Source organism: Weissella kandleri (assembly GCF_001438705.1).
GTDB lineage: Bacteria > Bacillota > Bacilli > Lactobacillales > Lactobacillaceae > Weissella > Weissella kandleri.
The window spans coordinates 31805-262490 of the sequence record NZ_JQBP01000002.1; the positions used below are offsets into that span (position 1 = coordinate 31805).

Sequence of the window (230686 nt, forward strand, 5' to 3'; positions counted from 1 at the left end):
GCTAGTGTTTTTTCATTATGTTCGCTAAATAAATACCTATGAGCGTAGCTAATTCTAAGGGGGATTAGCTGCGTTATTTGTTTAAAGGATTATGAATATGACTAATATGACTAAAGTAAATGAAGATAAATTATATAATTATTTTTTAAACGTGATGAATCAAATGCCAATTGACGACCAAATCAAAATTGAAATTTTAAAGAATAATTATTTAACGCGAGAACATGATTTGGAATCGAGTGTTTATATCTTATTAGAAGGTGTTATCATTACTTCTTTAGTTGGAATTGATGGTGAGCGTGAGCGTTTTAATTTGATGTATATGAATAAACCGGGGATTGTTTCTTTGGTGCGCAGTGAGAATGAAGCAATCGTGGAACAGCCTTACGACATTAAAGTAGACTCTGAGCGGGCTATTTTTTATAAAATTAACCGCGTAAAATTTTGGCAGTTGATTAATAATGATGTTTTATTAAGCCAATATGTCAAAATTTACTATCGTAATCGAATCGATGCCAATATTAAGCAAATTGAACGGATTTTAGGAAACCGTAAAACCGGTCAAGTGGCAGCTTTTTTGTATGACTGTACGAAATTATTTGGCGAGCGCGATGATGTGACCGGCGAAATTGTGATTAATCACCGAATTACCCATAATACAATTGGTGAATTTTGTGGGATTAGTTCACGGAGCTCAGTCACGCGGATTATTAATGAATTAGTAAAGAATGGAGCCATTGAGCAACGTGATGGTTTATTTGTGGTGAAAGATGTAGAGTATTTAAAACAATATACTAATTAAACGTTTTTAAATGCACTTAGAACTTCTATTAAGTTATATATGGGTAGGATCAGCAATATGTTGATCCTTTTTTATATGACATGATGAGCAAGCATGAATCGCGGGCAATAAAAAAACGCCTAGCACGAAGCAATCGTGACTAGACGTTTAATCATTAATTTCGTTTAGGCATAGACCATGACTTCCGCAACTAATAGAATGCCACCAAAGACAAGCACAAAGGCGACAACGGGCCATACGAAACGCAACCAATGAGAATACTTCATGTCTAACATTTGTAGAGTAGCCATGACCAAGCCGGTTGGGGCCAAGAAGAGCATGGCATATTGACCGAATTGGTAAGCAGTGACGACGACGAAACGTGGGATATTAACGGTATCAGCTAAAGGTGCTAAGATTGGCATCGAAAGTACGGCTAAACCAGATGATGATGGAACGATGAATCCTAAGACGAAGAAAATCAAGAGCATGGTAATGATAAAGACTGGCCCGCTCATATGATTAACTAACGATGACGAGAATTCTAACATCGTGTCCGAAATCATACCGTTGTTTAAAATGAGATTGATTCCCCGTGCAAGACCAATGATTAATGAGACCCCAACTAAGCTGGAAGCGCCATTGACAAAAGCATCAACGACGCCTTTTTCACCAATCCCATTTGGACCGGTAGCGGTTAAGAACATAATTAAAATGGCAAAGGTTAGGAAGGAAGCAGCCATGGTTGGGAACCACCAACCTTGTGACATAACGCCCCAGACCATGAGTGGGAATCCAACGACAAAGAAAATTAAGATTAATTTCTTACGGAAACTAAACGTACTCTCTAAAGGATTTTGATCGGACGTGACTGCCCAAAGTTTTTTAAAGCGATCGCGGTCTTCATAGGAATACGAAAGCGCAGGATTAGCCTTCACGCGCTTACTATACCAATAAAGGTAACCAATGACGAAAGCCCCGGCGATAACACATCCGATGATTCGCCACATAATTCCTTGGGTAAAATCAATTCCAGCCGCATTTGAGGCAATTACGACGGAGAAGGGATTAATGGTTGAAAAAGCGGTTCCGACCGAACTAGCGAGGAAAATCGCGCCAACACAGACAATCGAATCATAACCCATCGCAATAAAGACTGGTACTAAGATGGGATAGAAGGCGACAGCTTCTTCTTCAATTCCACATAAGGTTCCGCCTAAAATCATTAGAATCGCCACTAAGAAAATGAGCATAAATTCATGCCCCTTCGTTTTTTTCGTTAAGGCTAAGAGACCGGCTTCAAAGGCGCCACTGGCTTTAACGACTCCAATTAATCCGCCCAGGACAAAGATGAAGACCATAATATCAACGGCTTCTATTGTTCCTTGAACCATGCTATTTGGAAGTGCAGCTAAACTAGCGGGGCGTTGTTTCAACCGATTATAAGTATTGGGGATGGAAATTTCTTGGGTAATTCCACCGCTAGTAAATTGATTTATATCAATTTTAACGCCCAATTTATCAAGTTCTTGTTGGGTGGCAGGAACTTTATCAGTGGGACCGTCCGGTGTTTTAACAACTAAATGTTTTGAAGGCTGATCATAAGATAGCTTTGAATAACTACCCGCGGGGACGAACCAAGTCGCCGCAACAGCAACAATTGTTAAAATGAAAAGAATAACAAAAGCGCCGGGCATTTTAAACTTAAAATGGGGCTTTTTACTAATACCGATCATAATAATATTCCTATACCTATTCATAATATTATAGCCAAAGCAGCTTAAATATGAAGACAATAGTTAAATTCACAATCATGATTGTATGAATCAAACTTGTCAAAGCTAGTTACTTCTGACTACAATTAACATTATATGTAAACGGTTTCTTGGAACTTCAAGAAACTTCAAAAATGGAGGAGTGTATGGATTATCAACTTAAATCTGCTGGACGTGAGCAACGAATCATGATTGCGGCGTTTTGGATTGCTTTAGCTTCCCAAATTCAATTGTCAGCGCTCGTGCCAGGCTTTATTATTGCCTTGTCACCGTTGATTCTCCCCATTTTTTTGTATTTTAATACGGATTTGAACCCGATCCCTTTAACGTTGACGGTGGCGGTGGCTTCCCCAGTTTTTCGTGGAATCTTGATGCTAGTTAGCCAACAAAGTTCGCCGCAGCAAATTTGGTTATATACTTGGGCGGATATGGCTTTTTATATTATGTATGGGTTGATTTACTATTGGTTTTATTGGCGCCGTGGTAGTTGGAATAATGCCACATTCTTTGTGACAATTGTGCTTTGTGATTATGGGGCTAACTTATTAGAAGTTAGTATTTTAAACCATTGGCAAGTACCAAATTTAGACTTCTTTAAAATCATTTTTGCGGTGGCTTTACTGCGAACACTGGCCAGTTGTCTACTGGCATTTGGTTACCATTATTTTGCGCTATTATTACGCCTCGAGCGGCATGAACAGCAATATTATGATTTTATTATGGCGGCAGCATCAGTCAAAAATGAGCTATATTTTATGCAAAAAAACGTATCGGAACTGGAACGCATTATGAAAAATGCATATCTATTAAATGATGAATTACAGGTGGTCAATCATGCGACGAGCAATCGGGCGCTAGCGATTGCGCGGGATGTGCATGAGGTAAAAAAAGATTATCAAAATGTGATGCGGGGGCTGGCTGCTAGTTTTACGATGGAACGCGTGGTGACGATGCGTTTAACCGAAATTATTCGGGTGGTCACGGAATATGCGCGGCGGGTGATTTTTGATCGCCAATTGGATGTGGTGATTCAAGAAAAGATTGAAGGCGAATTAGTGATTGTGGAGCATTATGCCGTAGTGACGATATTATCGAATTTAATTTTTAATAGTATGGATGCACTTAGTCAGTAACGCCGTGGTGTGATTCAAATTAACGTTTGGCGCGATAGTGAGCATTTGTGGCTGGTGGTCGCGGACAACGGCCCGGGGATGACGCGACAAGTGCAAGCCCAAATCTTCACATCTGGTTTTACCACTAAATTTAATGCCGAAACCGGTGATGTTTATCGAGGGATTGGACTTTATCATACGCAACAACTGATGGAACACACTTTTGCTGGTCAGATTGATGTTGAATCCAGTCTACAACATGGCGCTAAATTTACGGCTCAGTTTAAAATTGACCATTTATTAGGTGAGGTAGAAGCATGAACTTTTACATTATAGATGATGATCAGGCGGTTCCCTTGGTGCTGCAACAAATCATTGAGCAAGATCACAATGCGATGGTAGTGGGAACGAGTCAAGATGCTTTGTCCGGGCTTCAAGCCGTCTTAACTTTAGATGTTGATATTTTATTGGTTGATTTATTAATGCCAGAATTATCGGGTATTGATTTGGTATTACGTTTAAAGCAGCAGCGCCCCCAGATTAAAGTGATTATGATTTCTCAGGTTCGCGATTTGGAATTACGAGAGACAGCCTATCAAGCGGGGATTGAATTTTTTATTGATAAGCCGATTAATGTAATTGAAGTTAAAACCGTGATTGAAAAAGTACGCGATAGTTTACAAATGCAGACTAAGCTGGCGTATATTCAAAGTCTGGTTGGGAGTGAAAAAATGCAGCAAAGTCCCCCCGCTCAAACGGTCCCACAAGCGATGGAACAAGTACGGACGATTTTAAAATATTTGGGAATCTCGACCGAAGCGGGAACCGCTGATATTTTGTTTACCGCTGAAATTATGTTGGAGCATCACTTACATTTCAATCAAATTGATTTTGAAAAACAATATACGATTGATCAACATGAAAAAAAGATTATTTTTCAGCGAATGCGCCGTGCAATGAAAAAGGGGTTGACGAATTTAGCTACGCGGCAACTAGATGATTTTAATGATGATATAGCCTTAGACTATGGTAATATCCTCTATGATTATAAAAATGTCCGGATGGAAATGTTGTATCTAAAAGGACAACATCATACCCATGGGAAAGTGGCTTTACGTAAATTTATGGAAGGTTTGATTTTGATGGCAGAACGAGAGTAATAGGTTATTGTTTCACGTGGAACAAGGGTGCGTCGTTGAAGGATTTAGTAACACAGCGGAGGTGGTTAAACAGGATTTAAAGAAAGGTAGTTGTTAAATTACGAGAATGCGAGTCTAGCAAGATAATCGTTGATATAAAGCCGTTTCGTAAGCTTTAAATATCTCTGACCACTCAATCGACCACAAAAGCATTTAATCGATATATAACTTTGCTCCCACAGGCATGTTCGCTTTAACTAATTGTTAAGGCGATTTTTTTATTTGTCCCCCGGCTATCATTTAGGAAAAGAACCGAATAACAAATGGTGCCGTCTCTTTTAAACACTGTAGTTATTATTATTTTTCAAAATGCCCCCCGTTATAAAAAATAACATTTCCCTCAATCTGGGGTACCGGGGGTAGGGGAATAGATTGTCTGAAATGTCCTGAAAACGTAGAGGTGGTGGGGGTAACACTCTTAAACCGTTGATATAACTGAATTTATGTATAAAAATAAGCGTCCAAAATGGGCGCTTTTGGGCTATTTAGGGTCTAAAACGACGGTTGAAAATAGATTATTTTAGTTATAAATAGCTTTGACGTAGTCTTTATAACCATTTAGCCCCCCTACCTAAAAGTTTTCAAAAATTGACTCCGACACAAGACGATGAACTGTGTGCGCTCCTTTAATTTGAAAATAGGCAGGGGGGGAGTATCACCCTCTAAACTCGTATGTATCTTTAAAGTTATCTGCAAACATTAAAAAGGCTTCACTGATTATTTGATATACTCGACTTTCCGAGTAGCCTGTTTGCGTTGCATATCTTTGGTTGATATACGTTCAAAGTATTTCATTTGAATCATTTGCCTGTGTTTGTCTGGTAGTGCCTTCAATGCTACTAAGACGTTAATTAAGTTGGCTCTAGCTATGTCTAAGTATTTATTCCCAACGGCACGATGTCGGACGACGTTTCAGCTCCAACAAAGAAATAGTGAGCCATTTGTTCTAAGCAGGGTAATTCTTTTTAGAGAATAGTCGGACGTCTTTTGTAACTTGCTTATTTGTTACGTTCTTGTTGGTCCTCCTTCAATGGTAGAATAGAATTATTTATTTATTTATTTAATACTGGCGACACTGAAATATTGTATTAGGTTTTTTATGATTCTTAGTATATAATGCGTATTACTGATTAAAAAAATATTATATTAAGGATGTCATTTATAATGATAATAAGCAAAAAAGTGAGCAGTATATTAGGGGTTTTAATTTTATTTTTATCTCCATGGGGAAGCATACAAGCGAGTACAACTAATAATGAACTTTATGCTAGTGGATTAAGATTTGAAAGTTATAAAGGTACTAACATTAATTCCGGAGAAGTTGATGTAAGTGTAGGTAAAACTATAGATTTAAAATATAAAGTGATGACTTATGGGGTTGGAAATAGAGATTTAATCGAAGTTCATGGAAATGATATAAAAGGTTTTACTGCTGAAAGTATAAATACAGGCAATGGGACGGGAATTATAAGAATTACGGCAAATAGTGAGGCAAATAGTAATAACCCTGGGATATTATTTTATGTTACCGGTTGTGCATCGACATATAAACAAAGGATAGGACTTAAAATAGTAGATGAATCTGATAATCCGAATATTCCTAGTGACAAAGATCCAGTAGATCCAAAAGACCCAGCAGATCCAAAGGATCCAGCAGATCCAAAGGATCCAGCAGATCCAAAAGACCCAGTAGATCCAAAGGATCCAGCAGATCCAAAGGATCCAGTAGATCCAAAAGACCCAGTAGATCCAAAGAATCCAGTAGATCCAAAAGACCCAGTAGATCCCAAGGATCCAGTAGATCCAAATACATCAAAAGAATTAGCGACAGAATCTGTTGTATCTGTTGCTAATGTAAAAAACAATTTAAAGTTATTGCCTAAGACAGCAGCTGAAAAAACAACCCTAGCTGGAGTTATTAGTGTTGTGTTAGCTTCGTTGGTTGGATTAGTATTCTGGGATCGGCGTAAGTAAAATGTAATATAATATTATTACTAAATATAAAAATTAAAACAAGGGATCCTAGTCTAACATTAATAAATACGATCGATATATTAAATTGAGTCAAGCAATTAATTTGCTTGGCTTTTTATTTAAATTCATATTCGACGAATTTCGAGCCAAGTGCATTAATGTAGTTTCGCCAGTATATCGTGGTGACTAGTTACATCCCCGCCGTTCTTTTTATAACTTTGCGTGAACTTTTGTCGTACCTTGTTGATGTGATTAGGAGTTGTGTTGTACATTTTAGCCAGTGCATCGGCAGTTAGTTTATCTTTGCCGTAGCTTTTGGTTATGATGTCTTGATTATCTTTAGGAAAGACTTTTAATGTGGTTTCAATCGTTTCACTTTGTCGATTGATTAATTCCTTTAACTCATTGTAGACACTTGCCGTTGCATCACTGATATTGAGCCTGTTTAACGTTATATCGCACAGCTTTAAATTAATTGAATAGCGACCACTAAAGTATTCATAAAATATCTTTGAAATAGCCAAAAGTGTGACCTCCTAAAAATGATATAATGTAATTAATCAACAAACCTGCTTCGGCGATAACTTTTAATAGTTGTCGCTTTTTTTTGATACGTTTGATAGCTTTTTGAATACTGGCATTCTGATGTTAGCATTTTATCTTTTTTGAATCTTAACATTTCTTAACATTTTCTGAGTCCTTAATGTTAACATTTGTCAACAACCTATGGCGTTCCAATGCTAGCATTATATAGGTTTTCAAGGGTGTTAAATATAGCTTTATATATGTTGTTGAGTGGTGTTGTAACACACTGCAACACTATGAAAAAACATTGCAACTTTTTGATTTGGGTTAAATTTTTGTATGCACACATTTTTAGTTTTTGTGTGCATACTTTTTACTCAACTTTATTCATAGATAATGAGACACATATTAGTGCTAGTTTTATAATGTGATTGATAGCAATATAAAGCTTTTATAAAATAAGGTTTCAGTATTCTCATGGCGTGGTTATAGCTACACATCAATTCAGTTGAATGTTCTATGATTGGGGATGTGCGAAGATCTTAAGGCTTCGTTTCGGCAGAGCCTTTTAATTTATACATAAAAAGCCCCAATCAATAAGTAATAAGTACTATTTAGGGCAACGTTGGGCTTATGTAGGTAATTATTATACGTTTTAAGGTGTGTAATATCAAAAATAATATTTATGTATTTTGTGTTTCAGTAAACATATATAATTTAATTATAGTAAAATACGGAATAAATTTATAATTTTAAGGACAGGTATATCATTATGAAGTTTGAATTGGGACCGATAATAAAAAAAGAGAGAAAGTTAAAACATATATCACAACAAGAATTATCAGAGGGTATATGTTCACAAGCAATGTTATCATCAATTGAAAATAATAAATATATCCCGAATATTAATCTTTTTTTAAAATTGTGTAAAAGATTAGATATTAGTTTAGATGACATCAGTTTAACGAATAATTTTGATATATCTGAATTCGATAATATAAATAAAAAAATAAGTATGTTATGTAATAATCACGACTATAGAAAATTAAAGCTTTTTTTGTTGAATGAATCAACTGTAAATGGATTGAAGACGGATAAACAGTTACAAGCTTACTACTATTATTTGGGTGTTGCCGAGTTAAATGATGGAAATAATATGAAAAATGCTGTTAATAATTTCAAATTATCATTAGCTTGTGAAAGCGGAAATACGAACTCGTGCTTATTTATTTTAGCAAAATGTTCAATTGGTTATGTTTATTCGTTGCAAGGTAAGAGTCATATAGTCATGGGACTATTAAAAGAAACTTTGAGATTAATTGATAGTGTTAAATACGAAGAAAATTTAAATATTATTTATTATGTTGTGGCATTATCATATTATCGATTAGGTAAATACCAAAATTCTCTGGAATGTATCGAATTAGGTATTAAATTTATTACAAATCATAACTCGCATTATATGCTTGCGAATAGTTATAGATTGCTTGCTGAAACTTCAAATAATAACATAGATTTACACAATAAAAGTGATTTTTTATCACAGCTATTTAGTGAGCCTGTTTTTGATAAATATTAGTATTCTTATTTTATTTAATGTTTATTTCTGGATATGATTACATTATTAAATAGTAAGGAGAATATTAAGATGAATGAGAAAATTTTTGAAAATGAATCAGAGACGGTAGCAAGCTTTGAAAAGGTTGAGAATACACTTATGGATTTAAATAATTTATTAAAGTGGGTACCGGATGTCACAGTTGTAGATGGAGTGGGTAATGATGAATACAAATACATTGTTAGACGACATGATAACGCATTTAATGATTATGAAGAAATAACCATTAAAAATGAAGATTCGAATATTATTTATATTAGTCAAAAGGGCAATATTGAATATAATTTAATCTTTAATATTCATAATGATGGTGGAAAAACTCGCATCAAACAAGCTCTGTATATCACTAACCAAGGTAAAATTAAGTTACCTTTAAAAATACTATCACCAATAGCTAAGAAAGCATTTAAATCAAATTTGAATAATTTAGTAAAACTAGTTGAATTTACGAGAAACTAGTTGAATTTACGAGAAACTAGTTGAATTTACGAGAATACGATTTTAGTAATTTAATCTTTGATATAAAGACGTTTCAGTCGTCTTAAAATTCGCCAACCACTCAATCGACCACAAAAAGTATTTAATCAATATATAACTTTGCTCCCACAGGCATGTTCGCTTTAACTAATTGTTAAGGCGATTTTTTTATTTGTCCCCCGGATATCATCTAGGAAAAGAACCGAATAACAAATAGTGTCGTGAAAATATATTTATTTTAGAATATAATTTACTTATGAGGTAATTAAAAAATGAATTTATTTAGATATTTTTATATCGCTTGGGAAACACTTTGGTAGAATACTTTTTTGTTAATTTATAACTTTTAATTGATATGAGAGGTATTCAAGAATGAACTATTTATTTTTATTTTTAGCAATTTTTGCGGAGTTAGCCGGGACTAATTTATTAAAGTTTACAGACGGGTTTACGAAATTATATCCTACCGCGGCTACGTTATTCATGTACGGGCTAGCTTTTTATTGTTTATCAATAGTTGTCAAAGATTTTCCAGTAAATATTGTTTATGCAATTTGGAGTGGCGCTGGAATTGTACTGGTTACATTAGTTTCGGTATTTATCTTTCATAATTCGATTAATTGGCAAACACTACTAGGAACATTGTTAATTGTTGTTGGAGTAATATTAGTTAATATATTTGGAACAAGTCATTAATTTTCAAGCACCGTAAAAAGGTGCTTTTTATTGTCTTTAAATTCACATCCGACGAATTACAGGTCAAGGTTATTGATGTAGTTTCGCTAGGATATCGTGGTGACTGGTAACATCTCCGCCGTTCTTTTTATAACTCTGCGTAAACTTTTGGCGCACTTTGTTGATGTGATTAGGCGTTGTATTGTACATTTTAGCCAGTGCGTCGGCGGTTAGTTTATCCTTGCCGTAGCTTTTGGTAATGATGTCCTGCTTTTTTTGAGGTAACGCTCTTAATGTGGTTTCAATCGTTTCACTTTGTCGATTGATTAAGTCCTTTAACTCATTGTAGACACTTGATGTTGCATCGTTGATATCGAGCCTGTTTAACGTTATATCGCACAGCTTTAAATTAATCGTATAACGACCACTAAAATACTCATAAAATATCTTGGAAATAGCTAAAAGTGTGACCTCCTAAAAATGATATAATGTAGTTAATCAACAAACCTGCTTCGGCGATAACTTTTAATAGTTGTCGTTTTTTTGATACGTTTGATAGCTTTTTGAATACTAGCATTATGATGTTAGCATTTTGTCTTTTTGAATACTAACATTTTATACGTTCTTAATGTCAACATTTGTCAACAATCTAGGGCGTTCCAATACTAGCATTATACAGACTTTCAAGGGTGTTAAATATAGCTTTGTATATGCCTTAGAGTGGCGTTGCAACACACTGCAACACTATTAAAAACGTTGCAACTTTTTCTGCAACCTTCTGCAACCTTTTTTGATTTTGGTTACATTTTTGTATGCACACTTTTTTAGTTTTTGTGTGCACATCTTTTACTTAAATTTATGTATAAAAGACTTGTTTTATGTTATAAGGTACGTTATAATAATATATGTAGTTGAGGGAAGTCATGAGCCTGATGCTATGGCAAGTTATATTTAGGGTATGTATTCGCACTTTTACACAATTCTAAGACGTGGAGTGCAGAAATGATACAAAATATTAAGGGGTTAGTGGTTTGGTTGAGTTTGCTTTGGCGTTCTCAATTGTTCTTACTTCCGTGGGTAAGCTGGCGATTCAATTATCAAAAGCTTACGGGAATAAGAAAAAAGCCGACTACTTATTTAAAGATAAGTAACCGACTTTAACCAACTAATACTCTAAGACTTGTCAAACGGTAAGAGCCTGGAACCTCTTGCCGTTTTCTTATACATTTAATTATAGCAACTCAATAAAATTATTCAAGGGGTAGAGTATGACTGAATATAAGACTAGTGAAGCACAACGCCGGGCCGTTAAGAATTACGAGCAAAAGCGTACACAAGGAGAAGTAAACCAAGGAAGAGCTAAGACCTTTGTGCGCAAATATGCCACTGTTGACGATATGAAGGAGCTTATAGAGATATTCAACGATAACCATACGGAACAGATAGAAATACGTCAATAACTTATTTACGTTGCAATTAAGTTAAACATTTTATAGTTTGCTTTTTAATTATTTTGGAAACGTAGTGCTTTGGACACTATTTTTTCATAAAAAGGAATAGATATATATGATTATTAGAAGATACGACAATAACGATTTAATTTCAATTGTAGATATATTCTTTAATTCAATTCACGCAGTAGATTCTTATTATTCTATTGAGCAATTAAACGCGTGGGGGAATTTAGATAAAAAAGCCGAATTAATAACAAAATGGGAATATAGTCTACAAAATACATATACATTAGTCGCTATTTTGGATGACGGTGTTGTAGGGTTCTCGAATATAGATAATGATGGATATATTGATTTAATGTATGTAAGTCCTGATTATCAGAATAAAAGAATAGCGACAACTTTACTAAAATATTTGGAAGATTATGCCCATAGAATGGGGTTAAAAGAATTGACCGTAAATGCTAGTGCAGTTGCAAAAAATATGTTTATAAAACAAGGCTTTAGGATAGTTGCCAAACAATCAGTAGTTAAAAATAACGTAGAGATGTACAACTATAAAATGTATAAGAGTCTGTAAACAGTATTTTTTGGGAATGTGTTTCAAAAGTTATTTTTTGGGAAAAACTCATAAAATGACAACACTGCATCGTTTCTCTTATTGATGAGTAGGGCGGGCCTTTTAATTGAATTTTATCCTAACTAAGTCTAGTTTAAAATTAATTGTGGCTAAATTTATATACCTTAATGCTAAAAGGTCGTATACAGCCTTATATGGGTAAAATAGAGCGAGTGAATTAATAACAAGTTTTAACAGGTTTTTAGGTTAGGTTTTATTAGGTTCTTTATGGTAGGTTTTGTCAGGTTCTTAAGTGAAGTTTATTTATCAGATAAAAAGCCAGTCGCTTATTTAAAGTAACTGGCTTTTTGAATATTTATATTTACAGAATGTAAATGCGCATGTTGTTTTAAATTATTCAATTTTTAAAAAGGACTAGTTCAGGACTAAAAAAAGGACCGCTCTAAATGGCTACGTACCAATGTGCGGAGCAAAAAGACCACTTTTTTAAAAAACTCTCTTATATAGTACAATAAAAGGCTATTTGTAACCTTCTACTTAATAATAGTGGTATTTCTAGTCCTAACCTTGGGGCACAACGTTTTAGCGTGGTACTTTAGGTGGTTCTCAATGGTCTTTTGGGCCCTATTAAATTAATGGAAGTTGTTTAATGCCTCGATACTTAAACATCGTGTTATTTTTGGTTAAGCCTAAATCTTTAAGAGCGTTTAAAATATCTAGGTATACTCACGCTACTTTATTAATATCAGACGGCATGGAAATTAAAAAGGTAGCCAATAGACTAGGACACAAAGACATATCAGTTACGGCGAACATTTATGCGGAAGTTACACCAAAAGCTAAGAAGGAAGTTGCTGAACGGTTTAGCAAAATATTGGTAAGTTGACCACTCAATCGACCACTCAATTAACCACAAAAAAGTTTAACGCTTATTATGCTCGGTGAGTATGCGAACGTTGATATAACTGATTTTTTGAGGGTTTGTTGAGGTTCATTAATATTTTACTGACTAAATTACGAGAATGGTGTACACTAATAGAAGCAAATTAATAACATTCCTATCAAGAGTTCAGGGAGGGACTAGACCCGAAGATCTGACGCCAGCGTACCCAAAAGGGCGATGTGGTAACTTCTAGTAGATAGGCGTAATGATCGGATGACATGCGCTTATCGTATGTCATTTTTTTGTATATCGATAAAATATAAAAATAGTGGAGGATTTAATTCATGGAAAAACGTTTATTTACGTCAGAATCAGTTTCAGAAGGGCACCCGGATAAAGTTTCAGACCAAATTTCAGATGCGATTTTGGACGCAATTTTAAAGCAAGATTCAATGGCGCGGACAGCGATAGAAACTGCAGTAACGACGGGATTTGTTAATATATTTGGCGAAGTTTCGACGAGTGCCTATGTAAATATGAATCAGATTGTCCGTCAAACTTTGAAGCGGATTGGTTATGATGATCCTGAAGCTGGCTTTTTGGCAGATGATGTACATGTGGCATTGACGATTGATGAACAATCACCCGATATTGCGCAAGGAGTCGACCAAGCTTTGGAACAGCGTGAAGACGGTGGCGTTGATCCTTACGATCAAATTGGGGCTGGTGATCAAGGATTGATGTTTGGGTATGCAACCAATGAAACGGACCAGTACTTACCATTATCAGTCGTTTTGTCGCATGCCCTGGTGCGAAAGCAGGCGGAAGTGCGGCGTTTGGGTCAGTTGGATTATTTATTACCTGATGCCAAAGCCCAAGTGACGGTTGAATTGGACGAAAATGACCGGGCACAACGCATTGATGCGGTGGTGCTTTCAACGCAACATCGTGAACGGGTGACATTGGATCAATTACGGCGCGAAGTTAAAGCACAAATTATTGACCCCATCTTACCAGCTGACATGGTGGATGAGAACACACGCTATTACATCAATCCAACGGGCCGTTTCGTGATTGGTGGTCCTAAAGGTGACGCGGGGATGACCGGTCGTAAGATTATCGTCGACACGTACGGTGGTTATGCGCGGCATGGTGGTGGTGCCTTTTCGGGTAAGGACGCGACGAAGGTAGATCGTTCTGCAGCGTATGCTACGCGCTATATCGCCAAGAATATTGTGGCTGCACAATTAGCTGATCGTGTCGAGATTCAAGTTGCGTACGCGATTGGGGTGGCAGCCCCAGTTTCAATCGACGTTAATACGTTTGGTACGGGAAAAGTGAGTGATGAAGAGTTGGTAACGGCGATTCGTGATCTCTTTGAATTGCGCCCCGCTGGAATCATTGAGGACTTGGACTTGCGCAAGCCTCGTTACGAAGCCACGGCTGCCTATGGGCACTTTGGTCGTCCAGAGCTTGACTTACCATGGGAGCGGTTAGACAAGGTGGAAGCTTTACAACGTTATTTTAATCTGTAAAAAGGATGTGGAACAACTTAGTCGTTAGTAGTGGCGGCTAAGTTGTTTTATTTTGGCTAAAAATATGTCTAACATATTAATATCTTTCAATGTCGTATATTATTCAAAAATTGCATGGTGTGGCATCGATGATATATTAGAATTGTTGTCAATCATTGGAAGGGGTGTGGGAGATGCTATATGGCTTGGGGTTTTGTGGATGGGGTGTTATGGACGCTAATGAGGATTTTTAGTGGGAATTTGGGAACGATTTTGGCCTAAGACAAAAAACTTGGCTTAAAACCCTGGGAATCATCTGATTGATAGTTGGTGTCATTTTAATTAAAGTCATTGGTTAATTAGATTTATGAAAAGATGCGCTGATGCATCTTTTTTATTGTTAAACATTATGGAAGTTTTAAGAAAATACTTCGTCAATCAAAATAATTGAAAAAAATAAAAGGGTGTATTAGTATTTGGAAAGAATAGTTTAAATATTAAGGATGTGAAGCAAGTGCGGAAAAGAATTTTAGCGTTTGATATCGCCCGGGCGGTGACCATTTTTTTGGTGATTGTTGGACATTCAATGAATGGATGGAATCATCCCCTTTTAAGTAATTTAATTTTTGCGATCAATTTACCGGTGTTTTTCTTTATTTCAGGGTACTTTTATCGGCATAAATCAATACTGCAAACAATCAAAACAGGCTTTAATAACTTAATATTGCCATATTTTGTGATTGCCACGGCGATTGTGGGATTAAACTTTTTAAAAGAATCGCTCCATCATCAAGCTTTGAATTGGGGCTTGTTGATTCCTTATTTTTATGGCAATGGGGCATCAGTTACAACTCCTGGTAATTATGACATTGTGCCGCACATGGGAGCCATTTGGTTTTTGTTAATGATGTTTTTGGCCAACATCATCTTTCAATTATTCATGCGGTTGGAATCACCGGTCAGTCAAGCTATGGGCGTTTTGATTGCGGTGCTTTTAGGAATTTGGTTGGCTAATCGCTTTTCCTTACCTTGGACCCTACAAAGTGCGCTAGAAGTTCAAATCTATTATTTGGTTGGTTACTGGGCACACCGAATGAATTTAATTAAAACGCATCATTGGCAACGTCTTATTATCGGTTTATCGGTCATTTTGTTGGGTCTGACAACAGTTTTTGGTGGTAAATATACGTTAGTGACCGGTCAAGCTGCACATCAAGGATTGAGTATTTTGGCCGGGATTGGTAGTTCATTTTTATTAATTTATTTGGCGCAAGCATTGGAACATTTGTTTGACCCAAAGCGTTTAGCGCGCTTAGTTCAACTGGGTGCAATTTCCATGTTAGTACTTTGCATTCATGATTTAGATATTATTTTTTTGGATCAGTACCTTGTACATCACTTCTTAAGTCATTTACACGGCTGGCAACAAAATGGCGCTTACCTAAGCTTAATTGTTATACGAGTATGGTATACTTCGGTTCTTGCTTTGGTCGTTGTTAAAATCTCGTGGGTGCGGCGCATCTTCATTGAACGCGATTATCCGTTGGCTTTAACTTAGCTGTTTTTTTGATAGCTGAAATTGATGGTAAGGTTTGGCAGAATCATTTCTGACAAACTTTTTATTTGTTCGTAATTGGAAAAATTGACCGGTTATTCAGTCAAGCACGCCACTTACTGAAAAGCGATTTACGATAAAAGGCGATTATGGTGTAATAAGTAATCGAAAGGATAGGGCGATGAAAGTAAAGATTGAAATTAACCCGGAGCTACAGGATAGCGAAATCATCATAACCGCCCCTGAAGCAACGACTGAAATTCAACGGCTGCGGCAAATCATTGAGCAACAGAGCCTAGGATTAAAAACACTCCCCGCTTATCAAGGGGATACCGAGTATTATGTTGATGTTTCGGATATATTATTTTTCGAAACCAGTGAGCGCCAAGTTTATGCGCATACCGCTGAACAAATATATGTGGTGCATCAACGTTTGTATGAACTCGAAGGTGTGTTGCCAGCTAATTTTGTGCGGATTTCAAAAGCTGGAATAGTGAACGTGCAACAAATTTTGGCTTTAACGAAATCTTTGTCGAATTGTTTGGTGCAATTTCAAAACACCCATAAAGAAATTTATGCGTCACGACGATATTATAAAACACTACAAGAACAGTTACAGATTTGGAGGTAAGCGGGATGCGAAATAGAAGACAACGCGGAAATGCATTTTGGGGCAGTATTTTTATTTTGGCGGCGATTGTTTTAGTCACAAAGGAATTAGGGTGGTTAGATGGGTTAGGTCCCGGTTGGGTGATTAATCCCTGGAGCTTGATTGCCACATTATTATTAGGTGCGTTGATTATTGCTAGTTTAGCGCATCGGTCGTTGATTGGGACGATTTTTCCAATTGCCTTTTTAGCGATTTTGTATAGCCGACCTTTAGGGATTGAGTCCTTAGTACCCTGGACAATTTTAGGGGCAGCCTTCTTGCTAACGATTGGGTTTGCCATTTTAAGACCTCACTATGGGCACCCTTGGCATTACCACCATCATCATGATCAATATATGGAAGAACAGACATTTGTGTATGATGAAACGGGTCAGACGGATGAAATCATTAATATCTCAACTCAAATGGGGAATACCGTGCGTTATTTACAAGCACAAAATATCAAGGTTGTGAATGTTGCTAATAATATGGGCACGACAAAAATTTATTTTGACCATGCACAGCTAGCGGAGACGGCGACCTTGAATTTAGATAACATGATGGGAACGGTCGAATTATACCTACCTGCAGAATGGAAGATTGATAATGAAATTAATCTAGTCTTATCAACGATTTCGGAGCGGGGGATGCGGCGTGGACAACCAAGTCAGGTCTTACGCCTGCAAGGACGTTCGAGTGTAGGAAATGTAGTTATTGTTTATATTTAATAATTTGGTTGAAATTAAGTTTTAGCACTGGGTTGCTAGAACTTATTTTTGATTGGGGAATCGAGTGAACAAATCGGTTGAGCTATAAAAAAGATTTCGCGTGTTCGGTTGGTTCTGTTATAATTTATTAGTTTAAGTTTATTAATGGAAGTTAGGTTGATGCGTCGAGCGCCAGCCAGCCTTTATTAATAATAGAAAATAACAATTGAAATCAATTGTAGAAAGATGAATGTAGGTTTTTATACGCAAACAAATTGAATTTGGAAGAGGATAATCATGAGTGATAAAACAGAATTGAAACGGACGATGACCTTGCTACCAGCCATTTCCACGGTAGTTGGGACTGTGATTGGAGCGGGGGTATTTTTCAAAGTATCAAGTGTGACGGCTTCAACGGGCTCAACGAGCATGGCGATGTTGGTATGGTTATTAGGGGGGCTGATTAGTCTTGCCGCTGGTTTAACGGGGGCCGAATTAGCAGCGGCTTTACCGGAAACGGGGGGGATGCTGGTTTATATTGAACGGGCTTACGGGAAGGTACTCAGTTATTTACTGGGTTGGACACAATCAGTGGTTTATTTCCCTGCCAGTGTGGCGGCCAAGGGCATTATTTTTGGAACCCAGGTTGTCAATTTATTTCATCTTTCGGTAGATGCTATCATTCCAGCGGGCGTATGCGCGTTGATTTCAGTTTTTCTAATTAACTTGTTAGGATCAAAGATTGCTGGACAATTTCAATCCTTAACCTTGTTGTTTAAATTAATTCCATTAGCGTTAATTGTGATCTTTGGATTACTACAACCTGGGGGCGTGGATGTAAGCTTTTTCCCTGTCCAAGCTGGGGCGCACACTAGTGGCTTTTTCACTGCTTTAGGCGCTGGATTGCTAGCTACAATGTATGCCTATGATGGTTGGATTCATGTAGGTAATATTGCGGGTGAATTGAAAAAACCATCCCGTGATTTGCCACGAGCGATTGCAGGAGGACTGTTAGGGATCATGATTATATACCTCTTAGTTAACTATGTTTTCTTGCATACGTTACCAATCAGTGCCTTGGCTGGCAATGAAAATGCGGCGATGGATGTTGCGGATGAAATTTTTGGTGGCTTCGGTGGTAAGCTGATCACGATTGGAATCTTAGTTTCAATTTATGGGACGTTAAACGGTTATACGATGACGGGGATGCGCTTACCTTATGCGATGGCTTTGGAAAATAATTTACCTTTTTCAAAGACGCTCTTAAAGTTAAATCGTTTCCAAATTCCTTACGTGGCTGGGTTATTCCAATTGATTTTGTCAATTGCCTTGATGTTTGTCGGTGGATTTGACATGTTAACGGACATGCTGGTGTTTGTGATTTGGATGTTTTATACCTTGGTCTTTGTCGCCGTAATTAAATTACGGCATACTGAACCTGATTTGATTCGGCCTTACAAGGTGCCATGGTATCCATTCATACCAATTGTGGCCATCTTGGGCGGAGTCTTCATTTTGGTGATGACTTTGATTTCTAATTTTGGACTGGCCATGATTGGAATTGGGCTAACTTTGATTGGATTGCCGGTTTATTATGTACATCAAGCTTTTTCAAAGCAAAAGTAAATCTTAAAGAGTCTTCAACTGAGTTGAAGGCTCTTTTAGTTGGGGTATTGGTGGGACACGAACCGTTGTTGTGACCATTAGAAGGTCCCCACGCTTTTGCATTGCATTTTGGGGAAGAACTGGAATGGTTTTAGTGCATGGTTTTAATGTTATTGATGAAAAAATACGATAATTTTGAGAATTATTTGCGAGCATGATTACAATTTATAGTTCCAGCGACTTTTGTAACTGGTTTTTTGGCTAAATTCATCCAATAGTGCTGGATTTATGCATTCGGATATAGATAAAATAACAAAAAAATGAGAGTTGATAATAATTAACGACTTTAATTTGATCCTGTGATAGCGCTTTAACCGAACAAAATAATAAAACTCTGAGAATTAGTGAATAATTATTGAAATTCATGAAAAAAATGAATAAAAAACAGGTAAATGTTATATAATAAGTGCATATTAAATTTAAAACAGCGTGAAAAACCGATGTATAATTATGCACAGATGTGCAAAGTAATGAGGTAAATATCATGGAATATAATAAGGCTGATTTAAGTGCTTGTACCAGTATCCTAATTGGGAAAAAGGCAACGATTGATGGCTCGACGATTATTGGGCGCAACGAAGACGCTCAGGCTTCGTGGCCAAAACATTTTGTGGTGCGCGAGCATCAGGAGTTTCTAACGGAACAAGAATTTATTTCAACCGCGAATAATTTTAAGATGCCCCTTCCTAAGATACGGTATAAGTATACGGCGACCCCTGAATGGACAACTAAAGAAGGGTTGTTTGAAGAAGATGGTTTCAACGAATATGGCGTGGCAATGAGCGCCACGGAAAGTGCCTATGCGAATGAAACTGTCTTGGGAGCAGATCCATTGGTAGAAGACGGAATTGGTGAAGAAGCCATGGTTACCGTTGTCTTGCCATATGTGAAAACTGCGCGTGAAGGTGTTGCGCGGTTAGGTGAAATTGTTGAAAAATATGGGACATGTGAGACTAATGGGATTTTGTTCTCGGATGCTGATGAAGTTTGGTATCTAGAAACTGGTACTGGTCACTATTGGGTTGCTCAGCGAATTCCAGATGATAGTTATGCCGTAGTGGCTAATCAATTGGCTATTCAAGAGGTTGATTTTGATGATCCGGATAATTTTATGTTTGCTAAAGACTTACAAACCTTTGTAACGGATAATCATTTGAATCCTAATCCTGAAACGTTTAATTTCCGCAATATTTTTGGAACGCATACGTTGTCAGATGAACATTACAGTACGCCACGCGTATGGTGGGGTCAGCAACAATTTTCTGGGGCAACCGAAGAGTCACCAATGAGTGAAGACTTAAGCTTTATCAAAAAGGCGAATCGCTTGTTGAGTATTGATGATGCCAAGATGTATTTGAGCTCGCATTATGAGAAGACGGAATATGATCCATTGAACGAATCAGCACAAAATCATCTTTTCCGGCCTATTAGTCTGGCGAAAACACAGGAATCGCACCTGCTGCAGCACCGACCTAATATGGCGCCTGAAGTTGCGTGTGTGCATTGGTTGGCCATGGGTGTGGCCGCACAAAGTGTCTATGTGCCATTTTATATGGGTATGAATGACACACCGTCCGCATATAAAATTGGAACCTTACCTTACGATGGCGAGTCAGCTTATTGGGCTTATAAGCTAGTCAGCGTATTGGTAGACGGTCATTACAAGGAATTTGGCAAGCAGTTACAAACCACGCAAAAGAAAGTTAATATTACCTTGAATAAGTTGGTTCGATCGACGGATAAAATTGCCCAGCAAATGGATAATCCGGGTGACTTAGCCCAGTATTTGACTGAGGCAAGTGCCCAAGGGGCCAAAGAAGCCTTGCAAGCTTACCGTCAATTGACGGCCGATATTATCACAGCTTCGACCGATTTTTCACCGTTAAACTTTAAAACCGATTTGAATTTATAGTTAGTAGTATGATAGGAGTAATTTTTTATGAGTGACACAGATAAAGGATCCGCTGGCAAAACGATTACGTTAACCATGCTGATTATGATGATTTTTACAACCATCTTTGGATTTGCTAACACCCCGATTGCCTTTATGCAAATGGGTTATGCTAGTATCATTTGGTATATTCTTGCGGCCGTCTTATTCTTCTTGCCAGTTGGAATTATGATGGCTGAGTATGGTTCAGCCTTTAATGAAGCTAAGGGTGGCATTTATTCTTGGATTGAAGGTTCAGTTGGACCACGCGTTGCTTTCATTGGAACGTTTATGTGGCTAGCTTCTTGGGAAACTTGGCTGGTGGCGACCGGGTCTAAGATTTGGATTCCATTGTCCGTTTTTATTAGCGGTTCCGACCAAACGCAAACGTGGCATTTAGGCGCTCTTGGTTCAAATCAAGTAATTGGAATCTTGGCGGTGCTTTGGATTATCGCAGTTACTTTCTTTGCTACTAAAGGAATTGATTGGATTGCTAAAATTTCATCGTTTGGTGGCACGATGATGGTCGTAATTAATGTTTTGTTCTTTATCTTGAGTGTTTATGTTTTGATTTCAACCGGCTTTAAGACGGCGGAACCAATTCAGGGCTTGAGTACCTTGTTGAAGAGCCCTAATCCAGCGTTTGCGAGTCCAATTGCCATGATTAGTTTTATTGTTTATGCGGTCTTTGCATATGCTGGAATGGAATCAATGGGTGGAATTACTGACAGCATGAAGAACCCTAAGCGTGATTTCCCACGGGGAATTTTAATTTCAACGTTGATTATTGGGGTTTTGTACGCGTTGTCTATCTTCCTTTGGGGAGTTAGTGCGAACTGGTCTGGTTTGATTGATAAGGGTAATGTTAATTTGGGTAATGTGACTTATATCATGATGGATAATCTTGGTCGCACCTTTGGACATCAAATTGGTTTGAGTACGGCGGCGGCGGCCACTTTAGGTGAATGGTTCTCACGGTTTGCTGGATTAGATATGTTTATTGTTTATACTGGTTCTTTCTTTGTCTTGATTTATTCACCATTGAAAGCCTTTGTGTTGGGAACACCAAAAGATTTTTGGCCTGATCACGTTACGCAATTGAATAAAGAAGGAATGCCTGCTAATGCGATGTGGTATCAAGCAGCCTTCGTGGTTGTGTTGATTTTAGCCATTTCATTTGGAGGAGCCACAGCGCAATCCTTCTATAATATTTTGACCTTAATGGGAAATGTTTCGACGGCTTTGCCATATTTGTTCTTGGTTGGAGCTTATCCATTCTTTAATCAGAATAAAGCCATTGAAAAGCCATACCTCTTCTTTAAGAATCGGTATTGGATGTGGACCGTTACCACTGTCAGCTTCTTAGTCTTAGCTTTGAGTGTGATCTTTACGGGCTTGGAGCCACTCTTAGAGCACAATTGGAGTGATGCATTCTGGACAATTTCTGGTCCGGTAATCTTTACGGTGATTGCGGTGGCGTTGTATCGACGTTATGAAAAAAAGCATGGACTGTTACGTTAAATTTTAATTGAGATATAGGAAAAGGTTGGAACTTAGGTTCTGACCTTTTTTATGAGAGCTAAAAGTGCCAAAATGTGTTATTTTATAGAATATGCAATTACGTTATAAAATTAGGAGTAGGGTATGGAAAATGGGCGGCTAAACTTTAGCAAAACGATTCTATTAGCATCGTTGATTTTTGGAATATTTTTTGGTGCGGGGAATTTAATTTTTCCGATTCATTTAGGACAATTGGCGGGATCACATTGGTTATGGGCCGCGGTTGGCTTCATTTTGACAGGAACTTTGGTGCCTTATTTAGCGATTTTAGCGGTGTCAGTGACCAAAAGTGATGACTTATATGAATTAGCTAGTCCCGTATCACGTGGTTTTGCATTATTTATTGTGATTGCTTTTCATTTGGTGATTGGACCTTTGTTTGCGACGCCACGTTTGCCCGCGGTGGCTTTTGAATCTGGGATTGCCCCCTTGTTACCCGCGGCTTGGCACGGGGGTGGAATGTTGATTTATTCAGTTATCTTCTTTGGATTAGCTTACTTATTGACGGTGCAAGAAACCGATATTACCGCGTGGATTGGAAAATATTTAAATCCGCTCTTCTTAATTGGGTTATTTTTGTTGTTCATTGTAGCTTTTATTTGGCCGATGGGTGATTTACATCCAGTGGCGACTGCAGCCTATCAAAAAGGCGCTTTATCAGCTGGGTTTATGGAAGGTTATAACACCATGGACGGGATTGGTTTGTTAACAGTTGGAGTGACGATTGTTTATGCGGTCCGTGGTTTGGGTGTATCAGAGCAACAAACTTCAAAAGAAATCGCGCGGGCGGGAGCTTTAAGTGTGCTCGTTGAGGCCATCATTTATTTGATCTTAATTTTGATGGGTGTGATGAGTTTAGGCAAGGTCGCCGGTTCGGATAATGGTGGGGTCGCTTTAGCCCAAATAATTCAATACTATGCCGGAGAGTTGGGTTTGATTTTAACCGCGATTTTAATCACCTTGACAGTCTTTACGACGGCGATGGGAATTTTTCAAGCCTTTGCGCAAGATATGGAAGCCGTTTTCCCACAGTACAGTTATCGCTTTTGGTTACGTGTGATTACGATTGGCTCATTGGTTGTGGCCAATTTAGGTCTAACGAAAATCATTGCTTGGTCAGTGCCAGTGATGATGTTGTTGTACCCTTACACCTTAGCACTGATAGGGCTTAGTTTAACGAAACGTTATTTTAACGGGTCAAGCTTAGTTTATCGATGGACAATGGCTTTAGTTACGATTCCGGCCGTTGGGGATCTATTCGCAAACTTGCCATTGTTAGATCAACAGACGGGATTGCAAGCGGTTGTAACTACCTATCACCAAGTGATTCCATTTAGTACGAATGGGTTTGGGTGGGTTTTGCCCGGCTTGCTTGGCTTTGCATTGGGTTATGGTCATTATCGTTTGCGTTTACAGCACGAGGTTTAAATGTTAAAAGGAGGCTGTCATGCCAAGAAATACTTTACCGGTGAAGTTAAATGAAGTTAAGATCGGAGTGGTAGTTGATATTTTGCATAATGGGATGGGGGTTGTGCTGGTTAACGAGAATTATCCGGTAAAAATCACGAATGCCTTTATGGGTGAAAAAATTCGGTACCGCTTAACCCAAGTGGATCGTCTATCTGCCTATGGAGAAGTCGTAGAAATATTAGTGGCGCATCCGGAGCGAATTGATGCCGGCAAAGATTATTTATTGGATGCTGGAGTCGCACCATATATTAATTTAAGCTATGCAGGTCAATTACAGTTAAAACAATGGCAGGTGCAACAAGCATTTGGAGCAGTTGGTTTAACCCCAACAATTGCACCAACAATTGGAGCTAAGCATCCCGCCCATTATCGTAATAAAACGGTGGTGCCTATTCGGCGGCAAGCTGGTGCGGTTATGACGGGCTTTTTTGACCGGAAAGTAAAAACGCAGTTAGTACCGATGCAAGATTATTATTTGAATGATTCACTCATCGATCAGACGGTGGGGATTGTTCGTGAAGTGGTGGCGGAACTAGACCTTGCCATTTATGATGACGCAACAAAACAAGGAGCCTTACAATATGTGATGGTGCGACGTGGCTATTATTCTCATGAGTTAATGGTCGTTTTGGTGAGTTACGAACCTGATTTGCCGGGGGTTGAACAATTAACCCAACGTTTGGTTGAGCGCTTGCCAGAGTTGACGAGTTTAATTTTAAATTATAACCCGCGGACGACGAATCAACAGTTAACTGGTGACAATCGGGTGCTTTGGGGCCAGGCAGCGATTCATGATACCTTGTTAGGGCATGATTTTATTATCGGGCCGAATTCATTTTATCAAGTGAATCCAGAAACGACGGAAACCCTGTATCAATTGGCCGCCCGCCTAGGACAATTACAGCCAACGGATGTGGCAATTGATGCGTATTCAGGAATTGGAACGATTGGGTTATCAATTGCTGATCAAGTCGCAAAGGTTTATGGTGTGGAAGTGGTTGAGCGGGCGGTAGCTGATGCACAAATTAACATTAAAAATAATCAGATTACCAATGCAGAATATATTGCGGCAGATGCACCTGAACAAATGCATTCTTGGCGCCAAGTGGGTCTGCAGCCGGATGTGGTTTTCGTCGATCCACCACGGCGCGGTTTGACGGAAAAGTTGATGGACGCGGTTGCATATATGGCACCGAAGCGAATGGTGTATGTTTCATGTAATCCGGTGACGATGGCGCGTGATATTAAATATATGTTGAATTTAGGTTATCATTTAGAAGGACCAATCAGGCCATTGGATCAGTTCCCACAGACAGCGCATGTTGAATGCGTGGCAGCCTTGGTACAGACAAAATCTTAACTTGATTTTAAATTATGAAAGAATAAAAAGCATTCAAACGCTTAACGAATTCGTTAGGGGCTTGAATGTTTTTTTATTGACGTTGGGGAAGTAAGTGTCAAAAATACTGGTAGAACGCATTATGAAAAAATATTTGGTAAGTCATTTTGGGTTGTTTTATATGTCATTGATACCTGTATCTACAGTATGGGGCGGATAATTTTTGATAAGAAAGTACCCGAATTATTTTACTTTTAAATATTTTTAATTTGTTCTATGGCATATGTTTGTTTATCTAACGAAATAGCCAAAGCGCTGGATATTAGAAATCCAGATAGAGCGCTTAAAATTAGAGCTATGTCGGCGCATAAATTAATTAGTAATAAATATTTAGCATTAGAACTGATAATGCCTGCTTTGTTAACATTTGTATATCCGTCAATTATGATTATTGCGACGGTCATTGAGTTGATTATTATGGCGTTCCCTACGCCTGTCGATGGAGATAAAATATTTTAAAGACTGCAGTTATTGTTACTTTTAAATTTATCCCTGACAGGTAAGGTCATTGATTTAAGTTTAGTAATATATCGTGATGAATACTTATATCCCGCTGCTCTTCTTATGAATATGTGTGAATTTTTATCGTACTTTTTTGATGTGATTAGACGTTGTGTTACACATTTTAGTTGGTATATCGGTGGTTATTTTATCTTCTTCGTATCTTTTGATGATGTATTGTTTTTTCCTCGTCAATGCGCATCGCGTAAGGTGAACTAGTTTTTTGGTAGAGCCTTTTAATTTAACTGAAAAAACCTAATTAATAAATAATCAGAATGCTTTAGGCAACGCTAGAAGTTGATTAATACATATTATGTGTTTTAGAATTTATTTTTTTGCCAAAATTAATAAAACGATCACATTGTATCGTTCTCTTATCGATGGTTGTTAGGGCGGGGATTATTATTTTCACATTTTTGATTATTTAAAACATGTTGTGCGTGTTCCATAGTCGACTTAATAACGGTAAGAATATGTAAATCATCTAATCTGTAAAAATATGTAGTTCCTCGCTGATTATAAGTTACAATTTGAAATTCTTTTAATATATTTAGTTGCTTTGATACTGCCGGTTGAGAGACCTGTAATTTTTGTGCTAGTTCATTAACGGAGAGAGAATCTTGTTCAAGTAATAGTAAGATCTTTAAACGTGTAGAGTTACTTAAGACTTTTAGTATTTTTTGTGTTTCATTGATTAATTCTATGTTTTTTTTCATTTCGGCACTCCTTGAATTATGAATATACGCATTATATAATTAAAACGTTATATAACCAAATGGTTATAAAAGAAAGGTGTTTATATGTATATTGCGTTAATGACAAGCTTATTTATTGGTGCCAACCTAGATTTTTTCATATTACTCATCCTATTTTTAAAAAAACGTGGATTTGTTAATACTATTATAGGATACGCGATTGGCGTCATTTGTATGTATTTCATAAGTGCAACTCTTGGACAGTTTATACAGACGATTTTTCCTACATGGGTGATTGGTCTTTTAGGTTTAATACCTATTTGGTTTGGAATCCGTGATGAAGGAGAAGAAGTTAAAAATACAAATTTAAATAATTCTATTTTTACTATAACTATTATGTATTTAACGTCATGTAGTGCGGATAATTTAGCATTATATGTCCCTGTATTATCAACGCTATCAATTAAGCAAAGTATAATATATGGATTATATTTTATTTTTTTATCAATAGTTACAGGTATTTTAGCTTACTTTATAAGTAATGTAAGAATTGTATCGATTATCTTTGATAAATTTGGAGATATTATTACTAGGGTTATTTACATTGGTATAGGATTATTTGTCATTATAGAAAGTGGATTATTGGCTCAAATATTAAATTTAGTATTTTAAAACTAAAACGCTCATATTATGTGGAATTATATACCTGAATGCTATAACGAAGTATGCATCCTTATACGGGCAAAATAGAATAAGTGAGTTTTTAGGTTAGGTTTTATTAGGTTCTTGCATCAGATAAAAGACCAGTCACTTTTAAAGTGACTGGCCTTTTGAATAATTAACATGCAAAGTTATAACTACACTTGCTTAATCGCAATAATATCACCCAAAATAAAAGCAAGTAGCGTTTAAACGTTCTTTTGGAAAAAGTACACTTGTTTTTCAACTGATGGTTATGAAGAAAGGAGGCGATTAAATGCCGAGTTAGGAATATTAGTGTGGTTATCCGGGGGATCAATTCGTTACTTTAGGGTATAATACACCATATGAACTAACAGATATTTAATACAGGTACATACTAGCACACGCGAAAGAGATCTATAATGCTAAAAAAGAAACAAATTACAACTAAAGAAATATGGGTTAATATTTTTAAAATGCTTTTGTTTGTTTATTTGGTATGTATAAGCATTAATTTTTTCTACAAGGAAAAAAATTACGAACATAAGCATGCGACGATTACTTATATCAGAAATGAGTATAAGGATAATAGTTTAGATGATCTCGATAAATATCAAACAGTAGTAAGTGCCACCTTCAATGATGGACACGGAGTAAAACAGGTTAATGGTGTCCGTTTGAAAGGAAATTCATTTTTCCATGAAGGGGATAAAATTTCAATTTTATGGGATCAACAAAATAAAAAAGTAACTCAATTCAGACCATATTTTGATAATATTGTGTATTCAATCATGTTATTGTTTTGTCTTAATGAACTCATAACTACAATGAGATTTTTTAAAAATTATTACGTTACCTTAGAATAAAGGTTCAAAAAATTTTGTTAACCTGACTGAAGCATTACCTCAGTTAAATTGGATCGTGCTTAACGCTCGCAAGGTATGAATAATATATACTACATATAAATATAAAAAGAGATGTCAAAGATAGAAAATCCATAAGTTCTTTCTGCATTCATGGGGAGGCTAGCACAATGTTTTGCAAACTAAAAAGGGAGTGTAGCTATAAACTACACTCCTATTTTGTTTGAGTCTACTGTTCAATATAACAATAGGGATATCGAGCGATCTTTTTATGAAATGGTATAACAAAAACTATGACAAACAGGCACTACTTTTGAATTTGCATGGTTTTAGTTGTACCCACGTTACTTTATGAATGTCTGATAACATGAAACTTAAAAATTAGCCGATAGAATGGGACCTAGAGGTATGACCAATACGGTGAAAGTTAACGCGGAAGTTATCTCAAAAGCGAAGAAGTAATTTGTTGAACGATTTATTAAAATATTGGGAAATTGACAACGCAATCGATCACAAAAAAGTTAAAGGTTTATTGTTAATTATGCACGTTTAAACTTAAAGATTGGTTCGATTAAATTATTTAGGGTTTGTCGAGGTTTCTTAATGCTTTAATCATTAAAGGCGTTGGATAAGCAAGGCGGCTTCCATTGATAATGGATCCGAAAAATAACGGACAGCGTATGCATCGGCTGGTAGGGTCTGTGCATAGGCTAAGGTTTGCACAATCGCTGGGTCCGCTAAATGACCATCCAAGACGATTAAGCCATGACTTTTTAGATATAGTTGCACATGTTGGATGGTTTGTACGAGTGCCTGTGCGTCTAGGCCTGGGTCGGTTTGAAATAAAAAGACGGCCACTGGTTCGGTTGGATTTAAGTATTTTGGAATCATTGAAAAATCTTTTTCAATGAGTTCCACGCGGGCGGTTAGGCCACTGAGGAAAAGGGAAGCAGCGACTTCGTCAATTTCATTTTTATGGGCTGAAAATGATAAAACGTGGCCGTTATCTCCCACGCGACTAGCTAAAAAGCGGGTGGCATCCCCGCCCTTAATGGTTGCGTCAACCACAGTGTCACCAATATTTAAAAATTCATCAATTTGTAATTGAGCTAAATTATGTGTTTTACGCATTTTGAAAGACCTCACGTGTTTTATATTTAAAAATTAATTCTTTGGACATAATTAGAAAAAAGGTGGCAAGAAAGAATCCGGCTAAAACATCGGATAGGTAGTGCACACCAAGGTAAACCCGACTCATGGGGATGGCTACGATTAGGCTCGCAAAGAGCGTTAAGAAAGTATATCGGAAATAATCGTTATTGATGTAATAGTGGACTAAGACAATTAAAGATCCATATAACAAGACGGCATTCATGGCGTGCCCTGACGGAAATGAATAACCTCGCTCAATGACTAGATGTAATAAGCTCGGACGGGGACGGTGAATAAAAGCTTTTAACAGAGCCATTGCCACTAATCCAAATCCCCCAACGTTAACTAAGACAAAGGCAGCGATGTCGTATTTGCGGAAAATGAGGGCGGCAATAAAAGCTAACCCGGCGACAAAGGCAGTCCAAATCGGATTCCCGGCGCGGGTAACATTTTTAAAAAACCAAGTTCGCTCGGGGGACACCGGCTCACGAATGACTTGTAGACCAAATTGATCGATTTGATGAATAAAAGGTAGGTTCAAAATGACGCCAAGCGTTAAGATGAAGAAACTAGCAAGGCAAAATAGGGCAATTCCAATTTGAAAGTAATCAAATTTGCGCATTTGAATAGTTCTCCTTAAATAAAGTTTTCCTTTAATCCTAACATATGAATAATTTTAAATGTTTGTTAAATTGAAAAGTTATGAGAAAAGAATTGTTCGCATGAATAGTAAAATAACATGTTAATTACGCGGGAATTAGTGTACAATTTTTACATATAGCTAGGACTGATAAAGCTTGTTTTATCAATGAAGGCACTAGTCAAAAATGAGTAACGAAGTGAGGATGAAAATATGGCATATCAACATCAAGCGGTGGAGAAAAAATGGCAACATTTTTGGGACGAAAATCAAACTTTTAAAACAACGCATGATTTTACTAAGCCCAAGTATTATGTGCTAGATATGTTCCCATTCCCATCCGGTCAAGGATTACATGTTGGGCACCCTGAGGGTTATACGGCAACGGATATTTTAGCGCGCATGAAGCGGATGCAAGGCTATAATGTGTTGCATCCGATGGGCTTTGATGCGTTTGGGTTGCCGACTGAAGATTATGCGATTAAAACTGGGGCTAATCCAAAAGATGTCACGAAAACAAATGTCAACAATTTCCGCCGCCAAATGCGGTCGTTAGGTTTGTCATATGATTGGTCACGCGAAGTTAATACAACAGATCCTAAGTATTACAAGTGGACTCAATGGATTTTTGAACAATTATATAAAAAAGGGCTTGCCTATGAAGATGAAGTCATGGTGAATTGGGCGCCAGATTACAATGGTGGAACCGTGGTGGCCAATGAGGAAATTATTAATGGGCGGACTGAACGTGGTGATTATCCGGTTTACCGCGTGCCAATGCGGCAATGGGTTTTGAAGATTACCGCCTATGCAGATCGTCTTTTGGATGATTTAGATGATGTCGATTGGCCCGAAGCTATTAAAGAGCAACAACGGCATTGGATTGGACGTTCAATTGGTGCAGCAGTTAATTTCCAAGTAGCTGATCAAGCTGATCTGCAAATTGAAGTCTTTACAACCCGTGCGGACACTTTGTTTGGGGCTGAGTACGTGGTTTTGGCGCCTGAACATGAATTTGTTGATCAAATTGTGACACCGGAACAAAAAGCGGCGGTTGACCAATTTAAGGCAGATTTGGCTTCGAAGTCCGATTTAGAGCGGACTGACTTGAACAAAGATAAGTCAGGAATCTTTACCGGTGCTTATGCCATCAATCCGGTCAATGGTGAGAAGCTGCCAATTTGGATTGGTGATTATGTTTTAGCTTCATATGGAACTGGGGCAGTGATGGCTGTGCCAGCGCACGATGAACGTGATTATGTCTTCGCTAAGAAATATGATTTGCCAATGCGTGAAGTAGTTGCTGGTGGTGATATTACCCAGACCGCTTATACAGACGATGGGGAACATATTAATTCTGATTTCTTGAATGGTTTAAAGCAAGAAGAAGCAATTAAGAAGATGATTGATTGGTTGACTGAACAAGGAGTTGGTAAAAAGCAAGTGAACTACCGACTACGGGACTGGTTGTTCTCACGGCAACGTTATTGGGGTGAACCCATTCCAGTAATTCACTGGGAAGATGGAACGACAACTTTAGTACCAGAATCGGAATTGCCATTACAGTTACCTGATGCTAAAAACATTATGCCAACAGGAACAGGTGAATCACCGTTGGCTAATATTGATGATTGGGTCAATGTCACAAACGCCGAAGGATTGCATGGAAAGCGTGAAACGAACACGATGCCACAATGGGCTGGTTCTTCTTGGTATTACTTGCGATACATGGATCCCCACGATGACAATTTCTTGGTCAAGCCTGAATTAGAGCAATATTGGCAAAATGTTGATTTGTATGTGGGTGGGGCCGAGCATGCGGTCTTGCATTTACTATACGCGCGTTTCTGGCACAAAGTTCTGTATGATCTAGGGATTGTAACGACCAAAGAGCCATTCCAAAAGTTGGCGAACCAAGGAATGATTTTGGGCGCTAACCACGAGAAAATGTCAAAGTCAAAGGGCAATGTGGTTAATCCTGATGATGTCGTAGAAAAGTATGGTGCAGATACTTTGCGGCTATACGAGATGTTTATGGGACCTTTGGAACAATCAATTGCTTGGTCAGAAGATGGTCTGGCTGGTTCGAAGCGGTGGTTGGACCGTGTTTGGCGGTTGTTGATTGATGACGACGATAAGTTGCGTGATCATATCACCACGGTCAATGATCACCAATTGGATAAGGTTTATAATGAAACCGTGAAAAAGGTCACTGAAAACTTTGCAGATTTGCGCTTTAACACGGGAATTTCACAGTTAATGATTTTTATTAACGAAGCATATAAAGCTGATACTTTGCCGGTTGAATACGTGGAAGGCTTTATTAAGATGTTGTATCCCGTTGCTCCGCATATGGGAGAGGAACTATGGAGTTATTTCCATGTTAACGAGTCTGTACAAGGGACCGCTTGGCCAACTTATGATGAAAGTAAGCTAGTAGAAGCCACTACGGAAATTGTTTTTCAAGTCAATGGTAAGCTCCGTGGTAAGGCTCAAATGCCAAAAGATAGCACCAAGGATGAGATGATTGCTGCAGCTTTGGCTGATGAGGGCGTTCAACGTCAGTTAAATGGGGCTGAACCAAAGAAGGTGATCGCTGTCCCCGGTAAATTAGTTAGTGTTGTCATGTAAGCAAAGGGTCTAAGTCCAGTGATGATTTGTTAAGTTCACCTTATAGACTAACTAGGAAGCTGTTTTTAATAGCTGGGTCTAGTTAGTCTTTTATGTATAATTGATTCAAAAATTGATGCTGGAAGATTACGGCATCACAGATTAAAATATGTTATCAAAAGGAGGATCAATCAATGAAGTTTTGGTGGCACTTCTTAGGCGGTTTTTTAATTGCCTTTTTTCTATTCCAGCCGATGACACAAGCCGCGGTGGTGGAGGCTGATTTAACTGCAAAAGCTGGGATGGTGGTAGATGTAAAAACAGGACAGGTTTTAGCGTCCCACGATGATCGAAAACGTTTTCCAATCGCATCATTATCTAAGTTAATGGTGATTTATTTAACGGAACAGGCCGTTCAAAATGGTAAAATTAAGCATGATCAAGTCGTACATGTTTCAAAGGAAGTGGCTGATTTTAGCCAAGATAGTCAAGTCGCCAATATTCCTATGACTGTCAATCAAGGCTATACTGTTGAACAGTTGGAGAGCGCAGCCTTGATTGCTTCAGCAAATGGAGCAGCGATTGCCTTGGCTGATTTAGTGTTTGGAAGCCAAAATAATTATTACCAAGCAGCCAATCAATTGTTAGCAAGCTGGGGGATCTATAACGCTCAGATTACTTCGGCTTCTGGATTAAGTCAGGGGGATATGGGGCCTTTTAAGTCTGATCATTTGGATGATACAGTGGAAAATAAATTATCCGCCCGCGAAATTGCGTTAGTGTCATTACGTTTAGCGCAAGACTATCCTCGAATTTTGAAAATTACAGCACAGCAATCCGCTGATTTTCCGGACAAGGCTGGCCAACCATCTAAAATGGAAACGACTAATCCGCTAGTTAAAAGTACCAATTTTAAATTTCAAGGCTTAAAAACGGGTCTAACACCGAATGATGGATTTAATGTGGTTGGTTATACCTGGTTGAAAGGTCGTCCCGTAATCACGGTGATTTTAAACGCAGATAAAGAAACAGTGGTTAATGATACTGAAAAGATGCTTAAGCAGGTTGATACTCAGACGGATTTGAAACAATTGAATCCGACTCAACAAATCCATGTTAAAAACGCGCCCGCAAAAGCAAGTGTGGTAACGGTCAAACCGCAAAAACCGTTGACTGTTTTTGCCCCCAAAGATGAATTGTTGACCCAGCAAACATTAAAGGTGACAGATGAACATTTAGCAGCACCGGTGGCCAAAGGTCAGGTAGTCGCCGCGCAACAGGTTGAGTTTAAGGATGCGAAACTAGATGATTATTTACAGAACCGACCGATTTTGCAATACCAGACAAAACGGCGGGGGGCGGTGGCTAATCCATTGCAAATCATGTGGGATCAGCTCAAAGAAATTGTTAGACATTGGTAAAGAAGTTATTTTAGATAACGCGTACTTTTGATAATCGTGTATAATTAGACTGTGCGAGTTATTGACGCTATAGTTCAACTGGATAGAACAAGGACCTCCTAAGTCTTAGATCACAGTTCGAGTCTGTGTAGCGTCATTATTAGAGTAGATATTTTGGAAGGAGACGGCATGGCTGGTGAAACGCATACGAGTAAAAAAATTCGGCGTGAGATGACCTACCGCGAAGTCCGGAATTTACTAGACGGTCAACCGTTAGTGGAGATTAAGGATCATCCAAAAGAGCGGTCGCAAGCGCAATTTGATGCCGCAGGGCGTAGTGGTAAGCAAGCGGTTCCTAATCAGGTGAAAATTCGCCCAGCTAAACGAAAACAAGTGACTTTTCCGGCTGATGAACATGGGACAAAAGTCGATACGTTGGATCATCATATTAAAGTGACGGAAGTTTCCGATACGTATGAGTACCAAAAGATTGGGTGGAAAACGCGAACAAGTTCAAGTGACAAGCGAACGGGTTCAAAGTTGGCATCAGGTGCGCTGCAAAATACGGCGGCCGATCAGCGACCAAAATCATTTAAAGAGGTAAAAACGTCAGACGTTGGGGATGAGGCGTTAAAAAATCAAAGTAAGATGCTGCGTGGTTCACTTTGGATGACCATTGGGAATTTGATTTCCCGTTTGTTAGGAGCCTTATATATCATTCCTTGGTCGATGATGCTGGGGGTTACGTACACGACAGCAGCCAATGGTTTATACGCGCAAGGTTATCAAATTTATTCGGTGGCTTTGTTGATTGCAACGGCTGGATTGCCCAATGCGTTAGCCCGTCTGGTTGCCGAATTTTCCGCCAAAAAGCAATTTGGCTATGTGAAAGATGTATTACGTCAATCTTTGCTTTTGGGAAGTGTGATGGGAATTATCGCCGGCGCGGCTTTATATGCTTTAGCAGGGCCGTTATCCCAAGGAAATCCAAATGTAATTCCAGTGATTCGTTCTTTGGCGGCCGCAGTCTTAATTATCCCCGTGTTATCAATGCTGAGAGGATATGTTCAAGGACTGGAAATGATGGGATTGTCCGCGTTGTCCCAAGTGGTAGAGCAGATTATACGAGTGGCTTACATGTTAGTTTTGACCGCTTGGATTATGCTCGGTCAGCATGGCAACTGGGTGGATGCCACCGTCCAATCAACGTTTGCGGCCTTCTGGGGTGCCCTCGCTGGAGTGGCGGTTTTACTCCTCGGGATGTTATTTCATCGAAACTATTTAAAAGGTCAATTTGTTGTTAATGAGAATAAGGGTGATCCCAAGCGTTCATTTATCGGGGTGATGGCGCGACAATCGATTCCGGTGATCTACGCGGGTTCGGCTATTTCATTAGTTCAAGTGATTGACCAATTTACCTTCTTTAAAATTATGCATATGGTTTCAAATGTCAGTCAAGACATGCTTGACCAAATGTTTGCTCAATTTGCGTTTAATTCAAATAAACTCGTCATGTTGGTGGTTTCGTTAGCAGTGGCTATGTCTGAGACGACGTTACCCTTGTTGTCACGAGCTCGTGCGATTGGTACGCCCACGACGATTGCGAATCAAATTTCGTATATTTTTAAGTTATTAGCGGTTGTGATGGTTCCTGCTTCGCTGGGGATGGCGGCGGTAGCCCGCCCACTGTATATTCTTTTTTATGGGATGTCAGATGTGGAAAATGGGGTGTTAATGCTTGAACTTTCGAGCTTTGTGGGACTCGCTTTTGGTGTGTATATGGTTGCTTTGGCCATTTATCAAGGTTTGGGGCGTTTACGGTTAACTAGCCACTTGATGACTTTGATTTTGTTAGCAAAACTGATCTTACAATATCCAGCAGTAGCTTTGTTCGGTGGAATGGGACCTTTAATTTCAACCGGAATTGCCTTCTTCATTGGTTTATCTTGGATTTTATGGCATTTAAAGCGAGAATATCCTTTAGATATAACTGACTTTAATTATTCATTAATGGTGATTTTATTTTGGGGTTTGATTATGTTTGGAGTGATTTCACCTTTGACATGTTTATTAGAGCTGCAAGTCAATACCAGTCGTTTAGCGCAACTCGGAGTTTTAGTGGTTATGGTATTCTTAGGTGGATTGATTTATGGCTTGGCGATTATAAAAAGCCATGTTGGACCAGAAGTCTTTGGCGACCGGGCCTACCGAATTCGTCGAAAATTAGTTTGGCGACACTAGGTGCAATGCATTTAATTAGCAGTCTGGGCGTGGCTTGGGCTGTTTTTTATTTTACAAAATACAAAATTAATCCTAAGCGGATGAGCGGAGGAAAAGATGATAGATGTAAAAGAATTTGATAATTTTAAGTGGGTTCGGGCTCATCAGGTTAGCTCTGATGACCGGAAGATTTTACATCGACAGTACCAAATTGCCAATGAGATGATTAATTACGCAATTGACCCGTACGAAAGTGCTCGGGTTGAAGTGGATGGTGATTATTTATTGATGATTTTTGATATTGTAACCCCCACTTCGGCGATTGCAACGACCGAACCGGTTGGGATAATGATTGAAAAAACGGGGGCACAGTTCATTACATTTACCCGGGTTGAAACACGGTATATCGAAACGTATATTAATAAAATTAGTAGCCAGTTATCGACCGACGAGCAACCCGTCCAGTTGGCGGATCTCTTGATTGATTTATTACGGGTGGTTTCTAGTCGCTTCCAGTCCGTGATTTTGGAAATTAATCGGCGTCGGGCACCGATTCAGCGAGCCTTACGCGAAACCAAACAGGTACAAACTAAGATTGATGAATTGATGAGTTTGCAGACAGATCTTATCTACCTCTTGAATTCATTACATAGTGATAAAGAGTTGTTGGTGTCTTTGCAAGGGCAAAAGTTGATTCCTTTAACCGCATCCCAGCTGGAACGGTTGGAAGATGTCCAAGTGGAATTACAACAAGCTGTTGATACAGGAGAATTATCACAACAGGTGACAAACCAGGTGGAAGATTCGTATGCTGCGATTGCAAATAATAATCTAAATTGGACGATGAAACTGTTGACGGCGTTGACGATTATTTTAACGATTCCAACAATGGTGAGCGGTTTTTATGGTGAAAATGTTAAGAGTCTCCCGATGGCCAACTTTGATAGTGGTTGGTTAATTACGATAGGGGTCATGTTATTATTGATGATTGCAACAACCATCATTTTTTGGGTTTCAGGTTTTTTCAAGCGTTGAAATTAGTAAAAATTAGGAATAATTTGGCGTAATTGTTGACTTTTGTGGATAAATTCGCTATGATTGTACAGTTATCGATAACAAAACGGAGGTAAATATCATGGCTGTTCGGTCACCATATAACTCATGGGCAGGAAAGCGCCCAGTGAGCCACGACGCAAACAAGAAAGCGCGTCAAGCAGAAATTGTTAATATCCAAGCTTGGGCTAAGGGTAAAGCAGAATTGGAAACAAAGTAATTTGTAATTCCGTGGAAAGCACCTATCTGTCGCAGATATGCGAGGATAAGTGCTTTTTGTTTGCCCTGAATTGTTTAGAAGGTACTAACTTAAAAACGGATAAGTAATTTGTGAATTAGTGAAGCAAAATGCATTTATCAGTGTATAATTTAATTAGTAAAATATAAATTACTGGATATTTTTAAGGGGGATAATCAGATGGAAAAAGCGAATTTTGGTGTAGCCGGATTAGCCGTTATGGGGCGTAATTTAGCCTTAAACGTTGAATCACGTGGTTATACTGTTGCGGTTTATAATCGTTCAAGTGCTCGGACTGAGGACTTGGTCCAAAAGCACGCAGATAAGAAGTTTGTACCCAGTTATACAGTAGAAGATTTCGTTAACTCAATCGAACGCCCTCGTCGGATTTTGTTGATGGTTAAAGCTGGAGCTGGAACTGATGCCGTAATCGAAGAAATGCTACCATTCTTGGATAAGGGGGATATCTTGATTGATGGTGGAAACACCTTCTTTGAGGACACAATTCGCCGTTCAAAGCACCTGGAAGAGTCAGGAATCAACTTCATCGGAATGGGCGTCTCAGGTGGTGAGTTAGGTGCGTTGCAAGGGCCTTCTATGATGCCTGGTGGACAAAAGGAAGCTTACGATTTGGTTGCCCCAATTTTGCAAGAAATTGCAGCTAAGGCCCCTGAAGATGGTAAACCAACTGTTACCTACATTGGACCAGATGGAGCCGGACACTATGTTAAGATGGTGCATAACGGCATCGAATATGGTGATATGCAATTAATCGCTGAAACATATGATTTGTTGAAGCGTGTGGTTGGGTTGAACCAACAACAACTTGCTGAGACTTTTAAGAGTTGGAATGAAGGTGAACTTGATTCATATTTGATTGAGATTACAGCCGATATTTTGACGCGTAAAGATGACATGGGTAGCGACAAGCCGATGGTTGATATGATTTTGGACCGGGCTGGGAATAAAGGAACTGGTAAGTGGTCTTCACAATCAGCGCTTGCAATTGGCGCACCTCAATCATTAATTACTGAGTCAGTTTATGCCCGTTACATTTCAGCAATGAAGGATGATCGAGTAGCTGCTTCAAAGGAACTACATGGACCTGTTCAAACTTTTAATGGTGATATTGATGCAACTATTGAAGATATCCGCAAGGCTTTGTACTTTGGAAAAATTATGTCTTATGCACAGGGATTTGACCAATTGCGGATGGCTTCAGATTACTATAACTGGAATTTGCCATTTGGTGAATTAGCTCAATTGTGGCGTGCTGGAGCAATTATCCGGGCCCGCTTCCTACAACGGATTACGGATGCTTACGATAGCAATGCTGATTTGCATAATCTTTTGTTGGATGATTACTTCAAGGGAATTGCCGAAAAATATCAAGATGCAGCTCGGCGTGTTATTGCTTTAGCCGTGCAAGCTGGTATCCCTGCTCCTTCATTGTCAGCAGCGGTTGCTTACTACGATTCATATCGTTCAGAAGTTTTGCCTGCGAACTTGATCCAAGCTCAACGTGACTACTTCGGTGCTCACACTTACGAACGTGTTGACAAGCCAGCCGGTGAAATGTACCACTATAGCTGGTATGACGAGGCTTAAAATTAAAAAATTAGCCAGATGGGTTAAATAGCTATTTTAATTGGATTGATGCGCTTTTAGGAGTGTCAATCCTTTTTGTTTGGTCAAGCTAAGCACTGAACATCTTTGACAGTGGGGAGAGAAACGAAATGCAATCAAAAAATATGCGTAAAGATTAGTGGGAACGCTTGTTTAATGCTAGGCAGGCATGCTATGATTATTAGAGTTTTTTAATTTAAAAGCAATGGGGGATTGGGTATGCATGAGGGACAAGAGAGTGGTTATAAACCGAATTTAGGACTGGCATCAGGGTTATCTTTAGTAATCGGAACGGTGATTGGGTCAGGAATATTTTTTAAACAAGCCAGCGTTTTAGAAACGGCTGGAAGCCCTGTTGCGGGCTTAATGGCTTGGATTGTGGGTGGAATCATTACTTTGGCCGCGGGGCTGACGATTGCTGAAGTTGGAGCCCGGGTACCCAAAGCTGGTGGATTTTATAGCTATTTAGATGATATTTATGGTCATTTAACAGGCTTTTTGACGGGTTGGTCGCAAGTTGTGGTGTATGCTCCGGCAGTGATTGCCTCAATTGGAGGTTATGCGGCCCATTTGACGGCTAATTTTTTAAATTTGGATCTTGGTTTAGTGCGCTGGATTGGTGTTATCTATATCTTATTTGTCATGGGAATTAATTTATTAGACCACCGTGTGGCCGCTGGTTTTGCGGTTTTAACGACGACTATTAAGTTGGTGCCAATTGTTATTTTAGTATTATATGGTCTATTTTTTGGACAAGCGGATGCGATCGGTACAACGGCGCATCAGGTGACCCAAACGACCAGCGGTAGCTTTGGAATGGCGATTTTAGCGACTTTATTTGCTTATGATGGCTGGGTGTTAGTCGCCAATATCCGCGCAGAAATGAAAAATCCGCGGCGGGATTTACCACTGTCAATTGTCCTCGGGGTTTTAACGATTATATTGGCGTATGTCGGGGTGACTTATGGAGTCTACCGTGCTTTGCCAGCCCACACGATTGTATCCTTGGGTGATAATGCGGTCTTTGCGGTCATTCAAGCCGCCTTTGGGGCAATCGGAGGTCGGTTATTAGCAATTATTATTATTATTTCAATGTTGGGAACTTTGAATGGTAAAATGGTCGCTTTTCCGCGGATGGCCCATGCGATGGCTGATGATGGTTATTTCCCCAAATATCTCGGGCACTTAACTACACGAACGCATGTCCCAGCCGCAGCCACAATGACGATTGGGCTAGCAGCTATTTTTATTACAACTTGCACTAATTCGGCAGATCGGCTATCTGATATGGCGATTTTTACGGTCTGGATTTTTTACGTTTTAGCTTTTATTGGGGTATTCATCTTACGACGAAGGCAAAAAAATGGTGGATACGTCGTTGATTTTAAAACACCACTTTATCCGCTTACGCCCTTAGTTGGAATTGTGGGTGGTAGCTTTGTTATTATTTCAACGTTGCAAAATGACTTTAGTGGAGCCGTCACCTCTTTAATCATGGTACTTGCAGGGGTTCCGGTCTACTTATATTATAAAAATAAGAATTAATTATGAATGGATAAAAAAATGAAAAAAATTGATAAAGGTCGGCAATTCCTCCAAAATAATCTGGCTTTATTTAAATGTGGCGTTTGTGATCAACCTTATGCCAAAATTGAAGACACCAGTTTAGTTTGTCCGTTGGGGCATCAGCTAGATTTAAATAAAAAAGGGAGCATGGTCTTTTTGAAGCATGCGGTGAATACGGAATACGATGATGCGATGTTAGCTGCCCGCCGCCGCATTTTAACGGCCGGATTATTTGATGGGATTATTCAAGCGGTTAATCAAAGTTTACCAGCGACACCCCAAACGATTTTAGATGTTGGGACTGGCGAAGGGACGCCATTAGCGCGCTTGTTAGCGCAGCGTTCCAGTCAAACACCCGATATCGCGGTTGGGTTTGATATTAGTAAGGCAGGCGTTCAACTGGCGACGCAATTGGATACGGACGCGTTTTTTGCGGTAGCTGATTTAGCCCAACTACCATTTAATGATCAGGTCTTTGATGCCATTATTGAATTCTTTTCACCGAGTGCCTATCATGAATTTCAGCGCGTTTTAAAACCCCAAGGGACCTTAGTCAAAGTAGTGCCCAATGCCGGTTATTTGCAGGAATTACGGGAAAAATTATATTTACCAGATTCTAAAAATTATACTTACGATAATCAAGCAGTGGTCGAACGCTTTATACAGCAATATCCGGAGGCAAACAAGCAAATTGTGCAGTATCAGTGGGCCATTCCACAGGCCTTATGGGTTGATTTATTACATATGACTCCTTTGCATTGGGGTGCTCGTGCTGAGATGCAAGTTGCCGCAGAACAGCAGCCACTCCCAACCGTGACGGTGGATGTGACTATTTTGCAAGTTTAATAACTAGCAATCTGTTAAATTTAGTGGTAAAATTAATTGATTTTCGTTAAAAATTAGATTTGTTTGAACCAAAATTATGAGCTTAAAAAAGGAGGAGTGAGAATCACATGTTTCCAGAACGATTACGTGAATTACGTAAAAGCCGTAATATCACGCTTGAAACGTTGGCAGAAGCGCTTAATCAACAGCTTGATCCAGGACAAAAACCTAATACTGCCGCACAAATCGGGAATTGGGAACGTGGCGATCGTTCGCCTTCATATGTAGAAGTTCGAAAATTGGCGGATTTTTTTGATGTGACCATGGATTTTTTGGTTGGAAGAGTTAGTGTTGAAAAAACTGATTTATCCCTCTTGTTTTTATCGGGGAAAGAGATTGATTACAACGGTAAGCCTTTGACCGACCAAGAGCGTTTTGATATTTTTCAGATTATCAACCGCCATTTCGTGGAGAAGAATAGTATATTTAGTGCTGATCAAGGCGCCGATAACGGGTCCCATATTCAGCAAGGAGATTTATTTTAATGATGTTAAATCAACTGATTAAGGTTGATGAACGCCAGCTCACTGAGTCCTCTGTACTTAGTGAGCTGTTTATTTATCAACATAAATTTGAGCAGATTACGACCATTCAAGCGTTGTTAAAGCAAGTACAGCAAGTTGTGGAAGCCTTACATGCCGGTTTATTACCACCCAATTTACCATGGTTGGAAGTCGATGAAGCAATGGTGGGGGAAGTTCAGCAGGTTATCTTAAAGCGTTATCCCACGCAACCGGATTTAGGGAATCAAGCGTGGCAAAGGTCCCTAGATGATTTAGAAGCGTTAGATCAGTGGCTGCATAATTTTCGGGATCTTTTAATTACTAACTATCAAATGTATGGGTATGTTTCAACGCCTTGGTTAGGCGCGTTACAGGCTTATCTGGGTCAGCGTTCAACTTTGGAACTGATGGCGGGGCGTGGTTATTTAACCGCCGGTTTGCGGGCCTTAACCCCAGATGTCAAGCATCAAGCAGTTGATAATTTGAGCTGGAAAAATCAGCCAGATGTAAATGTTATGCCCGCTGTAACAGAGGTGGAAGATTTGGATGCCTTGCAGGCGTTAGCAATTAATGCGCAGCAAAGCGAAGTGCTTTTAATGAGTTGGGCACCAGATAACGCAACGTTGGATGTCGAAATTTTAAAATGGGTGCGGGCACATTATGCAGGTGAGTTTTTGGTCATAGGTGAAGTGAATGGTGCGACTAATTCGGCGGAATTTTGGCAAACTGCGCATTTGAAGCCGCTAAAAGCCATCAATCGCAAATTTCCTAGTTTTGATTTAATTGATGAAAAAATTTATCAAGTGCATTAATAAATTTAATTGCTTATCAGGGTTTAATTGGGTATTATTAGATAATTATGTGATGATTAGGCCTGAATGAAAGGGGTAGGTTATGAAAATTTGGGAACAAATGACGCAAAGAGAGCAAGCTAGTAACTATGAAGATAAAGATTCTCAATTGCAACGGGTCTTGGGGGTTAAAGATTTCTTGGCGCTGGGCGTGGGAACGATTGTGTCGGCATCCATTTTCACTTTGCCAGGAGTGATTGCAGCACAACATTCTGGTCCAGCGGTGGTAATTTCATTTTTGTTGGCGGCTGTAGTAGCGGGTCTAATTGCTTTTGCGTATGCTGAAATGGCGGCCACGATGCCTTTTGCTGGCTCGGCTTACTCATGGATTAACGTTTTATTTGGTGAATTTTTAGGTTGGCTTGTTGGCTGGGCGTTATTAGCCGAATATTTCATTGCCTTAGCGTTTGTTGGGGCCGGACTATCTGCAAATTTACGAGGTCTCTTAGCAGAATTTGGCGTACATTTACCACGGGTTTTGACGGTGCCGATGAGTGCTGGCGGATTTGGAGATATTATCTCGATTTTAGCAATTTTATTGGTAACCTGGTTATTGGGCCGGGGCGTGAAAAATGCGACTCGCGTAGAATTATTACTGGTTTTGGCGAAAGTCTTTGCGATTGTTTTGTTTTTAATTGTTGGCTTAACCGCTTTTCATCCCGCCAATTTACATCCGTTTGTACCAGCCTATGACCCAGCCGTAAAACCTGGGCCTTATGGTGGTTGGCAAGGCATTTGGGCGGGAGTGTCTGGTATTTTCCTTTCATACATTGGATTTGATGCAATCGCCGCTAATTCCGCGGAGGCCAAGGAGCCTAGTAAAACTATGCCTCGTGGAATTTTAGGCTCATTGTTAATTGCCGTTATTTTATTTTCCACGGTATCGTTAGTTTTGGTCGGGATGTTTAAATCAAGTGTCTATGCTGGCAATGCAGAACCGGTTGCATGGGCACTACGGGCGACGCAACATCCTTTGGTTTCCGCGATTGTCGCTTCGATTGCCGTGGTCGGAATGTTTAGTGCTTTAATTGGAATGAGTATGGCGGGTTCACGTTTAGTTTATGCCTTTGGTCGGGATGGATTGTTACCCCAATCATTAGGTAAATTAGATGCTAAAGGGACCCCGCAAGTGGGCTTGTGGACGATGGCCTTGGTGGCAATTATCATTACTGCGTGCTTTGAGTTTGCGCAGTTAGCTCAATTGATTTCAGCAGGTACTTTAGTAGCCTTCGTTTTTGTTTCTTTGGGGATTTATAAATTACGTCCGCGGGAAGGCAAAGACTTAGCGCAACCAGCCTTTCAGATGCCATGGTATCCCGTGCTACCGGGGGTGGGAGCCTTGGCCGCCCTATTAGTATTGTTGGGTCTTGGGACGGATGCCAAATTGATGATGTTGATTTGGTTTGTCATTGGAATTGCAGTATACTTTTTGTATGGAATGGAACATAAAATTCGGGCTAAATAGTTTGAAGAACTTTAAAGATGGTTGATAACATTGGGATTAGCCATTGTAATACATAAAATTAGGCTGGAGGTTGTTGAGATGTATCAATTAAATTGGGATTTGGATTCAATTTATCAAGGGGGCGTAAATGGTGCGGATTTTCAACAACATTTAGCTGAATTTAAGGAAATGCTGCAACAATTTACGCAAACTATGCAAGCTTTAGCTGATCGGGCATTAGATGAAAACATTTTCCCGGCCGTAACGCAGGCACTAGATGCATATCAGACGCTGTTATCAAGACAATTGACATTGGATTTATTCGTTAATGCATGGGCAGCGGATAATTATGGAAATCCCATTTATCGGCCTATTCAGGTTCAATTGGAGCAATTAGCTGCCCAATTGACCGAACCTGAGCAAATTCTTCAACGCTTATTAGGATCGATGCCAGAACCAGTCTTTCAAGTATTTGTGGAAGAGCCGGCCATTGGACCGATTAAATTTGCGGTGCAAGAGATGCGATCTGCGGCGCAACGGTTGTTAGCACCGGCGACCGAACAATTATTCAATCAAATGCAGTTAGATGGATTATCAGCGTGGTCTAGCCATTATGAGACTTTGGTTGGTGGTCTAACATTGACGTATGTTGATGAGTTTAATCAAGAACGGACAATTTCGGCGGGACAAGCTGTGAATGAAATTGATGGTTACCCGGATGCTAAAGTACGAGCGCACATCATGCAAGCATATGAACAGATGTGGGCGCAGGTAGAAGACTTGGCGGCTGATACCTTGAATCATTTGGCTGGAGCACGTTTAACGGAACAACATGCCCATCATGAAATGGACTTTTTGACTGAGCCCCTACGCTTAAATCGGATGTCGAAGGCTGCTTTAGATATGATGTGGCAGGTGGTGGAAGAACATCAAACTATGTTTAAACCTTATTTCAAACGGCGTGCTGAATTATTAGGGGTTACGGAGTTAGGTTGGCAAGATCAAACGGCACCTTTAGGCGCATTAGGTAATTATCAAGCGCAAAAAATGAGTTATGATGAAACGGCACAATTGATTATTGAAAATTTTGCTAAATATTCACCCAAGATGGCGCAATTTGCACAAAACGCGTTTGAAAAGCAATGGATTGAAGCGCAAAACCGGCCGGGTAAGCAACCGGGGGGCTGGATGGAGAGTGTGCCAGATTTACAAGAATCACGTATCTTTTTGACCTTTACGGGTTCACCTAATGATGCGGCAACGATTGCACATGAATTAGGGCATGGTTTCCATACTGAAGTCTTAAAAGATTTGCCATACTTGCGAAATAATTACGCGATGAACGTCGCTGAGACGGCTTCAACTTTTGCCGAGCTAGTGGTTAATGATGCCAATGTACAAAATGCACAGAGTGATGCCGAACGGGTAGCTTTATTAGATGCTAAATTAGCTAATCCGGTCGCTATGTTTATGAACATCAACGCCCGTTACCGCTTTGAGCGGCAGTTTTATCAAGAGCGTCAGGCTGGATATGTGCCAGCTAGTCGGTTAAATGAAATGATGGAAGCGGCCCAAAAAGCCGCTTTCCAAGGTGTCTTAACGACCTGGCATCCCCACTTCTGGGCCTCAAAGCTTCATTTTTACGCGGACGATGTACCTTTCTATAATTTCCCATACACCTTTGGATACTTGTTTAGTCTAGGTATTTATACGTGGGCTAAGCAGCAACCAAACTTTGAAGCAGCCTATATTGAATTATTGCAAGACACGGCTGCGATGACGACTGAAGAACTAGCACTGAAGCATCTACATGTGGATTTGACACAACCTGATTTCTGGGAGCAAGGTGTTAAAGCAATTCAAGCTGATTTGGATGAATATTTGACTTTATCAGCACAATTTGTAAAATAAACTAAATTATATAAAAATGCGAGGCATGTAATATGACGATAAAAAGTAGCTTTGCCAAAATGGTTGGAAAGTCAACTTATTTTGTGTTAACCAAAGTTTTCCATCGGGGTGGAACCTCCCTTCCCGGTACATTGGCCATGAAAATTGATCCGAATGTATTACAAACGATGGCCAATCAATACAATGTTATTTTAGTCACGGGAACGAATGGAAAAACGTTGACGACCACTTTAATTACGCGTGTTTTGCGAGAAAAGTATACGGATGTGATTACGAATCATTCTGGTTCAAATATGCTTCAAGGAATTACTGGAACGATGTTGTCGGCCAAGGTTAAAGATCGGACACAAAAGCCGTTATTAGTCTTAGAAGTTGATGAAGCCAATGTTGAGGAAGTTAGCCGCCAATTAAAACCTAAAGCGTTTGTCTTGACTAATATTTTCCGTGATCAGTTGGATCGTTATGGTGAAATTTATACCACCTATGAGAAGATCTTGCGGGGAATTCGTTTGGTACCGGAAGCCACTTTGTTTGTGAACGCTGATTCGCCAATCTTTATGCGGGGTGATTTACCAAATCCACGCGTTAATTTTGGTTTTAATCATGTTCCAGCTAAGGGTGATGAACGGGCTCCTCATAACACGGATGGGATTTTGTCACCCACGGATAACAGTATTTTGTCATACCATTTCCGGACGTTTGCAAATCAGGGTGATTATTTCTCAAAGACGGATGATTTTAAACGGCCTACATTAGATTATGCGGTGACAAAGTTGAATCAGTTAACGCCTAAATTCTCTAATTTTGATCTTGATGGTGAAACCTATCAAATTGAAATCGGCGGGATGTACAATATTTATAATGCTTTGGCCGCTTATACGGTTGGTCGGACCTTAGGTGTTTCAAAAACCCAAATTCACCATGCGTTTGAATCGAATGAGCAAATTTTTGGTCGACAAGAACAGATTCAAGTCAAAGATAAAGCCGTTACGATTGTATTGATTAAAAATCCTGTGGGTGCTAACCAAGTCTTGGAAATGATGAAGACTGACCCTGATCCGAAATCAGTGATGGTTTTGTTGAATGCAAACTATGCAGATGGAATTGATACGAGTTGGATCTGGGACGCTGAATTTGAAGATTTGAAAGACATGAACGTGCAAGCTTTGGCCACTGGTGGTGAGCGGTATAAGGACGTGTATGTTCGATTGAAGATGTCGGGATTTGGAGATCACCCGTTCTATCCAAGCATGAAGCAAGTTGTTGGTGCCATTGAAAAGATGCCGACGAAAAATGTATATGTCATGGCGACCTACACGGCAATGTTGCAATTACGAGAACAATTAGCCCAGCGCGGTTATCTTAAAAATCATCAGATGGGGGAATAAGCATGGCTAAATATCAGATTAACGCCGCACATTTATATGCTGATTTGATGAATACGTATGGCGACTATGGGAACTTAGTGGCTTTACGCTATTATGCACAGCAAATTGGGGTGGATTTTAACGTGGATGTGGTCTCAATTGGGGATGAATTCCATGACCAAAAGTACGATTTCGTGCTGTTTGGCGGTGGTCAAGACTATGAAGAACAAGTGGTCGCTGCTGATTTGCCTACAAAGTCCGCAGCCATTAAGCGCTATATTGAAGCTGATGGACCTTTCTTAGGGGTTTGTGGTGGATTCCAGCTGCTTGGTGAATATTTCTTGTTGGCTGATGGGACGCGCGTGGAGGGGATTTCAGCGATGCGTCATTACACGTTAAATCAACCGCATAATCGGTTTACTGGTAACATTCGCATCCAAAGTGAAGAAACTGGACAGATTTATGTAGGTTTTGAAAATCATCAAGGCCGGACCTTTATTGCGGATAATGAGCGCCCCCTTGGGAACGTTTTGTCCGGGAATGGAAATAATGGTGAGGATCACGGCGAAGGCTTAATCTATAAAAATGTGTTTGGTACCTATTTTCACGGGCCAATTTTAACGCGGAATGGTAATTTAGCTTTACGGATGTTGGCGATTATCTTAAAGCGTAAATATCCAGAAATTGATTGGAAAGCTAAGTTGGCGCCAGTTGAACCAGAATCGTTTTAGCTAGTTTGGCAAAATTAAGTGCATTCTCGTTGCTTGAGGGTGCCTTTTTTGTTGATAAGATGAGTTCAATCAAATTAGTTGAGGCTTGGTCATTTTACGAAGGAAAGACACGGATAATTCATCGAACGACAATGATTTTCGTGTATAATAATTAAGATAGATTAAAAAGGGGTGGTAGATTATGGCACAGTTATTCTTTCGTTACGGCGCAATGGCCAGTGGTAAGAGTATTGAGATTTTAAAAGTTGCACACAATTATGAAAGTCAGGGCCGGAAAGTTTTACTATTAACGAGTGCTTTTGATAATCGGACCGAAATTGGAGCGATTGCTTCACGAATCGGGTTGCAGCGGACTGCGCGAGCAATTTCACCGGATGACGATTTGGCCGCAATTATTCGACCAGTCACTGATGATATTTCAGCGGTGCTTATTGATGAAGCCCAATTTTTAACGAAAGCTCAAGTTTTAGAATTAACCCAAATTGTTGATGATTTAAATATCCCAGTCTTAGCCTTTGGGTTAAAACAGGATGCATTTAATCAGTTATTTGTCGGTTCAGAAGCCTTATTAATCTATGCTGATAAAATTGAAGAAATGAAAACGCTGTGCTCATTTTGTACGCGCAAAGCAACCATGAATTTGCGGATTGCGGATGGGCAACCCGTTTATAGTGGTGCGCAAATCCAAATTGGGGGCGATGAGGCCTATATGCCCGTTTGTCGACGGCACTATCAGCACCCTGATTTAGCTATGATTGAACAACATCTCCAAAGTTTAGAAAAGGAATAATGATAATGGACGAAATTTTTGAAAAGGTGCAAGCGCTAGTTGACCGCTACGATGAAGTGAGTGAAATGTTGAGTGATCCAGATGTTATTAGTGACACCAAACGGTTTATGGAACTTTCAAAAGAAGAAGGTTCACTTCGCGAGACGGTGGAAACTTTTAAGCATTACCAGGAAGTCTCGGCTGATTTAGCTGGTGATAAAGAGCTTTTGCAAGAAAAGCTTGATCCAGAAATGGAAGAAATTACCAAAGAAGAAATTAAGGAATTAACGGCGGAAAAAGTGAACCTAGAAGATCAACTGAAGGTTATGTTGTTACCCAAAGACCCTAATGATGATAAAAATATTATTATGGAAATTCATGGGGCCGCTGGTGGGGATGAAGCAGCGCTTTTTGCGGGTAATTTGTATGAAATGTACTCACGCTATGCCGAAAAGCAAGGTTGGACGATTCAAGTGATTGATGAAAACCGAACTGAAATTGGTGGTTATAAAGAATTAGTTTTGATGATTCAAGGGAATAATGTTTATTCTAAGTTGAAATTTGAGAATGGGGCGCACCGTGTTCAACGGGTGCCCGAGACCGAATCGGCTGGCCGCGTACATACTTCAACAGCGACGGTTGGGGTGATGCCAGAATATGAAGATGTTGATATTGAGATTGAAGACAAAGACCTCCGGGTCGATGTGTATCGGTCTTCTGGGGCTGGGGGACAGCATATTAACAAAACTTCATCAGCCGTGCGGATGACCCACATTCCCACGGGGGTGGTGGTTGCAATGCAGGATCAACGTTCGCAGCAACAAAATCGGGCCAAGGCATTAGAAATTTTGAAGGCGCGTGTTTATAACTACTACGCCTCGCAAAATGAAGCGGAGTATTCAGAGATGCGAAAGACGGCGGTTGGAACGGGCGATCGTTCGGAGCGGATTCGGACGTATAATTACCCGCAAAATCGGGTCACCGACCACCGGATTGGCTTATCGTTGAACAAGTTAGATCGTATTATGAATGGTGAATTAGAAGATATTATCGATGCTTTGGTGATTGCTGATCAGACCGCCCAGCTTGAGGAATTGAAGAAATAGCTTATGTTTGAAGAAGAATGGACTTTTGAAGCTTTACGGCAATGGGGTAATTGGCAATTAGAACCTTATATTCAAGATCAAACCGATCGTGAAAATCAATTAGACTATTTATTAACAGGCATGATGGACTGGAATTATAGTCAATTGAATAATAATTTAAATACAGTGATTGAAGATCCCAAACGGATCCGCTTCATGGTCGCGGTGCGCGCCCTTAAAGGCGGGGAGCCCGTGCAATATGCTTTGGGGCATGCGCCATTTTACGGTCGCGAATTTCAAGTTGATCGGCGGGTTTTGATTCCACGTCCAGAGACCGAAGAGTTAGTAGATTGGATTTTAAAAGATCAGCCCCAAACCACCCAACGCGTTTTAGACGTTGGGACTGGTTCAGGGGTAATTGCGATTACTTTGCAGGCTGAACGCCCAGCTTGGCAAGTGCTAGGGAGTGATATCTCGGCCGAGGCTTTGGCTGTGGCAAAAGTCAATGGAAAAAAGTATGCGCCAGCCGTTACGTGGCAACAGAGCGATTTATTTTCCCAAATTGAAGGACAATTTGATGTGATTGTGTCTAATCCGCCTTATATTGCGGAGAATGAAAAAACAGTGATGGATGATTCGGTTCTTTTTTATGAACCGGAATTAGCTTTGTTTGCAGACGATCAAGGGTTAGCTTTATATAAGCTAATAGCCCAGCATTTATTAGATTATCTAGCGCCGCAGGGGACAGCCTATTTTGAGATTGGCTATTTGCAAGGGCCAGCTTTAGTGGAGTTGTTTGAAACTTTGCCCGAGGTTCAAGTTGAATTACGGCAAGATTTTAGTGGACATGATCGAATGCTGCAAGTTAAGCGGATGAACTAAGATGTAAAATGAAATATTGAAAAAAGAGTGAGAAGGCAAATATGGAAACAAAAATATGGCAAGCGACCGATTTAAGCGCAGCTGTTACAGCCTTAAAACGGGGGCGTCTAGTGGCGTTTCCGACTGAGACCGTCTATGGTTTGGGAGCAGATGCGTTCAATGAAAAAGCAGTTAGTAAAGTGTATGCAGCAAAGGGACGACCTTCTGATAATCCGTTGATTGTTCACGTTGCCACGCCTAGCCAAGTGCGTGATTATGCTCAGGTGAGTGAGCAAGCCCAGCAATTAATGGATGCCTTTTGGCCGGGACCATTGACCATTATCTTACCAGTGGTACCAGATAAATTATCAAAATTAGTGACGGGTGGCTTACAGACGGTAGCTTCCCGGCTTCCCGATAATGCAGTTACGCGGCAATTAATTAATGCGGTGGGTTCACCCTTAGTGGGACCATCGGCGAATACCTCTGGAAAGCCTAGCCCCACCATTGCTGAGCATGTCTACCATGATTTACACGGTAAGATTGCCGGAGTGGTTGATGATGGTGCCACCAAGATTGGAGTTGAATCAACAGTGATTGATTTATCAACCGACAGTCCTGCTATTTTACGACCAGGTAAAATTACCGGTCCTGAAATTGAAGCTGTTTTAGGGGGGCCAGTTGATTCTTTTGAACATCACGTAGCAGCAGATGAGGTGCCTAAAGCACCGGGTATGAAATATCGGCATTATGCGCCAGACAAAGATGTCTATATGGTTAAAGAAGCGGATTGGACTCAAGCTATCATCTGGGCGCAAGGACAATTGGCCCCTGTCGGTTTGATGCTCCCTGATCAATTGGTTGAAAAACATCAATTAGCGGGGATGGACTTTGTTTGGCCATTAGGTGAAAATGATGCCAGCGCGGCGGCAAAATTATTTGCTGGGTTACGTAATTTCGATGACCAGCCCATGGTAAAAACGATTTTGGTGGCGCGGTTAGCTGACACGCCAGCGAATGGAGCTTATAATAATCGTTTAAATAAAGCAGCCGGTGGTCAATATTTTGATGTGGCAGAATTTATGTGATTTAAATTTATTACCTATGTAATGTAAGTAATAGGATAATGGTTTAAACATGATAAAGTGGTCGCAACAAGATTATATATTTATATTTAAGTAAAAAAGGAGCGTGTTAAATGAATTATCGTGAATTTGATCCTGAATTATGGTCAGCGGTTGATCGTGAAGCAAAACGGCAAGAGCATAACGTGGAACTGATTGCTTCTGAAAATATTGCTTCTGCGGGAGTTCGGGCTGCACAAGGTAGTATTTTGACAAATAAGTATGCTGAAGGTTATCCAGGCAAACGCTATTACGGTGGAACGGAATATATTGACCAGATTGAGCAATTAGCGATCGACCGCGCCAAGGAATTATTTGGCGCTGAATATGCTAATGTGCAACCGCACTCTGGTTCACAAGCTAATGCCGCCGTTTATGCCGCTTTATTAGCGCCCGGCGATGATGTTTTAGGCTTGGGATTAAACGATGGTGGTCATTTAACACATGGATCACCAGTTAACTTTTCTGGAAAAATGTACCGATTCCATTCTTATGGGTTAGATGAGAATGAATTAATTAACTATGATGAAGTCGAAGTTTTAGCCCACCAATATCATCCAAAGTTGATTGTGACGGGGGCCTCAGCTTATTCACGCTTTATTGATTTTGATCGTTTCCGCGCTATTGCTGACGAAGTTGGCGCTTATTTGATGGTTGATATGGCCCATATTGCTGGGTTAGTCGCTGCCGGTGTTCACCCATCGCCAGTTGGAATCGCGGATGTTGTAACCACGACGACGCACAAAACTTTGCGAGGACCACGTGGAGGATTGATTTTAGCTAAGGCCGAATTAGGTAAAAAGTTAGATTCAGCGATTTTCCCGGGAACGCAAGGTGGCCCATTAGAGCAAGTGATTGCGGGGAAAGCAGCGGCCTTTTACGAAGATTTACAGCCTAGCTTTAAAGCGTACGGGCAACAAGTCATTGCGAATGCCAAGGCCATGGTTGAAGTCTTCAAGGCTTCTCCAGTGGTCCATGTAGTTTCAGGCGGGACCGATAATCATTTATTCAACCTAGATTTAACGAAAACGGGCTTGAATGGAAAAGAAGCGCAAATTTTGTTGGATTCAGTTGCGATTACGGTCAATAAAGAATCAATTCCAAACGAACCACTTAGCCCCTTTGTGACGTCTGGAATCCGGATTGGAACCCCAGCGATTACCACCCGTGGTTTTAAAGAAGCCGAGGCAAAAAAGGTTGCGGAATTAATTTTGCAAGTTATGACGCACCCTGAGGACGAGCAAGTTTTGGCAGAAGTCGCGCAAAAGGTGCGAGATTTAACTGATAAATACCCATTATCAGAAATTGAATATGCTAATTAGCCGGTAAAAACGGGGTAATGGACTGGACGATGGATGGTAGCTTCTGCTATAATGATTAACAGCAAATTTTACATAATTCATCCAAACATTAGATTTTGAAAACGAAGGGAACCGCGTTATGAGTAAAGTAACTGTTATTGATCACCCCCTAATCCAACATAAATTAACCATTATCCGGGATAAAAATGTTGGGACGAAAGAGTTCCGGGAAGTTGTGGACGAAATTGCTTCATTAATGGCATATGAAGTCACTCGGGAATTGCCAACGATGGATATTGAAGTGGAGACGCCAGTTGCTAAAACGACGCAAAAAACATTGGCCGGAAAGAAGTTGGCGATTGTACCAATCTTGCGGGCTGGTTTGGGAATGGTTGACGGCATCATGAAGTTAATTCCAGCCGCTCGGATTGGGCATATTGGAATGTATCGTGACGAGGAAACTTTAGAACCAGTTGAATATTTTGTTAAGTTGCCAGAAGATATTGACCAACGAGAAGTTTTGGTGGTTGATCCGATGCTTGCAACTGGTGGTTCAGCAGTCATGGCGATTGATGCTTTGAAGAAGCGCGGTGCTAAGACAATTAAGTTGATTACCTTGGTTTCAGCTCCAGTGGGAATTGAGATGATTCAAAAAATGCATCCTGATGTCGAGATTTATACGGCTGGGTTGGATGAAGGGTTAGATGAACATGGTTACATTGTGCCTGGTTTGGGTGATGCCGGTGACCGTTTGTTTGGAACGCATTAGTTATTTTATTAAGATCTGAATTAAATCAAGTCCATGGAACAGTTATTTGTTTTGTGGCCTTTTTTATTGATTGAATGAAATTAGATTGGTGGTAGTGAAGAAATTTTCTTCTTACTATAAATGTAAAATGCTGAATGAACAATTTGACGTCGTGGTAATTTATTTTAAATTAATTTTTTAACTATTTTTGGTTTGGTGACTTAGAAGCTTTAATTTTAAATGGAGATAAAAAAAGAATGAAAACGGAACCAAAAAAAAGATAGTAAAGGTTGATAAATTAGGACTTAATTACTTTTGGCAAGGAACAAGATAATCTCGATTTCTTTCCCGTATTTATCGTTGAAAAAAGAATTTAATAGAGTAAAATGAAGTAGTAAATATTAAAAACGGTATTGCTCCCCAGCATTTACCGAAAAATTATGAAAGGAAAGAGGTGAGTTTTTTGGATGAGAAGTCTGCCACATTCCAGTTATTAGGGTTGACATTTGATTGGTCGATTGTTATTTCAACGGTCATCGCTGCATTAATTGTCTTTTTATTGGTCTTTGTCTTGTCGCGTAACTTGACAATGAAGCCCGGGAAGAAGCAAAATGTTTTGGAAGCGATTGTTGACTTTACTGACGGAATTGTGGATAGTTCGTTACCCAGTTCGATTGGAAATGAATTGAAATTAACGGCATTTACGTTGTTCTTATTTATTTTTGTTTCTAATGAAATGGGATTAGCTGTTCAGGTAGCCTTTGGTGATGTAACTTATGTTAAGTCACCAACGACTAATCCGATTGTAACCATGGGACTAGCGTTGTTAGTTGTTGGTTTAGCTAACTTTGTCGGTGTTAGCAAGCTCGGATTTAAGGGCTATTTCAAGACGACTTTCATGAGTCCCATGGCGTTTTTACTACCAATTAACATTTTCGAGCAATTTACTAATTACTTGACTTTGGCATTGCGTTTGTATGGAAACATCATGGCTGGTGAAATGCTTTTGACATTGATTACCAATTGGGGTAATCCGTCACATTTGGGACTCACTATAGTTCCCGCATTTTTCTTGTCAATGCTTTGGCAAGCATTCTCGTTATTCATCGGTGCTATTCAGGCCTTCATCTTTGTCACTTTGATGTCAATTTATACGTCTGAACACGCTGTCGCTGAATAACAATTGTTATTTGTTTTATTTTTTATAATTCGGAGGAATTAATATTATGACTGGTCATATCGCTACTATTGGTTCAGGTATTGCCGTTGCTGGTGCCGCTATCGGTACCGGAATTGGTAATGGACGTGTTATTGCTGCTATGATTGAGGGGACTTCACGTCAACCTGAATTAGAGGGTAAGCTACGTACAAACATGTTCGTTGGAGTTGCCTTGATTGAGGCCGTTCCTATCTTGGCCTTCGTTATCTCATTGATGTTGCTTTCAAAGTAATTTATAGCGGCAAATAGAGAGAGGAGCCAACAACATGTTAAATGGAATTTTACTGGTTAATGCCGGTGAGCAGTTGGCTTTGGGTAATATGCTCTTTGTTTTATTGACTTTCGTAGTCTTACTATTCTTTATTGGAAAGTTTGCATGGAAGCCTATCACAAAGATGATGCAAGACCGAGCAGATAAGATTGCTAATGACTTGGATTCAGCAGAAAGCAATAAAAACGAAGCTGCAGAGCTCGTTTCAAAGCGCAATGCTGAATTACAGGCAACGCAAGCTGAGGCAACGACGATTATTAACAATGCTAAAGACACTGCTTCAAAGCGCAGTGACGACATTATTGCACAAGCGCGTGATAATGCTTCATCAATGAAGGTGAAGGCTAACGCTGAAATCGCTCAAGAGCGTTCAGAAGCAATGGCAGATGTTAAGAATGAAGTTGCTGATTTGTCTGTTTCAATTGCACAAAAGATTATCCAAAAAGAACTGAAATTAGATGATCAAAAAGCATTGATTGATGCTTACATCGGAGAGTTAGAGGCAAAGTAATGGCATTAGATAACGCAATTATTGCGCAACGCTATGCACGTGCTTTGTTCGAATTATCTCATGATCAAAAGAGTGATACAGAAACTTTAAATGAATTGTTAGAGTTGCAAACTGTATTGCAAGACAATCCAGAATTAGAGCAAATCATTGCATCAAATCAGATTAGTGATGAGCAAAAGCAAGCGATTTTGAAGCCACTTTTGGCGGACGCCTCACCTTTGGTTCATAACTTAATCCAGATGACATACGATTATCGGCGCTTTGATTTGCTTCCAATGATGATAGAAAATTATCAACGGACCGTTAATCACGCAATTGGTCACATGACTGCTGAAGTTAAGACTGTTGTGGAATTAGATGCTAATCAAATCGAACGCTTGAAGCAAGTTATTGCTAAGCGTTTTGACGCTAAATCAGTTGATTTGAAGCAAACGATTGATCCAAGCTTGCTTGGTGGGGTCGTGATTACGGCTAATAATCAAATTGTGGATGGATCATTGGCAACTAAATTAGCTGCTATTCGACAAAGCATTGTCCATTAGCAACCAGTATTAAGTAGCAGTGTTAATAACACTAAAGTAAGAAAGAGGAACTGTTCAAATGAGCATTAAAGCTGAAGAAATCAGTTCACTCATCAAAAAGCAGCTTGCAAATTATGAATCAGAATTGACGGTTCAAGAAACAGGAACAGTTACGTATGTTGGTGACGGAGTCGCCCGTGTAACTGGTCTTGATAACGCAATGGCCGGAGAATTGGTTGAATTTGCAAACGGTGTATATGGAATGGCACAAAACTTGGAATCAAATGATGTTGGTATCATTATTCTAGGTCAATTTGATGGAATCCGTGAAGGCGACATTGTCAAGCGTACGGGTAAGATCATGGAAGTTCCAGTTGGTGAGGAATTGATTGGACGTGTAGTTAATGCGTTGGGTCAACCAGTTGATGGAATGGGCCCAATCAAGTCAACTAAGACACGCCCTGTTGAAGTTAAAGCACCTGGAGTTATGCAACGTAAGTCAGTCTTTGAACCTTTGCAAACTGGTTTAAAGTCAATTGACTCATTGGTTCCAATCGGTCGTGGTCAACGAGAATTAATCATCGGAGACCGTAAGACTGGAAAGACTTCAATCGCCATGGACACGATTTTGAATCAAAAAGATCAAAATATGATTGTTGTTTATGTCGCAATTGGACAAAAGGATTCAACGGTCCGGACTCAAGTGGAAACTTTGCGCGCAATGGGCGCTTTGGATTACACGATTGTTGTTACGGCTGGTCCTTCTGAACCAGCTCCATTATTGTATCTAGCACCTTATGCTGGAGCGGCCATGGGTGAAGAGTTCATGTATAACGGAAAGCATGTTTTGATTATCTATGATGATTTATCAAAGCAAGCTACCGCTTACCGTGAGCTTTCGTTAATTCTACGGCGTCCACCTGGACGTGAAGCCTACCCAGGAGATGTCTTCTACTTGCACTCTCGTTTGCTAGAACGAGCTGCTAAGTTGAGTGACGAACTGGGAGGAGGGTCGATGACGGCTTTGCCAATCATTGAGACTCAAGCTGGAGATGTTTCAGCCTATATTCCAACGAACGTTATTTCAATTACTGATGGTCAAATTTTCTTGGATTCAGATCAATTCTATTCAGGAAATCGTCCCGCTGTTGATGCCGGAACTTCAGTTTCGCGTGTTGGTGGTGACGCTCAGATTAAAGCGATGAAGAAAGTTGCCGGAACTTTGCGTTTGGATCTTTCTTCATACAAGGAATTGGAAGCATTCGCTCAATTCGGTTCTGATTTGGATGCTTCAACACAAGCTAAGTTGGCGCGTGGTCGTCGGACGGTTGAATTATTGAAGCAGCCTTTGCACCAACCAATGCCAGTTGAAGAACAAGTTTTGTCATTGTATGCCCTTGCCCATGGTTACATGGATGATGTCGCTGTTGATGATATTAATCGTTTTGAAACTGAATTGATTCAAGCGGTACGCTCAGCGCATAATGAATTGTTGCAGACAATTGTTGATACCAAGAATTTGCCTGAGACTGATGCGATGAACGCAGCAATTGAAGAATTCAAGGCAACTTTTAGTGCCAGCGATTCTGAAGCAAAATAAGTAGAGGAGGGGCGAAATGGTAGCTTCTTTGGAAGATATTCAACGCCGAGTTGCCTCAACGAAAAAGACGCGTCAAATTACGTCAGCCATGCAAATGGTTTCGACCTCAAAGTTAAGCCAAATCCAACGGCAAGGCGGTTCATATTATGATTATGCCGACCGTTTACATGATATGGTGGCCCACATTGCGGAAGCAAATATTGCTAATCCGGCGGGTACTTTGTTGGAACAACGTGAAGTTAAGAAAGTTGGTTTCTTAATTATTACGTCTGATCGTGGTTTGGTGGGCGGTTATAATTCAACAGTTCTTAAAGGATTGATGTCAATTATCCACGAACGGAAACTAAAGCCTGAGCAAGTCGAGCTATTAGTGATTGGTGGAAACGGGGCAGATTTCTTAAAAAAGCGGGGCTATGATTTAGCTTATGAATATCGGGAAGTTTCTGATGTTCCTACATTTAACGATGTGCGCGAAATTGTTAAGACCGTTACAGAAATGTACGATAATGCGATTTTTGATGAACTAACAGTTGTTTATAATCACTTTGTATCACGGATTTCAAATGAATTCCGGGCTGAAAAAATGTTGCCGGTTACGACGGATGATATGGTCGATCCTAATAGTGAGACTACATTTCATGCCGAGTATGATGTTGAACCATCCGCAGAATCAATTTTGCAGGTGATTTTGCCACAGTATGCGCAAAGTTTAATCTATGGAGCAATCCTAGATGCTAAAACGGCGGAACATGCGGCCTCATCAGCAGCAATGTCATCAGCCACTGATAATGCCAAGGAAATTATTGATCGACTTGATCTACAATATAACCGGGCGCGTCAGAGTGCAATCACGACTGAAATTACTGAAATTACTGGTGGAATGGCAGCTCTTGAATAGAGTTTGTTGAAACACCATTGAATTTGTTTAGAAAAAGGAAGGATAACGACAATGAGTACCGGACGAGTTGTACAAGTCATTGGCCCAGTTGTTGACGTTCAATTCCCACTAGATGGTCAAATTCCTGACATCAATAATGCTTTAATCATTGATCGTGGTGATGAAGCAAAATCATTGACTGTCGAGGTTACATTGGCCTTAGGTGATGGAGTTGTACGGACGATTGCCATGGACTCAACTGACGGCTTGCAACGTGGTATGGCTGTAGAGGACACTGAAGAACCTATTTCAGTACCTGTCGGCGAAGTTACGTTGGGTCGTGTCTTTAATGTTTTGGGTGAAACTATTGATGAGGGCGAAGAAATTGGAGCTGATGTTCAGCATAATCCAATTCACCGTTCAGCACCTGCTTATGACCAATTGAAAACATCAACTGAAATTCTAGAAACTGGAATTAAGGTTATTGATTTGCTTGCTCCATATGTACGTGGGGGAAAGATTGGTTTGTTCGGTGGAGCTGGAGTTGGTAAGACTGTCTTGATTCAAGAGTTGATTCACAACATTGCACAAGGACACAATGGTATTTCTGTCTTTACTGGAGTTGGGGAACGTACCCGTGAAGGTAACGACATGTACCACGAAATGATGGATTCTGGTGTGTTAAAGCAAACCGCCATGGTCTATGGACAAATGAATGAGCCTCCTGGAGCACGTATGCGGGTGGCATTGACTGGTTTGACAATTGCGGAGCACTTCCGTGACGTTAACGGTCAAGATGTGCTATTGTTTATTGATAATATTTACCGTTTCACGCAAGCTGGATCTGAGGTTTCTGCCCTATTGGGACGGATTCCATCAGCCGTTGGATATCAACCAACCTTGGCTACTGAAATGGGACAATTACAAGAGCGGATCACGTCAACCCAAAAGGGATCAGTTACGTCTATTCAGGCGGTTTATGTGCCAGCCGATGACTATACCGACCCTGCACCTGCCACGACTTTCGCCCACTTGGATGCAACGACTAACTTGGAGCGTTCATTGACGCAACAAGGTATTTATCCAGCGGTTGATCCATTGGCTTCAACGTCAACGGCTTTGACACCTGAGATTGTTGGTCAAGAGCACTATGAAGTGGCAATGCAAGTTCAACAGACTTTGCAACGTTATCGTGAGCTCCAAGACATCATTGCCATTTTGGGAATGGATGAGCTTTCAGATGAAGAGAAGACGACCGTTAACCGGGCTCGTCGGATCCAATTCTTCTTGTCACAACCATTCTCAGTGGCGGAGACGTTTACTGGATTAAAGGGACAATATGTGCCGGTTGAAGAGACAGTGCGGAGCTTTAAGGCAATTTTGGATGGTCAGTGTGACGACCTGCCAGAAGAAGCTTTCCGAAATGTTGGAGCGATTGAAATGGCCATTGAAAAAGCCAAAACTTTGGCTTAGTGAGGTATTGCCATGAATGAACACAGCTTTAAGGTATCCATTGTGACACCAGACGGCGTGGTCTTTGAATATGATACTGCCACGCTTGTTGTATTGCACACAACGGGTGGTGAGTTAGGTATCATGGCAAATCACGTGCCGGTCGTTACTTCACTTGAAATTAGTGAAGTACGGGTAGTTGTTGGACAATCAGATACGAAAGAACGCCTAGCAGTTAATGGTGGATTTGCGGAATTCTCAAGGAACACTTTGACGATTGTTGCGGATTCAGCCGAGTGCTCAGGTGATATTGATGTAACTCGGGCGGAAAGTGCTCGAGCACGGGCCGAACGCGCTTTGCGTGAAGCCCAAGAAGCACATGATGAACACGAAGTTCGTCGGGCACAATTCGCTTTGCGGCGGGCTGTTACTCGAATTCATGCAGCATCAGTGAAATAAACTTAAATTGCAGTGGGATTTTATGACCACTGCTTTTTTTGTCGCCAAAAGGACAGATTTTTGTTAAGATTAAAGTTATAAAAAAGGTTCTAATGATGTTAGAAAATTACCTGGGTAATTAGACAAAAAAGAGAGTCGTTTCTAGCTGAGAGTCAAAAAAGTAAGGATGAGCAGATTTATGATTGTATTATCAGGAACTATTGGAGCAGGGAAAACTAGCCTTGCCACGTTTTTAGCAGAACACCTGGGCTCAGAAGCCTATTATGAGTCAGTTGATGACAATCCAATTTTGCCATTGTTCTATGAAAATCCACAAAAATATGGATTTTTATTGCAAAACTATTTTTTAAATAAGCGTTTGGAAAATATTAAAGACGCCCAAGGTTCACATTTAAATGTGATTGACCGTTCTATCTTTGAAGATCAATTGTTGTTCCAATTGAACGCTGACTTAGACCGAGCGACGCAAACGGAAGCCGCAATCTATAGTGATTTATTACATAATATGATGGAACAAGTGAATTATTCTGCTAATGCGACGATTAAGACCCCTGATTTGTTAATTTACGTAAATGTTTCATTTGATACGATGCTTAAGCGGATTAAAAAGCGTGGTCGTTCGTATGAACAAGTCGATCAAGATCCAAGCTTATATGATTATTATCAAGAATTGACCCGCCGGTATGTGGCTTGGTTTGATCAATATGATGCTTCCCCAAAGCTAAAGATTGATGGTGATCAGTTGGACTTTGTCGAAAATGAAGAAGATTTGGCAGTAGTATTCAATTTAATTGACCAAAAAATTAAAGAATTACGAATCGAGGGATAATTTATGTTAGATATTAAGTATTTAAGAAATAATCCAGATGAAGCGAAGGAACGTTTAGCCGGACGTGGTGTTGCGACGGAAACAGTCGACAGTTACTTAGCTTTGGATGCCAAGCGGCGTGAGATTTTAGTGCATGTTGAAGAGTTAAAGGCACAACGCAACGTTGTTTCTGATCAAATTGGACAAAAAAAGCGGGCAAAAGAAGATGCTCATGCGGAGATTGCAGAGATGCAGCAACTGGCCCAAACAGTTAAGGCTTTAGACGAACAAGTGGAACAGATTGATGCTGATTTGAAGCAACAAGCTTTGCGTTTTCCTAACCTCCCTAATCCAAATATTCCAGTTGGCTCTGATGAAGCGGCTAATCGTGAAGAATTAAAGTGGGGAAACATCCCCACCTTTGATTTCACACCTAAGGCACACTATGAAATTGGTGAAGCGTTGGGCATTTTAGATTGGGAACGCGGAGCGAAGGTTTCAGGGGCTCGCTTCGTTTATTACATTGGACAAGGGGCCCGCTTAGAACGTGCCGTGTATAACTTTATGTTAGACGAGCACCGTAAAGAAGGCTATACAGAGGTATTACCACCTTATTTGGTCAAAGATGCTGCGATGTTTGGAACTGGCCAGTACCCCAAATTTATGAATGATGCATACCGCGTTGGGGCGGATGACGAAATGACCTTAATCCCAACGGCGGAAGTGCCCTTGACGAATTATTATCGTGAAGAGATTTTAGATGGTGCCGATTTGCCAATTTCATTAACAGCTTTAGCTCCTTCTTTCCGGCAAGAAGCTGGATCAGCTGGTCGCGATACGCGCGGATTAATCCGGATGCACCAGTTTAATAAGGTCGAGATGGTTAAGTTTACGACCGAAGATGATTCTTATCGCGCCTTAGATCAGATGACAAAGGATGCGGAGAATATTTTGCAAAAGTTAGAGTTACCATATCATCTCATTACGCTGTCGACGGGAGATATGGGCTTCTCAGCCGCTGAAACCCATGATTTAGAAGTCTGGATGCCTGAACAAAATCTTTATCGTGAAATTTCTTCCGTTTCAAATACAGAAGCCTTTCAAGCGCGGCGAGCTAAGATTCAATATCGCGATGAGAATGGGCAATTACATTTCGCCCATACGTTAAATGGTTCAGGATTGGCTGTTGGTCGGACCGTAGCGGCAATTTTGGAAAACTATCAAAACGCCGATGGTACGGTGACTATTCCGGAAGTTTTGCGACCTTATTTTGGAGCTGATCAAATTATTGCTGAACGCGATTTACATTAATTTAAAGTTGAGGTTATGACAGCCAAATTGGTAACAGTTTGGCTGTTTTTTTAATAACTTGGTAGCACGACTATGTATATTTAAAAGAGTACCAGTGATGAATAAATGAAATATGTGGGGGGCAGTCTAAAATTCTGTTAAAATAACAGTAGAGCAAGGAATTGAAAGGAGCAAAAGAATGATGAAGATTATTGCGTTTGGAATACGAGAAGATGAGCAAGTAGCAGTTGACGCGTGGGTGGCTAAGCATCCGGATGTACAAGTCGACACAACTAATGAGCTTTTAACGCCAGAGACCGCGCCAATGGCAGCCGGCTACGATGTGGTTAATATTTTGCAAGCAGGTGTCCCTGTGGGTGAAGCAACTTTGAAGCAGTTGGCAGACTTAGGTATTCATATTTTAACTTTGCGAAATGTAGGAACTGACGATTTAGACTTTGAAATGTTGAAGAAGTATAATTTCCACGTGTCAAATGTGCCCCGCTATTCACCAAATGCGATTGCGGAGCATGCTATGATTCAAATGGCGCGTTTATTCCGGCATATGAAGCAGATGGATATTAAAGTTTATCGGCATGATTTAGCCTGGGCCCCAACGATTGGTCGGGAAGTGCGAAAACAAACAATTGGAATTGTTGGAACTGGAAATATTGGCCGTGTAGCAATTCAAATTGCCCAAGGGTTTGGCGCCAAAGTGATTGCTTATGATAAATATCAAAATCCAGAATTAGCTGCAAAAGGGCTGTATGTCGATACTTTGGATGAGCTATTAGCACAAGCAGATGGAATTTCATTGCATGTGCCTGGAATCCCTGAAAATCACTATCTGATTAACCCTGATTCGATTGCGAAGATGAAAGACCATGCTGTGATTGTAAACGCGGGCCGGGGCAATCTGGTTGATACTGATGCCGTGATTGCTGCATTGGATAGCGGAAAACTAGATGGCTTTGCGATGGACACTTATGAAGATGAAGGTGGCCTCTTTAACGTTGATTGGGCCGGACAAGACTTCCCAGATCCACGAGTCGCCGACTTAATTACGCGAGAGAATGTAATTGTTTCACCACATACTGCCTTTTATACTTGGACGGCTTCTGAAGAAATGGTTGAACAATCATTGGATGCGGGATTGGCTTTCTTTAATGGCGAGACACCAGAACAAGTTGTTAAATTTTAATGTTGCAAAAAATTTTACATGTGTGAAAAATAAGTGTAAATTTATTTCGATTTTTGCTGTTTCAATTTGATAAAAACGCTAAAATGCGGTAGAATTTAGTTGTAAACTAGTGTGTGAGTTTTCACATATAGTTATTTATTTTCACAATACGTTGAGTATTAGATTAAAGGGGATATATTATTATGGCAAAGATTTTTGCATATGGTATTCGAGATGACGAAATTCCGTCATTGAACGGATGGAAGGAAGAACATCCAGAAGTAACAGTAGATTATACTCAAGAATTATTGGATCCTGAGACTGCTAAGTTAGCTGAAGGCTATGATGCGGTCAACGTCTACCAACAATTAGATTATACGCGTGAGACTTTGGCCGCTTTGCATGAAGTAGGCATCAACAAGATGTCATTGCGTAATGTTGGAACTGATAACATTGATATGGATGCTGCGCGTGAATTTGGTTTCCAAATTTCAAACGTGCCAGTTTATTCCCCAAATGCGATTGCTGAGCACTCAATGATTCAAATGTCACGGTTGCTCCGTCGTACTAAGGCTTTGGATGCAAAGATTGCGCGTCATGACTTACGTTGGGCTCCAACAATCGGTCGTGAGATGCGGATGCAAACCATCGGAATTGTCGGAACTGGTCACATAGGACGGGTTGCGATGAAGATTGCTCAAGGCTTCGGAGCAAAGGTGATTGCTTATGACCTTTACAAGAACGACGAAGTTGAAGCTCAAGGTTTGTATGTTGATACTTTGGATGAGTTGTATGCTCAAGCTGATGTTATTTCATTGTACGTTCCTGGAGTTCCTGCTAACGAGCACATGATTAATGCTGAATCAATTGCTAAGATGAAAGATGGCGTAGTAATCGTGAACTGCTCACGTGGAAACTTGGTTGACACTGACGCAGTTATTGCTGGTTTGGACTCAGGAAAGATTTCTGACTTTGCCATGGACGTTTATGAGGATGAAGTTGGATTGTTCAATGAAGACTGGGAAGGTAAAGAATTCCCTGACGCACGGATCGCCGATTTGATTTCACGCGAAAACGTTTTGGTAACTCCTCACACTGCTTTCTATACTACTAAGGCAGTTTATGAGATGGTTACACAATCAATGTCAGCTAGCTTGGACTTTATCAATGGTGTTACACCAAGTATCGCCGTTGAATACTAAAATAAGTGATTAATAAGTAAGTTAAGTCAAGGCCTTGTCTTAGTTGATTGATATTTTTGAAAAAGAATTCTGCAACTGAGGTGGGCCTTTTAATTATGGAGATGATATTATGGATTATTTTGACGGGAGTTACCAGTTAAAGGCCAAAGATTTTTTCTTTAAAATCTTGAGTGGTTCAGCCCAAGGGATTTTGATTGGTGTTTTGCCTTCAGCGGTTTTGAAGTATTTATTGAAGCTTTTCATTACACCTGGGGTGGTTAATTGGGCCTCAGATTTGAATGCAATTTTGGTTTTGTTCCAGACGTTTATCCCAGTCTTAATTGGTGTAAGCATCGCTTTGCAATTTAAGATGAAGCCTTTGGATGTTGGAACCTTGGGGATTGCGGTAGCCGCTGCCTCTGGTTCAATCAAGTGGGGAACAGCGCCAGCTGGGTTTACGAACCCAATCACGCATGTTAAGTCAGCTACGGCTGCTCCGATTTATGTTGCTTCAGGAGCCGGGGACGTAATTAACGCCATGATTGTGGCCGCGATTGGAGTCTTAGTGATTTGGTTGATTGCTAAGTACTTAGGTGGATTTGGTTCTGTCGCAATTATCCTTACACCAATTGTTGTTGGTGGGGGCGTTGGTTTGATTGGAAAAGGGATTGCTCCTTATGTTGGTTCAGTCACCACTTGGATTGGACAAATGGTTGAGACCTTTACACGGCTTCAACCCGTACCAATGTCTATCCTGATTGCGATGGCCTTTGCGATTATCATTGTTACACCGGTTTCTACGGTTGGAATTGCTTTGGCGATTTCTTTGGCCGGTGTTGGTTCAGCGGCAGCTGGAGTAGGGGTAATTTCAACAACTGTTATTTTGTTGGTTAACTCAATTAAGGTTAATAAAAAAGGAACGTCAATTGCAATTTTCTTGGGAGCCATGAAGGGAATGATGCCTTCTGTCTTCGCTAAGCCGGTAACGATGATTTCGTTCTTAATCACAGCTGCTGTATCAGGAATTCCAGTGGCATTGATGAATGTTCAAGGAACACCAACTTCAGCTGGATTTGGTTGGATTGGATTGGTTACACCGATTCAAGCCGTCGCAAAGGATGCTGCAGACGCACAATGGATTAATAACTATGTCAATCCAATGATTTCAATTATTGTCTTCTTCGTAGTGCCAATTGTGACTGGATTTATTGTTGACTATGTCTTAACTAAGATTGTTAAGTTGTATAATCCAATGGATTTCCAACAAGAAATTTAATTGAGAATTCAAAAGGACACTTCATGCGAGGTGTCCTTTTGTGTTGCTTGTAAAAAGTTTCAGAAGCAGTTAGAATGAAATTCGAAGTATCAGGCTCATTTACTAAAAAATTCATAGAAAAAACATGGGGAAAGTAAGATGGATGGAATTATTCCAAATGGTCCAGGCACGTTAATGTCGATTTTATGGCCTTTAATTATTATATTAATTGGGGCGGCATTCGTCGCTGGAATAATTGCTGGCACGCGGAAAATCTTTAAAAAGCCAGCTGCTTATGGCCGTTGGATGGGTTTGATGACGGTGATTGGGAGCGTTATATTGCTTGGGTATTATACTAATTTTATGGGGATGCAAGCTGTGGTGATGAATGTTTACAATCAGCAAGCAGCCCAGCAAATTCAGCAAAAAGCCAAACGGCCAATTAGTCGTCAACAGGTAAAAAAGATGGTGATGCGTGATCAAAACCCGAATGACCGCTTTACTAAGCAAGGTTTTGTCGCCATTCCGAGTCGAGCAATTTTATTGCCCATTTATGATGATGCCTATTCAGAACAAGGTTTGGATTTAGGGGCTGATTTTGCTAACCGCACGCATGAAGATTCAAAAGGTACGAAAGTTCCAGTGATGGGGCAGGGTAACTATGGTTTGGCAGCCCATAATTTTAATGACGGGCAAACCGGATTTAGTGCTTTACAAGAGCACTTGAATCAAAATCATCCGTATATTCAAAATGGGCGTTTAAATGGTTCAAATTGGTTAAATGGGAACAAAATTTACTTAGCGAATGCTGATGGTATTTATGAGTATGTCATTCGTGGTCAAAAAACGGTGCAAAAAGATGATGTTGGCGTTTTGGATCCGAGTCAAAATGCGCAATTGACCATTATTAGTTGTCTCTTTCCTAGTACTGAATATCGAATTGTGACATCGGCCGATTTGGTGCATAATTATAGTTGGGAAACAGCGCCGAAACAAGTTATTGGTTACTTTAACTTAAAAGTTCAAAATACACATGCTCGCGCTGACTGGTATAATCCTGGAACCGAAGAAGGTGCCAATGGTGATGCTGGTGGGACGAAGTAATTTGATTTAAAAGGTAGGAAAGAAAATTGAAAACAATTGCGTTTGATGCATCAAATCAACCGTTAACAATTGCATTATTTGATAATCAAGAGTTAATTAGTCAGTTTGAAACGAATCAAGTTAAAAATCATTCTGAACAACTATTACCTGGCATTGATCAGTTGATGCAAGACGCAGGGTGGCGTCCACAAGATTTAGAACGGGTGATTGTGAGTCAGGGACCAGGCTCATACACTGGGTTGCGCTTGGCGGTTACTACGGCTAAGACGCTTGCTTTTACTTTGGGCTTAGAACTTGTTGGCGTATCAAGCTTAGCGTTATTGGCTGCCAATGTAGCGTTAGCCGATGCGAAAGATACTCTAATAATTCCTTTAATGGATGCCCGTAATCAAAATGTTTACGCTGGTCAATATCAGTGGCAAGGTGAGCATTTAGTAAATATCATCAACGATCAGCATACGCCCCTAAAAGCCATGCCTAGCCAAATTGCGGCACAGCAAGCAGTGATTTATGTGGGGGCTACCCCAGAGATGCAAGCAGAAATATTGACACAAGTTCCCCAAGCCCAATTTGCGGCGGATAATTTACCGCATGCCGCTAATTTGGTGCAGTTGGCAAGAACAGAGCCGATCATTACTGCAGTGAATGCGATTCATCAGTTTAACCCACGCTATTTGCGGTTAACGCAAGCGGAAGCAAATTGGCAACAACAACATCCTGAGGCAAAACGACAAGATTATGTGGAAAAAGTTAAGTAAATGGTGGCAGCGTTCGCAACAACCGCTGGCGCCAGAGATTCAAAAATTTGAACAAACGATGGTCATTAATCAACAAAATTATTTAATTGCGGTAGCACAACAAAGGGATGTGGCGGATGTTTTCGCAGTGGAAGAGGCGGCGTATCATGGCTTCGCACCTTGGCCACTTGAAGTCTTTGCGGATGAAATTGCGCGGACGAACGAACGGCTATACCTGATTTTACGTGCGACCACGACTAATGAGATTGTCGCGTATGCGGGGGCTGTTTTTGCAGCGGGGGCCAAAGATGCACACGTGACGAATTTGGCGGTGCTACCAGCGTGGCAACGGCAAGGGTTAGCGCAGGCGCTGTTGACATATATGATGTCTTTAGCCGTGCAACATTATTATCAATCAATGACACTAGAAGTGCAGGTCGATAATAGCGAAGCTCGCCAACTCTATCAAAAGCTTGGCTTTAATGATTTACGCTTACGTCGTGATTATTATGGTCCAGGGGTTGATGCACAGGAAATGCGCGTTAGCTTGGGTGGTGAATTATGATGAACTATCAATTTACGACCCAAGTGGCGGCAGCGGATTTAACACGAATTACTGAACAAGCGTATCAGCATGACGGGTGGACGCGCCAAGTATATGAACAAGATTTAAAACAAGCGACGAGTCGTTATTTGGCTCTTCGGGTTAATGGTGAAATCATTGCTTTTTTAGGGGCGAGCTGGGTATTGGATGAATTTTCAGTGACAAATCTCGCTGTTTTACCTGTTTGGCAAGGGCACCATTTGGGCGAGACGTTGTTGCGAGAAACGATTCAGCGCTTGCCGCAAGGAACCCGTTTATTGTTAGAGGTGCGCCCATCAAATCAAAAAGCCGTGGCTTTATATGAAAAGATTGGATTTCAAACATATTTTATGCGTCCAAAATATTACCATAATCCCATTGAAGATGCATATTTAATGGATTATACGATTAAGTAAGATGAATGAAAGGAAGATGGGGATGTCAGATCGAATCATTTTAGCGTTTGAATCCAGTGCGGATGAGACGAGTGTCGCAATTGTGCAAAATGGCCGGAAAATTCTAAGTTTAGAGATTGCAACACAGATTAAAAGCCACCAACGGTTTGGGGGCATTGTTCCTGAAGTAGCGAGTCGTCATCATATCGAACAAATTACCGTATTGGTGGATGCAGCATTGACGGATGCTAATTTAACATATGATGATTTGACAGCTGTGGCGGTGACGTATGGTCCTGGTCTAGTGGGAGCTCTTTTAGTTGGCGTTACGGCGGCCAAGACCATTGCTTGGGCGCATCGATTGCCGTTAGTTCCAGTGATACATATGGAGGGGCATATTAGTGCAGCCCAATTTGTGGAGCCCATTGCGTACCCTGCGTTAGCATTAATGGTTTCCGGGGGACACACTGAATTTGTATACATGCCTGATGAATATCAATATCAAGTAGTTGGTGATACTCGAGATGATGCGGTCGGTGAATCTTATGATAAGGTAGGCCGGACCATGGGGTTAAATTATCCAGCGGGAAAAACATTAGATGAAATGGCGCATCGAGGGCATGCGCGGTATGATTTACCGCGGGCATTAATGCATGATGATCGGTTAGACTTTAGTTTTTCAGGCTTGAAAAGTGCGGTGATTAATTTAAAGCATAATGCAGAGCAACGTGATGAACCATTGAATGCGGATGATTTAGCAGCGAGTTTTCAAGCTGCTGTGTTAGATGTGCTATTGACAAAAACTCAGCAAGCATTGCAACAGTACCCTGCTAAAACATTTATTTTAGCGGGGGGTGTGGCAGCAAATCAAGGCTTGCGTGAAGGTTTAACCCAATTGTTGCAAGACTTCCCGACGACGAATTTTGTACCGGTTCCGCGCGAATTAGCCGGAGATAATGCCGCTATGGTCGGAGCGGCTGGTGATATTGCTTATCGTCATGGTAAACGATCTGAGTGGGACTTAAATGCCCGTCCCGGTGAAGAATTTGAATACTTGGATGCAGAGATGGAATTTAAAGTACCGGGAGTTGAAAATAATCGTTCATAATTAAAGTTTAAGGCTGAGCCACTATGGCTCAGCCTTTTTTGCTAATCTATTAGGAAGAAAGGAACATTTTTGTGTTGACCTTTTTTATTGTGGTCAACATTAGTCGTAAGAAGTCCATTTGATGAAGATAAACATATACTTGGTAAATGATAAATTGAAAAAAGGTAATTTTAACCAAAATTCACGCTCAATAAAATAAATTTACATAAAAATGAAAATGCTTTCTATCAATTTAAAGTTTATTGTTACAAAAGTGTAATACAAAAAATGGGGATAATGCTTGCAATCACTGACTTGATAGGGTATTATAGTCAAGTACGTTGCTTGAATGAAGATCGATTTGGTCTTCTAGATGGGGCAACGACAGTAACGAGCGATGATGTGAGAGGTTGCGACACACCCGGCAGCATTGCCACCGGAACCAGTGCCATGGATTTCGGAAGGCGTGTTGGTTTTTCTCACGGAGTTAGTCTCATATTCCAATATGGACGAAGGAAGGAGTCATCATGGCAAATAAGAAGATCCGTATCCGCTTGAAGGCATACGAACACACAATCATTGATGCATCTGCAGAGAAGATTGTTGAAACGGCAAAGCGTACTGGTGCTGAAGTATCAGGACCAATCCCATTGCCAACGGAACGTACTTTGTACACCGTTTTGCGTTCACCACACAAGCACAAGGATTCACGGGAACAATTCGAAATGCGCACTCACAAGCGTTTGATCGACATTGTAAACCCAACTTCACAAACAGTTGATGCATTGTCAAAGCTTGAATTACCAAGTGGTGTCAACATCGAAATTAAGTTGTAATTCAATTTCGGCTTAAAGTGATGCCTGATCAAGCATTAAAACTAATCAAATAAATTTATAAAAAACAAAGGAGATAGTCATGACTACTAAGGGTATCTTAGGCCGCAAAGTCGGCATGACTCAGGTATTCACTGATAATGGTGAGCTTATCCCTGTAACTGTTATTGAATCTACGCCTAACGTTGTTCTTCAAGTTAAAACACTTGAAAACGACGGATACAACGCTATTCAATTAGGTTTTGAAGATAAGCGCGCAGTTTTGTCAAACAAGCCTGAGCAAGGTCACACTGCAAAAGCAAATACGACCCCTAAGCGCTACATTCGTGAAATTCGCGACGCTGAAGGAGAGTTTAACGTTGGGGATGAGGTAAAGGTTGATACCTTCGCTGCGGGTGAAGCTGTTGACGTTACTGGAATCACAAAGGGTCATGGTTACCAAGGTAACATTAAGAAGGATGGACAGGCTCGTGGACCTATGGCTCACGGTTCTCGTTACCACCGTCGTCCCGGTTCTTTGGGAGCTATTATCAATCGTGTCTTCAAGGGTAAGAAGTTGCCTGGACGGATGGGTAATCGTAAGCGCACAATGCAAAACTTACAAGTTGTACGTGTAGATGTTGAAAACAACGTCATTTTGATCAAGGGTAATGTCCCTGGTGCAAACAAGTCGCTTGTTACGGTTAAGAGCTCCGTAAAAGCTAAGTAATAAGAACGAAGGGAGGATATAAACATGACTAAGGTTGCTTTATTTAAGCAAGATGGTTCAAATGCCGGTGAAGTTGAATTGAATGATGCAATTTTCGGAATCGAACCTAATAATAGTGTCATTACTGACGCCGTTTTGATGCAACGCGCATCAATGCGTCAAGGAACACACGCCGTTAAGAATCGTTCAGCCGTACGCGGTGGAGGACGTAAGCCTTGGCGTCAAAAGGGAACTGGACGTGCCCGCCAAGGTTCAATTCGTAGCCCACAATGGCGTGGTGGAGGGATTGTCTTCGGACCTACTCCACGTTCATATGCCTACAAGATGCCTAAGAAGGCTTACCGTTTGGCATTGAAGTCAGTGTTGTCACAAAAGATTTTGGATTCAGCATTGGTTGTTGTTGATGCTTTGGCATTTGACGCACCCAAGACTAAAGAATTCAAGTCAGTTTTGAACAACCTGAACGTTAACGAAAAGACATTGATTGTTTTGGATGACAATAATACAAACGCTGCTTTGGCTGCTCGTAACTTGGAAAATGTTACAGTTATGACCGCCAAGGGTGTTAACGTATTAGATGTTATCAACAATGATAAGTTGGTTGTTGTACAATCAGCTTTGTCACAAGTTGAGGAGGTTTTGGCATAATGGACGCACGTGATATCATTTTGCGCCCGATCATCACAGAGCAAACGATGAGCGTTTTGGATGAAAAACGTTACACGTTTGAAGTTGATGTTCGTGCTACTAAGCCACAAATCAAGAGCGCTGTTGAAGAAATTTTCGACGTTAAAGTTGAAAAGATCAACACTGCAAATGTGCGTGGAAAGTTGAAGCGTCAAGGACGTTTCTCTGGTTACACTAAGAAGCGTAAGAAGGCAACTGTTAAGTTGACTGCCGCTTCTAAGGACATTCAATTGTTCAACGAAAACTAATTATAGGAGGAAAGCAGCGTGGCTATCAAGAAATATAAGCCAACCTCTAACGGACGTCGTAACATGACTAGTTCTGATTTCGCAGAAATCACTAAGACGACGCCCGAGAAGAGCTTGTTGGAGTCAAAGTCAAGCACTGGTGCTCGTAATTCATACGGACACATGACTGTTCGTCACCGTGGTGGTGGACATAAGCGTCAATATCGTATTATTGACTTTAAGCGTACTAAGGATGAAGTCCCAGCTAAGGTTGTTGCTATTGAATACGACCCAAACCGGACAGCAAACATTGCTTTGTTGCAATATACTGACGGAACTAAGGCATACATCTTGGCGCCTAAGGGATTGGAAGTTGGCATGACTGTTCAATCTGGTCCTGAAGCCGATATCAAGGTCGGAAACGCTTTGCCATTGGCAAACATTCCTGATGGAACTCAAATTCACAATATCGAATTGAAGCCTGGTAAAGGTGGACAACTTGCTCGTTCAGCTGGAGCATCTGCTCAGTTGTTAGGTAAGGAAGGAAAGTATGTCCTTGTTCGTTTGCAATCTGGTGAAGTTCGGATGGTTTTGAATACTAACCGTGCCACAGTTGGAGTTGTTGGAAATGAGCAACATTCATTGATCAACTGGGGTAAGGCTGGTCGTCGTCGTTGGAAGGGACAACGTCCGCACGTTCGTGGATCAGTTATGAATCCTAACGATCACCCACATGGAGGAGGAGAAGGTAAGGCGCCTGTTGGACGTCCTTCACCAATGTCACCATGGGGTAAGAAGACTGCTGGTAAGAAGACACGTGACGTTAATGCTCGCTCAAGCAAGTTTATCGTTCGTGGACGTAAGAACAAGTAGTCAGATTAACCGCTTAAATCAAAATAAAAGCATACGAGAGGAGACTTCATTATGGGTCGCAGCCTGAAAAAGGGACCATTTGCTGACGCACATTTGTTGAAGAAAGTTGAAGCTGCTAATGCTTCAGAAAAGCAAGTCGTCATCAAGACATGGTCACGTCGTTCAACGATTTTCCCAAGTTTTATTGGCTTGACGTTCGCCGTTTATGACGGACGCAAGCACGTCCCAGTTTTGGTCCAAGAAGATATGGTTGGACATAAGCTTGGAGAATTCGTTCCTACGCGTACCTTCCACGGTCACGCAGTGGATGACAAGAAGAGTAAGCGTAGCTAATTAAGGAGGACAATACAATGGCTGAAGAAATTACATCAGCACGCGCCACAGCGAAAATCGTTCGTGTCGCTCCACGTAAGGTCCGCCTTGTGCTTGACCAAATTCGTGGAAAGCAAGTGGCTGAGGCATTTGCAATTTTGCAATTCTTGCCAAACCACTCATCACAAGATGTTTATAAAGTGTTGAACTCAGCAGTTGCTAATGCTGAGAACAACTTTTCACTAGATCGCGAAGATTTGGTAATTGCTGAAGCCTTTGCAAACGAAGGACCAACGTTAAAGCGTTTCCGTCCACGTGCCAAAGGTTCAGCTTCACCAATCAATAAGCGCACAAGCCACATCACAATTGTGGTAAAAGAAAAGTAAGGAGGATTGAGTCATGGGTCAAAAGATTAACCCAACTGGTTTCCGTGTCGGAATCATCCGCGACTGGGATGCTAAATGGTACGCAAACAAGAAGGACTACGCAAATGTCTTGTTAGAAGATATGAAGTTGCGTAAGTATATCGAGACTAAGTTGGCTGATGCTTCAGTTTCACGGATTGAAATTGAGCGTACTGCTAACCGCGTTAACATCTCAATCCACACTGCTAAGCCTGGAATGGTTATTGGTAAGGGTGGATCTGAAGTTGATGCATTGCGTAACGAATTGTCACGGATGGTGGCAAAGGGTGAGCGCGTGCACATCAACATCATTGAGATTAAGAAGCCTGATTTGGACGCCCACTTGGTAGGTTCACAAATCGCACAAGACTTGGAACGCCGTGTGGCATTCCGTCGTTCAATGCGAGGAGCTATCCAACGTGCAATGCGCTCTGGTGCCAAGGGTATCAAGACGCAAGTTTCTGGACGTTTAAACGGTGCTGATATTGCCCGTGTTGAGCAATATACCGAGGGTACGGTTCCATTGCACACATTGCGTGCGGATATCGATTACTCTTGGGATGAGGCAGCTACTACTTACGGTAAGTTAGGTGTTAAAACTTGGATTTACCGTGGTGATATCTTGCCTGAAAAGAAGAGCAAGGAGGCTAAGTAATCATGCTAGTTCCAAAGCGTGTTAAATACCGTAAGCCCCACCGTGGTCACATGCGTGGAGAAGCTAAGGGTGGTAAGAGTGTTGCATTCGGAGATTACGGATTGCAAGCAACTACATCACACTGGATTTCAAACCGTCAAATCGAAGCTGCTCGTATCGCTATGACGCGTTACATGAAGCGTGGTGGTAAGGTTTGGATCAAGATTTTCCCACACTTGTCATACACTTCTAAGGGTGTTGGAGTACGTATGGGTAATGGTAAGGGTGCCCCAGTTGGTTGGGTTGCCCCAGTCAAGCGCGGCAAGGTAATGTTTGAAGTCGGCGGTGTTCCTGAAGAAGTTGCCCGTGAGGCTTTGCGCCTTGCTGCTAACAAGTTGCCAGTTAAGACGAAGATCTTGACTCGCCAAGTGGAGGGTGAATAATGAAGACCAAAGATTTACAAAACGAAATCAAGGGCCTCAGTACAGCTGAATTGGTGGCTAAGGAAAAGAGCTACAAGGAAGAGTTGTTTAACTTGCGTTTCCAACTAGCTACTGGTCAACTTGAAAACACGGCTCGCTTGTCAGAAGTACGTAAGCAAATTGCCCGTATCAAGACTGTGATTCGTCAACAAGAATTGAACAAGTAGTAAGGAGAGGAGACCGAGATGACTGAAGCTCGTAACGCACGTAAGGTTTACACAGGCCGCGTGGTTTCAGATAAGATGGAGAAGACAATTACTGTCGCTATCGAAACTTATAAGAACCACCCAGTTTATGGAAAGCGTGTTAAGTACACGAAGAAGTTTAAGGCTCACGATGAAAACAACGAAGCTAAAGCTGGTGATGTAGTACGTATCATGGAGACACGTCCAACATCAGCAACTAAGCGCTTCCGTTTGGTAGAAATCGTCGAGAAGGCCGTTATTATCTAATCGTTTTAATCTCGAATTTTACCAAATAACGGAAGGAGGACAAAATCGTGATTCAACAAGAAAGTCGTTTGAATGTTGCAGATAACTCAGGAGCACGTGAAATCTTAACTATTAAGGTTTTGGGTGGTTCTGGTCGTAAGTTCGCCGGAATCGGTGATATGATCGTCGCAACCGTAAAGCAAGCAATTCCTGGTGGAACTGTTAAGAAGGGTGACGTCGTTAAGGCTGTTATCGTTCGGACTGTTTCATCAACACACCGTGCAGACGGTTCATACATCAAGTTTGATGAGAACGCTGCCGTTATCGTTAAGGATGATAAGAGTCCAGTAGGAACTCGTATCTTCGGCCCTGTTGCGCGTGAATTGCGTGACAACGATTACATGCGGATCGTGTCTTTGGCACCTGAAGTTTTGTAATAAAGCCATCAAATAATCAAGGAGGAAGCCTCGCATGTTTGTAAAGACAGGTGACAAGGTTAAGGTTATCGCCGGCAAGGACAAGGGCAAGGAAGGAATGGTTACTAAGACCATTGCTGCTCAAGACCGTGTTGTGGTTGAAGGTGTTAACATGATGAAGAAGCACCAAAAGCCAAATAACCAATACCCACAAGGTGGAATTATCGAGCAAGAAGCTCCAATCCACGTATCAAACGTACAATTGCTTGACCCTTCAACTAATGAACCAACCCGTGTTGGTATCAAGATTGAAGATGGTAAGAAGGTACGCGTATCAAAGAAGTCTGGAACGGCTTTATAATTTAGGTGAAAGGAGGAAATCATTATCATGGCAAATCGCTTGAAAGAAAAGTATGTTAATGAAGTTCAACCTTCATTGATCGAAAAGTTTAACTACAGTTCAGTTATGCAAGCTCCAAAGATCGAAAAGATCGTTTTGAACATGGGGGTTGGTGATGCTGTATCAAACTCAAAGAACTTGGATGAAGCTGTTGCAGAATTAGAATTAATCGCTGGTCAAAAGCCAGTTGTTACACGTGCAAAGAAGTCAATTGCTGGCTTCCGTTTGCGTGAAGGAATGGCCATCGGAACCAAGGTAACGTTGCGTGGAGAACGGATGTATGACTTCTTGGATAAGTTGATCAACATCTCATTGCCACGTGTGCGTGACTTCCGTGGAGTTTCACCAAAGGCCTTTGATGGTCGCGGTAACTATACTTTGGGAATTCGCGAACAACTTATTTTCCCCGAAATCGACTATGATGTCGTTAACCGTGTTCGCGGTTTGGACATCGTAATTGTAACGACTGCTAACTCTGATGAAGAGTCACGTGAGATGCTTACTCAATTGGGTATGCCTTTCACTAAGTAATGTAAAACAACTGTTAAGTCAGTAATAAATTTATAGGAGGCAACATCAATGTCAATGACTGACCCAATTGCAGATTTCTTGACTCGTATTCGTAATGCTAATATGGTACATCACGATTCAGTTGAAGTCCCTGCATCAAAGATCAAGAAGGACATCGCCGAAATCTTAAAAAATGAAGGCTTTGTTCGCGATGTTGAATACATTGATGATGATAAGCAAGGAGTAATCCGCGTTTTCCTTAAGTATGGTGCTGATAAGCAACGTGTTATCTCAGGTTTGAAGCGTATTTCAAAGCCTGGATTGCGTTCATACGTTAAGGCCGATTCACTACCAAAGGTTTTGAACGGTTTGGGAATTGCTATCATCTCAACTTCTGAAGGTGTTATCACCGATAAGGAAGCTCGCGCCAAGAATATTGGTGGCGAGGTATTGGCATACGTTTGGTAAAAAATAAAATCTAAAAAAGGAGGTATCCTACTATGAGTCGTATTGGTAACAAAGTTTTGACCTTACCTGCAGGCGTGGAAATTGCCCGTGAAGGTGACGTTGTAACTGTTAAGGGACCAAAGGGTGAATTGTCACGCGAAGTTGCTTCAGAAATCGCATTTACGGTTGAGGGTAACGAAGTAACATTTACTCGTTCTTCAGATGACGGAAAGATCAAGGCTTTGCACGGAACTACTCGTGCGAACGTCGCCAACATGGTTGAGGGTGTCTCAGAAGGCTTCAAGAAGACTTTGAAGCTTGTCGGTGTTGGATATCGTGCAGCTAAGCAAGGAAACAAGCTTGTGTTGAACGTTGGTTATTCACACCCAGTTGAATTCGAAGACCGTAATGAAATGACTGTGGAAGTTCCTGATTCAGTTACTGTAATTGTTTCTGGAATTTCAAAGCAAAAGGTCGGAGATTTCGCTGCTGAGATCCGTTCCGTTCGCGCTCCTGAACCTTATAAGGGTAAGGGAATTCGTTACGAAAATGAAAACGTTGCACGTAAGGAAGGTAAGACTGGTAAGTAATTTTAAGCATATTGCTTAAAATCGAGAGCAACGTCTCGATTAACTTACTATGTATATCTTTTGCACAGAATATAAAGAGGTTACGAACATGATTACGAAGTCAGACAAGAATAAAGTGCGTCAACACCGACACACTCGGGTTCGTGGTAAGATTTCTGGTACTGCAGAGCGCCCACGCTTGAACGTTTTCCGTTCTAACAAAAACATCTACGCTCAATTAATTGATGACGTAGCGGGTGTGACGCTTGCTAGTGCCTCAACTTTGGATGCATCTATTGTTGCTGCACCAAAGACTGAACAAGCTACTAAGGTTGGTGCTTTGATTGCTGACCGTGCCAAGGCTGCTGGGATTGAAGAAGTAATTTTTGATCGTGGTGGTTACTTGTATCACGGACGTGTTCAAGCATTAGCTGAATCAGCTCGTGAAGCTGGTTTGAAGTTCTAAGGGAAGGAGGAAAATAATCATGGCATATATCGATCCAAAAACTCTTGGTGAGTTAGAAGAAAACGTCGTAGCTATCAACCGTGTTACTAAGGTTGTTAAGGGTGGTCGTCGTTTGCGTTTTGCCGCTTTGGTTGTTGTTGGTGACCGTAATGGGCACGTTGGTTTTGGTACTGGTAAAGCTCAAGAAGTTCCTGAAGCTATCCGTAAAGCTGTTGAAGCTGCCAACCGTAACATTGTCGCCGTACCGACTGTAGGTACAACTCTTCCTCACTCTGCATTGGGTGTCTTCGGTGGTGGACGCGTGTTGGTTAAGCCAGCCGCTGAAGGATCTGGAGTAGCTGCCGGTGGAGCAGCCCGTGCTGTTTTGGAATTGGCTGGAATCGCTGACGTGACTGCTAAGTCACTTGGATCAGCAACTCCAATCAACGTTGTACGTGCTACTTTTGATGCGATCTCTCAATTGAAGAACGCAGATGAAGTTGCAGATTTGCGTCAGGTCTCAATCGAGCACTTGGCTAAATAAGGAGGCAAATGACATGGCTGAACAAGTTAAAGTTACGCTCGTTAAGAGTGCTGCCCACCGTTTGCCCAAGCAACGTGCAATTGTGAAGTCTCTTGGTTTGAACAAGGTATCTTCATCAGTTGTATTGCCTGATAATGCACAAACGCGTGGTGCTATTTTCAAGATTGCTCACTTAGTTACTGTTGAAGAAGCTAAGTAAGTACAAAACTGCTCAAAAGGAGGAAAAAACCTAATGAAGCTTAATGAGCTTGAAATTACTGAAGGTTCTCGCAAGGTTCGTAATCGTGTCGGACGTGGTGAGTCTTCAGGTAATGGTAAGACTGCAGGACGTGGTCAAAAAGGACAAAAGGCCCGTAGTAAGGTCCGTTTGGGCTTTGAAGGTGGACAAATGCCTTTGTTCCGTCGGATTCCAAAGCGTGGATTTACAAATATCAACCGTAAAGAATTTGCGGTTGTTAACTTGAGCCAATTGAACAGCTTCGAAAACGGAACTGAAGTTACACCAGCATTATTGGTGGAATCAGGAATCGTTAAGAAGGAAATGTCAGGGATCAAGATTTTAGCTAATGGTCAACTTGAAAAGTCTTTGACTGTAAAGGCAAACAAGTTCTCAGCATCAGCAGTATCTGCTATTGAAGCAGCTGGTGGTAAGACTGAGGTGATCTAATGCTACAAACCGTGCTCAATTCACTAAAAGAAAAGGACATTCGTAAAAAGTTGTTCTTCACTCTAGGGATTTTGATTGTATACCGGATTGGTGCGTACATTACTGTACCAGGGATTAACCCTAAAGCACTAAGTGAGGTTGCTAATTCTGGGCTCGGGAGCATTTTAAATATGTTTAGTGGTGGCGGATTGACGAATTATTCATTGTTTGCGATGGGTGTTTCGCCATATGTTACCGCTCAAATCGTGGTACAGTTGTTGCAAATGGACATTGTTCCACGCTTTGTCGAATGGTCAAAGCAAGGTGAGGTTGGTCGTCGTCATTTAAACCAAGTTACGCGGTATTTGACTATTGTCCTAGCTTTTGCGCAATCAATTGGAATTACAGCAGGCTTTAATCAATTGAGTCAAATTCAGTTGGTTCAGACGCCTGATTTGCAAACATACCTGATGATTGGTTCAATTTTGACTATCGGAACGATGTTTGCGGTTTGGTTAGGAGAAATGATTACCCAGTATGGTTTAGGTCAAGGTATTTCTATGTTGATCTTTGCTGGTATCATTGCGCGAGTCCCCGCCGGACTTTATCAGTTAATCGATGAGAACATTATTCAAAACTCATATAAAGCGCAAGGAACAGCTTTGTTCTTTGGTTTGATGATGTTGTTGGTAGTGGTCATTTCATTTGTTACCTGGTTTAACCAGGCCATTCGCAAAATTCCAATGCAATATACGCGGCGTTCGGTTGGTTCCGGCAGTTCATCGTATTTACCATTGAAGGTTAACGTAGCGGGAGTGATTCCGGTTATCTTTGCATCATCATTATTGGTTACACCACAAACCATCTTACAAGCTTTTGCTGGTAAGTTTGGGGGGCAAGGTTGGTATGAGACGGCTACAACGTGGCTTTCGATGCAAACTTTGCAGGGTGGAATTCTATATACATTATTGATTGTCCTCTTTACATTCTTTTATGCGTTTGTTCAGGTTAATCCTGAAAAAGTGGCTGAGAATTTGCAAAAGCAGGGTAGTTATATTGTCGGAGTTCGACCAGGTGCGGCAACTGAAAAATGGATGTCGAAATTATTGATGCGTTTATCATCAGTGGGAGCATTGTTCTTAGGAGCAATTGCATTGGCACCTATCCTAGCTACACATATCTTTGGCTTGGATAGTAACTTAGGTATGTCTGGAACATCATTGTTAATCGTAATTGGAGTTGCCATCGATTTGATTCGACAACTTGAAGGGTTAATGATGAAGAAGGCATATGTAGGGTTCATTCACGAAGGAGCTAAATCATAATGAGTTTAAATATCATGTTGTTGGGTCTTCCCGGTGTGGGTAAAGGTACTCAAGCAGAGATGATGGTGGAGACTTATCATTTGCCACATATCAGTACAGGCGATATGTTCCGTGCTGCGATGGCAAATGAAACGGAGTTAGGATTAAAAGCCAAGGCCTATATGGACGCTGGTAATTTAGTTCCTGATGAAGTGACAGACGGAATCGTCGAAGAACGTTTATCTGAAGACGATACAAAAATGGGATTCATCTTAGATGGATTCCCACGTAACTTAGACCAAGCAACGGCTTTAGATGAAATGTTGTCAAAGCAAGATCGTAAGCTTGATGCCGTTCTATACTTTATTGCTGATGAAGCAGTTTTGGTTGATCGGATGTTGGCTCGTGGTCGTGCTGATGACACGCCTGAAGTTATTAAAAATCGTTTGGCGGTAAATGGAGAATTAACAGCACCAATTGCAGATTATTATGCTAAGCAAGGGCTTTTGCATGAAATTGATGGGGCTCGTGAACTTGAAGTGATTTTTGCCGACGTAAAAACGTTGCTTGACAATTTGAAGAACGCCTAATTAAAGTGCGTGGTTTCGTGCTATAATTAGCTCAGTTCTTCAATAGAAACAACGAAGGAGGCATAAACGTGGCCAACGATGTTATTGAGATTTCTGGTGTGGTAAAGGATACTTTACCAAATGCCATGTTTACCGTTGAATTGGAAAACGGCGCCGAAATTCTTGCACACGTTTCTGGTAAAATTCGAAAGAACTTTATTCGGATTCTCCCAGGAGATCGTGTCAAAGTTGAGATGTCGCCATATGATTTGACGAAGGGGCGGATTACTTTCCGTTACCGGTCATAAGATTTTTTGGAGGTAAATACAATGAAGGTTCGTCCATCAGTTAAGCCTATGTGTGATAACTGCAAAGTTATCCGCCGTAACGGACGTGTGATGGTGATTTGCTCAAATCCCAAGCACAAGCAACGTCAAGGTGCTTAATTAAGTACATTGGCTGATTTATATTAATTATTATAATAGGAGGTAAGAGTAATGGCTCGTATTGCAGGAATCGATTTGCCTCGCGATAAGCGTATCGTGATCGCATTGACTTATGTATACGGAATCGGTAACACTACTGCTCAAAAGATTTTGGCAGAAGCTGGAGTTTCTGAAGACGTACGTGTTCGTGATTTAACACCTGACCAAGAAGACGCTATCCGCTCAGTTGTGGATGGTATCAAGGTAGAAGGTGACTTACGTCGTGAAGTATCATTGAACATTAAGAAGTTGCAAGAAATCGCATCATACCGCGGAATTCGCCATCGTAAGGGATTGCCCGTTCGTGGACAACACACGAAGAACAATGCCCGTACTAGCAAAGGCCCAGCTGTTGCGATTGCAGGTAAGAAGAAGTAATTAATATCTGTAAGAAAGGAGTTTAGTATTCATGGCAGGTCGTAATAATCGTAAGCGTCGTATAAAGAAGAATATTGAAAGTGGTGTAGCACACATTCACGCAACATTCAACAATACGATCGTAATGATCACTGATGTACAAGGTAACGCTGTTGCCTGGTCTTCAGCCGGTTCACTTGGTTTCAAGGGTAGTCGTAAGTCTACTCCATTCGCTGCTCAAATGGCATCGGAAGCTGCTGCTAAGGGCGCAATGGAAAACGGTATGAAGACAGTTGAAGTAACTGTCAAAGGTCCTGGTTCAGGTCGTGAGTCAGCTATCCGTGCCTTGGCTGCTGCAGGGTTGGAAGTTACTTCGATTAAGGATGTAACCCCAGTACCTCACAATGGTTCTCGGCCACCAAAGCGCCGTCGTGTCTAATTGCCTAGCAACTAGTTCACAACTCAGCTTTGATGAAAGGGGTAATAAACAATATGCTTGAATTCGAAAACCCAAAGATCACTCTTGTTGAAGATAGTAATAATTACGGAAAGTTTGTAGTTGAGCCATTAGAGCGGGGCTACGGAACAACGCTTGGAAATTCTTTGCGTCGTGTATTGTTGTCTTCATTGCCAGGAGCCGCGATCAATTCTGTCCAAATTGATACAGTTTTGCATGAGTTTTCAACTGTCGAAGGGGTAGTTGAAGATGTTACGCAAATCGTTTTGAACTTGAAAAAGGTTTCATTGAGTATTGAAAGTGACGAGGAGAAAACACTCGAAATTAATGTCGCTGGTCCCGCTACGGTAACGGCCGGAGATATTACTGGCGATAGTGATGTCACAATCTTAAATCCAGACTTGTACATTGCTACAGTTGCAGCGGGGTCAACGTTGCACATGACTTTGACGGCTGAGCGCGGTCGCGGTTATGTTTCAGCAGAGCAGAATAAAGAATTGCATGATGATTTGCCAATTGGCGTTCTTGCAATTGATTCAATCTTTACCCCCATTGAGCGTGTTAATTATCAAGTTGAAAACACTCGTGTTGGACAACGTGCTGATTATGACAAGCTCACTTTGGATGTCTGGACTGATGGGTCTTTGACACCTGCGGAAGCTGTTTCTTTGGCTGCTCAAATCTTATCGTCTCACTTAAATGCTTTTGTTGAGATGTCAGAAAAGGCAGTTAATGCACAAGTGATGGTTGACAAAGAAGAAACTGTTGCGCCTAAGCATACTGAGATGCCAATCGAAGAGCTTGACCTATCAGTTCGTTCATATAATTGTCTAAAGCGGGCTGGGATTAACTCTGTCCAAGAGCTAGTTGATCGAACAGAGACACAAATGATGTCCGTTCGTAATCTCGGTCGGAAATCACTTGACGAAATTCAAGATAAGCTAGCTTTGCTAGGACTTGGTTTTCGTAAGGAAGACTAATTAATAAACAATACCAAAGAAGGAGGAATGACTCATGTCATACCGTAAGTTGGGACGTACAAGCTCACAACGTAAAGCTTTGTTACGTGACTTGACCGCTGCATTGTTGGTTAACGGTCGGATTGAAACTACTGAGGCCCGTGCCAAAGAAGTTCGTAAGACCGCTGAAAAGATGATCACATTGGGAAAGCACGGAGACTTAGCTTCACGTCGGAAGGCCGCTGCATTTATGCGTAACATTGTCGCTGATGTTCAAACAACTGAAGACGACAAGGTTAAAGTTGAAAATGCTTTGCAATACTTGTTCAATCAAGTTGCGCCTCGTTTTGAAGGCCGTGCGGGTGGTTACACTCGTATCTTAAAGACTGTACAACGTCGTGGAGACGCTGCACAAATGGTTATCTTGGAATTGGTTGACTAATTCGTTAGCGCCAAAATCGATAAACATTCTTTAAAATCTCCAAGTTATTATGTATAAACTGTTATGATGATGGCTGAGTTAAGCTTAGTCTAGGTTGAATGGCTCCTCATTGTAGAAGTCGCACATGATAATTTGTGAGGTTTTTTTTGTGCCGTTTTTTGAATCTATGCGCTTTATGGGATGGGGCAAAGAGCCACTCAAATTGATTAAATTTAGAAACGCAGGACTGACAGAAATATCAGTCTTTTTTTTAAATAACTATAGAATGATATTGTGAAAAATTGATAAAATTATTAAGCCAAAAGGACTAGTGCACACCAGCCTGTAGCAATAAGGAATTGTGAAGTATATGAAGATCATTTACATTTATTGAGAAAGGGCTTACAATAATATATGTAAATTAATTCACATTGATATATTGATATATAGGAGAATTACTAATGAAGGCAGCAGTAGTACGCGAAAATAATGATGGACACTTTGATTTAATTGATGATTGGGAGCCACGGGCCTTAGATTTTGGTGAAGCTTTAGTTGATATGGAATATGTTGGGCTATGTCACACGGATATTCACACCGCTAATGGTGATTTCGGTGATCCTAATAAGATTGGATCACGGAATGGAGATTTCCGGCGCGTAACGGGACACGAAGGAGTCGGAATTGTTTCTAAGCTTGGTGAAGGTGCTGGGGAGTATCTAAAGGTTGGAGATCGGGTTTCTGTTGCTTGGTTCTATGACGCATGTGGTGTTTGCGACTATTGTGTTTCTGGAAATGAAACCTTCTGCCGGAACGTCCGTAACTCAGGGTACACCGTTGATGGTGCGATGTCACAGCAATGTGTTGTGAATGCTAAGTACGCAGTGAAGGTTCCAGCTGGTTTGGATCCTATTGAAGCTACTTCAATTACTTGTGCCGGTGTAACAATGTACAAGGCCTTGAAGACTGGAGAGACAAAGCCTGGACAATGGGTTTCAGTGCACGGTGCTGGTGGTCTTGGAAACTTGGCTGTTCAGTATGCTCACAATGTCTTTGGAGCGCACGTTGCAGTTATTGATGGTAATCCCGAAAAGTTGGCAGCAGCGGCTGAAAACGGGGCGGAAGTCTTGGTTAACCGTAAGACTGAGGATGTTGTGGCTAAGGTGAACGAATTAACTGGTGGAGTACACAACGCACAAGTTACTGCCGTTAATAACGCTGCTTTCTCACAAGCCGTTAACGTTTTGCGCCCAATGGGTAAGTTGGTGGCAGTTGCTTTGCCACAAGGTGATATGGACTTGAATATTGCTAAGACGGTTTTGGATGGAATTGAAGTTCGTGGTTCATTGGTAGGAACACGTGCTGATTTGAAAGAAGCCTTCCAATTTGGAGCTGAAGGAAAAGTTAAGCCAATCGTTGAAACTGTACCGTTTGATTCAATCAATGATGTGGTTGATGAAATGTTGGCAGGTAAGATTACCGGACGTAAGGTTATCGATTTTACGAATTTGTAATCATAATTAAATAAAAAGCTTGAGGGTCAGGACTGAAACTGCGCTTAGAGCTTTTTTATTTTGGTTAAAATTTTAATGAAGATATTCATGATTTGGCCAAAAATTATTTTGAGGGGAACTTGGAGGTAAAAATTTAGGTTTATTAGGGGATTAGCGGGGGAAAGCATTCATTTAGTTAAGTTACTCCTAGTTTAATGAAAGTTAAAATTAGTTGAAAACTAACATAATGCGAGGTTAATATGTTACGATGATGAAGCAAAAATGATACAGTTCCTAGAACTAGCACAGAGTTTTGGAGGCGAACATGGTAGGAGACGAGATGCACCGAGAGAACCCCGTTATAAATCAAGCAATGTTTTATCAATTATTAGGCCACGCTCCGTTAATTTCGACGCAGTTTGCTGATGACATTTTACGAGCAATTCAGGCCATCCAGCGGCAAAATGGGACCCTTTATTTAGGGCGGATTCATGATAGTCGAATTTATCGGATTGGTTGTAATCCAAATGATGAAGGTTTTAAGTTGAATTTCATTAATTTTGAAATGCGAAATCAATTTGCGGATGGATTTGAAGCATATTGTCGAACGGCCGATTTAAAATATTATCGGTATTTTTAAAGCGTGGTTGTTTAAAATAATGTTGGTCAAACTTCTGAAAAAATGCTAAAATAAGTTTTATTTCGACAAACGAAGTAAATTTAAAAAAGGATAGATTGGAAGTTAAGAAACAATGAAAATTAATAAATGGGTTAAGCGGGTTTTGGGGCTTGGCTTAGTAATATGCTTATTATTAGTTGCGGCGGGTGGTTATTTTTTCCATGTTGCTGAAGTTCGGGCGGATAAAGACTTTATTAAAGGTGGTTCATTGAAGCCAGGTGCACCGTTATATGACCAACAAGAAGCGTGGCAGAAATACCAAAAGCATGCGCAAGTCTGGAACTTGCAAGCCAATGATGGTGTTAAATTAAAAGGGGACTATGTTCCAGCTGAGCAAGCCACAACTAAAACCGCATTGGTAATCCATGGATTCGGGGTCGATCACCAGGCGATGGCTCCATATGCCGCAATGTTTCATCAACAGGGTTATAATGTCTTACTAATCGATAACCGGGCGGCTGGACGTTCGGGTGGTAAGTACATTGGTTATGGTTATTTGGAAGCAAAAGACGCTAAAAAATGGACACAGATGATTGTGGAAAAGCAAGGTGCTGATGCGCAAATTGTCGTCATGGGTGCTTCATTAGGTGGGGCAACAACGATGATGTTATCAGGGATGAATCCACCGGCACAAGTTAAAGCATATGTAGAAGATGCTGGGTATCATTCAATTTATGATGAATTAATTTATCAAGCCAATGAGATGTATCATATTCCGGCTTGGTTAGCTAACCCTTTGGTACACATTGTGTCAGGGTATTCACGCCTTTACGCTGGATATTCCTTTAAGCAGGGGAATGTTCAGCAATATCTGGTTAAAAATCATCGCCCAATGTTATTCATTCATGGTGAAAAGGATAGCTTTGTGCCAACCAAGTATATTAAGCAAAATTATCGGGCGCAAGCCGGCCCTAAACAGATGGTAATTGTGCCTAAGGCTGAACATACTAAGTCGTATGCCGTTGAAAAAGAAGCTTATGTTGAACGAATGATGAATTTTTTGAATCAATATCTACATTAAAATGGAGACGGATTTTATGGTAAACAGGCTGGGGTGGTTTCATTCTTAGCTTGTTTTTTTAAGCAATCAATCAGTATAATTGGTCTAGCTCGAGCATGTCTCAAGGAACAAGAACATGCTATACTAGAGGGAAAGATTTAGGTAGACAGATAGGACGATACTATGGAAAATCAACATTATTATATAGAAACGCCAACCACACAACATGATGAGCATACTTGGCATTTCACTTTATTTAATCATGACCTGAGTTTCACGACCGATGCGGGGGTCTTTTCCAGGCAAACGGTTGATTTTGGAACGCGAACTATGCTTGAAAATTTTAAAATTAAGGATTTACCGGACGGATCGATTTTAGATTTGGGGGCAGGTTATGGTCCAGTGGCAATTAGCTTAGCTAAACAACTGCCAAAACGGCAATTTGTGGCCGCCGAGATTAATCAACGGGCAGTTGAGTTAATTAAACGCAATGCACAAGCAAATCAAGTTGCTGATCAGATTAACGTGGTACAATCTGATCAATATTCGAATGTTGATGGTAAATTTGCGGCTATTTTAACCAATCCGCCGGTACGGGCTGGAAAAGCAGTCGTGAGTGGAATGTTGGCCCAAGCAATCGATCATTTGGTACTGAATGGTACTTTGACGGTTGTTTTGCAAAAGAAACAAGGTGCGCCGTCAGCTAAGAAACTAATGGCGGACACTTTTGGTAATGTGCAAGTTTTGGCTAAAGACAAAGGTTATTATATTTTAGAAAGTCGGCGCATGGACTAGTATCGCGTTAAAAAGTACAAAAGGCTGAGGTTTTGAGAACCAGGCCTTTTTATGTAAGGAGTAATCAGCATGGGATTAACACAACAGCAACAGGCATATTATATGGGTGAAGCGCTGAAAGAAGCTCAAAAAGCAGCTGCTTTGGGCGAGGTGCCAATTGGTGCAGTCGTGGTAGTTGACCAACAAATCGTGGGTCGGGGCTTTAATTTGCGGGAACGTTTTGAAGATCCCAGTCAACATGCTGAATTTCAAGCTATTTTGGCGGCGAGTCGAATGTTCAAGACGTGGCGTTTACCGAATGCACAAGTTTTTGTTACGATTGAGCCTTGTATTATGTGTGCAGGTTTGATGCAACAAGCGCGCATTCAAGCTGTATATTATGGGGCTGAAGATTATAAAGCGGGTGGCGTACATTCCATGTATCAAATTTTAGAAGATGAACGTCTAAACCATCAAGTGGAAGTTCACTCAGGGGTGCGGTCGGACGAAGCGCAGGCATTGATGAAGAATTTTTTCCAAGCTATTCGTAAACGTCAAAAAGCAAAAAAGCGAGCACGTAAAATGCAAGCACAGGGGGACAATTAAATGGGGGTTACAATTTTATTTGGAGATGGTAGTCAAGATCGGGAACGGGCCCTCTTAAAACAGATGCAAAAAGTCTTGCAAACAGATACTCAAGCAGAAGTCTTTTTTATTGTGCCAAATAAAATTAAATTTAAAACTGAGGTAAATGTTTTAGAACGCTTGGCTGCTTTAGACCAACGGCAAGGTACAACTTTAGTTACACCAAGGGTGCAAGTCTTTTCTTTATCTCGTTTGGTTTGGTATTACATGAACGATACTTCCTTATACCAGCGCGCGAATTTGTCACCCGAGGCAGTCACCATGTTAGTGCAGAGTCTCTTGCAACAGCATCAAGATGAGCTGCAACTTTATGGCAATTTATTAGGTAAACAAGGTTTTATCAGTCAAATGGCGGCACAGATTCAAGAAATTAAAGCAAGTGGTTTAACTTGGGATGATGTTAATCAAATTAGTGCAGAGTTGGATCAAGAAGTCGTTTTACAGCAGAAATTACATGATGTCGCATTGATTGGTTCAGCGTTAGACGCTGAATTAGGACGACGTGATCAATTTGTGAGCCAAGATTTATTACAGGTTTTAAAAATATTTTTGGAACAAGGTCAGCGCGACTTAACGCATCAATATTTTTATATTGATGGGTATTCACAAATGACGCGACCTGAACGTGGCGTGGTTGAAGCTTTGATGCTCATGAGCGCTGGGGTGACAATTGCGCTACCTGGAACTGCAGATGCCGTGGGTAAAATCAGAGTATCGCTGGATGAAAATGATTTGTTTTTTGCATCGCGGCAATTAGCGCAACAATTATTTAATTATGCGCAAAATCAGTCTTTGGAAGTACAAGTGCAAGCTATTGATGAACCACGTAATTTATCAGAGGGCTTGCAGCACTTATCGCAATTTTGGATTGATTATGAACAAGTGGGGGTACAAATTCAAGCTCCAAATTCGGCGGTGGAAATCTGGAGTGCGCGTTCCCGTTATCAAGAAATTGAACAATTGGCGCAGAGTATTCGGATGGCGGTGAATACAGGTGCACACCGGTATCAAGATTTTGTCCTGATGACACCTGATTTGCAGCAGTATGCAAATATTTTACCCGCTATTTTTCAAAAATATAATATTCCTTTGTATCTCGATATGGATCAGCTGATGGTCAACCATCCACTATTTGTGTTTGTGCGTGAATTACTAGACGTTGCGCCTAATTACCGTTTGGCGGATATTTTGGCTTTATTGAAGACTGAATTATTGGTGCCAGAAGGGGTAACTCTGACGGAATATCGTGAAGCTTTGGCGCTGACGGAAAATTATGCATTAGCTAAAAATTATACGGGAAAACGATGGACAGACCAGCAGGCCTGGCAGTTTGATCAGCAGGTTACAGATGAAACAGATGAATATACACGAGCTCGTAATCATGAATTTGATACACAACTAGCAATCATTCATAATCAAATTTCACAAGTTGTAGCACCATTTTTAACCCGACTTCAAGCTGCTGGCAATGCTCGGTTATTAGTAAAACATTTATATGATTTTTTAGTACAACAAGGCGTGCAACAAAGACTATTAGAGCAACGTGAAGTAGCTGTGACGGATGGTCGTTTAAGTGTGGCACAACAGATTGACCAAGTTTGGGGGCGTTTGATGGACTTGGTTGATGATGTGGTTATGGTTTTTGATCAAGGGTCATTGTCACTTGAAGAATTTAAAGCGACTCTGATAGCCGCCATGGAGCAAGCTAAATTTGCTGGTATCCCCGCGGCAATGGACCAAGTTTTGGTTACCGAAACGGGGATGGTCCAAGTTGTTGGTGTACCGCAAGTCATTATTTTTGGTGCAACTAGTCAAAATTTGCCGGTTACTGTTTCCCAGCATGCTTTATTGGAAGATCGAGATCGCAATAAGCTGCAAAAGTTTTTACCATCCGGAACACAATTACGTGAAACCACGGAACAAACGATGGCACAAGATAGTCTGCAAATTTATCAGGCGATGATGATTAGTCAGCAAAAAGTTGTTTGGTCATATCCCACTTCAGATGGGGAAGTGAAATTAAAACCATCGACATATATTGAAAGGTTAGCGCGGGGGTTCCAATTAAAGACACAACAAGCCGAAGTCTTAGCTCCGCAGCTCGCAGAACAATTAGGAACTTGGGCTAGTACATTAAGTCGTCTTGTATTAGCCAAGGCACAAGCGCATCAATTGGAACAATCTTTAGCACCATTATGGCAAACGTTAGATCAAATAATGCAACAAGAACAAACCGAAGCGTATACTAAAATTATGGGTAGTTTAAACTATAATAATCAAAGTAAGGTCGTCGATCAGCGTCTGATTAATAAATTATTCGGAAGTGATTTAAAAACGTCCATTTCACGTTTGGAATCCTATGCCCGGAATCCCTACGAATTCTTTTTACAATTTGGTTTGAAATTAAAACCACGGCCGGAAATGCAATTAACGGAAGGCCAAAAAGGGACTTACATGCATGCCTTGTTAGAGCATGTTTTCCATCATTTAGGCTCGCAGGCGTTGCGGGACGTATCATCAGCAACGTTAGAAGATTTAGAAAAAGTGGCGATTCAAACGATTTTTGCACAAAATGACCCAACGTTTGAAACATTGCATTCGAACGCGCGGTGGTCGCATTTAACCAAAAATTTAGAACAGCGGGTGGATGCCGCCTTAAAACAGATGCAACGTGGGCAACGACATACGCTAGGTCATCCAAAAACAGGCGGGACCGAAGTGGCTTTTGGACGAGGAAATTTTCAGCCCCTACGAGTTAAAATGCCAGAAGGGAGCGTCATTCTACGCGGGAAAATTGACCGCTATGATCAAGAGTTAAATAATGTGGCGATTGTTGACTATAAATCTGGTGCACGGGCCTTTGATTATACAAAAGCATATTATGGTCAAGAATTACAATTATTAACTTATTGGCAAGCATTGAATCAAGATTTACCGAGCCCACAGAAGGTCAGTGCGGCGACTTTTTTTGAATTGCGACAAGGGATGTTAGAGCCAGAAGTTAAAACTGGGCATGAAACTTTGCCAGAACAGATTCAACAAATTGAGGATAAAGTCGCAGCGAATAACCGTTATCGGGGTATTATCTTAGATAAGCAGGATTATTTACAGACGATTGAAAATGGACCGTATGCGTTAGATCAAAAGAAAGATGGGACTTATAAAGCTAGTTCTGATGTTGTCACTGAGGCCGAACTAGAAACTTTAAGACAATATAATTTAAACAAGGTTCAAGAATTGGCCGGCGCGATTTTGGCGGGAAAGTTCCCCATTCAGCCTTTCCGGCAGGGTAATAAAACCGGTCTGCAGTATAGCGATTATCTAGACGTGATGCATTTTGATGCCATGTTAGGTGATCACTATCAAGAATTAAAGACACTTAATAAGAAAGCAGCACTTGAAGCAATGCAACAGCAGATCAATTCTGCACAGCAAGGAGGAAACGATGGAGTTCACGACACAACAGACCGCAGCGATTGAAAAGCGTAATAAAAATATTTTAGTGTCGGCTTCTGCGGGCTCTGGTAAGACGCGGGTTTTAGTTGAGCGCGTTTTACAGCGGCTCCTTGCGGGCGATAATGTGGATGAATTTTTGATTGTCACCTTTACAGAAGCTGCGGCTTCTGAGATGAAAGAACGATTAGAAAAAGCTTTGCGCCAAGCAGCAGCGGAAAGTGAAGGCTCACAGCGGGCACATCTGATGAAGCAGTTACGATTATTAAAAGTGGCAAACATTTCTACGCTGCACGCTTTTGCCTTGCGCCTGATTGAACAATATCATTATACGATTGATTTGGATCCACAATTCCGCTTAGCTGATACGGCTGAGCGAAATTTGGTGATGCAACAAATAATGGATCAAGTATTGGAGCGTCAGTATCAGCAACCTGATGCTGACTTTTTAGCGTTAGTCGATCAGTTTACTGATGATCGAGGCAGTGATGAAAGTTTAAGTCAGGCCGTTTTTAAATTATTTGATTTTGCGATGGCTCGTCCTGATACCAATGAATGGTTAAATCAACTGCCTTTGGCTTATCAGATGGCGCAACAAGTTGATAGACAAGATGATTCAGCAACATTAGAAACTTTGTATGATTTAATAATAGATAATTTAGATGACCTTATTCACGAGTATCAAATGTTGTTGGAGCAGTTACCTGCGACAGATGATACCAGTTCGCAAAATCGGCGAACTGATTTGGATGATGAGTTGGCACAAATTATGAACTTAAAAACGCAGCTACAATCGGGCGGCGATTGGGATGCATTGCGGGCGAGTTTTTTTGCCGTACCATTTAATTCTTGGGGGGGCAAAGGACGGACGGCTAACCGTAAGTGGGAAGCTGATGAGAAACAAGCTTGGAAGCAAGTTACCCAAGCCCGGGCGGACTTAAAAAATCAGTTTAAAACTTTAGGAACTAAATTTATGGTCTTAGACCAAGCTGGCTTGCAAGTTGCTACGGCAGGGGCCAAACAAGGTGTGCAAGCTTTGGTTAAGCTCACACAAACGTTTGCTGAAATATATTTAGCTGATAAAAAGGAACGCAAAGTTTTTGATTTTAATGACTTGGAACATTTTGCTTTAGAGATTGTCCAACAACCAGCTACCGCTCAAAAATTGCGGGAACAATATGTTGAAATTATGGTTGATGAGTACCAAGATACCAATTACTTACAAGAGACGATTGTCCAGGCGTTGGCGCGGGGGAATAATGTTTTTCAAGTGGGCGATATTAAACAATCAATTTATAAATTTCGGCAGGCTGACCCACAATTATTTGCTCATAAAATGCAAACCTATGCTGGAGCACAAGATAACAATGAGCTAATTACTTTAGCTGAAAACTTTCGTTCACAACCGAATGTCACCAACTTTATTAATTATTTATTCGAACAATTGATGAGTTTGGAACTGGGGGATGTGGAATATGCGGGTGATGCGAAGCTGATTGCTGGTGCAGATTATTACCCAAAAAATCTACCCAAACAGGCTGAATTGATGATTTATTTCAATGAAGGATCCGAAAATGATGATGCTGAAGAAGAGCAATCAGGTATAGAAAGGCTTGAAAGGTATGGTAAGGATGCATTAACGGGCAGCACTGGGCAAATTTGGATGCTTGGTCAAAAGATTAAGCAGTTGATGGCTGATCATTTTCAAATTTTTGATCGTGAGCAACAAGTAGAACGTGATTTAACTTGGGATGATATGACGATTTTAGTCCCATCAAGGACACAAAATCCGCAAATTATTGAAATTTTCAAAGCGTTGGGGATTCCTTTGACAGTTCAAGGCTCGGGTAATTATTTTCAAACTTTGGAAATCTCAATCATGCTGGACTATTTGCGTTTGATTGATAATCCATATCAAGACATCCCCTTAGCAGCAGTTTTACGGTCGCCAATGTATCAATTGGATGAAAATGGACTGGCTTGGATTCGCATTCAAGCACCAGATGCAGCCTATTTTACGGCCGTGCAAAAATTTGCGCAGGGCGATTTGCCCGAAGAAATATTAGCAGATGTTAAATTAGCAGATGCTTATAAAGAAAATCAAGCGAAGGTTAAAACATTTTTAAAGGATTTAGCACAATTTCATACGACAGCGGTCCAAAATCAATTGGTTACTTTAATTTGGCAAATTTATCAAACGACTGGGTGGCTGGATTACGTTGGTGGATTGCCTGGAGGAGTGCAGCGCCAAGCCAATTTGCATGCATTATATGAGCGCGCCGCGAGTTATCAAAAAACGAATTTTACGGGCCTTTATCAATTTAATCGGTATATTGAACAGCTACAAAAAACTTCAGCGGATGATATTGGTGAAGCTGATGCGAACGAAGCGACCAATACCGTGCATCTGATGACCATTCACGGTTCAAAAGGGCTCGAATTCCCGGTGGTGTTTTTACTTAACACGACTAAAATGTTTAATCAAATTGATCAACAAGGACATTTAATTTTAGAACGAGAAGCTGGGATTGGATTACAGTATTTTGATCGAAAGCATCATGTTAAATTAACGCCACCGCAATATTTAAAAGTCCAACGAGCGATTCAAAAAGCTGATTTTGCTGAGCAACTCAGGGTTTTGTATGTTGCTCTCACCAGGGCGGAACAACAACTCTTTTTGGTGGGAACTTATAAGAATATGGAAGACTTGCTTGCGCATTGGGAATTAAGCTCCAAAAGTACCGCGGAGGTTTCTATGCTGGATGCGAATATTCGTTTAAGCCAGCGTTCCTTTATGAACCTTATGGGGATGGCCATTGCACGGCATCCCCAATTTGGTGAAAAGCTGCAGCCTTTTGCTGACCGTTTTGATGTTGAAGTTAAGCCTCATCAAATCTTGACACCAACGGATGCTTTTGAATTTCAGCTTAATTTTCAGACATCTGATGATATACAAAATGCCCAGCCGGTTTCAACGAGTATTGAAGCAGCGCCGGTTGATGAGCAGTATGATGACGTTCAAATTTCACCGGCAGATGTCAAAAATCATTTGGAATATGAGTATCCCTATGAAATGGCGACGCGAACTACGAGTTATCAATCGGTTTCCGAAGTTAAACGTGTTTTTGAAGACCCGGATTTAGCCGAAGGGCGTGGATTAGCTGATCATCGATTAAATAATGGGATTGAAGCTGGGCAACGTTTGTTAGGACAAGAATTAAAGGTGCCTAAGTTTATGAATGAAATGGCGACTAAGCCGACGAGCGTTTCACGTGGAACGGCTGCCCATTTGGTTTTGCAAAAAATTAATTTAAAAGATGGGGTGCCAACTGAGCAAGATTTCCAAACGTTAATTCAACAGTTAATTCAAGATGGGTTGATTGAGTCGTCATTAGAGCATCTTTTGCCGGTGACACAAATGGTGGATTTCTTTAAACGGACATCATTAGGAAAACAGTTAGTTGCCAATTTTGATACGGTCCAACGTGAAGTTCCATTTTCAATGTTAATTAAAGCTAATCAGCTATATCAAAATTTTAGTGGTGACGAACGTGTGTTAATCCACGGAATCATGGACGGGGTAGTAACAGTTAATGAGGAGATTTGGTTATTTGATTATAAAACCGACTATATTGCCCCACATACTGATGGTCAGGCGTTATTAAAAGCTCGGTATGGCGGACAGCTGAATATTTATGCGGCGGCTTTAACAGCAATGGGTTATGCTAAAATTAGAAAATTTATTGTTGCTTTATCGAATTTAGCAGTTTATGAATTTAAAGATTAATTGCGACTTATCAATGTGATAAAGAAAAAAGAACCTTGACGTTATTTAACGCGAAGGTTCTTTTTATATTTTAAATTAACGATAAATCCAGTAATTGCCATCTTCTGACAAAAGCTCATCTGAAGCTTTTGGACCCATGGTTCCAGAAACGTAATTAGGGAATTCAGCGTGCTTCTTATCCCAAGCCCGTTGGATTGCATCAACGAATTTCCAAGAAATAGCCACACCGTTCCAGTCGGCGAAGTTTGATCCGTCACCATTCATGGCATCTTGAATCATTCGTTCGTAAGGAGCAGGAGTCTTCTCGATATCCAAGAATGAAACATCCCACTTCATGATATCCGTCCGAGTTTTGAATTCAGAAGTAGTGTCTTTAGCATTAATACGGAATTCGATTCCACCTTTTGGATCAATTAAGATTGAAAGGACAGGATTTTCCAATTCAATATCGTCGCCAAAGATGCTAAGCCCTTTCTTGAAGACTACATCGACTCGGGTTTGCTTAGACTTCAAACGCTTTCCAGTCCGGATGTAGAACGGAACCCCATCCCAACGTGCAGAACGGAATTGCAACCGACCTGCTACGAAGGTGTCGTTTTGTGAATCAGCAGGGACTCCATCTTCATCGAGGTATTTAACTTGGGATCCATCAATGTTCTCGCCATATTGACCACGCACAAAGTTCTTTTCTACTTCTTTTTCATTGTAGATGTGCAATGAATTAAAGGCGACATTTTTAGCGGCACGAATATCTTTGTCGCTAAATGAAGCAGGTTTTTCCATCGCTAACCAAGCAACGATTTGCATGGTGTGATTTTGAATCATATCACGCAAAGCTCCGGCGTCATCGTAGTAACCCGCACGTTCTTCCACACCCAAAACCTCAGATAGAGTGACCTGGATGTTTTCAATGTAGTCTTTGTTCCAGGCCGCATCAAAGAGGGGGTTACCAAAACGAATGGCAGCAATGTTTTGAACCATTTCTTTTCCAAGATAGTGATCAATTCTAAAAATCTGGTCTTCATCAAAGACTTCAGTTAATTGAGTATTTAACTCTTTAGCTGTCTCATAGCTGACTCCAAATGGCTTTTCAATCATCAAGCGGTTAAATTCACCATTTTTAGTCACAAGGCCTTCGCTTTTAAGGTAACCGGCAATGGTCCCAAAGAAACGAGGAGCAACAGACATGTAGAAAATCCGGTTGCCTTTCAATTCGTATTTAGCATCAAGTTCGTCGTTTAACTTGAGCATATCTTGATAGCCCGCCTTATCACCAACATCTAACTTAAGGTAACTGAAGTGTGAAATGAAACGCTTAGCATCATCTTCATCTTCAACCACGTGGTTAATTGACTCGCGGACTAAGTCGTCAAACTCAGCATCAGTTAAATCAGCACGGGAGGTTCCAACAATGGCGAAGTGGTCTTTTAGGAAGCCCTTTTTGTATAAATTGTAAACTGAGGGATATAGCTTACGCTTGGCTAGGTCTCCGGTTCCACCGAAAAATGTTAAGAGGGTAGTGATTTCTTGTGGCATTATAAACTCCTTTATTCAATCAATGAATCGTACGACTTGATTATACCAGATTTTTCAAGAAAGCGCTTAACTAGTGTAAAAGATTTTCACTATGTTTCAGGGTGTGCGAAAAAGCTGGTGGCCGCAATAGCGTTTTGCCAGCCTTGAATTAAGCTCTGGCGACGGGCTGCATCCATGGTCGGAGTGAACTTACGTCCGCGAATAGAAAGCCCTTTAATTGCGTCCACTGAATCCCAGTAACCACTCGCTAATCCAGCTAAGAAAGCAGCCCCCAGGGGCGTAGTGTCTTCATATAGTGAACGGTCAATTGGCATGTTGGTAATATCCGCTTGGAATTGCATTAAATAAGGATTACGTGACACTGACCCGTCCACTTTTACGGTTTTAACGGGGGTTGAGGCATCCGCTTGCATAATATGCAAAATATCACCGATTTGATATGCGATGGATTGCACTGTTGCTTTAATAAAGTCATCCTTATTTGTTCCACGGGTTATTCCAAAAACAGCGCCACGGGCTTGTGGATCCCAATATGGAGCCCCAAGGCCTGAGAAGGATGGGACGACATAGAGTTCATCTTTACTGGTTGAGCGTTCAGCTGCTTCCCACGAATCAGGTACTTCATCAATGAGATGGAGCCCATCATTGAGCCACCGAATCGCCGAGCCCGCTGTAAAGACGGAGCCTTCGAGCGCGTAAATGGGCTGCTCATCAATTTGGTAGGCAATCGTTGAGACGAGGTCATGGTGTGAATTAATTAACTCGGTGCCCGTGTTAAAGAGTAAAAAGGCGCCAGCGCCGTAAGTCGCCTTGACGGTTCCTGATTTAAAGCCCAGTTGACCGATTAGTCCGGCATTTTGATCACCGATGACGGCAGTGATTGGAACCGTGGCACCAAAGAAGCGCATTGGGCTTGTTTGGGCCAGCTGTCCGTTGGAACGGGTAACTTGAGGAAGCATGGCGGCAGGGATATTAAATAAAGAGAGCAACTCGGTATCCCAAGCTTGCGTACGAATATTAAACAACATCGTCCGTGCTGCGTTTGAAATGTCCGTAATATGACTCTGGTGATCCGTTAAATGCCAAATTAACCAACTATCAACTGTCCCAAAGAGCAGTTCACCTTGTTCAGCGAGCTCTTGTGCCCCCGCTACATGATCCAAAATCCAGCGAATTTTACTAGCGGAAAAATATGCACTAAAAGGTAACCCTGTTTTATCGCGCACCATAGTTTCAACGGCGGAGCTGGCTAATTCATCAATAACCGTCTGGGATTGAGTAGAGGACCAAACGATGGCATTATAGATGGGCTGACCAGTTGTTTTATTCCAAATAATCGTGGTTTCACGTTGACTAGCAATCCCGATGGAGTCTATGGCATCGGCTTGAATTCCCGCATTGATTAAAGTATCAGTGATAGCAGTTTGCGTTGTACGCCAGATAGCTTCTGGTGATTGCTCCAACCATCCCGTTTGGGGCTCAATGGGTGTGAGTGGAATGGCAGTGCTAGCGACACGACGGGCATTTTTATTATACAAAAAAGCACGACTACCGGTGGTACCTTGGTCAATTGCTAAGATATAGGTTGGACGTTTAATAGCCATAGCAAAAAGCTCCTTTAATTGAAATAGATTGGGATGATTCATTAACATCCGTGTACCAGTGCTGCTTATGCTATAATCAGATTGGCATGCCGGTTGAAATTGCTTTCAACGAGCTGAATGTTTGTAAGTCTAGTATACCAACTTTTGATAAGGTTGCTAAACTAGATCTGAAAAATTATTACGTTAAGTATTTACTTTTAAGAGGGAAATTATCATGGAGCCAACAGATCCGCAACTTAACCAGGGCCCACACGTCGAATTGAAGACCGGGGCGCTTTATTTGGGGACACTTTTGCAAAGTTCAGGGGCGTCAATGTTGTGGCCCATTACGACCCTATACATGCATAATCAGTTGCATGAATCACTGAGTGTGGCTGGGGTGGTTTTGATGCTAATTTCATTAGCGATGATGTTTGGTAGCTATATCGGCGGTTATATGTTTGATCATTTTAATCCGTTTGGGGTCTTGATGGGTACGCTGACCGTGGCGGTGGGGCTGATGGCCGGCATTAGTTTTTGGCATACATGGCCTGTTTTTGCGCTGTTAATGGTTGTCATTGGCTGGGCGGATGGTGTTTTATACACCTTGATGAGTTCGTATGCCGCGACGATTACGCGAATTGATACGCGTAAAGTCTTTAATATGAATTATTTAGCGATGAATGTGGGAGTGGTCGTTGGGACTTTAGTCGTTGGGGCCTTATTTCAACACGGTGTTCAAATGGTCTTTTGGGCAGCCTTAGGCATGTATGTAGGATTATGGCTTTTAGCGTGGTATGCTTTTCGATTGCCCGGTTTAAAGCAACAGAATGTGCAAGAACGCACCCAAGTCCATCAACGCAGCGTTCACCCCGGGAAGCTGTTATATGGTTTGTTGGGATTGACCTTTGCAATTTATTTTGGCTACATCCTTTGGGAAAGTGTTGTAGCGACCCATATGACAGATCTTGGTTTATCGATTCGTGATTATTCGTCATTGTGGACGATTAATGGAGTGGTCTTAATTATTGGACAGTCCGTCTTGAATCGGTATGCGGACCGTATTAAATATCGCCAAAGTGTGTTGACGGGGGCAGTTCTCTTTGCCCTGTCGTTTATCTGTTTAACCTATGCGCGCACTTATCCGCAAATTTTAGGAACCTTTATGATTTTAACTTTGGGTGAAATGTTGGCGGCACCGCAGATTCCAGCGTGGGTCGTATCGGTCAGTGATCCCCATGCAAAAGGACATGCGCAGGGTCAAGTCATGATGGCCACTTCCTTTGGGCGTGCGCTAGGACCGATGTTTGCCGGGATTGTGATTGATGCCGCGGGTTATACCGTATTATTTTGGTTGATTGCGCTCATTATTGCTGGCTTTACCTTGTTAGTGGCTGGACTTGCTCGCCACGCGCGTTAATTTGAATGATTGATTAAGCTTAGTTGGTTTGCGATTAAGCTTTTTAATTTGTCATTTGGTCCAATGTTGCGAGGCTTTGTTCGGAAAATTGTTGTAAATTCATACACAATTTAAACGTTCGTGGTATGATGGAAAAGAAAATGAGTGTAAAAGACGAACGTTAGGCAGGTAAAAAAGATGAAAACAAGACGGAGTGACCGTTTGGTTGATATGACACGGTATTTAATTGAACATCCGCGAACCTTGGTTTCGCTCACCAAATTTGCCCGGCAGTATGATTCTGCTAAATCATCTATTTCAGAAGACTTAGCAATCTTGAAACGGACTTTTTGGCAAAATGGGGTTGGCGTTTTAGAAACGGTTCCTGGGGCTGCTGGTGGAGCGCGCTTTACGCCAGTGACGCGTCTAGATGATGCTAAAATTTTTGTCGATGGATTAGTCAATGAAATTAGTGATGAAACACGGGTCCTTCCGGGGGGCTATGTTTACTTATCTGATTTACTGGGACAACCTTGGATTTTACAAAAGATCGGGCGACTAATTGCCACCCAGTATTTAAAAGAACCGATTGATGCGGTGATGACAGCAGCCACTAAAGGAGTACCTGTAGCGCAGGCTGTAGCGAGTGCTTTGAATGTGCCATTTGTCATCGCGCGCAATGATACCAAAGTTACGGAAGGACCGACGATGTCCGTTAATTATGTGACAGGGCAGGCGAAACGTTTGGAAAAGATGGAATTATCACGACGTTCGCTGCCTATGGGGTCACGTGTTTTGATTGTTGATGATTTCATGAAAGCCGGGGGAACCATTCGCGGGATGGAAGCCTTGATTAAAGAATTCGAAGGCACTGTGGCCGGTGTGGCGGTGGTCGTGGAAGGTGAAGTCCAGCGACGAGTGATTGATGAGTATACTTCATTAGTTCACGTGAACACCGATAAAGAGGGCGGACTTTTGGATGTACGGGTTGGTAATTTTTCGGAAAAAATTTATGCCCAACACCCTGAGTTAACCACTCCGATGGATTAAAAAATTTAAAACAGTAATGAATAATTAAGGAGAGAACAAGATGGAACGTTTTAGTATTATTATGGCGGCTGGGAAGGGCACTCGCATGAAGTCAGAACTACCTAAAGTGTTGCACCAAGTAGCCGGCAAGGCGATGGTTGAATTAGTCTTAGATACTATCTTAGCGGCTGGGGTGAAAGAAGTTGTGACGGTGGTTGGACACGGAGCGAAATTGGTTGCTGACCAAATTCACGACCGCTCTCAAGTGGTCGTGCAAGCTGAACAACTAGGGACGGGCCATGCTGTTCAAATGGCCGCGCCGTTGCTAGTGGAAAAGTCTGGTTCAACTTTAATTGCATCAGGGGATGCTCCTTTATTTACGCAAGCAACTTATGAACAAGCTTTTGCTGCGCATGAGGCGAGTGGAAATGCGGTCACGGTCCTAACGGCTGATGCGCTAGATCCATTTGGTTATGGACGGGTCATTCGGGATACGCAAGGTGCCGTTTTGCGGATTGTCGAGCAAAAGGATGCTGACGAGCAAGAAGCAGCCGTACATGAAGTTAATACTGGCGTTTATGTTTTTGATAATCAATTATTATTCCAAGCTTTGAAACTGGTAAATAATGATAATGCACAAGGTGAGTACTATTTACCCGACACATTAGAAATTTTACGCAATCAAGGCCAGGTTGTCGGTGCTTATCAGATTGCTGACTTTAATGAATCAATGGGAGTAAATGATCGGGTTGCGTTGGCTAAGGCAAACCAAGTCTTGCGTGCACGCATTAATGAACAACACATGCGCAACGGGGTGACCTTAATTGACCCAGCGACCACCTACATTGATACTGAGGTTGAAATCGGGGGCGATACGGTGATTGAAGGCAATGTGGTTTTGAAGGGCCAGACTAAGATTGGTAGCCACGTCCATATTACAGCGGGATCACGTTTAATTGATACTGAGGTATCGGATCAAGTTTTCATTGATAATTCAACGCTAGAGCAAGCAGAAGTGGCAAAAGCAGCTACGATTGGCCCATATGCCCACTTACGACCTAAGTCTCAAATTGGAGAGGATGCCCATGTGGGAAATTTTGTAGAAGTGAAAAATGCCCAATTAGGAGCGAATACGAAGGCGGGGCATTTGACGTACGTTGGAGACGCTACAATAGGGGATGACGTTAATTTGGGCGCCGGAACCGTCTTTGTGAATTATGATGGCAAAAATAAGTTCCATGCTAACGTGGGCAATCGAGCTTTCATTGGATCAAACACGAAAATTATTGCGCCAGTGACGATTGCTGAAGAAAGTATTACTGCAGCTGGTTCAACCATTACAAATGATGTACCAATTCATGCAATGGGAATTGCACGGGCGAAACAGATAAATAAGGAAGATTTTTGGAAGCGCTTGCCAGTCTCTGAGAAGTTTAATCAACAATAATTGGCTTTTTAAAGTTGAGAAATGTTGCTAAAAACGTTAAACTTAAATGTATAGATAAACATTTAATTAGAAAAATAAGAGTGGTCTTGGAGGAAAAAATGGCGAAATATGCAGATTCGCATTTAAAAGTATTTTCGTTGAGTGGGAACCGTCCCCTGGCAGAAAAAATTGCTGATTCAATTGGTGTAGAATTATCAAATATTAACATTGCGCGTTTTTCAGATGGTGAAATTCAGATTAATATAGAAGAATCAGTTCGAGGAGATAATGTATATGTCATTCAATCGACATCGGCTCCGGTCAATGATAATTTAATGGAATTATTGATTATGATTGACGCATTACGGCGCGCAAGTGCCAAAACAATTAATGTCGTAATGCCATACTATGGATATGCACGCCAAGATCGTAAAGCTCGTTCGCGGGAACCAATTACCGCTAAGTTAGTAGCTAATATGTTAGAAACTGTCGGTGCCACTCGGGTTTTGGCTCTTGATTTGCACGCTGCGCAGATTCAAGGCTTCTTTGATATTCCTGTTGATCATATGGCTGGATCAGCCAAATTAGCGGACTACCTCTTAACGAGTGGAATTGCTAATGAGAATACCATCGTGGTTTCACCAGATCATGGTGGTGTGACACGCGCGCGGGCTTTAGCTGAATTATTAGGCTCGAGTGAACCAATTGCGATTATTGATAAGCGCCGGCCCAAAGCCAATGTGGCTCAAATTATGAACATTATTGGGGATGTAAAAGGTAAACGGGCCATCATGATTGATGATATGATTGATACCGGTGGAACGATTGCTAAAGGGGCACAAAAGTTGAAAGACGAAGGGGCCAGTGAAGTATACGTCGTCGCGACCCATGCTGTGTTCTCATCGGATGCGGTTGAAAATTTGCAAAATTCAGTCTTTGAAAAGGTGATTGTCACTGATTCGATTGATTTGCCAGAAGATAAGAAATTCTCTAAGTTGGTCCAAGTGACGGTAGCTGATTTAATTGCGGAAGCGATTGTCCGAATTAATGAAAATCGTGCGGTTTCGCCAATGTTTAAGCAACGTTTTAATAGCGCCAATACGCGATAATTAATTTAAAGTCGGGCAACCGGCTTTATTTTTTATTGAAACTGACCGAATTAGTTGTGATGATGTTAATTGGAGACTAAGGCGAATTAGTGTTGTCGGCTAGATTAAATGATGGTATACTAATCAAATGTGAGTGACACCAATTCATCGGTGGGCTCCTTGCCGGCATTTGGATCGGCCATAGACCAAAAGGAGGAAACTATTATGTACGAACTGACTTATATCGTTCGCCCTGACATTGATGCTGAAGCTAAGACTGCTTTGGTTGAGCGTTTTGACGCTATTTTGAAGGACAACGGAGCAACTATTGCTGAATCAAAAGATTGGGCAACACGTCGTTTTGCTTATGAGATTGCTGGATATCATGAAGGTACTTACCACATTGTTAACTTCACTGCTGAAGATGACAAAGCGATCAACGAATTTGATCGTTTGGCTAAGATTTCAGATGACATCTTGCGTCACATGGTTGTTACACGCGAAGTTAATTCAGAAGTAAAGTAATTAACAATTTCGTTTTATTGGATTAGGATGAAAGGAGACTCTGTATGAATCGAGTGGTACTAGTTGGACGGTTGGCACGGGATGTTGAGTTGCGTTATACCCAATCTGGAACAGCGGTTGGATCGTTTTCGATTGCCGTTGATCGTCGTCGTACGAACCAAAATGGGGAGCGCGAGACTGATTTTATCAATGCAACCATTTGGTCAAAAGCGGCTGAAAATTTTGCTAATTTTGTTTCAAAGGGTTCACGAGTGGCCATCGAAGGACGACTACAAACTAGTAGTTACCAAAATCAACAAGGCCAGACGGTTTATCGTACAGAAGTCATTGTTGAAAACTTTGATTTATTAGAAACGCGCGCCGAATCGGAAGCTCGTAAAGCGAATGCAGGTGGGAATCAATATCAAGGTAATAACCAAGGTAATTTTCAATCAGCACCCGCCAATGGGAATCCTTTTGGAACGCCAAATGATAATAATGCAGGTAATGTTTATGGTGGGGCTGGTAATAACAGCAGCAATGCGAGTCAAGCTCCCGCTAACAATAATACACCATTCAGTGGGGGTCAAGAAATTGACATCGCTGATGATGATCTACCATTCTAATTTGCGTCAAACAAGAATATCTTAGGAGGAATTCATCATGGTACAACAACGTCGTAATGGCGGACCTCGTCGCCGTCGGAAGGTTGACTTTATCGCAGCCAACCACATCGAGTACGTGGACTACAAGGACACAGAATTGTTGGAACGTTTCATCTCAGAACGCGGTAAGATTTTGCCACGTCGTGTGACTGGAACTTCAGCAAAGAACCAACGTAAGATTACTACGGCAATCAAGCGGGCCCGGATCATGGGACTTTTGCCATTCGTTGCAGAAGACTAATATGAGAAACGACAATCTTAACTTAGGTTGTCGTTTTTTTGTTGTTTTGATAACGAATCGTAAGCATGTTATAATAATGTAATATTAGGGCACCGTGGAGGAGTATACATAATGAGTAAGATTTTAGTCGTGGATGATGAAAAACCGATTTCAGATATTATCAAATTTAATTTGACTAAGGAAGGTTACGATGTCGTAATCGCAATGGATGGACGAGAAGCACTTGATAAGTTTGAGAGCGAAAGTCCTGACTTAGTTTTGTTAGATCAAATGTTACCAGAAATTGATGGGACTGAAGTGTTGCGGCAAATTCGTGCAACTTCACAAGTACCTGTAATTATGGTTACGGCCAAGGATTCTGAGATTGATAAGGTACTGGGTCTTGAAATGGGGGCGGATGACTATGTCACCAAGCCTTTTTCAAATCGGGAACTTTTGGCGCGTATTAAAGCGAACTTACGACGTCGGGATGCAGCGGGTTCTACAGCGGCGGAAGACCGTGATTCAGATGAAATTCGTATTGGTGACTTGGTGATTCATCCTGAGGCTTACATGGTGACCAAAGACGGTAAAGATATTGAGTTAACCCACCGTGAATTTGAGTTATTATCACATTTAGCTAAGCATATCGGGCAAGTGATGACTCGTGATGATTTGCTACAAACGGTGTGGGGGTTTGATTATTTTGGTGATGTACGCACGGTCGATGTAACGGTGCGCCGGATTCGAGAAAAAATTGAAGATACCCCAAGTCATCCTCAAATTTTAATGACGCGCCGCGGAGTCGGATATTACTTAAAAAATAATGATGATTAAAATTGCTGATTGAAACGATTGATCCTAAAAGGACCAGTCGTTTTTTAGTAGCACGTTCTGCTATAATTGAAAACAGATATTAAAACATTAGGTTAGGTCCTAGTGAACAGGAAATGAGGGTTAGTTGTGCCGAAAAAGATTAAATTTTTCTCGTCAATTTATTTTAAAAATGCATTAGTTTTTGCGTTAACTTTGTTGGTGACGTTAGAAGTAATCGGGGTCTTTTTTATAAAACAATTGGAACGCTCGAGTCTGACTAGTTTTCGTCAACAAATTGGATTGCCAGCCTATGTGACTGATCAATTAACGCAACAGTTGTCTGGGAAAAAGATTTCAGAAAGTAATGCAAATATTCATAACACACTCTCGGTCGTAAATAATGTGATGATTAGCGAGATTGAAGTCATTGATACGAAGGGGATTGTGCGAGGTACGAGTGATATTAATAACCAAGATTTAGTGGGGCAAAAGTCGACGGACCGTAATTTGCGCGCGGCAGCCTTAAATCAAAATTATACCAAAAGTCGAATTGAGCAAGTTGGTGGGACGCGGTATCAATTGGTGGTGAGGCCCCTAACTAATGATGAAAACGGAAATAGCCAAACGGTGGGGGCGCTTTTAGTCAAGGGAAATTTGGAAAGCGTCTATGATAATTTGAAACGGATTGCTTTGATTTTTCTCTCAGCCACTTTTATGGCCCTTATTTTAGGGGTTGCAATGGCTTTGGTGATTGCCCGGGCTTTGACTAAGCCGATTTCTGATATTAGTGAACGAACGGTGCGAATTGCAGAAGGCGATTATTCTGGAAGTTTGTCGATTAAAGCAAACGATGAAATTGGGCAACTAGCTGAAAATGTTAATTTGTTAGCTCAGCGGATTGAAGAGACTACCAATACGCAAGAATTGGAACGCCAGCGGTTGGATTCGGTGTTGGAAAACATGACAGATGGTGTGATTGCAGCAGATCGACGGGGGACGATTAATTTAATTAACCCCGCTGCTTTAAAAATGTTGCGCGTTAGTGATGAAAATTCCGTGTTAGGGAAATATGTCTTAGACGTTTTGCGCTTGAGTAGTTACTATCAACTGCGGGAATTTTTTGAAAATAAGGATAATATCCTTTTGAATTTTAGTGATGATCAAACCGATGAAGTTTTGAAAGTGAATAGTGCCCAGATTCAACGCGAGTCAGGATTTATTTCGGGAATGGTTATTGTGTTGCATGATGTGACGGAGGAACAACGGACAAATGCGGAACGGCGCGAATTTGTTTCCAATGTTTCGCACGAATTGCGGACGCCACTGACCTCAGTTAAGTCATATATTGATGCACTGCAAGAAGGTGCCATTGGTGATTCAGAATTAGCCCCTCAATTCTTAAAAGTGGTGCAGTCGGAAACAGAACGCATGATTAATATGATTAATGATCTATTGGAGTTATCGCGGATGGACCAGGGAACGAATGATTTAGCCTTAGAATCAGTGAGTCTCGGCGCCCTCTTTAATTATATTTTAGATCGGTTTGACATGATTATTAGCGGTCGCAAGCCGGATCAAAAGCAATATACGATTAAGCGGGAAATTCCAGAAACGGATGTATGGGTTGAAGTTGACCCTTCTAAGTTTACCCAAGTCTTAGATAATTTAATTAATAATGCGATTAAATATTCACCCGATGGCGGTGTAATCACGGCGGCGATGGTGATTGAAACACAAGAAGTCATCATTGCGATTAGTGACCAAGGGTTAGGAATTCCAGCCAAGGATTTAGATCGGGTCTTTGGTCGGTTCTTCCGTGTCGATAAAGCCCGCTCCCGCGCACAAGGTGGGACTGGGTTAGGTTTGGCGATTGCTAAAGAAATTGTCGAATATCTACACGGTCGGATCTGGGTTGAATCAAAAGAAGGTCAAGGATCGACCTTTAAGATAGCATTGCCATATACCTTAGAAGCAGATTTGGAGGATGATTGGGGGGAACCAGATGCATTGGAAGAAAAAGCTTAAAACGGACTACCGTGAAGGCGGGCTAATATTATTTTTAGTCATTTTAGTGTTATTAAGCCTATTTCTTTCGGGATGGATTTGGGTTCAAAAAGTTAACCAAAAAGGAGTTAATCCCGTTACGCAAAAAGATGAAACGTCGGTGGTAGCGACGCGAGATGCCAACTTAAGTCAATTGTTGGTTGTCAACCAATCGGGGGTGCCTTACTTAGTTAATGATGGCCGGGCTGATTTAACCAAAATCATTAATATTATGAGCAATTGGCAGTTGGGAAAACCTGAGGTAGATACGTATACGCCTCAGAAATTCGTGCAGGAGATGAAACTTCCAGATACGATTCTGATGGCTTATGCCAACCCTGTGTCTGGGAAATTAGTTGGAAAAACTTTTGGCGATAAAATGTTTATGGCCGGTGTGGATGGAATTAAATATATTCAGTTATCCACAACGGATCAGGATAAAAGTATTCAATTCTTTGATGAAGGTCGGCGTAAAATTTATCGTTTTCCGTTGGTGCAAAGTAATGACAAAATTAAACACCTGAAATTAAATGCGGAGCGCGGCCGGGTTGATTTAACATATCAAAAGTATCAAGTACAGCTAACACGTTTAGAGACTACCAAGATTAAGATTCGCTCATATTTGATTGAAACTGAGACCCCGGATAATGTGGCTGATCGACTTTTTGATGAAAAAGAATATACCCAGCGTCAAGATGATGAAAAGCAGCGTGGTATCTATAATGATGGAACCCGCCGGCAATTGATTGATAATAGGGTGCAAGGCTGCTATCGTTATGATTATTATCCGAAGCAAAAAGTACCGATGAATCAATTTGATAAACGGAGTGATTTGGCCAACTTATTAATCAATGAAGTTTATAATGATGAAAGTATGCCGTACGTTCGCCATTATGGTCAAGGAAATACTTTAGTTTACCGCCCTTATATTGATAATTTGCCAGTTTTTAGTGATGAAGATTATGGGGTTTTGAAGTTTAATCTTTTAAATGATCAACATTTGCAGATTGATTTTTCAAAATATGTCTTAAGGGTGCCTTTGCCGATTTCTAAGGAACGCGAAGTGACAATGGGATCTTGGCCTGGCGTCAAACGGCAATTGGTCAATGCGAATTTTGATGTTACGCAAATTCAAGATTGGATGTTGGGTTATGAATGGACCGGTGATGAAAAACACCAAGTGGCTAAGCTTGAACCGCATTGGTTTATTCAATTGAAAGACGGTGAATGGTACCCAGTCGAAACGTATTTGAAAGGGGTATAAGATGGATTTAAAAAAAGTTACACGTGTTTTTATTTTAATCTTCATCTTAATCGACCTTTTTTTAGGGGGCCAAATTGTGCAAAGGGCTATCCAAAATCGGCATAACGAAGGTGCTGGGGCGGCATTCAGTAATATGGACCTCGATAATATTAGCTATGGTAAATTACGCCAAAAACGATCAGTTGGTGATTATTTAGGTGGCGATTATGAATTGGCGACTTGGGCTGGAAGCGAAGCACGGCAAGGTTTGACTGCTGTTAAGACGGTAAATCATGCTGATAAGCAAATGTTGACGGCTGAGCTTAAACAACCTCGACAGCTTTCCAAAAATAGGTTTCAACAACGAAAACAACTTGAAAGTCTCTTACAAGACCCAGAATATTTTATTCATGGTGACCAATACGTTTATAATGAAAATGTGACACATGTTGTGAATCAAAATAAAAATTTTGATATGGTTTTGTGCTTTCAACAAAAGCTCTTTCAAGATAATCAAACAATGGGTGGGGTCGGACGGTTGGAACTGATATTAAATCAAAAGCATCAGTTGGTCGGCTATCGGCAAAGTTATGTGCAAAATGTTCAGAAATTACGGAACTCCGTTGAAACTATCTCGCAAGAGGCGGCGGTGATTGCATTGTATCAGAATAATGAATTGCCAAATGGTTCGAAAATTATTTGGAGTCAGTTGCATTATGGTCGTTTAATGGTGGTTAATCATGATGTGGTCATGGTTCCCATTTGGTTTGTTTCGGTTCAAGATGGTGCCAAGCAGACGGTTTTAAAAGTCAATGCGATTGATGGCACCTTGATTAAGTGAGTTATGAAAAGTAGAAAAGAGGGAAATTGTGACAGATGATTTTAAAGTTTCAATGCTAGCGTCAGGGAGTGCAGGTAATGTCACTTATATTGAAACGCCTGAGCATAAAGTTTTAGTTGACGCCGGATTGAGTGGGAAGAAAATTGAAAGTTTAATGCAATCGATTGGTCGCTCACTTGCCGATGTCGATAAAATGTTTATTACGCACGAACATACGGACCATTTAAAAGGGGTCGGCGTCTTGGCTCGCAAGTATAAGATGGAAGTTTATGCAAATGAAGGGACTTGGGCAGCAATGGACGGGAAGGTTGGCGTAATTCCAGAAGAGCAGAAACGCATCTTCGCGCCAAACTCGACCCAATTGTTTGGTGATTTGGACGTCGAAAGTTATCAAGTTTCCCATGATGCAGCTGATCCCCAATTTTATGCCTTCCATCATCATAATAAAACCTTTGCGATGTTAACTGACACCGGTTATGTGAGTGAACGGGTGTCATCGATGATGCGCAATGCGGATGCAATTTTAATGGAAGCTAATCATGACGTTGAAATGTTACGCTATGGTTCATATGCTTGGAGTTTAAAGCAGCGGATTTTGGGGGATGAAGGGCATTTATCAAATGAAGATGGTGCCGAGAATTTAGCGCAAGTGATTGGCGGACGGACGAAACAAATTTATTTAGGACATCTTAGTCAAGAAAATAATCAAATTCCGCTAGCCCACTTAACGGTGGAACAAATTTTACAGGCACATGATTTAAATGTTGGTCATGATTTTGCCTTGTTAGATACGCATCCAGATCGGGCTACCGTGTTGACCCAGTTGTAAAATTTTCCAGCGCCAAGCTGGCGGTCTTTAAGTCAACCTTAAGTCCAATTTGTTAAATTAGAGTTATCATAAAAATGAATGGGGTATTGCTTATGAAATTCAAGCAGCAAAATTCAAATCAAGGACGCATAATTTTAATCGCATTGATTGCCGGATTATTTGGTGGTGGGATCGGTGCTTACGGGGTTCAATATATGGAGAATCGGAACCCAGAAATTACCACTGGCAAAACGACCCAGGTGCAAGTGACCGATTCTGACGTAAAAGGGACTAGTCAGGCAACCAAGGCGTTTAACCAAACTTCGGCGACCGTTGTCTCAGTGATTAATTTACAAAAGCAAACTTCTTCGGGGTGGGATTGGTTTAGCAATGTGAATAAAGACGATGATGACAATAGTAATTTAACTAAAGCTTCAGAAGGGTCTGGGGTGATTTATAAAAAAGCAAATAATGATGCTTACATCGTCACGAATAATCATGTGGTGGAAGACTCAAATGCTGTGCAGGTGCTTTTGAGTAATGGAACCAAGTTAAATGCTAGTGTGGTTGGTACGGACAAAACTTCTGACTTAGCAGTTTTGAAAATTAAAGCGGATAAAGTTTCAAAAGTTGCTGCATTTGCCAATTCAAATGAAGTCCAAACGGGTGAGTCAGTCTTGGCTATTGGGTCACCATTGGGTTCACAATATGCGACTTCAGTAACTGAAGGCATTATTTCTGCCACGAAGCGAGAAGTTCAATCCACTGATGAAGCGGGTAATACGCTTGGAAAAGCGACTGTCATGCAAACCGATGCGGCAATTAATCCGGGAAATTCAGGTGGCGCTTTGATTAATATGGCTGGTCAAGTGATTGGAATTAACTCAATGAAGTTGGCTAGTTCCGGTTCCGGTACGGAGGTCGAAGGGATGGGCTTTGCAATCCCTTCAAATATTGTGGTAAATATTATTAATCAGCTTGAAAAGAATGGTAAAGTTGAGCGCCCAGCATTAGGTATTCAAATGGTTGACCTATCAAGAATTTCAATTGCCGATCAAGAAAGTCGTCTGAAGTTATCAACGGATACGAATTCTGGGGTAGTGCTATTGAAGGTTGAAAGTAATGGTCCGGCCGCCAATGCTGGCTTACAAAAGTATGATGTCATCACGAATGCCGATGGTAAAGAAATTCAAAATTCAAGTGATTTACAAGGGGTTATTAATGCCCATAAGGTTGGCGATACGATTGATGTCACTTATTATCGTGATGGTAAGAGTCAAAATGTTGAGATTAAATTGTAAGTGCGGGAACTTGAAAATCAATGTTTAAAAATTACCCTTTTAAAGTGCAAAATTAGGTATATTTTTTATATGAAATTCATAAAATAAGAGTGTAAAATATAAATTGTTCACAAGATGTTTCGTGAATTTCATTACTCTTCAAAGTAAATGAAGATTATATGGATTAGGATTTCCTAATAATTATAGTCAAATGTATAGTTAATTAACTATACAAGGCACGGTCGCGTCCCCCCTCTTGCGATCGTGCTTTTTTATTGACTTAAAAAACGTCGCGCATAAAAAAAGCCTGTGGTTGAGTTGACCTCATTCCACTGACAGTTAAAAAATATGATAATGAATGGCGCTTTAAAAATTAACGGGTTTGGTAGATTAAGTGAAAAGTGTAATTACCAACTAATTGCTGATTTTGATAAAGCTGGTAACGCGTCTTAATTTCACCGGTGCTAACATCCGAGGCCAAAGAAAATTCCAAATTGTTTGTTTTAACCTCTAGGGGTAATAAGCCAAGTGGGGTCTGGTAATGAACCTTCGTGAAGTGTTTTGGATTTAAGACCAGTTTAAGCTGCGATTGACCTTGGCGATTGAGATGCATTATATTATTTTTTGGTTCCAGCTTGATTAAGACAGGAGTTTCAACGGGGACTGACTCATTAAAGCGCAAATACAAATGGCCGTTTTTTTGAATTAAAGTCCCGGTCTCGTTAAAGGTAAAAGTTTCGATATCGTCGGCTTGTTGAATGGTTGTTTTGAGTTGAACTTTGATTAAGCGTGATTCCATTTTGATGGGCGACCTTTCGCAAAATTAATATAACTTTCATTCTAACGATTTGTGACCGTTGATGCAAATGTTCGCAAGAGCTGGTAACTTACGGTATAATAGGCTAAAGAGCTTAGGGGGAGAAAAAATGCGGGAAAAAGTATTCCGAGATCCAGTACATAATTTCATTCGGATTGATGATCCATTGATTTTGCGGTTAGTAGATACACGTGAATTTCAACGCTTGCGCCGAATTAAACAGTTAGGGGTAGCGAATACAGTCTTTCATACGGCTGAACATTCACGCTTCAGTCATTCGTTAGGAGTTTATGAAATTGCACGCCAAATTGCCAAGCATATGGAACAATTTACCCAGCCGAGTGATGAACTCGGTGTAGGAGTGTGGGATCCCAGTGAGCGACAAGTGTTATTGAGTGCTGCTTTGTTGCATGATTTGGGGCATGGTCCTTATTCGCATACCTTCGAACACATCTTTAAAACAAACCATGAAAAGTACACACAAGATATCATTCTTTCACCTGAAACGGAAGTTCACCAAGTCTTAGCGGCGACGAATCCAGAGCTACCTAATAAGGTGGCTCAGGTGATTGCTAAAACGTATCCCAATAAACAAGTGGTCGCGCTCATTTCGTCACAAATCGATGCCGATCGGATGGATTATCTTTTGCGGGATGCTTATTATTCTGGTGCTACGTATGGAACTTTTGATTTAGCACGGATTATTCATTTGATGCGACCAGTGCAGGCTGGGATTGCCTTTGAACAAAAAGGGATGACGACGGTTGAAGATTACATTGTGTCACGTTATCAAATGTATGAACAAGTTTATTTCCACCCGGTTTCTCGGGGAATTGAGGTCTTACTGACGCATTTACTTGAACGGGCGACCCAATTATATCGAGGTGAGGTTTCAAGTCAATTTGCGGCGCCTAATTTTATTACTCCCGATTTAATTCCATTATTTGAAGGGCAAATTACTTTGAGTCAATATCTGGATTTAGATGATGCTTCCATTTTAGAAAACATTAATCTATGGCGGCATGCGCACGATCAAGTTTTATCTGATTTAGCTAAACGCTTTTTAGATCGTCAACCGCTCAAATCACTTGAAATCACGGATGATTCGCGATCACATTTACCAGAAATTCGGCAGATTATCGAAGCAGCCGGATTTGACGTTAGATATTATACGGCAGAAAATGACAGTTTTGATACGGCATATGATTTATATCATCCTAACAATAAGAATGCAAAAACCCAGATTGAAATTTTGCATCCTGATGGTCATTTAGTAGAACTTTCTATGCAAAGTCGACTGGTCCAAGCGTTGCGAGGCAAGACATATGGGAATGCACGGTATTTCTTCCCACGTGAGATGCTACAGATCCAAACGACAGATGATTTGATGACTCCGATCTATCAAGAATTCCAACAACATATCAAAAATGGGCAGATTGTTTAAATTAAAGTATAAATTACATTGAAGAAAAGTTTAAAATAAGGTATTATTAATTGTTAGTAATTCATCGAAAGGATGTGCGTGATTTGGCATTATCAAAGTTTGACAACCAAAATAAAGATGAGCTCTCAATGATTGAAGTGGCTCGCGAAATTTTACATGAGCGGCATGAAACAATGAATTTTTATGATTTGTTGAAACAAGTGCAAGAATTTATTGGTAAGAGTGATGCGGAAACTGCTGAGCGGACGCCCCAGTTCTATACTGATTTAAACATTGACGGTTCATTTATCTCTTTGGGTGAAAATATGTGGGGACTGCGTTCTTGGTATCCATTTGATTCAATCAACGAAGAGATTCACTTGGACTTAGAAGAAGAAAAAGCGCCAAAGAAGAAGAAAAAGACTCCAAAGAAGGTTGCAGCTTTGTTGGATGCAGACGATGATGACGTTGTTGGTTGGGATGATGATCCTGAAGAAGACGACTTTGAAGAAGAGCCTGTTGAAGCAGATGAAACAGCAGCCGTGGCTGATGCTGATGAAGTTGAGACTGATACGGACGACGATGATGACGACGATGCAATTGCCGGTGATGAATTTGAAGTTTCAAATGGAATCGGGGATGAAATCAGCGGAATTGGTAAGAATGTTGATGATGATTATGGGTCAGGCGATATTGAGAAATAAATCTTTGACTTATTAATAATATTTATGTATAATAAAGTCCCGGGCTGTTGTTTGAAAAAGCAACTCGACGAATAAAAGAACTTTCGTGCTCCCAATGCTATTTTTAGCAGAGGGAGCATTTTTATTTTTTTATTGTATAATTTTGCCGACAGGATTAACGGGTTATTGAATAACAGCTCTATGGAATGGAATCAGGCACAGGTATCGAGGGAGGCAATAAACGTATGGCAACGAAATATGTATTTGTAACTGGTGGAGTGGTTTCTTCACTTGGAAAAGGAATTGTAGCTGCATCTTTGGGACGTTTATTGAAGAATCGCGGATTTAAAATCGCGGTTCAAAAATTTGATCCATATATTAATATTGATCCAGGAACAATGTCACCATATCAACACGGTGAAACTTTTGTGACAGAAGATGGCTTGGAAACTGACTTAGACTTAGGACACTATGAACGTTTTATTGACATTAATTTAAATCGTTATTCAAACATTACTTCAGGCCGGATTTATTCAGAAGTCTTGGCAAAAGAGCGGCGGGGAGATTATGATGGAGCGACTGTTCAAGTTATTCCACATATCACTAACGCTTTGAAGGAAAAAATGATGCGCGCTGCCGAAACGACGGACGCTGACATTGTAATTACGGAAGTTGGAGGAACGGTCGGTGATATCGAATCATTGCCATTTGTGGAAGCGTTGCGGCAAATGAAGCGTGACGTAGGAGCAGAAAACACTTTCTATATTCACACTTCATTGATTCCTTATTTGAAGGCGGCTGGTGAAATGAAAACTAAGCCAACCCAGCATTCAGTTACTGAATTACGTTCATTAGGAATTCAACCTGATATGTTGGTCGTACGGACAGAGCAACATATTACACCAGAAATGCGTGATAAGTTGGCACTCTTTACTGATGTGGCACCTGAAGCAGTTATTGAATCCATGGACGTTGATGTATTGTATGAAATCGTCAACAATATGCAAGCTCAAGGGATGGACGACGTGGTCTTAAAGCATTTTGGTCTTAAAGCTCCTTCAGCTAATTTGACTGCTTGGACGCAGATGATTGAGCGTATCAAAAATCTGAAGAAACACTTGAAGATTACCTTGGTTGGAAAGTATGCTGATTTGCAGGATGCTTATATTTCAGTTAATGAAGCTTTACGTGCTGGTGGCTATGCGGTTGATGCCGAAGTCGAAATTAACGCGGTTAATTCTGAATCAGTGAACGAAGAAAATGTAGCTGAAATCTTAGCTGACGCAGACGGAATTATTGTACCAGGTGGTTTTGGGGCACGTGGAACGGAAGGTAAGATTTTAGCCATTCAATATGCCCGTGAAAATAATGTGCCATTCTTAGGAGTATGTTTGGGAATGCAACTAGCAACCGTTGAATTTGCGCGGCATGTTTTAGGATATACGGATGCAAATTCAATTGAGCTTAATCCAGAGACGTCAACGCCCGTGATTGCGTTGATGGATGATCAAAAAGAAGTTACGACGCGTGGCGGAACTTTGCGCTTGGGATTGTATCCGGCCGCATTAAAAGAAGGTACTAAGACTCGTGAGATTTATGGAACAGCTGAAGTACAAGAACGTCACCGACACCGCTTTGAATTTAATACGGCTTATCGGGAAGAATTTGAAGCGGCTGGAATGGTCTTTGCTGGAACTTCACCTGATGATCGTTTGATGGAGATTATTGAATTGCCAAGTAATGATTTCTTTATTGCCGCACAATATCACCCAGAATTCATCTCACGTCCTAATCGTCCAGAACCATTGTATGCAGCCTTCGTGGCAGCAGCTTTAAAAAACCATGAAGCTTAATTTGAAAAATTAAAAATGCGATGGAACGAAGTGCTTGCACTTCGTTTTTTCTTTTGGATAGTGGTTAGTGCCCGTGGTAAAATAATTTTATAAGTTTTTAGTTACCTGTTGTTAATATTGTAATTTTACTGTAAAATATTGGTGTGATAAGGATGTTAATAGATAGTCTTAAAACATGACTACGAACAGAACTGATTATTAAAAAAGAAATTATGAAAAAATGGGGCTAGAATTCCCTATCAATCGAGGTTTAATGATGAAGAAATTAATTATTCATGGCGGAAGGCGTCTGTCAGGAGAGGTTTCCATTGGTGGGGCAAAAAATTCTACGGTTGCATTGATTCCGGCATCAATTTTAGCCGATACCGTTGTTAAATTTGACAGCGTGCCAGATATTTTGGATGTTTATAATTTGCAAATTATTATGGAATCAATGGATGTTCATTCAACATTTGAACATGGGGTTTTGACAATTGACCCAACGCAGATTAAGGAAGCCAAGCTACCTTCAACCGCGATTAAGAGTTTGCGGGCATCATATTATTTCATGGGTTCTTTGTTGGGGAAATTCGGGCAAGCCGAAGTAACTTTCCCGGGGGGTGATAACATTGGCCCCCGGCCCATTGACCAACATATTAAAGGCTTCGAGGCCCTCGGGGCGGAAGTGGAATATGACGATGACACGGTTAAAATTAATGCTCCCCATGGTTTGCATGGCGCTCGGATTTATTTAGACATGGTTTCAGTGGGAGCGACGATTAATATTATCTTGGCTGCCGTCCGTGCTGCAGGAGTCACAATTTTAGAAAATGCGGCGAAAGAACCGGAAATAATTGATTTGGCAACCTTCTTAAATAATATGGGGGCTCAAATTCGAGGTGCTGGGACGGATACCATCCGCATTGTCGGGGTGCAACATTTGGAATCACATAATACGCACACGATCATTCCCGACCGGATTGAAGCGGGAACTTACTTAGCCATGGCGGCAGCGCAAGGTGATGGGGTCTTAGTTAAAAATATTATTCCTGAACATTTGGATGCATATATCGCTAAAATGGTGGAATCCGGGGTCGATTTGGACGTACGTGAGGATAGTATTTTTGTTCCCAAAACGACACAATTTAAGACTATCAAGGTCAAAACGACACCTTTCCCCGGCTTTGCGACCGATTTGCAACAACCAATTACACCCATGTTAGCATTGGCTGATCGAGAAAGCGTCATTACTGAGGAGATTTATCCCGAGCGGACGCGCCACATTCCAGAACTTAATAAGTTAGGGATGGATGTTGAGAGTCTTTCACACGGGTTGATTGCGATTCGCCCCAGCCATGAATTGCATGGAGGTGTCGTTTCAGCAGCCGAAATTAGGGCTGGAGCCGCATTGGTCATTGCGGGCTTGATGGCCGATGGTGTAACTACAATTAATAATGCAGATCATATCTTGCGAGGTTATGATCATATTATTCAAAAAATAACTAATCTAAATGGTGATATCCAGATTGTTGATGAATAATAACATCAAAATGCTTAATACGAGTAATCATCAGTATATTGAGTAGATCAGGGTGACTGAGTCTGCTTTTTTATTTACTAAATATACAATCTGCATTGCACTGACGTTTTTACTAAGTGGTGGTGGCCATCATTTCGGGTTAAAACACTTTCTTAAAACAAGTTCTTGTATTTTATCAGTAAATGCGGTAACCTTAATAGGTTGTAAAAAATTCTTTGCCAGGGAATAATGCGTTATTAAGTCGCCGGATTGTGACCAGGTTATGCTCTGTTCAAAGAATTTTCATTTAGTCAGCGAAATTAATTTCGCAATTGGAGGAAGATTTTGAAGTTTTCAGAATTGGGTCTCACAAAAGACCTACTGACAGCCATTGAAAAACATGGCTATGTTGAAGCTACACCGATTCAAGAGGAGACAATTCCTTTGACCTTAGCAGGCCGGGATGTCATCGGACAAGCACAAACCGGAACCGGTAAAACTGCCGCGTTTGGTTTACCAATCTTAGAGATGATTAATGATAGTCGTCAAGTCCAAGCCTTGGTGGTTTCCCCAACTCGGGAATTAGCTAATCAAACACAAGAAGAGTTATTTAAATTAGGCCGAGATAAGCGTGTTCGAGTCCAAGCGGTCTTTGGTGGTGCTGATATTCGGCGTCAAATTGATGGTTTGAAGCGTGGAGTTGATATCGTCGTGGGAACCCCTGGACGTTTAATTGATCATATTCGCCGGGGAACGATTGATTTGTCTCACGTTAAGACTTTGGTCCTAGATGAAGCTGACGAAATGCTAAACATGGGCTTCTTAGAAGACATTGAAGCAATTTTGAAGGCGGTGCCAAGTGAACGACAAACTTTGCTGTTCTCAGCTACGATGCCACCCGCTATTAAGCGAATTGGGGTTCAATTTATGACGAACCCTGAACACGTGCAAATTGCCGCTAAAGAATTGACGACTGATTTGGTCGATCAATATTATGTGCGCGTGCGTGAACAAGAGAAGTTTGATACATTTACGCGGATTTTGGCCGTACAAGAGCCAGAATTGGCCATTGTCTTTGGGCGTACGAAGCGTCGCGTGGACGAATTAACCCGTGGTTTGGAATTGCGGGGCTTTGATGCTGCAGGAATCCATGGTGATTTAACGCAACAAAAACGAACGCAAGTCTTAAAGGCGTTTAAGCACGGTGAAATTAACATTTTGGTTGCAACTGATGTGGCCGCGCGTGGTTTGGACGTTTCAGGTGTTACACACGTTTATAACTTTGATATTCCACAAGAATCTGAATCATATGTGCACCGGATTGGTCGGACTGGTCGGGCCGGATCGCACGGAACTTCAGTGACTTTTGTTGCTAATTCAGAATTGGATTACTTGAAGGAAATTGAAAAGTTAACGAAGAAGCGGATGCTAGCTTTGAAGCCATATACACGTGAAGAGGCTATGGCTGCTCGCATGAAGACTGCGGTTAGTTCTGTTGATAACGTGGTGGCCTCAGTTGATACGAACTTAGTTGGGGATGAAATCGATACTTTGTTAGAAAAGTATGAGGCCCGGACATTAGCAGCGGCTTTGTTGGCCTCAGCGGCTAATTTGTCACAACTTGAATCTGACTTTACGTTGACCCGGGAACGTCCATTGCCAAACAAGAAGTATGGTCGTGGTGGTTCACGTGGCGGATCACATGGATCTCGCAATGGCGGAGGCTACCGTGGCGGTCGCCGTGAAGGTAACGGGAATGGTGGTTATCGGCGGAGCGGACATGATTCAGAACGGCGGAAGTCATACGATCGTGGTTCACGGACTGGGTCAGGGGATCGTTCACAACGTGGTTCACGCCCTTCTGGACGGCGGAAGTTTGTGATTCGTGAAAATCAAGATTAATTAAACTAAAAATTGGGCTAATGTCATAAAACTGGCATTAGTCTTTTTTTAGTTTTAAAATGGACTCTAGGAGAAGCACTATTTATTAGTGGAAATATGATAAAATGTAATGATTAGAAACTACTTGTTAAAGGAAGTACATAAAGGGGACAGCTATGATTTTTGGACATGGGATTGATATTCAGACGATTTCGCAAGTTAAAGCTTTAGTTGAGCGCCAGCCAAATTTTATTGCAAAAATTTTAACACCCGCTGAGCAAGAAGAGTTTAATACGCGTGTGGGCAAGCATCGTTTTGAATTTTTAGCCGGACGCTATGCTGCTAAAGAAGCGTATGGTAAGGCTTTAGGAACTGGAATTGGCCGTGGCTTAGGCTGGCAACAATTACAGATTACAAATGATGAAAGCGGAAAACCCGTTTTTCAAATGCATCCTAAACAAAAAGAGCTTCGGGCGTACCTTTCGATTTCACATACGGATGATTTAGTTAAAACTTCAGTTATTTTAGAAAATTTAGCTACGCAAGAAGTTTCGGTTAGTACGCATCGGCCAGCTTGGATTGAAATTTCGGCTTCGGCCTTGGCTCATAATGTTGATTATATTCGGAACCTAACGCATGCCAAAAAATTTGTGGCTGTGGTTAAATCGAATGCTTACGGGCACGGAAGCGCACAGATTGTGACGGCAGCTTTGCGGGCTGGGGTGGACGCTTTTGCGGTGGCCACCTTAGATGAAGGCATTTGGTTACGCCAGTTTGGCGTTACATTGCCAATTATGATATTAGGTGAAGTTGAACCGCAGAATTTGAATTTGGCAGTTCAAAATCAATTAATTGTGCCAGTCGTGAGTTTAGCGTGGTTACAATCAGCACAAAATAATTTAAGCGGGGCGACTCCACTTTTAGTGGCAGTCGCCGTGGATACTGGGATGACGCGCATTGGAATTCGGCATGTTGATGAGTTAAAAGCGGTGGTTGAGTTAATCCAAACCGAACAACATTTTAAACTACATAGCATTGGTATGCATTTTGCGACCGCTGACATGGCGGATAACACCTATTACGAGCAACAATTACAGCGTTGGCACGCGTTGGTTGATGATTTGGGATTACCTAAGGATGTCTGGCGACACCTAGCGAATTCGGCGACATCCTTATGGCATGCTGTGCCTTCAACGGATGCGATTCGAGTTGGCGCCGGCATGTATGGTTTTGATGCCTCACAAGGGGCTTTACAACCGCGAGACTTACAACCCGTTTTGCAATTAAAAGCCAACTTGGTCCAGGTCAAACAAGTGGAAGCGGGGACTTCGGTTTCTTATGGTGCTACATATACCACTGAACAATCAGCTTGGATTGGGACCGTTCCAATTGGCTATGGGGATGGTTATTTGCGCAAACTGCAAGGTGGTTATGGCCTTTTGCCAGATGGAAGACATGTCCAAATTATTGGGCGAATTGCGATGGATCAATTGATGGTTGTTTTGCCGGAAGCTGTGCCAGTGGGGACGACGATTACCTTGATTGGTTCAGTTTTGAATCAACAGGTGACATTAGAAATGTTAGCTGATCGATTAGAAACAATTCCATATGAAGTTGCAACTAATTTGGCAGCGCGTTTGCCACGATACTTAATAGATTGATGAATTATAGAGGAAAATTGCATGACGGTTAAAAAGCGTAACACTAAGGTTATCCGGCGTGGAGATATTTGGTATGCTAATTTGGAAGATGGCAAGAAAGGTTCAGAACAAGGTGGTGTACGTCCTGTTTTAATCTTACAAAACGATATGGGGAACGTACATGCTCCAACGACAATCATTGCACCGATTTCCACTAAAAAGATTGCAAAATTAATGCCGACCCATGTGCGACTGAACGCGAGCACTCTTGGTACAGGGATTAGTCGCGAATCGACAATTTTGTTAGAACAGGTACGCGTGATTGATAAATCACGCGTCCAAGATAAGATTGGGATGCTACCGCCAGAAATCATGCCTGCGGTGCAAAAAGCATTAGGTATTAGCGTGGGTTTAATTCAGTTAAAAAATAAAAACGATGAGAATGGGGAAGAAAAATGAGTGAAAAAGAAGTATTGTTGACAGGTGATCGGCCCACAGGACGATTGCATATTGGGCATTATGTGGGGTCATTGAAGAATCGCGTGGCTTTACAAAATTCAGGGAAGTATGATCCTTACATCATGATTGCTGACAAGCAAGCTTTTACTGATAATGCGCGGGATCCTGAAAAAATTCATAACTCTTTGTTAGAAGTGGCTTTGGATTATCTAGCCGTGGGGATTGATCCGCAAAAAACGACTATTTTTGTCCAATCAGCGATTCCCGAATTATCTGAGTTGACGGAATACTTTTTGAATTTAGTCTCGATTGCCCGTTTGCAACGCAATCCGACTGTTAAGACAGAAATTCAACAAAAAGGTTTTGGTGAATCAATTCCTGCTGGATTTTTTATCTATCCGGTTTCACAAGCTGCTGATATTGCTTTGTTTAAGGGTGCGGTGGTTCCAGCTGGAGATGACCAAGAGCCTATGTTGGAACAAACGCGTGAATTAGTCCGGACTTTTAATAAAGTCTATGGTGTTGATTTGTTAAAAGAACCCGTGGGTTACTTCCCACCAAAGGGTCAGGGACGAATTCCGGGTTTGGATGGTGTCAAGATGTCAAAATCTCTTGGGAATGCAATTTACTTAGGGGATTCATCCGATGAGCTTTGGGCTAAGGTTAAGTCAATGTATACTGATCCGACTCATGTGCGCGTTGAAGATCCAGGACATATTGAAGGGAATATGGTCTTTACTTACTTAGATATTTTTGCGACCGATCAAGCCCGTGTGGATGAATTAAAGCAACAATATCAAGCCGGTGGACTGGGCGATATGAAGTTGAAAAAAGAATTATTTGAAGTGCTGGATACTGAGTTAGCACCGATTCGGGACCGGCGGGCGACCTTGGCAAGCGATCCAGTGGCCGTTTTGAATATGTTAAAAGAAGGTTCAATGCGGGCACGGCAAGTTGGGCAAGCTACGATGCAAGAAGTTCGCGCGGCAATGGGAATTCAATACTGGGATTAGTAGTTCAGATGAGGTATTAATATGAGCTTTTTGGCAATTGTAGATTTAGGTTCTAATTCAACCCGTTTTGTCATTGAAGAAGTGACTGCAGACGGACAAGTTGAAGAAGTCTTGCGACAAAAGCAAGACACGCGTTTAGCGGAGGGCATGACTCAAAATGCGGGGTATTTACAACCAGCCGCGATTGAACGTGTTGTAACAGCTGTGCGTGGCTTTTACCAGATTTATCAAAAATATCCGGCAATTGAAGTTATTGGGATTGCGACGGCAGCAGTCCGGGAAGCTTTAAATAAAAATGATTTACTTTTGCCTTTGTATAGCGAATTTGGAATCAATGTCCGAGTTTTAACCGGGGACCAAGAAGCTTATTATGATTATTTAGGTACGGAATCGACCTTAGCTTTATCGGACGCTTGGTTATTAGATACTGGGGGTGCTAGTGTTGAATTGGTAGGTATTGAAAAGCAAATGGCAGCGAATTTTATTAGCTTACCATTTGGGGCGGTCAATTTAGCTGAACGCTTCCATTTAGATGTGGATGGTTTGTTGGAACAACGAAACCTCGACGCCGCGATTGATTTTATTGATCAAAAATATGCTGAATTACCTTGGCTAGAGACGGACCAATTGCCCATTGTTTTGCTTGGGGGCGCTAATCGAACCTTGGCGCGGCTAAATCGGAAACGTCAAGGTTTGCCAGATGAAGAAGATTTTCATGGTTATCATTTGTCAACGAGCCGGGTGGCGGAATTATTTAATGAATTATGTCAATTAACACTACAGCAACGCGCGGAATGCTTAGGTAGCGAGGCAAACCGGGCTGATATTATTATTGGTGGTTTATTACCCTTAATGCGGTTAATTGAAATTACGAACTCAAAAGAAGTCATTTTTTCATCGTCAGGTGTGCGTGAAGGAATTTTGCAAGAATATGTTTTAGAACAAATGTAATGGTCATTGATTTGTCTAAAAACAATGACGAAAATTAAAGCGTTTTAATTGCAAACGTTTTCATTCGATGTTATAATGTAATTAACCTAAAGGAAAGGGAGGTAGAGAATTTGGAACAATCTGATATTTTCGACCAATTCACATTGAATAACCTATCCATAAACGAGGGCATATCACAGTAGTGACTAGGAAATTGCGTATCATTAAATTTAAAAGATAAACATCAGGCCATGAGTAGGTCATCCTAGGAACACTAGCAATCAGATTTATTACGAGTCATCAGTATCAACTAGATTGATAATATTTATGGCTATGCTAATAAGCTGCTCCTGATATGACTTGGTTTGAACCAAGACGTTTAGGCTAGTATTATTGGTGATGAATTTGGCGGGGTTTTGATTAATGACAGGCGTCTAAAACTGCAGATTAGACCTTTAATCATAACCGATGACAATTGAATACAGGGAGATAAATAGTTCCCCCTTGAAGCGTACTTAGTTACTGCTTCTAAAAGTGCACGCGGGCTAAAAGGCCGGCGTGTTTTTATTTGTAATCAATTAGATGGACGGCAGGAAAATGAATATAAAAAAGAGCGCTATCTGAAATAGTGCTCATACGAAACTTCGAAAATTTTAAAGGTTGGTGTTGATCCGGGCCATATAATTAGGTAAGTAATCAGCAATTAGACTAGGTTGAACCACCCAGTTGTGCGCTGCGAGTTCTTCGGCAATTGCACTGTGGGCATAGACGGCTGCCTCGGTAGCCCGGCGTGGTTCCGCGAATTGACCGATAAAGCCAGCAATCATCCCCGCCAAGGTATCGCCCATTCCTCCAGTAGCTTGATAAGGCCCACCAATTTGTAGTTGAACTTGGCGATTGTCGCTAAGTACCACGGTATGATGTTGCTTTAAGACGAGGACGTCTAGATTTAAGTTTTGGCGTTGCAGATCGTTGAGCTCCATTGACCCTTGATACGGGATCATGACACTCGAAAGTTTAGCCCATTCACCTTGATGAGGAGTTGCAATGGTGAAGACGTCCGTTGGAACCATGATATGATGATCAGCAATCAAGTTTAAGGCGGAAGCGTCAATCACGAGATTTTGCCCGGGACGCATCGCCCGCATGGTTGCCCGTACTAGTTCAGCTGCTTCATCGGATTCGCCCATTCCTGGACCAATTAAGACGACGTTACACTTGCGAACTTGGTCTAAAACTGGACCATGGTGACTCCAGTCAAGTCCCATGGCCTCGGGATTACGCACGCGCAAAGCAGTGAGATTTTCTCTTTGCGTTGCAACGGTTAAGCGCCCAATTCCTGAACTAACGGCGGCAGAAGCAGCCATTAAAATGGCACCGGCATATTGCAAACTACCTCCGATTAACAGGGCGTTCCCAAAGCTCGTTTTATTAGCCTGGGCGAAACGTTTTTGAATGACTTCATGTAAAATATCCGGTTTTAATTCTTCCATTTGAAAAATCCTCTCTCGGAAATGTGATTTTGCCGGTGGAACCAGCTGGAAAGGATGCTGATAAAACACTGACTTTTTGGCACATTAATAATTTAATTTAATTTTAGCATAAAATGAAAGGAAAGGACGAAGATTCCCCCCTGGACCGCTAGGCAAAATCCAAGGCACGCGGTTGATAAAATCATACTGTGATAGTATAGACTATGATACAATAGGTGTTATGAAGAATTGGTATAGTTTACCGTTATGTTGTAAGGTTGTGCATGATCAGTTAGCCACCAAGGATAGTGGTTTAATTAATGGCAACTGAACGGTAAAAATTAGATTTAAAAATTTGGATGCAAAGGTGAAGATAAAAAATGGCAAATCCAGTTAGGAATTTGATTGAAAGTGACCGTGGGACGTTACGGCGGTTACGTCGCGTAGCAGATAAAGTTGAAAGTTATGCAGATGAGATGGCGGCATTAAGTGATGCAGATTTACAAGCTAAAACCCCTTATTTTCGGCAGTTATTAAAAGAAGGTAAAACATTGGACGACCTTTTGCCTGAGGCGTTTGCGGTGGTGCGCGAAGCTGCTAAGCGGGTTTTGGGCTTATATCCATTCCCCGTACAAATCATGGGTTCTGTCGTTTTACATGGCGGTAATATTGCGGAAATGAAGACCGGTGAAGGAAAGACATTGACGGCGACGATGGCGGTTTACTTGAATGCTTTGCCCGGTGAAGGGGTGCACGTTGTTACTGTCAACGAGTATTTGAGCCAACGTGACGGAACCGAAATGGGTGAATTGTATAAGTGGTTAGGCATGACGGTGGGGATTAATCTATCGGATCAATCAGCTGAAGAAAAGCGTGCCGCCTATCAAGCTGATATTACTTATTCAACTAATTCAGAAATTGGCTTTGATTATCTTCGTGATAACATGGTGACTCAGGCATCCGATCGGGTACAACGTCCATTGAATTTTGCGTTAGTGGATGAAACAGATTCAATTTTGATTGATGAAGCTCGGACACCGTTGATTATTTCTGGGGCGCCCGCGCAAGAATCAACGCAACTTTATATTCGGGCGGATCGTTTTGTTAAATCATTAGTGAAAGATAAAGATTTTGAGGTGGATTTGGAAGCCAAGGCAGTCATGCTAACTGATGATGGAATCACGAAGGCTGAGCGTTATTTTAATTTGGAGAACTTATATTCTTCAGCTAATACGGCTTTAACCCATCATTTGGATCAAGCTTTGCGCGCTAATTACACTATGGAAAATAATAAGGATTACGTGGTTCGTAATGGAGAATTAGTCTTAGTCGATGCTTTTTCTGGTCGAATTCAAGAAGGCCGGCGTTTCTCAGATGGACTACACCAAGCTTTGGAAGCCAAAGAACAGGTTCAAATTCAAGAAGATAACCGGGCGATGGCTTCAATTACCTATCAAAACTTGTTCCGACGTTATAAGAAATTGTCTGGGATGACCGGAACAGCTAAGACTGAGGCTGAAGAATTCCGCGAAATTTATAATATGGAAATTGTAACTATTCCCACGAATCGACCAAATGCGCGAGTGGATGAACCAGATTTGCTGTATCCAACTTTGCAGGCTAAGTTCCGGGCGGTGGTTGAACTAGTTCAAGAATTACATGCCAAAGGACAGCCAATTTTGATTGGTACGGTGGCTGTTGAAACCTCAGAATTAATTTCCAAGTTGTTAACGCGGGTTGGCATTCCGCACAATGTATTGAATGCGAAGAATCACGCCCGCGAAGCTGAAATTATTGCGAATGCGGGGCAACGTGGTGCAGTAACGATTGCGACCAATATGGCTGGTCGAGGAACCGATATTAAATTAGGCCCTGGGGTGGCTGAATTAGGTGGCTTGGCCGTGATTGGAACTGAGCGGCATGAATCACGCCGAATTGACAACCAATTGCGTGGTCGTTCAGGTCGTCAAGGTGACAAAGGATATTCACAATTCTTCCTATCTTTGGAAGATGAATTGATGATTCGTTTCGGTGGTGACCGGATTAAAATCATGATGGATAAAATGAATCTTGAAGATGAAGATGCCGTTATTAAAAATGGATTAATCACCCGTTCAGTTGAATCAGCGCAAAAACGGGTTGAGGGAAACAACTACGATTCACGAAAGAACGTTTTGCAATATGACGATGTGATGTCACAACAGCGAGAAGTCTTTTATCGGGATCGTAACTACGTGATTGATGCGCAAAAGTCATTGGAAGGCGTTTTGTTGCCAATGGTACAACGGACAATTGAACGAGTGGTGAAAGCCAATACCTTGGGTTCAGTCAAAGAATGGGATTTGAACATGATTGCTGAATTTATGCGGGCGACATTGATGCCAGAAGCGATGGTACATCCTGAACAATTAGAAAATAAAACGCGATCAGAATTGACGGACTATCTGTATAACTTAGCCTTAGAGGTTTACGCGGATAAGGTCAGCGACTTGCGGGATGAAGAACAACTGTTACAATTTACTCGGGTGGTAATTTTGCGGGTGGTTGATGAAGAGTGGACCGATCATATGGAAGCGATGAACCAATTACGTGATGCAATTCAATTGCGTGGGTATGGTCAGTTGAATCCTTTGATCGAGTATCAAAACGAAGGCTTCCGCATGTTTGAAGAGATGATTGAAAAAATTGAGTACGAAGTTACACGCCTCTTTATGAAGTCCGAAATTCGGCAGAACTTAACGATGTAATACGGTTAGGTCAAGCAATTTCAAACTGACTTGGCGGTAGTTTGAAAAGGGGTTGGTAATTTGTCCAGCCTCTTTTTGTTTGGCATTTTCAGTGAAGAACCAAGATGATTTGTAGTAAATTTGATAAAATTTAAGATTCGTAAAAGAGTAAGTGATGGAATTAGTACCAATTCGGCAAAAATTAGAACAGATGAAACCTGAAATTGAACAATTGGGTGATAATTTAGATTTAGATGCGTTGACTGATCAAATTGCCGCGAATGAAAACTTTATGATGCAAGGTGATTTTTGGAATGATCATGAAGCAGCGCAAAAGGTAATTGATGAAAATAATGAATTAAAGCAACGGCGCGATAATTATTTACAGCTGACGTCAGGTATTGAAAATGTGGAAACATCGTTAGAACTTTTATCAGAAATTGATGACCCAGAAATTGAAGTAGAATTGACGGCTGATTTTGATAAATTACAGGCCGATTTAGAGCGATATCGGTTGGAACAACTGTTGAGTGAGCCTTATGATGCGAATAATGCCATTTTGGAAATCCATCCTGGATCAGGGGGAACCGAATCAGCTGATTGGGGTGCAAATTTACAACGGATGTACACGCGTTGGGCGGAGAAACACGGTTTTCAAGTGGAAGTGATGGATTATCATCCTGGAGACGTGGCGGGGATTGATTCCGTGACACTGCGGATTGTTGGGCACAATGCGTTTGGTTATTTGCGTTCTGAGCGGGGCGTACATCGTTTTGTCCGGATTTCACCCTTTGATTCGGCTGGTCGGCGCCATACTTCGTTCGTTTCGGTTGATGTGATGCCAGAATTAGATGACTCAATTGAAGTGGATATTAATCCCGCCGATGTTAAAATGGATGTTTATCGCGCATCTGGGGCCGGAGGACAGCATATTAATAAGACCTCATCGGCTGTCCGGTTAACCCATATTCCAACGGGGATTGTCGTTACCTCACAACAACAACGGTCGCAATTTCAAAACAAGGATACGGCATATGCGATGTTGCGGGCTAAATTATACCAACTAGAGTTAGATAAACAAGCTGAGGAACGTGCGGAAATTTCAGGAGAACACCTAGAAAATGGTTGGGGATCACAAATACGTTCTTACGTGTTACAACCGTATCGGATGGTAAAAGATCATCGGACGAATTATGAAAGTGGAAATCCCCAGGCCGTTTTAGATGGTGATTTAGATGGCTTTATGAATGCTTATTTGCAGTGGAAATTAGGACTTTTGAACCCTGAATAAACCCTTTTGGTAAAAAAATTTAACGCATGTTAGTTAAGGGTGCGTAGTATGTTAAAATGAAAAATTAACATAAACAATATTACTATTTTAAAATAGAAGAGAGGTCATTATGCCAGTTTTAAATTTAGATGATGCAGCGGCGGTGCAACGTTATCAAGCCTTTGTTCAAACGTCACCTTTTGGACGCATTACTCAAGATATTCGGTGGAGCCAAGTTAAAAATAATTGGGAACCACGATACGTTTATTTAGAGAATGACGAAGGAACGATTATTGCGGCGATGTCGATTTTAATGAGTACAACGCCCAATGGTCAAAAATTTGCCTATGCCTCAAAAGGACCTGTGGTTGATTTTAATGATTTAGATTTAGTTGATCGCTTAGTGGCAGAGGCAAAGCAAGCTTTAGCAGATGAGCCAGTTTATTTATTGCGTTTTGATCCAGAATTGGATTATAGTGATGCTTTTAATACTGCTTTGCAGGCCCATGGTTATGTTACGCGGAATCGGAATGTGGACGCTGACGGGATGCATGCGACGATTCAACCGCGGCGGAATATGATTATTGATTTGACCCAATGGCCGGACGCAAAAGAAACGTTTGATTTATACCCATCGAAAACGAAAAGCAAGTTAAAGCGCCCAATCCGTGACGGGGTTACAGTTCGTTGGGCTGACGATGCCACTGCTTTGGAAGCCTTTTTCACTACGTATGCTGATATGGCTGATCGGCATGGTATTTCGTACCGTCCGAAAGCGTATTTTGAGCGTTTACTTGCTGCGTTTGGGGCTGCGAATGGTGACACAATGCGAATTTACATGGCAGAAAAAGATGGTGAATTGTTAGCGACCGGGATAGGTTTTAAGTATGGTGATAAAATCTGGTATATGTATGCGGGATCAATGGACGGTAACATTTACTACGCGCCTTATGCGGTACAAACGGCGATGATTCAGTGGGCATTAGATGAGCATTTATCGGCATATGATATGGGTGGCATTGAGGTTGAAGATCCAAGTGATGGCTTATATGTCTTTAAGCATACTTTTGTCAAAGCGCCGGCTCGCGAATTTATTGGTGAAATCGATGTCGTGCTAGATCAAGACACCTATCATCAAATGGGTTATTAAAAGTTAGTTAGGCGTTGATTGTAGGGCGCTTTTATGTAGAAAGGACCAAGTTTAAGAGGCAAGCGAGCGGATGAAAATAGGTCTGATTTTGCGCAAATAGGCGCAGTTTTATGAGAAAACTCATTGTTTTAGCTATGAATTTCATTAAACTTGACGTATAATGATGATATGGAAAAAATAAATTCAAATCAAAATTCCCGGGTAAAAGCCTGGACGAAATTACAAACAAAAAAAGGCCGCCAAGCGAGTCAAACATACTTACTTGACGGTTGGCACTTGGTCCAAGAAGCGATTCACGCGAATGGTAAATTGCATGCGTTAATGGCGACAGAAGATCAATTTAAAGAACACGAAGTTGATTTCCCACAAGGAGTTCCCGTTTTTGTCATTGCAGATGATATCGCGAAGAAGCTATCTGATTTAGTTACGCCTCAAGGTATTTTTGCCGAAGTTTCCCTTCCAAGCTCATATCGTGATCCAAAGTATATCCATGATGGAGCATGGTTGTTCTTGGATGCGATTCAAGACCCTGGTAATGTGGGAACGATGGTGCGGACTGCAGATGCAGCAGGTTTTGCGGGAGTAGTCTTTGGTCAAGGTTCAGTTGATCCTTATACCCCAAAAGCAGTGCGGGCAATGCAAGGTTCACAGTTCCACTTGGAATTAACGGTGGGTGATTTACACACCTGGATTCCAGAGTTTACCCGTAATGATTTTACAGTTTATGGGACGCAATTAAATCCAGAAGCTGTTGATATTTTTCAGGTTCAACCAGCAACGAATTTTGCGTTAATTATGGGCAATGAGGGTCAAGGCATGGACCCAGAGTTAGCAAAATTAACCTCGAAAAATTTGTATATTCCATTATCTGGACATGCGGAGTCCTTGAATGTCGGAGTGGCGGCTGGAATTGCGATGTACACATTGAAGCATTAAGCTTCTTTGGTATTTATATGTTTTGATAAAGGTGGGGGCAAAAGCATGAAGCAAAAGGCATGGCAAAATGACCGAGTATATCGGGCCATTGTGGATGACTTGTTGGCGCATCAAGAAGTGCAAGAATTAGTGAATTATCCGCAGCATCATCATTCGGATCGCTTAACGCATTCCATTGATGTTTCATATTTGAGCTATCGGGTCGGGCTGCGGTTAGGTTTAAACGCGACTGCGCTCGCACGGGCTGGAATTTTGCATGATCTTTTTTACTATGATTGGCGCGAAACTAAGTTCGAACTTGGCACACATGCTTTTATTCATCCGCGTGTCAGTTTGCGTAATGCTGAAAAATTAACGCCCTTGTCAAACATGGAAAAAGATATTATTTTAAAACACATGTGGGGATCGACTTGGGCGATGCCACACTATTGGGAGAGCTTTGTTTTGAATATAGTTGACGATTGGACGGCTGTGAGTGATTTTTTGAATCCGGTGACCGATCGATTAATGACCTTGTCCACCCTACGTTGGGTCCGACGTCGGTCTTAAGATGGAGCTGGTTTCATAAAGTTATGCTTGTCAAATAACTTGATGAAGCGAGAGGGGACAGTGATGATGGAACAACAAAATCAAGCAAAATTATGTGATAAATTTGTGGCAACCTTTGATATCTTAGGGCGTAAGTGGAATGGATTAATTATTGAATCATTGTTACTTGCAGGTCCACAACGCTTTAAGGATTTAGCAACACGAGTTGAAGCTTGTTCAGATCGGGTATTAGTAGAACGTCTGAAGGAGTTGGAACGGGCTAATATTTTGGAACGCAAAGTTGGTCTGGAATCAAGTCGAGCAATTTATCAATTGACACAACGAGGTGAAGCAATGCGTCCGGTGATGCGGTCAATTCATGAATGGGCTGATGAATATAATCATTAAAAAATTAAAACGTGGGTCTTTCTTTGGAGGCGTGCGACAGCAAAAAAGCGGCGATTCAACAGGCTTGGCCTGGTGGAAAGGCGCTTTTTTATTATCAGGAGCCAGATGAAGTGTGTAACTGGTAAGTTTTGGATTTTAAATGGTGAGTGGATGATTAAAGAACTGGAAAAAAGTGTTAAAATGAAGTAATTATATTTAATGGAGACTAATCAATGATTGAATTAAATAACGCTGAATTATTAAATGCTTTAGACCATTTTAGAGCTAAGCAAACGCCGAAGTTTCAAACTGAATTTGAATTGGCCTTGTTGAATGCGCAATTCTTAACGCCTGTGCAAGTGCCAGCAGGGGCTAAGCGTGCTGCGGACGGGACTGTTACAGTCGAACCGGGTGAACCACTGCAATTTGTGTCATTAATGGACACGGATGGTGAACCAATTTTACCAATTTTTACTGATGATAAAAATTATCAAGCAACACCGCAACCATGGGAACCAGACGTTATGGTAGTACAATTTCCCTTTGCGCAATTTGTTGAAATGTTTAAGCAAGATCCAACATTGAATAAATTAGTGATGAATCCTTTTTCGGAAGAAGGCATGGAAATCACGCGTGAAAATATTGAATACATGCTGGAAATCTATACTCAAGATGGGCATCAACATGTCAAAACTCATTATCAAGAGTCGGGCGAAACCCCAGAGCTTGAAATTGTGACGGCCGAAAATATTCCAACTAGTTTGCAAGCTGAATTGATGGGCTTAGCTGACGACATGCATGGTGTTATTAGTGAAATGTATATGCTTTGGATGAAAATGCCCGATGGATATTTTGTGGGTAAGGCGGATGCACCATCCAAGCAGCCCATGCAATCATTGTTGATTTTAAATGGTGACAGTCAAGTGGGTTTGCAACAAACTTTACCTAAATTTGAAGAAAAGTTTGATGAAATTATGGGCGGGACGCAACAAGTTCAGGTTTTGCTGATTGATCAAGTGCCTGGGTTGAATATGGATGAATTTGAACCATTTTACGTGTACTAAGAAGGGAGATTTGATTCATCTTGGAAAGGGGAAACATGATGAAAACGCGTCAAATGGATTTAGTAATTATTGGAGCGGGGCCGGTTGGTCTGTTTGCGGCCTATTATGCAGGATTACGTGAATTGAATACTGTAGTAATTGAAAGTTTGTCAGTTGTAGGGGGACAACCACAAAATTTATATCCGTATAAAGAAATTCTGGATGTTCCCGGTCTATTTGGTATCAGTGGTGATGCATTGGTGGAAAATTTAGAACAGCAAAGAACGCAATTAAATTCACATTTACAATTAGCGACGACGGTCATTGATGTTCAGGCTAGCTTGGATCATGTTACGGTGGTTACAGATCAACAAGAAACGATTGAAGCACAGGCAGTTATCGTGGCGACCGGTAAAGGAGCTTTTCAGCCACGCTATTTGCCGGAAACATTAGCACAACCTTCTGTGAGTGGGGGGATTGATTATGTTTTAACTGACCTAGATAAATATCATCAGCGTGATGTATTAGTGTTGGGTGGTGGAGATACTGCGGTTGATCTAGCTAATCAGCTGACTAAAACTGCTGCGCATGTAACTTTAGTGCATCGACGTCAACAATTTCGGGCGTTAGAGCATGCTGTGCAACAGCTATCAAGCAACGGGGTTTCAGTTATGACGCCGTATGCAGTAGAAGCAATTGAGCAAAATTCCGAACAAAAGTTGGTAGCAGCGGTGCATGAAGTCCATGGCACCAAGACGCAGACGTTAGTGGCAGATTATATTTTACCGAGTTATGGCTTCCGGTCTGATAATCGGGTGGTGGAACAGTGGACAATTCAGCCAGCCCTCGCTCGGCAAAAAATGTTAGTGAATCAACAATTGCGGACCTCGATTCCACGCGTGTTTGCGATTGGTGATGCAGCCGAGTATGAAAATAAGGCTGAATTAATTGCTACTGGTTTAGGAGAGGCGCCGATTGCCATTAATACGATTATTAATGATTATTTCCCAACGGCGCGTGGCATTGTGCATTCGTCGAGCTTGCAAATTCGAGATGGTCAGCTGCAATAATCGAATTATGTGCTGACACAGGTCAGCGCCATTTATTGATGAGCGTTAGAATCTACTCGTCAACCATGTGTTTTTTTGGTATAATATTCACATATTGATTCAGAAAGAGGTAAACAAAGAATGGCTAAATTAGTTTTGATTCGTCACGGACAATCAGAGTGGAACGCTTTGAATTTATTTAATGGTTGGGTAGATACAAAGCTATCTGATAAGGGAGTCGCTCAAGCCAAAGAAGCTGGAGCAATGTTGGCCAAGGAAGGAATTCAATTTGACCAAGCTTATACTTCAGTTTTGACGCGTGCGATTACAACTTTGCACTATGCTTTGGAAGAAGCTGGACAAATGTTTATTCCTGAAGATAAGACATGGCGTTTGAACGAACGGCATTACGGAGCTTTGCAAGGTTTGAACAAGGCTGATGCCGCTGCAAAGTATGGTGACGAGCAAGTGCACCAATGGCGTCGTTCATATGATGTTTTGCCACCATTGTTGACTGAACAAACTGAGACGGTTGAAGTTTTGGGTAAGACTTACCCAGCCTTTGATCGGCGTTATGCAGATGTTCCTGAAGGTGAATTGCCATACGGTGAAAATTTGAAAGTTACTTTGGAACGTGTCTTGCCATTTTGGACTTCAAATATCGAAAAGGATTTGCAAGCTGGAAAGAACGTTTTGATTGCCGCTCACGGTAACTCATTGCGTGCCTTGGTTAAGCACATTGAAAACATTTCAGATGATGATATCTTAGGTGTTGAAATTGCAAATGGACAACCATTGGTATATGACTTTGATGACAACATGAATGTTGTTTCAAAGAATGTTTTGGAAAATAAATAATTAATTAATGATTAAGGTTCAATGACGGTAACGTGGTTGGACTTTTTGTTTTGTAAAAAAGTTGATTTAATTCTAAAGAAAAGGATATGATTTTTGAGATAGCATGCAAAAGAATCTGGGCTCATCTATAATAAAATTAATGTGGTGTAATACTTTGAAGAATTAAATGGTGTAAAAGGCGAGGATAACAGCATGACGGACGATCAAGTTCAAGAATTAAAACGATATAAAGAGCTACTTGACGTAGGCGCCCTCTCACAGGCAGATTATGACCGTCTGAAAGAACGGGCAATCCAGGTAGAATTAATTGCTTTATCAGTCGAAGGAAAAAATAATCCACAAAAGGTTCGTGAGTCACGCAATGCGGCTGAGCAAAAGAAGCACCCTAAGCGTCATTGGGGTCGATATTTGTTAGAATTGCTTTTGTTGGTAATCGTATGCGCGGGTGGTTATTATTGGTGGCAGTATGATCAAACCCAAGCTCAAAATCAAATTAAGCAAAATGAACAGCATGCTGTCAAACGCAATCAAAAGGCCGAAAAGGCGAATCATAAGCCAACGAAGCCAAAGACGCAGGCTCAAGAAAAAGATGAAACAGCACAAACTAGTAGTGCGACCCCGGTTGCAGATAATGTAGCTGTGATTGATGGAAATGCGGCGCAAGCTTTAGTTGAACAAAATGATCCGCTTGGCGGCGGACAGTGGATGTTAAATAGCAGTGACGGCACGAATTTCACTTTTGTGACGCCGGCTGATGCAGATGGCACTTTTCAAAAAGCGCTAGTGACTGATCGAGGTGACGGTCAAAATGTAGAATTGCGCATGGGGACAGTTGATACCAACGGGGCGTGGCAAGTTGATAGTGACGTAACAATACCGTGGCAATAAAGAAATGATGTTAGAAAAATAGCTTCTAACATCATTTTTAATAGGTTGACTTTCATTAAAATCTGTATATGAGTATAATAGGATACCTAAATGAGGTATAATTTGTAATGCTGAATTAATTTAAATTGAGCTACTACATAAATACAAGATTTATAAGATAGTTGTAGGGAGATAACGAATGGGAAATAAAGGTAAACAGGTGTTAGTATTAAATAAGGTGTGTTTCTCATTTTTTATTGTTGTCATGTTGATTACTGCTAAAATGACAATAACATCAGAAAGTTTATTATTTAATATTACTTATTTAGGATTGATAGCTATAACTATTATATTGGCATTATTCGGCGGACTGCTTATCGGGTCTGTTTCTGATGCAATATTCATTACTATACAAATTTTATACCTATTTTATCTGCATGTTGCGAAAAATGTGGGATTTAACTTAATTTTCATCTACTGGTTGATGGCACCAACTATTTTATTGAGCTTGCTGAATTTGATGGTTAAAGATATACACGCAATTGACTTTAAGGATAAGGAGATGCCGGAAGAAATGATCAACCAAGGTACTTTTCGTGAAAAAAATCGTTTACGAACAAACGAAGCGTTTATTCAAGATGCAGGTGTTTTTATAGAAACCAGTCGTCGGTTTATAATTCCTACGAGTACTGTTTTAATCAAAATTAATTCTTTGAAGCAGTTACGAAGCGTTATGAGCGAGAATCAATTAAATGCGCTAATTGATATGGTAACCGAGTCTTTGAACGTAAGTAAGCGAGGAAATGATATTTCTTATTTACTTAATGATGGGGATGACATTATCTGGGCACAACTTTTATATACTGATTTAGAAGGCGCATATACGGTAGCCATGCGTATTGAAGAAAACTTTAAAATTATATTAAATGAATCAAAATCATTCAATGGTACTGCTATATCTTTGCAAACGGCTGCCGTTTCTTGGGATTCAACTGAAATGAAAACCCCATATGACTTTACAAATGCAGCTATGCATGCAATTTAAAATTACGTTTAAGTTAAACGTTTTCAAGCAGCGCTAGTTTTTCATTAAATGATGTAAATTTAATTATAAAACATGTTATAGACTTGGTGTTTTAAAGGGTTAATGCATCACATTGTAATTTTTATGACAATTAAATAGCACAAAAGATAATGTTATTAATTGTGATGTTAAACACATAATAAATAGGTTACAATGATCGCATAATATTACTAATAATACGGAAGGTACTTAAGTTATTCATGAAAAATTATAGTATTTTAATACCTGCGCTGAATCCTGATCAAAAATTGATTATGTTAATTAAGGACTTGATTACTAAAGCTCATCCATTTAATTCGATTCTAATAGTTGATGATGGTAGTGATGAAGGAAGCCAGGATATATTTCAACAAATTAAGCAACTTAACAATCCTAAAATTCATGTGCAACACCATATCAAAAATTTAGGTAAAGGAGCCGCTCTGAAAACTGGTTTTCAAACTTTGATTAAATATAATCATGACATAGATGGAATTGCTACGTTAGATTCTGATGGTCAGCACACAGTGGGGGCTTTAAACGATTGTTTAGAGGCGTTTGATCAAAATAATAATGCTTTAGTATTAGGCGTTCGCCAGTTTACTAATAAAATACCACTGCGTAGCCAATTTGGTAATATTTTAACGAGTAAATTGGTGAAATATGTTGCACATCAGAATATTTCGGATACTCAAACGGGACTTAGAATTATCCCCAAGGATTATGCTCAGAAATTAATAGACTTTGATGGTGACCGATTTCAGTTTGAGTTTGACATGCTTTTACAGGCTAGCACAAATAGTATAAAAATAGTTGAGCAACCGATCCCTACAATTTATATTGATGGCAATAAATCTTCACATTTTCGAGTGATACGTGATTCATTATCCATTTATTCCAGATTTTTAAAATTTGCTGCAAGTAGTTTAATTTCGTTTTTAGTTGATATTTTACTTTTTGAAGTAACTATTCTTATTTTTAATAATCATGTTTTGAAAACGGTATTAATAGCAACTGTAGTTTCCAGATTGATGTCTGCCGTAGTTAATTACAGTTTAAATCGGAATGTTGTTTTCGATAAAAATGGGCAAAATACTTTAATTAAGTACGGAAGCCTTTTTATAGTACAAATGTTTATTTCAGGTTTCATGACCGACTTTTTCACACAATTGATCCCAAATAATACTAACGTTACCCCTATGTTGGTTAAAATAGTTGTGGATTTCGGGTTGTTTTTGATTAGTTATCGAATTCAACGAGATTTTATTTTTAAAAATGCTAAAAAAGGATCAAATTAAAAATGGGAATTAAGAAAAAAATACAATATTTTTTAGCAATTTTTTTGACGGTTATGTATCTAATCTGGCGAATTTTTTTCACCATTCCGTGGACAGCTTCATTTTTCACATTATTATTTGCGCTTCTTTTGGTCACTAGTGAGATTCTTTCTAGTTTCACCGCCTTTCTTCTGATCATTTTTCGTCTTATGAAAGATAAAAGTGATAAAAAAATTGAAGATCCAAAGTTTGATTTAAACGAGCCAGCTCCTAGTATAGATGTCATTATCGTAACGCACAATGAAGAGGTTGATTTATTACGAAAAACTGTAAATGCAGCTAAATTTATGGAATATCCCGATCCTAAATTAGTTAATATTGTGATAGCTGATGATGGAAATCGCCCCGACGTTAAGGCATTGGCTGATGAATACAGTGTTCAATATATTGGTATGGAAAATAATAAGGATGCAAAAGCAGGTAATATCAATAATGCATTGAGACAGTTGAATTCAACACTCTTAACCGTTTTTGATGCTGATATGATTCCGTTTTCTAATTACCTAATGGCAAGCGTGCCATTTTTCACTAAAAATTTTGCTGACTTAAAAAGTGATCCAGATAATACTGAAAAAATAGGGTTTATACAAACACCGCAAAGTTTTTATAATGCTGATATTTTTCAATTTAATTTATTTTTAGAAAGTTCAGTCGTCAATGAGCAAGATTATTTTTCGCGCGATATAAATGTTTTAAATGGTGCAAGCGGTCATGCCTTATTTACGGGATCCAATGCAGTGTTTTTACGAGAAAGTGTTGATCGTGTTGGACTGTTCCCAACAGATACTATTACGGAAGATTTTGAACTAGGGGCTCGCATTAATAGTGCAGGATATATTAGCCTAGCGACTGAGGTTGCAGTTTCCAGTGGAATTACGCCGGTTGATATTAAAAGTGTCATCAAGCAACGTGTTCGTTGGGCACGGGGAGTGATTCGTAGTGGTAAAAATATGCATATTTTTACCAATCCTAATATAACTTTTTTGAATCGGATCATTTTGATTAACACTTGGTTATACTGGTGGTCATTTTTCCGGCGATTAATATTTATTATTGCGCCAATTTTGTACGCACTTTTTCATATTCAGGTAGTTAATGCTAATTTTTGGTTATTGATGATTTTTTGGGCCCCAGGTTATTTCTCTCTGCATCACGTCTTAGGAGATACACCTACAAATATTCGAAATGAACGTTGGGGAGAGATACAAGAAACTTTTTTTGCTCCTTACATTTTTTTGCCAGTTATTTTGGAGACAATTGGTATTCGCGCAAAAAAGTTTAAGGTGACTGATAAAAAAGTTAATTTTTCTTGGAAAGATAAATTGTACTCGATTCCTTATTTAATTCTTTGGGGCTTAACATTGTTTTCCATTATAATATTTAATTATGGTAAGTGGGGCTCAGAGATTTTGTATGGAAGTGTTATTACTTTTTGGTTATTGATGCAATTTATTAACTTAAGTTTTTGTGTCTTTATTTCTATGAAAAGAAATATTAATCGTAAAAGTGAGCGCTTTATGCGTAAAACGAGCGGTAAAATTAAATATAACGGTGAGTGGCTTCCATTTAAAACGCGGGACGTTTCAGATGCGGGTCTATCTATGGAATTATGTAATGAAGATTCACGTGCCGTTTTAGAACGCGGACAAAAAGTAGAGGGCATTTTATACCATAAATCGTATCCAATTCATTTTGATGGATTAGTAATGCGATCTAGTGGTCAAGGAGCCGAAAAATGGTATGGCTTGGTTAGTGAAATTAAAAATAATGAAGATCGTAATCATTATCTAGAATTAATTTACGATGGGCAAAATAAATTTGTTGCTGCAGAACAAGATAATTGGTTAACTACTTTAGATGAATTGAATTTAAATATAATTTTCCATTTGAATAAAATTGAACGAAGTATTATGAAAAAATTTAATAAGAATAGTAGGTAATTACCGTGTCACTAGTAGGTTTAATAATTTTTATCATAGCTCAGATCGGCTATGCCATAATCCTTAATATGTGTGGGATTAATCGATATTTAGTTTGGATAACATCATTCATCATACAAACTATGATGTTGTACGTATTTGCCATGTTTAATTATTTAAGGGTGGGAATGCGCTTGGTGATTATCTTAGGTGCCTGTTTGTTTGTTTTTGGGCTGCTGATGTTATTCTTAAAAAAATCAGATGTAGCTAGGGAAGGGTTACATTATTTTGATTTTTGGATGTTCTTTTTTGGAATTGTATTTGGAATTGTTATCTATAATAGTCCTTTGATTCACTACGATAATTATTCACACTGGGCGATTATTGTTAAATATTTATTTACTCAAGGTCATTTACCTGTATCTAGTGATCAAATCATTTCGTTTACATCATATCCGCCGGCCATGGCTTTATTTATTACGCAATTTGTAACATGGTTGGGCTTTAGTGAAGGCGGTATGCTTTTAGGTCAATTTATTGTCATATGGGCGGGATTATACGGTGTGTTTTCAGTGGTACGAGATCGAACACGAGCAACGATTACTTATGTTCTTTGTTTAATTCTTGCGTTATTAAACGTTTTTAACATATCTATTCGGATGGATAATCTATTAGTTGATTTTGTGATACCGGTTATCGCTGCAGCTGGTTTTGCGGCAGTTTATACTTATCGGGAAAAACGTTGGTTACAGTTGCTTTTAACCTTTTTATTTAGTAGCGAGTTGTTGTTAATTAAAAATTCAGGTGCAATGTACGTTGTAATGTTAATGGCATACTTAATTTATAGTATTGTACATGATGTTCAAGGAAATTGGTTCAAAAGATGGGCTTTTGGATTTGGAGAAGCCTTGGTTCCATTAGGATTAAGTTATTTATTATTTTTCTGGTGGAGCCAGCATGTTCATACGGCTTTCCAAGCAGTTTCAAAGCATGAGATTAGTGTGCAAGCTTATCAAGACCAGCTTAATAGTGAAAGCACTGCAACGATTAGTAAGATTGGACACAAATTTTTAGAACAGATATTTAGTTTTAATTCGCTTTCAACTAAGGGTGTGATATTAATTAATTTCGTGTTAATTATTTCGTGGATTATAATCCGGCTCTTTTTGAAAAAGAGAAGTCATTTATTTTCTAGTTTAATAGCGATTGATGTAAGCTTTGTTATTTACTATATTAGCGTTTTTGGAATGTATATTGTGTCGATGCCTTATGCTGAAGCAATCAATCTCGATGGATCGGAACGTTATTTATCAAGCATGGTGATGCTAAATATGTTATTAGCAGGGATGGTAATTGTTAATGCTATGGATACATCTATGTTTGAGATTGATATTAAAAAACGGGGGATCCGTTCTTATCAATCAATTTCAACTAAAAAGTTATATCAAACTAGTGGAATAGTTCTTACTGCTTTTGCAACAATCTTGATGTTTTCTGAAATTAACGGTCTGAAATTCAATCAAGCCTTAAATAAAGACGCATTACCCGTCCAATTGTCCAAAATGACTTCACAGAATATGCGATATAACGACAATCAAGTTTTATTAGTTGATATTCACCCCAACGATGTCCAGAATATGTATGCTGGGTATGTAGGAAAATATTATTTCTATTCTGACAACGTAATTGCTCGAGAGAATTTTATGATGTCTAATGCAGAATTTGAACATGTTCTTAATCATTATCAATATGTCGTTATCCCAGAAGAACATGCTACTTTCACAACAATGATGAAGCATGTATATCATCAAAAGATTACACAAGGAATCTTTAAGGTAACTAAGGGTGGTCTAGTTCCTGTGGCGAATATTCCTGAATAAAATTTAGGCATAATGTATGCCGCCTAAAATGATAGTTTCAATTTGAATTAAAACAAAGCGCTTTACCATTTGGATTATCCGGTGGTGAAGTGCTTTTAATTTCGTATAGACAGATGGACAAGCCGTCTTTTAAAATATAAATAAGGCTAAATAAAGAAATGATTTATTTTTGGACTTAAATGACTTGAGGGTCGAAAAATTTCGTTTTTCATAAGTAACCGTTTTCGTCAAAAAACTTAACGAAATTTAAAGTTTACGGTTGTTTTTCGGTTCAAACTATACTACCCTAGTTAGAGTTATTATTTTATTTATTATTGCTTTTAAATAGCAGGAAAGAAAGAGAGAGTATTTCAATCATGAAAATGATTAAAAATGAATTTAAGTTTATTTTCAAGAATAAACTCATTGCCATTTCATTACTCGCGATTATGTTCATTCCATTTATGTACAGTATTTTCTTCTTGAAATCTGTATGGGATCCATATGGAACAACGCAAAATTTGCCAATTGCGGTGGTCAATAAAGACCAAGCCGTTGAATTCAATGGGCAAAAGATGCACGCGGGCGATGATATGGTCAAGGAATTACGGAAAAATAAGCAGCTTGGTTGGCGCTTTGTTTCCCCTGAAAAGGCGGAACAAGGTATGAAAGACCAAGAATATTATTCAGTAATTACCTTACCTGAGAACTTTTCAAAGAATGCAACTTCCGTTTTAGATAACGAACCAAAGAAGATGCAAATTCAATTTAAAACGAATGATTCTTTGAATTACATCGGAGAAGTTATCAGTGAAGTCGGGGCATCAACCTTAAATACGCAAGTACGTCAAGCAGTCACGACGGCCTATGCCAATACGATGTTTGATCAAGTCAAAGAGGCTGGTAAAGGCTTTAAGGACGCCGCAACGGGGGCTCAACAATTAAATGATGGGTCTGTTGCTTTGACCGACGGATTAAAAGTCTATACTTCAGGGGTTGATCAAGTTAATGACGGGGTGATGACCTTAAAGACGGGCGTCACACCGCTAGCTAGTGGTGTCAACCAATTAGCTGCTGGTTCAGGACAGTTGAACACCGGATTGCAGACCTTAAATGGTAAAACCGGTGAATTAGCCGCTGGGACCCAGCAATTGGAAGCTGGATCAGAAGCATTACAAACTGGGCTAGGTCAATACACGAGTGGGGTTGGAACACTCAGCAATGGTCTTGGTCAGCTTTCAAAAACTGGTAATGACTTGAATATTAATGGTCAGGTGGTTAAGTTGGCCGATGGAGTTACTGCATTACAAGCTGGGAGTTCGCAAATTGATGCTGGCTTAAAGGCGATGCAAAAGAAGTTAGATGATAATCCGACTTTGGCATCAGATCAAAAGTATCAAGAAGCTTTAGCTAGTTATCAAGCAGCCCAAAAGCAATTGCAAGGCCTGCAAGATACTTTTGCTCACTTGGACATTGCTTTGCAACCAATTATCGACAAAGTGGCTGGGCAAGATTATAGTATCAAGGCGCAAGATATCATCGATACCGAAAAAGCGGCTGGCGTCACCTTTCCTTCAGATAAAGAAGATCAGATTAAAGCGGGATTGACGCAACAGTTGAAAGCTAGTGCTGTTGATGAAGCTAATCAAATTGTGGCTGGAGTGGCTACGACTGTGCAAGGTCAAGTTTCAAGTCAAGACTTGCAAAAGTTGGCAGATGCGATGCAACAATCTGCAGTGATGTTGCAAAGCTTGAAGCAGATTCAAACGGGATTAGATGGCGTACCAGGTGACGCGAAAAATCCTGGCTTAGTTGCTGGCATGGATACGTTGAAACAAGGGATTGAGGATTTGCAGGATGGCACGAAGAACATGCCAGCATTAATGCAAAAGTACACGGCATCAGTTGACGCCTTGGCTAGTGGTTCAGCTCAATTGAATCAGAAGTCTGGTCAATTAAACAGTGGGGCTCAGCAATTAGCGAATGGAACGCAACAGTTGAATGGGCAAGTACCAGCTTTGACTGGTGGCGTTAGTCAATTAGCTAATGGTTCACAGGCCCTCTTTGGTGGTTTGAGTCAAATGCAGGCACAAATTCCAACCCTAACGAATGGGGTTGATCAATTGGCCTTAGGAACCAACCAATTAGCGGGTAACTCGAGTGCCCTTTTGGATGGTTCAAGTCAATTAGCTGATGGTAGTGGAGTGTTAAGTAAGGCCTTAAAGGCTGGTTCAGATCAAGTTGGCTCAATTAAATTGGGTCAGAAAAATGCCGAACAGTTTGCCGCCCCTTCAGAATTGAAGCATTCACATTATAGTAATGTTCCAAATTACGGACATGCTTTGGCCCCATATGTTTTGTCAGTCGCTTTGTTCGTTGGAGCAATTGTCTTTAACTTTGCTTTCCCAATCCGTAAGATTTCAATGACTGGACAATCAGCCACGGCATGGTTCTTCAGCAAAATAATGGTTGGTGGAATTATGGCCGTTGCAATGGGCTTGATTGAACCAGGTTTGATGATGCTAGCTGGTTTGAATTTTGATCACCCAGCGCAAGTCTTTACGATTTCGGTGATGTATGCGTTGGCTTCAATGGCAATTGTTATGTTCTTGTCAATGGCTCTTGATAACCCGGGCCGTTTCTTGGCGATGGTTCTCTTGATGTTGCAATTGGGTGGCTCTGGTGGAACTTTCCCAATGGAAGTTACAAACCACTTCTACAATGCCGTCCATCCATATTTACCAATGACGTATTCAATTCTTGGATTACGTCAAGGAATTACGTCTGGATTGGGATCTGAACAAATCAGTCAATCAGTTATTATTTTGACAATTTTCACTTTGATTGGTTTGGTCTTGCTTTGGCTTTCAATGGTGGTTTTGCAAAAGAAGGGCTTGGCTGGCAAGTCACAACTCGATAACAATCAAGAATTACAAGCTGTTGAGCATTAAGCTTAATGGTTGAAGCATAGGTGCACGGTGCCTATGCTTTTTTTTTCGAAAAAAATATGCTAGACTAAAGATGTTTCAATAATTAAATAAAAGATCCACTAGGGGAGCATATGTGCTGAGACGGGAAACCGGACCCTTTGAACCTGATTGAGTTAAGACTTGCGGAGGAAAGTGATGAATCGAATTCGGGTAGACCCTATCAATTTATCGCAAGAGCAGTTGATGGGGTCTTTTATTGACTGGTTTAAAAAGGTGGTCGAGGAACGAAGGAGGATTGAAAGATGTTAATTGAGCGAATTCGGGCAACGCAGCCTATGGTGTTAAATTATGCTAATACAGTCACGCAACAGCGGGTGGCTGATAGTATTAGTATGTTGGGGGGCTCGCCATTAATGACCCAAGCCTTGCCAGAAATTGAGGAATTAGTTGCGGCAAGCCAGGCTGTGGTGATCAATTTGGGAACTTGGAATGCTGCCGGCATGGAATTGATGTTACAGTTAGGAAAATCAGCGAATGCTCAGGGGGTTCCCGTTGTTTTGGACCCTGTGGGCGTGGGCTTACCACAACGTAGTCAAATGGTGCAGCAATTATTGCAAGCGGTTCAATTTACGGTGATTCGCGGCAATGCCGCTGAAATTGCTTGGTTTGCCCAGGTTAAAGGGCAAGGTAAGGGCATTGATGCTGCTCAGGATGTAGCGGTTGATGGAACAATTGCTCAACAGGCGAGTGAACGGACGGGCGCCGTTATTTTGCAATCAGGTCCTGTTGATGTCATCGCCGATCGTGATCATTGGGTGACTCAAACCCGTTCAAACCCGATGTTGGCTCAAAATGTTGGGATGGGGGATGTGTTATCTAGTTTGACCGGCTGCTTTTTGGCTGTGGCAGAAGATTCTTTTCAAGCGGCTGTGGCGGCTGCGCAATGTATGGCGGTCGCTGGCGCACGGGCCAGTCAGCGTATTGGACAACATCCGGGGCAATTACCAGCCTGTTTACTTGATGAATTGAGTTGGATTGATGATGCAGCATTAGATTTAGATTGAAATTAAGGAGGCAGAACAATGATTCAAGTACCACAAGTTGCAACAATTGCAGGTATCGATTCCAGCGGTGGGGCCGGGGTGAATGCTGATTTAAAGACTTTTCACCAAGAGCGTGTCTATGCCGCTAGTATTATTACCGGGGTCACGGCACAAAACACACTGGGGGTCCAAGGAATCCAGCCGATTGATACGCAAATAATTGCACAACAATTTCAAGCGGTGTTTGAAGATTTGGAAATTAAAGCTGTAAAAACGGGGGCTTTATTTGATGCAGAACGGGTTGAGGCAGTTGTTGCCGGCTTGAAGCGTTACCCGGTTTATCATTTGGTGGTGGATCCGGTTATGGTGGCCAAAGGGGGGGCAACTTTATTAGAACCCTTAGCAATTCAAAAAGTTAAAACGAGTTTGTTTCCTTTGGCAGAACTGATTACACCGAATTTAGCGGAAGCCGAAACTTTATTAGGCCGGCAGCTAACGCAAAGTGAGACGATTGAAGCCGCCGCTTTGGAATTACAAGCGATGGGTCCAAAAAATGTTTTGATTAAAGGTGGGCATTTCGCTGGGACAGAAGTTAGTGATGTTTTGCTAACAGCTGATGGTGATTTTCATTGGTACACCAGTCCGCGAATTGATACGGTCCGCACGCATGGGACAGGGGATACTTTGGCCGCCTATATTACGGCTAAGTTAGCGCAAGGTCAAGCTTTAACGACGATTATGCCCCAAGCGAAAGCGTTCATGCAGGCAGCAATTGGCGAGAGTATTGCTGTTGGTCATGGTCACGGACCATTGAATCACTGGGTTGCTGGTTAACAGCGGGAGGTTTCAAGATGGAGAAAGAACGTTTGGCGAGGTATTTAGTGGCAGGACCACAAGACTATGCGCAATTGACCTTGGCGGAATTTACCGAACGGATTGTGACTTTGATGCAGGCAGGCATTACGCTTTACCAATTTCGGGATAAAGGCTATACCTATCAAAATGCAGACGAGCGCTTACAGTTAGTGCAAAAATTAGTGCACTTGGGGCAACAATTCAATGTGCCCGTGATTATTAATGATGATTTAGATTTAGCTTTGACCGTACAAGCCGCTGGCGTGCATGTGGGACAAGATGATTTAGCGATCGAGCAAGTTTTACGGCATAAATCAGCGAATTTTTGGGTGGGCCTCTCAGTCCGCAATTTAACCGAAATGAAAGCTGCACAAGCATTAGCTGTGGATTACCTTGGAGTCGGGCCATTGATGCCGACGCAGACGAAGGTAGATGCGGCACCGGCATTAGGGTTAAGGCGGTTGAAAACGTTGTTGGAACATAACCATCATGCGACCGTAGGGATTGGTGGCATTAAGTTAAGTGATTTAAAAAGTTTAGCCCAGTCCGGCTTAGATGGGGTGGCAGTGGTGTCGTTGTTGACCCAGGCGCCAGACCCGGTGGCAATGGTGCAAGCAATGCGAAAGAGTTGGCAAACAAATGCAAAATAAGATAACAATATTAGGACAAATTGAGCAGAACGCATTTATTCAAGGAATGGTAACTGGGGAGCTCACCCAAAGGCAGCGTGATTATTATGTGGCGCAAGATCAATATTATTTACAAGCATTTGATGCATATTTTGATCAAGTCGTGGCTCAAGTTGCACCGCAATGGCAAATGCAATTGCCGGTTTTGGGTGAAGCAGAGGCGGATGCTCATGCCACATTACGTCCTGGGTCAGGTGTTGCAAAAATTGCAAAAGATTCCGTGAATCAGGATTATTTATTACATTTAAAGCTGGCTTTAGACGACAAGTGGCAGCCCTTATCCGGACTGGTTGCTTTATTGCCATGCATTGAATCATATTATTTAATTGCGGTTAAATTTCAACAACAAGCGGCTACCACGTATCATGGTTGGTTTGATTATTATGCGGGGCTTGAATATCAGCAATTAGTTGAATGGTTTTGGCGGGTTATTAATGCTGACTTACAACAAGTTTTGCCCCAGTTGACCGCTGACGATTGGCATGGTTTGCAAAAGATTTATCAGCAATCATATCAAGATGAATTTAATTTTTGGCAGGTGGCCGCGCAAGCTGCAGAATAAAATCGAAAAAAGCATAATTTTAAATCATGGACCCATGGGGTTGATGATTTTTTATTTACTATTAAGCGATTAAAAATTAATTTGAGACTTTCGGTTATTAATTTTTGCAGATTTTCAAAGAAAGGCTTTAAACCGACGATAACGGCAAATTTTACAAAATTATAACAAAGCGTTATTTTTGGATAAATGTATCTTTTGGCGATTAAATAACTTTTAATGTTCGTATTCTGCTTTGTCAAGGGTTATTTATAATTAAATAACGCTTGAAAAGTTCGCTATTTCCTAGTAAAATAATTAGTGGAATAAATTTATTTTTTATCAAACATAACGCTAAGTTAACTTGCAAAGGAGGGGCGCATGCGGATTAAGATACTATCGACTTCCGACGTCCATGGCTATTTACAAGCAGATGATTTTCGCCGTCCATTAACGAATCAAGCATTGGGCTTAGAAAAGGCGGCAACGGTTTTAAAATCGGAGACCGAACAAGATGATCAGCTGGTAATCCGGATTGAGAATGGTGATTTTATTCAAGGTTCACCGTTTATGGAGTATTTGACGCTACAGCCGGTGACGCAGACTCGCACATTTTTCAACCAGTTGAGTCAAGCTCTGCAATATGATGTGCATGTTTTAGGTAATCATGAATTTAATTATGGGCGGACCTATTTAGAACAAGTTCTGCAAGATTTACCAGTTTTGAATGCTAATATTCTCGATGAAACGACACAACGTCCCTTTTTAGGCGAGCCTTACCGGATCTTTAAACAGCATGGTTATAAGGTTGGGGTAATTGGTTTGACGACCAAGTTTATTCCACATTGGGAGACGGCCGAACATATTCAAGGTTTAGTTTTTGCCGATCCGGTCGACGTTGCTAAGCAATATATTCAAGAGCTTAAACCGCAAGTTGATGTGATTGTCATTGCCTATCATGGTGGATTTGCCGAAGATTTAACAACTGGTGAGAAGTTGGAACGGGTGACTGGGGAAAATCAAGGGTATCAATTACTGCAATTATCAGACGTAGATGCTTTGGTTACGGGGCATCAGCATCGCCGCTTGGCAGAAGTAGTCGCTGGTGTACCAACGACGCAACCTGGATATCGCGGTGAGGACGTGGGCGCGATTACTTTGGATTTGAATACCAAACATCAGGTGATCGATGCCGATGCGCAATTGCTTGATAGTGGACATGCCGGTGTTGATGAAAAAATACATACATTAACCCAGATAAAACAAGCAAAAGTGAACAACTGGTTGGATCAACCGGTTGGGCATGTGGGTCATAATATGTTAATTCACAATCATAAACAAGCTCGTCTATACGGTCATCCCTTTGTTGAATTAGTAAATCAGGTGCAGATGGCATATGGGCAAACTCAAATTGCCAATACTGCGCTTTTTAATAATGAAGTGCGTGGGCTTGATGACATGGTGACACGGCGCGATGTCATGACCAATTACATTTATCCGAATACGTTAGTTGTGGAACGCTTAAGTGGTCAAGATATTAAAGATGCGTTGGAAGTTAGCGCGCGTTATTTTCAAGTGAATAGCCAGCAAGAATTAATTATTAATCCGTTGTTTTTACACCCTAAAACACAGCATTATAATTATGATCTTTGGAGTGGGATTGAATATACTTTGGATTTAAGTCAACCGATGAATCAACGCGTGCAAAAGGTGACGGTCCAAGGGCAACCACTTGATTTAAAACAAAAATACGAAGTGGCATTAAATAGCTACCGGGCTGGAGGCGCTGGAAATTATCCGATGTATCGGCCGGATAAAATTGTACGTGAGGTGCAACAATCCACATCAGAATTAATAATCAATTATTTGGTGCAGCATCCCCAGCTAGAAATTTCTCAGCCGCATAATATCACAACGATTGGTTACCAACAGGTGCAGCCTGAAGAATAGCTGATTTAATCTCGAAATGAACGCGAAGGAAAATAGAGAAAGTAGAGGAAACGTTTTGGAAGTTACGTTTAAACATGTCACGTTAACCTATCCGAATGGGAGCGAAGTGCTTCATGATATGGATTTTGAAATACCGTCTGGGCAATTAATTGCTTTATTGGGACCTTCCGGTGGTGGTAAATCGACAACCTTGAATTTAATCTCGGGGTTATTGCAGCCCACGAGCGGGGATGTCTTGTTTGGCCGGGAAAATGTTACGAAACAAGATGCTTTGCAACGGGGCGTGGGAATGGTTTTCCAAAATTATGCGTTGTATCCACATATGACGGTGTTAGAAAATATTATGTTTCCCATGAAAATGGCGAAAATGCCCAAGGCTAAGCGTCGCCAAAAAGCGATAGACTTAGCAAAGTTGGTTCGAGTCGAATCGCAAATCAGTAAAAAACCAGCGGCGTTATCTGGTGGTCAACAACAGCGGGTGGCGATTGCACGTGCCTTAGCAAAAGAACCGAACTTGTTGTTGCTTGACGAGCCATTATCGAATTTAGATGCGCGTTTGCGTGTCGAAATGCGCCAAGAAATCCGCCGTATTCAGCAAGAAACCGGCGTTACGACGATCTTTGTGACTCATGATCAAAGTGAAGCTATGCATATTGCTGATCAAATTATGGTTCTAAATGATGGCGTGATTCAACAATTTGCGCCAGCCCAAACCTTATATACTGATCCAACCAATCAATTCGTAGCAAGTTTTATCGGTGAACCGGCCTTGAACTTGATTCCTGCTCAAACGTTGGCTGATGCCTTACCTGCTGTTTTCGGTCAAGCAGCCAAAAGTGTGCAAACGTTGGGGATTCGACCGGAAGCATTTGCTTTACAGCCAACGGACGATCCGTTCTTGCAAGCACGGGTGGAAGTCGTGCAGGAGCAACATTTCGGGCGTGAACAGCAGGTTCAATTACGGTTAAATGATCAGCTTTTGGAAGTGACCGATTTAGGACCGGTGCTCGCATTAAATCGGCCTTTGATGACGTATATTAAGTTGCCATATTTATACGGCTTTGATGAACGAGGTAAGCGGATCTATCCACATTTTAATGAGGTACCAGCATATGATGAATAATCATAAACCAACACTTAAAGAGAGTTTAAAAGGATGGTTGTATGTTTTACCATTACTTTTGATTATTGGAGTCTTTAATTTATACCCGATTGTCTCAAGTTTTGCCATGAGCTTTTTTACCGAATATAATTTTTTCACCAATGAGGTTGGAGCCCTCGGACTAAATAATTTCACGACGATTTTTAGTGACCCAACGTTCCACGATGCCCTGGAAAATACTTTGATTTTTGTTGTGGGAGTGGTACCAGTTGAAGTTATCCTGTCATTGTTGATTGCCACTTTGTTGAATCAAATTAAATGGCTGTCTAATCTTTTCCGCACGATTTACTTTTTACCATTTGTGACGTCAGTCGTCGCCATTTCCATGGTGTGGCGGTGGATTTATAACAAAGATGCTGGTTTGTTAAATGTTTTATTGGGTTGGATTGGGATTAATCCTATTGATTGGTTAAATGATCCGCATTATGCGTTGTTGGCTCTGATTATTTTGGCTATTTGGAAAGGTTTAGGCTTTAATATCATGCTATTCTTGGTAGCATTAAATAATGTTGATCAAAGAATCTACGATGCAGCTCATTTAGACGGAGCAAAACCCCTGCAACAATGGTGGCATATTACAGTGCCGATGATTTCACCAATGACCTTTTTGGTAACGGTTAATGCGGTGATTGCTTCATTTAAAGTGTTTGATGAGGTTTATGCATTGTACGGCGGTCAACCTGGACCTGCTGGCTCAGCGATGACGTTAGTTTATTATCTTTATCGCGCTTTCTATGAACAAAATAAATATGGGCAAGCGGCAGCCACTGGGGTGGTGTTGTTTATCTTAATTTTGTTAGTGACCTTGGTGCAAATGTGGTTTAGTAAAAAGCATGTACATTATTAAGGAGTGAAAAAGATGAAAAAAACAATCAAACAAGTCGTTGTTTATGGTCTTTTGAGCTTAGGCGCGATTACCATGCTGTTGCCTTTTTTTTGGATGATTAGTACGGCTTTTAAAACCGGGTTTGAATCCTTACAAACGCCGGTGACTTGGTGGCCTAAGCATTTAGTCTGGGAAAACTGGGTGAATGCTTGGTATGCTGCACCATTTTTACGTTATTTAATCAATTCCGTGATTGTCGCGGCGGTGACCACTGTCGGGCAAATTTTCACCGCGATTTTAGCGGCGTTTGCCTTTTCAAAGCTCAATTTTGCGGGTAAAAATCTTTTATTTACGATTTTATTAGCAACGATGATGGTGCCAGTGGAAATGTTAATTATTCCCAATTTCGTGACCCTTTCGCAGTTTCATTTAATTAATACGTATGGGGCGTTAATCTTACCCTGGTTGGGCAGTTTCTTTGCTGTCTTTACGTTACGCCAAAGTTTTAATACGATTCCAGATCAGTTATATTATGCTGCCCGGATTGATGGGGCCAGTGATTGGCAATTTTTGTGGTCAGTGCTAGTGCCTAATGCGAAATCTTCGATTACAGCAATCGGATTGCTCCAAGTAATTGGTTCGTGGAATTCATTTATGTGGCCGTTAATTGTGACAAATAGTGAGACGATGCGGACGTTACCGGTCGGGCTACAAGCTTTTTCAACAGATTCTGGAATTAATTATCCTGAATTAATGGCGGCCTCAACCTTTGTGATTTTACCAATGGCGTTGCTATATATTTGCTTCAATAAATACGTCGTTGCTGGGATTAGTAATAACGGTTTGAAAGGTTAAAAGAGGGATCACTTTAGGGTGGTCATCAGCTGACATGTTTTAAACAAGTAAGTTGATGACTGCTGATAAAGCGGTGTCTTAAGGGGCCCTAAGAGACATGGTGGATTGGTAGTGTTGCAGAAGTAGTATATGAATATGAAAGGATTAACATCATGAATCAAACCTTCAAAAAATTGGCTGTTGGGTCAGCCGTTGCACTCTTAGCAGCTAGTTCTTTAACAGCAATTTTGCCAGTGACAGCAAAAGCTGCTAGCAAACCAACCAAGGTGACAGTGTGGCATGCGATGAATGGAAATTATAATGATGCTTTTCAAGATGAGGTGAAGGCCTTCAATGCGTCACAAAAGAAGTATCGCGTGGTTGCGACAGGGCAAGGAGATTATACGACTTTGAACCAAAAAGTGATGGCAGCTGCGAAGTCAAAAACATTACCGGTCGTATCGCAAGCTACGTATACGCAAGTGCCTGATTATGCCAAACAGGGCATTGTTCAAAACTTAGATAAACAAATTAAAGGTAAAGATGGTTGGAGTAAGAAGGATTTAAAAAATATTTACCCTGGCTTCTTAGAACAAACGAAGTATGATGGACATTACTATGCTATGCCATTTTCGGCCTCAGTGCGGGTGATGTTGTATAACAAGACCATTTTAGATAAATATAATCTTGAAGTACCTAAAACATGGGATGATATTCAAAAAATGGCGCCAACTTTGGCTGCCGATGGGATTGCAACGGTTGGTTTTGATAAGTCATATGACATGGAGTGGGACGGCTTAGTTCATTCAACTGGAAACCAAATTGTGGACAAAAAAGGTCATGTAAAAGCTGATTCTAAGGATGCAGTCCAAGCAGCAGACATGCTTAATGGCATGCTGGATAAAGGGTATGCAATGACTGCTGGTTCAGATATGTATGGAACTAATAATTTTGTGAATGGTAAGACAGCTTTGAGTTTCTCATCATCAGCGGGAGTGAGTGCAACTAAAAAAGCAGTTCCGGATGATTTTGATTGGGGAACGGCAGTTGTACCAGAATATCAAGGTAAGCGAGCAACCCCATTTGCGGGAAATAACCTTGTGTTAACATCACAAGCGAATAAGAAGGAAGCAGCTGGGGCCTTTGCCTTTATGAAATTCTTGACGTCTGATAAGCAAACGGCAAAGTGGGCGGAAAAGACGGGCTATTTGCCAATCACTAAGAAGGCGGCGAATTCAAAGCAGTATAACCAATACTTGAAGGATAATCCTTTGGCCACAGCCGGAGCTGATTCTTTGCAGTATGGTTTCTCGGATGCAGCTTTCCCTGGTTATCAAGAATATCGAAATAATTTGACAGCCACGGTTGACAAGATGATTACCAAGCATACCCCAGCCAAAGAGGCTTTGAAGACGTTGAATCAACAAACAGAAAAAACCATTAAGGATAATAAGTAATGACAACGGTACAAATTTTAAATGGGATTGATACGATTGGGGGCAATGTGGTTAGTTTTACCAATGGTTCAACACAATTAATCATGGATTTAGGCGTAAATTTTGCTCCCCACCTCCCAACCGCCTCCGATTTATATGCGGAGGGGCTCTTGCCTCAAGTACCGAACTTGTTTACGAATGAAAAGACGCGAGAAGAACAACCAGTTGTTTTCATTTCTCATCTGCATCTTGATCATATGGGAGCGTTAAAATATTTAACGCGAGCAACTGATGTGTATATGAGTCCAATGAGTTATAAATTGTATCAGAGTTTGGTGCAACAAGGTTTAGAGACAGCGCCGTCCAATGCTAAATTGCATCTTTTAGAGCCAAATATCCCTTATCAGTTTGGAAACTTGACTGTGACCGGATATGTTAGTGATCATGATGAAGCGGGGGCCTTAATGTTAAAGGTATCTGACGGAGAGCATACTTTTGTGCATAGTGGAGATGTGCGCTGGAATGGTCCACATCCGGAGCGGGTGACACATTGGGTTAACCTATTACAACAAGAAACCGTTGATTTGTTGTTGTTAGAAGGCACAGAATTTAGTTTTGATAACGACGATAAGACAGCAGGCTTTACGGAGCAAACTTTACAGGAACACTTTCAAAAGATTTTAGTGGCAAGTCCAAAATTAGTTGTAATTAATCCATATGAACGGAATGTGGAACGTTTGGCGGCCTTGATTCAATCAGCGCAGAGTGCTGGTCGGCAAATTGTTTGGGATCAAGAGTTCAGTCAAATCCTACAAGACGTTTTGCAGATTGATGCATTAGTTTTAAATCAAGATGTTACTTGGGATGCGATTGAACAAAATCCGCAAGCTTATGTGGTACAGAATCATTTTAAAGATTTACGTGAATTGAATCATTTTACGCAACCATTTCGTTATCTGCATTTAAATGGTGAACCTTTGGGCGATTATGATCCACGCTATCAAGCACTAGTGAGGTATTTAAAACAGCGGCAAGTCGCACTAGAACTGTTGGGCGCGAGTGGGCATGCGAAAACGACTGATTTAGTACAAATTGCGCAGGCAGTGCACGCTAAATTGACTTTACCTTGGCATTCGTTCAAACCTGAACGGCTCGCGGACGCTTTAAAAGCACAAGGTTTGCCGGTTCAAGTGCCGGTTAAAAATGAAATTTTCGAATTTTAAACTTAATCGGCGACGGAGGCGACAAATTAAAAAAGCTCAGGTGTTAACCTGGGCTTTTTGTTTTGGTAAAAAGACAAAAATATGACCTTAGAGCTTACCTTTCGACATCACGCCTGCATATGGTAATTTTATTTAATCAGCGAGTAAAGCCTCCACCACTTTTTCTAAGTGAAGACCGTGAGAAGCTTTAATTAAAACTAAGTCATCTGGTTGTAAGTTGGCTTTTAATTGTTGAATTAGAGCCGTCTGATTAGTGGCCGCAAAATGGAAAACGGCTAGGCTAGACTGCTCAACGCGTAAACGTTCGGCCAAATTTTCCATCAAAGGGCCAATTAGGAAAACGGCTTGGAGGGAGGCATTCGCAATTGCCGGTGCTAAATTCGCATGTAAGCTGGGTCCCTTTTCGCCCAGTTCGAGCATATCACCGAGAACAACATAGCGATGGCCGGTAGTTTTTACATCGTGAAAGGAGGTTAAGACGGATTGTACCGCGGTTGGATTTGAGTTGTAAACATCACTGAGAATTTGCGTACCGTTTGGCATTTGGAGCCATTCAGTCCGATTTTGAGTAATGGTGGCATTTTCTAATGCTATTTGGATATTTTGGTCATCAATTGCTAAGAGGTGGCCCACGGCAATGGCCGCCAAGGCGTTACTAATATTGTAGCTTCCAGAAAGGGGTAACTTGAAAGTTAAGCCAGATTGATTAGTTTTAAATTCAGCGGTCATTTGATGTGACACCTGTTCGATAGCATAAAAATTATTGGTCGATTGGAGTCCAAAAGTAGTCGTTTGGAGTTGCGCGTGTTGTTGTGCGCGTTCCAATAGTAACGGTTCATCCCCGTTATAAACCAAAGTTCCTTGTGGTTTGAGACCATTGACGATTTGCATTTTGCCATCAGCAATCCGCGCTCGCGTTTTGAAAAACTCAATGTGGGCTTCCCCAATCATGGTCAAAACGGCAATGTCTGGGGTGACTAATTTAGAAAGGACATCTAAGTCATCGGGGTGATCCATTCCTAATTCGATTACTAATAATTCTGTATCAGCAGGCATGTTTAAAATCGTCTGCGGGACGCCAAGTTCATTATTAAAATTTTGCGGGGTTTTGGCCGTCCGATATTTGGTGGCCCCAATTGCTGCGATGAAGTCTTTGGTCGTAGTTTTTCCGTTTGATCCAGAAATGGCTACGACTTTTGGTGCCACTTGTTGAAGATAGTGCTTAGCAAGTTGCTGATAAGCTTTTAAAGTATCTGAAACTAAAATTACTGGTACAGTGTTGGGATAATGGGGATGATCTTTAGCCCACAAAGTAGCGACGATACCATTGTCAATAGCGCCTTGAATAAAATTATGACCATCGTTGCCCCAAGTAATTGGAATGAAGAGGGTGTCATGGTTAGCTTGGCGCCCGTCAAAGACCACCGTTTTAACGGTGACATTCGGATTATTTTTTATTAATTGGCCATCAACGATCTGGGCGATTTCGGTCAGAGAATAGTTCATAAAGAAGCTCCTTTAGTAAAAAAGATTAAGTTATCTATATTCTAACAAAAAACTCAGCTTAATTCTGATATAATAAAAGTTAATAAGCTTAAAAGTAGAACAAATGAAGAGGTAGAAAAAATCAATGGCTAAAAAGATTGGAATTGACTTAGGAACAGCAAATGTTTTAATTTTTGTTGAGGGGGTGGGGATTGTCTTAAACGAACCCTCCGTAGTGGCAGTGGATGCTAAAACAGACCGCGTTTTGTCAGTGGGGACGGAAGCTTATCAAATGGTTGGACGGACACCTGGACACATTCGGGCAGTTCGGCCCTTAAAGGATGGGGTTATTTCTGATTTTGATATGACAGAAGCCATGTTGTCATACTTTATTAAAAAGTTGAATTTGAAGAGCATGATGAGTCGCCCTAATATTATGGTAGCGGCCCCAACAAATATTACTGAAATTGAGAAGAAGGCGATTATGCAAGCCGCTGAAAAAGTTGGTGGTGCTAAGGTTTATTTGGAATATGAGCCTAAGGTAGCTGCCATCGGTGCAGGTTTGGATATTTTCTCACCCACAGCCTCAATGGTTATTGATATGGGGGGTGGAACTTCTGATATCGCGGTGTTGTCATTAGGTGATATTGTTTCGGCACGTTCAATTCGTGTAGCCGGTGATAAGCTTAATGCGGAGATTACCAATTTTGTAAAGCATCGGCATGGTTTGCAAATTGGTGAACGGACGGCTGAACAGATTAAAATTAGCATTGGAAATGCAATGCAGATGGATGACCCAATGACGATGATGATTCGTGGTCGGGACATGTACGATGGAATGCCGGAATCAGTTGAGATTAATTCCAATGAAATTGAAGAAGCTTTGCATGATTCACTGCAACAGATTGTGCACGCTGCGCATGAAGTGCTTGCTGAGATTCAACCAGAATTAGCTTCAGATATTTTGGACCGGGGAATTATTTTAACCGGTGGAGGTGCTTTGTTGCGCAATATTGATAAGTTGATTACTGATGAATTGGGCGTCCCCGTCTTTGTCGCTGATCACCCACTTGATAATGTTGCCCGGGGCGCTGGTGAATTACTAGAACATATGCATGATTAAGAAATCAAATCAGTTTGAGGTGAATAAAAATGGCAGCACGAAAGAATAAAGCCATTGATGTCGAAATTAATGATTTAGGACATCAAGTGAGTGAAGTAAAAATTAATAAAAATGTTTTAGGACAGATTGATGAAAGTGCTTCGCCCATTAAAGTTCAAATGGGAGCTAATCGTAAACAGATGGTCCACACATTTGACGAAGGGGTCGAAGTTTTAATTGCGGAGTATAATTTGCACCACTAAAAAGGAGCGTTTTGAATGACGAGACGAATTTTAGGGGAAAAAGGCGAAGTCGATTGGAGTATTATTTTTGTGGTGATGATGTTGGCTTTAATTGGTTTGGCATCAATTTATGTGGCTGCGAGTCATGATGCTGCAACAGTTAGTGCTTCGAAAATGATCATTATGCAGGCGATTTGGTATGTTTTAGGAATTGCTTCGGTTACATTTATCATGCAATTTGATTCTGAACGGCTTTGGCGGATTTCGCCGTATATTTTTGGCATCGGTGTCTTTTTAATGTTGGCCGTATTGATTTTCTATAGTCGGCCTTACTTTATACAGACTGGGGGGAAATCTTGGTTTGCGTTAGGCGGCTTAACCTTTCAACCTTCTGAGGTGATGAAGCCGGCCTTTATCTTAATGTTAGCGCAAGTGATTACTAACCATAATTTAGAGTACACTGAGCATACACTCGCCAATGATTGGCTGCTTTTAAAACGGATTACCTTATTGAGTTTACCAATTATTTTGTTAGTTTTATTGCAACATGATTTTGGAACGATGTTGGTATTCTTGGCCATCATTTTTGGCATGACTTTAGTTTCAGGGATGTCATGGCGCATTTTTGGACCAATTGTTGGGGGCGCCGCAGCATTAGGGATTACGGCGATTTCTTTGGTTGCTAGTACTGCGGGTCGGAAAATTTTAGGCCACGTCGGTTTCCAAGCCTACCAGTTTGCGCGGATTGATGCGTGGTTGCACCCAGAAGGCGATACTTCAAATTCAGCGTATCAATTATGGCATTCCATGATGGCGATTGGCTCAGGTGGTATGACCGGGACCGGATTTAACGTGTCACATGTGAATGTTCCTGTGCGTGAGTCGGACATGATTTTTTCAGTCATTGGAGAAAATTCCGGTTTCGTTGGATCGTTATTAGTATTACTCCTGTATTTCTTGTTGATTTATCGTATTTATCGGGTGGTGATGGAAACATCCAACCAATTTTATGCGTATATTGGGGCAGGCGTCATTATGATGTTGTTATTCCATATTTTTGAAAATATCGGAATGAGCATTGGGTTGGTTCCGTTAACGGGAATTCCACTTCCCTTTATTTCACAGGGAGGGTCTTCCTTAATTGGAAATATGATTGGAATTGGATTAATTATGTCGATGAGTTTTCATAATCACAATTATACGCTATCAGAGCAGGAAGGATTTTCATAATGTTTAAAATTGGCTTTATTGGTGCTGGAAATATGGCGCAGGCAATGATTAAAGGCTGGTCACATTTAGATCGAGAACAAGTGCAACAAGTGGTTTACGCACGGCATTCCGCTAATGCTGTGGCTGAGGAGTTGCGCATTCAAGCAATGCCGGATATGGAAACATTAGCGCAAGAGAGTGATATGATCATTTTAGCGACGCCACCGACTGCTTTAGATGATATTGCTAACCAGATTCGTTCGGTGGTAGCATATGCGAAGAATAAGATTGTGGTTTCAATTATGGGTGGAATTTCATTGCAAACGTTGCAAACTGCTTTTGGCGCTCAGACGAAGTTAGTACGGGCCTTACCGAATGTGAATGTTGCAGTGGATGAAGGTTATATTGCAATGGCGGCTGGACAAACTTTGAACCCCGATGAAAAGGGGGCTGTGTTTGCTATCCTGGCTGAGCTGGGCCGGGTGGAAGAATATTCAGAAGCACAATTTGGGGCGGTGAGCGCCCTTGCTGGTTCAGGACCTGCGTTTGTTGCTGGTTTTGTGCAAGCTTTGACAGAAGCTGGTCGACAAGCGGGGTTAGAGAATGAGACGAGCTCTAAATTAGCCCAACAAACCATTCAAGGAACTTTGCAAAAAATGGCAACGGAAGAAATCACACCGCTTGAATTGGCACACCAGGTTATGACGCCTGGTGGTTCGACGGCAGCCGGTTGGGAAGTTATGCAAGAACGTGATATTAACCAGATGATGGATGTCGTAATTCAAGCAACTATGAAGAAAAATGCTGAATTTGAATAAAATTTAAAAAAAGGCTTGCCAAACATTCAAAAACTTGGTATTATATTATTTGTTGTTAAGCGACAACAAGTAATGATGGCTCATTGGTCAAGCGGTTAAGACTCCGGTTTTTCACACCGGCATCCAGGGTTCGACTCCCTGATGAGCTATTAGATAAAGCACCTTTTATGGGTGCTTTTTTTGTCTATAAAATTACTTTTCAGGTACGCCACATTGTTGTTTCGTCAATTGATGATGAGTTCTTACAACGCCTCTAATCTATGTTATGATAGGCTTGATATATTTAATTTACAGGAGAAATTTTATGCTAATTTTGTTAATTGCAGGGGTAGTTCTTTTAGTCCTGGCAGGCATTTCGTATTATCAGAAACATTCCGTGCGCTACTGGATGATCATCGTCGGATTATTATTAGTACTGATTGATGGAATTGGGATGGGAATGGCCGGTTCTAAACATTTATTTATGGAAAAGCAAACGATGAAAAAGACGGTACAATTATCCTCTAAGTCATCGGTAGTGGGAAAGTCGTTTATTGTGACCACAAATGCTAAAAATGGAACATTTAACTACCATTACACATGGAAGAATAAAAATTATCGAGTGAACCCTAAGGATGGAGCGACTCATTTTGAAAAGGGAGATAAAGCGGTCTTAAAGGAACAGATCAGTAACTATCAAGCCACTAATTTCTTCGATAAATTTATGCTCGTGGGATTGACAACCCAAACGGAACCAAATGTTGAGTATACTTTTGTTTTGCCCGACAATTGGTATATTATTACAAAGCAACAAAATGATGAAATCCAAAAGATGATTGCTGAGTCTAAAGCTGGCATGGACGATAAGATAAAAAAAGGGGTGACGGACGCAATCGAGGCTGAGGTCAAAAAGAACCCGGATTATTTGAAAGATAAAGATGCCCAAAAAGATACACAAAATAAAATTGTGCAACAAGTGACGGGTGAAATTAACGATGATTTAACGCAAAAAGTTGATAAAAAGTTGACGGAGTGGAATGTAGCCAAGTAAGAATCGGGTATAAATGGATGAAATATACATTGGAAATTCGGATTGCACAGGATCAAGTCATTGCATCCGCTATTGATGAAAATGGAAATCGGCGGGACGAGTCCCATCCTTACACTAAAAAATGGTTGACGGCGATGGCTAACTTAGATTTTCAGACACTTGGTACCATGTTCATTCATGGTTTGGAGCAGTTCAGAGCGCAATTGCCACCTCGTTCACAAGTGCAACTGATTCAATTGCATGATAATACTGACGGATGGGCTTTTTTGGATCAAAATGATGCGACTCTGGCAAGTGGAGTGTTGTCAGGAGCCCAAGTTCCAGTTGCGCAAGGCTATTTGCGGGCTTTAAGGCTAAATGGAATCGCTGGTCAACTGGAAGCCAAAGCGGGAGTTACATTTACGGAAAATTTACCCTTGTTGGCAGTGTTATGGTTGAAAAATGAACAACCACACTTGTTTGAACAAATGGCACGTTTTTGTAGCTTGCAGGAATATCTACACCAAATTTTTACGGGTGAGGATCAAATTACAACGCATTTAGCGGCACGGACAGGACTTTATGATTTGAATCATGCTAAATGGGATCCGCAAGCGTTGGCTTTGGTGAATTTAACCGTTGATCAATTGCCACAGGTTGTGACTGCGGATAAGTTTGCGAGTCAAATTATTCCAGAAATGGTAGAGAAATTAGGCTTATTAAAGGATACCCAAATTCGTTGGTAGGTTGTATAATATAAATTGTTGCTGGAGATGCGATTAGTCAAGGAGTTAAGGGACCTAGGACTGCTTATTTTAAGAAGGTGCGATGCCTTGTCGTCCAGCGATCATTTAAGTTGAGGGGTGAAGGACTCGACTTAAATGGGAGAATGGCTAAATGGGGACATTTAGCTGGATGGAAGAATGATTTAACTGTCGTGGTGGATCAGTTAAATCAATATGGTGAAAAAAGATGGGGACATCTTTGAAAAAGTGCACGCTCAATTTGTGAGAAGCACTTTTTTATTTTAAATAAATTCAAGACGATAAACACAACCGAAGGAGATTGAAGCGATGAAATTGATTTCTTGGAATATTGATAGTCTAAACGCAGCTTTAGAACATAAGTCGGCACGGGGTGAGTTGACGTGGCAGACCTTAAATGCGATTGCGCAATTACAGCCAGATGTTTTCGCTATTCAGGAAACTAAGGCGAAAGCGACGGGCTTAACCAAAAAGCAAAATGCGACCTTAGCAGAGCTTTTTCCTGGTTATTATCAGTATACGAATTCCAGTACCGGACGGCCAGGCTATGCGGGAACGTTAATGTTAGCCCGGGTTAAGCCTGAAAAAGTCACTTTTCCAACCATTGGCGCCCCCGGCGAAATGGATATGGAAGGGCGCATTATTACTTTAGAATACCCTGATTTATATATTTCAACCGTCTATACGCCAAATTCCGGATCTGAGCTGAGACGTTTAGCTGATCGTCAGGCGTGGGATGATGCTTATCGTGCTTATTTATTAGGGTTGGATGCCAAAAAACCAGTGATTGCTAGTGGGGATTATAACGTGGCCCATCAAGAAATAGATTTGAAAAACCCACAATCTAATCATCATTCAGCAGGCTTTACGGATGAGGAACGTGATAAATTCAGTCAATTATTAGCGTCTGGGTTTATTGATACCTTTCGGGTGCTACATCCTGATCAAACCGGGGTTTATACATGGTGGGCGCAGATTAGTAAAACCGCTAAAATTAATAACAGTGGCTGGCGTATCGACTATTATTTAGCCTCGCAGCGTCTAAAGACTAAGTTGCAAGATTTTCAAGTTTTGGATACTGGAGAGCGGCGTGATCACGCCCCAATTTGTGTGGAATGGGACCTTTAAAGTTCGTATTGACGGAAAACGCCTCAAGGAATGTGTAATTTTGAGTTGAAATTAAAAAAAGATAACTAAACAGTTGACAGAATATGCGGTTTCCTGTATATTTAATTATTGTTGTTGAGATAATTTAACTCAATGGCCCAATGGTCAAGTGGTTAAGACGTCGCGTTCTCATCGCGGAATCCAGGGTTCGATTCCCTGTTGGGCTATCTTAATATTTTGGAAGACTGTTATATCGTTGATATAACAGTCTTTTTTAATTCATTTGTGCATTCAATCGAAGTTAAGCTTGGTTCAGTCGATTTATAAGTGTATGCTTTGGTTTCAAAAGGGTAGGTGGTGCTGTCGGAGCTTGATGGAGCCAATCTGACGACCGTCCAAGGATAATGCGGTTGGTTTACGGGATTTGACTGGGAAGCGCCCAAACTTTTCCCGATCCATGATACAATAAGAGTAATTATTGTATGGAGGAATTGGATATGAGCTTTAATTTATACTTGGTACGACACGGAGAAACTTATCTGAATAAATATGATCGGATGCAAGGGTGGTCCGATGCACCTTTAACTGATAAGGGAATTCAAGACGGTCAGGCAGCAGGTAAGCGGTTAGCAAATATTAAATTTAATCATGTCTATTCCTCAGACTTAACGCGGGCGGTTGAAACTGCAAAATATATCATGCATGAAAACAATGATCATGATGCCATTCAAGTCCCAGTGACTTTGCCAGAATTTCGAGAAGAATTCTTTGGCTCATTCGAAGGTCTGCACGGAGTTGATTTGGCAGCCCAAATACAAACGCAAGAAGATTTACATGATATTAAGGCTTATGGCGATTTAATGGCCCAGTTATCGCAAGATGAGTTGATGGATGCTATTGCAAAAGCCGACTCATACCATGATGCTGAAAACGCAGAACAATTCTGGGCACGATTAGAACGTGGTTTGAAATTCCTACGTGAACATGTGCAAGATGGAGAAAATGTTTTAGTGGTCGCGCATGGCACTTTAATCCGTAATTTATCAGGAAAGTACGCCGGACGTGAATACACGCTTTCAAGTATGTATAATGGATCGGTTTCTAAGTGGACGATGGATGCCAAAAGTATGGAGTTAGAAGTGTTTAACGATATTGAGAAAGTGTGGTAACGCGATGCATGAAAATGATGATACGCCGCAAGTTCCAGTTTTATTAGTTGGGCTTGATCAAGGAGTTTCGCAGTTTGATTATCAAATGGAAGAGTTAGCGAATTTAGCCCAGGCGAATCAGATGCAAGTAGTTGGAACTTTAACGCAAAAGTTAGACCGCCCTGTCGCGGCAACTTATTTTGGAAAAGGAAAAGTTGACGAATTAAGGGTTGCTGTTGAAGCTAATGAGGCGGAGATGGTGGTGGTTAATGATGAACTATCACCTTCGCAAATTCGTAATTTGGAAAATGTAACCGGTGTGCGCATTATTGATCGGACAGCTTTAATTTTGGATATTTTTGCGTCACGGGCGAAGACGCGTTTAGCTAAATTGCAAGTTGAAATGGCACAGCTGCAGTACCAATTGCCTCGTTTACGGACGAGCTTAAATATTCGTTTGGATCAACAAACCGGTGGTGGTGGCGGTAGCTTTACCACGCGTGGTTCGGGTGAAACGAAACTTGAAACGAGTCGGCGTTTAGTGGAGCATCAGATTGCAGGCATTAAAAAAGAAATTGCTGAGATTGATATGGATGATCAAAATCGGCGGAAGCATCGCGATGAGTTGTTGATGCCTACTGTTGCGTTGGTTGGTTATACCAACGCAGGAAAATCAACGATTATGAATCAATTAGTAGAACGTTTTGGGGCGAACCAAAGTAAAACGGTCTTTCAGGCTGATATGCTCTTTGCAACTTTGGAAACGTCGGTGCGTAAAATTTTTTTACCTGAGAATCAAACCATTTTATTATCTGATACAGTCGGTTTTGTTTCAAAGTTACCACATCAATTGGTTGCAGCCTTTAGGGCGACTTTAGCCGAGGCTGCACAAGCGGATTTACTTTTGCAAATTGTTGATTTTTCTGATCCGAATTATCAAGCAATGATGGACACCACTAAACATACTTTGGCCGAAATTGGGGTCAAAGATATTCCGATGGTGACCATTTACAATAAAGCCGATCGTCTAGAGAACGTTCAATATCCGGAAGCTGCCGGTGATGGGATTGTGCTATCAGCTCAAGATGCCACTTCGATTGACTATTTGGTTGAAGTTTTGCAGCAAAAATTATTTGCTGATTTAAAAACGTACCAGCTTTTGGTACCTTTTGATCAAGGTCAAGTTGTAGCTAAATTAAATGAAGATGCCATCGTCTTAGCAACTGAATATGAACCCGATGGGACCTTGTTGCAAGTACGCCTGCGGTCCGAACAATTACCGCGTTATGCAAAGTATCTGTTTGAGTAATCAGAATTTTGGTGTTTAAAAAAGTTGCAAAAGACTACTGGATTGATGCATAAGTCAATTTCGGTGGTCTTTTTTAATTGATTCTTTGTCAAATAACCTGATAAGAACGAATAATGACCGCTTAAGCTAAAAGTATTTACGCACGCGGTAAAATATGTTGTAATTAGCATGCAGTTTTTTGTTAAATGCAAGCTAATTGAAGCATAATTAACAACTTAAAGGTTGATATGATAAGTTTCCTAGGTGTGATAAGCTAAACCTAATATTAGCCATTTCAAATGGGCTAAATTTAGGTTGTTTTTAATTTAAGATTGGAGTAGACTAAGCAGTGCTATTATTTGGGGAAGAAAAGGAGATGAATTCATGGATTTATTAAAACCTTATCTTGTTAAGTATAAACGTGATATATTTATTACCGTTTTGTCCGTGATTGTAATGTCGGCGGCGGCGTTATATCAACCACGACTTTTGCAAGATGTGATGAAAGCTATTACTGAAGATAAAATGAATCAGGTTAATTCAATTGGGGTTAAGTTAATAACTGTGGCAGCGCTTGGGTTGATAGCGGGCGTGATTAATTCAATTTTTGCCGCTAAAGTTTCGCAAAATATTGCGGCTGATTTGCGAGAAGCCCAGTATCGGAAAATTCAAACATTTTCATTTGCTGATATCGAGCATTTTTCAGTGGGAAATCTAGTCGTACGGATGACCAATGATATCCAGCAAGTGCAGACCTTGGTGATGTCTGGGTTACAAGCTCTTTTGCGGATGCCCATCCTATTCATTGGGGCATTAATTTTTGCAATTAATACTTTGCCGCAATTGTGGTGGATCATTGTGATTATGGTCGTGACAGTGGTATTAATTACCGCTTTCGTTTTTTCGAAAATGGGGCCACTCTTTGGACGGATTCAGAGTTGGATTGAGAAAACTAATAATTTAGCAAAAGAAAATTTGCAAGGGGTTCGAGTTGTTAAATCATTTAACCAAGAACAAAATGAAAAAAATCGTTATAATGAAGCCTCTGGTGAATTAAATAAAATCAACATTAAAATTGGGTATCTTTTCTCAGTTATGTCACCATTGTTTATGATGGTGAGTCAGTTGGCCATTGCTGGTTCAATTTGGTATGTTGGAACACAAGTAAATGAGCATCCTATGTGGATTGCGAGTGTTTCGTCATTTACTAATTATTTGATGCAAATTATGATGGCCGTAATTATCGGTGGAATGGTTATGTCCTTTGCCGCACGTGGAATGGTTTCGATAAAGCGCATTAAAGAGGTTATCGATGCCAAGCCAACCATGCAATATGATGCTAAAGCTCCTGAAATTGAGCTAATGGGTTCTGTTGAGTTTAAAGATGTATCATTCCATTATCCAGCTGATGAACAAGATGTCTTAAAACATGTTAGCTTTAAAGCCAATGCGGGTGAGATGATTGGGATCGTTGGTGCGACTGGATCTGGTAAAACGACGTTGGCACAGTTGATTGCGCGGTTATTTGACCCAACGGCGGGAACAGTTGAAATCGGTGGTCATGATTTAAAGCATGTTAATGAGAAGTCACTCCGGCAAACCGTCTCATATGTTTTGCAACGGGCTACCCTGTTTTCTGGAAAAATATCTGATAATTTACGTCAAGGTAAATTAGATGCCAACACTAAAGATATGCGCCATGCAGCTAATATTGCGCAAGCAGCTGAATTCGTCGAGCGTTATGAAGATACCTATGAACATGTTGTTGAAGAACGTTCAGCTAATTTCTCAGGTGGTCAAAAGCAACGTCTTTCAATTGCGCGAGGGGTGATTGCCAATCCTAAGGTTTTGATTTTGGATGACTCAACGTCGGCTCTGGATGCTAATTCTGAAAAACTCGTTAAAGAGGCGTTGGAACGTGATTTGCAACATACAACTACCTTTATTATTGCGGAAAAGATTTCATCAGTGATTAATGCTGATCGAATCTTAGTCTTGGATGAAGGTAAGTTGGTGGGTGAAGGTTCCCATGCTGAATTATTGGAGACATCCCCAGTTTACCGTGAGATTTATGGTACTCAAAAAGCGCAGGAGGTGAACTCATAATGAAGGATTTTTGGCAAGCAATTAAATTCTTTGCGCATTATTTTAAGCGCTATAAGTTTGGAATGTTCCTAGTGGGATTTTTCATTATTCTTTCAACTTATCTGCAAGTTAAAGCTCCCGTTTATATGGGAAAAGCAATTCAAGAAATGGGTAATTATATTTTCTTGAAGCTAAACCCAATGACGGCGGCAACTGCTAATTTGGATAAATTTCACCATGCTTTGGGGATGATGTTATTATTCGTCGTTTCAACAGCAGGGGCTATGTTAATCATGGGAGTTTTGCAATCAATTATTTCGGCCAATTCTGTTAATGATATGCGGACTGGTCTGTTTGCAAAGTTGCAACGGATGACAATTCGCTACTTTGATGAACATCAAGACGGTGAAATTTTAGCACGCTTTACTTCGGATTTGGATAATATTTTTAATGCGATGAATCAAGCAATATTCCAGCTCTTTTCACAGATTGCCTTAATGGTCGGAATTATTATGATGATGTTCCAGCAGAATGTGAAAATGGCCTGGATTACGATCGCTTCTACGCCGCTAGCACTCTTAATTGCAGTGGTGGTGGTGATGCAAGCTAAGAAATATGTTGATTTACAACAAAAAGAAGTTGGGCACTTGAATGGGTACATTAATGAACAAATTAATGGTGAGCGGGTTATTATTACAAATGGTCTGCAATCAAAATCCATTAATCAGTTTGTGAAGCATAATGAGCAAGTTCGTTCAGCTACTTATAAAGGACAAGTCTGGTCAGGAATTTTATTTCCTTTGATGTCTGGAATGAGTTTGATTAACACAGCGATTGTGATTTTCTTTGGCGGTTCAATGGCTTTGAATGGTGATTTGTCACGTTCAGCGGCCTTAGGCTTGATCGTCATGTTTATGTCGTTCTCACAACAATATTACCAACCAATCACCAACATTACTTCGACTTACAATATGTTACAGTTGGCAGTAACTGGAGCTCATCGTTTATCTGAAGTCTTTGCTCAAGATGACGAAATTTCGCCAGCCAATGGGCAGCAACTTACAGGCATTAAAAATGAAGTGACCTTAGAAGACGTCCACTTTGGCTATAAACAGGATAAAGAAATTTTGCACGGTGTGTCAATTGATGTGCAAAAGGGTCAGATGGTAGCTTTGGTGGGACCAACTGGTTCAGGAAAGACCACCGTCATGAACTTGCTGAACCGCTTTTATGATGTGACGTCTGGAGCAGTTAAGTTTGATGGTGTTGATGTCCGTGAAATGGACTTGCAAAGCTTGCGTGATCATGTCGGAATCGTTTTGCAAGATTCAGTGCTCTTTAGTGGAACTGTGCGAGACAACATTGTCTTTGGAAAACCAGATGCAACGGATGAAGAAGTGACCTCGGCTGCGCAACAGGCGAATATTCATGACTTCATTATGTCATTACCAGATGGTTATCAAACACATGTTGATGACGAAAATTCCGTCTTTTCAACGGGACAGAAACAACTTTTGTCAATTGCACGAACGATTTTAACTAATCCGGATCTTTTGATTTTGGATGAGGCAACTTCAAACGTTGATACCGTGACCGAAGCGAAGATTCAAAAAGCGATGGAAGCCGTGATTTCAGGGCGGACAAGCTTTGTGATTGCCCACCGTTTAAAGACTATTCTTTCAGCAGATAAGATTGTGGTCTTAAAGGATGGAAATGTCATTGAGCAAGGGACTCACACTGAGCTCTTATCTGAGCAAGGTTTCTATGCGAATTTGTATACTAGTCAGATGGTTTTTGAATAAAAACCAACAAGACAAGATGGAAACAGTCATTGAAAAAAGAAGAGTAAACCAAGCCGACAAGGTTATTTTGGTTTGCTCTTTTTATTTTTAGGCGCAGATATGCCAGGTATATCTAAATTTATAAATTGGTGTATATTTTAGTAGTAAGTTGGTATAATGACAACAATTATAATGCAAACGGAATAAAGGAGTAGTGATAATGGCGTTTTTAGAATTACGCAACATTAAAAAATCATACTTTTTAGGGCAACAAGAATTTGCGGTTTTAAAAGGAATTGATCTAGATTTTGAACTGGGTGATTTTGTTTCAGTTTTAGGTGAATCAGGTGGTGGTAAGTCAACTCTGATGAATATTATTGGAGGCTTAGATCGGAATTTTGAAGGAGAGGTTACGATTGAAGGCCGCAGCCTGGATCATAAACAAGAGCAAAAATTAGACGAATATCGACGCGGAACGATTGGTTATATTTATCAATCATATAATCTAATCTCGCATTTAACGGTTTTGGAAAATGTGTTGATTTCTTTGGATATGACTGCGTTAGGCCATAAGGAACGCGAAGAACGTGCGAAAGATTTGTTAGCACGGGTTGGTTTGGCTGATCAAATAGCTAAACACCCAAACCAATTATCAGGAGGTCAAAAACAACGAGTTGCGATTGCCCGGGCTTTGGCACCTGATCCTCAAGTAATTATTGCTGACGAGCCAACTGGAGCTTTGGATGCGCAAAACACGGCTGAAGTTTTAGAATTATTGCAAGCAATCGCACAAGAAGGTAAGTTAGTGATTGCCGTAACGCATTCACAAGATGTGGCCAATCATGGAACGCGGATTGTGCACCTAGCTGATGGAAAAATTGATAGTGATGAACGTGTCCATCCAGCTTACCCGGTGACGGGTGAGGAAGTCCGCTTAGACTCTAAAGCAATGCCGTTGAGTGCCAGCTTCCAAAATGCCTGGAAACACTTTGCCCATAATTTCTGGCGTAATTCGTTGATTATGCTTGGAACAGCAATTGGACTCTTTGCCGTTTTGTTATTCTCCGGTTTGGGAAACGGGGTAAATGCCTATATTAATAAGCAAGTTTCTGATTTAGCCAATCCGGATTACCCTACAATTGTCAAAAATGTTTCGACTAAAGAACAATCTAAGGGGAAAGAAGCAACTGATTTGATGCAAAATACGTATCAAACGATGATGATAGATTATAAGAAAGCTACCTTGTCAGAAGCTTCCTTACACCAGATTGAAAAAGTCAAGCATGTTAAACGGGTTTTGCCAGGTTACACCTTTATGAACGTGACAATGGCATATCAAGGGCATGATGTTCAAACACCTAAGTACCAAAGCTGGACGCCAGCCACTAATAAGTCAATTATCAAGGCCGGGCATGCACCCAAGCAAGGTGAAATTTTAGTTGATAAGAAGTCCTTTGCTAAAGAAATGGATGCTAAAAACTGGCAGTCAATTATTGGTCAAGAGGTAACGATGAGTTTTGTGGCGTACGATGCGAATAATACACCAATACCATTGACGAAGACCTTTAAGGTTGCAGGGGTTGTTGATTCTGTGTCACCCGTTGCGATCACGAATTTGGCAACGATGAAGCAAATTTTGCAAGATGAAGGAGCTAATACTGATTATACATTTGCATCAGCACAAATTGATCAAACAGAAAATGTTAAACAAGCCGTCAAAGATATTAATGGGTTGAAAGATAGTACTGGAACACAAAATGTCTTAGCAATTTCCATAGGCTCAATGTTGGACACAATTAATACGATTGTAAGTTTAGCTACTAATGTTTTGGCTGCTATTTCTGGGATTTCATTGTTAGTATCAGCCTTGATGATTATTGTAACGATGTATATGTCAGTGTCTGAGCGGACGAAGGAAATTGGAATTTTGCGCGCCTTAGGTGAATCAAAGCGTGATATTCGCCGTTTGTTTACGTCTGAATCATTGATTATTGGGGTTATGTCAGCCATTCTTGCTTTAGTTATGGCATATGGTCTTGGTTTTGCGATGAATGCAGCTTTGTATAAGATTGCCAAGTTTAATATGATTCAAGTTAGTGTCAACAATATTATCTTCACGATTATTGTTGCATTAGTGATTTCATTCTTAGCAGCTTTGTTGCCAGCGCGACGAGCTTCACGTTTGAATCCAATTGATGCATTAGCAGCCGATTAATGTAGGTCGTTGATTGCATGTAAAATAAGGGTGGGGTAACCATCCTTATTTTTTTAATTAGTTGTCGTTGTTGGCATTGTTGATGGTAAAATTAGCTTCACTGTGTTGGATGGAGTATGATTAGGTAAGTTAGTTTCAGAGCCGAATATTCAAAAAAATATTTGGAAAAACTGGTGCTAAAAGTGTATTATATTAAATAAGATTATAAAATTATTTGGGGGAAATGAGCATGAATAAGAAGCCAAGCGAATGGATGAGTGAAGCACTTAAATATGAGGATGATTTGCTAGCTGATTTAAAGATGATGTTAGAAATTCCATCAGTGCGAAATGACGCAGAAGCAACGGATGAAGCTCCTTTGGGTCCTCAGACAAAAGCTGCTTTGACGGCTTGGGAAGATTTAGCGCGTCGTGATGGCTTTAGAGTTGGTGATTATAAAGGACTTGTGGGCTATGCTGAAGTGGGACCAGAAGATGCTGAAGAATCAATTGATATTATTGGACACCTTGATGTGATGCCAGCAGGTGAAGGTTGGACCAAAAAACCATTTAAGCCAGTCATTGAAGACGGACGTTTGTACGCCCGTGGTGCTTCTGATGATAAGGGTCCTTCAATGATCGCCTATTATGCGGTCAAGATGTTAAAGGACATGAACGTTCCAATTAAGCGGCGTGTTCGGTTAGTCATGGGAATTGATGAAGAATCAAACTGGACTGGGATGAAAGAATTCTTTGAAGAAGTGGGCTATCCAACTATGGGCTTCTCACCAGATGCTGAATTCCCTATTATTAATGGTGAAAAAGGACAAGCTTCACACGTAATTCGGTTCCAAGGAACGAATGGTGGAAGCTTTAAGTTGGTTTCATTTAAGGCTGGAGAACGTTTTAATATGGTGCCTGGTTTGGCGGAAGCAACAGTTGAGACGATGGACCCTAAGTTTATGGAGGCTGGCTTAAAGCGTTATTTGGCTACAGAAAAGCGTATTAAAGCTGAAATTGAAACTTCAGAACATCAAGCACACATTACTTTTTATGGAAAGCAAGTGCACGGGGCTAAGCCTGAAACTGGAGAAAATGCGGGAACGTATTTGGCTAACTTCTTGCAACAATTTGATTTTGGTGGAAATGCCAAGGGCTTCTTGAACTTCTTGGGAACAGCGATCCACGATGATACAACAGCCTTGCGCATTGGTGCTATCAAGCACGATGATTTGATGGGTGATTTGACAATGAACGTGGGAATTCAAGAGTTCACAGCGGATGAAGAAGGTTTGATTAACTTGAACTTCCGTTATCCTAAGAATACAAATAATGATGAAATTCGTGCGGCCATTGAAAGTGGCTTGAGCGATGATTTCGATGTGACGATTGCCATTGAAGGTAATGCCCAATTACCACATTATGTACCTGGTGATGATCCATTGGTTGCTACTTTGCTTGATGTTTACCGTCAGCACACTGGTTTGCCTGCCGCAGAACAAGTGATTGGTGGGGGAACCTTTGGCCGCCTCTTAGATCGGGGTGTTGCATTTGGAGCCATGTTTGAAGGTGTACCTGATACCATGCATCAAGCCGATGAATTCTATCCAGTCGCTGATTTGACGCGGGCTATGGCTTTGTTTGCGGACGCCATTGAACGCCTTGCCAATGAAGCCTAGGCGATTTTAGGTCATTTAATTTAGAATAAATCAAGTTGGTCGTTGATCCTATTGATGAGGTCGACGATTGGCTTTTTTTATTAATTATTAGAGAATTAGCCTAAAGTATTACAGCTACACGAAGGAAGATTTAATGAAAAAAGTATTGGTAATTACCGGTAATACGGGAACGGGGAAAACGACAGTAGCGGATTATTTGAAGCGGCATTATGATATTCCGCAAGTGATTACCCATACGACCCGCGCTCCGCGCCAAGGGGAACTTGATGGGCAAGATTATTATTTTGAAACGCCGGAAACATTTCAACGATTACATTTATTAGAACATGTTCAATATAGTTATGCAGCGTATGGATCTTCATATGAAGGTTTGGAGCGAGCCTGGCAAAAGGCGCCAGTCATTTCAATTGTTTTGGATACGGCGGGAGCGATTACATACCAAAAGGCTTTGGGGGCAGAAGCAGTGGTCTTGTATTTAACGATTGGGAAAACGGGTCTCTTGGCTGAGCGTCTTTTAGCCCGGGGGGATGATCCAGTAAAGGTGCAAGCACGTTTAAATAGCGCGGAATATCAGCGGGACTTAGCTATTCCAAAAGAGCTTGCCCAGCGTGCTTATGTGATTAAAAATGATGATTGGAAAGCAACGGAGCAACGCTTAGGCGCAATTATTTCTGAAATTATTACAAAACAAAGTGATTAATCACGGATAATAATTTGACAAAAATAGTATTTATATGAGAGATTATAAAGATAAATTAAAAAAGAATGATGATAGGGGGGCAGGCAAATGTCAATGATCGAGTTTAATCATGTGGAAAAATATTATGGTGATTTTCATGCATTGAAAGATATTAATTTAGAAGTGGACCCAGGTGAGACTGTGGTTTTGCTAGGCCCATCTGGTTCTGGGAAATCGACCTTAATTCGGACCATTAATGGTTTAGAGCCTATTCAAGAAGGGCACTTAATCGTGAATGGTTTTGATTTAGCGGATCCAAAGACGGATATGAATAAAATGCGTAAAAATGTCGGGATGGTTTTCCAACACTTTAATCTTTACGCGAATAAAACCGTACTCGAAAATATTATGTTAGCCCCCCGCAAAGTGCTGAAGATGGACGAAGCAGAGAACCGGGCTGCGGCTGAAGAACTATTACGCTTAGTTGGTTTGGTTGATAAGGCGGATAAGATGCCATCGTCATTATCCGGGGGACAACAACAGCGGATTGCAATTGCGCGTTCCTTAGCTATGAAGCCCAAAGCCTTGTTGTTTGACGAGCCAACATCTGCCTTGGATCCCGAAATGGTTAATGATGTTTTGAATATTATGAAGAAGATTGCCGCCGATTCAGAAATGACAATGTTAGTGGTAACCCATGAAATGGGCTTTGCGCGTCAGGTGGCCGACCGGGTCATCTTTATGGCGGATGGTGAAATTTTGGAAGATGCCCCAACTGCTGAATTCTTTAAGCATCCTAAGGAGCCGCGTGCCCAAAAGTTCTTATCTCAGATTCAACATTAGGCACTGATTAAACTGGTTCAGGGGGACAACAAGATGAAAAAAATATTAAAAATGGTTGGCCTAGGTACTGTGGTATTGGGAATGAGCATGGTTTGGCCGGGAACGGGACAAGCTGATGAAAAACAGAATCAAGTTTTGAATAAAATTGAGACTCGGCATGAAATGGTGTGGGGAACAAAGGCGGATACCCGGTTAATGGGTCTGATGAATATTAAAACCGGAAAAGTTGAAGGTTTTGATGTCGATGTCGCCAAAGAGGTGACAAAGCTAATAGATCCCAAAGCCAAGCCGGTTTTTAATGAAGTTACGTCTGGGACACGCATCCCTTTGTTACGCAATGGGAATATTGATGCGATTATCGCTACCATGTCGATTACGCCTGAACGGGCCAAAGCGGTTGATTTTTCAAAGCCCTATTTGATGGCGGGGCAGTCTCTTTTGGTGAAAAAGGGTTCATCAATTAAAAATATTGATGACGTTAATCATCAAAATGTCACGATACTAGGGGTGCAAGGTTCAACCTCAGTCGAAGTTGCTAAACAAAAAGCTCCCAATGCCAAAGTGCTGGCATTGTCAGATTATGCAACCGCTTTGTCCGCCTTGAAAGCGGGTCAAGGGGATGTCTTGACGACTGATGCTAGTATTTTAGCGGGAATGGCTGCTGAAGATAAGCACCTGCAATTAGTCGGCGGCGTGTTTACTGAAGAACCATACGGAATTGCGATTGCCCAAGATAACCCAGCACTAGTTAAGAAAATTAATCGCGCTTTGGCTAAAATGCGGGGGGATGGGACGTATGATCGCTTAGTTAAAAAATGGTTCGGTCAGGTACCTGGAATGGACTGGAAGGAGTTGACGAAATCATGATGCATTTAATTAGTATGTATGGAGTGGACTTTTTAACGGGCTTTGGCTGGACTTTGTTGTCAAGTGTGATTGCGCTTGTTGGTTCGTTGATTCTAGGGACGCTCTTTGCGATTATCGAAGTGATTCCCCGTCCAGTTCCACATTATATCGCACGGTTATATATTGAAGTTTTGCGAAATATTCCGCTATTGGTGATTACAATGTTTTTCTATATTGTGGTTTCTGGAATTTTTAAAATTAATGGCTTTGTGTCTGGGACGATTGGTCTAACATTGTATACTTCCGCCTTTATTGCTGAAACCGTTAAAGCTGGAATTTATGCCGTACCAACGGGTCAGTATGAAGGTGGCCGTGCCAACGGTCTGAGTTGGTGGGAAACGATGCGGATGATTGTCTTACCGCAAGCGTTCAAATATGTTATCCCACCTTTGGGGAATCAGTTTGTGAACTTGGTGAAAAATTCGTCAGTTTTAGCCTTCGTGGCGGGTTTTGATTTAATGTATCAAGCTAACCAAATTTCACAGACAACCTTTGATACTTTTAATCCATACATTATCGTGGGAATTTTGTATCTGGTGATTACCTTACCAATTAGTTATTACATGCGTTACTTAGAAGATAAATTAGCACGGGAGGGGTAGAAGATGAATGATTTTATACAGGCTTATTCATGGATTAATATGCGCTTCCTGTTCGAGGGGATGTGGGTGACGGTTCAGGTTGCCTTTGTTTCCGTGATTTTAAGTTTCATTATGGGATCAATTTTGGGGATCATCCGTTACGCTAAGATCCCTTATGTATCTTGGGCGGTCGGACTTTTGATTGACTTGATTCGGAACTTACCATTATTGCTAATTATTTTCTTTACGTATTTTGCTTTGCCTCATATTGGTGTGCAATTTTCGGTGATTGGTAGCACAATTTTTGCGATGACTATCTTTGAATCAGCCATGTTAGCTGAAATTGTCCGTGGGGGGGTTGTGTCAGTTCCTAAAGGCCAGTCAGAAGGTGCACGCTCTAATGGCTTAAGCTTCGGTCAAACGCTGTGGTACATCTTGTTGCCACAGGCGTATAAGAAAATGATTCCGCCGATTGTTTCGCAATTTGTTTCTTTGATTAAGGATACGTCATTGGCAACGATCATCATGTTGCCAGAAATGACCTATCGGGCCCAAATTATCTACGCCCAAAATCCAAAACAAATTGTACCAATGTTTTTGATGTTGGCCTTCTTATACTTTGTTTTGAATTATTGCTTATCAAAGGTCGGACAAGTTATTGATAAACGGATGGTTGTGTAGCACCGTTACGCCGCTGGAATTAAATTTTAAACAGGATGAACCGTTTTGGGGCATCCTTTTTTTGTTTAAAGTGGTGCATGAAAGTGGTTTAGAAATTAAGTATTAAATGTGGAAATTACTTCGTTTACGCGGGTTAATTTTAGAAGACACGCTAATGATGCGGTGGTTCATGGTATAATGAAGTAGATATTATTGTGAAGGAGAGGCCAAAAATGAAACATTTTAGTCTATTCCAGGCTTTACCAGATTTTTTTCAAAATCGACGATTGACCTGGTTAGCCATATGGGTCACAATCATGGCTGCATGTGGGACCGTATTGGCATTTATGGCTAATTGGTTGGTAGGAATTATATGGGTTGTTATCATTGCCTGCGCTTTGGTGTTTGTTTTTAATACGTTAAAAATCATTGGTAATAATACGCAAAAGTATATCGCAAGTTTATCTTATCGGGTAAATCGAGGGGAACAAGAAGCTTTAATTCAAATGCCACTTGGGGTGATTTTGTATAATGATAAGGGTGAAATTAATTGGATTAACCCATATTTACAAAGCTTGAGTGATAAATCATTGATTGATCAAAAAATTAATCAAGTGAGCCCAGACTTAATGAATTTAATTGAGCAGGCGCAGATACATGTTGATACTGAAAAAGCGACTTTTAAAGAACATTTAAATTGGTTGGATCGGCAATTTGAGGTGGAAGTTCAGCCAGAGTTGCAAGCCCTGTACTTGCGCGATGTGACCGAAGAGTTACAAGTTCAAGAACGGTTTGAGGATAATCAATTATTTATTGGAATTGTATCTTTGGATAATTATGATGAAATATCAGAACGTTTGAGCGATACCGAATCATCAGTTTTGCATACGCATGTGACGACGACTTTGAGTGACTGGATGGATGAACGACATATTTATGTTCGAAGGAGTGCTTCGGATAAATATATGTTAATGGGTTATATGAGCGGATTACGTCAGGCCGAAAAAGATAAGTTTAAGGTCCTAAATACTATTCGTGAATCAACCTCGAGCCAAAATATGCCGATTACGTTAAGTATCGGAATTGCCTATCAAATTGAGAATATTGCCGAAATGGCAACTTCAGCCCAAAAGCAACTCGACTTAGCTTTGGGTCGTGGCGGTGATCAAGTCGTAGTTAAGGCGCCGGGCCAAGACGCCCGCTTCTATGGTGGGACGACTAACCCGATGGCAAAACGGACGCGGGTTCGGGCCCGAGTGATTTCACAAGCTTTGACCGAATTGATGGGTGCGGCTGACCAAATCTTTGTGATGGGGCATGCCCGCGATGACATGGATTCAATGGGAGCCGCGCTAGGGGTGCGACGATTAGCCAAGATGGTGAATAAGCCCGCCTGGGTCGTCGTTGATCCAGAAGTGAAGCGCCATACGGATATGCGGTTATTACTTGATGAAATGCATGAAGATCCGCAGACTGCTGACGCTATAATGACTCCTTCAGAAGTCTTGAATACAGCGACGGAACAATCATTATTAATTCTAGTAGATCATTCCAAGGAATCCATGACTGAGAGCCGTTCAGTATATGCTGCATTGAAAGATCGCTTAATTGTTATTGATCATCATCGCCGAGGAGAAGAATTCCCAGAGCAGGCTTTGTTGGTGTATATTGAATCATATGCCTCATCAACTTCTGAATTGGTGACGGAGCTCTTTGAATATCAATCTCGCAAGCGCCGCGGATTATCAAGAATTGAGGCTACGGCCTTGTTGGCTGGAATTCAATTAGATACGAAGTCCTTTGCGATTCGAGCTGGAACGCGGACATTTGATGCCGCGAGTTATCTGCGTTCCATGGGTGCCGATGGTAAGTTGATTCAAAACTTTATGAAGGATTCCGTGGAAGATTATCGTCAACGCGCAGCATTAGTTGCGCAAGCTCAAATTCTGGGGAGCGATGCCGTCGTAGTTGCTGATGACCAGACAATTTATGATTCAGTTTCGGTGGCACAAGCTGCTGATTCGCTATTGCAAATTATTGGTATTGAGCGGTCCTTTGTGGTCGCACGGCGGGATGCTACGACGGTTGGAATCTCAGCGCGGTCAGATGGGCATAAGAATGTGCAGACGATTATGGAACAACTGGGTGGCGGCGGTCATTTGAGTTTTGCGGCAACGCAAGTGAATGATATTTCCACTAATGAAGCTGGACAAGAATTATATGAAGTATTAAAAAAAGATCAAGCAGATGCTGAAATGGAGGATTAGAAGATGAAGGTTATCTTTTTAGAAGATGTTAAAGGGCGTGGTAAAAAAGGCGAAGTGAAGGATGTTCCAGATGGATACGCCAATAATTTTTTAATTAAAAATAAAAAAGCTAAAGTAGCGACAAATAGCAATGTGGCAGCTTTGAAAGGTCAAAAACGGGCGGCTGACCGGGAAGCTGCTGAAGAGTTAGCTGCAGCGGAAGCGTTAAAAGCTAAGCTTGAAGCCGACGATGCAGTCGTTGAGTTAAAAGCCAAAGCGGGCGCTGATGGCCGTTTATTTGGGGCTGTTTCATCAAAGCAAGTCGTTGAAGCAGCTCAAAACCAATTAGGCATTAAGCTTGATAAGCGCAAGATGGATATGAAAGAACCAATTCGGGCGTTAGGGTATCGGAATGTTAACATTCGTTTGCATAAGCAAGTTGAAGCAACTTTGCGCGTGCATACGACAGAACAATAAGTAGGAAGATTTGAAGATGGCGGATGAAGTTATAGATTATAAAAGCGCTCCGCAAGATAATTTTGCTGAGCAAGCAGTCTTGGGGTCCATTCTGATTAGTACGGATCCAGTTGATACTTTGACGACCGTCAGTAGTATTGTTCAAAGCCATGACTTTTTTCAAACGCGTCATAAATTGATTTATCAAGCGATGCTGGCGCTCGATGATGCGGGGCGGCCGATTGATTCTTTGGTCTTACAAGATCAATTAAGCAGTATGAACCAACTCGAGAATTCGGGGGGAGCGGCTTACTTAGCCGAATTAGGCTTGGTGGTGCCCATTGCTAGTAATGCGGAAACCTATGCGAAAATTGTGAAGGAAAAATCTCAGCGGCGGACATTGTTAGATGTTTTGGCTGATGGGACCGAAGCAAGCTATGCTGAATTAGAACCAGTTACAGATCTGATTGCACGAGTTTCAGGTTCGTTGGATGGTATCGATACTGAAGATGGTTCGGCAGATTTTCGTTCGATTGAAACGGTGGTTACTGAATCGTTTGATCAAATTGAACGAAATGCCCATAATGACGGTAAAATTACCGGATTGTCATCTGGTTTTCGTGAACTAGATAATCTGACAACCGGCTTTCATCCAGGGGAAATGGTAGTCGTGGCCGCACGTCCAGCAGTTGGTAAAACGGCCTTTGTCTTAAACGTTGCGCAAAAAGTGGCGGTGATGAATCCGAATTTGCCGGTTGCGATTTTTTCATTGGAAATGCCAGCCGTTTCGTTGGTGAATCGAATGTTAGCCTCTGAGGGTAATATTAATTCACAAAATATGCGAAGCGGGGCCTTGACGGATGAAGAGTGGAGTAAATTAACAATCGCCATGGCATCCTTGAGTGGGACCAAGCTATTTATTGATGATACCGCGGGAATTAAGATTACCGAAATCCGGTCGAAATTGCGGCGCTTAAAAAAACAAGAAGGTCAATTAGGTTTAGTAATCATCGATTATTTGCAGTTAGTAGAAGGAACGACTAATGAGTCGCAACAACAAGCCGTTTCATCCGTTTCACGAAATATTAAAAAAATGGCAATGGAGCTGGAAGTGCCGATTATTGCGTTAGCTCAGTTGTCACGTGGAGTTGAACAACGTCAAGATAAGAGGCCTGTGCTATCTGACATCCGTGATTCTGGTTCGATTGAGCAAGATGCAGATATTGTTGGATTTTTGTATCGTGAAGATTATTATCGGCAAGATAATGATGAAGGTGAAAACACCGGAGCTGGTCAACAAGATGAGGACGGGCCAATTGAATTAATTGTTGAAAAGAATCGTTCAGGAGCGCGCGGAACAGCTAAAATGCTTTTCCAAAAAGCGTATAGTAAATTCTCTAATTTTGACTATTATCATACCGATGATGATAATCCCTTTAATTAATCATTGAAAGATTAGACTAGTTAAGGTAAAATAATACTGTTGTGTTTGTGGCTTCCACAAACTGCAACCACTCGAACCCCGTTATAAAGGTAAGCCCTGCGGATTAGGTGAGTCTAAGTTGTTACTATATTATATTAGGAGGTCTCATACTCATGTCATATGCGATTATTGAGGATGGCGGAAAGCAATACAAGGTTTCTGCCGGTGACGTAATTTACGTTGAAAAGAAGGAAGCAGCCGAAGGAGACAAGATTGTTTTCGATAAGGTTGTCTTTGCAAATGGTACTGTTGGTGCACCTTACGTTGATGGTGCTTCTGTTTTGGGAACAGTTGCTAAGCAAGGTAAGGAAAAGAAGGTTGTAACTTTCAAGTACAAGCCAAAGAAGCACTCACACAGTAAGCAAGGTCACCGCCAACCTTATACTAAGGTTGTCATTGACACTATTGCCTAATCATCGAATAATAGGAGGATAAAATCATGGAATTGAATTTAACTAACTTGACGATGCTTGCTCACCACAAAGGTGGAGGTTCATCTGCTAACGGTCGTGATTCAGCAGGTCGTCGCCTTGGTACGAAACGTGCTGATGGACAAGACATCAAAGCGGGATCAATCATCTATCGCCAACGTGGAACGCATATTTACCCTGGTGTAAATGTTGGACGTGGAAATGATGATACTTTGTATGCTAAGGCTGATGGTGTTGTTAAGTTCGGTCGTTTGGGCCGTGACAAGCGTCAAGTTTCTGTTGTTTCTCGTGACGAGTACAAAGAAATGATTGCTAAGTAATTTAATATAAATAAGGACTTGTCAATTTAGTTTGGTAAGTCTTTTTTTATTGTTCTAAAGTAATTTGTGGGGGATGGAATAATATGGACTAGACGCATTTGTTTTTAAAGCTTAGATGTTCGAATTGGCTAAAAATGTTTAAATTTGAAGCCAAAATAGGCGCTAGTTGTCGCCCAGTTGACACTTATTTTTTTGTGGACGTAATATTTTCTGGCTGCCCTCTTAGCCCTGTTCCGATTTTATGCGTCCGGTAGTTAATATATCCTTTACAGAAACCTGAAGCGGTCTTAGGAGGGAGTGATAGGGGGGGGCTTATTCAGGATATCTTCAACTAACTACCCCTCCAGCCCCTCGAATTTACTCCAAAAAATAATTGGGTGAAGCGAAGACAATTCTAAAATAAAATTTTTGGCCGATAAAAATAACAACATCAGGGAAAATTCACAATTTTCCTCAGTTGGTTCTTTTTACTGCTAATTAAATTAATTTATAAGTGTTTAGATGCTTTTGTACCATTTATTAGCATAAAAATAATAAGAGTAGATGAGATTGCTTTTTTGAAGATTAAAATTCTTTAATTTATCTTAACTGGAACTGATTAGGGAACCATGTATATAATGGCTTATACAAGTGAGGGGGTAGTGAGATGAACAACAAGAATAAAATTTGCCTAGAAATATTGATAATTTTAAGTGCACTAATTGGGATTATGATACCTATCGGGAAGGAGGGACAGTCGCATGTACAGATGATTAGTTTCTCCGTCGTGGTATTATTGGCATGCTTAATAATGATGTGGTCCGTTAATAGAGTTACGAATTATGGGCAGTTACCATTAAAGCGACGTAAATTATCTGTATATCAATTATTGATTTTTATATTAGTGTTTTGTATATATTTGTTTGTTTATGTAACAGGGCCACTGGTTGGGACTCAAGAATTGTTTTTTCTTCCAGTTTATTCAATGATTGCATGTGTCGTAGCGGCTACGGAAGCTGGAATAATAGAAGAATATCTGATTCGTGGCTATTTATTTCAATTAATTTTTAATCGTTTTAAGTACTCAAAATATGTTTTGATTATTTCAGCATGTTTAAGTAGTTTTATATTTGGCTGCTTACATTTTCTAAATTTAGTTAGCGGGAACGACGTAATTGCAACATTTCAGCAAGTTTTTTATACTATGTGTTTAGGTTTATTTTGGGCTGGAATTAGAATCGTATTTAATCGAATCTATGTGGGGGCTATTTTGCATACGACGTTTGATATGCAAAGTACCATTATTGATAACGGTGTTGCCTCGCCGTGGATGCCGATTCTGATTTTGTTTGGATCAATGCTATTCCTATCGTTGTTACTAGTCATTTCGTATGATCGTAAAAATCTAGTCTATAACACATAAAAAATTGCTAAGTAATTAAATTTTAAGAAAGGCGGTCATTTGTGGCGAGCCTTTTTATTTATTGTTCGTACACCACACATAAGGCTTAGAAAGAAAAAATATCCGTCGATCGGGACCGGGTTTGATGACCCGTGCTCGTCCATGGTGTTTAAATTATGTGTAAAAAAATAAATTAAAAACTCTAAAAATATAGAAATAATGGTTTTTGTCTTTTAAATAGACGTGAACGGGCCGGAAACGACCAAAGTTAGTTCCGAGAAGTCACTGTCGGTCACAGACGAAGTCGTAGTGACCGCAAGATAAGCACCCGTTAAGCATTCGCAAAACGAATATAGGTATCCTTCGAAGCCCGTGAAACAGGCGTTAAGGGTGGAGAGCGAAGCGCTCCGCCCTATTAACTTGACTTACAAGACAAATCGCAACAAAAAATTATTTTTATTAGTTTAATATTATTAATTGAATTGTTTAGGAATGTTTATTGGAATATGAGTATATTTATTTAATAAATACTTTGTGAAATTTAATTTAAATGACTTTAAGAAAAGGTATAATTATTTTGTAATTAAATTTGTTTTATCTTTCGGAGGATATATGCGTTTATATAAATCGTTGACTATTAGTTTGGTATCATTAATTTTGTTGTCAGTTGTCATTTCGTCATATGTAGGAGTAGCTTCTGCTGTTGATAGTGATAGTAATAATGCAGTTTTGAATTATAATTTTAACACTTCTGATTATAATTATGCTATTGGTGTATTGTATGGTGATTATGGATGGCAATAAAGATTTTTAAAACAATATTATCAATAATTTTGTTTATAATTTTGTATAGTTATTATAATTTAGTTTTAGTTAGAATATTTTGTGATGTTTTATTATTGTCTTTAATTTGGATCCCTGATAGTAAATATTTAAAATTATTTAGTTTTTTATTTAAAAAATAAATTATTTTTTATATTTCTTCAAAAGAATAAAAATTAATTTGTTGCTTTGTATGTTAAAATAATTTTATTAAATAAAAGAAAAAACCAACGTAACTATGCTAACTTTGGCCAATGCGTATACGTTGAGTTCAATTTCTTTTATAACTGTAAATAAATTACAACAACAATAATTAATTTAGTCCGTAAACGGGTATACAGAAATTTAAGAAACTTGAACTCTTCATTCGTTGGTGGATGGAGAGTTTTATTATGGCTAGGGAAATAGAAAAAGAAGTAAACAAAGTAGATTACTAGATCCCTAGGGATGAAGTGGTAAAAGTGACTAAAGCTGTTAAGGCTATTTTGACGCAAGATTTAAAATTTAGAAGCGATAAACAAACAGTAAAAAAATTAAGTAAATATTCTTATGAGATAATGAGTAACCATAAAAGTGGTTTTTTATGATAATAGGAGTGAGCGCAGAACGGATAATATAGAATCATTACGTCGTACTATTGGTAAGGAAGGATCGTTTAAAAATAGAAGCCAATTTTAAAGGGGCCAAAAATGAATTCACGATTACTTTTACATATGCTGAGAAGTTTATGATATTGAGTTAGCGGATAAGCTCCATTTAAAATATCGACAAGGTTATTTAATTGATAAGCCTAATTATGGAACACTTCAAAATTAAGGAAGTTTGTCTTTCATGTTTAAAATTATATAAAAAAATGAAAACGGTGGTCCAACGATTAATTCGATGGTACTGCCGTTTTTTGATGATAGTATCGGTAAAATACATTTAATTTATATTTAAATGAAATTAATCCTTGCTAAAAAAAGACTAAGTTGCTAAAATGAGTACATTATTAAAAAATGAAATTAAGGTTAAGGGATGGTGATGAATATGAAAGAAGGAATTAAAAAGGAGCGACAATTTTTCGGTCAACCAATCGGTTTGTCGACACTTTTCATGACTGAAATGTGGGAGCGGTTCTCCTATTATGGAATGCGGGCCATTTTGTTGTTCTACATGTGGCATTTAATTGAGACTGGTGATTTAAATATTTCAAGAGCAGTCGCTGCATCGATTATGGCAATCTACGCGTCAATGGTTTATCTATCTGGAGCGTTGGGTGGTTACATGGCAGACCGGATTCTTGGTTCACGCCGGGCGGTCTTCATTGGTGGTCTGTTCATTATGAGTGGGCACCTTGTTTTGGCCTTACCATTTGGGGCGAATGCCTTGTTTGGGTCAATTGTGTTGATTATTATTGGAACGGGGCTTTTGAAGCCCAACGTTTCAGCAATGGTCGGTGATTTGTATAGTCCTGAAGATCGACGGCGGGATGCCGGATTTTCAATTTTCGTTTTTGGAATTAATTTAGGATCATTCATTGCACCCCTCTTGGTTGGATGGGTTCAAGCAAATGCTGGCTTCCACTTGGCCTTTGGTTTAGCGGCGGTGGGAATGTTTATCGGCTTAGTTCAGTATTATTTCGGTGGTAAAAAAGATTTGCCAAAGAATGGTTTAAAGCCAGCAGATCCTTTGCAGCCCGAGGAAGTTAAGCCTTTAGTAATCAAGATTATCTTGGTTTTGGCTGTATTATCAACTATTGTAGTGGGGATGTTCAAGATCGGCATGGGTAGCATTACAAATTTCATTAATTTGATTACGATCATTGCAGTGATTATTCCGGTTGGATATTTTTCTCAGATGTTAACTTCCAAAAAGGTCACAAAGCAAGAACGTTCACGTGTTTTAGCATATATTCCACTTTTCTTTGGGGCTGTTTTGTTTTGGGCCTTAGAGGAACAAGGTTCGGTTGTGTTGGCAACCTTTGCGCAAGAACGGACGCAACATTCATGGTTCCCAGCAGCATGGTTCCAGTCGCTAAACCCATTCTTTATTATGTTGTATACACCCGTTTTTGCGACTTTGTGGACGAAATGGAAGAAGAATGCGCCTTCATCGCCAATGAAATTCGCGATTGGGTTAATGTTTGCGGGGGCTTCATTCTTGCTCTTGACGTTGCCTGGAACTTTGTGGGGGACTGACGTGCGCGTATCACCATTATGGTTGTTAGGTTCATGGGCTTTGATTATCATTGGGGAAATGTTAATTTCACCAGTTGGTTTGTCGGTTACGACTAAATTAGCGCCTAAAGCTTTCAACTCACAAATGATGTCTTTGTGGTTCTTAGCAGCGGCCGTTGGTTCAGCTTTGAATGCGCAGTTTGTAGGACTTTACAGTGCGCAAACCGAAGTTCGTTATTTCATGATTTTCGGACTATTAGCAGTCGGTCTAGGTGTCCTCATGTTATTCTTAGTTAAACTAGTTGTACGGTTAATGGATGGTGTTGATTAAAAGTTCAATTTAATAAAAGAAGATGGTCTTGGATGGAATTTCAAGACCTTTTTACTATATAAAGGTAATCATTTAAAAAAGGCGTGCGTGGTATAATAGTTGTATTAAAAAGAAGCAGACGGAGGCATGAAAACGATGACCCAATACCCAATTGAAGTCAAGACAACGGTTGATTTAACCGCTTTAGAAGTGGTTCGGATTATGCAAGCACGCATTAATGTGTTTGTGGTGGAACAAAATTGTCCTTATCCTGAGATTGACGAGAAAGATTATACAGCATTGAATGTGATGATGTGGGATGGCGACCAATTAGTGGCTTATACGCGTATTATTCCACACGATGACCCTAAGTATATTAGCTTTGGTCGGGTCTTGGTTACGGCTGCTTACCGTAAACAACATTTCGGTCAAGCGATCGTGCAAGCAACATTGGACGAGATTAAGCGGTTAGATCCGAACCGACCAATCAAAATTGCGGCGCAGAATTATCTCCGTGAATTCTATGCTTCTTTTGGATTTGAAGCCGTTTCTGATGTTTTTTTGGAGGATAACATTCCGCATGTTGATATGGTGCATGCTTAATGCAACCGCTTTTATGATAAAATAAAGTAGGTTGATTCAAAAAAGCCTAAAGTTAGGATGGGGGAATTAATGATGGCTAGTTATCAAAAATTTGTGGACGCGTCAAATGGATTGGTTTATTTAGCGACTGCGGTGAAGCAAAAGCCGAGTGTGCGCCTAGTTGCTTTTGCGGTGGATGCCAATGATGAAAGTGTTTGGTATGTCTTTTCCATGGACCCGCATGCCCCTAAAACGGAAGAATTAGCTCAAAATGAGCATGTGGCAGTTGTAACTTCAGTTGATATGAAATCGGGGATGCGGATTAATTCGAACCAAGTAACGATGGTTCCTTCACAGAAAACTTGGGATGATGTACAACCATTCTTTGCAGATAATCAAGGATTTTTGAATGCTCATCATCCTGAGCAAGAAAAGCTTTATGAATTGCATTTTGATTCGTTAGTTTTGGAAACGTATAACCCGGCTGATCGGCAAGAAATCACTTTTCATAATTAATTTAAAGAGAATAAGTTAGAGCTGCGGTGGTAGCGCTAACTTTTTTCTATTTTGAGTAAAATAGCGTTTGAAGTTAATCTACAGTTGAATGAAAAAAGTGAGGTCTAAAATGCAGTTAATTACAGAATTATTAAAAACAAAATATCCGATTATTCAAGGTGGCATGTCAAGGTTAGCAACGCACGAGTTAGTCGCTGCCGTTTCAGCGGCTGGCGGGCTAGGAACCTTAACTTCGGTGGGGCTGGATGGTCCAGCTTTGCGCCGTGAAATTCAAGCGGTGCGCGAACAAACCGACCAACCGTTTGCGGTGAATTTAATGTTAAAGCAAGCTAATATTGCAGAATTAGTGGATGTGATTGTTAAAGAACAGGTTCCGTTTGTGACGACTGGGGCTGGGACACCAAAAGTTTATATGCCCAAGTTACAAGCGGCTGGGGTTCAGGTATTAGCGGTGATTCCTTCGGTGAAATTAGCCCGAAAAATGGAACAAATAGGGGTAGCTGCGGTGATTGCGGAGGGGCTAGAATCGGGTGGACATATTGGAAACATGACGACGATGGCGCTCGTACCACAAGTTGTTGATGAAGTTCAGATTCCGGTGATTGCAGCTGGTGGAATTGGCGATGGACGCGGAATCGCAGCAGCGTTAGCCTTGGGAGCCCAAGGGGTGCAGATGGGGACAGCCTTTTTATTGACGAAAGAAGCGCCAATTAATTCCGCGTATAAAACGGCTTTGATGCAAGCTGTTGATGTTGATACTGATGTGACCGAAGTCGAAATTGGGACACCTTTACGGACACTAAAGAATCCGCTGACGCAGCAATATCATGAATTGGTGCAGCAAGGCGCGAGCGTAGAGGAACTAACCGAATTAATGCGTGGTCGGCATCGAGTAGCCTTTTTACAAGGTGATATGGACCAAGGGGCGATTATGGCTGGGCAAATTGCGGGGCTCCTACAGCAGGAGCAACCCGTAGCAACCTTGCTAGATCATGATTGGCGGCAAGCGCAAAATATTTTAAATTTAAAGTAAATACTAGGTGTTTTAAGTTGAGATAAGACTTAAAACACTTTTGTTTGTGTAAGTTAACCAATTTGTTTCAAGATAAAAATATTCTATTTTCGAAGTAAATGCGTTATACTTTTACAATAACTTGTTGACTCGAGAGAGCAAACAAGTTAATTACAAAGGTAAGACTTTGAAAATTAGGAGTATGAGTATGAAACGTGGACTAAAATGGTTGGGTATTTTATTGGTGTTATTGATTTTAGGGATTGGTCTGTTGTTTAAAGATGATTTACTAACTTTGGCGACGGTGAAAAAAATTAATGATAAACCCTTTTATAAAATGAATTATCAAGGAGATTATGCCTTAGATGAATTGTTACAAAAAGGGGTACGTAGCGATCAAGAATTAGCAAAATTTGCGGCTAAAAAATTATTAAAGGGAATGCCAGTTCAGGTGAATGTCCCAAATTTAGGTTGTACAACATTTAATGCACAAACGCCAAGTGGAGACCACTTGTTTGCTCGCAATTATGATTTAGATAATGGACCAGCAATGATTGTGAAAACTAAACCAGCCCATGGCTATCAGAGTATCTCAATGGTAGATCCTAGTTTAGTTGGCGTAGAGGCTGATAATATCAATCGCCCGATGTCAAAAGCGTTAGAGTTAGTGGCTCCTTATATTCCATTAGATGGGATGAACGAAGCGGGCTTGAGTGTAGGAGTTTTGCGATTGGCTGATCAACCGACAAAACAAGATACTGGTAAAAAGGGTGTGACGACAACAATTGCTTTACGGATGTTATTGGATAAGGCTAAAAATGTGGATGAAGCGGTTCGTTTATTAAAGCAATATGATATGAATAGTTCTGCACGTTCAGCCTTTCATTTCCAAATTGCGGATCGCTCAGGAAAGAGTATTGTAGTAGAGTATGTTGATAATCAGATGAAAATCTTGCCAATGGACAAAAAATATCAAGTGCTCACTAATTTCTATCTGAGCCCTGAGAAATATAATCAGGGGAGTGGGCAAGATCGATATGCGATTGCTGATCATGCGATTGCTGAGAAGCAGGGAGTGATGAGCATGTCTGAAGCGATGCAGACCTTACAAGCAGCGCAATCGAATAAGAAATACCCTGATGGAAGGCCATTAGTGACACAGTGGAGTTCAGTTTATAACCAAAAAACTTTGCAAATGGATGTTGCTGTGGATCGTAATTACGGGAAAATCTACCACTTTAATGTTAAATAAAAAATTTAGCGTTATAATTTGATAAAGTTTAAACTTAAAAGCGCTTCGGAATAGGATTTTAGAAGTAAAATATAAAAGTACGTGATTAAAATGTATCTTTATAAATTAGTTAGTGTTATAATAAAAAACGAGTTAAAAAGCAATTTTGTTTTATGTTTTACCAAATGTATGGCACGTTGATTTTTGATTTATTATATATGGCATGTGCCAAGGAGGTTTCAGACATGGAACAAGGAACAGTAAAATGGTTTAACGCAGACAAGGGATTCGGATTTATCGAACGCGAAAACGGTGGGGATGTATTCGTACACTTCTCAGCTATCCAATCTGATGGATTCAAGTCATTGGACGAAGGACAAAAAGTTGCTTTCGACGTTGAAGAAGGGGCTCGCGGATTGCAAGCTGTTAACGTTACTAAGGACTAATTTAAACCTTACAATTTAAAAAAGCTGGAGCATAAATGCTCTGGCTTTTTTTGTTAAATAAAGTATTTTGTGGTTGGAAAATTAGATTTAAATATGATAAACTTAAATAAGTTAGAACAAATCATGAGGGAGTAACGGGGAATTTTAATTAATTCTTGGTCCCATCGTCAACAAGAATACAATTTGTATTCCGGTGATCCTTAAAATGTGAGACTCATGGTGGCTTTTTGGGTGCCACTATGAGTCTTTTTATGTCTCCTAGTGGATCCAAGTAGATTTTAATCTTGGAGGGATAGGATGAAAGAAGAACAAATCAAGCCTTTGTATCAACAAAGCGTACAAGTAGTGATCGCTGAAGTGGGCAGTGATGCAAAGACTGGTTTAACGACTGAGGAAGCTAAAAAGCGCTTGGTCGAAATTGGTCCCAATCAACTAAAAGGGACGAAGAAGACCAGTTTATGGCAAAAGTTTTTAAATCAATTTAAAGACTTTATGATTATCGTCTTAATCGTGGCCGCAGTGATTGCTGGGTTAACTGGTGAGGTGGCGGATGCGGTCATTATCATGGCGGTGGTGATTTTGAATGCCGTCTTTGGTGTTTACCAAGAAGCCAAGGCGGACGAAGCGATTGAAGCTCTACAAAAGATGTCGGCGCCAAATGCCAATGTTTTGCGAGATGGTAAGATTCAAACTTTAGCGGCCAATGAATTAGTGCCTGGAGATATCGTAAGCTTGGAAGCCGGAGATGTTATTCCTGCTGATATGCGGTTAATTGAGTCAGCTTCATTGAAAGTGGAAGAGTCAGCTTTGACCGGTGAATCGGTGCCTGTTGAAAAGCAAGCCGAAACGTTAACCGCTGACGATTTGCCTTTGGGTGATCGGATTAATCTTGGCTTTATGAATTCCAACGTAACTTACGGGCGTGGTGTTGGAATTGTTACCGGAACCGGAATGCAAACCGAGGTTGGCCATATTGCCGGCATGTTGGATACTACGGAAACAACTAAAACACCATTACAGGTTAACCTTTCAAAGCTTGGGAAGTCGCTAACTTATTTAATTTTGTTTATTGCTGTGATTGTCTTTATTGTGGGAATGTTCCGGACACCAGAAGTGTCAGGCGGTAATCGAGTGGTCGATATGTTATTGACGGCGATTTCATTGGCCGTTGCAGCGATTCCAGAAGGTTTGCCAGCGATTGTGACAATTACTTTGGCCTTAGGAACAAAGCAGTTGGCTAAGCAACACGCTTTGATGCGTCGTTTACCAGCTGTTGAAACCTTAGGATCCACCCAGATTATCGGTTCTGATAAGACGGGAACTTTGACACAAAATAAAATGACGGTCGAAAAGTATTATGTTGATGAAAAATTAATTACAGCTGATACGCCTGTGACCGGTTCAGCTGAACGTTTGGCTGATTTATTAGCGTTAAATAATGATACTAAAATCAATTCTGAAGGTGAAAAATTAGGTGATCCTACTGAGACGGCGTTGATTACTTTTAATGAAGCTCAAGGACGTGATTTAAAACAATTATTTGCGCAATATCCACGAGTTTCTGAAATTCCATTTGATTCAAAACGAAAGTTAATGACGACCATTCATCCAATTGGTGAACAGTTTATGGTGACGGTTAAAGGGGCGCCAGATGAACTTTTGCAGAAAACGACAACGCGTTTGCAGCAAAAGCAAGTTGTCAAGATGACTGAGGCTGATCAACAACATATCGCGACTGTGAATATGGCGATGGCTCAAGATGCTTTGCGGGTCTTAGGTTTTGCTTATAAAATGCTTGATGAATTGCCTACTTCCGATCAATTAACTTCAGCATTCATCGAAAAAGATTTAACGTTTGTCGGTTTGGTCGGAATGATTGACCCTGAGCGTGGCGAAGTCGCTGGAGCGGTAGCGGAAGCCAAACATGCGGGAATCCGGACTTTGATGATTACAGGTGACCATAAAGTGACAGCGGAAGCTATTTCACGCCGCCTTGGCATTTTAGATGATAGTCAAGGTAGTGAAGCGGTGATTACTGGAGCTGACTTGGATGCCATGGATGAGGAAACATTTAAGGCTAATGTTGAGCAGTACAGTGTTTATGCGCGGGTTGCACCAGAACATAAGGTCCGCATTGTTCAGGCATGGCAAGCACAAAATAAGGTAGTTGCTATGACTGGGGATGGAGTAAACGATGCGCCTGCCTTAAAGGCTGCTGACATTGGAATCGCCATGGGAATTACGGGAACTGAAGTTTCAAAGGGCGCTGCGGACATGGTTTTGGCCGATGATAATTTTGCGACAATCGTAAATGCGGTGCGGGAAGGACGGAAAGTCTTTTCTAACATTCAAAAATCAATTCAATATCTGTTATCTGCTAACTTAGGTGAAGTGTTGACCCTCTTTGTGATGACGATGATGGGATGGAATATTTTAGCACCGGTCCACATTTTATGGATTAATTTGGTGACTGATACATTCCCAGCGATTGCGTTGGGGATGGAACCAGTTGAACCAGGAATTATGAAGCAAAAGCCACGTGGTCGTCAGAGCGATTTTCTATCGAATGGGCTGGGGAGCGCCATTATCTATCAAGGAATTGTTGAAGGTTTGATCACGTTAGGAGTTTATTGGTTTGGAATTACGTATCCAGTGCATGCGGCTAGTGGGGCAGCCCACGCTGATGCATTAACCATGGCTTTTGCGACGTTGGGATTGATTCAATTGTTCCACGCCTTTAATACGAAGTCAGTGTATCAATCAATCTTTACGGTCGGCGCTTGGCGTAATAAGACTTTTAACTGGGCCATTTTGATTTCAATGCTTGCTTTGGCGTTTACGATTGTTGTACCTGGGTTTAACCAACTCTTCCACGTGACACACTTGGATTGGCATCAATGGTTAATTGTTTTGGGTGCTTCGTTTGCGATTATTCCAATTGTGGAGATTGTTAAATTTATGCAACGACGTTTTTTTAACAAAGGTTAATCATGTATAATATAAAAGGTTGAGGATTAACTCAGCCTTTTTTGTTTAAAAAATGAAATATAGAAGTACGAGGGAATGATGATGAAGAAAAAATTTGCTAATACGCGTGAATATGCAATGCAATTGTCTGATAAGTTGCAAGAGACTGAAACAACGGGAACAAACGTGGCGCCTTATTTTGAAAAATTGAAGGCGGCTATTGAAGATGGAACCGTAGATAAGATGCCTAAGGCTGAATTTGCAGAAATTTCAGCTGAATTTGATGATGTCGTTGAAGTATATGCCGCAGTGGCAGATACTTTAGACCAGATGAAGGCACCGGTTCGCTTAATTGGGGTGCATGGGTCAATGCAAAAGACCTTCCGGAAATATTACGAAGCCACTAAAGTAATGGCGGAGGCTTTAAATGTTACCGATCAAACGGTGGATGAAGTAGCGTTTAATCAATCAGAAATTGACCAAGATGATTTGATGGAAGAATTCATGAAAGAAGCGCGTCGTGCGTTCCAAACGGTGATGTAAGAATGGCAGCGGAACTTAAAGCGTTAGATGTAGTTCCTACCGTCGCTCAAACCTTAAACCTGCCACAAGTTAAAGTCAAAGCCACGCTAGATTTATTAAAGGCGGGGAATACAGTTCCTTTTATTGCGCGTTATCGAAAAGAGGCGACAGGCGATTTAGATGAAGTGCAAATTCGGGATGTGCAAGCTGCTACTAAGAAATTAGAAGATTTGCAAGCGCGTAAAAGTACCGTGCAAAAAGCATTGATGGAACAGGGCTCATGGTCAGCGCAGTTGGCACAACAATTAAATGCGCAAACCACTATGCAGGGCGTGGAAGACTTTTATCTCCCCTATAAACAAAAGCGGCGGACCAAGGCCACTATTGCTAAAGAAGCTGGCTTAATGCCTTTAGCGCGATTAGTGCAAACTTTTCCGACCCAGAGTTTTGAAGTGGCAGCGACGGAATACGTGCAACCCGAACGCGGTTTAAATGATTTGGCAGATGTGCGGAACGGGGTTCATGAAATTTTTGCGGAAGTGATTGGAGAAAATGCTGGTTTACGGGCTTGGATTCGCAATTACACGCAAGAAAATGGACAAATTGTTGCACGTTTGAAAAAGAAAGCGGCAGCTGAAGATTCAAAAGGTGTTTATCGATTGTACTATGAATTTCAACAACGAATTAAAAACGTTCAAAATCATCAAGTCTTGGCCTTGAATCGAGGTGAAAAGACGGGAATTTTAAATGTTAGTATTCAAGTTGATCAAGATGCGATTGAACGCTATTTGAAATTTCGTTTAGTGGGACAGCGACATGGTTGGGCAGCTGATTTATTAGTGGAAGCTGCTCGAGATGCTTATAAGCGCTTTATTGGTCCTGCGATTGAGCGAGAATTACGCAAGGATTTAACGGAAATAGCCGATGCGGATGCCATTCATGTGTTTGGGCAAAATTTGTATCATCTGTTGATGGGCCCAACTTTGCGTGGTCAAGTGGTTCTTGGCTTTGATCCTGGAATCCGAACGGGGTCAAAGTTGGCAGTCGTAGATGAGCGTGGTAAATTTCTAGACAAAGCGGTAATTTATCCACATCGGGCAGCTAAATATGATCCAGCTGGGGCTAAAAAAACGATTATAGAGCTAGTCCAAAAATATCAAGTAACCTTAGTTGCGATTGGAAATGGGACGGCTTCTCGTGAATCACAGCAATTTATTGCTGATATCATTCAGCATGATTTACCTGACTTAAAGTATGTCGTGGTCAATGAAGCAGGGGCCTCTGTTTATTCTGCTTCCGATGTTGCCCGGCAAGAATTTCCCGATTTACCAGTTGAGCAGCGTTCTGCGATATCTATCGCACGACGGTTACAAGATCCGATGGCGGAGTTAATTAAGATTGATCCTCAGGCGGTCGGCGTGGGACAGTACCAACATGATTTACCTGATAAAGAGTTGACCCAAGAATTGGATCAAGTTTTGGAAAGTGCGGTAAACCAAGTTGGGGTAAACTTAAATACCGCGTCACCTCAGCTTTTGTTGCATATTGCCGGTTTGAATAAAACGACGGCGCAAAATATTATTGCGTATCGAGAACAAAATGGGGCTTTCAAAACGCGCAACGAGCTAAAAAAAGTTGCAAAATTAGGACCAAAAGCTTTTGAACAAGCGGCTGGTTTCTTACGAATTCCGGATGGTACCAATCGTTTAGACAATACGGATATTCATCCTGAATCGTATGCTATTGCCCAGAAAGTACTGAAAAAGATTGATACTAGCCAACCGCTTGAGCAGCAAAAGCAACAGCTTGCCACGTTAGCGCAGCCAGCCGTTGCAGATGAGTTGGCAGTGGGGATCCAGACTTTAAAGGATATTGTGGATTCTTTGCTTCATCCTGGTCGGGATGTCCGGGCTGCTGCGACGGGAGCCGTTTTACGGACGGACGTTCTATCGCTTAAGGACTTACAGCCGGGGATGCAATTACAAGGAACCGTGCGAAATGTGGTTGATTTTGGGGCATTCGTTGATATTGGCGTGCATGAAGATGGTTTAATTCATGTGAACAATATGGTGCCGAAGCGGCAGCGGCGCGGTAAAATTAATCCGCATGATTATGTTGCGGTGGGGGATGTCGTGACCGTTTGGGTCTTGAATGTGGATATTCAGCGCGAACGGATTGGTCTGACCCTCTTTAAAGACCAAGTTTCAGAAAATACACATTGAAAAATGAATTGGAATTTGATAAAATTATCTATGTTAGTTATCTGAGATAGATAATTGCGGACGTGGCGGAATTGGCAGACGCGCAGGACTAAGGATCCTGTGGTAGAAATACCGTGCGGGTTCGACCCCCGCCGCCCGCATCATTAATATTTGGAAGCCCCATCATATCAACAATTATGTTGATATGATGGGCTTCTTTTGTTTATACATAAATACTGAATCTAACTGAATACACAGCGACTGTGTATTTTTGTTGTGTATTTTTAAGCAGTTTTAGAAGTTAACGCAACTAGTAAAACTGTTCGCAGGGGTTTCTTTGGGTTCTTCTTACATTGGAAAAGCTTACGGATAGAATGTTTAAGAAATTTTAAGCATGGGGTTGGAAAGTGTTTTTGAGCCTGGTTAATGGACAATTACTTTATGGAGTGGTCTTTTATTTTGACCTGAATATATTGAAAAAGGTTCTTTTGCACACTAAAATCTCGCCTGGTCAGCGTAAATGACTGTAGGGGGATGTTATGAAACGTAATTTTTGGAAAAGTTTAGATTGGACTAGGCTGCAATAGAATATTAAGCATCAAGCCAAAAAGATTAAAAACAGATAGTTACGGTATGAAATAAACCGACATGATACAATAGAAATAAATTTAAAAAAGGAGGAATGAATGATGACCAAAGCCGATAAGCATGCAAATTGGTTAAGTAAAGTTGCTTCAAAATCGCATTGGCCGCACATGACCACTCCTCAGGAAATATTGCCTACGATTGCCAAACAACCAGCGCCATTCAAACATCCCTTAACCGTTAGTAAAAATTTAGTGCAGGCATTAAAAAAAAGTCGGCGGATGTTGCAAATGATTTTATGTTTTGGCGGGTTAATCCTGTTTATTTTAATGGGACAGTCAATTCTGCGTTGTTTTAATTACGAATTGGTGAGCCCTTTTTGGCAACAAATTATGATGATTCTGTTGAGCTTAACAGGCCTGGTCGTTTTAAGTGCTTATGCTTGGTTGATGTGGACGACCAATTGGTTTCTGGAGAGTCTTTGGCGCTGGTTAGCAGGTAATTTACTCTTGGTTCAAGCTACCATCAGCCAAAATTTCACTGAATTACTTGGGCTTAATTTCACTTGGTTCCTGTTGATGGGCCAAATGATGTATGAAATTCATATATTACGGGGAGATTTATCAAAATTTGAATGGAATCTGCAAGTCATAGCCCGAGAAAGTACGACACTCTTGGGGATTCTGTTGATCTTGAGTCGCCCACAACGAGATAGCTTAAGCTTGTTGATTATTTGGCTGATTTTACGGAGTTTACCCTGGACGGCGCTTAGTTTAAAAACATTAGTAAAGCATATTGATAAAAAATTAAGGCAGTTACAGGTTACTAGTAAAAATTTAGCGGTCGCTTTGCAGTTAAAGGGCTTTGACTATGTGGTGTTAGATAAAACAGAAACGCTGACGGAACCCATTGCTGAAGTTGATTCCATTACAATTAAGCCGGGAGTTGATCAGCATTTAATTTGGTCTTTACTGGTTTCATTAGAAGAAAATCAAAAGCATCCCATCGCACAAGGAATTTATCGATTCGCCATCGCGCAAGGTGGTGAAGTATTGCCTTTGAAACAATGGGGCAAGATTTCGATGGGGCTCGGGGCGGATTGGCAAAGCGATCATTATCTTTTAGTCAGTCGAAGTGCAGTGCGGCAATTGGGGTTGGAACCGCAACTTAAAAATAATGGAAAAACGATGAGTTACTTAGTTAAAAATCAAAAATCCATTTTAGCTGAAATTTGTCTGACAGAAAAATTAAAGCCCCAAGCACGGTCACTTGTTCAATTGATCAAACGTTGGCGTTGGGTAACCGTGATGGCAACAGGGGATAATGATAGTAATGCTAATCAAGTAGGTAGCCAACTGGGGTTAGATATTATCGCTGCTGATTTAACGTCGCAAATGAAAGCACAAGTTGTGCAGGCTTATCAAAAGCAAGGGCGAGTTATTTATTTAGGAGATGGCCATAACGATCAGTTAGCATTACAATTAGCTGATATAGGGATTAGTTTGGCTGATACGGCATTACCATATTCGCAGGCGCATCAAGCCCACCTGATGATTGGTGAATCATCTTTAGATGCTAGTATACAAAGTTTACAATTATTGAGAAAAGGTTGGTTTAAAAACTGGTTGGATCATCTGGTCTGGGGGGGAATTAATTTAGCAACCTTGCTGTTATTGATTTGGAATTTTCCCCAGCTGCATTTAGCAATTATCGGGTCCAGTGGCATATTGTTGCTAAGCTTATTATTTAATTTGTGTAATTATTTTTTTAATTGCTTCATAAATAATGTTGACAATAATGGCGATATAAGATAACATTAAATGTGTTATAAAATAACGCTACGGAGAATTACCCAAGTCTGGCTGAAGGGAACGGTCTTGAAAACCGTCAGGTCGGGAAACCGGCGCGTGGGTTCGAATCCCACATTCTCCTTTTTTATTATCGCGGGATGGAGCAGTCTGGTAGCTCGTCGGGCCCATAACCCGAAGGTCGTAGGTTCAAATCCTGCTCCCGCAATCATATATTTAGCCAAAAGATTGTCGTTGATAGTACAGTACTTCAACGACAATCTTTTTTGTTGATTAAAAATTCAATAGCCGTATTTGACAACGCAGTCTGATTTCAAACTTGATAAGGTTTGTTAAAGCCTGCCCAAGATTAAAATGAAATTTGCTATACTCTAATATGTAGAGATGAATTATAAAAATTAGGAGCGTTAATAATGAAGTTTAAACACTTGCGTTATGTAATCGCCATTGGATTAATGACTATTTTCAGCGGAGTAGTATGGCCGTTAATGCAACGCCAGCGCCAATGGCAAATACCAGAAAGTTGGCTGCAATATGGTTATCCTGTGCTAGCGGGGATTAGTTTTGTTATTTTGTTGTTGTTAATTGTACAGATGTATCGGCAATGGCGTCAGGCTGAGTCTGGAACGGAAACTGAAGTCGGTTGGGCAACGCTAGGTATTTTTAGCTGGCTGGTGCTCTGGTTAGTCACGATGTTTTATGCGAAAAATAATGCGTGGGTCCTTTTACCTATTATGTTGTTGGGCGTAACATTGTTACTAATTGTGATTGATATTTTCCAAATACAACCATTAGATCAGTTGAAGCCGTTAGATCAGCGTAATTTAGTAGGAATGAGTTTTGTCACCTGGATTATTGCTTTGTATGGTTTAATTTTCTTTAGCCTCACAATTAATTTCATGACCGGTTTGACAGTTTTGATCACGGTAATTTTAATTACTGATGTTCGATGGTCAACGATGATTTCGCAATATCAGCGGTTAAAAGTCAAAAATCATCTGACAAATTTGGGAGTGAAAGTGAACCGTTGGGGAGTTTTTGACCAATTGCCAGGCATTAAAAATATGGTTATTGAAAAATCCGGTATTTTAACTGAAAATTCTGCACAGATTTATTCTGTGAAAAGCTTAGACGATCGCTATAGTGATAACGATGTGATTGGAATTGCAGCGGGATTGCTAGACAATTTTGCGAGCCCTTTATCAAGCGCATTTGCGACTTATGCAAAAACGCGGGGGATTTCGGCGAGCGAAGTTAGTGAGCCAGAAAAGGTAAACTTAATCGGAATTTCAGGGGTCATTCATCAAGAGCGTTTTTCGGTGATTTCAGCGCGGGAAGCTTTAAAAAATTATGCGGTCAATCCAGAAGTTTTAGCTAATTATCAAGCAATTGGCAATTCAGTTTCATATATTGTAGATGGGATTCAGGTGATTGGCGTCATTAATTATGGCACCCCGTTGAAATTCTCCTTACTTGATATTGATCGTGAATTAACGAAGCGTAAGATTAAGACACAAGTAATTTCGGCTGATGCATCAGGCGCGGTACGCGATTTACCTGAAATTTTTCATAGTGCTAATGTTGTGAAAGCCGGGTTGAGTCCGAGTGCCAAAATTGCCATGCAGTTAACTTATTTGTCACGAAATGATGCGTTGTTGATTACGAATCAACAAATTCCAAGTGGCGTGCCTGATCGAATTATGATTGAAGTCGGTGATAGTCTGCCCTTTGTCGATATTCAAATGAATGATTTAAGTCAATTAAAATTTGTTTTGCAAGCATCTGATGACTTTGTGAAAATTAGTCATCGAAATTTACGTTGGCTAAATATGATAACAATTATTTTGTTATTATTTGGCTTAATTTTAGGCTTGATTTTAGGTAATTTGATTATTTTGGCCCCATTATTTGCATTAGGAATTCGGATAATTATTTCTACGATTTTAGTCTATCAAACGCGCAATTAACCAGGTAAAAGGTGTTTATTAAAAGGTCAGTTCAGTTATTGACACCACATAGGAAAGCGACTAAAATTAAAGGGTGTTAAAAAGCGCAAAAGAAAATAATTATAATAAGTTGAATCAATTAACTTACTAGACAGGAGACAGTGATGAACGTTATATGGATCATCCTTGCGTCGCTTGTCGCAATCGTAATCGGGTGTGCTGGTGGAACGATTTTCACAAAGACGAAAATTGAAAATCGCTTAAAGCAAACACATCAAACTGCAGAAGATATCACGAAACAAGCACAAGCGGAAGCAAAGAGCATGAAACAAAGTGCCTTAGTGGAAGCGCGTGATGAAAGCCAACAATATCAAGCGAAAGTGGAGACTGAACTTCAGAGCCGGCGCCAAGCGGTGCAGACTCAAGAAGAGCGCTTGGTAAGTCGTGAATCGGTGCTAGATCGGAAAGACGCTTCTTTGCAAAAACGCGAAGAAACGATTGCCGATAAAGAAACGAAACTTGAACAACAGTGGCAAAGTGTTAAAGATATACAAAAACACGCTGAACAGTTGGTACAAGATCGAGAAGATAAATTGGTTGAAGTGGCCGGTATGAGCCGTCCTGACGCTCAAGATGTGATTTTAGCTGAAACGAAAGAATCCTTAGTTGGTGAACGCGCGAAGTTAATCAAAGAGAGTGAACAAGAAGCAACGGCTGAAGCGGACAAACGTGCTAAAAGTTTGGTCGTACAAGCAATTCAACGTTCCGCTGCTGATATGGTGGCAGAATCGACGGTTTCAGTCGTAACCTTACCAAATGATGACATGAAGGGTCGGATTATCGGGCGTGAAGGGCGTAATATTCGTGCGTTAGAGACCTTAACTGGAGTTGATTTAATTATTGATGATACGCCAGAAGCGGTTGTTCTAAGCGGATATGATCCAATCCGACGTGAAATTGCAAAACGTGCGTTAGAGACGTTGATTTCTGATGGGCGGATTCATCCCGCTCGGATTGAAGAAACCGTTGATAAAGCACGCAAAGAAATGGATGAACATATTCGAGAAGTTGGAGAACAAACGGTCTTTGATTTGGGACTCCACAATATTCATCCAGATTTGGTTAAGACGATTGGTCGTATGAATTATCGAACTAGTTATGGACAAAATGTCTTAGTCCACTCGATTGAAGTTGCAAAACTAACCGGCTTGTTGGCAGCTGAGTTAGGGGAAGACATTACGCTTGCGAAGCGCGCAGGATTATTACACGATATAGGTAAAGCAGTTGATCATGAAGTGGATGGTTCACATGTGGAATTGGGTGTTGAATTGGCAACCAAGTACCATGAACCAGCAACTGTTATTAATGCTATTGCATCCCATCATGGGGATGTAGAACCTGAATCAAATATTGCCGTCTTAGTTGCGGCAGCTGATTCAATTTCAGCAGCACGCCCTGGGGCACGTTCTGAATCGTTGGAAAATTACGTTCAACGACTCAAACAATTAGAAGGAATTTCGAACTCGTTTAATGGGGTTCAAAAATCCTTTGCAATTCAGGCCGGGCGCGAAATTCGCGTGATGGTAGAACCAGCCGCAATTTCAGATGTTGAAGCTACGGTTTTGGCTCGTGATATTAAGAATCAAATTGAGCATGATTTGGATTATCCAGGTCATATCAAGGTGACAGTAATACGCGAATCCCGTTCAGTAGAATATGCTAAATAAAAAAACAGATGGCGCTAAATGTCATCTGTTTTTTGTTTAGAGAAGCCGTTTTGGTTGGACATGCGTATTATATAAAAACCTTTATGATAGGAGGATGAAGGCTTGAATATAACAAGTAATGCTAAAATGATAAATTTCTTGAATGATGGAAATTTGCGGAGCGTTTATGAAAAGTGTTTTATAAATTACCTAAAATGCGGTATGATGGTTTTAAATTTAATCGGGTAAAAAAGGTTTAAACAGGGGCAGGGTATGATTACAAAAAAACAGGGCTGGATATTAGGTGGATCGATTACGGCATTGATAATAGCTGGTGGCTTAGGCTGGTGGTATTATCAATCAACGGTCACCGAAAATGGTCAGGCGCAACAGTTTGCTCGCCAATATGCAGAGAATTTTGAACGACGTGATTATCAAAAATTATTCAAACAAGTTGATCAAGCCAGTTTAAAACAAAACGATGTATCAACCAAGTCCCCCGCTGAAAAAATGACAGCTGATTTTAAATATTTAGGAATTAATAAGGTTAAAGTTTCTGATGTTAAAACGATGCATCAGGGGGCACATAAATATTTATTACAATATCAAGCGGATTTAATGACGCCGATTGGGTTAATAAAAAATCAACATTACCGAGTGCCCATTGAGGTCAAGAATAAAAAAGCCACCGTTATTTATAGTGATAGTTTAATTATTCCTGGTCTGCAGAAATCACAGAAATTGAACATCTTTAAAGATGGTGGTGAGCGTGGTGAAATCTTAGATCGAAATGGTAAAGTATTAGCGGGCAACCAAGCTACGAAAATCTTGAAAATTGTACCGAGATATTTTATAAATGATGATGGTAGCATTGATCAAACTAAAGTTGCAGATGTCGCAAACAAGTATAATGTTTCGGGGGATGAAATCGCCAAGGGTATCAATGAGTATCATGATCACCCTGATTGGGGCTATACCGTTAAGACCTTAACGGATGACGATTACCAAGGGGATGATGAAAATGATGGAGCGTCGGTTCAAACGGCCTATGAGCGAACTTATCCTAAGGGGGCGGCTTTCGGTCTGTTATTAGGTTATACAGGGACTGCGACGGCCGATGATGTAGCCAAAAATTCGACTTTGAGTGGAAATGATATCGTTGGGCGTGCCGGGTTAGAACAAACCTTAGACCAACGTCTCCGTGGTAAAGAAGCTGTTAAATATCAAATTTTGAATACGAACGGCACTACTGACAAGGTTTTGTTGGAACAAAAATTTGAAAAGGGTGAAGATATCAAACTGACTGTCGATGCTGATCTACAACAGACGACGTATGATGGCTTTGCAGGTAAACCTGGCGCAGCAGTTATTCAAGCTCCGAAAACGGGTGAACTGTTAGCGGTTGTTTCATCCCCATCTTTTGCACAAGATACGATGGCGCAGGATTATAATAGTTTAGCTAATAATCAAGACTATCCATTTATTGAGCGTTTTAATAAAGGATATGCACCGGCTTCTACCTTTAAGCAAGTTTCAGCGGCGATTGGGCTGGAGAATGGCACTTTGAATCCAGATGAAGTGCACCATATTGAGGGTAAAAAATGGGCTCCATATAGCGTGACGCGGGTTAATTCAGATGTGGATGTTAATTTACAAACAGCTTTACAACATTCTGATAATGTTTACTTTGCGCAAGAAATGTTAAAGGTTGGTCGTGATAAATTTGAAAAAGCGTTGCAAGATAAATTTACCTTTGGACGTGATTATAAGTTGCCATTGAATATGGCTAGTCCTTCTTATAGCAATAGTGGCAAATTGGAAAACGATAAGCAGTTAGTCGATAGCGCTTATGGTCAAGGTGAAATGTCCGTCACACCAATTGAAATGGTGACGATGTTTAACTTCTTAGACAATGATGGTTCAATTGTGATGCCTAAGTTATTGATGGACAACAAAAAGCCAAAAGTGATTAAGGATGTGGCAACTTCTGAACATGTACAGACAATTTTAAATGATGAATTAGGGATTGTCGAAAACGCAGACGGGTATGCGCATGCACTATATAATGACGGCTTTAAATTAGCTGCTAAAACGGGAACCGCTGAGACAGGCAATAATAACCAAAATGCACTAGTATCGGTGCATGACGTCCAAAATAATAAGTTTACTGGTTTATATATTGTTGAAAATTCGGTCTTGAACGGAAAAGATTATAATCCACAAGCAGACGTCTTGGCTAAGCCATCTGTTGATTATTTAGAGCAAAATTATAAGTAAGATTTAAGTTGTTAAAAAGAGTGATTGTTTAGATTATTGCTAAACAATCACTCTTTTATTGTGGCATTACATACGTTAAGTGTTCAAAGTAGTAAATAAAAAGGCTTGCTGATTATTAAAGCAGTAAGCCTTTTTAACGGTCACTCTGATCAGGTTGGAGCACTGTTTGCCTCACAATTATTAATTACCTGTAGTTTGGGAGATAACAATGCTTGATCATTGTACGAATGGAGCCGAGGGGAGTTGAACCCCTGTCCTAACACCTTGTAATTATTACATCTACGTTCATAGTTTGAACATTTAAATTTCGTCGCATGCAGGCCTCCAAACTAGGCCATCATTTTGACTAATCTGATTATCTTATTCAAGCTTTCTCCAGATGTAAAAAAGCAGGCGTAAATCACGTTTATAATGACCAATTTGAAACCGTGATTAGATTTAAAATTGGTTAGGCACGCTGGTTTTTAGGCAGCGAAAGCCAAATTATTTGAATTTTTTGCAGTTAATTCTTCTGAGTGGATTATAGGGCCACAACCCCTAAACGCAGTAATAACACAAACAGTGTCAGTCGATTCCGTAACGACCCCGTATATATTATCTAGTATAGCGGATTTTATTAAAAATAACCACGAATTTATGAAATTGATGAGATTAAAGCGGTGGATGGTGCGCATGCACTGTCTAAAATTAATGGTATAATAATTTTTATTCAGTTTAAACTGAAATTATTAGAGAAAGTACGTGTGATGGAAGATGAATAAAGGAAGAGTAGAAGCATTTACAGATGCAATCATTGCGATTATCGCGACGATTATGATTTTAGAGTTTAAGATGCCACAAAATAGTAATTTTATGGCATTGTTGAGTGAATGGAGTTATTTATTGGCATATGCAATTAGCTTCTTTTTTATCATGGTGGCTTGGTTTAATCATCATTATATGTTTACATTATTGCCTCGGTTAACGAAGAAAATTTTCTGGGTGAATAACATCTGGTTGTTTTCAATGTCAATTATCCCCGTCTCAACGGCTTGGGTGGGACGGTTTGTTTCTGATCGTACGCCTGAATATTTTTATTTCTTTATTTTTGCGGTATGGACAGTGACGTATGTCTGGTTGTCTTATACAATTATGATGGAAATCCAAAAAATAGATGAAGTTAAGGCCGATAAAATTAGGCAAATGATTATTTATCAAGTGTTAACAAGTAAATGGTTCTTATTAGGGGTTGTTTTGATGCTAATTGTGGCTTATTTTGTACCATGGGTGATTTTAATTTTTACGATTATCGAACTTATTGTTTATGCGATTAATACTTCTGTGGATGCAGATCAATTATTCTAGGAGGGTATATGGAATTAGTTAATCTTGACCAAGTTACAGGAAACCAGCATTTTGAACGAATTTATTTAGAAGCGTTCCCAGCTTCGGAGCGGATTGCGTTGACTGATTTACAAGATTTGTCGGATGAAAATATTAATATTCATCTATCACAGCTGGAACAAGCAGGTGAAGTGTGTGGGTTGGCTGTTCATTATGCACTACCAGGTGAAAAAGGTTTTTTGTTGTATTTTGCGATGGATAGTCGTCTGCGGGGACAAGGCTTAGGGACACAAGCCTTAGCACTTTTCAAACAAATTTATCCCAGTGGAATTATTTTGGAATGTGAACTAGTCGGAGAAGCCGCTGAAAATGAGGAGCTCCGGCAAGCCCGTTATCGTTTCTATTTACGCAATGGCTTATCAGATTCGGGGACAATATCGGAAAATATGGGTGGTAGATACCATCTTATGCGGTCAACCGCACAGATCACACCGCTTGAATACCAAGAAGCTGCGCGTAATTTTGAAATTAAAACCACTTTACTGTAACGATTAAGGTATGTTAAAAAGCGCGCTCGTTTGAGGGATTTTTAGAATTAATTGTGAAAAAAATAAATGTTTAAGTAAAACGGCAGTATAATGTAAAAAAAGATGAAAAACTAAGGGGAAAGATCGATGGATAATTTTAAGCGTTGGTTTTTTAGTGAACAAACGCAAACATATGTAACCTTAATTCTTTTGGTGGCATTGATTTACTGGGCACGTACATTTATGCCAGTTATTTTATTAATTATCATTTTTGCTTCATTGGGAATTTCAGGGGGGCGCTGGCTAGAACGACGCTTGAAAATTCCATACGCAATCGGTGTTGTAGGTTTTTATGTTCTAATGATTGTAGGTGTTATATGGGTTATTTCGTTAGTCGCACCAATATTTTATCGTGAGGGGTATTCTTTAATTCAGAGCTCTATTAAAACTGTGCAAAATTATCCGTATTTGTCAAAACAATTTAGTGGATACTTATCCCAAACGGATTTGGATGAAAAGATTACTAATAGTGTGACAACTTTTTTGCATATGAGTTTAGTAGCGGTGCAAAGTGTCTGGAAAGTGGTGACAGAAGTTGCGATTGCGGTTTTGTTAAGTTTAGTTTATGCTATTTCATTACATCCCCTTAAGCGCTTTGGGAAGCAATTTAAGCACTCAGACTTCCCCGATTTTTTTCAAAATATTTTTACATTATCCAATAAATTTATTTACATTTTAGGACAAATTATTCGCGTGCAGGTAGAAATTGATTTAATTAATACAACGATTTCAACGATTGGCTTCATTTTGTTAGGAATGCCATCACCATTGGTCTTAGGAAGTATGGTCATGGTTTTGGGCTTGATTCCAGTCGCAGGAGTTTTAATTTCGTTGGTTCCGTTAACCATTGTGGCATTTTCAACTGGAGGCTGGGTGTTAGCGTTAGAAATGTTAATTTTCATTTTGTGCATTCATACCTTTGAAGCTTACTTTTTACACCCGAAGTTAATGGCATCACGGTCGGATTTGCCAGTTTTTGTCACCTTTATCTCATTAATTGTGATGGAGCGTTTATTGGGGCCATGGGGCTTGATTTTGGGAGTGCCAATTGTCTCATTTTTCTTGGATGTCTTAAATGTGCACAAATTTACGCATAATGCCATTGATTAAACTTGGAAAATGCACATTAATATTAATTAAATAGATGATAGGCAAGCCTTCGTGATTAGTGTAGAATGTAAAAGGAAACGTTTACACCTATGATTGCGGAGGCCTCTTTATGTTAATCAAACAAGTTAGTATTGAAAATAATTCGAAGTTAACAGATATTCGGGTTGAAAATGGATTAATTCAAGCGATTGAGCCCCATTTAACGCCCTTAGCGCAGGAACAAGTGATTGATGCAACGAATAAGGTTGTGATTCCACCATTCGTTGATCCGCATGTTCACTTGGATTCCACGCAAACTGCGGGTGAACCGGAATGGAATGAATCAGGAACATTATTTGATGGCATTCGGATTTGGTCTGAGCGTAAAAAGCAATTAACGCACATGGATGTTAAACGACGAGCAATCAAAACTTTGCGTATCCAAGCGGAACATGGACTGCAGTTTGTGCGATCACATGTCGATGTAACCGATCCAGATTTAACCGCTCTCAAAGCCTTAATTGAAGTGCGTGAAGAAGTTAAGCCTTGGATGGAACTGCAATTGGTGGCCTTTCCGCAAGAAGGAATTTTATCGTTTCCACATGGTCGGGAGTTAATGGAAAAGGCGGCACATTTAGGGGTCGATGCGCTGGGAGCAATTCCGCATTTCGAATTTACGCGTGAATATGGGATTGAATCGTTACAATTTGTCTTTGATTTGGCGCAGCAATATCACCTCTTAATTGATGCGCATACCGATGAAATTGATGACCCCTCTTCGCGGAGTTTAGAGACTTTAGCTACTTTAGCCTTAGAGACGGGGATGAAGGAGCAAGTGACGGCTTCGCATACGACAGCCATGGGTTCGTATAACGACGCCTATACGTATAAATTAATGCGATTGTTGAAGATGGCCGATTTAAATTTCATCGCAAATCCATTAATTAACATGTATCTTGGTGGTCGTTTTGATACGTATCCCAAGCGCCGGGGGCTGACTCGGGTGAAAGAATTACATCAAAATGGTATCAATGTGGCCTTTGGTGAAGATGATATTAAAGATCCGTGGTATCCAATGGGAAACGGCGACATGCTGGAAGTCTTACATCTTGGATTACATGCCACACAGATGATGGGTTATACAGAAATTATGCAATCTTATCAATTTGTGACAACGCATGGGGCAAGGGTGATGCAAGTTGAAGATCATTATGGAATTGAGGTTGGTAAACCTGCTTCGTTTTTGATTTTGGACGCCAAGAACTTTTATGATGCGTTAAATACCCATGCGGAGATTTTGTATTCAATTCATGCCGGTAAAATCTTAGCTGAGACCAAACCGGCGGAACATTCTTTTAATTTTTAAACTTAAAATAAACAATGGCGTTTGGGAAATCCCAGGCGCTTTTTTGATTTGTCAATTTTTAATTAAAAATAAATTAAAAATATCTCTTTAATTCTCATTTGTTTTACAGTATATTATTGCTAAGAGAATTATGGGGGACAAATACATGAAGATGATGTTGATGACTGATAATCAAAAGTTAAAAAAACTATTACATTTAACTTTTCAACGTGATTCTGGATTTATCGATGTTTTACAAGATTATCAATTAGCAGAGCGCTTTTTGAAACGCTGGCCCAGCGAGTGGGAAATTCTGCTCTTAGATCAACCAACTGATCACGATTTGGCTCAGATGTTGCAGTTAAAACGCACTAATCGGCACTTGAAAATTATTGTTTTAGCTCGTCAAATTGATCCGGCAGTGTTAATTCACTGGACCAAGTTTCCACCCGATTTAATTTTAGCCCCAGAGATTAGCTTGCAAGATTTGATTCAAAAATGTGAACAAATGCTCGTCCCAACTATCCAAGCCCCAGATGATTATCCAACGTTGCGCTCACTACAACCGCAAAAAAATGGACGTATTTGTTTAAATCCGGATGAATTCAATATTGTTGTGGATCGCGAAATAGTAGTTGCGTTGCGTCCTAAAGAATTTGAACTGATTTCATATTTAGTGCAAGCGCCTGGACGGGTTTTTACGAGGGAAGAATTGATGCGTGAAATTTGGCAGTATAAGTATTTTGCCGATGATCGGACGATTGACACGCATATTAAAAATTTACGGAAAAAGATTCCGTTCCCTTGTATCGCGACAGTCTGGGGGGTTGGGTATAAATATGACGAAACGCAAAACATGGGTTGAAAAATTGGTCTAAAAATTGGTATAATAATAACTGTGCTTGAAAGCGCTTAATCGTGATAAAATATAACTGTGACTAAGAATAAAGGATGGTTAGGCAAATGACGATTAATGTGGCTAGTCTCGGGATGGTACAAGATAATGTGGAAGTGCAAAAAGTAACTATTGAGAATAATCATGGGCATAAGCTAGGGTTAGTGACCTGGGGTGCTTCTTGGCAATCATTTCAAACAGCAGCTGGTGTTGATTTAACATTAGGCTTTCAAACAGCAGCTGAGTATCTTGATAACAATTACTACATTGGTAATATTGTGGGACGGACAGCTGGACGCATTGATGGCGCCCGCTTTGAATTAGATGGTCAAGAAGTGGTTATTCCAGCTAATGAAGATGGTAATTTGTTGCATGGTGGTGAACAAAACTTTTCACACCGAAATTGGACGATTGAAGCAATTGATGAAGCTATGAATCGGGTGACTTTTGGAACTAAAATGACTTCAGCTGAAGACCATTTTCCTGGTGATATGCAGGCAACTGTCACGTATACCTTGACGGAAAATGATGAGGTTAAGATTCAATTTACAGCTGAATCGACCGCAACAACTTTGTATAATCCAACCGCCCATGTTTATTTCAATCTTGGTGGTGTGGGCACGGATGCACGTAAAATGCAGTTACAGATTAAAGCTGATCGTTACATGGAATTGCGTGCTGATAAAGTCCCAACAGGTAACTTATTACCAGTCGCAGGGACGGCTTATGATTTCCGTGAACCTCAATTAATGGGTGTGGCTTTAGAAAAGTTGCCTGCGAATGCTTTTGATAAAAAATTTGATGATGTGTTTGCTTTAAATGGAGACTCAAAGCCAGATGTGATCTTAACTGATCCGGTTTCACAACGCTCGGTTGAAATTAGCACGGACCGGAATGCTGTGGTATGCTTTATTACGAATCCAGAGGTAGATAATTATGCAGATCAGGAGGCTTTTTTGGCTGAACATCCGTATAATGGAATTGCTTTGGAAGCACAAACGTTATCAGATTCAATTCACCATCCGGAGCTAGGCGATATTATTTTACCGGCCAACCAAACACAGACGTATGTCAACACGTATGCGTTTAAAAATATTTAGTGATAAGAAATAGGAGTATTTAAACATGACAACTTTATCTTTTGATACAAGTAAATTATCTTCATTTGTGAATGAGGGCGAGCTAGAAATGATGCAGCCCATGGTTAACATGGCGGACTCATTATTGCGTGAGGGAACGGGGGCTGGTTCTGATTATACCGACTGGATAAAATTGCCAACTGAATATGATCATGATGAATTTGCACGTATTCAAGCCGCTGCTAAGAAAATTGCCAGTGATTCAAAGGTTTTAGTTGTTATTGGAATTGGTGGTTCATATTTGGGAGCCCGAGCTGCGGTTGACTTTTTAAATGATTACTTTAATTCAGCTTATTCAGATGCTGACCGGACAGCGCCTCAAATTATCTTTGCTGGAAATAATATTTCAGGGCAGTATTTGAACTCCATTATTAAGTTAATTGGGGATCGGGATTTTTCTGTGAACGTTATTTCAAAATCAGGAACGACAACTGAACCAGCGATTGCTTTTCGGGTCTTTAAACAAATGTTGGAGAAGAAATATGGGGTTGAAGCCGCTAAAGAACGTATTTATGCGACAACTGATTCCAAGCGTGGGGCTTTGAAGACTTTAGCTGATGAAGAGGGTTATGAAGAGTTTGTAGTGCCTGATGGTGTTGGTGGCCGTTTCTCTGTTTTGACAGCCGTTGGTTTGTTGCCAATTGCAGCAGCTGGTGGTGACATTGAACAATTGATGGCTGGAGCTGCACAAGCCCAAGCTGATTACGCCGATGCTGATTTAATGAAGAATGAAGCATATCAATATGCAGCTTACCGTAATATCTTGTATCGGAAGGGGTACACCACTGAATTGTTGGTTAATTATGAACCAACTTTGGTTCAATTCGGAGAATGGTGGAAGCAATTACAAGGAGAATCTGAAGGTAAAGATGGGAAGGGAATTTTCCCAGCTACTGGAAACTTCTCAACTGATTTGCATTCATTTGGTCAATACATTCAAGAAGGACGCCGAAATTTGTTTGAAACTTTGGTGCGTGTGACTGAACCTGTTACGGACGTCACGATTCCAACAATGGATGCTGATGATGGATTAGGATATTTGCAAGGTGAAACGATGAGCTATGTTAACCGCATGGCATCAGATGGAACTTTGCTCGCGCACGTTGATGGCGGTGTTCCTAACATGGTTGTTGAGATTGAAAAGCAAGATGCTTATCACCTTGGCTACATGATTTACTTCTTTGAGATTGCGGTTGGAATTTCAGGGTATCTAAATGGAATTAATCCATTTAACCAACCAGGAGTTGAAGCATATAAAAAGAACATGTTTGGTTTACTAGGCAAACCTGGTTATGAGAGTTTAACTGAAGAGTTACGCGCTCGTTTGTAAAATTTAACGATAATCAAGGTATCAGCAATAGCTGACGCCTTTTTTATTGAATTGAGTTGGTGCCCTTTAAATCTTTTTAAAGTTATGTTTATGGAGTATTTGATAAAATGAAGCAAAAGGGTGAAATGGGGATGGGAGATGGCGAAAACAGACACAATGCAAAGGTGGTTGGTACGCGTTTTAAAGGGGATGGTGATCGCCTTAGGGTTTATCTTACCAGGCGTTTCAGGGGGCGTCTTAGCTGCCATTTTGGGAATTTATGAGCGCATGTTAAATTTTATGGCGCATGTGCGGACCCGATGGCGGCAAGATTTTTTGTACTTTTTACCAGTTGGAATTGGCGGTTTACTAGGTTTAGCTTTGCTAAGCGCCCCGTTGGAATACCTGTTAAATCATTATCGGCTCTTAGTTTTATGGTCGTTTGCGGGGGCAATGGTTGGAACATTGCCGAACTTATATCAAACGGCTGGGCAGCAAGGCCGTAAAATGAGTGACGACATCTGGATGTTTGCGGCAGCTTTAATTGGCGGCTTGGGTCTGTTCCATTTAGCAGCATTAACGGGCCCAATGCCTATTAATGGATGGAGTTGGTTATTGGCCGGAAGTCTCTTGGCTTTAGGAGTGATTTGGCCGGGACTCAGTCCGTCCAATGTGTTATTGTATCTTGGCCTATTTGGTCCAATGTTAACTGGGTTTAAAAGTTTAAATTGGACTGTGCTACTGCCGATTGCAGTTGGAGGGCTCGTGACTTTATTATTGATGTCTAAAGTTATGGTTAAAATTTTAGAGCAGGCTTATAGTGTGGTATATCACATTATCATTGGGATTGTGGGTGCCTCAATTATTTTAATTTTGATTCCGCCGGTGGCCAATTATAACCATACTTCAGTGTTAGAAATGGTGCTGTGTTTGTTGCTCTTTAGCCTAGGGATTGGATTAGGATGGAAGATGAGCCAGTTGGAGAAAAGGTATAAATAAGTTGATGCCTTTACAAGATGGTGGGAATCTTTTCGCACGATTTGAATTAATTTGGCTAAAAAATGGTATTTATGTCGGTTTTCTGTTAATATAGAGTAGATAAAAGTTAATATTTTAGGAGATTTAATCATGGCCATTGGAATGAATGATTTAAAAACGGGTTTGACTATTGAATACTCAAATTCAATTTGGCGTGTGTTGGAATTCCAACACGTTAAGCCTGGTAAAGGGGCTGCCTTTGTGCGTTCAAAGTTGAAGAATTTACGTACGGGTGCTGTAAACGAAGTAACTTTCCGTCCAGGAGACAAATTCGAAACGGCCAATATCGAAACGATGGCAATGCAATATTCATATGCCGATGGAGATAACCGGGTCTTCATGAACATGGAAACTTATGATCAAATCGCAATTCCTGTTGATCGGATTGAAGATGAGATGAAGTTCTTACTAGAAGGAGCCGATGTTAAGGTTACTTATTATGATAGTGAACTTTTGGGAGTTGAGGTTCCTAAGACGGTGGAATTGACAGTTACTGAAACGCAACCTGGAATTAAGGGAGCAACAGCTAACGGTGGTGGAAAGCCTGCTACTATGGAAACTGGTTTAGTAATTACTGTGCCTGATTTCATCAATGCTGGGGATAAGTTGATTGTAAATACAGATAATGGTGGATCATACTCTTCACGTGCCTAAAAACCGCTGAGTTTGTCCATTTGTGTAGCGTCTACCAAATGACAGTCCTGGTAGGCGCTTCAATTATATTATTTCATCTTTAAAATCGATGGAATATCTGTATTAGGAAATGTAAATCTCTTAATAATAGGTATGAAGAAGAAAGCTTTCGAACCTAGGAGGATTAAATAAATGGCAATTGAAGAGACAATTTTATTAACCCAAGATGATGCAGCCGGATCAACCCGAGTGAACCTGCGCGTAATTGATATTATCGCAGGGTTAGCGACTAAGGAAGTTGAGGGAGTCGCACGTTTACGTGGAACCTTTGGCGAGCGCGCTAAAGAGGTGCTCGGTTATAAAGATCAACATAGTAAGGGAATCTTAACGAAGCAAGATGCTGAAGGCAACCTTAGCATTGATGTCTACGTTGACGTGAATTATGGCGTAGTTGTTCCTAAGGTAGCACACGCGATTCAAGAACAGGTGAAGTCACAAATTCATGCGATGATGAACTTGAACGTTAAAAGTGTTGACGTCCATGTGATTGGCATCTTATCAGAAAAAACAGAATTAGATATCGATCCAAATAACTTATTTGGTGAAGATGATGTTGACGAGGTGGGTAAGTAATGACGATGTTAACCCGCCATGCAATTCGGCAAGTTACTTTCCAAACGCTCTTTGGACTAGCAGTCAATCCAGATGCCGAAGTGGAACCAATGATTGAACAAGTTTTAACTGGCGATCCTGAAGTGGAACGTGAAGTTGAAGTACCAGAAGAGATCGTTGAATTAGTGCACAATGTTCAGGACTATCAAGATGATGCTGATTTACAAATTTCACGGTATTTGGTAGAAGGTTGGACGTTGGAGCGTTTGAACTTAGTAGACTTAGAAATTATGCGAATTGCGATTTATGAAGCGCAAAAAGGTGATACACCAGCGAAAGTTGCTGTTAATGAAGCCTTGAATTTAGCGAGTGATTTTACAGATGAATCATCAAGTAAATTTATTAATGGTGTTTTATCAAAAGTATTGACTTTCTAAGAGCGAGAGAGTAACATTGAATATTGTTAGAGAACAAAGTGATGGCGCCCGCCGTCCACCTTGGTAAAGTTAAATTTGCCGGGTTCATCGATTTCGTTGAAGAGATAAATGGATGGCGGGTTATTGTATGCTTTACAATAGCTCGCTTTTACTTTGTCTGGAGAAAAATTAGGAGGTAAGTACCATAGCAGCTAATGTACGTCAACCGCAACAGAAGAACGATTTGGTTAATGAGCATATTCGGGCTCGGGAAGTTCGTTTGATTACTGATGACGGTGATCAAGGAGTTATGCCCAAGGCCGATGCGCAAAAGATTGCTGACGATGCTGAATTAGACTTAGTGCTAGTTCAAGCCAACGCCAAGCCACCCGTTGCTAAAATCATGGATTATGGTAAGTTCAAATTTGACAGCCAAAAGAAAGTCCGTGAGCAACGTAAAAATCAAAAGACCGTCACTGTTAAGGAAATTCGTTTAAGTCCTACTATTGATTCAGGTGATTTTAACACCAAGAAAAATAACGCAATGAAGTTTTTGAGTAAAGGGAATAAAGTTAAAGTTTCAATTCGTTTCCGTGGGCGCGCAATTACGCACAAGGAAATTGGACGTGAAGTTATGAATCGTTTTGCCGAAGAATTGGCCGATGTTACAAAGGTTGAATCACGCGCAAAGATGGAGGGACGTAGCATGTTTATGGTGCTGGCCCCTAAGGACGCTAAGTAATTATAGATTATAATTTTGGAGGATGGACTAATGCCTAAATTTAAGACTCACCGCGCTTCAGCTAAGCGTTTCAAGAAAACTGCTAATGGTGGTTTGAAGTCAGGGAGTGCGTACACTTCACACCGTTTCCACGGTAAGACTAAGAAGCAACGCCGTCAATTGCGTGGAACTTCAATGATGGACCACACTACTTTGAAGACTTATAAGAACCTATTGAGCCGTGTCTAATTTAGATTAGATTGTATTTAGGGTTCATCGAATTGTAGAAAGATATTGGAGGATTAAACCATGCGAGTTAAAGGTGGAACAGTTACACGTGCGCGTCGTAAGAAAATGATTAAGTTGGCCAAGGGTTACCGTGGACAACGTCATATCAATTATAAGGTTGCTAAGCAACAAGTTTGGAAGGGGTGGGTTTATGCCTTCCGTGATCGTAAGCAAAACAAGCGGAACTTCCGTAAGTTGTGGATCACTCGTATCAATGCCGCTGCCCGGATGAACGGATTGTCATACTCACGCTTCATGAACGGTTTGAACTTGATGGGATCAAAGTTAAATCGTAAGATGTTAGCTGACTTGGCTATTTCTGACGCTGCTGCTTTCTCTGCTTTGGCAGATGCAGCTAAGAAGGCTTTGGCCGACAATAACCAAGATTTCCACGTCGTTACACCTGCTACTAACGAAAAGGAAATTAAGATTAACGTTAAGGCCGCTAAGGAAGAAGCTAATGCTGATTCAGCAAAGCCTTCAGACAAGAACACCGTTGCTGAAATCAAGGCATATCTTGATGCTAAGGGTGTAGATTATAACTCATCAGCTAAGAAGGCTGATCTGTTGGAACTTGTTTAATTTAAGTATTTAATAAAAATCGTTGAACGCCTTAGGCGGCCAACGTTTTTTTATTTGCTTAAAAATATAAAACACTGAGCATAAGGCTGATGGTTAAGGCGGGGACAAAGGGAATCGTCGTTTTTGAAAATATTTGGTACTGAAATAGGGCCAAAAAACAACTCAGTGTTAACCAAATTAACCATTGCCATGCCGCCAATAAGAGGCTAACGATAAAAATTAGGTCAATATCACCATTACCTAATTTATTTTCAGCATGGTTGTAATAGAGGAAAATAATGTAAATGCCTAGTTTTATCCATAAATAACAATTGTGCCACTCGAGTGCAGATACCCAAATGAAGGGGAATAACAGTTGGCTTTGAATCTTTTGTAATTTTAAGTCTTGCCAACTGAGAAAAATCAAAGTGACTATGAGCAAATAGATCATATTAACGCCTCCTACTGAATAAAAAACCGGGTATGCAGAAAACAACATTTAAAAAAGATACGCCCGGAACTGTTTGCGAAAGGAATCGCGCTATAATTAACTTTTTTCAAAAAAACATTTGACATTATTTGAAATAAAAGTTATTATATTAATTGTGCTTCAAGCAGGGAGGTGTCCGCGTTAGTTTTGCGCGACGTGCTGAACTAACTGTGCGTAGTACCAATAAATAGCAATCCGAATTTTTCCTATATATAAGGAAACACCCGGTATTGTGGACTAATAAATAATGAATCGAAAGGAGCCTCTTTAGACATGCCTACAATTAATCAATTGGTTCGTAAGCCTCGTAAGTCAAAGAGCACGAAGTCAAACTCACCAGCTTTGAACTTCGGTTATAACTCACAATCAAAGAAAACCATTCTTGCTCCAGCTCCTCAAAAACGTGGAGTTGCGACTCGTGTGGGAACGATGACCCCTAAGAAGCCTAACTCAGCTTTGCGTAAGTACGCTCGTGTACGTTTGTCAAACTTGATCGAAGTTACGGCGTATATTCCTGGAATCGGTCACAACCTTCAAGAACACTCTGTTGTCTTGATCCGTGGAGGTCGTGTTAAGGACTTACCTGGAGTTCGTTACCACATCATTCGTGGAGCTTTGGATACTGCCGGTGTTGACGGACGGATGCAATCACGTTCTAAATACGGTGCAAAGCGCCCTAAGAAGAAATAATTAAGGGAGGACATTAGATATGCCACGTAAAAGTTATACGAAGCAGGCTGAAGTTCTGCCTGATCCAATTTACAACTCAAAGTTGGTATCACGGTTGATTAACCGTTTGATGCTTGACGGTAAGCGGGGAACTGCTTCAACAATTTTGTACGATGCCTTTGATCGTATTAAAGAAGAAACCGGTGAAGAACCATTGTCAGTTTTCGAAGAGGCTATGAATAACATCATGCCTGTTTTGGAAGTCCGTGCACGTCGTGTCGGTGGATCTAACTACCAAGTTCCAGTTGAAGTTCGTCCTGAGCGTCGTGTAACGCTTGGACTTCGTTGGTTGGTCTCATACGCACGTTTGCGTGGAGAACACACAATGGACGAGCGTTTAGCTAAGGAAATTATGGATGCCGCTAAGAATACTGGTGCATCTGTTAAGAAGCGCGAAGACACACACAAGATGGCTGAAGCCAATCGTGCCTTTGCACACTATCGTTGGTAATCTTTTATCAACGGTGAAAAGGGCGTTGGATTCAGTTCAACGTCTTTTTTGTAGGCTTTTAGTTGGCGTGATTAAAAAGACTATGCTAAACTAAAAGAGTTAAAACTTAAGTAACACTAATTTATGCCAACTAGTCTTTGGACTAGTTATATTTTGAGAAAATACGGGCATAACGGGTTGGTAATTGCCTTTTTGGGTGGTTTCTTTCCTGTTTTTAGGGTATACTTTAACATAAGCAGCTAGAATGCTGAATTAAATAACAGGAGATTTTTCACAATGGCTAACACGCGTGAATACCCATTGAGTCGGACCCGTAATATCGGGATTATGGCTCACATTGACGCCGGTAAGACAACGACTACTGAGCGTATTTTGTACTACACAGGAAAGATCCACAAGATTGGTGAAACTCACGATGGAGCTTCACAAATGGACTTTATGGAACAAGAAAAGGAACGTGGAATCACGATCCAATCAGCCGCTACAACGGCCGTTTGGCATGGTTTCCATGACCAATTTGCGGCCACCCCTTACCGAGTAAATATTATTGACACCCCTGGTCACGTTGACTTCACTATTGAAGTTGAACGCTCATTGCGTGTTTTGGACGGAGCGGTTGCCGTTTTGGACGGAGCAGCTGGAGTTGAACCTCAAACAGAAACTGTTTGGCGTCAAGCTGAAACTTATCAAGTTCCACGTATTGTGTTCGTTAACAAGATGGACAAGTTGGGAGCTGATTTCCAAATGTCAGTTGCCTCAATGAAAACACGTTTGGATGCTAATGCTAAGGCTATTCAATGGCCAATCGGGGTTGAAGATGATTTCGAAGGAATCATCGACTTGATTACCATGGAAGCTATGTACCCAGTTGATGAATTGGGAGAAAAGTGGGAACCTCGCGAGATTCCTGATGATTACAAAGAATTAGCTGAAGAAAAGTACAATGAATTGGTTGAAGCCATCGCAGATGTTGATGACGATATCATGGAAAAGTACTTAAACGGTGACGAGATTGCTCAAGACGAATTGAAGGCAGCTATTCGTCGGGCCGTTTTGTCTTTGCAATTCTACCCAGTTTTGGCTGGATCAGCTTATAAGGACAAGGGAGTCCAAATGGTCTTGGATGCCGTAGTTGACTACTTGCCATCACCATTGGATGTTAAGCCTTATGTTGCAACTAATCCTGATACAGATGAAGAAGTCGATTTGGTGGCTAACGACGAAGATCCGTTCGCTTCTTTGGCCTTTAAAGTTATGACTGACCCTTATGTTGGACGTTTGACATTCTTGCGTGTTTACACTGGAACTTTGGAATCAGGTTCATACGTGCAAAACACTTCAAAGGGAAAGCGTGAACGTGTTGGACGTTTGCTTCAAATGCACGCGACTGATCGGACTGAAATCTCTGAAGTCTTCTCAGGAGATATTGCTGCTGCGATTGGTTTGAAGGATACGACTACTGGAGATTCTTTGACATCTATGGAGCGTCCATTGATTTTGGAATCAATGGAGTTCCCAGACCCCGTTATTCAATTGGCCATCGAACCTAAGACTAAGGCTGACCAAACTAAGATGGCTGAAGGTTTGCAAAAGTTGACTGAAGAAGATCCTTCATTCCGTGCCGAGACGAACCCTGAAACTGGTGACACTTTGATTTCTGGTATGGGTGAATTGCATTTGGATATCTACGTTGACCGTTTGCGTCGTGAATTTAACGTTGATGCTACTGTTGGAGCCCCACAAGTTGCTTACCGTGAAGCCTTTACTAAGACTGTGCAAGCACGTGGATACTTCAAGCGTCAATCAGGTGGTAAAGGACAGTATGGAGACGTTTGGATTGAATTTAGTCCAAATGAAGAAGGGGCTGGATTCGAATTTGAGGATGCCATCGTTGGTGGAGTTGTTCCTCGTGAATACATCCCTTCAGTTGAATCTGGATTGCGTGATGCATTAAATAATGGACCATTAGCTGGTTTCCCATTGGTTGATTTGAAGGCTAAGTTGTATGATGGATCATATCACGATGTCGACTCATCAGAAGCGGCCTTTAAGGTTGCTGCATCATTGGCTTTGCGTGAAGCAGCTAAGACAGCTGGTGCTGTAATTTTGGAACCAATTATGAAGGTTGATATCGTTGTGCCTGAGGATAACTTGGGTGATGTTATGGGTCATATTTCTGCTCGTCGTGGAGTGATCGAAGGACAAGAACAACGTGGAAATTCAGTCACAGTTCATGGTAACGTACCATTGTCAGAGATGTTTGGATATGCTACAACTTTGCGTTCATCAACACAAGGACGTGGAACATTCCAGATGGTCTTTGATCACTACGAAGCTGTACCTAAGGGCGTTCAAGAAGAGATCGTTAAGAAGTATGGTCGTGGAAACAGTGATGAAGACTAATTAATTAGTTAAATTAAAGTCTACCTTAGGTGATTTTCTAAGATAGACTTTTTTTATTGTGTAAATGTAGCAAATTGATTGCGTTTAACATAAATTACGGGGGCATATGCGCCATAAGTCGGGATTAAACAAGCGTTTTAATTATGTATTCATTGCATGATAACTTTTATATGCTAAAAACAATAAATTTAAAATGTATTGAAAGTAAATGGTAGATGAAAAAATTTAATTGAGTGAGGTTAATTCGCTTGATCGGTAGTCCACTGACTTATCCAGTTAATGCCTTCGTGTCGAAAAAATTAACTCCATAAGCGATTAACATGAATTTTATTGCTGACCAAGCGCATGCGCAAAATCAGTTATCAGCTACGAATACCAAGCATCCCAACTCATCAGCAATGTTGGCGGATGTCAGCGTGTTGGGTAAAATGTTAAATGCGTGTGGTTTGATTAATGGGGTTTATTGACGACAATCGCGCTAATTTAGTGGTTAGTCAAGGTTGATTTAAAAAATTTCAGTAGATATTGTAAGTTAAAAGATTATCAGTAATTTATTGATAATCTTTTTTGCGCTTAGCGGGGAAGAGGCAGGGATGATTCGTTATTTTAACAGGAAGAATGGACAAGAACTTGCTTTTGTTCTGGCGAGGGTGGGTTTAAACATAGTATAATGCTAATGAGTAATGAAAGGTGGGACTTGATGTGACGCAACCAATAATTGAATTTAGAAATGTTGTCAAAAAATATGACGACCACGTAGTTTTAAACGGAGTCGATTTAGAAATTGATGCTGGGAAATTTTATACCTTGTTAGGACCTTCTGGATCGGGGAAGACAACCATTTTGAGACTGATTTCTGGCTTTTTGGATGCTAGTAGTGGTGATATTTTATTTGATGGGAAACGGATTAACGATGTACCCGCAGAAAAGCGACAAGTTAATACCGTTTTTCAAAATTATGCTTTGTTTCCCAGCATGAATGTTTATGAGAATGTGGCCTTTGGGATGACTTTGCGCGGAGTAGCACCGGCGCAAATTAAAACTAAAGTAACCGAAATGTTAGAACTCGTTAAATTAAAAGGCTTTGAAGAGCGTGAAATTGATGAATTGTCAGGTGGTCAACAGCAGCGAGTTGCCATTGCGCGAGCATTAGCAAATGATCCCAAGGTTTTGTTATTGGATGAGCCGTTATCGGCGTTAGATTATAAGTTGCGTAAGGAAATGCAATATGAATTACGAGCGATTCAGCAACGTTTGGGGATTACCTTTATCTTTGTAACGCATGATCAAGAGGAAGCGCTAGCCATGTCAGATTGGATTTTTGTCATTAATGATGGTGAAGTTGTCCAAAATGGTGACCCCATTGATATTTATGATGAACCAATTAATCATTTTGTGGCTGATTTTATTGGTGAGGCCAATATCATTCCTGGCACAATGGTGGCAGATAACTTAGTACATTTTAATGGGCAAGATTTTAAAAACGTAGACGGGGGGATGCGTCCAAATGAGCCGGTTGAAGTGGTCATTCGGCCAGAGGATGTTGATATTGTGTCCGTCGAAGCGGGCGCTGTTACGGTCCGTATTGATACCGTTTCTTTTCGGGGAGATTATTTTGAAATCACGGCCTCAGACATGGATCATCATGAGTGGCAAATTCAGTCCACGAATGGGGTTGAAGAAGGTAGTCGGGTCGGGGTAACTTTTGATCCGGAAGATATTCATATTATGCGTTTAAATGAAACAGAAGAGGACTTTGATGCACGTTTGGAGGCCTATGATGAAGAGTAAACAATCGATTCCATACATGGTTCCCTATGTCCTTTGGATTGTTTTGTTTGTGATTTTGCCATTATTACTGATGTTGATTCAATCTCTTCAAGATATTCATCAGCAATGGACGCTGGCCAACTATGCGAATTTTTTTCGGTCAGGTACGTATTTAAAGATGACCTTTAATTCGATTTTTTATGCCTTCTTGGTCACTGTGATTACGTTAAGCATTAGTTATCCGATGGCGTATGGACTTAGTCGGGTTAAGAATAGCCAATTTTGGCTGTTGTTAGTGATTCTACCGACTTGGGTGAATTTATTACTAAAAGCATATGCGTTTATTGGACTTCTTTCGCAGACTGGAACTGTGAATCAGTTTTTAGGTTTTATTGGAATTGGGCCGCAACAATTATTGTTTACGGATACTAGTTTTATTTTGGTGGCCTCTTATATTGAATTACCATTTATGATTTTACCGATTTTTAATAGCCTTGTGGAAGTAAATCCCAGTCTGCCTAATGCGGCGCGTGACTTAGGAGCAACACCTTGGCAAACCTTAAGAAGAGTTATTTTTCCGTTAACCTTAGGTGGGGTCCGGGCTGGCGTACAAGCGGTCTTTATTCCGACACTCTCGCTCTTTATGTTGACACGTTTGATCGGTGGGAATCGTGTCATTACCTTGGGAACAGCGATTGAAGAGCACTTTCTTATCACGCAAAATTGGGGTATGGGTTCAACAATTGGGATTATTTTAGTAGTGGCGATGGGGATTACTATGTATGTCACGCGTGACCGCAAGAAACGGGGGAAGCGGTAATGAAAAAACAAAGTCTTTTGATGAAATTTTATTTGATTGTGGTCTTTCTTTTGATGTATTTACCCATCTTTTACCTAATTTTATTTGCCTTTAATCGGGGCGACTATATGACTAGCTTTACCGGCTTTTCATTGCGCCATTTTGCGACGATGTTTGCCGACACGCGGCTAATGGGAATCTTGTTAAATACATTTATTATTGCGCTTCTTTCATCACTAGTGGCAACCCTTGTGGGAACCTTTGGCGCCTTGGGGATATATTTGTTAAAACGACGGAATTTACAAAATGTTTTTTTAGGCTTAAATAATATATTAATGGTCTCGCCGGATGTTATTATTGGCGCTTCATTTCTGATTCTCTTTACAATGGCTGGGTTAGCGCTTGGCTTTGGATCAGTTTTGATTGCCCATATTGCTTTTTCCATTCCAATTGTTGTGCTCTTGGTATTACCAAAATTAAATGAGATGGATTCCGCTTTAATTCGGGCTGCGCAAGATTTAGGTGCGCGTCCTTATCAGGTATTAAGTTACGTGATTTTGCCATATATATGGACGGGGATTATGGCGGGCTTTTTCATGACAATTACATATTCATTGGATGATTTTGCGGTAACATTTTTCGTGACGGGGAATGGTTTTACCACGTTGTCAGTTGAAATCTATGCTCGGGCGCGGCAAGGAATTGACTTGTCAATTAATGCCTTATCAGCGTTAATGTTTTTGGTATCATTGGTGCTGGTGATTATTTATTATTTCATCGCCAATCATAAACAAAAGGGTTCTGGCAAGCATAAACGCGCAACTGTCAATCAACAGTTAGGGGGAGGAGTGCAGTGAAAAGAATCTTTTGGTTTATGGGGGTTATATTAGCGGTGGTTGGTTTGTTATTTGGGGTGAAAGTAGGCTTGGATTGGCAATCCAGTCAACAAAAATCTGCGGCCCGAATGACTAAAAATCAAGACCAAACTTTGACCATTTTTAATTGGGGTGATTATATTGATCCTACTTTAATTCACGAGTTTGAGCAAAAAACCGGATATCATGTTGATTATGAGACATTTGATTCGAATGAAGCGATGTTTACTAAAATCGAACAAGGGGGAACACGGTATGATTTAGCAATTCCTTCTGATTATATGATTCAAAAAATGCGGGCTGCTAATTTATTGGAGCCCTTAGATTATCATGAACTCAAAGATTTACAGGAGTATGACCCTGAGTTAATGAATCAACCGTTTGATCCGGGCAACCGGTATTCTTTACCTTATTTTTGGGGGACGCTTGGGATTGTCTATAATGATCAGGATGTTGCAGCTGATGAATTAAAAACGTGGAATGATTTATGGAATCCTAAGTGGAATCAATCAGTGATGCTTTACGATTCAGCCCGGGATGTGATGGGCGTTGGCTTGGCATCCAATGATGATGATATTAATAGTACTAATATGAGTGAACTCTTAGCGGCTAAGGGACGCTTAGATGCGCTCATGCCGAATGTCAAAGCGATTGTCGGCGATGAAATTAAAATGTATATGGTGCAAAATGAGGCTAAAATTGCGGTAGATTTCTCAGGGGATGCGCAACAAATGTTAGCGCAAAATTCGCACTTGCATTATGTTTTACCCCAAGGACGCGGGAATATGTGGTTTGATAATATGGTAATTCCAAAGACCGTTCGTAATAAGAAAGCAGCCTATGCTTTTATAAATTTTCTGGCTGATCCGACACATGCGGCTAAAAATGCCGAGTATACGGGGTACTCAACCCCGAATGTAGGAGCTAAGCAACTTTTGCCCGCAGTGGTTAAAAACAACCCGGATTTTTATCCGAGTCAACAGACATTGAAAAAGTTGACGGTTTATCAAGATTTGGGATTAGACTGGACGACCACGTATAATGATTTATATTTAGAGTTTAAGATGAATAATCATCGGTAGGGGGACGAAGTAATGAAAAAAAGAAAGCGGTTGGTAATTATGGAAATGACATTTTTAATTTTATTTGCATTGACCGTTATTTTAGGGATGTTAGCGGGATAAAGCTCGTAGGTTGGCAAAATACAAAAATCTTTAAATAGATAAGGAGCAAAAAGTGCATGAATAAATCAAAACGTTGGAGTATCATAGCAGGGGTCATCGGTGCAATTGTTATCGTAATATTAGTGGGGTGGAGTTTGATGCAAAATAAGCAAGCAAACAACGCCAATCAAGCTAGCACTGAACAGCAATCGAGTGCACAAAGTTCAAAGCGGCAAACGGAAAGTAAAGATAAGCTGAATCAAGAACCATTACCTCAGCTATCAGAAGATGTGACGGTAGATGAGGCGGTCGTTAAAATGCAAACGACGGTGGGTGATATTGATATTAAATTATTCCCGAAGTATGCGCCATTAGCGGTTGAAAACTTTATCACGCATGCGCAAGAAGGGTATTATAATAATACAAGTTTCCACCGGGTCTTAAAGGATTTCATGATTCAAGGGGGCGATCCAAAATCAGCCGAGGATCCTAACGCTGATGATTTAGGAGCAGGCGGTAAGTCGATTTGGGCGTCTGGTATGCATCAAAATCATAAAATCGATTCTGGAAACGGTTTTAAAAACGAAATTTCATATAGTTTGTATAATTTACGGGGGGCCCTGTCGATGGCTAATGCAGGACCTGATACGAATGGTTCTCAATTTTTTATTAATCAAAATGGACAAGATATGACATCTGAATTAGATGCTTCTAGTTATCCTGATAAGATTGTTGAAGCATACAAAAAAGGTGGAAATCCAAATTTAGATGGTAACTATACTGTTTTCGGACAAGTGACAGCCGGGATGGAAATCGTTGATCAGATTGCAAACGCCGATGTAACAACCAATCAGAGTGGCGAAAGTTCAAAGCCTAAGGATCCAGTTAAGATTAATGGGATTCAAGTTATTCAATCAGCGGCCACAAATGAGTAAGCTGTATTAAAGGAAATTAAAAAAGAAGGTCTTCTCTTGAGAAGGTCTTCTTTTATTTATTGATAAAGATTAGTGGAATAAGCTTTAATTTTGCACAATCATAACATCTGTCTTTGAATTTTGAACCACAAAGGAAGCGACTGAGCCGACAATTAAACGTTCAAGCCGGCTTAGTCCTGATTTTCCAATCACTGTTAAATCGTTGTCATGATCTTGAGGGAATTCAGTTGCAATTACCTTTTTTGGTGAACCAAAACGCATGTGAATATCAATATCTAAATCAGGGAATAATTCAAGGACTTGATCACGATAACCTTCAAGCCGAGTTTGTGAATCTTGAACCAAGTGGTAGACGACATCACCCGTTACGGAAATTGCAGCAACACCAGACATAGAATTAGTATCAATTACGTAGAGTAAGTCCAGATGTGCTGAATCGCGGTGCGCAATGGAAGCGGCCTTATTAGCAACCTGTTCAGAAATGTCTGATCCATCAATCGGAGCTAAGATGCGTTCGTAAGTTCCATTTTTCATAATCTGTTCCTCTTTCATTTATAACTTGCTTTAATTATACCGTAAATTTGAATTTATGTAAGGGGTTACACATAAAAAGGTTAAATTCATGTCATAAAAAAGATAGGACAATTCACTGAAATGGTGGTATTCTAAATCGATGAGAATTAATATTGTGAAAATGAGAAAAGAGGTTTAAAAATGGCAGAAGAAACATCACTCTCACCAACACGAGTAAGCTGGATTTTAGTCGCTTTAGGGATGTTTACCTTTATGTCGACTTTGGATTCATCAATCATCAACATCGCGTTACCGGTGATTGCTAAGGATTTAGCGATTCCGATGAACCAAGCGACTTGGTCAGTTTCAATTTATTTAATTGTGATTTCAGGGTTATTGACCTTATTTGGAAACTTAGGAGATCAAGTTGGAAAGATTCAAGTCTTTAAGTGGGGAACATATATCTTTACGTTAGGTTCATTTTTGGCTGGAATTAATTTAGGCTTAGGCTTTTTGTTATTTTCCCGGGTAGTACAAGCGATTGGAGCAGCCATGACGATGAGTAATTCATTTGGAATTTCCACGACGGTTGCGCCTGCTCATATGCGGGCACGGGCGATGGCAACGATTGCCATGTTCGTGTCGTTAGGTGCGATTGCCGGACCCGCTGTGGGGGGCTTGATTTTGTCCGTTCTATCATGGTCATTTATTTTTTGGATTAATGTGCCTTTGGGGATTATCACTATTATTTTAGGAGCGTTTATTTTTCCTAAGTCTCAGCGTGCTAAGCAAGCAGTGAAAATTGACTGGTGGGGAACCTTGGTTTTCTTTTCATTAGTAGCAATTTTCTTTGGAGGCATTAATGTGGCGCAAGAACAAGGCTTTACCGCACCCATTCCAGTCTTATCGTATGTACTTAGTTTAGGATTGTTATGGTTCTTTATTAAGTGGGAACAAAAAGTTAAGTACCCTTTGCTTGACTTGACTATCTTTAAGACGAAGATGTTTACCTTGTCAGTCATTACATCATTTTTGGTGTTTGCTTCAGGTTTCTTTATCAATGTGTTGTTGCCTTTCTATTTAGAGAATTTGCGCCACATCGAGCCGGGAAAAGCTGGAATGTTTATGATGTCTTATCCTTTGGCCATGTTACTGGGAACCCCAATTTCGGGGATGGTAGCTGATCAGTTCGATCGGGAATATGTCACTTTCTTTGCTTTAACGGGGATTGCTTTTGGAATGTCAGGATGGCTCTTTATGGGTTAGAATACCCCAATGTATTGGGTAGTTTTCTTGAGCGCTCTGACGGGATTCTCAACGGCGTTCTTTAATTCACCTAATAATGCCATTACGATGTCTAATGCACCGCAAGACAAGCTCGGTGTCGCTGGAGCCGTGAATGCCTTAGCACGAAATGTGGGGATGATTACAGGAACTACAATTGTTACTACAACTTTGTATATTTCCATGTCGCACCAATTAGGACGTAAAATTACAACCTTTCCGGTGGATAACCCCAACGTTTTTGTGAATGGGTTACATTTTTCCATGTTCTTTGGAATGATGTTGGTTATCATTGCCTGGTTATTGACGGGTTATCGCTTGATCTTACGGTTGAAAAACAAAATTTAATTTGATATAATTAGTTCATGCGATGAGTCGAGAAAGATTAATACGTTAATCTTTTATTAAACGGCCAACATTAACACCCGCATGGTGGTTGGTGCAAATGATGTTGTGGAACTGAATTTGCTGCATATGACTAATATTTGTATTTGTTTACAAATAGTGTACGTTGACAGTTAGCTATGCTAGCTCCTGAGTTGATGCAGGTCTTACATCAACATTGCCAAACATAAAACCCTACAGTCTGTTACAGATTGTAGGGTTTTTGTTATAATGAAATTAATCTTTGGTTTAAATAACTTTTTAAGCCAATGTAAATTGCTTTGAAGGGAAATTATTATGAGAATAACACGGTTTTCATTTTGGCAACGGTTAATCATTAATACCATTATGTTATTAGCTTTAGCAGGTTTATTTTCACAAGGTCTTTATGTTCAAAATATTTGGACGGCCTTTTTAGCCTCAATTGTTTTGGGGATTCTAAATATTTTTGTTAAGCCAATTTTGCAAATTTTGAGTCTACCTTTGACGTTCTTTACGTTTGGGCTATTCT

General features: G+C 40.5%; 219 protein-coding genes, 6 tRNA genes, 1 other RNA gene, 1 pseudogene, 1 riboswitch and 1 other annotated feature (1 of these 229 only partly in view). Of the genes and pseudogenes, 214 read left to right on the plus strand and 13 right to left on the minus strand.

Annotation, left to right across the window (positions count from 1 at the left end; translation table 11 throughout):
- Positions 1 to 97 precede the first annotated feature (97 nt).
- Positions 98 to 802 carry a Crp/Fnr family transcriptional regulator gene (locus tag IV73_RS01780; RefSeq protein ID WP_057754776.1) on the plus strand — a complete coding sequence of 235 codons (705 nt, stop codon included), beginning with the start codon at positions 98 to 100 and terminating at the stop codon, positions 800 to 802.
- Between the two features lie 164 nt (positions 803 to 966).
- Here IV73_RS01780 and IV73_RS01785 read toward each other — a convergent pair whose 3' ends face one another.
- Positions 967 to 2517 carry a YfcC family protein gene (locus IV73_RS01785; protein ID WP_057754016.1) on the minus strand — a complete coding sequence of 517 codons (1551 nt, stop codon included), beginning with the start codon at positions 2515 to 2517 and terminating at the stop codon, positions 967 to 969.
- Between the two features lie 185 nt (positions 2518 to 2702).
- On the opposite strand from IV73_RS01785, the gene IV73_RS01790 reads away from it, so the two are divergent.
- From IV73_RS01790 to IV73_RS06745, 4 genes are all read left to right on the plus strand, one after another.
- Positions 2703 to 3689 carry an ATP-binding protein gene (locus IV73_RS01790; protein ID WP_157049528.1) on the plus strand — a complete coding sequence of 329 codons (987 nt, stop codon included), beginning with the start codon at positions 2703 to 2705 and terminating at the stop codon, positions 3687 to 3689.
- A gap of 9 nt (positions 3690 to 3698) precedes the next feature.
- Complete coding sequence (locus tag IV73_RS06600; protein ID WP_157049529.1) at positions 3699 to 3989, plus strand: ATP-binding protein; 291 nt, start codon at positions 3699 to 3701, stop codon at positions 3987 to 3989.
- Positions 3986 to 4828 carry a DNA-binding domain-containing protein gene (locus IV73_RS01795; protein WP_057754019.1) on the plus strand — a complete coding sequence of 281 codons (843 nt, stop codon included), beginning with the start codon at positions 3986 to 3988 and terminating at the stop codon, positions 4826 to 4828. Before IV73_RS06600 ends, IV73_RS01795 begins: the two co-directional genes overlap by 4 nt.
- A 1203-nt stretch (positions 4829 to 6031) precedes the next feature.
- Positions 6032 to 6841: an LPXTG cell wall anchor domain-containing protein gene (locus IV73_RS06745; protein ID WP_057754022.1), complete on the plus strand. Its 810-nt coding sequence runs from the start codon at positions 6032 to 6034 to the stop codon at positions 6839 to 6841.
- A 155-nt stretch (positions 6842 to 6996) separates the two neighbouring features.
- Here the strand turns inward: IV73_RS06745 and IV73_RS01805 are convergent, their stop codons facing one another.
- Positions 6997 to 7365: a hypothetical protein gene (locus tag IV73_RS01805; RefSeq protein WP_057754025.1), complete on the minus strand. Its 369-nt coding sequence runs from the start codon at positions 7363 to 7365 to the stop codon at positions 6997 to 6999.
- A gap of 773 nt (positions 7366 to 8138) precedes the next feature.
- Between IV73_RS01805 and IV73_RS01810 the strand changes: the two genes are divergently transcribed.
- The 16 genes from IV73_RS01810 to IV73_RS06660 all read left to right on the plus strand — a co-directional run bounded on the left by IV73_RS01810 (position 8139) and on the right by IV73_RS06660 (position 25961).
- Positions 8139 to 8945, plus strand: a complete 807-nt coding sequence (locus tag IV73_RS01810; protein WP_057754028.1) for a helix-turn-helix transcriptional regulator — start codon at positions 8139 to 8141, stop codon at positions 8943 to 8945.
- A gap of 69 nt (positions 8946 to 9014) precedes the next feature.
- Positions 9015 to 9443, plus strand: a complete 429-nt coding sequence (locus IV73_RS01815; protein ID WP_057754031.1) for a hypothetical protein — start codon at positions 9015 to 9017, stop codon at positions 9441 to 9443.
- 390 nt (positions 9444 to 9833) lie between these two features.
- Positions 9834 to 10157 (plus strand): DMT family transporter, encoded by a 324-nt coding sequence (locus IV73_RS01820; protein ID WP_057754034.1) that lies wholly within the window; start codon positions 9834 to 9836, stop codon positions 10155 to 10157.
- Between the two features lie 1247 nt (positions 10158 to 11404).
- On the plus strand, positions 11405 to 11596 hold the full coding sequence (locus IV73_RS01825; protein ID WP_057754037.1) for a hypothetical protein: 192 nt from the start codon (positions 11405 to 11407) through the stop codon (positions 11594 to 11596).
- Positions 11597 to 11702: 106 nt separating this feature from the next.
- The gene (locus IV73_RS01830; protein ID WP_057754040.1) at positions 11703 to 12170 is read left to right on the plus strand and encodes a GNAT family N-acetyltransferase; all 468 of its coding nucleotides are present in this window, start codon (positions 11703 to 11705) and stop codon (positions 12168 to 12170) included.
- Between the two features lie 649 nt (positions 12171 to 12819).
- Positions 12820 to 13056, plus strand: coding sequence for a tyrosine-type recombinase/integrase (locus IV73_RS06780; protein WP_057754043.1), 237 nt, complete (start codon positions 12820 to 12822; stop codon positions 13054 to 13056).
- Between the two features lie 341 nt (positions 13057 to 13397).
- Entirely contained in the window at positions 13398 to 14588 is a 1191-nt protein-coding gene (gene metK, locus IV73_RS01840; protein ID WP_057754046.1) for a methionine adenosyltransferase, read from the plus strand.
- 493 nt (positions 14589 to 15081) lie between these two features.
- Positions 15082 to 16125 (plus strand): acyltransferase family protein, encoded by a 1044-nt coding sequence (locus tag IV73_RS01845; RefSeq protein ID WP_057754049.1) that lies wholly within the window; start codon positions 15082 to 15084, stop codon positions 16123 to 16125.
- Positions 16126 to 16303: 178 nt separating this feature from the next.
- Complete coding sequence (locus IV73_RS01850) at positions 16304 to 16753, plus strand: LytTR family DNA-binding domain-containing protein (RefSeq protein ID WP_057754052.1); 450 nt, start codon at positions 16304 to 16306, stop codon at positions 16751 to 16753.
- Positions 16754 to 16758: 5 nt separating this feature from the next.
- Complete coding sequence (locus tag IV73_RS01855) at positions 16759 to 17499, plus strand: LiaF transmembrane domain-containing protein (protein WP_057754055.1); 741 nt, start codon at positions 16759 to 16761, stop codon at positions 17497 to 17499.
- A 276-nt stretch (positions 17500 to 17775) separates the two neighbouring features.
- Complete coding sequence (locus tag IV73_RS01860; RefSeq protein WP_057754058.1) at positions 17776 to 19104, plus strand: APC family permease; 1329 nt, start codon at positions 17776 to 17778, stop codon at positions 19102 to 19104.
- 523 nt (positions 19105 to 19627) lie between these two features.
- Entirely contained in the window at positions 19628 to 21055 is a 1428-nt protein-coding gene (locus IV73_RS01865; protein WP_057754060.1) for a C69 family dipeptidase, read from the plus strand.
- Between the two features lie 27 nt (positions 21056 to 21082).
- Entirely contained in the window at positions 21083 to 22594 is a 1512-nt protein-coding gene (gene yjeM / locus IV73_RS01870) for a glutamate/gamma-aminobutyrate family transporter YjeM (protein ID WP_057754063.1), read from the plus strand.
- A gap of 123 nt (positions 22595 to 22717) precedes the next feature.
- Complete coding sequence (brnQ, locus tag IV73_RS01875) at positions 22718 to 24061, plus strand: branched-chain amino acid transport system II carrier protein (RefSeq protein ID WP_057754066.1); 1344 nt, start codon at positions 22718 to 22720, stop codon at positions 24059 to 24061.
- A 19-nt stretch (positions 24062 to 24080) separates the two neighbouring features.
- Positions 24081 to 25463 (plus strand): 23S rRNA (uracil(1939)-C(5))-methyltransferase RlmD, encoded by a 1383-nt coding sequence (gene rlmD / locus IV73_RS01880; RefSeq protein WP_057754069.1) that lies wholly within the window; start codon positions 24081 to 24083, stop codon positions 25461 to 25463.
- Positions 25464 to 25799: 336 nt separating this feature from the next.
- Positions 25800 to 25961 carry a hypothetical protein gene (locus tag IV73_RS06660; RefSeq protein ID WP_162258958.1) on the plus strand — a complete coding sequence of 54 codons (162 nt, stop codon included), beginning with the start codon at positions 25800 to 25802 and terminating at the stop codon, positions 25959 to 25961.
- 416 nt (positions 25962 to 26377) lie between these two features.
- On the opposite strand, the gene IV73_RS01885 is transcribed toward IV73_RS06660, so the two are convergent.
- On the minus strand, positions 26378 to 26719 hold the full coding sequence (locus IV73_RS01885) for an ArsR/SmtB family transcription factor (RefSeq protein ID WP_057754072.1): 342 nt from the start codon (positions 26717 to 26719) through the stop codon (positions 26378 to 26380).
- A gap of 84 nt (positions 26720 to 26803) precedes the next feature.
- On the opposite strand from IV73_RS01885, the gene IV73_RS01890 reads away from it, so the two are divergent.
- Entirely contained in the window at positions 26804 to 27370 is a 567-nt protein-coding gene (locus IV73_RS01890) for a cadmium resistance transporter (protein ID WP_057754075.1), read from the plus strand.
- Positions 27371 to 27801: 431 nt separating this feature from the next.
- Positions 27802 to 28245, plus strand: coding sequence for a hypothetical protein (locus IV73_RS01895; protein WP_057754078.1), 444 nt, complete (start codon positions 27802 to 27804; stop codon positions 28243 to 28245).
- Positions 28246 to 28857: 612 nt separating this feature from the next.
- Here IV73_RS01895 and IV73_RS01900 read toward each other — a convergent pair.
- Together IV73_RS01900 and IV73_RS01905 are read right to left on the minus strand one after the other, a co-directional pair.
- A complete protein-coding gene (locus tag IV73_RS01900) occupies positions 28858 to 29373 on the minus strand; it encodes a hypothetical protein (protein WP_057754081.1) in 516 nt (171 codons plus the stop codon).
- Entirely contained in the window at positions 29366 to 30016 is a 651-nt protein-coding gene (locus IV73_RS01905) for a phosphatase PAP2 family protein (protein ID WP_057754084.1), read from the minus strand. Before IV73_RS01905 ends, IV73_RS01900 begins: the two co-directional genes overlap by 8 nt.
- Positions 30017 to 30247: 231 nt before the next feature.
- Between IV73_RS01905 and leuS the strand changes: the two genes are divergently transcribed.
- From leuS to addA, 74 genes are all read left to right on the plus strand, one after another.
- Positions 30248 to 32665 (plus strand): leucine--tRNA ligase, encoded by a 2418-nt coding sequence (gene leuS, locus IV73_RS01910; RefSeq protein WP_057754086.1) that lies wholly within the window; start codon positions 30248 to 30250, stop codon positions 32663 to 32665.
- A 173-nt stretch (positions 32666 to 32838) separates the two neighbouring features.
- A complete protein-coding gene (locus tag IV73_RS01915; protein WP_057754089.1) occupies positions 32839 to 34065 on the plus strand; it encodes a D-alanyl-D-alanine carboxypeptidase family protein in 1227 nt (408 codons plus the stop codon).
- A gap of 63 nt (positions 34066 to 34128) precedes the next feature.
- Positions 34129 to 34201, plus strand: a tRNA-Arg gene (locus IV73_RS01920).
- A 32-nt stretch (positions 34202 to 34233) separates the two neighbouring features.
- Complete coding sequence (locus tag IV73_RS01925) at positions 34234 to 36285, plus strand: putative polysaccharide biosynthesis protein (protein WP_057754092.1); 2052 nt, start codon at positions 34234 to 34236, stop codon at positions 36283 to 36285.
- Between the two features lie 96 nt (positions 36286 to 36381).
- On the plus strand, positions 36382 to 37299 hold the full coding sequence (locus tag IV73_RS01930) for a magnesium transporter CorA family protein (protein WP_057754095.1): 918 nt from the start codon (positions 36382 to 36384) through the stop codon (positions 37297 to 37299).
- A gap of 100 nt (positions 37300 to 37399) precedes the next feature.
- Positions 37400 to 37537, plus strand: coding sequence for a hypothetical protein (locus tag IV73_RS06705; RefSeq protein ID WP_169790291.1), 138 nt, complete (start codon positions 37400 to 37402; stop codon positions 37535 to 37537).
- Positions 37538 to 37735: 198 nt separating this feature from the next.
- A complete protein-coding gene (gndA, locus tag IV73_RS01935; protein WP_057754098.1) occupies positions 37736 to 39163 on the plus strand; it encodes an NADP-dependent phosphogluconate dehydrogenase in 1428 nt (475 codons plus the stop codon).
- A 237-nt stretch (positions 39164 to 39400) separates the two neighbouring features.
- A complete protein-coding gene (locus IV73_RS01940; protein WP_057754101.1) occupies positions 39401 to 40726 on the plus strand; it encodes an APC family permease in 1326 nt (441 codons plus the stop codon).
- 18 nt (positions 40727 to 40744) lie between these two features.
- The gene (locus IV73_RS01945; protein ID WP_057754779.1) at positions 40745 to 41593 is read left to right on the plus strand and encodes a methyltransferase domain-containing protein; all 849 of its coding nucleotides are present in this window, start codon (positions 40745 to 40747) and stop codon (positions 41591 to 41593) included.
- 107 nt (positions 41594 to 41700) lie between these two features.
- Positions 41701 to 42117 (plus strand): helix-turn-helix domain-containing protein, encoded by a 417-nt coding sequence (locus IV73_RS01950; protein WP_057754104.1) that lies wholly within the window; start codon positions 41701 to 41703, stop codon positions 42115 to 42117.
- Positions 42117 to 42947 (plus strand): hypothetical protein, encoded by an 831-nt coding sequence (locus tag IV73_RS01955; protein WP_057754107.1) that lies wholly within the window; start codon positions 42117 to 42119, stop codon positions 42945 to 42947. Before IV73_RS01950 ends, IV73_RS01955 begins: the two co-directional genes overlap by 1 nt.
- Positions 42948 to 43029: 82 nt before the next feature.
- The gene (locus tag IV73_RS01960; protein ID WP_057754109.1) at positions 43030 to 44451 is read left to right on the plus strand and encodes an APC family permease; all 1422 of its coding nucleotides are present in this window, start codon (positions 43030 to 43032) and stop codon (positions 44449 to 44451) included.
- 78 nt (positions 44452 to 44529) lie between these two features.
- The gene (locus IV73_RS01965) at positions 44530 to 46341 is read left to right on the plus strand and encodes a M3 family oligoendopeptidase (RefSeq protein WP_057754112.1); all 1812 of its coding nucleotides are present in this window, start codon (positions 44530 to 44532) and stop codon (positions 46339 to 46341) included.
- A gap of 32 nt (positions 46342 to 46373) precedes the next feature.
- Positions 46374 to 47729 carry a Mur ligase family protein gene (locus IV73_RS01970; protein ID WP_057754115.1) on the plus strand — a complete coding sequence of 452 codons (1356 nt, stop codon included), beginning with the start codon at positions 46374 to 46376 and terminating at the stop codon, positions 47727 to 47729.
- A gap of 2 nt (positions 47730 to 47731) precedes the next feature.
- Positions 47732 to 48439 (plus strand): type 1 glutamine amidotransferase, encoded by a 708-nt coding sequence (locus IV73_RS01975; protein ID WP_057754119.1) that lies wholly within the window; start codon positions 47732 to 47734, stop codon positions 48437 to 48439.
- Positions 48440 to 48620: 181 nt separating this feature from the next.
- Positions 48621 to 49229: a thymidine kinase gene (locus IV73_RS01980; RefSeq protein WP_057754122.1), complete on the plus strand. Its 609-nt coding sequence runs from the start codon at positions 48621 to 48623 to the stop codon at positions 49227 to 49229.
- Positions 49230 to 49234: 5 nt separating this feature from the next.
- Positions 49235 to 50314, plus strand: coding sequence for a peptide chain release factor 1 (prfA, locus tag IV73_RS01985; RefSeq protein ID WP_057754125.1), 1080 nt, complete (start codon positions 49235 to 49237; stop codon positions 50312 to 50314).
- A 3-nt stretch (positions 50315 to 50317) separates the two neighbouring features.
- On the plus strand, positions 50318 to 51175 hold the full coding sequence (gene prmC / locus IV73_RS01990) for a peptide chain release factor N(5)-glutamine methyltransferase (protein WP_057754128.1): 858 nt from the start codon (positions 50318 to 50320) through the stop codon (positions 51173 to 51175).
- Positions 51176 to 51216: 41 nt separating this feature from the next.
- Positions 51217 to 52242, plus strand: coding sequence for an L-threonylcarbamoyladenylate synthase (locus IV73_RS01995; RefSeq protein ID WP_057754130.1), 1026 nt, complete (start codon positions 51217 to 51219; stop codon positions 52240 to 52242).
- Between the two features lie 110 nt (positions 52243 to 52352).
- Positions 52353 to 53600, plus strand: a complete 1248-nt coding sequence (glyA, locus tag IV73_RS02000) for a serine hydroxymethyltransferase (protein WP_057754133.1) — start codon at positions 52353 to 52355, stop codon at positions 53598 to 53600.
- A gap of 118 nt (positions 53601 to 53718) precedes the next feature.
- Positions 53719 to 54348 (plus strand): uracil phosphoribosyltransferase, encoded by a 630-nt coding sequence (gene upp, locus IV73_RS02005; RefSeq protein ID WP_057754136.1) that lies wholly within the window; start codon positions 53719 to 53721, stop codon positions 54346 to 54348.
- Positions 54349 to 54790: 442 nt separating this feature from the next.
- Positions 54791 to 55507: a F0F1 ATP synthase subunit A gene (gene atpB / locus IV73_RS02010; RefSeq protein WP_057754139.1), complete on the plus strand. Its 717-nt coding sequence runs from the start codon at positions 54791 to 54793 to the stop codon at positions 55505 to 55507.
- A 58-nt stretch (positions 55508 to 55565) separates the two neighbouring features.
- Positions 55566 to 55778 carry a F0F1 ATP synthase subunit C gene (atpE, locus tag IV73_RS02015; protein ID WP_201781074.1) on the plus strand — a complete coding sequence of 71 codons (213 nt, stop codon included), beginning with the start codon at positions 55566 to 55568 and terminating at the stop codon, positions 55776 to 55778.
- 34 nt (positions 55779 to 55812) lie between these two features.
- On the plus strand, positions 55813 to 56328 hold the full coding sequence (gene atpF / locus IV73_RS02020) for a F0F1 ATP synthase subunit B (protein WP_057754145.1): 516 nt from the start codon (positions 55813 to 55815) through the stop codon (positions 56326 to 56328).
- Complete coding sequence (atpH, locus tag IV73_RS02025; protein WP_057754148.1) at positions 56328 to 56870, plus strand: ATP synthase F1 subunit delta; 543 nt, start codon at positions 56328 to 56330, stop codon at positions 56868 to 56870. Before atpF ends, atpH begins: the two co-directional genes overlap by 1 nt.
- A gap of 58 nt (positions 56871 to 56928) precedes the next feature.
- Positions 56929 to 58449, plus strand: a complete 1521-nt coding sequence (gene atpA, locus IV73_RS02030; protein ID WP_057754151.1) for a F0F1 ATP synthase subunit alpha — start codon at positions 56929 to 56931, stop codon at positions 58447 to 58449.
- 16 nt (positions 58450 to 58465) lie between these two features.
- Positions 58466 to 59347 (plus strand): F0F1 ATP synthase subunit gamma, encoded by an 882-nt coding sequence (locus IV73_RS02035; protein WP_057754154.1) that lies wholly within the window; start codon positions 58466 to 58468, stop codon positions 59345 to 59347.
- A gap of 51 nt (positions 59348 to 59398) precedes the next feature.
- Complete coding sequence (gene atpD, locus IV73_RS02040) at positions 59399 to 60799, plus strand: F0F1 ATP synthase subunit beta (protein ID WP_057754157.1); 1401 nt, start codon at positions 59399 to 59401, stop codon at positions 60797 to 60799.
- Positions 60800 to 60811: 12 nt separating this feature from the next.
- Positions 60812 to 61237 (plus strand): F0F1 ATP synthase subunit epsilon, encoded by a 426-nt coding sequence (locus IV73_RS02045; protein WP_057754160.1) that lies wholly within the window; start codon positions 60812 to 60814, stop codon positions 61235 to 61237.
- Between the two features lie 178 nt (positions 61238 to 61415).
- On the plus strand, positions 61416 to 62066 hold the full coding sequence (locus tag IV73_RS02050) for a deoxynucleoside kinase (RefSeq protein ID WP_057754163.1): 651 nt from the start codon (positions 61416 to 61418) through the stop codon (positions 62064 to 62066).
- A 3-nt stretch (positions 62067 to 62069) separates the two neighbouring features.
- The gene (gene serS, locus IV73_RS02055) at positions 62070 to 63356 is read left to right on the plus strand and encodes a serine--tRNA ligase (protein ID WP_057754166.1); all 1287 of its coding nucleotides are present in this window, start codon (positions 62070 to 62072) and stop codon (positions 63354 to 63356) included.
- Between the two features lie 181 nt (positions 63357 to 63537).
- A complete protein-coding gene (locus tag IV73_RS02060; RefSeq protein WP_057754783.1) occupies positions 63538 to 64536 on the plus strand; it encodes a D-2-hydroxyacid dehydrogenase in 999 nt (332 codons plus the stop codon).
- 182 nt (positions 64537 to 64718) lie between these two features.
- Positions 64719 to 65717, plus strand: coding sequence for a D-2-hydroxyacid dehydrogenase (locus IV73_RS02065; protein ID WP_057754169.1), 999 nt, complete (start codon positions 64719 to 64721; stop codon positions 65715 to 65717).
- Positions 65718 to 65826: 109 nt separating this feature from the next.
- Positions 65827 to 66972, plus strand: a complete 1146-nt coding sequence (locus tag IV73_RS02070) for a PTS sugar transporter subunit IIC (protein ID WP_057754171.1) — start codon at positions 65827 to 65829, stop codon at positions 66970 to 66972.
- A gap of 138 nt (positions 66973 to 67110) precedes the next feature.
- Positions 67111 to 68055: a class A sortase gene (locus tag IV73_RS02075; protein WP_057754173.1), complete on the plus strand. Its 945-nt coding sequence runs from the start codon at positions 67111 to 67113 to the stop codon at positions 68053 to 68055.
- Positions 68056 to 68081: 26 nt separating this feature from the next.
- Positions 68082 to 68813 (plus strand): tRNA (adenosine(37)-N6)-threonylcarbamoyltransferase complex dimerization subunit type 1 TsaB, encoded by a 732-nt coding sequence (tsaB, locus tag IV73_RS02080; protein WP_057754176.1) that lies wholly within the window; start codon positions 68082 to 68084, stop codon positions 68811 to 68813.
- Positions 68794 to 69357 carry a ribosomal protein S18-alanine N-acetyltransferase gene (gene rimI, locus IV73_RS02085; RefSeq protein WP_057754178.1) on the plus strand — a complete coding sequence of 188 codons (564 nt, stop codon included), beginning with the start codon at positions 68794 to 68796 and terminating at the stop codon, positions 69355 to 69357. The genes tsaB and rimI (IV73_RS02085) overlap by 20 nt, the downstream gene beginning before the upstream one ends.
- The gene (rimI, locus tag IV73_RS02090; protein ID WP_083485530.1) at positions 69354 to 69791 is read left to right on the plus strand and encodes a ribosomal protein S18-alanine N-acetyltransferase; all 438 of its coding nucleotides are present in this window, start codon (positions 69354 to 69356) and stop codon (positions 69789 to 69791) included. The genes rimI (IV73_RS02085) and rimI (IV73_RS02090) overlap by 4 nt, the downstream gene beginning before the upstream one ends.
- 22 nt (positions 69792 to 69813) lie before the next feature.
- A complete protein-coding gene (tsaD, locus tag IV73_RS02095) occupies positions 69814 to 70878 on the plus strand; it encodes a tRNA (adenosine(37)-N6)-threonylcarbamoyltransferase complex transferase subunit TsaD (protein WP_057754184.1) in 1065 nt (354 codons plus the stop codon).
- 506 nt (positions 70879 to 71384) lie between these two features.
- On the plus strand, positions 71385 to 71693 hold the full coding sequence (rpsJ, locus tag IV73_RS02100; protein WP_057754187.1) for a 30S ribosomal protein S10: 309 nt from the start codon (positions 71385 to 71387) through the stop codon (positions 71691 to 71693).
- 79 nt (positions 71694 to 71772) lie between these two features.
- Complete coding sequence (gene rplC / locus IV73_RS02105; RefSeq protein WP_057754190.1) at positions 71773 to 72399, plus strand: 50S ribosomal protein L3; 627 nt, start codon at positions 71773 to 71775, stop codon at positions 72397 to 72399.
- A gap of 24 nt (positions 72400 to 72423) precedes the next feature.
- Positions 72424 to 73047: a 50S ribosomal protein L4 gene (rplD, locus tag IV73_RS02110; protein WP_057754192.1), complete on the plus strand. Its 624-nt coding sequence runs from the start codon at positions 72424 to 72426 to the stop codon at positions 73045 to 73047.
- A complete protein-coding gene (gene rplW / locus IV73_RS02115) occupies positions 73047 to 73334 on the plus strand; it encodes a 50S ribosomal protein L23 (RefSeq protein WP_057754195.1) in 288 nt (95 codons plus the stop codon). Before rplD ends, rplW begins: the two co-directional genes overlap by 1 nt.
- 18 nt (positions 73335 to 73352) lie before the next feature.
- Positions 73353 to 74186, plus strand: a complete 834-nt coding sequence (rplB, locus tag IV73_RS02120) for a 50S ribosomal protein L2 (protein WP_057754198.1) — start codon at positions 73353 to 73355, stop codon at positions 74184 to 74186.
- 51 nt (positions 74187 to 74237) lie between these two features.
- Entirely contained in the window at positions 74238 to 74519 is a 282-nt protein-coding gene (rpsS, locus tag IV73_RS02125) for a 30S ribosomal protein S19 (protein WP_057754200.1), read from the plus strand.
- A 17-nt stretch (positions 74520 to 74536) separates the two neighbouring features.
- Positions 74537 to 74884 carry a 50S ribosomal protein L22 gene (gene rplV, locus IV73_RS02130; protein WP_057754203.1) on the plus strand — a complete coding sequence of 116 codons (348 nt, stop codon included), beginning with the start codon at positions 74537 to 74539 and terminating at the stop codon, positions 74882 to 74884.
- Between the two features lie 13 nt (positions 74885 to 74897).
- Entirely contained in the window at positions 74898 to 75557 is a 660-nt protein-coding gene (rpsC, locus tag IV73_RS02135) for a 30S ribosomal protein S3 (RefSeq protein ID WP_057754206.1), read from the plus strand.
- A gap of 2 nt (positions 75558 to 75559) precedes the next feature.
- Positions 75560 to 75979: a 50S ribosomal protein L16 gene (rplP, locus tag IV73_RS02140; protein WP_057754209.1), complete on the plus strand. Its 420-nt coding sequence runs from the start codon at positions 75560 to 75562 to the stop codon at positions 75977 to 75979.
- Positions 75979 to 76185 carry a 50S ribosomal protein L29 gene (gene rpmC, locus IV73_RS02145; protein ID WP_057754212.1) on the plus strand — a complete coding sequence of 69 codons (207 nt, stop codon included), beginning with the start codon at positions 75979 to 75981 and terminating at the stop codon, positions 76183 to 76185. Before rplP ends, rpmC begins: the two co-directional genes overlap by 1 nt.
- Positions 76186 to 76203: 18 nt before the next feature.
- Positions 76204 to 76470, plus strand: a complete 267-nt coding sequence (rpsQ, locus tag IV73_RS02150; RefSeq protein ID WP_057754215.1) for a 30S ribosomal protein S17 — start codon at positions 76204 to 76206, stop codon at positions 76468 to 76470.
- Positions 76471 to 76517: 47 nt separating this feature from the next.
- The gene (gene rplN / locus IV73_RS02155) at positions 76518 to 76886 is read left to right on the plus strand and encodes a 50S ribosomal protein L14 (protein WP_057754218.1); all 369 of its coding nucleotides are present in this window, start codon (positions 76518 to 76520) and stop codon (positions 76884 to 76886) included.
- Between the two features lie 34 nt (positions 76887 to 76920).
- A complete protein-coding gene (gene rplX, locus IV73_RS02160; protein ID WP_057754221.1) occupies positions 76921 to 77226 on the plus strand; it encodes a 50S ribosomal protein L24 in 306 nt (101 codons plus the stop codon).
- Between the two features lie 27 nt (positions 77227 to 77253).
- The gene (rplE, locus tag IV73_RS02165) at positions 77254 to 77796 is read left to right on the plus strand and encodes a 50S ribosomal protein L5 (protein WP_057754224.1); all 543 of its coding nucleotides are present in this window, start codon (positions 77254 to 77256) and stop codon (positions 77794 to 77796) included.
- A 48-nt stretch (positions 77797 to 77844) separates the two neighbouring features.
- On the plus strand, positions 77845 to 78243 hold the full coding sequence (rpsH, locus tag IV73_RS02170; protein WP_057754228.1) for a 30S ribosomal protein S8: 399 nt from the start codon (positions 77845 to 77847) through the stop codon (positions 78241 to 78243).
- A 32-nt stretch (positions 78244 to 78275) separates the two neighbouring features.
- Positions 78276 to 78812, plus strand: coding sequence for a 50S ribosomal protein L6 (rplF, locus tag IV73_RS02175; RefSeq protein WP_057754231.1), 537 nt, complete (start codon positions 78276 to 78278; stop codon positions 78810 to 78812).
- Positions 78813 to 78900: 88 nt separating this feature from the next.
- Positions 78901 to 79257, plus strand: coding sequence for a 50S ribosomal protein L18 (gene rplR / locus IV73_RS02180; protein ID WP_057754235.1), 357 nt, complete (start codon positions 78901 to 78903; stop codon positions 79255 to 79257).
- Positions 79258 to 79273: 16 nt separating this feature from the next.
- Complete coding sequence (gene rpsE, locus IV73_RS02185) at positions 79274 to 79780, plus strand: 30S ribosomal protein S5 (protein WP_201781075.1); 507 nt, start codon at positions 79274 to 79276, stop codon at positions 79778 to 79780.
- 13 nt (positions 79781 to 79793) lie between these two features.
- Entirely contained in the window at positions 79794 to 79979 is a 186-nt protein-coding gene (gene rpmD, locus IV73_RS02190; protein WP_057754241.1) for a 50S ribosomal protein L30, read from the plus strand.
- A gap of 33 nt (positions 79980 to 80012) precedes the next feature.
- Positions 80013 to 80447 (plus strand): 50S ribosomal protein L15, encoded by a 435-nt coding sequence (gene rplO / locus IV73_RS02195; RefSeq protein ID WP_057754245.1) that lies wholly within the window; start codon positions 80013 to 80015, stop codon positions 80445 to 80447.
- Positions 80447 to 81751, plus strand: coding sequence for a preprotein translocase subunit SecY (gene secY / locus IV73_RS02200; RefSeq protein WP_057754248.1), 1305 nt, complete (start codon positions 80447 to 80449; stop codon positions 81749 to 81751). The genes rplO and secY overlap by 1 nt, the downstream gene beginning before the upstream one ends.
- The gene (locus tag IV73_RS02205; protein ID WP_057754249.1) at positions 81751 to 82320 is read left to right on the plus strand and encodes an adenylate kinase; all 570 of its coding nucleotides are present in this window, start codon (positions 81751 to 81753) and stop codon (positions 82318 to 82320) included. The genes secY and IV73_RS02205 overlap by 1 nt, the downstream gene beginning before the upstream one ends.
- Positions 82321 to 82388: 68 nt before the next feature.
- A complete protein-coding gene (gene infA / locus IV73_RS02210) occupies positions 82389 to 82607 on the plus strand; it encodes a translation initiation factor IF-1 (protein ID WP_057754252.1) in 219 nt (72 codons plus the stop codon).
- A gap of 21 nt (positions 82608 to 82628) precedes the next feature.
- Positions 82629 to 82745: a 50S ribosomal protein L36 gene (gene rpmJ / locus IV73_RS06510; RefSeq protein ID WP_070229441.1), complete on the plus strand. Its 117-nt coding sequence runs from the start codon at positions 82629 to 82631 to the stop codon at positions 82743 to 82745.
- Between the two features lie 51 nt (positions 82746 to 82796).
- Positions 82797 to 83162 carry a 30S ribosomal protein S13 gene (gene rpsM, locus IV73_RS02215; protein WP_057754256.1) on the plus strand — a complete coding sequence of 122 codons (366 nt, stop codon included), beginning with the start codon at positions 82797 to 82799 and terminating at the stop codon, positions 83160 to 83162.
- Between the two features lie 31 nt (positions 83163 to 83193).
- Positions 83194 to 83580 (plus strand): 30S ribosomal protein S11, encoded by a 387-nt coding sequence (rpsK, locus tag IV73_RS02220; protein ID WP_057754259.1) that lies wholly within the window; start codon positions 83194 to 83196, stop codon positions 83578 to 83580.
- Between the two features lie 53 nt (positions 83581 to 83633).
- Positions 83634 to 84578, plus strand: a complete 945-nt coding sequence (locus IV73_RS02225; RefSeq protein WP_057754262.1) for a DNA-directed RNA polymerase subunit alpha — start codon at positions 83634 to 83636, stop codon at positions 84576 to 84578.
- 34 nt (positions 84579 to 84612) lie between these two features.
- Complete coding sequence (rplQ, locus tag IV73_RS02230) at positions 84613 to 84999, plus strand: 50S ribosomal protein L17 (protein WP_057754266.1); 387 nt, start codon at positions 84613 to 84615, stop codon at positions 84997 to 84999.
- Positions 85000 to 85439: 440 nt separating this feature from the next.
- On the plus strand, positions 85440 to 86492 hold the full coding sequence (adhP, locus tag IV73_RS02235) for an alcohol dehydrogenase AdhP (protein WP_057754270.1): 1053 nt from the start codon (positions 85440 to 85442) through the stop codon (positions 86490 to 86492).
- A 304-nt stretch (positions 86493 to 86796) separates the two neighbouring features.
- Positions 86797 to 87111: a hypothetical protein gene (locus IV73_RS02240; RefSeq protein WP_057754273.1), complete on the plus strand. Its 315-nt coding sequence runs from the start codon at positions 86797 to 86799 to the stop codon at positions 87109 to 87111.
- A gap of 112 nt (positions 87112 to 87223) precedes the next feature.
- A complete protein-coding gene (locus tag IV73_RS02245) occupies positions 87224 to 88171 on the plus strand; it encodes an alpha/beta hydrolase (protein WP_057754276.1) in 948 nt (315 codons plus the stop codon).
- A gap of 162 nt (positions 88172 to 88333) precedes the next feature.
- Entirely contained in the window at positions 88334 to 88945 is a 612-nt protein-coding gene (locus IV73_RS02250; RefSeq protein ID WP_057754279.1) for a class I SAM-dependent methyltransferase, read from the plus strand.
- A gap of 69 nt (positions 88946 to 89014) precedes the next feature.
- Positions 89015 to 89530 (plus strand): tRNA adenosine(34) deaminase TadA, encoded by a 516-nt coding sequence (gene tadA / locus IV73_RS02255; RefSeq protein ID WP_057754282.1) that lies wholly within the window; start codon positions 89015 to 89017, stop codon positions 89528 to 89530.
- Complete coding sequence (locus tag IV73_RS02260; protein WP_057754285.1) at positions 89531 to 93049, plus strand: PD-(D/E)XK nuclease family protein; 3519 nt, start codon at positions 89531 to 89533, stop codon at positions 93047 to 93049.
- Positions 93015 to 96809, plus strand: coding sequence for a helicase-exonuclease AddAB subunit AddA (gene addA / locus IV73_RS02265; RefSeq protein WP_057754287.1), 3795 nt, complete (start codon positions 93015 to 93017; stop codon positions 96807 to 96809). Before IV73_RS02260 ends, addA begins: the two co-directional genes overlap by 35 nt.
- A 75-nt stretch (positions 96810 to 96884) precedes the next feature.
- Here addA and zwf read toward each other — a convergent pair whose 3' ends face one another.
- Together zwf and glpK are read right to left on the minus strand one after the other, a co-directional pair.
- A complete protein-coding gene (gene zwf, locus IV73_RS02270) occupies positions 96885 to 98345 on the minus strand; it encodes a glucose-6-phosphate dehydrogenase (protein WP_057754290.1) in 1461 nt (486 codons plus the stop codon).
- An 89-nt stretch (positions 98346 to 98434) separates the two neighbouring features.
- Positions 98435 to 99949, minus strand: coding sequence for a glycerol kinase GlpK (gene glpK / locus IV73_RS02275; RefSeq protein WP_057754293.1), 1515 nt, complete (start codon positions 99947 to 99949; stop codon positions 98435 to 98437).
- Between the two features lie 214 nt (positions 99950 to 100163).
- On the opposite strand from glpK, the gene IV73_RS02280 reads away from it, so the two are divergent.
- From IV73_RS02280 to IV73_RS02340, 13 genes are all read left to right on the plus strand, one after another.
- Complete coding sequence (locus IV73_RS02280) at positions 100164 to 101348, plus strand: MFS transporter (protein ID WP_057754296.1); 1185 nt, start codon at positions 100164 to 100166, stop codon at positions 101346 to 101348.
- A 177-nt stretch (positions 101349 to 101525) separates the two neighbouring features.
- Entirely contained in the window at positions 101526 to 102377 is an 852-nt protein-coding gene (gene purR, locus IV73_RS02285) for a pur operon repressor (protein WP_057754298.1), read from the plus strand.
- A 40-nt stretch (positions 102378 to 102417) separates the two neighbouring features.
- The gene (gene glmU, locus IV73_RS02290) at positions 102418 to 103803 is read left to right on the plus strand and encodes a bifunctional UDP-N-acetylglucosamine diphosphorylase/glucosamine-1-phosphate N-acetyltransferase GlmU (protein WP_057754301.1); all 1386 of its coding nucleotides are present in this window, start codon (positions 102418 to 102420) and stop codon (positions 103801 to 103803) included.
- Between the two features lie 98 nt (positions 103804 to 103901).
- Positions 103902 to 104891: a ribose-phosphate diphosphokinase gene (locus tag IV73_RS02295; protein WP_057754304.1), complete on the plus strand. Its 990-nt coding sequence runs from the start codon at positions 103902 to 103904 to the stop codon at positions 104889 to 104891.
- 204 nt (positions 104892 to 105095) lie between these two features.
- Entirely contained in the window at positions 105096 to 105395 is a 300-nt protein-coding gene (rpsF, locus tag IV73_RS02300) for a 30S ribosomal protein S6 (RefSeq protein ID WP_057754307.1), read from the plus strand.
- A 44-nt stretch (positions 105396 to 105439) separates the two neighbouring features.
- On the plus strand, positions 105440 to 106000 hold the full coding sequence (locus tag IV73_RS02305; RefSeq protein ID WP_057754310.1) for a single-stranded DNA-binding protein: 561 nt from the start codon (positions 105440 to 105442) through the stop codon (positions 105998 to 106000).
- A 37-nt stretch (positions 106001 to 106037) separates the two neighbouring features.
- Entirely contained in the window at positions 106038 to 106280 is a 243-nt protein-coding gene (gene rpsR / locus IV73_RS02310) for a 30S ribosomal protein S18 (protein ID WP_057754313.1), read from the plus strand.
- A gap of 111 nt (positions 106281 to 106391) precedes the next feature.
- On the plus strand, positions 106392 to 107096 hold the full coding sequence (yycF, locus tag IV73_RS02315) for a response regulator YycF (protein ID WP_057754316.1): 705 nt from the start codon (positions 106392 to 106394) through the stop codon (positions 107094 to 107096).
- A gap of 126 nt (positions 107097 to 107222) precedes the next feature.
- Positions 107223 to 109100 carry a cell wall metabolism sensor histidine kinase WalK gene (walK, locus tag IV73_RS02320; protein ID WP_057754319.1) on the plus strand — a complete coding sequence of 626 codons (1878 nt, stop codon included), beginning with the start codon at positions 107223 to 107225 and terminating at the stop codon, positions 109098 to 109100.
- The gene (yycH, locus tag IV73_RS02325; RefSeq protein ID WP_057754322.1) at positions 109078 to 110382 is read left to right on the plus strand and encodes a two-component system activity regulator YycH; all 1305 of its coding nucleotides are present in this window, start codon (positions 109078 to 109080) and stop codon (positions 110380 to 110382) included. The genes walK and yycH overlap by 23 nt, the downstream gene beginning before the upstream one ends.
- Before the next feature lies 1 nt (position 110383).
- Entirely contained in the window at positions 110384 to 111202 is an 819-nt protein-coding gene (gene yycI, locus IV73_RS02330) for a two-component system regulatory protein YycI (protein WP_057754326.1), read from the plus strand.
- A 28-nt stretch (positions 111203 to 111230) separates the two neighbouring features.
- Positions 111231 to 112031 (plus strand): MBL fold metallo-hydrolase, encoded by an 801-nt coding sequence (locus IV73_RS02335; protein WP_083485532.1) that lies wholly within the window; start codon positions 111231 to 111233, stop codon positions 112029 to 112031.
- Between the two features lie 92 nt (positions 112032 to 112123).
- On the plus strand, positions 112124 to 113311 hold the full coding sequence (locus IV73_RS02340; RefSeq protein WP_057754329.1) for a S1C family serine protease: 1188 nt from the start codon (positions 112124 to 112126) through the stop codon (positions 113309 to 113311).
- A 352-nt stretch (positions 113312 to 113663) separates the two neighbouring features.
- Here the strand turns inward: IV73_RS02340 and IV73_RS02345 are convergent, their stop codons facing one another.
- Entirely contained in the window at positions 113664 to 114089 is a 426-nt protein-coding gene (locus IV73_RS02345; protein ID WP_057754332.1) for a YwiB family protein, read from the minus strand.
- A 127-nt stretch (positions 114090 to 114216) separates the two neighbouring features.
- On the opposite strand from IV73_RS02345, the gene IV73_RS02350 reads away from it, so the two are divergent.
- The 9 genes from IV73_RS02350 to IV73_RS02390 all read left to right on the plus strand — a co-directional run bounded on the left by IV73_RS02350 (position 114217) and on the right by IV73_RS02390 (position 125508).
- Positions 114217 to 115551: an HD domain-containing protein gene (locus tag IV73_RS02350; protein ID WP_057754336.1), complete on the plus strand. Its 1335-nt coding sequence runs from the start codon at positions 114217 to 114219 to the stop codon at positions 115549 to 115551.
- An 83-nt stretch (positions 115552 to 115634) separates the two neighbouring features.
- A complete protein-coding gene (rpoE, locus tag IV73_RS02355; protein ID WP_057754787.1) occupies positions 115635 to 116234 on the plus strand; it encodes a DNA-directed RNA polymerase subunit delta in 600 nt (199 codons plus the stop codon).
- A gap of 224 nt (positions 116235 to 116458) precedes the next feature.
- Complete coding sequence (locus IV73_RS02360; RefSeq protein ID WP_057754339.1) at positions 116459 to 118066, plus strand: CTP synthase; 1608 nt, start codon at positions 116459 to 116461, stop codon at positions 118064 to 118066.
- A 256-nt stretch (positions 118067 to 118322) separates the two neighbouring features.
- Positions 118323 to 119585: a UDP-N-acetylglucosamine 1-carboxyvinyltransferase gene (locus tag IV73_RS02365; RefSeq protein WP_057754342.1), complete on the plus strand. Its 1263-nt coding sequence runs from the start codon at positions 118323 to 118325 to the stop codon at positions 119583 to 119585.
- Between the two features lie 324 nt (positions 119586 to 119909).
- On the plus strand, positions 119910 to 121466 hold the full coding sequence (gene cshA, locus IV73_RS02370) for a degradosome RNA helicase CshA (RefSeq protein ID WP_057754344.1): 1557 nt from the start codon (positions 119910 to 119912) through the stop codon (positions 121464 to 121466).
- A gap of 155 nt (positions 121467 to 121621) precedes the next feature.
- The gene (gene alr / locus IV73_RS02375; RefSeq protein ID WP_057754347.1) at positions 121622 to 123106 is read left to right on the plus strand and encodes an alanine racemase; all 1485 of its coding nucleotides are present in this window, start codon (positions 121622 to 121624) and stop codon (positions 123104 to 123106) included.
- Between the two features lie 21 nt (positions 123107 to 123127).
- Entirely contained in the window at positions 123128 to 123544 is a 417-nt protein-coding gene (locus tag IV73_RS02380) for a type II toxin-antitoxin system PemK/MazF family toxin (protein WP_057754350.1), read from the plus strand.
- Entirely contained in the window at positions 123541 to 124557 is a 1017-nt protein-coding gene (gene trpS, locus IV73_RS02385; protein WP_057754353.1) for a tryptophan--tRNA ligase, read from the plus strand. Before IV73_RS02380 ends, trpS begins: the two co-directional genes overlap by 4 nt.
- A gap of 21 nt (positions 124558 to 124578) precedes the next feature.
- On the plus strand, positions 124579 to 125508 hold the full coding sequence (locus IV73_RS02390) for a Ppx/GppA phosphatase family protein (RefSeq protein ID WP_057754356.1): 930 nt from the start codon (positions 124579 to 124581) through the stop codon (positions 125506 to 125508).
- A 632-nt stretch (positions 125509 to 126140) separates the two neighbouring features.
- Here IV73_RS02390 and IV73_RS02395 read toward each other — a convergent pair.
- Positions 126141 to 126980, minus strand: a complete 840-nt coding sequence (locus IV73_RS02395) for an NAD(P)H-hydrate dehydratase (protein WP_057754358.1) — start codon at positions 126978 to 126980, stop codon at positions 126141 to 126143.
- 359 nt (positions 126981 to 127339) lie between these two features.
- Here IV73_RS02395 and secA point away from each other — a divergent pair, with 359 nt between their 5' ends.
- From secA to IV73_RS02520, 25 genes are all read left to right on the plus strand, one after another.
- Positions 127340 to 129706: a preprotein translocase subunit SecA gene (gene secA / locus IV73_RS02400; RefSeq protein ID WP_057754361.1), complete on the plus strand. Its 2367-nt coding sequence runs from the start codon at positions 127340 to 127342 to the stop codon at positions 129704 to 129706.
- Positions 129707 to 129860: 154 nt separating this feature from the next.
- Positions 129861 to 130976: a peptide chain release factor 2 gene (gene prfB / locus IV73_RS02405; RefSeq protein ID WP_057754364.1), complete on the plus strand. Its 1116-nt coding sequence runs from the start codon at positions 129861 to 129863 to the stop codon at positions 130974 to 130976.
- 109 nt (positions 130977 to 131085) lie between these two features.
- Positions 131086 to 132105: a UDP-N-acetylmuramoylpentapeptide-lysine N(6)-alanyltransferase gene (gene femX / locus IV73_RS02410; protein ID WP_057754367.1), complete on the plus strand. Its 1020-nt coding sequence runs from the start codon at positions 131086 to 131088 to the stop codon at positions 132103 to 132105.
- Between the two features lie 168 nt (positions 132106 to 132273).
- Positions 132274 to 133041, plus strand: coding sequence for a TrmH family RNA methyltransferase (locus IV73_RS02415; RefSeq protein ID WP_057754790.1), 768 nt, complete (start codon positions 132274 to 132276; stop codon positions 133039 to 133041).
- Positions 133042 to 133086: 45 nt separating this feature from the next.
- On the plus strand, positions 133087 to 133590 hold the full coding sequence (locus tag IV73_RS02420) for an HD domain-containing protein (RefSeq protein ID WP_057754370.1): 504 nt from the start codon (positions 133087 to 133089) through the stop codon (positions 133588 to 133590).
- A gap of 66 nt (positions 133591 to 133656) precedes the next feature.
- Positions 133657 to 133977, plus strand: a complete 321-nt coding sequence (locus IV73_RS02425) for a winged helix-turn-helix transcriptional regulator (RefSeq protein ID WP_057754373.1) — start codon at positions 133657 to 133659, stop codon at positions 133975 to 133977.
- A 212-nt stretch (positions 133978 to 134189) separates the two neighbouring features.
- On the plus strand, positions 134190 to 135020 hold the full coding sequence (locus IV73_RS02430) for an SseB family protein (RefSeq protein ID WP_057754376.1): 831 nt from the start codon (positions 134190 to 134192) through the stop codon (positions 135018 to 135020).
- A gap of 38 nt (positions 135021 to 135058) precedes the next feature.
- Entirely contained in the window at positions 135059 to 136069 is a 1011-nt protein-coding gene (locus IV73_RS02435; RefSeq protein WP_236697718.1) for an NAD(P)/FAD-dependent oxidoreductase, read from the plus strand.
- A 120-nt stretch (positions 136070 to 136189) separates the two neighbouring features.
- Positions 136190 to 136906: a 2,3-diphosphoglycerate-dependent phosphoglycerate mutase gene (gene gpmA / locus IV73_RS02440; RefSeq protein WP_057754382.1), complete on the plus strand. Its 717-nt coding sequence runs from the start codon at positions 136190 to 136192 to the stop codon at positions 136904 to 136906.
- Between the two features lie 192 nt (positions 136907 to 137098).
- Positions 137099 to 137794, plus strand: a complete 696-nt coding sequence (locus IV73_RS02445; protein WP_057754385.1) for a hypothetical protein — start codon at positions 137099 to 137101, stop codon at positions 137792 to 137794.
- A 178-nt stretch (positions 137795 to 137972) separates the two neighbouring features.
- Complete coding sequence (locus IV73_RS02450) at positions 137973 to 138818, plus strand: hypothetical protein (protein WP_057754388.1); 846 nt, start codon at positions 137973 to 137975, stop codon at positions 138816 to 138818.
- A gap of 239 nt (positions 138819 to 139057) precedes the next feature.
- Complete coding sequence (locus IV73_RS02455) at positions 139058 to 140134, plus strand: bifunctional glycosyltransferase family 2/GtrA family protein (RefSeq protein ID WP_057754391.1); 1077 nt, start codon at positions 139058 to 139060, stop codon at positions 140132 to 140134.
- Between the two features lie 188 nt (positions 140135 to 140322).
- A complete protein-coding gene (locus tag IV73_RS02460; protein ID WP_236697719.1) occupies positions 140323 to 142113 on the plus strand; it encodes a glycosyltransferase family 2 protein in 1791 nt (596 codons plus the stop codon).
- Between the two features lie 167 nt (positions 142114 to 142280).
- Positions 142281 to 143972, plus strand: a complete 1692-nt coding sequence (locus IV73_RS02465) for an ArnT family glycosyltransferase (protein WP_236697720.1) — start codon at positions 142281 to 142283, stop codon at positions 143970 to 143972.
- A gap of 356 nt (positions 143973 to 144328) precedes the next feature.
- Entirely contained in the window at positions 144329 to 146902 is a 2574-nt protein-coding gene (locus tag IV73_RS02470; RefSeq protein WP_057754399.1) for a YhgE/Pip domain-containing protein, read from the plus strand.
- 90 nt (positions 146903 to 146992) lie between these two features.
- Positions 146993 to 147089: riboswitch (TPP riboswitch) on the plus strand.
- A 94-nt stretch (positions 147090 to 147183) separates the two neighbouring features.
- Entirely contained in the window at positions 147184 to 147945 is a 762-nt protein-coding gene (gene thiM / locus IV73_RS02475; protein WP_057754402.1) for a hydroxyethylthiazole kinase, read from the plus strand.
- Between the two features lie 18 nt (positions 147946 to 147963).
- Positions 147964 to 148758 carry a bifunctional hydroxymethylpyrimidine kinase/phosphomethylpyrimidine kinase gene (gene thiD / locus IV73_RS02480; protein ID WP_057754405.1) on the plus strand — a complete coding sequence of 265 codons (795 nt, stop codon included), beginning with the start codon at positions 147964 to 147966 and terminating at the stop codon, positions 148756 to 148758.
- A 17-nt stretch (positions 148759 to 148775) separates the two neighbouring features.
- Positions 148776 to 149429 carry a thiamine phosphate synthase gene (thiE, locus tag IV73_RS02485; protein WP_057754408.1) on the plus strand — a complete coding sequence of 218 codons (654 nt, stop codon included), beginning with the start codon at positions 148776 to 148778 and terminating at the stop codon, positions 149427 to 149429.
- On the plus strand, positions 149419 to 150030 hold the full coding sequence (locus IV73_RS02490; protein WP_057754410.1) for a thiaminase II/PqqC family protein: 612 nt from the start codon (positions 149419 to 149421) through the stop codon (positions 150028 to 150030). Before thiE ends, IV73_RS02490 begins: the two co-directional genes overlap by 11 nt.
- A gap of 357 nt (positions 150031 to 150387) precedes the next feature.
- Positions 150388 to 151956: a bifunctional metallophosphatase/5'-nucleotidase gene (locus IV73_RS02495; protein WP_057754413.1), complete on the plus strand. Its 1569-nt coding sequence runs from the start codon at positions 150388 to 150390 to the stop codon at positions 151954 to 151956.
- A gap of 55 nt (positions 151957 to 152011) precedes the next feature.
- Positions 152012 to 153079: an ATP-binding cassette domain-containing protein gene (locus IV73_RS02500; RefSeq protein WP_057754416.1), complete on the plus strand. Its 1068-nt coding sequence runs from the start codon at positions 152012 to 152014 to the stop codon at positions 153077 to 153079.
- The gene (locus IV73_RS02505) at positions 153072 to 153965 is read left to right on the plus strand and encodes a carbohydrate ABC transporter permease (RefSeq protein ID WP_057754793.1); all 894 of its coding nucleotides are present in this window, start codon (positions 153072 to 153074) and stop codon (positions 153963 to 153965) included. Before IV73_RS02500 ends, IV73_RS02505 begins: the two co-directional genes overlap by 8 nt.
- Positions 153966 to 153977: 12 nt before the next feature.
- Positions 153978 to 154799 (plus strand): carbohydrate ABC transporter permease, encoded by an 822-nt coding sequence (locus tag IV73_RS02510; RefSeq protein ID WP_057754418.1) that lies wholly within the window; start codon positions 153978 to 153980, stop codon positions 154797 to 154799.
- A gap of 152 nt (positions 154800 to 154951) precedes the next feature.
- Positions 154952 to 156235 (plus strand): ABC transporter substrate-binding protein, encoded by a 1284-nt coding sequence (locus IV73_RS02515; protein ID WP_057754420.1) that lies wholly within the window; start codon positions 154952 to 154954, stop codon positions 156233 to 156235.
- Positions 156235 to 157437: an MBL fold metallo-hydrolase gene (locus IV73_RS02520; RefSeq protein ID WP_057754424.1), complete on the plus strand. Its 1203-nt coding sequence runs from the start codon at positions 156235 to 156237 to the stop codon at positions 157435 to 157437. The genes IV73_RS02515 and IV73_RS02520 overlap by 1 nt, the downstream gene beginning before the upstream one ends.
- 132 nt (positions 157438 to 157569) lie before the next feature.
- Here IV73_RS02520 and IV73_RS02525 read toward each other — a convergent pair whose 3' ends face one another.
- Complete coding sequence (locus IV73_RS02525) at positions 157570 to 158943, minus strand: UDP-N-acetylmuramoyl-tripeptide--D-alanyl-D-alanine ligase (protein ID WP_057754432.1); 1374 nt, start codon at positions 158941 to 158943, stop codon at positions 157570 to 157572.
- A gap of 124 nt (positions 158944 to 159067) precedes the next feature.
- Here IV73_RS02525 and mreB point away from each other — a divergent pair, with 124 nt between their 5' ends.
- From mreB to IV73_RS02740, 43 genes are all read left to right on the plus strand, one after another.
- Entirely contained in the window at positions 159068 to 160045 is a 978-nt protein-coding gene (gene mreB / locus IV73_RS02530) for a rod shape-determining protein (RefSeq protein ID WP_057754435.1), read from the plus strand.
- A gap of 29 nt (positions 160046 to 160074) precedes the next feature.
- On the plus strand, positions 160075 to 160287 hold the full coding sequence (locus IV73_RS02535) for a DUF2969 domain-containing protein (RefSeq protein WP_057754439.1): 213 nt from the start codon (positions 160075 to 160077) through the stop codon (positions 160285 to 160287).
- Between the two features lie 15 nt (positions 160288 to 160302).
- Positions 160303 to 161496, plus strand: coding sequence for an FtsW/RodA/SpoVE family cell cycle protein (locus IV73_RS02540; RefSeq protein WP_057754442.1), 1194 nt, complete (start codon positions 160303 to 160305; stop codon positions 161494 to 161496).
- Positions 161496 to 162293 carry a pyrroline-5-carboxylate reductase gene (proC, locus tag IV73_RS02545; protein WP_057754445.1) on the plus strand — a complete coding sequence of 266 codons (798 nt, stop codon included), beginning with the start codon at positions 161496 to 161498 and terminating at the stop codon, positions 162291 to 162293. The genes IV73_RS02540 and proC overlap by 1 nt, the downstream gene beginning before the upstream one ends.
- 77 nt (positions 162294 to 162370) lie before the next feature.
- Positions 162371 to 162442: transfer RNA gene (locus IV73_RS02550), tRNA-Glu, on the plus strand.
- A gap of 155 nt (positions 162443 to 162597) precedes the next feature.
- The gene (locus tag IV73_RS02555) at positions 162598 to 163323 is read left to right on the plus strand and encodes a DUF4811 domain-containing protein (RefSeq protein WP_057754449.1); all 726 of its coding nucleotides are present in this window, start codon (positions 162598 to 162600) and stop codon (positions 163321 to 163323) included.
- 17 nt (positions 163324 to 163340) lie between these two features.
- A complete protein-coding gene (locus IV73_RS02560) occupies positions 163341 to 164048 on the plus strand; it encodes an FGGY family carbohydrate kinase (protein ID WP_057754451.1) in 708 nt (235 codons plus the stop codon).
- Between the two features lie 327 nt (positions 164049 to 164375).
- The gene (locus IV73_RS02565) at positions 164376 to 165194 is read left to right on the plus strand and encodes an exodeoxyribonuclease III (protein WP_057754454.1); all 819 of its coding nucleotides are present in this window, start codon (positions 164376 to 164378) and stop codon (positions 165192 to 165194) included.
- A gap of 134 nt (positions 165195 to 165328) precedes the next feature.
- Positions 165329 to 165400, plus strand: a tRNA-Glu gene (locus tag IV73_RS02570).
- 270 nt (positions 165401 to 165670) lie between these two features.
- The gene (locus tag IV73_RS02575; RefSeq protein WP_057754456.1) at positions 165671 to 166342 is read left to right on the plus strand and encodes a histidine phosphatase family protein; all 672 of its coding nucleotides are present in this window, start codon (positions 165671 to 165673) and stop codon (positions 166340 to 166342) included.
- Between the two features lie 4 nt (positions 166343 to 166346).
- Complete coding sequence (hflX, locus tag IV73_RS02580; RefSeq protein WP_057754457.1) at positions 166347 to 167630, plus strand: GTPase HflX; 1284 nt, start codon at positions 166347 to 166349, stop codon at positions 167628 to 167630.
- 363 nt (positions 167631 to 167993) lie between these two features.
- Positions 167994 to 169715, plus strand: a complete 1722-nt coding sequence (locus tag IV73_RS02585; RefSeq protein ID WP_057754460.1) for an ABC transporter ATP-binding protein — start codon at positions 167994 to 167996, stop codon at positions 169713 to 169715.
- Positions 169715 to 171496 (plus strand): ABC transporter ATP-binding protein, encoded by a 1782-nt coding sequence (locus IV73_RS02590; protein ID WP_057754463.1) that lies wholly within the window; start codon positions 169715 to 169717, stop codon positions 171494 to 171496. Before IV73_RS02585 ends, IV73_RS02590 begins: the two co-directional genes overlap by 1 nt.
- A gap of 199 nt (positions 171497 to 171695) precedes the next feature.
- A complete protein-coding gene (locus IV73_RS02595) occupies positions 171696 to 173690 on the plus strand; it encodes an ABC transporter ATP-binding protein/permease (RefSeq protein ID WP_057754466.1) in 1995 nt (664 codons plus the stop codon).
- A 229-nt stretch (positions 173691 to 173919) separates the two neighbouring features.
- Complete coding sequence (gene pepV, locus IV73_RS02600; RefSeq protein ID WP_057754469.1) at positions 173920 to 175347, plus strand: dipeptidase PepV; 1428 nt, start codon at positions 173920 to 173922, stop codon at positions 175345 to 175347.
- A gap of 133 nt (positions 175348 to 175480) precedes the next feature.
- Entirely contained in the window at positions 175481 to 176047 is a 567-nt protein-coding gene (locus IV73_RS02605) for a nucleoside/nucleotide kinase family protein (protein ID WP_057754471.1), read from the plus strand.
- Positions 176048 to 176134: 87 nt separating this feature from the next.
- Complete coding sequence (locus IV73_RS02610) at positions 176135 to 176869, plus strand: amino acid ABC transporter ATP-binding protein (protein ID WP_057754474.1); 735 nt, start codon at positions 176135 to 176137, stop codon at positions 176867 to 176869.
- Positions 176870 to 176902: 33 nt separating this feature from the next.
- Positions 176903 to 177736, plus strand: coding sequence for a transporter substrate-binding domain-containing protein (locus IV73_RS02615; RefSeq protein WP_057754477.1), 834 nt, complete (start codon positions 176903 to 176905; stop codon positions 177734 to 177736).
- Complete coding sequence (locus IV73_RS02620) at positions 177733 to 178377, plus strand: amino acid ABC transporter permease (protein WP_057754479.1); 645 nt, start codon at positions 177733 to 177735, stop codon at positions 178375 to 178377. The genes IV73_RS02615 and IV73_RS02620 overlap by 4 nt, the downstream gene beginning before the upstream one ends.
- Before the next feature lie 3 nt (positions 178378 to 178380).
- On the plus strand, positions 178381 to 179037 hold the full coding sequence (locus IV73_RS02625; protein WP_057754482.1) for an amino acid ABC transporter permease: 657 nt from the start codon (positions 178381 to 178383) through the stop codon (positions 179035 to 179037).
- A 212-nt stretch (positions 179038 to 179249) separates the two neighbouring features.
- Positions 179250 to 181283, plus strand: coding sequence for a DHH family phosphoesterase (locus tag IV73_RS02630; RefSeq protein ID WP_057754484.1), 2034 nt, complete (start codon positions 179250 to 179252; stop codon positions 181281 to 181283).
- Positions 181284 to 181286: 3 nt separating this feature from the next.
- On the plus strand, positions 181287 to 181739 hold the full coding sequence (gene rplI / locus IV73_RS02635; protein WP_057754487.1) for a 50S ribosomal protein L9: 453 nt from the start codon (positions 181287 to 181289) through the stop codon (positions 181737 to 181739).
- 16 nt (positions 181740 to 181755) lie between these two features.
- Positions 181756 to 183162, plus strand: coding sequence for a replicative DNA helicase (dnaB, locus tag IV73_RS02640; protein ID WP_057754490.1), 1407 nt, complete (start codon positions 181756 to 181758; stop codon positions 183160 to 183162).
- A gap of 55 nt (positions 183163 to 183217) precedes the next feature.
- Positions 183218 to 183287 (plus strand) — a sequence feature (ribosomal protein L21 leader region).
- 27 nt (positions 183288 to 183314) lie between these two features.
- Positions 183315 to 183614, plus strand: coding sequence for a 50S ribosomal protein L21 (gene rplU, locus IV73_RS02645; protein WP_057754493.1), 300 nt, complete (start codon positions 183315 to 183317; stop codon positions 183612 to 183614).
- Between the two features lie 26 nt (positions 183615 to 183640).
- A complete protein-coding gene (gene rpmA, locus IV73_RS02650) occupies positions 183641 to 183952 on the plus strand; it encodes a 50S ribosomal protein L27 (protein WP_057754495.1) in 312 nt (103 codons plus the stop codon).
- Positions 183953 to 184598: 646 nt separating this feature from the next.
- Positions 184599 to 185354 (plus strand): CPBP family intramembrane glutamic endopeptidase, encoded by a 756-nt coding sequence (locus IV73_RS02655; protein ID WP_057754498.1) that lies wholly within the window; start codon positions 184599 to 184601, stop codon positions 185352 to 185354.
- A gap of 591 nt (positions 185355 to 185945) precedes the next feature.
- Positions 185946 to 186137 (plus strand): hypothetical protein, encoded by a 192-nt coding sequence (locus IV73_RS02660; RefSeq protein ID WP_057754501.1) that lies wholly within the window; start codon positions 185946 to 185948, stop codon positions 186135 to 186137.
- A gap of 1041 nt (positions 186138 to 187178) precedes the next feature.
- On the plus strand, positions 187179 to 188645 hold the full coding sequence (locus IV73_RS02665; RefSeq protein ID WP_420806360.1) for a peptide MFS transporter: 1467 nt from the start codon (positions 187179 to 187181) through the stop codon (positions 188643 to 188645).
- 135 nt (positions 188646 to 188780) lie between these two features.
- Positions 188781 to 189227 (plus strand): GNAT family N-acetyltransferase, encoded by a 447-nt coding sequence (locus tag IV73_RS02670; RefSeq protein WP_057754504.1) that lies wholly within the window; start codon positions 188781 to 188783, stop codon positions 189225 to 189227.
- A gap of 72 nt (positions 189228 to 189299) precedes the next feature.
- Positions 189300 to 189722, plus strand: a complete 423-nt coding sequence (locus tag IV73_RS02675; RefSeq protein WP_162258960.1) for a pyridoxamine 5'-phosphate oxidase family protein — start codon at positions 189300 to 189302, stop codon at positions 189720 to 189722.
- Between the two features lie 109 nt (positions 189723 to 189831).
- Complete coding sequence (locus tag IV73_RS02680; protein WP_057754510.1) at positions 189832 to 190755, plus strand: DUF561 domain-containing protein; 924 nt, start codon at positions 189832 to 189834, stop codon at positions 190753 to 190755.
- A 187-nt stretch (positions 190756 to 190942) separates the two neighbouring features.
- Positions 190943 to 191986: a linear amide C-N hydrolase gene (locus IV73_RS02685; protein WP_057754513.1), complete on the plus strand. Its 1044-nt coding sequence runs from the start codon at positions 190943 to 190945 to the stop codon at positions 191984 to 191986.
- Positions 191987 to 192210: 224 nt separating this feature from the next.
- Positions 192211 to 192411: a cold-shock protein gene (locus IV73_RS02690; protein ID WP_057754516.1), complete on the plus strand. Its 201-nt coding sequence runs from the start codon at positions 192211 to 192213 to the stop codon at positions 192409 to 192411.
- 297 nt (positions 192412 to 192708) lie between these two features.
- Positions 192709 to 195399 carry a cation-translocating P-type ATPase gene (locus IV73_RS02695; protein WP_057754519.1) on the plus strand — a complete coding sequence of 897 codons (2691 nt, stop codon included), beginning with the start codon at positions 192709 to 192711 and terminating at the stop codon, positions 195397 to 195399.
- 78 nt (positions 195400 to 195477) lie between these two features.
- Positions 195478 to 195921, plus strand: a complete 444-nt coding sequence (locus IV73_RS02700; RefSeq protein WP_057754521.1) for a hypothetical protein — start codon at positions 195478 to 195480, stop codon at positions 195919 to 195921.
- A gap of 2 nt (positions 195922 to 195923) precedes the next feature.
- Entirely contained in the window at positions 195924 to 198122 is a 2199-nt protein-coding gene (locus IV73_RS02705) for a Tex family protein (protein ID WP_057754524.1), read from the plus strand.
- A 56-nt stretch (positions 198123 to 198178) separates the two neighbouring features.
- Positions 198179 to 198262: transfer RNA gene (locus IV73_RS02710), tRNA-Leu, on the plus strand.
- Between the two features lie 525 nt (positions 198263 to 198787).
- Complete coding sequence (locus IV73_RS02715; protein ID WP_057754527.1) at positions 198788 to 200500, plus strand: HAD-IC family P-type ATPase; 1713 nt, start codon at positions 198788 to 198790, stop codon at positions 200498 to 200500.
- A 28-nt stretch (positions 200501 to 200528) separates the two neighbouring features.
- Positions 200529 to 200618: transfer RNA gene (locus IV73_RS02720), tRNA-Ser, on the plus strand.
- Positions 200619 to 200628: 10 nt separating this feature from the next.
- Positions 200629 to 200702, plus strand: a tRNA-Met gene (locus tag IV73_RS02725).
- A gap of 205 nt (positions 200703 to 200907) precedes the next feature.
- Positions 200908 to 202461 (plus strand): HAD family hydrolase, encoded by a 1554-nt coding sequence (locus IV73_RS02730; RefSeq protein ID WP_057754531.1) that lies wholly within the window; start codon positions 200908 to 200910, stop codon positions 202459 to 202461.
- 140 nt (positions 202462 to 202601) lie between these two features.
- On the plus strand, positions 202602 to 204167 hold the full coding sequence (gene rny / locus IV73_RS02735) for a ribonuclease Y (RefSeq protein ID WP_201781071.1): 1566 nt from the start codon (positions 202602 to 202604) through the stop codon (positions 204165 to 204167).
- Positions 204168 to 204419: 252 nt separating this feature from the next.
- The gene (locus IV73_RS02740; protein ID WP_057754537.1) at positions 204420 to 206423 is read left to right on the plus strand and encodes a penicillin-binding transpeptidase domain-containing protein; all 2004 of its coding nucleotides are present in this window, start codon (positions 204420 to 204422) and stop codon (positions 206421 to 206423) included.
- Between the two features lie 225 nt (positions 206424 to 206648).
- Here IV73_RS02740 and ssrA read toward each other — a convergent pair.
- Positions 206649 to 207010: a transfer-messenger RNA gene (gene ssrA, locus IV73_RS06515) on the minus strand.
- 166 nt (positions 207011 to 207176) lie between these two features.
- Between ssrA and IV73_RS02745 the strand changes: the two genes are divergently transcribed.
- The 15 genes and pseudogenes from IV73_RS02745 (at position 207177) to IV73_RS06820 (ending at position 218400) form a co-directional block, all read left to right on the plus strand.
- A complete protein-coding gene (locus IV73_RS02745) occupies positions 207177 to 207767 on the plus strand; it encodes a TMEM175 family protein (protein ID WP_057754540.1) in 591 nt (196 codons plus the stop codon).
- Positions 207768 to 207775: 8 nt separating this feature from the next.
- Positions 207776 to 208294 carry a GNAT family N-acetyltransferase gene (locus IV73_RS02750; protein ID WP_057754543.1) on the plus strand — a complete coding sequence of 173 codons (519 nt, stop codon included), beginning with the start codon at positions 207776 to 207778 and terminating at the stop codon, positions 208292 to 208294.
- A gap of 126 nt (positions 208295 to 208420) precedes the next feature.
- Complete coding sequence (locus tag IV73_RS02755; protein ID WP_057754546.1) at positions 208421 to 209443, plus strand: AI-2E family transporter; 1023 nt, start codon at positions 208421 to 208423, stop codon at positions 209441 to 209443.
- Between the two features lie 109 nt (positions 209444 to 209552).
- Complete coding sequence (gene codA, locus IV73_RS02760) at positions 209553 to 210788, plus strand: cytosine deaminase (protein WP_057754549.1); 1236 nt, start codon at positions 209553 to 209555, stop codon at positions 210786 to 210788.
- 145 nt (positions 210789 to 210933) lie between these two features.
- A complete protein-coding gene (locus IV73_RS02765) occupies positions 210934 to 211632 on the plus strand; it encodes a winged helix-turn-helix transcriptional regulator (RefSeq protein ID WP_057754552.1) in 699 nt (232 codons plus the stop codon).
- A gap of 98 nt (positions 211633 to 211730) precedes the next feature.
- Complete coding sequence (locus tag IV73_RS02770; protein ID WP_057754554.1) at positions 211731 to 212762, plus strand: aldose epimerase family protein; 1032 nt, start codon at positions 211731 to 211733, stop codon at positions 212760 to 212762.
- A gap of 25 nt (positions 212763 to 212787) precedes the next feature.
- Complete coding sequence (locus tag IV73_RS02775) at positions 212788 to 214131, plus strand: glucose-6-phosphate isomerase (RefSeq protein ID WP_057754557.1); 1344 nt, start codon at positions 212788 to 212790, stop codon at positions 214129 to 214131.
- 156 nt (positions 214132 to 214287) lie between these two features.
- A complete protein-coding gene (locus IV73_RS02780; protein ID WP_057754799.1) occupies positions 214288 to 215109 on the plus strand; it encodes a DUF368 domain-containing protein in 822 nt (273 codons plus the stop codon).
- Positions 215110 to 215238: 129 nt separating this feature from the next.
- Positions 215239 to 215802 (plus strand): elongation factor P, encoded by a 564-nt coding sequence (gene efp, locus IV73_RS02785; RefSeq protein WP_057754560.1) that lies wholly within the window; start codon positions 215239 to 215241, stop codon positions 215800 to 215802.
- Between the two features lie 171 nt (positions 215803 to 215973).
- A complete protein-coding gene (locus IV73_RS02790; protein WP_057754563.1) occupies positions 215974 to 216414 on the plus strand; it encodes an Asp23/Gls24 family envelope stress response protein in 441 nt (146 codons plus the stop codon).
- The gene (gene nusB, locus IV73_RS02795; protein ID WP_057754567.1) at positions 216414 to 216830 is read left to right on the plus strand and encodes a transcription antitermination factor NusB; all 417 of its coding nucleotides are present in this window, start codon (positions 216414 to 216416) and stop codon (positions 216828 to 216830) included. Before IV73_RS02790 ends, nusB begins: the two co-directional genes overlap by 1 nt.
- Before the next feature lie 223 nt (positions 216831 to 217053).
- The gene (gene infC / locus IV73_RS02800; protein WP_057754569.1) at positions 217054 to 217551 is read left to right on the plus strand and encodes a translation initiation factor IF-3; all 498 of its coding nucleotides are present in this window, start codon (positions 217054 to 217056) and stop codon (positions 217549 to 217551) included.
- Positions 217552 to 217581: 30 nt separating this feature from the next.
- Positions 217582 to 217779: a 50S ribosomal protein L35 gene (rpmI, locus tag IV73_RS02805; RefSeq protein WP_057754572.1), complete on the plus strand. Its 198-nt coding sequence runs from the start codon at positions 217582 to 217584 to the stop codon at positions 217777 to 217779.
- 60 nt (positions 217780 to 217839) lie between these two features.
- Positions 217840 to 218253 (plus strand): annotated as a pseudogene (rplT, locus tag IV73_RS06755) (50S ribosomal protein L20); the annotation flags it as partial.
- Positions 218254 to 218322: 69 nt separating this feature from the next.
- On the plus strand, positions 218323 to 218400 hold the full coding sequence (locus tag IV73_RS06820; protein WP_420806361.1) for a HeH/LEM domain-containing protein: 78 nt from the start codon (positions 218323 to 218325) through the stop codon (positions 218398 to 218400).
- 58 nt (positions 218401 to 218458) lie between these two features.
- On the opposite strand, the gene IV73_RS02815 is transcribed toward IV73_RS06820, so the two are convergent.
- Positions 218459 to 218830, minus strand: coding sequence for a prepilin peptidase (locus IV73_RS02815; RefSeq protein ID WP_057754578.1), 372 nt, complete (start codon positions 218828 to 218830; stop codon positions 218459 to 218461).
- 312 nt (positions 218831 to 219142) lie between these two features.
- Between IV73_RS02815 and rpsL the strand changes: the two genes are divergently transcribed.
- The 9 genes from rpsL to IV73_RS02855 all read left to right on the plus strand — a co-directional run bounded on the left by rpsL (position 219143) and on the right by IV73_RS02855 (position 227994).
- Positions 219143 to 219559, plus strand: a complete 417-nt coding sequence (gene rpsL / locus IV73_RS02820) for a 30S ribosomal protein S12 (protein ID WP_057754581.1) — start codon at positions 219143 to 219145, stop codon at positions 219557 to 219559.
- A gap of 19 nt (positions 219560 to 219578) precedes the next feature.
- Positions 219579 to 220049 carry a 30S ribosomal protein S7 gene (gene rpsG, locus IV73_RS02825; RefSeq protein WP_057754584.1) on the plus strand — a complete coding sequence of 157 codons (471 nt, stop codon included), beginning with the start codon at positions 219579 to 219581 and terminating at the stop codon, positions 220047 to 220049.
- A 276-nt stretch (positions 220050 to 220325) separates the two neighbouring features.
- Positions 220326 to 222452 carry an elongation factor G gene (gene fusA, locus IV73_RS02830; protein WP_057754586.1) on the plus strand — a complete coding sequence of 709 codons (2127 nt, stop codon included), beginning with the start codon at positions 220326 to 220328 and terminating at the stop codon, positions 222450 to 222452.
- A gap of 320 nt (positions 222453 to 222772) precedes the next feature.
- Positions 222773 to 222919: a hypothetical protein gene (locus IV73_RS06610; protein WP_157049531.1), complete on the plus strand. Its 147-nt coding sequence runs from the start codon at positions 222773 to 222775 to the stop codon at positions 222917 to 222919.
- A gap of 235 nt (positions 222920 to 223154) precedes the next feature.
- Positions 223155 to 224243 carry an ABC transporter ATP-binding protein gene (locus IV73_RS02835; RefSeq protein ID WP_057754589.1) on the plus strand — a complete coding sequence of 363 codons (1089 nt, stop codon included), beginning with the start codon at positions 223155 to 223157 and terminating at the stop codon, positions 224241 to 224243.
- On the plus strand, positions 224233 to 225042 hold the full coding sequence (locus IV73_RS02840; protein WP_236697721.1) for an ABC transporter permease: 810 nt from the start codon (positions 224233 to 224235) through the stop codon (positions 225040 to 225042). The genes IV73_RS02835 and IV73_RS02840 overlap by 11 nt, the downstream gene beginning before the upstream one ends.
- Positions 225042 to 225878 carry an ABC transporter permease gene (locus tag IV73_RS02845; RefSeq protein WP_057754595.1) on the plus strand — a complete coding sequence of 279 codons (837 nt, stop codon included), beginning with the start codon at positions 225042 to 225044 and terminating at the stop codon, positions 225876 to 225878. The genes IV73_RS02840 and IV73_RS02845 overlap by 1 nt, the downstream gene beginning before the upstream one ends.
- Positions 225875 to 226978 (plus strand): ABC transporter substrate-binding protein, encoded by a 1104-nt coding sequence (locus IV73_RS02850; protein ID WP_057754602.1) that lies wholly within the window; start codon positions 225875 to 225877, stop codon positions 226976 to 226978. Before IV73_RS02845 ends, IV73_RS02850 begins: the two co-directional genes overlap by 4 nt.
- A gap of 158 nt (positions 226979 to 227136) precedes the next feature.
- Positions 227137 to 227994 (plus strand): peptidylprolyl isomerase, encoded by an 858-nt coding sequence (locus IV73_RS02855; protein WP_057754603.1) that lies wholly within the window; start codon positions 227137 to 227139, stop codon positions 227992 to 227994.
- 84 nt (positions 227995 to 228078) lie between these two features.
- Here the strand turns inward: IV73_RS02855 and IV73_RS02860 are convergent, their stop codons facing one another.
- On the minus strand, positions 228079 to 228528 hold the full coding sequence (locus IV73_RS02860; protein ID WP_083485537.1) for a universal stress protein: 450 nt from the start codon (positions 228526 to 228528) through the stop codon (positions 228079 to 228081).
- A 180-nt stretch (positions 228529 to 228708) separates the two neighbouring features.
- Between IV73_RS02860 and IV73_RS02865 the strand changes: the two genes are divergently transcribed.
- The 3 genes from IV73_RS02865 to IV73_RS02870 form a co-directional block, all read left to right on the plus strand.
- The gene (locus IV73_RS02865; protein ID WP_236697722.1) at positions 228709 to 229773 is read left to right on the plus strand and encodes an MFS transporter; all 1065 of its coding nucleotides are present in this window, start codon (positions 228709 to 228711) and stop codon (positions 229771 to 229773) included.
- Between the two features lie 9 nt (positions 229774 to 229782).
- Positions 229783 to 230139 (plus strand): MFS transporter, encoded by a 357-nt coding sequence (locus IV73_RS06765; protein WP_236697723.1) that lies wholly within the window; start codon positions 229783 to 229785, stop codon positions 230137 to 230139.
- Between the two features lie 333 nt (positions 230140 to 230472).
- Positions 230473 to 230686, plus strand: the 5' portion of a protein-coding gene (locus IV73_RS02870; protein WP_057754609.1) for a phage holin family protein. The gene runs 146 nt beyond the window's last position; the window shows 214 of its 360 coding nt (coding positions 1-214); the start codon lies at positions 230473 to 230475; its stop codon lies beyond the right edge, outside the window.

Coding starts and splice junctions, on each gene's coding strand:
- IV73_RS01780 (WP_057754776.1), top strand. CDS start 98: ATGACTAATATGACTAAAGTAAATGAAGATAAATTATATAATTATTTT.
- IV73_RS01785 (WP_057754016.1), bottom strand. CDS start 2,517: ATGATCGGTATTAGTAAAAAGCCCCATTTTAAGTTTAAAATGCCCGGC.
- IV73_RS01790 (WP_157049528.1), top strand. CDS start 2,703: ATGGATTATCAACTTAAATCTGCTGGACGTGAGCAACGAATCATGATT.
- IV73_RS01795 (WP_057754019.1), top strand. CDS start 3,986: ATGAACTTTTACATTATAGATGATGATCAGGCGGTTCCCTTGGTGCTG.
- IV73_RS06745 (WP_057754022.1), top strand. CDS start 6,032: ATGATAATAAGCAAAAAAGTGAGCAGTATATTAGGGGTTTTAATTTTA.
- IV73_RS01810 (WP_057754028.1), top strand. CDS start 8,139: ATGAAGTTTGAATTGGGACCGATAATAAAAAAAGAGAGAAAGTTAAAA.
- IV73_RS01815 (WP_057754031.1), top strand. CDS start 9,015: ATGAATGAGAAAATTTTTGAAAATGAATCAGAGACGGTAGCAAGCTTT.
- IV73_RS01820 (WP_057754034.1), top strand. CDS start 9,834: ATGAACTATTTATTTTTATTTTTAGCAATTTTTGCGGAGTTAGCCGGG.
- IV73_RS01825 (WP_057754037.1), top strand. CDS start 11,405: ATGACTGAATATAAGACTAGTGAAGCACAACGCCGGGCCGTTAAGAAT.
- IV73_RS01830 (WP_057754040.1), top strand. CDS start 11,703: ATGATTATTAGAAGATACGACAATAACGATTTAATTTCAATTGTAGAT.
- IV73_RS06780 (WP_057754043.1), top strand. CDS start 12,820: ATGCCTCGATACTTAAACATCGTGTTATTTTTGGTTAAGCCTAAATCT.
- metK (WP_057754046.1), top strand. CDS start 13,398: ATGGAAAAACGTTTATTTACGTCAGAATCAGTTTCAGAAGGGCACCCG.
- IV73_RS01850 (WP_057754052.1), top strand. CDS start 16,304: ATGAAAGTAAAGATTGAAATTAACCCGGAGCTACAGGATAGCGAAATC.
- IV73_RS01855 (WP_057754055.1), top strand. CDS start 16,759: ATGCGAAATAGAAGACAACGCGGAAATGCATTTTGGGGCAGTATTTTT.
- IV73_RS01860 (WP_057754058.1), top strand. CDS start 17,776: ATGAGTGATAAAACAGAATTGAAACGGACGATGACCTTGCTACCAGCC.
- IV73_RS01865 (WP_057754060.1), top strand. CDS start 19,628: ATGGAATATAATAAGGCTGATTTAAGTGCTTGTACCAGTATCCTAATT.
- yjeM (WP_057754063.1), top strand. CDS start 21,083: ATGAGTGACACAGATAAAGGATCCGCTGGCAAAACGATTACGTTAACC.
- brnQ (WP_057754066.1), top strand. CDS start 22,718: ATGGAAAATGGGCGGCTAAACTTTAGCAAAACGATTCTATTAGCATCG.
- rlmD (WP_057754069.1), top strand. CDS start 24,081: ATGCCAAGAAATACTTTACCGGTGAAGTTAAATGAAGTTAAGATCGGA.
- IV73_RS06660 (WP_162258958.1), top strand. CDS start 25,800: ATGTCGGCGCATAAATTAATTAGTAATAAATATTTAGCATTAGAACTG.
- IV73_RS01885 (WP_057754072.1), bottom strand. CDS start 26,719: ATGAAAAAAAACATAGAATTAATCAATGAAACACAAAAAATACTAAAA.
- IV73_RS01890 (WP_057754075.1), top strand. CDS start 26,804: ATGTATATTGCGTTAATGACAAGCTTATTTATTGGTGCCAACCTAGAT.
- IV73_RS01895 (WP_057754078.1), top strand. CDS start 27,802: ATGCTAAAAAAGAAACAAATTACAACTAAAGAAATATGGGTTAATATT.
- IV73_RS01900 (WP_057754081.1), bottom strand. CDS start 29,373: ATGCGTAAAACACATAATTTAGCTCAATTACAAATTGATGAATTTTTA.
- IV73_RS01905 (WP_057754084.1), bottom strand. CDS start 30,016: ATGCGCAAATTTGATTACTTTCAAATTGGAATTGCCCTATTTTGCCTT.
- leuS (WP_057754086.1), top strand. CDS start 30,248: ATGGCATATCAACATCAAGCGGTGGAGAAAAAATGGCAACATTTTTGG.
- IV73_RS01915 (WP_057754089.1), top strand. CDS start 32,839: ATGAAGTTTTGGTGGCACTTCTTAGGCGGTTTTTTAATTGCCTTTTTT.
- IV73_RS01925 (WP_057754092.1), top strand. CDS start 34,234: ATGGCTGGTGAAACGCATACGAGTAAAAAAATTCGGCGTGAGATGACC.
- IV73_RS01930 (WP_057754095.1), top strand. CDS start 36,382: ATGATAGATGTAAAAGAATTTGATAATTTTAAGTGGGTTCGGGCTCAT.
- IV73_RS06705 (WP_169790291.1), top strand. CDS start 37,400: ATGGCTGTTCGGTCACCATATAACTCATGGGCAGGAAAGCGCCCAGTG.
- gndA (WP_057754098.1), top strand. CDS start 37,736: ATGGAAAAAGCGAATTTTGGTGTAGCCGGATTAGCCGTTATGGGGCGT.
- IV73_RS01940 (WP_057754101.1), top strand. CDS start 39,401: ATGCATGAGGGACAAGAGAGTGGTTATAAACCGAATTTAGGACTGGCA.
- IV73_RS01945 (WP_057754779.1), top strand. CDS start 40,745: ATGAAAAAAATTGATAAAGGTCGGCAATTCCTCCAAAATAATCTGGCT.
- IV73_RS01950 (WP_057754104.1), top strand. CDS start 41,701: ATGTTTCCAGAACGATTACGTGAATTACGTAAAAGCCGTAATATCACG.
- IV73_RS01955 (WP_057754107.1), top strand. CDS start 42,117: ATGATGTTAAATCAACTGATTAAGGTTGATGAACGCCAGCTCACTGAG.
- IV73_RS01960 (WP_057754109.1), top strand. CDS start 43,030: ATGAAAATTTGGGAACAAATGACGCAAAGAGAGCAAGCTAGTAACTAT.
- IV73_RS01965 (WP_057754112.1), top strand. CDS start 44,530: ATGTATCAATTAAATTGGGATTTGGATTCAATTTATCAAGGGGGCGTA.
- IV73_RS01970 (WP_057754115.1), top strand. CDS start 46,374: ATGACGATAAAAAGTAGCTTTGCCAAAATGGTTGGAAAGTCAACTTAT.
- IV73_RS01975 (WP_057754119.1), top strand. CDS start 47,732: ATGGCTAAATATCAGATTAACGCCGCACATTTATATGCTGATTTGATG.
- IV73_RS01980 (WP_057754122.1), top strand. CDS start 48,621: ATGGCACAGTTATTCTTTCGTTACGGCGCAATGGCCAGTGGTAAGAGT.
- prfA (WP_057754125.1), top strand. CDS start 49,235: ATGGACGAAATTTTTGAAAAGGTGCAAGCGCTAGTTGACCGCTACGAT.
- prmC (WP_057754128.1), top strand. CDS start 50,318: ATGTTTGAAGAAGAATGGACTTTTGAAGCTTTACGGCAATGGGGTAAT.
- IV73_RS01995 (WP_057754130.1), top strand. CDS start 51,217: ATGGAAACAAAAATATGGCAAGCGACCGATTTAAGCGCAGCTGTTACA.
- glyA (WP_057754133.1), top strand. CDS start 52,353: ATGAATTATCGTGAATTTGATCCTGAATTATGGTCAGCGGTTGATCGT.
- upp (WP_057754136.1), top strand. CDS start 53,719: ATGAGTAAAGTAACTGTTATTGATCACCCCCTAATCCAACATAAATTA.
- atpF (WP_057754145.1), top strand. CDS start 55,813: ATGTTAAATGGAATTTTACTGGTTAATGCCGGTGAGCAGTTGGCTTTG.
- atpH (WP_057754148.1), top strand. CDS start 56,328: ATGGCATTAGATAACGCAATTATTGCGCAACGCTATGCACGTGCTTTG.
- atpA (WP_057754151.1), top strand. CDS start 56,929: ATGAGCATTAAAGCTGAAGAAATCAGTTCACTCATCAAAAAGCAGCTT.
- IV73_RS02035 (WP_057754154.1), top strand. CDS start 58,466: ATGGTAGCTTCTTTGGAAGATATTCAACGCCGAGTTGCCTCAACGAAA.
- atpD (WP_057754157.1), top strand. CDS start 59,399: ATGAGTACCGGACGAGTTGTACAAGTCATTGGCCCAGTTGTTGACGTT.
- IV73_RS02045 (WP_057754160.1), top strand. CDS start 60,812: ATGAATGAACACAGCTTTAAGGTATCCATTGTGACACCAGACGGCGTG.
- IV73_RS02050 (WP_057754163.1), top strand. CDS start 61,416: ATGATTGTATTATCAGGAACTATTGGAGCAGGGAAAACTAGCCTTGCC.
- serS (WP_057754166.1), top strand. CDS start 62,070: ATGTTAGATATTAAGTATTTAAGAAATAATCCAGATGAAGCGAAGGAA.
- IV73_RS02060 (WP_057754783.1), top strand. CDS start 63,538: ATGAAGATTATTGCGTTTGGAATACGAGAAGATGAGCAAGTAGCAGTT.
- IV73_RS02065 (WP_057754169.1), top strand. CDS start 64,719: ATGGCAAAGATTTTTGCATATGGTATTCGAGATGACGAAATTCCGTCA.
- IV73_RS02070 (WP_057754171.1), top strand. CDS start 65,827: ATGGATTATTTTGACGGGAGTTACCAGTTAAAGGCCAAAGATTTTTTC.
- IV73_RS02075 (WP_057754173.1), top strand. CDS start 67,111: ATGGATGGAATTATTCCAAATGGTCCAGGCACGTTAATGTCGATTTTA.
- rimI (WP_057754178.1), top strand. CDS start 68,794: ATGTGGAAAAAGTTAAGTAAATGGTGGCAGCGTTCGCAACAACCGCTG.
- rimI (WP_083485530.1), top strand. CDS start 69,354: ATGATGAACTATCAATTTACGACCCAAGTGGCGGCAGCGGATTTAACA.
- tsaD (WP_057754184.1), top strand. CDS start 69,814: ATGTCAGATCGAATCATTTTAGCGTTTGAATCCAGTGCGGATGAGACG.
- rpsJ (WP_057754187.1), top strand. CDS start 71,385: ATGGCAAATAAGAAGATCCGTATCCGCTTGAAGGCATACGAACACACA.
- rplC (WP_057754190.1), top strand. CDS start 71,773: ATGACTACTAAGGGTATCTTAGGCCGCAAAGTCGGCATGACTCAGGTA.
- rplD (WP_057754192.1), top strand. CDS start 72,424: ATGACTAAGGTTGCTTTATTTAAGCAAGATGGTTCAAATGCCGGTGAA.
- rplW (WP_057754195.1), top strand. CDS start 73,047: ATGGACGCACGTGATATCATTTTGCGCCCGATCATCACAGAGCAAACG.
- rpsS (WP_057754200.1), top strand. CDS start 74,238: ATGGGTCGCAGCCTGAAAAAGGGACCATTTGCTGACGCACATTTGTTG.
- rplV (WP_057754203.1), top strand. CDS start 74,537: ATGGCTGAAGAAATTACATCAGCACGCGCCACAGCGAAAATCGTTCGT.
- rpsC (WP_057754206.1), top strand. CDS start 74,898: ATGGGTCAAAAGATTAACCCAACTGGTTTCCGTGTCGGAATCATCCGC.
- rplP (WP_057754209.1), top strand. CDS start 75,560: ATGCTAGTTCCAAAGCGTGTTAAATACCGTAAGCCCCACCGTGGTCAC.
- rpmC (WP_057754212.1), top strand. CDS start 75,979: ATGAAGACCAAAGATTTACAAAACGAAATCAAGGGCCTCAGTACAGCT.
- rpsQ (WP_057754215.1), top strand. CDS start 76,204: ATGACTGAAGCTCGTAACGCACGTAAGGTTTACACAGGCCGCGTGGTT.
- rplX (WP_057754221.1), top strand. CDS start 76,921: ATGTTTGTAAAGACAGGTGACAAGGTTAAGGTTATCGCCGGCAAGGAC.
- rplE (WP_057754224.1), top strand. CDS start 77,254: ATGGCAAATCGCTTGAAAGAAAAGTATGTTAATGAAGTTCAACCTTCA.
- rpsH (WP_057754228.1), top strand. CDS start 77,845: ATGTCAATGACTGACCCAATTGCAGATTTCTTGACTCGTATTCGTAAT.
- rplF (WP_057754231.1), top strand. CDS start 78,276: ATGAGTCGTATTGGTAACAAAGTTTTGACCTTACCTGCAGGCGTGGAA.
- rplR (WP_057754235.1), top strand. CDS start 78,901: ATGATTACGAAGTCAGACAAGAATAAAGTGCGTCAACACCGACACACT.
- rpmD (WP_057754241.1), top strand. CDS start 79,794: ATGGCTGAACAAGTTAAAGTTACGCTCGTTAAGAGTGCTGCCCACCGT.
- rplO (WP_057754245.1), top strand. CDS start 80,013: ATGAAGCTTAATGAGCTTGAAATTACTGAAGGTTCTCGCAAGGTTCGT.
- secY (WP_057754248.1), top strand. CDS start 80,447: ATGCTACAAACCGTGCTCAATTCACTAAAAGAAAAGGACATTCGTAAA.
- IV73_RS02205 (WP_057754249.1), top strand. CDS start 81,751: ATGAGTTTAAATATCATGTTGTTGGGTCTTCCCGGTGTGGGTAAAGGT.
- rpmJ (WP_070229441.1), top strand. CDS start 82,629: ATGAAGGTTCGTCCATCAGTTAAGCCTATGTGTGATAACTGCAAAGTT.
- rpsM (WP_057754256.1), top strand. CDS start 82,797: ATGGCTCGTATTGCAGGAATCGATTTGCCTCGCGATAAGCGTATCGTG.
- rpsK (WP_057754259.1), top strand. CDS start 83,194: ATGGCAGGTCGTAATAATCGTAAGCGTCGTATAAAGAAGAATATTGAA.
- IV73_RS02225 (WP_057754262.1), top strand. CDS start 83,634: ATGCTTGAATTCGAAAACCCAAAGATCACTCTTGTTGAAGATAGTAAT.
- rplQ (WP_057754266.1), top strand. CDS start 84,613: ATGTCATACCGTAAGTTGGGACGTACAAGCTCACAACGTAAAGCTTTG.
- adhP (WP_057754270.1), top strand. CDS start 85,440: ATGAAGGCAGCAGTAGTACGCGAAAATAATGATGGACACTTTGATTTA.
- IV73_RS02240 (WP_057754273.1), top strand. CDS start 86,797: ATGGTAGGAGACGAGATGCACCGAGAGAACCCCGTTATAAATCAAGCA.
- IV73_RS02245 (WP_057754276.1), top strand. CDS start 87,224: ATGAAAATTAATAAATGGGTTAAGCGGGTTTTGGGGCTTGGCTTAGTA.
- IV73_RS02250 (WP_057754279.1), top strand. CDS start 88,334: ATGGAAAATCAACATTATTATATAGAAACGCCAACCACACAACATGAT.
- tadA (WP_057754282.1), top strand. CDS start 89,015: ATGGGATTAACACAACAGCAACAGGCATATTATATGGGTGAAGCGCTG.
- IV73_RS02260 (WP_057754285.1), top strand. CDS start 89,531: ATGGGGGTTACAATTTTATTTGGAGATGGTAGTCAAGATCGGGAACGG.
- addA (WP_057754287.1), top strand. CDS start 93,015: ATGGAGTTCACGACACAACAGACCGCAGCGATTGAAAAGCGTAATAAA.
- zwf (WP_057754290.1), bottom strand. CDS start 98,345: ATGCCACAAGAAATCACTACCCTCTTAACATTTTTCGGTGGAACCGGA.
- glpK (WP_057754293.1), bottom strand. CDS start 99,949: ATGGCTATTAAACGTCCAACCTATATCTTAGCAATTGACCAAGGTACC.
- IV73_RS02280 (WP_057754296.1), top strand. CDS start 100,164: ATGGAGCCAACAGATCCGCAACTTAACCAGGGCCCACACGTCGAATTG.
- purR (WP_057754298.1), top strand. CDS start 101,526: ATGAAAACAAGACGGAGTGACCGTTTGGTTGATATGACACGGTATTTA.
- glmU (WP_057754301.1), top strand. CDS start 102,418: ATGGAACGTTTTAGTATTATTATGGCGGCTGGGAAGGGCACTCGCATG.
- IV73_RS02295 (WP_057754304.1), top strand. CDS start 103,902: ATGGCGAAATATGCAGATTCGCATTTAAAAGTATTTTCGTTGAGTGGG.
- rpsF (WP_057754307.1), top strand. CDS start 105,096: ATGTACGAACTGACTTATATCGTTCGCCCTGACATTGATGCTGAAGCT.
- IV73_RS02305 (WP_057754310.1), top strand. CDS start 105,440: ATGAATCGAGTGGTACTAGTTGGACGGTTGGCACGGGATGTTGAGTTG.
- rpsR (WP_057754313.1), top strand. CDS start 106,038: ATGGTACAACAACGTCGTAATGGCGGACCTCGTCGCCGTCGGAAGGTT.
- yycF (WP_057754316.1), top strand. CDS start 106,392: ATGAGTAAGATTTTAGTCGTGGATGATGAAAAACCGATTTCAGATATT.
- yycH (WP_057754322.1), top strand. CDS start 109,078: ATGCATTGGAAGAAAAAGCTTAAAACGGACTACCGTGAAGGCGGGCTA.
- yycI (WP_057754326.1), top strand. CDS start 110,384: ATGGATTTAAAAAAAGTTACACGTGTTTTTATTTTAATCTTCATCTTA.
- IV73_RS02340 (WP_057754329.1), top strand. CDS start 112,124: ATGAAATTCAAGCAGCAAAATTCAAATCAAGGACGCATAATTTTAATC.
- IV73_RS02345 (WP_057754332.1), bottom strand. CDS start 114,089: ATGGAATCACGCTTAATCAAAGTTCAACTCAAAACAACCATTCAACAA.
- IV73_RS02350 (WP_057754336.1), top strand. CDS start 114,217: ATGCGGGAAAAAGTATTCCGAGATCCAGTACATAATTTCATTCGGATT.
- IV73_RS02360 (WP_057754339.1), top strand. CDS start 116,459: ATGGCAACGAAATATGTATTTGTAACTGGTGGAGTGGTTTCTTCACTT.
- IV73_RS02365 (WP_057754342.1), top strand. CDS start 118,323: ATGAAGAAATTAATTATTCATGGCGGAAGGCGTCTGTCAGGAGAGGTT.
- alr (WP_057754347.1), top strand. CDS start 121,622: ATGATTTTTGGACATGGGATTGATATTCAGACGATTTCGCAAGTTAAA.
- IV73_RS02380 (WP_057754350.1), top strand. CDS start 123,128: ATGACGGTTAAAAAGCGTAACACTAAGGTTATCCGGCGTGGAGATATT.
- trpS (WP_057754353.1), top strand. CDS start 123,541: ATGAGTGAAAAAGAAGTATTGTTGACAGGTGATCGGCCCACAGGACGA.
- IV73_RS02390 (WP_057754356.1), top strand. CDS start 124,579: ATGAGCTTTTTGGCAATTGTAGATTTAGGTTCTAATTCAACCCGTTTT.
- IV73_RS02395 (WP_057754358.1), bottom strand. CDS start 126,980: ATGGAAGAATTAAAACCGGATATTTTACATGAAGTCATTCAAAAACGT.
- secA (WP_057754361.1), top strand. CDS start 127,340: ATGGCAAATCCAGTTAGGAATTTGATTGAAAGTGACCGTGGGACGTTA.
- prfB (WP_057754364.1), top strand. CDS start 129,861: ATGGAATTAGTACCAATTCGGCAAAAATTAGAACAGATGAAACCTGAA.
- femX (WP_057754367.1), top strand. CDS start 131,086: ATGCCAGTTTTAAATTTAGATGATGCAGCGGCGGTGCAACGTTATCAA.
- IV73_RS02415 (WP_057754790.1), top strand. CDS start 132,274: ATGGAAAAAATAAATTCAAATCAAAATTCCCGGGTAAAAGCCTGGACG.
- IV73_RS02420 (WP_057754370.1), top strand. CDS start 133,087: ATGAAGCAAAAGGCATGGCAAAATGACCGAGTATATCGGGCCATTGTG.
- IV73_RS02425 (WP_057754373.1), top strand. CDS start 133,657: ATGGAACAACAAAATCAAGCAAAATTATGTGATAAATTTGTGGCAACC.
- IV73_RS02430 (WP_057754376.1), top strand. CDS start 134,190: ATGATTGAATTAAATAACGCTGAATTATTAAATGCTTTAGACCATTTT.
- IV73_RS02435 (WP_236697718.1), top strand. CDS start 135,059: ATGAAAACGCGTCAAATGGATTTAGTAATTATTGGAGCGGGGCCGGTT.
- gpmA (WP_057754382.1), top strand. CDS start 136,190: ATGGCTAAATTAGTTTTGATTCGTCACGGACAATCAGAGTGGAACGCT.
- IV73_RS02445 (WP_057754385.1), top strand. CDS start 137,099: ATGACGGACGATCAAGTTCAAGAATTAAAACGATATAAAGAGCTACTT.
- IV73_RS02450 (WP_057754388.1), top strand. CDS start 137,973: ATGGGAAATAAAGGTAAACAGGTGTTAGTATTAAATAAGGTGTGTTTC.
- IV73_RS02455 (WP_057754391.1), top strand. CDS start 139,058: ATGAAAAATTATAGTATTTTAATACCTGCGCTGAATCCTGATCAAAAA.
- IV73_RS02460 (WP_236697719.1), top strand. CDS start 140,323: ATGAAAGATAAAAGTGATAAAAAAATTGAAGATCCAAAGTTTGATTTA.
- IV73_RS02465 (WP_236697720.1), top strand. CDS start 142,281: ATGCGCTTGGTGATTATCTTAGGTGCCTGTTTGTTTGTTTTTGGGCTG.
- IV73_RS02470 (WP_057754399.1), top strand. CDS start 144,329: ATGAAAATGATTAAAAATGAATTTAAGTTTATTTTCAAGAATAAACTC.
- thiM (WP_057754402.1), top strand. CDS start 147,184: ATGTTAATTGAGCGAATTCGGGCAACGCAGCCTATGGTGTTAAATTAT.
- thiD (WP_057754405.1), top strand. CDS start 147,964: ATGATTCAAGTACCACAAGTTGCAACAATTGCAGGTATCGATTCCAGC.
- thiE (WP_057754408.1), top strand. CDS start 148,776: ATGGAGAAAGAACGTTTGGCGAGGTATTTAGTGGCAGGACCACAAGAC.
- IV73_RS02490 (WP_057754410.1), top strand. CDS start 149,419: ATGCAAAATAAGATAACAATATTAGGACAAATTGAGCAGAACGCATTT.
- IV73_RS02495 (WP_057754413.1), top strand. CDS start 150,388: ATGCGGATTAAGATACTATCGACTTCCGACGTCCATGGCTATTTACAA.
- IV73_RS02505 (WP_057754793.1), top strand. CDS start 153,072: ATGAATAATCATAAACCAACACTTAAAGAGAGTTTAAAAGGATGGTTG.
- IV73_RS02510 (WP_057754418.1), top strand. CDS start 153,978: ATGAAAAAAACAATCAAACAAGTCGTTGTTTATGGTCTTTTGAGCTTA.
- IV73_RS02515 (WP_057754420.1), top strand. CDS start 154,952: ATGAATCAAACCTTCAAAAAATTGGCTGTTGGGTCAGCCGTTGCACTC.
- IV73_RS02520 (WP_057754424.1), top strand. CDS start 156,235: ATGACAACGGTACAAATTTTAAATGGGATTGATACGATTGGGGGCAAT.
- IV73_RS02525 (WP_057754432.1), bottom strand. CDS start 158,943: ATGAACTATTCTCTGACCGAAATCGCCCAGATCGTTGATGGCCAATTA.
- mreB (WP_057754435.1), top strand. CDS start 159,068: ATGGCTAAAAAGATTGGAATTGACTTAGGAACAGCAAATGTTTTAATT.
- IV73_RS02535 (WP_057754439.1), top strand. CDS start 160,075: ATGGCAGCACGAAAGAATAAAGCCATTGATGTCGAAATTAATGATTTA.
- IV73_RS02540 (WP_057754442.1), top strand. CDS start 160,303: ATGACGAGACGAATTTTAGGGGAAAAAGGCGAAGTCGATTGGAGTATT.
- proC (WP_057754445.1), top strand. CDS start 161,496: ATGTTTAAAATTGGCTTTATTGGTGCTGGAAATATGGCGCAGGCAATG.
- IV73_RS02555 (WP_057754449.1), top strand. CDS start 162,598: ATGCTAATTTTGTTAATTGCAGGGGTAGTTCTTTTAGTCCTGGCAGGC.
- IV73_RS02560 (WP_057754451.1), top strand. CDS start 163,341: ATGAAATATACATTGGAAATTCGGATTGCACAGGATCAAGTCATTGCA.
- IV73_RS02565 (WP_057754454.1), top strand. CDS start 164,376: ATGAAATTGATTTCTTGGAATATTGATAGTCTAAACGCAGCTTTAGAA.
- IV73_RS02575 (WP_057754456.1), top strand. CDS start 165,671: ATGAGCTTTAATTTATACTTGGTACGACACGGAGAAACTTATCTGAAT.
- hflX (WP_057754457.1), top strand. CDS start 166,347: ATGCATGAAAATGATGATACGCCGCAAGTTCCAGTTTTATTAGTTGGG.
- IV73_RS02585 (WP_057754460.1), top strand. CDS start 167,994: ATGGATTTATTAAAACCTTATCTTGTTAAGTATAAACGTGATATATTT.
- IV73_RS02590 (WP_057754463.1), top strand. CDS start 169,715: ATGAAGGATTTTTGGCAAGCAATTAAATTCTTTGCGCATTATTTTAAG.
- IV73_RS02595 (WP_057754466.1), top strand. CDS start 171,696: ATGGCGTTTTTAGAATTACGCAACATTAAAAAATCATACTTTTTAGGG.
- pepV (WP_057754469.1), top strand. CDS start 173,920: ATGAATAAGAAGCCAAGCGAATGGATGAGTGAAGCACTTAAATATGAG.
- IV73_RS02605 (WP_057754471.1), top strand. CDS start 175,481: ATGAAAAAAGTATTGGTAATTACCGGTAATACGGGAACGGGGAAAACG.
- IV73_RS02610 (WP_057754474.1), top strand. CDS start 176,135: ATGTCAATGATCGAGTTTAATCATGTGGAAAAATATTATGGTGATTTT.
- IV73_RS02615 (WP_057754477.1), top strand. CDS start 176,903: ATGAAAAAAATATTAAAAATGGTTGGCCTAGGTACTGTGGTATTGGGA.
- IV73_RS02620 (WP_057754479.1), top strand. CDS start 177,733: ATGATGCATTTAATTAGTATGTATGGAGTGGACTTTTTAACGGGCTTT.
- IV73_RS02625 (WP_057754482.1), top strand. CDS start 178,381: ATGAATGATTTTATACAGGCTTATTCATGGATTAATATGCGCTTCCTG.
- IV73_RS02630 (WP_057754484.1), top strand. CDS start 179,250: ATGAAACATTTTAGTCTATTCCAGGCTTTACCAGATTTTTTTCAAAAT.
- rplI (WP_057754487.1), top strand. CDS start 181,287: ATGAAGGTTATCTTTTTAGAAGATGTTAAAGGGCGTGGTAAAAAAGGC.
- dnaB (WP_057754490.1), top strand. CDS start 181,756: ATGGCGGATGAAGTTATAGATTATAAAAGCGCTCCGCAAGATAATTTT.
- rplU (WP_057754493.1), top strand. CDS start 183,315: ATGTCATATGCGATTATTGAGGATGGCGGAAAGCAATACAAGGTTTCT.
- rpmA (WP_057754495.1), top strand. CDS start 183,641: ATGGAATTGAATTTAACTAACTTGACGATGCTTGCTCACCACAAAGGT.
- IV73_RS02655 (WP_057754498.1), top strand. CDS start 184,599: ATGAACAACAAGAATAAAATTTGCCTAGAAATATTGATAATTTTAAGT.
- IV73_RS02660 (WP_057754501.1), top strand. CDS start 185,946: ATGCGTTTATATAAATCGTTGACTATTAGTTTGGTATCATTAATTTTG.
- IV73_RS02665 (WP_420806360.1), top strand. CDS start 187,179: ATGAATATGAAAGAAGGAATTAAAAAGGAGCGACAATTTTTCGGTCAA.
- IV73_RS02670 (WP_057754504.1), top strand. CDS start 188,781: ATGACCCAATACCCAATTGAAGTCAAGACAACGGTTGATTTAACCGCT.
- IV73_RS02675 (WP_162258960.1), top strand. CDS start 189,300: ATGGCTAGTTATCAAAAATTTGTGGACGCGTCAAATGGATTGGTTTAT.
- IV73_RS02680 (WP_057754510.1), top strand. CDS start 189,832: ATGCAGTTAATTACAGAATTATTAAAAACAAAATATCCGATTATTCAA.
- IV73_RS02685 (WP_057754513.1), top strand. CDS start 190,943: ATGAAACGTGGACTAAAATGGTTGGGTATTTTATTGGTGTTATTGATT.
- IV73_RS02690 (WP_057754516.1), top strand. CDS start 192,211: ATGGAACAAGGAACAGTAAAATGGTTTAACGCAGACAAGGGATTCGGA.
- IV73_RS02695 (WP_057754519.1), top strand. CDS start 192,709: ATGAAAGAAGAACAAATCAAGCCTTTGTATCAACAAAGCGTACAAGTA.
- IV73_RS02700 (WP_057754521.1), top strand. CDS start 195,478: ATGATGAAGAAAAAATTTGCTAATACGCGTGAATATGCAATGCAATTG.
- IV73_RS02705 (WP_057754524.1), top strand. CDS start 195,924: ATGGCAGCGGAACTTAAAGCGTTAGATGTAGTTCCTACCGTCGCTCAA.
- IV73_RS02715 (WP_057754527.1), top strand. CDS start 198,788: ATGATGACCAAAGCCGATAAGCATGCAAATTGGTTAAGTAAAGTTGCT.
- IV73_RS02730 (WP_057754531.1), top strand. CDS start 200,908: ATGAAGTTTAAACACTTGCGTTATGTAATCGCCATTGGATTAATGACT.
- IV73_RS02740 (WP_057754537.1), top strand. CDS start 204,420: ATGATTACAAAAAAACAGGGCTGGATATTAGGTGGATCGATTACGGCA.
- IV73_RS02745 (WP_057754540.1), top strand. CDS start 207,177: ATGAATAAAGGAAGAGTAGAAGCATTTACAGATGCAATCATTGCGATT.
- IV73_RS02750 (WP_057754543.1), top strand. CDS start 207,776: ATGGAATTAGTTAATCTTGACCAAGTTACAGGAAACCAGCATTTTGAA.
- IV73_RS02755 (WP_057754546.1), top strand. CDS start 208,421: ATGGATAATTTTAAGCGTTGGTTTTTTAGTGAACAAACGCAAACATAT.
- codA (WP_057754549.1), top strand. CDS start 209,553: ATGTTAATCAAACAAGTTAGTATTGAAAATAATTCGAAGTTAACAGAT.
- IV73_RS02765 (WP_057754552.1), top strand. CDS start 210,934: ATGAAGATGATGTTGATGACTGATAATCAAAAGTTAAAAAAACTATTA.
- IV73_RS02770 (WP_057754554.1), top strand. CDS start 211,731: ATGACGATTAATGTGGCTAGTCTCGGGATGGTACAAGATAATGTGGAA.
- IV73_RS02775 (WP_057754557.1), top strand. CDS start 212,788: ATGACAACTTTATCTTTTGATACAAGTAAATTATCTTCATTTGTGAAT.
- IV73_RS02780 (WP_057754799.1), top strand. CDS start 214,288: ATGCAAAGGTGGTTGGTACGCGTTTTAAAGGGGATGGTGATCGCCTTA.
- efp (WP_057754560.1), top strand. CDS start 215,239: ATGGCCATTGGAATGAATGATTTAAAAACGGGTTTGACTATTGAATAC.
- IV73_RS02790 (WP_057754563.1), top strand. CDS start 215,974: ATGGCAATTGAAGAGACAATTTTATTAACCCAAGATGATGCAGCCGGA.
- nusB (WP_057754567.1), top strand. CDS start 216,414: ATGACGATGTTAACCCGCCATGCAATTCGGCAAGTTACTTTCCAAACG.
- rpmI (WP_057754572.1), top strand. CDS start 217,582: ATGCCTAAATTTAAGACTCACCGCGCTTCAGCTAAGCGTTTCAAGAAA.
- IV73_RS02815 (WP_057754578.1), bottom strand. CDS start 218,830: ATGATCTATTTGCTCATAGTCACTTTGATTTTTCTCAGTTGGCAAGAC.
- rpsL (WP_057754581.1), top strand. CDS start 219,143: ATGCCTACAATTAATCAATTGGTTCGTAAGCCTCGTAAGTCAAAGAGC.
- rpsG (WP_057754584.1), top strand. CDS start 219,579: ATGCCACGTAAAAGTTATACGAAGCAGGCTGAAGTTCTGCCTGATCCA.
- fusA (WP_057754586.1), top strand. CDS start 220,326: ATGGCTAACACGCGTGAATACCCATTGAGTCGGACCCGTAATATCGGG.
- IV73_RS06610 (WP_157049531.1), top strand. CDS start 222,773: ATGAATTTTATTGCTGACCAAGCGCATGCGCAAAATCAGTTATCAGCT.
- IV73_RS02840 (WP_236697721.1), top strand. CDS start 224,233: ATGAAGAGTAAACAATCGATTCCATACATGGTTCCCTATGTCCTTTGG.
- IV73_RS02845 (WP_057754595.1), top strand. CDS start 225,042: ATGAAAAAACAAAGTCTTTTGATGAAATTTTATTTGATTGTGGTCTTT.
- IV73_RS02855 (WP_057754603.1), top strand. CDS start 227,137: ATGAATAAATCAAAACGTTGGAGTATCATAGCAGGGGTCATCGGTGCA.
- IV73_RS02860 (WP_083485537.1), bottom strand. CDS start 228,528: ATGAAAAATGGAACTTACGAACGCATCTTAGCTCCGATTGATGGATCA.
- IV73_RS02865 (WP_236697722.1), top strand. CDS start 228,709: ATGGCAGAAGAAACATCACTCTCACCAACACGAGTAAGCTGGATTTTA.
- IV73_RS06765 (WP_236697723.1), top strand. CDS start 229,783: ATGTATTGGGTAGTTTTCTTGAGCGCTCTGACGGGATTCTCAACGGCG.